Origin of the sequence: Micromonospora arida (genome assembly GCF_042873195.1) — a bacterium.
Lineage (GTDB): Bacteria > Actinomycetota > Actinomycetes > Mycobacteriales > Micromonosporaceae > Micromonospora > Micromonospora arida.
This window is the reverse complement of record NZ_JBIALC010000004.1, coordinates 173,015-403,164: the sequence shown is the minus strand read 5'-3', so window position 1 is coordinate 403,164 and position 230,150 is coordinate 173,015. Positions and strand designations below refer to the sequence as shown.

Genomic DNA, 230,150 nt, shown 5'->3' with positions numbered 1-230,150 from the left:
TGGCCGCCGCGCGCCCTGCGTAGTCGGGCGAGGCGACGGTCGACATCGGCGGCGGTGAGGTCGACCCAGCCGACGACCCCGGCGATGAGGGGATCGTCGGCCGCGATGCCGAGCAGCTCGGGCGTCTCCGACCGAACGGCGACGGACTGGACGACCACGGTCTGGGTGACCCCGGCGGCCCGGGTCGCCGGGGCGAGCTCGACCGGCGTGAAGTCGTCGTCGATCGCGGCCATGGTGTGCGGGTCGATCCAGGGCTGTGGGTGCCGCGCCCGGACCCAGAGGTGATGATGCGCGTCGACGATGCCCGGCCGTCGCGCGACCTCGCCGGTCGTCACCGGACCCGTCCCGGCGCCTTCTCGTTCACTCCACACCCCGCCCAGCCGCTGATCGAGCCCTCCGGGTCAACCCGGAGCCACAGAGTCGATCTGGCAGGTTGACCATGTTAGCGGTAACAGACTGTTGTTGAATCCCGGAACGCGCGCCACGACCAGCTCCCCGCAGTGTCGCCTTTTGGTCTGACGAATCCACCGGCGCCTGCGGCTGGGGCGCCTCGCTGACGTGCCGGCATCCGGACGCGGTCGGGGCGCGGGGTCCGGGTTGACCGTCTGAGGCGGCACCGCTACCGTCGACCCACTATCTGCGGCGACGCGAGGGAAGCCGGTGTGAATCCGGCGCGGTCGCGCCACTGTGAGCGGTTCCCCAACCACAACTGGGGGCCGCGAGCCAGGACGCTCGGTCGTCCGCAGCCTTGCGATGGGGACGCGTCATCCCTGGGGAGGTTCGTGTATTCATGTCCAGCTCCGCTTCCAGCCAGCCGGTGGTGCACCCCGCTGGCAGTGTCCGTCTACTGTGGCCGGTCCTGGCGACCGTTGCCGTGCTCACCCTGCTGGCGTACCTCGTCGCCTTCGACCAGGGGGCGGTGTCCCGCAGCGGGATGTACCTGCACGAGCTGATGCACGACGGCAGGCACCTGCTGGGTGTCCCGTGCCACTGAACACCACCACCACTCCCCCGTTCGTCGCCGTCCTCGTTCGCGGGCTGCTGGCCGGCCTGATCGCCGGCCTGATCGCCGGGACGTTCGCGTACGTCGCTGGCGAACCGCACGTCGAGGCAGCCATCGCCATCGAGGAGGCGGCGACGCACGCCGCGCCCGCCGCAGGCGCGCACGATCACGAGGACGCCCTGGTCGGCCGGACGGGTCAGCGCGGCGGTCTGTTCCTCGCCACCGGCCTGTTCGGGGCCGCGATGGGTGGCCTGCTGGCCACGGCGTACGTCCTGCTGTCCCGGCGGCGGCGCGGCGACGACGACGGGCGGTCCGGTCTGCTGCTGGCCGGCGCGGCGCTGCTCGGCGCGGTGATCGTGCCGTTCCTCAAGTACCCGGCGAACCCGCCGGCGGTCGGCGACCCGGCCACCATCAACCAACGGACCGTCACCTACCTGTTGATGGTGGTGCTCGGGCTGGTGGCCGTGTGGGCCGGCTCGCTGGGCTACCGGTCGGTCGGCGCCCAGGCGCCTACGTGGCTGCGCGCCACCGCGGCCGTGGGCGGGTTCCTGCTGGTCACGGCAGTGTCGTACGTGGTGATGCCGTCCTTCCAGGAGGTTCCGGCGGACTTCCCGGCGACCCTGCTGTGGAGTTTCCGACTTGCCTCGCTCGGCACCCAGGTCGTGCTCTGGACCGGCATCGGCCTGCTGTTCGCGGCCCTGATGCACCACGAGCGGCGTCGTCGGGCCGGCACCGCACTGCCGAGCACATGACCGGCACCAGCCTCCGGCTGGTCGCCCACGGTCACACCGCCGCTCTGCGCCGGACCCGCTTCGGCGGCGCCGACGACGGCCTGGACGAGGGTGGCCTGCGTGCCGCACTCGCCCAGGCCCAGGCGGGTGCGGACCGGCGCGGGCCCCTCGGCGTGAACGCCACCTGCCTGTCCAGCCCCGCGGTGGCCGCCCGACAGACCGCCGACGCCTTCGGCCTGCTGCCGACGATCGAGACCGCGTTGGCCGACTGTGACTACGGGGACTGGTCCGGCCGGTCGCTTGAGGAGATCGCTGAATCGCAGCCGCAGGCGCTGCACGACTGGCTGTCCGCACCGGAGTCCGCGCCGCACGGCGGTGAGTCCGTCACGGCCGTGCGGGATCGGGTCGGCGGCTGGCTGGACGAGCAGCAGAAAGCCGGTGGACGCGTCATCGCGGTCACCCACCCACTGGTGATCCGGGTCGCGGTGGTGCACGCCCTCGGCCTTCCGATGGCGACGTACCGGCAGGTGGACGTGGAGCCGTTGGCGGTCGTCCGGCTCACCAGCCGGGGCGCAAGCTGGCAACTCCGACTGGGCGCGCCGCTAGCGGCTTGAGTTCGCACCGAACGGCGTCGCGGTGCTGCGGTCGTCGATCCGGCTGGAACCGCTGGGTTCCGCCACCGAACAGGACCTGGTCGGGCCGCTGCGTGCCCTGATCGACGCGCTGCTGCCACCGCGTTGAGCCCGACTGGGCGCTCGGCTCTGCCTCAGCCCACGCGGGTGTGGACCAGTGCGGCGGCGCGACCCAGGGCGGACTTCTCGACGGCGGACAGCGCGGGGTCGACCCGGCGCAGACCCACCGCACGTCGTAGTTGGCTGGCCCGGGGCGGCTCGGCGCGTCGCTGAAAGACATCGAGGCCGTCCCGAGCAAGATCGGCGAGCTGCGAGTCGTGACTGACCGCCACCTCGGCGAGGATGAGAGCGGTCATGGCCACGTCCAGGTCGGCCGGCCCCTCGGTCGCGTTGCGCCAATCGATGACCACCGGCCCGCGCGAGGTCACCATGACGTTCTGTGGGTGCAGGTCGAGGTGCAGGACGCGGTCCGCCGGGTCGGCGCTGACCCGGGCCGGCAGGGTGTGGAGGCGGTCGTGCAGGCCCACGAGCAGGTCGGCGGCCGCGCCGATGCCGGTGCGCCCGGTGAGCATCGACGCCAGGAGAGTCTCGCCGTGGAGTCGTTCGAGCACCAGGTCGGGCCCTTGTGCGTCGTACACCACGGGCACCGGGTAGCCGGCGGCCGCGACGTAGGCCATCAACGCCGCCTCGGGCGCGCTGTCCCCGCCCTGGCGGTAGCGGCGCAGCACCCGCGACTCGTCGAGGGCGTAGACGTCGGCGTCGCGCCCCGAGGCGAGCAGCGCGTGATCGTCCATGGCAGACGACGCTAACAGTGGGTTGCGCGACAAACGCGTGGGGCGGGCCTTGAACACGGCCCGCCCCACGCGGCTGTACTGTCCCCGGCTCGGTGCTAGCCGGTGACGGTGAACGGTCGGGACACCTTCGTCGCCGACGTGGCGCCGTTCAGCGTGACGCTGGTCGCGCCCGCCTTCGCCGCACCCGGAACGCTGACCGTCGCGCCGGAGATGACGCCGTCACCGTTCGCGCGCACGGTGCTGACCGCCAGTCCGGTCCCGAAGGCGATCGTGACCACCTCGTTCGGCGCGAACCCGGAACCGTCGACCATGATCGACGTGCCGCGCGGGCCCGAGGTGGTCAGCAGGGCCACCCGCGGCTGGTAGGTCCGCGCCTCCGGCTCCCCGGTGACCTGGACGGTGGCAGTGGCCGGCGTACGCGAGGACGCGCCCGTCGCGGTGACGGCGTACCGGCCGGGTTGCGCGTCACCGGAGGTCGGCACCGAGGCGCGGACCGTTCCCGTCGCGGAGGCCGCGACCTTCGTGGTCCGGCCCGGGTCGGTGCCGACGCTGACGGTCACCTGCTCGCCGGCGGCGAAGCCGCTGCCGTTGACGGTGATCGCGCCACCGGTGGCGATGGTGCCGGACGCGGACAGCGCGATCGCCGGCTGCGATCCGCCCCGAGCCACGGTCACGGTGAAGGACTCGGTGCTGCTCGACAGCGTGTCCCACGGCGTGACGCGCACCGTGTAGGTGCCCTCCCGTGCGTAGGTGTGCTGGCCGCTCATCGCGCCGGACGCGCCGATCGTCACGTCGTCCGGAACCGTGCCGTCACCCCACTGGACGCGGGCGCGGTAGCCCGTCGTACCGGGAACGCCGCCGGTCACCGCACCGAGGTTCGCCGCGAGGGCCTGCCCGGCGGTGGCCGTCTGGTTCTTCGGGGCGGCGGTCGTCAGCGCCGGGGCGGGCGTGCCGTCGTTGGCCACGGCGAACACGTGGATCCGACCCGCCGAGCGGGGGTCACCGGTCTGCGTCGGCAGGGTCACCGACACCAGCGTCTTGCCCGCCGGAATCTGGTACGGCGCGGTGGCGAAGAGGAACGGCTGGGCGCCGTCACGGCTCGTGCCCTGCAACCGGTACGCCGTCCGGGCGACGATGACGTTGCCGTAGGACGGGGTGCCGTTGGCGTTGCCGCCCAGCGTCCAGTCGCTCAACTGGATCGGAATGCTGGCCGTGCTGCCGTCGCTGAACGTCGCCGTGCCGGTGGTGCTCTGGTTGCCCTGCGTTCCGGCGCCGATGAACGAGATGCTCTTCGCGTCCTGCGGAAGGTCGAGGACGACGGTCGCCCCGTTGCCGGTGGCGTTGTCCGGCTGCCCGGCCGGGATCACCGGCAGGGTGAACCGCAGCGCCGTTGCGGGAACCTGCTGCGGCTGGCCCTGGGTCACACCACCGGCCGCCAGGGCGGCCCGCGAGTACGCCCACGACTTGGCGTCACAGTCCGCCGCCAGGACCCCTTCGTCGCCGACGCAGACGCTGTCGAACGCGGCGGTGAGGCCGGAGGCCGGGGCGTACGCCACCTCGACGCCGACCGTCGCGGAGCTCTGGCTTTCGCCGTCGGTCACCGTGACGTTCGCCTGGTGGTAGCCGGGTGTGGTGTAGGTGTGCGACCCGGCGATGCGGTAGACGGCCCGCGAGCTCAACGTCACGGTGCCCGCGGTGACCGGCGTGCCGTCACGCCAGTCGATGGTGGCCTGGTAGCCGTTGGCGTCGCCGCCGGTGACGGTGGCCAGAGGCACCGAGACGGGTACGCCGGTGCTCGCGTGCACGCCGTCCGCCGCGGTGACCGTGATGTCGCCGCCGCCGAGGTCGAGGTCACCCCCGGCGAGCAGCTCGACCTCGGCGAGGTTGGTCTGCGCGGCGCCGACGGTCTTCGTGACGGCGAGGCGGAACTGCGCGAACCGTCCCGGCTTGTCGATCGAGTACGGGCGGGTCTGGTTACGCCACGGGAACACCTGACCGGTGCGGGAGTCCACTGTGGTCCAGGTGAGGCCGTCGTTGGAACCCTGCAGACGCCAGTCCGCCGGATCGCCGGCACCGGCCCCGGACGTGACCGTGTAGTACTTCGGCTTCTGCCTGCCACCACGGAAGGCCCAGGTGATCTGCGGGGTCGCCGAGGTGAAGGTCAGCTGCGTGGTCGACGAGTCGTCGAACAGCTTCGACGCGTCCTGACCGCCGGTTGCGGTCGCGGTGCCGAGACCGGGGCCGGTGACGTCCTGCAACGGCTTCGGCGCCTCGTCACCCTTGGTCAGCGACGGCGGGGCGTCGTTCTTGCCGCTGCCCCAGGACGACGGCTTGGATCCCATCTGGAAGTCGATGGTGCCGCCCTTGGCGAGCGTCGCGACATCCAGGGACAGGCCGCGCTGCTTCTTGCCGTTGACCGACACGCCCTGCACGTAGATGTTCGCCGCGCTGTTGTTCGGCGCGTTGACGACGATGTCGCCGCTGCTGCGGTGCACGGTCATGCGGGTGAACTGCGGCGAGCCGATCGCCCACTCGGACGACCCGGCCTGCAACGGGTAGATGCCCAGCGAGCTGAGGATGTACCACGACGACATCTCGCCGTTGTCCTCGTCGCCCAGGTAGCCCTGGCCGATCTCGCTGCCGACGTAGAGACGGCGCAGGATCTCTCGTACCGTCTCCTGCGTCCTGGCCGGCGCGCCCGCGACGTTGTACATGTACGGGATGTGGTGCGACGGCTGGTTGCTCATGCCGAGCTGTCCCATCCGCACCGCGCGTGCTTCGAGCATCTCGTGGATGACGCCGCCGTACCCACCGGGGCGGTCGGCGTTCTCCGGGGTGGTGAAGAACGCGTCGAGCTTGTCCCGCAGCGCCTTCTGCCCGCCGTACAGGTTGATCAGGCCCTGGCCGTCCTGCTGGGCGGTGAACGCGAAGTTCCACCCGTTGGTCTCGGTGTAGACGCCACCCCAGTCCAGCGGGTCACCGGCGAGGAAGTTGCCGGCGGCGTCGCGGCCCTGGAAGAGCTTCGTCTTCGGGTCGAAGAGGTGGACGTAGTTGCGGGCCCGCTCCAGGAAGTACCGCGACTCCTCCTTGAGCCGGGCACGCTCCGACTTCGGCGTGGCCGGGTCCTTGGCGAGCGCCGCACCCATGTTGCCGATGCCGAAGTCGTTGATGTAGCCCTCCAGCGCCCACGACACCGACTCCCCCGTGGACGTCGGCGTGTAGCCGAGGAACAGGGAGCTCTCGATGCCCTTGCGCCCGACCGCGCTGCGCCCGGACGCGACGGTCGCGTCCTTGACGGCCGCGTCGTACGCCGCGAGCGGGTCGGGCAGCTTGACCCCGGTGAGGTACGCCTGGGCCAGCGCCACGTTCGCGCTGGTGCCGGTCATCAGGTCGGCGTAGCCCGGGGACGACCAGCGGGCGATCCAGCCGCCGTCGCGGTAGTGCTGGACGAACCCGTCGGAGATCTTCGCGGCGACGTCCGGGTACAGCAGCGCGTAGGCGGGCCACACGGTGCGGTAGGTGTCCCAGAAGCCGTTGTTGACGTAGATCTGCCCGTCGACGATCTTCGCGCCGGTCCGGGTCGGGGTCGACGCGCCGGTCGGCGCCGAGACCGGGCTCGCGTACTGCCAGCGCGGCGCGGCGGCGGTGCCGGTGTTCTCCGACTGCGAGTTCGGGTAGAGGTTCAGCCGGTACAGGTTCGAGTACATGGTGACCAACTGCGACTCGTTGGCGCCCCGCACCTCGACCCGGCCGAGCCGGTCCTTCCACGCGGCCGTGGCGGCGGCGTGGATCTGGTCGAAGCTCTTGCCGGTGACCTCCAGATCGAGGTTACGGCGCGCCTGGTCGACGGAGAGGAACGACGTGGCGAGACGCATCGTCACCTCCCGCGAGCCGGAGAGGTCGAAGGTGGCCGAGGTCGCGGCGGACGCCGTCGGCGCCCGGTCGAAGGCGCCGGAGACGAACATCCGGCTACGACCGGCCGACAGGCCGCTTCCGTTGTCGACCCAACCGGTGAACGTGCCGTCCGTGCCGATGGTGAACGTGCCGTTGTGGAAGACGAGGCTTCCGGTCTGCTGCCCGGTGGGGAAGGTGAACCGCATGATCCCGGCGTGGTCGGTGGGCGACATCTCCGCGACCAGGCCGTTCTGGAGCCTGACCCGGTAGAGGTCCGGCTGCGCCGTCTCGTCGTCGTGGCTGAAGGCGAGCGCACGGCCGGCGGGCTGACCGGTGAGCGGCCCGCCACCGACGACCGGCATGACGGACATCTGGTTGCGGTCACCCATCCAGGGGCTGGGCTCGTGGGAGATCGCGAGGCCCTGGAGCATGGGAAGGTTGGCCTCGTTGTTGATCCGGTGGTACTCGTACTCCCACGAGTCGGAGGTCGCGTCGGTCACCGGGGTGAAGAAGTTGAACCCGTTCGGCACGGCGGTGATCGGCAGGTTGTTGCCGCGCGAGAAGCCGCCCGTCGAGTTGGTGCCCCGTCGGGTGTCGACGTAGTTGGTCAGCTTCGAGCCGTCGATCGACGCCGGCGCGGCCGTCAGCTCGATGTCGTCCAGCCAACCCTGGAACCGGGTCTCCCCGGTGGCCTGCGGATTGTCGTACGCGAGCAGGATGCGGTCGATCGTCTTGCCGCGCGCGACGGTGCCCAGGTCGGCCTGCACCAGGTTCCACTGGTCGGCGAAGAGCACCTTCGAGGCGCCCTGACCGGCACCCGTGAGCGGGTAGCCGTGCTGGTCGGCGGGCGAGCGACCACTCAGGTAGCTGCCGTCGGTGAAGTGCAGGTCGACGGCGGTGTAGGTGGACGGGTACCGGCCGTCTCCACCGGTGAACTCGGGGAAGATCTTGTACGACAGTCGGGTCTTCGGCCCGACCGGGATGGTGACGTCGAAGAGCTTGTTGGTCGCGTACGACCGGCCGTTGCCCTCGGCGCCGCCGGAGTAGCGCAGCGCGGCCAGTCCGGTGAACCCGACGTCCGGCTTCGTGGTGTAGCCGCCGTTCGGGCCGGCGGTCGCCTCGCTGACCATGGGGGTGGCCGGCGGGCGGACGTCCGAGCCGTCGCTGATGTTCCAGTCGGCGAGCTGCACGAGCGAGTCACCGGAGTTCGCGGTGACGTTGAGCCGGTAGAAGCCGTAGGCGTTCGGGTTCGTGAAGCTGTAGGTCTTGGTGGCGAAGCGCCCGCTGAACTTCTCGCCGGCACGCTTGTCCAGGTCGGTCCAGGTGCTGCCGTCGTTCGACCCCTGGACGACGAAGTCCCTGGGGTCACGGGTCGGTGCGTCGTTGGCCGCGGTCAGCGAGTAGCGCACGACAGTCGCCGGCTTGGCGAGCTGGTAGGTCACCCAGCCGCTGGACGCGAACACGAGCCACTTGGTCGACGGATCGTCGTCAGTGAGGTTCGCGGCGATCTCTCGCGGCTGGTTCTCGTCGCTCGCGGTCACGGCGTCGACCTGGCCGAGCAGGCTGCCGGGCAGCGTGGAGACCTTGCCGCTCAGGTTGGCCTGGACCGGCTTTCCGTTCTGGCCCACCTCCACGGTGCTGGTGGCGGGCTGCGGGTCGGCGGACTCGAACGAGGAGGTGAAGTTGCCCGGCGGTGCGGGGGTGGGGGCGGCGTTCGCCACGGGCGCGGCGAGAAGCAGGCCCAGCGGTAGCAGGGCGGCTGTCGTCGCCGCGATCAGGCGGGGTGAGAGAGGGCGCGCAAGGGGGGTGTGCGACATGAGGGACGGAGCCTTTCGACTCGAACCGGGTCGAGTACGTCGAACGTCTGGGCAGTGTGGAGCGGGGGTGGCGGTCGGAGCCCTGACATCGTTGTCATCGGAGTTCGTGAACAACGGGAGTCGGGGCGATGGACTGTCGCTGATAGTTCCGGGCGCAGCACGGCCGTGTCAACGGGTTGGCCGCGCCGAAACGGCCGCCGCCCCGACCGGGTCCGGCGGCCGATGCGCCGGGCCTCGACGCCGTCCGGCGACGTACGCCGAGGCCCGGCCACGGATCAACAGTAGAGGTTGGCTCCGGCGGACACCCCGAGGATGCCGACGAACTGCTGGTACCTGGTGACGCGACTCTGCACCTGGGCGGGGTTTCCGCCGTTGCACTCGATCGAGCCGTTGATGCTGCGGATGGTCTGACCGAACCCGGCGCCGTTGACCATCGCATTGTGGGCGGTCATGGTGCCCGGCCCGTTCTGGGTCATCCAGTACCAGATACCGGTCTTCCAGGCCACCGAGGCGTCGGTCTGCACCAGCCACGGGTTGGTCAGCAGCGGCAGGTTGAGGGCGTTGCCCGCGGCGTTGTAGTTGAAGTTCCAACTGAGCTGGATGGGCCCCCGCCCGTAGTAGGCGGCCTGCCCGGCGGGGCAGCCGTACGGCTGACCGGGGTCGCAGTAGTGCGGGTAGTTGGCGGTGTTCTGCTCGACGATGTGCACGAGCCCGCCGGTCTCGTGGTAGACGTTCGCCAGGAAGGCCGCGACCTCCTGGCGCTGGACGGTGGCGCTGCCGGTGCGCGCGAACGCCGGGTAGGCGCTGAGCGCCGCGACGAGCCCGGAGTACGTGTAAAAGGAGTTGCGACCCGGGAACATCTGGTTGAACTGGGCCTCGGTGACCACGAAGCCGCCCGGGTTGGTGGGCGGCGGGGTGGTCGGTGGTTGACCACCGCAGGTGTACGGCTCCCAGTACCAGGTGCTGACGACGGGGTCGTACCCGGGATTGTCGTGCTCGGCGATGTAGTAGAGGCCGTTGGTGTACCGCACGATCGCCCCGGTGGCGTACCACGTCCCGGCGGTCCAGTTCGGGTAGGAGCAGGTCCCCCCGGTGGGCGGCGTGGTGCCGCCTCCGCACGCGCCGAGGTCCTCCCAGACGCCGGTCGTGCCTGGCGGGGCCTCGTTCTGGGTCCACCACTTCGCCCGGTAGTTGCGGCCGTTGTGGGAGACCTGCGCGTCTCCCCAGTAGACGGCCGAGGCCTGCCACGACGCTGAGCAGGCCGCCGCTGACGCGGCGGTCGCCGGAATGATCGCGACCAGTCCGCCAGCGACGATCAGTGCCGCCAGCGCGACCAGCGCGCGGAGTCTCGTCATGTGGTTGCTCCTTCCTCGGACCCCAGTGGCCGAAATCCGAGCCGGATATCGACCCAGGTGACTGTAACATCTTCTGTTCACAATCTTTACTAATCCGTCGACCTCGGACGGCGGCGAGCTCCGTGGTCGGCCGCCGATACTTCCGATGAATTTCCGGATCATGTCGACCACAAAGACTGCAGCTGGCGTCAACTGACTCCCCGCCAGATCAATCTCCACAAAGTCCCGACTGGCCAGGACGGGTGCCTACCTCACAAGCCGCCCTGCACTGTTCCGGAGTGATTCCGGAACTTGTTGACGTGTTCGAATTCTCGCTGTAATACTCCGATCCATTGAGGTCGATGCGGTGGCGCGCCGCGACCCACCCACCACCACACCTGTCCGGACTGCGCCGTCCGCCGTCCGGGTCTGCGAGAAGGGGCACCAGATGAGCAGACTCTTCCCCCGCACGGCCCTGTGGTCGAGGCGGTTGCGCGCGGCGCTCGCCGTCCTCGCCACCGCGGTCGCCATGTGCGGCGTCGTCCTCGCCGCCACCTCGACCCCGTCGAGCGCCGCCACCTGCAACGGCTACGTCGGCCTCACCTTCGACGACGGCCCGACCGGCAACACCAGCGCGCTGCTCAACGTGCTGCGCAACAACGGCGTACGGGCCACGATGTTCAACGTCGGGCAGAACGTCCAGAACAACAGGTCGGCCGCACAGGCCCAGGTGGCCGCCGGCATGTGGGTCGCCAACCACAGCTGGAACCACGCCCACATGACCTCGATGAGCCAGTCCCAGATGCAGTCGGACCTGTCCCAGACCAGCTCGGCGATCCAGTCGGCGACCGGCAGCCGGCCGGTTCTGTTCCGGCCGCCGTACGGCGAGACCAACTCCACCCTGCAGTCAGTGGCGTCGTCGCTGGGCATGCGCCAGGTGATCTGGGACGTGGACTCGCAGGACTGGAACGGCGCCAGCGTCAGCCAGATCGTGTCCAACGCGAGTCGACTCCAGGCCGGTCAGGTCATCCTGATGCACGACGGGATCCAGAACACCCGCGACGCGATCCCCCAGATCATGGCCAACCTGACCAGCCGCAACCTGTGCCCCGGCATGATCTCGCCGTCCACCGGCCGCGCGGTCGCGCCCGACGGCACCACCCCGCCGCCGACCAGCCCGCCGCCGACCACCCCGCCGCCCTCCGGCGGCACCTGCACCGCGACCGCCACGACCCCCAACGTCTGGGGCGACAGGTACAACACGTCGGTGACGGTCAGTGGCGCCAGCACGTGGACCGTGGTCGTGGCCATCACCTCGCCGCAGCGCGTCTCCACCATCTGGAACGGCACCGCCACCTGGGACAGCAGCGGGACCGTCATGACCATGCGCTCCAATGGCAGCGGCAACACCTTCGGCTTCACCACGATGACCAACGGCAACAGCAGCGCCCGCCCACAGATTCGCTCGTGCACCTCGGGTTGACATCGCCCAGGTTGAGTCGTGCGCGGTGGGTGCGCCCGGCACCCACCGCGCACCTGCCTGCCCACCGCACGTGGCCACTAGCCTGCACTGATGCGACACACCCTCACGCCCGGGGACGACACCCTGCACGGCCACTTCTCCCCCGACCTCCCGCCCGTGCTCACCATCGACCCCGGCGACTCCGTCACCTACCGCACCCTGGACTGCTGGTGGTCCGCCGGCCCGTACCCCGGCGGGCCGAACCGAGAGCGGCCCCGCGTCGCGCAGCACCGGCCCGACCACGGACACGCCTTGATCGGTCCGGTCGCCGTCCGCGGTGCGCGCGCTGGTCAGACCCTCGCGGTACGCATCGACACGGTCGTCCCGGGCAACTGGGGAACCACAGTGGCCGGCGGCTGGCCGAGCGGGTTCAACAAGCACTACGGCGTGCAGGAACACCAGGTGGTGCACGCCTGGACGCTGGACCCGGTGAGCATGACCGGTCGCAACCAGCACGGCCACACGGTTCCGCTGCGGCCCTTCATGGGAGTGCTCGGCATGCCGCCCGCCGAGCCGGGGCTGCACTCGACGACCCCACCGCGCCCGTGGGGCGGCAATCTGGACTGCCGGGACCTCACCGCCGGCAGCACCCTCCTGCTGCCGATCCCGGTGGACGACGCGCTGTTCTCCGTCGGGGACGGGCACGCCGCACAGGGTGACGGCGAGGTCGGCGGCACCGCGATCGAGTGTCAGATGGACGAGGTGACGTTGACCTTCGACGTACGCGACGACTTTCCGGTCACCGGCCCGGTGGCCCGTACCCCCGACGCGTGGCTGACCCTGGGCGTCGGCACGTCCCTCGACGACGCCACGTTCACCGCTCTGGACTCGATGCTGACCCTGATGCAGCGGCTGCACGGCCTCAGCCGCGCGGACGCGGTGGCGCTGGCCAGCATCGCGGTCGACGTGCGGGTGACGCAGATCGTCAACCAGACCGTCGGCGCGCACGCGGTGCTCCGCGACGACGCGCTGCGCTGGCCGGACGCCGATTCTGTCGGAGGGCTCCGTTAACGTGTGGTCACTGTCGCCGCGCCGGCCGGATCGCGCCGCTCGCTGACCCTCGGAGGCCCCCCATGTCCCAGGAGACGACCTACCTCGAACTGTCCGAAGTGGACGGTGCGCACAAGTTCTACGAGGTCATCGTCGACAACGCCACGCTGACGGTGCGCTACGGCCGGATCGGCGACCAGGGTCAGGTCAAGGCCAGTGCCTATCCGGACAACGCCCGCGCCCGGGCCGCCGCAGCGAAGAAGATCGGGGAGAAGGTCCGCAAGGGCTACGCGCCGGCGGTCCCCGGCGTCCGCCAGAAGCGCACCGTGTCGCGGCGGCAGATCGTGAGCACCCGCTCCACCGCCCACACCGCCCCGGTGCTCTGGCGCTACGACTCCGGCGGCCCCGCCTTCGGCATCTTCGTCGACGGGCAGCACTGCATGGTCGGCAACGAGCACGGAGTCATCACCACGCTCGACCACGACGCCCAGGTGCGCAGCCAGGTCCGCCTTCCCGACGGGGTCAAGTGCATCGTCGCCGACGACGCCTGGATCTACGCCGGCTGCGACGACGGCAACGTCTACGACCTGTCCGGCAAGGTGCCCCGCGTGGCGTACGCGATCGCCCCGGAGATCGACATCTACTGGCTGGACATCCACGACGGCGTCCTCGGCGTCTCCGACGCCAACGGCGGGATCACCGCCGTCGATCACGAGGACGAGTTCCTGTGGCGTCGCCCCGGGCGGGGGCGTTCGGCCTGGATGGTGCGGTGCGACGCCGACGCCATCTACCACGGCCACTCGCAGGGCGTGACCGGCTACGAGTGGCGCACCGGCAGCGAACTGTGGCACACCACCACCGGTTCGGTGCTCTTCGGCTGGCAGGAGCGCGGCAGTGTGTTCGCCGGGACGGGCACCCGCGAGGTGGTGCGGCTGTCCAAGTCGGGTCGGCTCGAACGCACCTACCGCTGCGACGCCCCGGTCTTCTCCTGCGCCACCGCCGAGGGCGGCGAGTACGTCTTCGCCGGTGACAGCCAGTCCTCGATCTACTGCTTCGACGAGGCAGGCACCCGGCTGTGGAAGCTCGGCACCGGCTGCGGCTCGGCGTACTCCATGCAGTACCACGACGACCGGCTCTACGTCGTCACCACCGGCGGCCATCTGGCCTGCATCGACGCGAGCGAGCCGGCGATCCGCGCGGCGCAGGCCGGGAACGTGCCCCAGGTACGCGACATCAAGGCCCCCCGCCAGGCACCCCAGCCGGTGCAGCCGACGATCGTCGAGGTGACCAGCGACTCGGGCGCGGGCGTGGTCGTGCAGTGCCTGGACGATCGGGGGCGGCTGCGGGTTCAGGTGCTCTCCGACGGTTACCGGCGCGACTGGTCGGTGCAGTTCCCCAAGGGGATTCGCGAGCCGGGCGCCCGCTACCTGGTGACCGAGGTGCGCGAGTCCAGCCGCGGTGGCTACTACCGCGCGTACGGCGACATCCGCCGGCTGCGCTGAGCGGGGGTCGCACCGCCTCGCTACCGAGGGTCCCCGGCCGCGCCCGTCGGTGTCGTAGGGTGCCGCCATGGCACACCCCGTCCGGGCCGACGGCGACGCCAGCAGGGCCTGGTGGGCTGCCCCGCCGACAGGGCGAGTCAGTCACCTGCCGGGCATCGACCCGGAGCTGCTGCGGGTGGCACTCGACCCGTTACCACCGGCGGCACCCGCAATCGTGCACTACCGGCCCACCGTGACATGCCCTCTCGGTGACCTCGTGGACACCCTGCTCGACCAACTGGACACCGCGGCCCTCGCGATGTTCCCCCGCTGGCTGGCGGGAGCCGACCATGTCGACAGCGAGGGCACGCTCGGCGTGGCGGCGGTGCGGGCACTCGCGGCCCGTACCGCCGCAGGCTCCCGGCACTTCGGCCCGTTCCTGGCCGACCTCGCCGAGCGAGGGCTACGCGGCCCGCACCACCCCGGCGGCCGGTCCCGCTTCGCCCCGGGGGTACGCGCCGCCGGGCTCGCCCGAGTGATCGCCGACGCGTACGACCGGCAGAGCTGCGTACTCGTCATGGCCCTGCCCGACGCCGACGCCGACGCCGAGCGGACGCTGGTGGCCGCCGCCGAGTGGCTCGTGCGGCACGGTGGCTTCACGGTGTGGTTGGCCGGCGGGACGCTGCGCCACGCCGACCGGGTGCGCTCGGTGCCCATGCCGGTGCCGGCGCGATTCGCCGGGCTGGCCAGCACGACCGAACGGCTTCCGGCCCTCGCCGCCGAGCCGGCGTCGACGGTGCTGGCCTGGCCGCCGATCGCGGGCGTGCCCCGCGGTGACAGCGCCGCCGAGCAGGCGTTGGAACGTGCGCTCGCACCGCACGACTGGGCGCGGGGCCGGCGGTGGAACCAGACCTACGAGTGGCACGTCCTGGCCACGGCGTACCGTCTGGATCTGTTTTGGCCCACGGAGGGTCTTGCGGTCGAGGTGGACGGCCCGGAGCATCGTGGGCGAATCGCTTTCGCAAACGACCGGCGGAGAGACGTACAGCTGCAACTCCTCGGGCTGGACGTGCTCCGCTTCACCAACGAACAGGTGCTCACCGACGCGCCGGCGGTGGTCGACGGGATCCGTCGGCTACTGGCCCGGCGACGCGCGGGCGGCACGCACCCCCACGGAGATGAGACATCATGACGAGCCCGGCGGACGTCCCGCACCTGACGCCGAACCAGATCAACGCCCTCGTGGTGCTGATGGTCGAGGCACGCCGACTCACCAACGTCGAGCTGAAAGAGCTGGCCGGTTTCACGCTGACCGGCAAGGACAACACGAAGCTCGTCGACCTTGGCCTGGTGGACACCGATCGGACGCACCGGCCCTTCGCCCACGAGCTGACCGAGCAGGGCTGGCGGGTGGCACGTCAGCTGCACACCGCCGCGCCGCCGAAGCAGGGTGGCTCGACGACCCGGTCCCTGTTCGTCGTCCTGTCCAACCTGCACCGTTCGCTGGACCGGCTCCGGGTCAGCCACGGCGATTTCTTCAAGCAGACCGAGGCAACGGCCGCCCCGGCGACCAGCGAGCCGCGACAGGAAGCACCGGCACCCACGGTGACCGCTACGACGACGGCGGCAGCGGCGGCACCGGTGTCCGCGGCGGAGGTGGAGGCACTGGTTCGCTCGGCGTACCGGGATCTGGCCACCGCGCCGGGCGCCTGGGTCGGCCTCGCCGACGTCCGCGACCGGCTCACCGACACCGACCGGGCCGCCCTCGACGCGGCGTTGCGGGCGATGGTCGGCCGGGAGGACGTCCGCATCATCCCGGTGGCGAACACCAAGTCACTGACCGCACGGGACCGGGCCGCGGCCGTCCGCATCGGGAACGAGGACAACCACGCCCTGGCGATCGGCCCGGCATGATCTCGGAGGACCAGCGGGCCGCGCTGGAAGCGGTCAGTCTCAACCCGGCGGTCACCCCGGACGACGTCTGGCGACCGAGCCCGCACAACGTGCCGGAACTGCATGAGAAGGTCGCCGCGGAGATCCTGCGCGGGGTGGCACGGGCCCGCACCGACGACACCAGCATGCCGCTCGGGGTGGCCATGCAGGGCCGCGCGGGCGCCGGCAAGACGCACCTGCTCGGGGCGGTCCGCGAACGGATCCAGGGCGACGGCGGCTACTTCTTCCTGGTCGACATGGTCAGTGGCAAGACGTTCTGGGAGAGCGTGGCCCTGGCCCTGGTGGAGGGGATGGGCCGCCCCCACGTCGGCTGGGGCACCCAGTTGAAGACCTTCCTGCGTCGACTCACCCCCCAGCTCGGCCTGCCGGTGGAGGTCCGCGACGCGGTCGCCGGCACCCGACCGGTGACCCGTGCGCAGCTCGACACCTTCATCTGGGCGCTGCGCGAGCGCGATCGGGAGGTCGGGCGGGACGCCCAGGACACCGCGCGGGCGCTCGTCCTGCACGGCGCCATCGACTTCGAGGCACAGGACGTCGGTTACGCCCACCTGATCTCCGAACCGGGTGACCCGACCGCGCGGGCGGCGTGGGGGTTGAGCCCCGCGATCCGCACACCGCAGCAGGTCGTGCAGGACATCTCCCGGCTGATGGCCCTGACCCTGGACCCCACGGTCATCGCCGTCGACCAGCTCGACACGCTGTTCGCCCAGACCAGCACCTCACTGCTCAACCAGCATCAGGGGCTGGAGGACGGCCAGGCCAAGGTGCTCGGCCCGATCGCCGACGGCCTGCTCAAACTCCGCGACATCACCCGCCGCACACTGGTCGTCGTCTCGTGCCTGCCGGACACCTGGGTGCTGATGACCCGCACCGCGCCCACCCCGGTCGCTGACCGCTTCCGTACGGCGACCCTGCCGGACCGGATCCCCACCCCGGAGATCGGGCAGGCCATCGTGTCGAAGCGCCTCGCCGCCGCCTTCGCGGGTATGTACTTCGGGCCACCGCACCCCACCTGGCCGATCGCCCCCACCGCCTTCGCCGACGCACCCACCCTGACGCCACGCGCCCTGCTCCGCCGGGTGGACCGCCACATCGCCTGGTGCCGTGATCGCGACGAGGTGGTCGAGCTGGACCGGCTCATCGACGGCGCCGACTCGACGCCGACGATCAGCACCGCCCGTGGCGCTTCCGCCGATCCGACCACGGACGAGCGCCGCCTGCACGAGTTGGACGCGCGGTTCGCCGAACTGGTCGAGGCCGCGGACGTGTCGGCCGCCGTCGACCCGAAGAGCGAAGACGAGCACATGCCGCCGCTGCTCGCCGCCGGCCTGGCCGCCTGGATCGCCGAGCAGGCGCCGACCGGCGCCACCTACAAGTACGATCCGCCGCCCGGCCGCAAGCCCGCGCTGCACGGGCGGCTCATCGAGGTGCTCGACGAGGCCACCGAGAACGAGGCGCACTGGTGCTTCCGGGCCATCGCACACCCCAATGCCATCGCCGTCACCGCCCGGGTCAAGGCCGCCTGCACCCTCGCAGGGTTGGACCGGGACCTGCCACAACGGCGGCTGATCCTGCTGCGCAACGGTCCGTGGCCGACCGGGAAGCGTACGACCGAGGTGTTGACCGGCTTCGACGCGGCCGGCGGCCTGCGGTGTGCCGTGCCGGAGGCGGACCTGCGGGTCTTCGCGGCGCTGCGGGTGATGGCGGCCGAACCGTCCACGGCCCTACAGGAGTGGCTGGTGGCCCGCCGTCCGGCCAGCGGCACCGACCTGTTCCGCGCGGTCCTGCCCGGGCCCGACGGGACGGGCGGCGGCGCCCAGCCGCCGACGCCCGACGACGACGAGCCACCGTCGGGCGGCCCCGAATCCGACCCGACGAACGTGGCGGAAGCCGACGTCCCCGCTGGCGTGTCGACCGGCGCGACGGCCGAGCCCGTACCCGCTGACCCGGCCGAGCCCGTGGTCCGCGAGGGCGGCCGGGCCGTCGGGCTGGGGCGGACCGTCGACGGAGGTCACCCCTTCACGGTTCCCCTGGAGTCGTTGCGCCGCCACGCGGTCGTGTTCGCCGGGTCCGGCTCGGGCAAGACCGTGCTGATCCGTCGGCTGGTCGAGGAGTGCGCCCGCGAAGGGGTCTCCGCGATCGTGCTCGACCCCAACAACGACCTGGCCCGGCTCGGCGACCCGTGGCCCGACCCGCCGGGCGGCTGGGGCCCCGGCGACGCCGAACGCGCCGCCGACTACCTCGCACACACCGAGGTGGTGGTGTGGACGCCCCGGGTCACCGCCGGTCGGCCGCTGAGCTTCCAGCCGCTGCCCGACTTCACCTCCCTGCGGGACTGGCCCGACGAGTTCGACCAGGCCGTCCGTTCCGCCGTGGAGGCGCTCGCGCCCCGAGCCGGTGTCGACCGGTCGAGCAGGCTCGCCCAGCAGGGCAAGGCTGTCCTCACCGAGGCCCTCCAGGCGTACGCGCGCAGCGGGATGGTGGGCCTGCCCGGCTTCACCGAGTTCCTCACCGATCTGCCCGAGGGGGTCAGTCGGCTGGCCCGCGCCGGGAAGCTCGCCGAGGAGTTGGCCGAGGCGCTCAAGGCGGCGATGGTCACCGATCCGCTCTTCGGCGGGGTCGGCGCGCCGGCCGACCCGGGGCTGCTGCTGACGCCGTCGGCGGGGCGGCGGGCCCGGGTGTCGGTGATCAGCTTCGTCGGCCTCACCTCCGACCAGGAGCGGCAGAGCTTCGTCAACCAGTTGCAGATGGCGCTCTTCGCGTGGATCAAGCGGCACCCCGCCGGTGACCGACCGCTGGGCGGGCTGTTCGTGATGGACGAGGCGCAGACGCTCGCGCCCTCGACCGGCACCACGGCCTGCACCGCCAGCTCGATCGCGCTGGCCTCGCAGGCCCGCAAGTACGGGCTCGGGCTGGTCTTCGCCACCCAGGCACCCAAGGGTCTGCACAACCAGATCTCCGGCAACGCGACGACGCAGTTCTTCGGGCTGCTCAACGCGCCGGCGCAGATTGACGCGGCCCGGCAGCTCGCCGAGGCCAAGGGCGGGCGACTGCCCGACATCGGCCTGCTCAACAGCGGTGAGTTCTACGCGGCCGGGGAAGGGTTCTCGTTCGTCAAGGTCCGCACCCCGCTGTGCCTGACGCACCACCCGAAGGCGCCGTTGACCCCCGAGGAGGTCGTCGCCCGCGCCCGCCCGGCTGGGTAGCCTGGGGCCATGATCTTCATTACCGCCAAGTTCCGGGTCCTGGCCGAGCACGCCGACCGGTGGCCACAGATCGCCGCCGAGTTCACCGAGGCGACCCGGGCGGAGCCGGGCTGCCTGTGGTTCGACTGGTCCCGTAGCGTGGACGATCCCACCGAGTACGTGCTGGTCGAGGCGTTCCGCGACGACCAGGCCGGCGCGGCCCACGTCCAGTCCGCGCATTTCCGCGCGGCCCAGGAGACCCTGCCGCCGCACCTGGCCGAGACTCCGCGGATCGTGAACGCCACGGTGCCGCAGGAGGACTGGTCGCTGCTCGGCGAGATGGCCGTTCCCGAGGGTCGCTGACCACCACCGGTCCGCGGTCAGCGCCCGTCGTCAAACGCAGCCCGTCCGCGGTCAGCGACCGTCGTCGAACCCAGCCGGTCCGGAGTCCGCGACCGTCGTCAGTGCAGCCGGTCCGGAGTCCGCGACCGTCGTCAGTGCAGCCGGTCCGGGGCCCGCGACCCGCCGTCAGCGCAGCCGGCGGGCGGTGAACCGGGCCGGCGGGTCGGCGATGACGTCCTGCGCCGCGATCAGCTGGATCTCCCGGGTGCCCGCCGCGAGTGTGGCCTCGAGCACGGCGTAGACGGAGGCGATGGTGTGTTCCAGCGCGGTCGCGGGTGAGCCGGTCGTCCACAGGTGGGCGAGGTACAGCGCCGCGGTGACGTCGCCCCCACCGTTCGGGTTGATCGGCAGCAGCGGCGTGGTCACCGCCCAGGCGCCCTCGTCGGACACCGCCACCACCTCCAGCGAGTCCGGCGGCAGGTCGCCGTGGAGCACGCTGGTCACCAGCACGTGCCGTGGCCCGGTCGCGCGCACCACGTCGACCGCGTCCAGCACCTCGGCCAGCGAGTTCGTGGTGCGACCGGCGAGGAAGTCCAGCTCGAAGTGGTTCGGCGTGATGATGTCCGCACGGGGCACGACGGTGTCCCGTAGGTACTCCGGAATCCCCGGCCGGACGAACATGCCCCGACCGGCGTCGCCCATCACCGGGTCGCAGCAGTACACCGCGGCCGGGTTGGCCGCCTTCACCGTCGCCACCGCGTCCAGGATCACCGCGCCCATGGCCGGGTCGCCCTGGTAGCCGGAGAGCACCGCGTCAGCGCTGCCGAGGACACCGCGGTCCTCGATGCCCGCGATCACCTCCGCCACGTCCGCCGCCGGGAGCATCGGGCCCCGCCACGCGCCATACCCGGTGTGGTTGGAGAAGTGCACAGTCAGGACCGGCCAGACCTCGTGCCCGAGGCGTTGCAGCGGAAAGGCCGCCGCCGAGTTGCCGACGTGACCGTAGGCGACCGACGACTGGATGGACAGGATCTTCACCGGCCCATCATCGCCGCTGCGGCCGGCGGCGCACGGAGGGCCCGCCGAATCTGTCGGGTGGCCCACTCGCCGCCCTCCCGGCGGGACGGCACGAACGGGCGACCCGGACCGTGTCGTCCGGGCCGCCCGAGCGGTGGCGGGACGGCCGGCGCGCTGGCTGGCCGTCCCGTCGTACGGTCAGCCGCCGAGGCTCGCCGCGGCGGAGGCGATCGACGAGGCGAAGTAGCTCACCTGGGTGTAGACACCCGGGTAGTTGGGCCGGGCGCAGCCGTAGCCCCAGCTGACGATGCCGACCTGGATCCAGGCGTTGCTGGCGTCGCGGCGGAACATCGGGCCGCCCGAGTCACCCTGGCAGGTGTCCGTGCCGCCGCTGGCGTAGCCAGCGCAGATCTCCTGGGCGGGAATGAGGTCCCCGCCGTAGTTGGCGTTGCAGGTGGAGTCGCTGACGAACGGCACGGTCGCCTTGAGCAGGTACCGCTGCTGGCCCCCGCCCTCGCGTGCGGCGCCCCAACCGGCCACGGTGAAGGTGCCGCTGTCGTACGCGGTGGTGCTGGCGATCGGCAGCGTGCTCAGCCCGGTGACGGGGCTGGCCAGCCGGATCAGCGCCCAGTCGCGGCCGGAGCCGTTGTAGCCGGGGGCACGGTAGACGTAGTTGGACCGGACGGTGATCCGGCTGGACGACTGGAGGTCGACGGTCCCGAGAGTCGCGGTGATGCTGGTGTTGGTGCCGGTCGCGCCCACGCAGTGCGCCGCGGTGAGCACCAGCCGGGGGCTGTACAGCGCCCCGCCGCAGCCCATCGAGAGACGCACCATGAACGGGAACTCGCCCTGAGCGGCGCGGGTGCCGCCGACGACGTTCGGCGTCACGGGGCTGTCGGCCGCAGCGGCCGGCGCGGTGAGGGTGAGGCTGGCCGCGGTCACCGCGGCCAACGCGGTGGCCAGCAGGCCAGTGAGGGTACGCCAGCGAACCATGCATTCCTCCGCATCAGGATGGCACGCCTCGTGAGCGCACCGCAGTCGAGATAGCGGTCATCATATTGAGGATTATGGATCTAGCGGGTCATCCTCTCTGGGTCGTACCACCGGCGGTATGGATCTCGCCGGGCTCGTGGGCGACCGGTGGTCAGGCGTCCGGCGTGCCGGTGCTCTCCCGGCGAAGGAGCCGGAACGGTGTCTGCACGGTCAGCGGCCCCGCGACCTCCGCGCCCTCGATGCGGGCGATGAGGCGGCGCACCGCGAGACGGCCGATCTCCCTCTTGTCCGGGGCGATCGTGGTGAGGGTCGGGGCGGTGAACCGCCCCTCCTCGATGTCGTCGATCCCAACCACCGCGACGTCCTCGGGCACCCGGTGATCGGCCTCGGCCAGCGCCCGCAGCGCGCCGATGGCGACCAGGTCGTTGTAACCGAACACGGCGTCCGGCGGGTCACCGAGGGCGAGCAGGTCACGCATGGCGCGCATGCCGTCGAGCCGACCGAACGCGTCGGTGCCGGCGACCAACCGTGGTCGGTACGGCAGGCCGGCGGCTGCCAGGGCCTCCCGGTAACCCCGGACCCGCAGGTGGGCCGACTGTCGGTCACCGCCCGGGGTGGCGCCGATGAACGCTATCCGGCGGCGGCCGATCGCCACGAGATGCCGGATCGCCGCGTGGCTGGCGGCGACGTTGTCGATGGCGATGTGGTCGTGTGGCACGTCGTAGACGCCCTCGCCGATCAGCACGAGTGGGCTGCCGGCCGTCCGGGCCAGCACCTCCTCCCGGCCGATGCGCACCGGGCTGAGGATCAGGCCGTCGATGATGCGCTGTCGCGAGCCGTCGAGGAGCGCCAACTCCGCCTCCCGGTCCGCGGCGGTGTTCTCCATGACGAGCGTGTAGCCGAGTGCGGCGGCCTCGGCGATGGCGATCTCGGCGAGTTCGGCGAAGTACGGGTTGGTCAGTTCCGGGACGGCCAGGGCGATCAGGCCGGTGCGGCCCCGACGGAGATGCCGGGCGCCGAGGTTGGGGCTGTAACCGAGTTCGTCGATCGCCTGCTGCACCCGTTGTCGGGTCCGCTCCCCCACCGGCCGGTACCCGTTGACCACGTTCGAGACCGTGGCCAGGGAGACACCGGCGCGCTGGGCGATGTCCTTCAGGTTGACGCCCATCCCCAACCTCTCGCGAATTCGACCGGCGGGCCGACCAGGCATTGATGAACAAGCATTGACGGGAGGGTCGGCGCGGCTCTATAACGTTATACAGGTGATGATGGATGTCAATATGCCGGTCACCGTTGGCGCGTGGAGATCCCACCGACATCCGTCGCTGACGCCCGTCCCCCGTCAATGACCACCCGATGCCCACCACCCACGCGCTTCGGGCCTGGCTGCACCGCCCGCGGCGACTCCTCCCCCGGAGACGGCATGACACGTCACGTCCCCATCCGCCCCGCCCTGCCACTGCTGCTCGCCATCGCCCTGGTCGCCGGCGTTCTCGTCGCGCCCGCCTCGTCGGCGTACGCCGCACCGGCCAAGACGCCGCCACTGAGCACCCCCTGGACCAGCCAGGCGCTGGCCGGCACACCACTGCCCGAGTATCCGCGACCCCAGATGACGCGGCCGGACTGGCTCAACCTCAACGGCGAGTGGCAGCTACGCCAGTCGACGACCGACGACGCCCCGCAGTTCGGCACCAACCTGCCCGAGCGGGTCAACGTGCCCTTCCCGGTGGAGAGCGCACTGTCCGGCATTCAGCGGGCCGCCAACGACAACCGCAACTACCTGTTCTACCGACGCACGGTCACCATCCCGGCGAACTGGTCGGGTCGGCGCACCCTGCTGCACTTCGGCGCCGTCGACTGGCAGAGCACCGTCTGGGTCAACGGTGTCCGGGTCGGCGCGCACACCGGCGGCTACGACGCCTTCACGTTCGACGTGACGCCCCAGCTCACCACCGGGACGAACGAGATCGTCGTCAAGGTCTGGGATCCCACCGACACCCGGCAGAACGGCAGCCTGCCCGCCATCGGCAAGCAGACCAAGACACCTGGCGGGATCTTCTACACCCCCAGCTCCGGGATCTGGCAGACGGTGTGGATGGAGCCGGTGCCCGCCGCCTCGATCAGCAGCGTGGACGTCTACCCGAACCTGAGCAACAACACCCTGCGGGTCCGGGTCTTCACCCGGGGCGACGTGAGCGGCCACAGCGTGCTCGCCGAGGCGCTGAACGGCGCCACCGTGGTCGGCTCGGCAACCGGCGGCTTCACCGACTTCAGCGTGCCGGTGCCCAACGCCCGCCGCTGGTCACCCGACGACCCGTTCCTCTACAACCTCCGGGTGACCCTGCGCGGCCCCACCGGCGCCACAGTGGACCGGACCACGCACTACTTCGGCATGCGGGAGATCACCACCGGCCTGGTCAACGGGGTGCTGCGTCCCAAGCTCAACGGCCAGTTCGTGTTCCAGGTCGGCACCCTCGACCAGGGCTTCTGGCCGGACGGGCTCTACACCGCGCCCACCGACGCCGCCCTCGCCTTCGACCTGCAGAAACACAAGGACCTGGGCTTCAACATGGTGCGCAAGCACATCAAGGTCGAGCCGCAGCGCTGGTTCTACCACGCCGACCGGCTCGGCCTGCTGGTCTGGCAGGACATCCCGTCGCTGACGGCACAGGACGTCAACCCCACCGACGCCCAGCAGGCGCAGTTCGAGGCCGAGGCACGCGAGATCGTCGACGAGCACCGCAGCTCACCCGCCGTGATCGCGTACACGCCCTACAACGAGGGCTGGGGCGAGCGGTCCCTCGCCGACACCCGACGGGTCGCACAGAACATCAAGAACCAGGACCCGACACGTCTGGTCAACCCGCACAGCGGTCACAACTGCTGCCAGTCCCTCGGCAACCCCGGCAACGGCGACATCGACGACTGGCACATCTACCTCGGCCCGGACTCGCCCGTACCGTCGAGCAGCCGGATCGCGGTGCTCGGTGAGTTCGGCGGCCTGGGCCTGCACACGCCGGGCCACGAGTACAGCCCCAGCGGCAGCTTCTTCGCGTACGAGTGGCAGTCCAGTTCGAACGCCCTCACCGACCGGTACGTGGGGCTGGTGCAGGGCACCCAGAACCTGATGCTCGGCAAGGGGCTCAGCGCCTCGATCTACACCGAAATCACCGACCTGGAGGGTGAGCTGAACGGGTTCCTCACCTACGACCGACAGGTGATCAAGATGGACCAGGCGCGGGTACGCGCCGCCAACACCGCCCTGATCAACGCCTCGAAGGCCATCGGCAGTTCGGCGCCCGTCGCCCTGCCCGTCAACACCCGTCGGTCGTTGCAGGTGACCACGCCCGGCTTCACCAACCGCTACCTACGCCACCAGGACAGCCTGGCCTACACGGAGGTGGTCGACGCCGCGAGTTCCAGCCTGCTCAAGGCCGACGCCACGTACACCATCCGGCCCGGCCTGGCCGGTGCCGGTTGCTACTCGTTCGAGTCGGTCAACTTTCCCGGGCAGTACCTGCGCCACCAGAACTCCCGGGTCCGCAACTCGCCGGACGACGGCTCAGCGCTGCTGCGCGCCGACGCCACCTGGTGCGCCCGAACCGGGCTGACCGGCACCGGCGTGTCGCTGGAGTCGTACAACTTCCGAGGTAGGTACCTGCGGCACTACAACGCGGAGGTCTGGCTCAGCAACGGCGCCGGCGGCGACGCGTACAACACGCCGACGTCGTGGACCGCCGACAGCACCTGGAACATCGCCGCCCCATGGGCGCCCTGACCGCTGCGCGCTGACCGGGCCGTTCCGACAGAAAGAAGCGCGGGGGTTCCGGCGTGGGCCGGGACCCCCGCGACGCGTCAAATGTGTCGCGGGCCGGCTCCGCCCGGCCCGGGGCTCGGCCCCTTCCGTCAGCGCCGGCGCCTTCCATCGCGGTCGGTGACCGGACTTCGGCGTCACTCGTCGTCTCGGGGGTCGTTTCCCCGGTCATGAGCGAAAGCGGCGAGTTGATTGCACCGTCCGGCCGGGTCGACTTCAGGGCAAGGACCGCGCCGCAACTTGCATCTGGCCAGGTTCGCTCCGCTGTTGCAGCACGCAATCATGCCGGTCAATAAATAGACGAGCGACAATCTTGACTTGCGCGGCCGGCCAGCGCACCGTAAAGAGCCAGAGGCAGATGCACGCCATTATCGGCCCGGCTTAAGTGGATCGCGAAATGGGGGCGCTGCCGATTTCGCGCCGCGTGCATCAGGAGGCTTTCCATGCGGTTGGATCCGTTCGCCGGGCTCTATCTCACCGATCCAGCAAGCATGTGGCGGCGCATTCTCGACGATCCCGACGGAGTGCACTACGCCGAGGATCTGGGCCTGTGGTTGATCAGCCGGCACGCACACGTCCGGCGGGCGCTCGCCGACGCCACGACATTCGCCAACGCCCTCACCCTCGCCCCGGTCTACGAGGTGTGTCCACCGGCACTGAACGTGATCATGCAGCTCGATGCGCCACCCACGACGGCCGCCGCGGACCCACCGGCGCACCCGCGCACCCGCCGGGCCCTACGGGCGACCTTCGCGAACACCGCCGAGCGGGTCGAGGCCGAGTACGGGGAGATCGTCCGACGCCGCGTCGACCAGCTGGTGTCCCGTCTCGCCGCCCGCCAGGGTGATCAGGTCGACCTGATCCCGGAGTTCGCGACCGAACTTCCCCTGCTGGTGGTCCTGGACATCCTCGGGGTGCCCGACGCCGACATCGGGCGCATCCGGAGTTGGGCGGACGGCCAGATCGCCCTCATCTGGGGGCAGCCGGACCCGGCCGAGCAGGTACGCCTGGCCCAGGGCCTGCTGGAGTTCTGGCACTACTGCGAAGACCTGGTCCGCCAGCGACTGGACAGTGGACACCGGGGCGAGGACTTCATCAGCCGCGCCCTGGACTACCGGGACGACGACGACAGCGTGCTGACGGTGCCCGAGGTGGCGAGCCTTGCCTTCAACCTCCTGGTCGCGGGCCACGAGACCACCGCCGGGTTGCTCGCGCACACCCTCGACCAGGCCCTGTCCGCTCCCCAGCGCTGGTCGGCGATCACCGCGGACCCGGGGCTGGTCCCCGCCTTCGTGGGCGAGACGCTGCGGTTCGCGCCCGCCATCGACGGCTGGCTGCGAGTGACCACCCGAGATGTCACAGTGGGGGCGGTGACGATCCCCGCCGGGGCGCGTTGCCTGCTGTTGATCGGAGCCGCGAACCGGGACCCGGCGGCGTTCCATGACCCGGACCGGTTCGACCCACACCGGGCCGATGTGGGCAATCACCTGTCGTTCGGCCACGGTCCACATTTCTGCATCGGCGCGGGATTGGCGCGGCTTGAGGCCGGAATCGCCCTGAGCCGACTCGCCGAAGCTATTCCCGGGCTGAGGCTGTCACCGGAGCAACATCGCTCGTACAAACCCAATGTCGCATTTCGTGCGCACCGCACACTGCTCGCGATAATCGACGTTCCGGCACCCGCGGACGTGCCGGCGGTACGGGATGGCGCGACGGCCGAAGTGCGCGCCGCCTGAGCGCGTACGGACACCAGCGGTGCTGACCTGCGGACGGGTCGAGGGTGGAGTGAGGCCGACGTCGACCCGTTCCACCCGGCGCGCCTCAGCGCCGGCACCGGGTCCGGCGCGCACCTTTCCCGCCTTTCCCGACGATCCATACCGGTGAACGTCTTCACACCCATCGCGTCCTGGGTTAAGAATTGCCCTCTGTAAATGTTCAGCTCATCGGCCAATCTCGATCTGGCGTCCGTCGCTGAATGTCCGTTCCACGAAGGTGAGCGCATGGAGCACACGTCCCCGTCGAGCTCGGCTCACTCCGCGGCCAGTCAGCGGTTCCGACGGGAGTTGCGCGACTGCCGCGTCCAACGGGGCCTGACCCAACGAGCCCTGGCGGACCTGGTGCGGTTCAGCCGGGAGACGGTCGCGGCGGTCGAGTCGGGTCGCCGGTTCGGCAGTCACGAGTTCGCGCTGCGCTGCGACGACGTGCTCGGCACCGACGGCCGGCTGGCCGCACTGTGGCCGCAGGTCGCGGCCGAGCAGTTGGCGGCCGACGGTCGTCGAGGCCCCCGCGCACCGGAACCGGCTCGACTGGATCGGCAGGTGCCGCGTCAGCGTGGACGGCGTGACGCGCGCGACCCGGGCGCCGTGGCGGACGCGATCGACGAGCTACGTGAGCTGATCGGCCAGGTGCTCAACGGTCAACCCGAAGCGGATGAGCCGGAGCGCCGGCACCCGTCGGCCGAACCCCTCGACAACCAGCGCTGACCCGACGAATCCGGCCCGACCCCGGGGCGTCACCGGTCGCTGACGTTGGGTACAGATGCTGGTACGGGCAGTTTGTACCACGGCCAGGTCTGGTCTACGAGCGCGGCGTCCGGCCGAATGGGACTTGCATTCGGCAACGTGCGTATAGACCGTCATCGACGAGTCGTGGGAGTCAATCTTGGCGTCGAGCACCCGGTCCCACGCGGCCAGACCCTACCCGACCCGTCGACGCGGTTGGAAGATTGCCGGCCGGATGCGGCTCATCGTCGCGGCCCCGCTCGTCGCCGTGATCGGCTTCGCCGGTCTCGCACTGACCGAGAGCGCACGCCAGACAGCGCGGGCCAGCGACCTGCGGATCCTGGCGCAGGTCGGTGCCGAGGCCGGCGACCTGGCGTACCGGCTGCAACGCGAACGGATCGCCGCCGCCGACCTGCTCACCTATGCCCGCCCGGAGCAGCAGGACGCCTTCGGCGTGGAGATCGCCGCCACCGATGAAGCCGTCGCCCGCTACCGCGGGCAGCGTGACCGGCTGTCCACCGACAACGGCACCAGCTCGGCTCTGCTGCGGCGCATCGACGCGGCTCTGGACGGCCTCGCCCCGCTGCGCACCCAGGTGCGCACCGCCACGCACGCGTCGGTGTCCGCGATGACCTTCAGCTACCGCATCGCGATCGCCGACCTCATCAACTTCCGGGAGAACGTCTCACACGGCGTGGTGGACGCCCCACTCGCCGACGGGATCCGGGCCTCGGCGGCGCTGTCGAAGACGGCCGAGGCCATCGGTCAACAGCAGGTGGCCGTGCTGCGCGCCGTCGCCGGCGGCGAACTGACCCCGGCCATGCAGCAGGACATCACCGCCGCCCGCACCAGCTACACCGAGTCGAGCCTGTCGTTCCTGGCCCTGGCCCCACCCGACTGGAGCATCTGGTGGGAGCAGGCCGGGACCGGCAAGGAGGCGCTCGCCCTGCAACGGATGCAGGACGAGGTGTCCCGGGCCCAGCCGGGGTCGCAACTGAAACTGGAGACCGACGCCTGGGTGTCCACCACCCAGACGCGCGCCGCCCGGCTGGCCGACCTGCGCGCCCGGGTCGACGGCGCGGTCCGCGACGACGTTCGGGCCGCGCACGCCGACCAGCGCCGCCGGGCCGTGGCCGAGGCGGCCAGCGTCCTCCTGGCCCTGATCCTGACCGCGTTGGTGACCTGGGCCGTCGCACGGCAGATCACCCGGCGGCTGCGCCGGCTACGGGACGCCGCCAACGCCGTCGCCTTCGAACAGCTCCCCGCCGTGGTGGCACAGCTCCAACAGCCCGGCAGCGCCACCGTCGACCCGCAGAAGCTGGCCCACCAGCAGTCCAGTGCCGCCCTCGAACCGTCCAGCGACGACGAGATCGGCGAACTGGGTCAGGCGTTCAGCGCCGTGCACCAGGCCGCCGTACGGACCGCCGCCGAACAGGCCGTCATGCGCGCCAACACCGCCGACATCTTCATCCACCTGAGCCGCCGCGAACAGCGACTGGTCGACGCCGTCCTGGCCCAGGTCGACCTGGTCGAGCGGGACGAGACCGACCCCGACCGGCTCGACCAGCTGTACACACTGGACAACCTGGCGACCCGGATGGGCCGGATCAACGCCAGCCTGCTGGTGCTCGGCGGCGTCGGCGTGGGTCGCGTACGCCAGCGCGACGTTCCGCTGCAACAGGTGCTCCAGGCAGCGCTGTCCCAGATCGAGCACTACGCGCGGGTCCGGCTCGGCATGATCGACGGAGACGTCGCGGTGGCCGCCAAGACCGTCGACGAGGTCGTGCACATGCTCGCCGAACTCATGGACAACGCCACGACGTACTCGCCGCCGGGCAGCGAGACCTGGGTGAGCGGCCGGAGCCTGGGAGACCGCGTCATCGTCCAGATCAGCGACGAAGGTGTGGGGCTGTCCGCGCAGCGGATGCAGCAACTCAACGAGCTGCTGGCCCGCCCACCGGCCATCGACGTGGCCGCCGTACGGGCGATGGGGCTGGTCGTCGTGGGCCAGCTCGCGGCCCGGTTGGGCGCCACCGTCCAACTGCGACGCGGCCCCCGACGCGGCATCCTCGCCGAGGCGACACTGCCCGCGGCGATCATCCGGTCGCTGCCACCGGAGGAGTACCTGCTCGCACCCGGCCGGCTGTCGCGGCGGGCAGCGCGGACGCCCAACCCTCCGCCGCCGTACCAGCCGCGCCCCGAACCCACCGCCGGACGCCCGCCGGCCGAACGGACCCTGCCGGCCGCGCCGGTCTTCCGACCGGCTCCCCCACCCCCGGACCGGGGTGACGCGCCCACCGAGGAGCTGCTCATCTTCGAACAGGTCAACCACTGGTTCCAGAACGACGTCGTCGACGGCCAGAACGGCCAGAACGGCCAGCAGTGGTCCAGCCCCGCCGACGACGCCTGGCGTACGGCCGCCCAGGCGCACACCCCCGAGGTCGCCACGACCACCAACTCCGGCCTGCCCAAACGACAGCCGCAACGGCACCTCGTGCCCGGCGGTGTGACAGTGCCCCAGCAGCAGCAACGGTCCGAGTACCGCGACCCGGCGCAGGTGGCGACGGCGATGGCCGCGTACGCGCGGGGCGTGGCGAACCGACGGCGCACCCCGATCAACCTCGGCAACAAGTGACGCGACAGGAGAGCACGTGACCGACCAACAGGATCTCGGCTGGCTGCTGGACAACTTCGCGGCGCGCGCGACCGAGGTCAGCCACGCGATCGCCATTTCCAGCGACGGCCTGATGGTGGCCGCCACCCGCGACCTGCCACCGGACCGGGCCGACCAGTTGGCCGCCACGGGTAGCGGGCTGGTCAGCCTGCTGCGGGGGGCGGCGGCCTTCTTCGACGCCGGCACGGTGATCTCCAACGTCACCCAGCTCGAGGGCGGGTTCATGTTCTCCATGGCCTTCAACGACGGCGCCTCGCTGCTGGTGCTCGCCGCGCCCGAGTGTGACGTGGGCAAGGTCTCCTACGAGATGACCGAGCTGGCCAACCGCATCGGGGACGCGCTGACCCCCGCTGCCCGAGCGGCGCTCGCCCGCAGCCGCTGACCATCCCGGCGCCCCCACGCCGGAGACCCCTTCCCCTTCCTCTGGAGTCAGACATGCCTCTCACCACGCCTTGGCGCAGCCGTGCCCTCACCGCCGCGCTGCTTGCCGCCGTGCTGACCACCAGCACGGCCTGCGGCGACGACGCTGCGGGCACGAGCGCCGGCGGCTCGATAAAGATCGGCCTGCTCGCGTCGCTGTCCGGGACGTACCAGGCCGTCGGTACGGAGATCCGCGACGGCTTCCAGCTCTACCTGGACACCCACGACGGCAAGTTGGGCGGCCGGCAGGTCGACCTCGTCGTCGCGGACGAGGGCAACGGCGCCCAGACCGCTGTCCCGGCGGCGACCAAGCTGCTCAAGCAGGACCGGGTGTCCGCGCTCACCGGCATCGTCGGTGGCGGCTCGGTCGCCGGTGTCACCCCCCTGCTCAACGAGACCAAGGTGCCACTGGTCGGCTCCAACGGCCGGCCGGAACTCAAGGACGTCTCCCGGGTCTGGCACACCTCGTACCTCTCCGACGAGCCAGGGGCGGCGATCGCCCAGCACGTCCGCGACAACGTGAAGGGCTCCGTGTACGCGATCGGCCCGGACTACCAGGGCGGTTGGGACGAGCTGCGCGGCTTCACCGACGCGTTCGGCAAGATCGGCGGGAAGCTCGCGAACGCCGACGGCAAGACGACCTTCACGCCGTTCCCGGCCACCACCAACTTCCTCCCGTACTTCGCCCGCATCAAGGCCTCCGGCGCGGCAGCCGTCTACACCTTCTACGCCGGCAGCGCCGCCGTGGACTTCGTGAAGCAGTACGCGCAGTCCGAAATCAAGGACATCCCCCTGTACGCGGCCGGGTTCCTCACCGAGGGCGGGGTGCTCAACGCGCAGGGCGAGGCCGCCCGAGACATCTACTCGGTGCTCAACTACTCGCCCGACCTCGACAACGCGGAGAACCGCGCCTTCGTGGCCGCGTGGAAGGCGAAGCACGACGGTTCGCCGACCACCTACGCGCTGGCCTCGTACGACGCGGCGGCGGTGCTGGACCGGGCGATCGGCGCCGCCGGAAACGACCCGACCCCCGAGGCCATCAACACGGCCATCGGCCAACTCGGCCAGATCGCCAGCCCGCGCGGCACCTGGCAGTTCTCCACCACCACGCACTCCCCCGTGCAGAAGTGGTACCTGCGGCAGGTCCGCCAGGACGGCCGGGCGCTGTCCAACACCGTCGTGGGCGACCTCGCGACCGTCGGCCGGTGATAGCGGTGGCGGCCGGCACGAACCGGATCGACCCGTACCTGATCCCGGCGTTGGACGGAGTCGCCTACGGGCTGCTCGTGTTCGTCGCCGCGTCCGGCCTGGTCTTCTGCTTCGGCGTCGCCAACATCCTCAACCTGGCGCACGGCCTGCTCTACGCCATCGGCGGGTACACCGCCGCGGCGCTGCTCGACGGAGGCTGGGCGAGCCTGGCGTTGGCCCTCGCCGTCGGTGTGCTGGCCGCCGCCGCGGCGGGGGTGCTCCTGGCCGGCCTGCTCACACCGGTCGCCACCGGCAATCACCTGAGTCAGGCGCTGCTGACGTTCGGGGTGGCGCTGGCCGGCGGCAGCCTGCTCGTCGCCGGCTTTGGACCCGACAACCCGCAGGTCCAGGTGCCCGCAGCCCTGGAAGGGTCGGTGCTGGTCGCCGGTCACCGCTACGCCGCGTACCGGTTGGTGTTCATTGTCGTCGCGGCCGTGCTCGCCGCCGCCCTCTACCTGGTGGTGCGACGCACCAGGGCCGGGATGCTGGTCCGGGCAGCCGTCGACGACCCGGAGATGGTCGCCTGTCTGGGCGTGAGTCCGGCGCGGATCCGGGCCGGTGTGCTCGCCGCCGCCGGTGCGCTGGCCGGCGCGGCCGGGGTCCTGGGCGCGCCCATCATCGGCCCCGGCACGGGCACCGCCGACACGGTGCTGCTGCTCTCCCTGGTGGTGGTCGTCCTCGGTGGTCTCGGGTCGATGGCAGGCACCCTGCTGGCCGCGCTCGCGATCGGCGAGATCCAGACGCTGGGAGTGGCGTTGCTGCCGTCCGCCGCGCCGTTTCTGCTGTTCGCCGCCATGGCGGCCGTGCTGGCCGTGCGGGCGCGTGGCCTGGCCGGCAGGTGGAGGGCGGCATGAGAGGAGAGGTGATCCGGCGAGTTCGGGGCGGCATCGCGGCGCTCGTCCTGGTCGGCCTGGTCGTGGCGCCCTGGGTGGTCGACGACTACACCACGGCGATCCTCTCCCGGACGCTGGCGCTGGCCCTGGTCGGGGTGAGCGTGGCCCTGCTCACCGGCGTCGCCGGCATGCCCACCCTCGGTCAGACCGCACCGTACGCGGCGGGCGCCTACGCGTGCGCCGTGGTCGGCAGCCGGGTCTCCGACGTCGGCGTCGTGCAACTCGCCGTCGCAGCGGCCGCCGGGGCCCTGCTGGCCGCGCTCACCGTGCCGCTCGTCGTGCACGCCCGAGGGGTGATCGTCCTGATGATCACCCTGGCGATCGGCGAACTCGTCGTCATCGTCCTCGGGCGGTGGCGGTCGGTGACCGGTGGCACGGACGGGTTGGCCGGCATCCCCGCGGTCCGCCCGTTCTGGGGGCTCCCGGCCCTGGCCGACGATCAGGCCCGTTACCTGTACGCCCTGGTCGTCGTGGCCACGCTGGTCGGCGCGGTGCTGGTGCTGCTGCGTACCCGGGCCGGGTTGGTGCTGCGTGCCGGCCGCGACGACGAGACGCGGTTGCGGGCCAGCGGTCACCGGGTGGCGCTGCACCTGTCCGGCGCGCACATCACCGCCGGGGCGATCGCCGGTGCCGCCGGCTCGCTCCTGGTCGTCGCCCAGCAGTACATCTCCCCTGCCGACTTCGGCTTCGACACCTCCGCGCTGCTGCTGCTCGGTGTCGTCATCGGGGGCACCGCCTCGGTGGGCGGCGCCCTGGTGGGCGCGGCGTTGGTCATCGCCGTCCGGGACTGGCTGTTCGGGGTGCTGCCCGGCCACGCGCCACTGGTGCTGGGCGCGCTGTTCGTGGCGACGGTCTACCTGCTGCCCACCGGCGTCAACCGGGCCCGGGGTCGGCTGCGCCCGCCGGGCGCCCCGGCGCTACAGCCGGACCAGCCAGCCCTCCACGAGCAGGCCACCGTTGCGGAGCTGCACCGATGACCGGCCTGCTCGACGCCCAGGAGATCAGCGTGCGGTACGGCTCGCTCGCCGCGCTCGACGGCGTGGACCTGCGCATCCACGACGGCCAGCGGCACGCGTTGATCGGCCCGAACGGGGCCGGCAAGACCACCCTGCTCAACGTGCTCGGCGGGTCCACCAGGCCGCAACGCGGCACGGTGCGGTTCGACGGGCGGGACGTCGGCCGGCTCGGCCCGGCGGCCCGAGCCCGGCGGGGCATCAACCGCATCCACCAACGACCCGCGGTCTTTCCGACGCTCACCGCGACGGAGAACGTCGTGGTGGCCGCGCTGCCCCGGGTCGTCCCACGCCGCCGGTGGTGGCCGGGCGGACGCCGACGCGCCGCGCAGCGCACGGCCGGCCCACTGCTGGACCAGATGGGACTCACCGCCGTCGCGGCGGTGCCCGCCGGGCACCTCGCGCACGGGCAACGACGCCAGTTGGAGATCGCGATGGCCCTGGCCGGTCGCCCCCGCCTGCTGCTCCTCGACGAACCGGCGGCCGGGTTGTCCGCCATCGAGGTCGGCCGACTGGTCGAGTTGCTCCAGGCGCTACCCCGGGCGGTCGCCGTGTTGCTGGTCGAACACCGACTGGACCTGGTGTACGCCCTCTCCGACACGGTCACGGTGCTGCGCGACGGTCAGACGTTGGCCGCCGGCACACCGGACGAGATCCGTACCTCGCCGCTGGTGCGGCAGGCCTACGCCGACGGGGTGGCCTGATGCTCACTGTGGATCGTCTCTGCGCCGGCTACGGCGGGGGAATCGTCCTGCACGAGGTCAGCCTTCGGGTACGTCCGGGCAGCATCCAGGCCGTGGTGGGCCGCAACGGGGCGGGCAAGAGCACGCTCGTACACACCATCGCCGGGCTGGTTCGCGCGTCCAGCGGTCGCATCGAGATCGGCGGCGTGCACGTCGCCGGCCGGCAACCACATCGCATCGCCCAGTCCGGCGTCGGTCTCGTCCCGCAGGGCCGACGGGTCTTCTCCCGGTTGACAGTGGCCGAGCACCTGCACCTGGCGGCCGCGCCGTGGCGGGCCCGCACCTCCGGCGGCGAGGGCTGGACTGTCGCCCGGACCCTGGAACTGCTGCCGAGGCTGGCGGTACGGCTGCGACACCGCGGCTGCGAACTTTCCGGCGGCGAGCAGCAGATGCTGGCGATAGCCCGTGCGCTGCTCGGCCAACCCCGGGTGCTGCTGCTCGACGAACCATGTGAGGGACTCTCACCCGATCTCGCGGCGCGGGTCCGCGAACTCGTCAACGGTCTCGCCGCCGACGGCCTGACCGTGCTGCTCGTGGAGCAGCAACTCCAGCACGCCATCGAACTCGCGGACCGGGTGGCGGTGTTGGAGTACGGCCGGGTGGTCTACGACCGGCCGACCGCGGAGGCCCGCCGCGATCCGGCCCCACTGGCGGCGATGGTGAGCGTCGCCGCCGTTGCGCCGCCCCCGGCCAACCGATCGACCCCTCGGCTCTGGGCCGACACCCCGTAGTCACCCGACCCTCCACGGAGAGGTAGACACCGATGACAACCGCTACGAGCGATGACACGTACACGTTCGACAACGGCGCACCGGACGCCGTTGCGCAGATGCACGCGCTGGAGTCCTTCCTGGACCCGATCACGACGCGGCGGCTGGCCCGCCCGGTGCTGGAGCCGGGCGCGACCTGCTGGGAGGTCGGGGCGGGTGGCGGCTCGATGGCCCGGCGGATGGCCCGCGCGGTCGGCGACGACGGGCACGTGCTGGCCACCGACATCGACCCCACACACCTGGTGGCCGAGGGCAACCTGCACGTACGCCAGCACGACGTGCGCACCGAACCGCCACCCGGGGACGCGTTCGACCTGATCCACGCCCGGCTGGTCCTGCTGCATCTCCCCGATCGACGACGGGTCCTGCGCACGCTCACCGGAGCGCTGGCGCCCGGCGGGTGGCTGGTGGTCGAGGAGTTCGACTGCACCGCGCCCCAGTGGGTGCTGACCGCGCCCAGCGACGACGCCGCGAAGCTCTTCGCGCAGGTCATGGACGCCATGATGGGTGTCCTGGAGGACCACGGCGCCGACCTGGGCTGGGCGCAGGACGTGCACACCGAGATGGCCCTCGCCGGTCTGACCGACCTGGACACCATCACCCACTCGCAGAGCTGGCCCGGCGGGTCGACCGGAACATCGCTCTACGAGACCAACTCCCGCCAGTTGGAACCGGACCTGCTGGCGGCTGGCCTGTCGCCCCAGCAACTGAACGCATTCCGGCGGCTGCTCCGTGACCCCGGGTTCGCCGTCATGTCGTACCACTTCGTCTCCACGCGGGGCCGCCTACCGAGCTGAGCAGGCGGCCCCGCGTGGAGCGCGGTCGCGCCGTGCGTACCTCTCCCGCCGCAGCACCCCCCGACTGCCGGCCGGACAGCTCGACGACGGCCTCGACCGCACCGGCCGGGCTCCCCGCGAGGGAGCCCGGCCGCCCCGCGCCCGCGGTGCCCGCGCCCCGCGCCCCGCGCCCCGCCGATCTTGCAGTTCCGGTTGTCGATACGCGTGGAATGGCCCCTATGTCGGGACAGAAAGTGCAAGATCGCGGCATGAGGGCGGGTCGTCCTGGTGGATCATGGAGTTGTGGTGCGTGGGGTAATGCCATTCAGGGCTTTGTTGACCACCACAACTTCATGATCGGCGAGGTGGGGCGGGGTTGACGCCCTGGTGTTGCTGTCAGACTGCCCGGGTGTTCGTCAGACTCGCCGAAGAGCAGGACTTCAACGGCTTCCTTGGCCTGGCGGCCCAGGTCGAGTGCTGGTTCGGCCCGATGGTCGAGGATCGTGGCTTCCATGACGCGGTGCGCAAGCACATTCGTCGGTCCACAGCGATCGTTGCTGTCTCCTCCGGGTCCGATCTCCTGGGTGGGTTGTTGTTCACGGCGAAGGCTCCGACCCACCACGTCCACTGGCTTGTCGTTACTGAGCAGTCACGGGGGAAGGGTGTTGGTCGTGCCCTGATGACAGCGGCGATGCGCAGGTTTGTGCCGGGTTCAGGCTCCGTCGAAGTGGTCACCTTTGGCGCCGATCACCCGGGCGCCTGTGTCAGCGGTGCGCGTGCCTTCTACGAACGCCTTGGTTTCACCCCTGCCGAGGCCGTCGATCCCGGTCCGGACGGCGGTTCCCGACAGGTCTTCCGCCTGGCCGTCGCCTGATCCATCCGACGCTGGTCCAGACGACGAAGCGGTTCAGGAGGATCTGACCGGGCACGGCGGCGGGGAGGATGCGGACGTCACCCTGCCGGGCCGCGGCTCAGCGCGGAGTGGTCTCCTGGTCGGCCAGGACAATCAGGTCGTCGGGGCGGGCCGACAGCAGCGCCGTCGCCGCGTCGAGCCACACGAGATAGCCCACCGGCGGACCGGACGAACCCCACCGGGCACCGATGATCGTGGCCGACCGCCCGTCGTGCGGCTGCGTGAGCAGGCGTACCCGGGTGCCCGGCGCGTGTCCGTCGTCGGCGACGATGAGCAGCGCGTCGAGGATCTGCCGGGCACCGGCCACGGGCAACCCCGGAACGTACGGCTCGCCCGCGTATCCCAGACGCGGCGTCATCATCGTGCTCAACAGCGCGGTCTGCCGGATCGCCTCCTGGCGGACCTGCCCGTCCACGATGCGTTCGGCCACGGTCAGCGCCTTCTGGATGCTCGACCAGAGGGCCAGTGGATCCTGGTCGAGCAGGCGGCGGGCCTCACGGTCGATTTCGGCGCAGGCCGTGTCGAGCGCGGTGTCCTCGCCGAGTTCCGCGATCCAGGCGAGGTCCCCCACCTCGGGCAGCAACCCTGGCGACTCGACCACGATCACGATGTACAGCATCGCGAGCAGTTCCTCGCGGCCCTCGCCGTGATAGAGCGAGCCCACCCCGCTGCCGGTACGCCCACGGCTGGGCGGGAACCGCTCGACGAGGTGCTGCGCGCGGCCATGAGGCAGGGCAGCCGCCCGCCTGGTGTCCGAGACCCGCTCCTCGAACGACCGCCGCTCACGGCGTTCGACGAGCAGCTGGCGATGCGGGTCGAACCCGATCGGATAGATCGTCCGCCCGTACCTGGAAAGGGTTTCGCCGGGCCGTAGGCCGACCGACTCGAGTTGCCGGGCCGCCTCCGAGTAGGCAACGCCAGCGCGGGCGGCGTGTTCTCGGACGGCGCGCTTGCGGGCGCGTCCCGGCGCCGGGGTCCGTCGGGGGGTGGGATCAGACATGACGCCTCCGGTGCAGCCCCACGCACTCCACCGAACGGGCGGCGTGACCGGCACGCCGAGAGTCGACAGATCGGCGCGGAGTCGGAGACTCTTGGCCCCAAGCATGTGGTCAGGCGTGGGCCACCACATCGGGCGCTGGCAGGCGCTCTGCCGTGGCCAGCATATCGTGACGCCGACCGTCGGTGTGGAGGTGCACACCCTGGCCGCCCTCCCTCTCGACCCCGGTTTCAGGCCGTGTCAGCCCGTGTCGGTCGCGTGTCGGGGCGGTGTCAGCGGGCCCGCGCAGACTCGGCGCATGACAGCTGACCTGGTGATCGAGGCCGAGGGCCTCGTGAAGACGTTTGGGAAGACGAGGGCGCTTCAGGGCGTGGACCTCGCCGTACCCCGTGGGACGGTGCTCGGGGTGCTCGGGCCCAACGGCGCCGGCAAGACCACCGCCGTGCGCATCCTCTCCACCCTGCTCACCCCGGACGGCGGGACCGCCCGAATCAGCGGTTTCGACGTGGTACGGGACGCCGAACGAGTTCGGCAGAGTATCGGCCTCACCGGCCAGTACGCCTCGGTCGACGAGGACCTGACCGGGCGGCAGAACCTGGAGCTGTTCGGCACCCTGCTGGACCTGGGGCGCGCCGGCGCCCGGCGACGGGCCGCCGAACTGCTCGACTGGTTCGACCTGACCGATGCGGCGAACCGTCCGGCCAAGACCTACTCCGGCGGCATGCGGCGACGGCTGGACCTGGCCGCCAGCCTCGTCGGCTCCCCCGACGTGATCTTCCTGGACGAGCCGACGACCGGGCTCGACCCGGCCAAGCGCGAGGACATGTGGGACGTGGTCCGAACGCTTGTCAACAACGGCTCGACGGTGCTGCTCACCACCCAGTACCTGGAGGAGGCCGACGCGCTCGCCGACGCGATCACGGTGATCGACCACGGCCGGGTCATCGCGCACGACACCCCCGAAGGGCTCAAGCGGGTGGTCGGCGGGCAGACCCTGGAGGTCCGACCGTCCGATCCGGCTCAACTGCCCCGCACCGCGGAGATCCTGACCCAGGTCGGTTCCGGCGCGCAGGCCGACGAGATCCGCAAGGGCGTGCTCGCGGTGCCGGTCACCGACGACGCGGCCCTGACCGAGAGCGTCGCGCGGTTCGCCACGGCCGGCATCGCGGTCACCGAACTCTCCCTGCACCTGCCGAGCCTCGACGAGGTGTTCTTCACCCTCACCGGGCGTACGGCATCAGAAGACGACACCACCCGCCCCACGGAGGTCGCGGCATGAGCACTCTGACCGACACAGCGCCCACGAGAAGCGGCGTGCTGTCGAACTCCGCGCCGAACCCTCGGCCGTTCCGGCTGGTCCGGCACTCGTTGGCGCTCGCCAAGCGCAGCCTCATCAAGACCTGGCGTACGCCCGAGGCGCTCATCGACGTCACCCTGCAACCGGTGCTGTTCCTCATCATCTTCGTGTACGTCTTCGGCGGGGCAGTCGCCGGATCGACCCACGACTACCTGCAGTTCCTGCTGCCCGGGATCCTGGCGCAGACGATCGCGACCGGCGCCATCGCGATCGGCGTCAACCTCAACACCGACATCGCCAAGGGCATCTTCGACAGGTTCCGGTCGTTGCCGATCCCCCGCTCCGCACCACTTGTCGGCGCGGTCCTCGGCGATGTCGTCCGGTACGTCATCGTCACCGTGTCGACGCTCGCGATCGGCTACGTGATGGGTTTCCGGATCGACACCGACCCGTTCCGGGCGATCGCCGGGTGTCTGCTCGCGGTGCTGTTCGCGCTCTGCCTGAGTTGGCTGCCGGTGCTGGTGTCGATGAAGGTGCGGACCGCGGGTGCAGTGCAGGGTGTGATGTTCGCGTTGATCATGCCGCTGAGCTTCGCGTCCAACGTGTTCGTCGGCGCCGACACCCTGCCGGGCTGGATGCAGGCGTTCGTGGACGTCAACCCGATGACCCATCTGGTGGCGTCGGTACGCGGGCTGTTCCTCGGCACCCCACTGGGCAACCACGTGTGGTGGACGCTCGCCTGGTGCGCCGGCTTCGTTGCGGTGTTCATGCCGCTGGCGCTGCGGGCGTACCGCAAGAAGATCTGAGTCAGGCGAGCAGGTCGTCCATCAGCTCGCGGATCCGGCTGACGGCCGCGGCGGGTGGCCGCTCGCGCCACGCGGCCACCAACGGCTCACGCTGCTCCTCGTTCCCGAGGATGGCGTTGAGCCGTTCGCCGTTCTCGAAGGGGAAGAACATCTCGATCTGGGTGCCGATCCGCTTCGCGAGTACGGCCAGTTCGCGGGCGCTGTCGACGTCACCCCGGTACGCCGCGAACTCCGCGCCGCCCGACGCCCACGCCCCGATCACCGGCAGGTCCCGTGAGGTCAGCGCATCCTCGCGGGCGAGCGACAGCATCGCGGCCGCCTGGATGGTGGCGTCGGTGCCCGACACCCGCCCCACCTGGGCCAGCCGCAAATAGATGATCGCCGCTGTGGCCCGGAGCATCACGCGCGGCTGTGGCGGCGGCCCGACCCAGCCGGCGAGGACACGGGTCACCTCGTCGGCGTGGGCGAGCGCCTCGTCGTACCGCTCACGCTGCCAGGCGAGGTGCGCCAGGCCGAGCAGCGCCTGCGCGGCGTCGATCTGCTCGGCCTGGCCCAGCGCGGCCGTCTCGCCCAGTCGCCGCTCCGCCTCGGCGTCGCCGGTCAGGGCGAGCTGCACGTCCAGCCGTACCCGGATCGACCGCGCGTCCTGGGTGGCGCCGACCAGCTCCATGTGCCGCACGCTGCGGGTCAGCCACTCGGCCGACCGGGCATCCCCGCCCGGGACCAGGAACTGCCCGACCGCACCCGCCGCCATCGCCATGCCCCAGTGGTCGCCGGCGGCTTCGAAGCGGTGGTAAGCCTGCTCGGAGTCGCTGATCGACGCTTCCGGCAGGCCGCCGTTCTCCCGTACGGCCGCGCGTGCGAACAGCCCCAGCCCCTGCACGTACGGGTCCGGGTGCGCGACCATCTCGGTCGCGCTCTTCAGGCTCTGCTCCAGATCGGACGCGTCGAAGCCGGGCAGCGCCGACGCGAGAGCGGCCATCCGGGACGACACCTCGCCGGGACGTTCGGTCTGGAGCGTCCGCAGCGCCCGCCGGGCGAGCACGGCGGGCCGCAGATCGGCGCTGACGCCGGCGTTCACGCTGATCACCACGCACGTCCATGCCAGCCGGTCGGCGTTGGGCAGTGGCCGGCCGCTGGCCGCGCCGCGCAGGATCGCCGACCGTAGCCGCCGCTGCGGGTCGTCGATGTGCAGCAGCCCGCGCGCCCAGGCGAGGACCTCCAGGTGCAGGCCCCGCACCGACCAGAGGTGGAACAAAGCGGTGGCGACGTCGACGGCGGCGGGCTCGTCGTCCGCTCCCATCGCCCACCGCAGGCCCGCGACCAGGTTGTCCTGCTCGGCGGCGCAACGGTCCAGCGCCTCGACCTGGCCGGGGCCGATGAAGCGGCCGGCCAGGGCGACGGCCTGCTCCCGCGCCCACCTGACCAGGCCGGCCATGGCCTGGTCCCGGACACCGGCCGCGTCCAGCCGGGCCTCGCCGTACTCGCGGACCGTTTCGAGCATGCGGTAGCGCGGCGGACCGTCCCCCTCGACCAGGGTCAACAGGGACTGTTCGACGAGGGTCGCCAGGCCGCGACGCACGTCCGGGGCCTGCGCGACGGCGGCGGCGAGGTCCGCGGTGAACGGCGCGGGGATGACCGCGACCCGCTGGAGCAGGTCACGGTCGGCCTCGGCGAGCAGTTCCCTGCTCCAGTCGACCAACGTCCACAGGCTCGCGTGCCGCTCGGGCAGGCCGCGCAGGGCGTCGTCGAGCAGCGCGAACCGGTCGGTCAGCCCGGCGAGCACGTCGTCGATCGGCATGTGCCGCAGTCGCGCGGCGGCCAGTTCGAGGGCCAGCGGCAGGTTGTCGAGCCGGTGGCACAGGGCGAGCGCCCGCTCGGTGTCCCAGGTCGGTACGGCACCACCGGCCCGTGCCCGGGACTCGACCAGCGCGAGCGCGTCGGCGTCCGGCAACGCGGTCAGCCGGTGTACCAACTCGCCGACCAGGCCCAGTGGGGCGCGGCTCGTCGCGAGCACCGCGACCTCCGGCGAGGCCGCCGCGACCAGGTCCGCGACGACGACGGCCACCGCGTCGAGCACGTGCTCGCAGTTGTCCAGCACCACCAGCCCGTCCAGGTCCGGCGCCACGGCGCGCAGCCGCTCCTCGGGGCTGAGGACCCGCCGCTCCAGACCCAGGTTGCCGCCGGTCGCCGTGGTGTCCGCACCGCCGAGCGCGGCGAGCACCGTGGGCAGCACCTCGTCGGGCGAGCGCAGACCAGCGAGTTCGATCACGCGGACCGCCCGCCCGCCCGCTGCCGTACGCCTGGCCACCTCGGCGGCGAGCCGGGTCTTGCCCGCCCCGCCGGTCGCCACGATCGTCACGACGGGTGTCTCGGCGAGCGCGTCGGTGACGGCCTTGACGTCGCGCTCCCGTCCGACGAGGGCGGCCATGGGGCGGCGCCACGCGGCGGGCAGCGTGATCCGCGCCTGTTGCCGGGGCGGTGCCGCGACGGGCGGCGCGGTGAGTTCACCGCGGAGCAACGCCAGGTGGACGCTCGTGATCACCGGCGACGGGTCGGTGCCGTAGCGGTCGGCCAGGTCGGCGCGCAGTCGCTCGACCACCTCCAGCGCCTCCGCCTCCCGTCCCTGCGCGGCAAGCACGCGCACGAGCAGGGCGGCGGACGGCTCGTCCGGCGGTGTCCGCGCGACGAGTCGGCCCAGGTCGACCTCGTCGAACCGGCCCACGCCGGCGAGCGCCGCCTGCGCGCGCAGCGCGGCGACCTCCGCGAACAGGCGGGTGTCCTCGGCGCTGACCAGCTCGGGCACCTCGGGGAACAGGGCCCGCGCCTGATCGGCCAGGCCGCGGGCGGCACGGACGTCACCGCACCGGAGCATGGTGCCCGCCTGGTCGACGAGGGCGCGCGCCTCGAGCGCATCGACGGTGATCTCCTCGGCGGGCAGCCGGTATCCGCCCGGCACCGCGACCACGGGCAGCCCGAGACGGCGCACCCGGGACACGAGCGCCTGGACGGCGCCGGTCGCGTCGTCGGGCGGCACGCCGTCCCAGACGGCGTCCACGAACAGGCTCACGGAGACCGCCCGCCCCCGCGCGTCGACGAGCGCGCGGAGCACCGCCGCGAGCCGTTCACCCCGAACGGGCTTGCCGTCGACGGCGAGTGGGCCGAGGGTCGCGATGTGCACGGACCCAGCATCCCCCACGCGCGCACGGACCCGACGACCACCGGTCCGCCAAGCCGGTCACGGACCCGCGACCGGCTTGACAGGCCGTCATTCGGTTAGGTTAGCCTAACCTCATGCAGAACGAGTTGGCGTCGGTCAACGGGGAGCGCAGCCTGTCCGGCGTCGACCTCCGTCTGGGCTATCACGGTGTGCCGGTGGTGCACGGTGCCGTGATCAACCTCCGCGCGGGTGCCGTCACCGCACTGGTGGGGCCCAACGGCAGCGGCAAGTCCACACTGTTGCGGGCCCTGGCCCGGCTGCACCCGATCGAGGCCGGAATCGTGCACCTCGCCGACGGCGTCACGGCCGCCAGCCTCGCGGCCCGGGAGTTCGCCCGGCGGGTCACCCTGCTCGCCCAGAGCCGGCCGGTGCCCAGCGGCGTCACCGTCCGCGACGTCGTCGGCTACGGCCGCCACCCCTACCGGGGGCGCTGGCGCACCGAGGACCCGGACGGTCCCGCCGCCATCGCACGCGCCATGGACGTCACCGGCGTCGCCGCAATGGCCGACCGTCCCGTCGACGAACTCTCCGGAGGCGAGTTGCAGCGGGTCTGGTTGGCGACCTGCCTCGCCCAGGACACCCCGGTTCTGCTCCTCGACGAACCCACCACGTTTCTCGACCTGCGCTACCAGGTGGAGATCCTCGATCTGGTCCGTGACCTCGCGGACGATCACGGCGTCGCCGTCGGCGTCGTGCTGCACGACCTCAACCAGGCAGCCGCCGTGGCGGACGAGGTGGTCCTGTTGCAGCAGGGCCGAGTCCGCGCCACCGGCACCCCGGCAACGGTGTTCACCGAGAACGCCCTCACCGAGACCTACGGGATCCGCATCGAGGTGACCACCGATCCGCTCAGCGGACTGGTCACCACCCGCCCGGTCGGGCGGCACCAGATCCGCGCCCTGGTCTGAACACCCCCATCCACAGCAGAGAAAGACCGTCATGACCCGTACCCGTTTCACCGCCCTCATCGCCGTCGTGGCCGCGCTGACGCTCGGCGCCTGCGGCACCACCGAGAACGCCGCAGCCCCCGACACCTCCGCCTCGGCGGCCGGCGGACCGGTCACCGTCACCGACAGCCGGGGCAAGGAGATCACCCTCAAGGCGCCGGCGACCAAGGTCGTCGGGCTCGAGTGGGGCGAGGTCGAGCTGCTGGTCAGCCTGGGCGTCATGCCCGTCGGTGTCGCCGACCCCAAGGGCTACGGCACCTGGGTCACCTCCGCGAAGCTCGACCCGGGCGTCAAGGACGTCGGGGTCCGCGGGGAGCCCAGCGTCGACGCGATCGTCGCCCTCCAACCCGACCTCGTCGTGATGGAGGACGACCGGGGCGCCAACATCGTCAGTCAGCTGGAGAAGTTCGTGCCCGTGGTGGTCGCCAAGGGCAGTGACGCCACCGACAACCTCGGCCGGATGCGCACCGACCTCAACATGATCGCGAAGGCGGTCGGCAAGACCACCGAGGCGGAGAAGCTGCTCGCCGACTTCGACACGGCCATCGCCGACGGCAAGAAGAAGATCGCCGACGCGGGTGCCGCCGGCCGGCCGTTCGCCATCGCCGACGGCTGGAAGGAGGGCAGCACCGTCAGCATCCGGATGTTCGGCAAGGGCGCGCTGGTCTCCCAGATCGGCATCCAACTCGGCCTCACCAACGCCTGGACCGGCAAGACCGATGAGGTGTGGGGCCTGGGCCAGACCGACGTCGAGGGCATGACGGTCCTCAAGGACCCGAACATGCACCTCTTCTACAACGCCTCCGACGGCGACGACGTGTTCGCCGACGGTCTCGCCGGCAACGCCATCTGGAAGTCGCTGCCCTTCGTGCAGAAGGGCAACCTGCACAAGATGCCCAACGGCATCTGGACCTTCGGCGGTCCGCTCTCCGGCAAGCAGTACATCGACGAACTCGTCAAGACGTACACGGTGTGAGCGTGCTGAACGCGCCCCCACGCCCGGGGCCGGCCACCCGGCCGGCTCCGGGCGGACGCCGGGCCGTGCCCCGCGTCGCCGTCGTCTTCGTCGCCGCGATCCTGGTGCTGCTCGTGGTCGGCGCGGTGCACCTCACCCAGGGCACCTCGAACGTCGGCGCCCTCGACCTGCTGCGGCTCGCGACCGGCGCGGACGACGAGGCGGCCCGCGTCCTGATCGCGTCCCGGCTGCCCCGGCTGCTCGCCGGGCTCGCCATCGGCGTCGCGCTCGGGTTCGCCGGGGCGGCGTTGCAGTCGATCGCCCGCAACCCGCTCGCGTCCCCCGACACCCTCGCGGTCAACGCGGGCGCCCACCTGGCGATCGTCGCCGTCGCCGCGTTCGGCGTCTCACTGCCCGCGCTGCCCGCCGGCGGCCTCGCCTTCGGCGGCGGGCTGGCCGCCGCCGGCCTGGTGATGGCGATGTCCTCCGGTGGACAGGCCGGCACCACCCGGCTGATCCTCGCCGGCTCGGCGACCGCACTGGCGCTCGGGTCGGTGACCACCCTGCTGCTGCTCCTGTTCGAGCAGGCCACCATCGGGCTGTTCGCCTGGGGGAACGGCTCGCTGGTGCAGAGCGACCTGACCGCGCTGACCCAACTCGCCCCGGTGATCGTCGGCGCCGCCATCGTGCTCGTGCTGCTCGGGCACCGCCTCGACATCCTCGCCCTCGGCGACGACACCGCCACAGTGCTCGGCCTCGACGTGCGGCGCACCCGGCTCACCGTCATGGTGCTGGCCGTGCTGCTCTCCGCCGCAGCCGTCACCCTCACCGGCCCGGTCGGCTTCGTCGGCCTGTGCGCACCGGTGATCGTCCGGCTGCTCGCCCCCGTGGTGCCGGGCGTGCACCGGCACCGCATCCTGCTGCCGTTGTCCGGCATCGCCGGGGTCGTCATCGTGCTCGGGTCCGACGTGCTGCTGCGGGCCGTGTTGGGCGGGCAGGCCGGGGTCGACATCCCCACCGGCGTGGTCACCACCCTGTTCGGCGCGGCGATCCTCATCTGGCTGGCCCGCCGGCACCGCGACGCCGGCCCCACCCGTCGTCCGCCCGGAGGGCACGCGGCCGTCCGCTCCGCCGCCTTCCACCGCGGCGTCGTCGCCGTCACCGCCGTCCTGACCGTCTGCGCCGTGGCGGTCGGCATGCTCGCCGGTGACACCTGGGTGCTGCTCGGGGACGTCGTCAACTGGGTCAACGGCACCACCGGGCCCGCGTACACCTTTGTGCTGGACCAACGGTGGCCGCGCGTCGCCGCGGCGGTCCTGGCCGGCGCGGCGCTCGCGGTCGCCGGCACCACAGTGCAGGCGGTCTGCCGCAATCCGCTGGCCGAACCCGGCATCCTCGGCATCACCGCCGGCGCCGGACTCGGCGCCGTCTCCCTGCTCACCTTCGTGCCGCTGGCCGGGGTGTGGGCCGTCTCCGGTGTCGCCGGGCTCGGTGCGATGCTGGCGTTCGCCCTGGTCTACGGCCTGGCCTGGCGCGGCGGACTGAGCTCCGACCGACTGGTGCTGATCGGTTTCGGCGCCTGGCAGGGCGGCATGGCGGTCATCACCTACCTGGTCGTGGCCTTCGACCCGTGGAACACCGGGAAGGCGTTGACCTGGCTGTCCGGCTCCACCTACGGCCGCATGCCCACCCAGGTGCTGCCGGTGCTGATCGCCCTGCTGGTGCTCACCCCGGCCGTGGTCGCCGCCCGCCGGGAACTCGACCTGATGGCGCTGGACGACGACACCCCCCGGGTGCTGGGCGTCCGGCTGGAACGCACCCGGTTGATCGCGCTCGGCGCGGCGGCGCTGCTCACCTCCACCGCCGTCTCGGCCGTCGGGGTCATCGGTTTCGTCGGTCTGGTCGCCCCGCACGCCGCGCGGGCACTCGTCGGCGGCCGGCACTCCCGGGTGCTCCCGGTGGCCGCCCTGCTCGGCGCAGCGCTGGTCAGCATCGCCGACACCTTCGGTCGGACGGTCATCGCGCCGGCCCAGATCCCCGCCGGCCTGGTCACCGCCATGATCGGCACCCCGTACTTCGTCTGGCTGCTGTGGCGCTCCCGCGCCGTGGCGAGCACCACCCGGTAGACGCCGGCCCGAGTCGAGAGAGGGACCATGACCGAGACCCTGCCCATCGCCCCGTGGCGCGTGTTCGCCGTCACCGTGAGCGCGGTACGCCGCCTGAGCCCGTCCTTCACCCGGGTGACCTTCACCGGGGCGAACCTGGACCGCTTCGCCGACAACGGTTACGACCAGCGGATCAAGCTGGCGTTGCCGCTGCCCGGTCAGGACCGGGCGACCCTGCCGGACGGCGCGGACTGGTACGCGACGTGGCGCGCCCTGCCCGAGCACCTGCGCAACCCGATACGCACCTACACGGTGCGGGCGGTCCGCCCGCACCTGGCCGAGGTGGACGTCGACCTGGTGCTGCACGGCGACAGTGGTCCGGCGACGCGCTGGGCTCGGCGGGCCGGCGTCGGCGACGAGATCGCACTGGTCGGGCCGGATGCCGGCTTCGACGGCAACCACGGCGGGGTCGAGTTTCGACCGTCCACCGGCGGCACGTTGTTGCTGGCCGGGGACGAGACCGCCGTGCCGGCGATCAGCAGCATCTGCGAGCGGCTCCCCCTCGACGCCCGAGGCACTGTCGTGCTGGAGGTGCCCGACGAAGCCGACGTGCTGCCGCTGCTCGCGCCGCCTGGCGTCGAGGTGCGCTGGCTGGCCCGGGGCGCCGGCGGGTGCGGCAGCCGGCTGGTGCCCGCCGTCGTCGAGGCGGCCGGGGAACTGCTGGCCCCCGGCGCGTCGACGACCGCCCAACCCGTGCCGGACGTCGACGTGGACACCGAGATCCTGTGGGAGGTGCCCGAGCAGGTGACCTCGGCGCCGCTCTACGCGTGGCTGGCCGGGGAGGCCGGCGTCATCCGTCACCTGCGCCGGCACCTCGTCGCCGAGCGGGGCCTGGACCGGCGGGCGGTGGCCTTCATGGGCTACTGGCGTCTCGGCCACGCCGACTGACAGCGCCGCGAGGCGCACCACGCCGAGCGGCCGCGAGGTGCGTCGGAGGCCGTGAGGCGCGTACCGTTTCGGGTCGGACTTGGGGCGGGTCGGCTGGAGCCGGCACGGGATACGGGACGAGACAACGACGCATGACGGTGGACAACATTACCGAAAACGGTCAAGAGGGTATTGACCGAAGCCGGCTGGAGGCCTGCCTCAGCGTCTTCGAGGAGTTGGAGGCGCTACCCTCCGACCACCCTGACGTGGTGCAGGTGCAGCGGGCCACCGCCCGGCTCTACAAGGTGATCAAGCAGCGGCGGCGGGAGGAGCGGCGGGACGCCATCCTCGCCGCCGACCGCGCGGTGACGGAGGCCACCGCCACCGGCGCTCCGGGGCGGATCGACGACGAGACACAGGGCATTCCACTCGCGTCCTCCGTCGCGGGCGAGACGGCCGGCGTCCTGCACAACCCGCGCGGCTGCTACGTCTGCAAGCAGCGCTACCGCGAGGTGGACGCCTTCTACCACCAGCTCTGCCCGTCCTGCGCCGCGTTGAACCGGGAGCGCCGCGACGCCCGCACCGACCTGACCGGCCGGCGTGCGCTGCTCACCGGCGGCCGGGCCAAGATCGGCATGTACATCGCGCTGCGGCTGCTGCGCGACGGCGCGCACACGACGGTGACGACCCGGTTCCCGCACGACGCGGTCCGCCGTTTCGCCGCGATGCCCGACAGCTCGGACTGGCTGCACCGGTTGCGCATCGTCGGGATCGACCTGCGCGACCCCGCCCAGGTGATCGCGCTCGCCGACGACGTCGGCAGCCAGGGCCCCCTGGACATCCTGATCAACAACGCGGCGCAGACCGTCCGCCGGTCCCCCGGGGCGTACGCGCAACTCATCGCCGCCGAGGCCGCGGCCCTGCCGGACGGCCCGCTGCCGGAGCTGATCACGTTCGCCAAGCCGGACGGGCAGGGCGGCCCGGTGGGCAGCCTGACCGCCGGGCCACAGTCGACGGCGCTCACCCCGCACGCGCTCACCGCGCTGGCACTGACCAGCGGCTCGGCCTCGCCGGAACGGATCGCGGCGTCCACGGCCATCGACGCCGGAGGTCTCGTGCCCGACCTCGACTCGGTCAACAGCTGGGTCCAGCGGGTCCAGGAGGTGGACCCGGTCGAGCTGCTCGAAGTGCAACTGTGCAACGTCACCGCGCCGTTCGTGCTGGTCAGCCGGTTGCGCCCGGTGATGGCCGCCGCGTCGGCCCGTCGCAAGTACGTGGTGAACGTGTCGGCGATGGAGGGCCAGTTCGGCCGCGGTTACAAGGGGCCGGGGCACCCGCACACCAACATGGCCAAGGCGGCGCTGAACATGCTGACCCGCACCAGCGCCGAGGAGATGTTGACCGACGGCATCCTGATGACCAGCGTCGACACCGGCTGGATCACCGACGAACGCCCTCACCCGACGAAGATGCGGCTGGCCGACGAGGGCTTCCACGCCCCACTGGACCTGGTCGACGGCGCTGCCCGGGTGTACGACCCGATCGTCCGCGGCGAGCAGGGCGAGGATCTGTACGGCTGTTTCCTGAAGGACTACGCGCCCTGCGCCTGGTGATCGCCCCGCACGACGCGGATGATCGCCCGCACCACGAAGGAGAAGAACATGTCAGCTGACCGTGAATCGTGGCCGACGCTGGACGAGCTGCTGCGCGAGGAGAACGAGCTGGAGCTCGCGGGTCTGTCCGAGACCGACGCGTACGAGCTGGGGATGCTCGCCGTCACCGCCGCGACCGAACAGCGGCTGCCGGTCTCGGTGGGCGTGTGGCGGGCCGGGCGGCAGCTGTTCCACTGTGGCCTGCCGGGGTCGACGGCGGACAACGACGCGTGGCTGCGTCGCAAGGGGCGGGTGGTGATGCGGTTCGAGCACTCCTCGCTCTACATGGCCCGGCTGTGTCAGGACAAGCAGGTGACGCTGGCGGAGAGGTACGGCCTGCCGGCCGCGCGGTACGCGGCGGCCGGGGGCGCGGTGCCGCTGCGCGTGCGCGGTACCGGTGTGGTGGGCTGGGTCGGTGTCTCCGGGCTGCCGCAGCTGGACGACCACCGTTTCGTGGTCGACATCCTCCGCAAGCTCCCCCGGTAGAGCGTTCCCGGCGGCCTCGCAGCGAGGCCGCCGGGTCATCCGCTCAGCGTGCGCGCCGGTTGGCGCGCAGGGCGCCCAGGAGCACGCCGGGGCGGGCCAGCGAGTGCGGGTGCTCGCGCATGGAGACGACGTCGTTGAACCGCCGCGCGGTCGCCACGTCCGTGACGGTCGCGGCGATGACCTGCCCACTGGCCCACCTGGAGAACCGGTAGCCGCGCGGGTAGGGCCCGTCGACGTGAGGCAACGCCAGGTCCGCCGAGGTGGAGAGCGACCAGGCGGCATCGACCACGACCTTCTGGAGCGCGAGGTAGTGGCGCGCGGGCGCCCGCAGGTCCGGGCCGGACCGAAGGTACGTCGACAGGCAGGCCGCGTGCAGGGCCGACGCCGTCATACCCTGCCCGTACACCGGGTTGAACGACGCGACGGCGTCACCGACGCTGATCAGGCCGGCCGGGAACCGCTTGAGCGCGTGGAAGTCCCGTCGTCGGCTGTCGGCATGGTGGTAGGTCTGGACGTCGCCGATCATCTCCTGGTCGGCGACCTCGCCGAACTCCGGTGGGAACTGCTCGCGCAGGCGGCGGACGAAGTCCGCCGCGGTACGCCCCGGACGGTCGTTGCCGTAACCGGCCATCATGGCCATCCACCGGCCGTCCTCGATGGCGAAGAACGCGGCACCGGCCACGTCCATCGCCATCCTCGGAGTGTTCAGGGCCAGTACGACCGTCGAGGCCGGGGTGACCTCCGGACGGCGGAACAGGGCGGTCGCGTAGTTGAGGTGCACTGTCATCCGCCGGGTGACCGGCCGGTCCCAGTCGGCCTGCTCCAGCCAGTCCGAGAGCCTGCTGGAACGCCCCATGGCGTCCACCACGAGGTCAGCGCGTTCGACACCGGGCACCCCACCGACCTCACAGCGGACCCCGGTGACCGCGGCGCCGTCGAACACGAGGCCGGTGGCGCGGGCGGTGATCGTCTTGACGTTGGGCAGTCTGAGCACCTGCTGGCGGATCAGGCCCTCCAGCAGCGGCCGACTGCCCGCCAGACTGTCGGCGTCGTCGGGGACGACGACCTTCAGACGCCCGTCGAGGTAGTTGCGCCGGGCCGCGGGCGGCGCCTCGACCGCTCCGCGTGCCAGTGCCTCGTCGCGGAATCCGGGAAACAGTCGCTCCAGCTGGAAGAGGCCGCCGGGCAGCAGCGCGTGCAGCTGAGTCCCCTGGGGTACGCCGGGCCGCGCGCCGGTCACCTGCGGGTCGTCCCGGTCGATGATGACGACGGTGTCGGCGTGGTCGGACAGCACCCGGGCGGCCAGCAGACCGGCGACACTGCCGCCGACCACGACGGCCGTGCCCATCGTGGGGGACGGCTGGTCAGGGGGTCGGGCCGCATTCAGCTCGGCGAAGACCCGGGACGGGGAGAGGGACATCGTGCTCTCCAAGGGGGTAACGGGGTGTGCCCTCCCCGGTCGCTGTCCGCGGCCGTGCGCGGACAGACCGGTGGACGGTCATTCGACGTTTGCCAGCCGATCGTCGCACAACCACCGGAACGGCAACCGGCTGTGTCCGCCAGATGACGACCTGTTGACCGATGGGCCGGCCGGGTCCGACGTTCGGACGGGTCCGGTGGCGCGTTGCCAGGCCGGCTGTCACGATCTCCGGCATGCCCGTTGCGCGTCGTACTCTGCTCGGGGCCGGTCTGGCCGCCGCGACCTCCGCCCTCACCGGTTGCGGTGCCACCGGCGCGCCGAACCCCGGCGCGGCCGCCCCTGGCGACGCGACGACCGGGGCGGGCGCGGCCGGCAACCGAGCCGGATTTGGTCCGGCGGGAGATCTCGAGTCACCGCCCAGGGCACCGGACGCGCCGGTCGGCGGCAATCCGCCAATCCGTCAGGCCCGCTACGCGCAGGACGTGACCGCCCTGCTCCAGCGGCACCTGCCCGCGACCCCGCAGACCGTGCAACACAAGGGTTTCCCCGGCGCTGTCGCTCTCGTCCTGGTGGGCGGGAAGATGACTGTGCACACCGCGGTCGGTGAGGCGCTGCGTTACGAGGCGGGCCCGAAGCTGCTCGCGGTGAACCAGCGCGTCGCGATGCGCCGGGACTCCATCTTCGACCTCGCCTCGGTCACCAAGGTGTACACGGCCATCCTGCTGTTGCAGCAGGTGGACAAGGGACGTGTCGACCTCGCCGCTCCGGTGCGCGACTACCTGCCCGCCTTCACCGGCACGGGCAAGGAGCGAATCACCGTCGAGATGCTGCTCACCCACACCAGCGGCCTTCCCGTCGGCGCCAAGGTCACCGGCCTGCCCGACAACACGGCCCGCTGGAACGCCGTACTCGGCACGCCGCTGGTCTCCGGCGCCGTGCCGGGGAACACGTTCCGCTACTCCAGCGTCGGGCTCATGGTCGCCGGCAAGATCGTCGAGAAGGTCACCGGCCAGCGGCTCGACCAGGCGCTCAAGACCAACCTGACCGACCCGCTCGGCCTGCGCGACACCGGCTTCAACCCGAACAGCTGGCTGTCGGCCGCCGCGAAGGCCAGCCGGCTGGTCGCCACCGACGCCCGCTCGTCCCGAGGGCTGCTCCGTGGCGTCGTCCACGACGACGTCGCCAACCACCTCGGCGGCATCGCCGGCCACGCCGGCATCTTCGCCTCCGCGACCGATCTCGCGGCCATCGGCCAGCTGCTCCTCAACGAGGGCACCCACCAGGGCAAGCGGATCCTCGCCGCGGCGACGGTGCGCCGGATGCTCACCAACCACAACGCCGGCAAACCCGCCATCGACCCCGAGCGTCCCAACCGGACCTCGGCGCACGGCCTCGGCGTCGTCCTCGACCAGAGCTGGTTCATGGGGAAGCTCGCCTCGGCCCGGACCTTCGGCCACACCGGATTCGCCGGCCCCTCGCTGCTGGTCGCGCCCGACCGCAAACTCGTCCTGGCGCTGCTCACCAACCGCGCGCATCCCAACTGGAGCTGGTCGAACCCCGACCCGGTCCGCGCGGCCGTCGGCGACCTGCTCGCCACAAAGGTCAACTGACCGGAAGGTGTGGACCATCGCGCCCCACCCTGACACGATACTTGCGCTAGTAGTGCAAATACTTCGTCCGTCCAGGTGGAGGATCGATGCACACATCTCTCCGGAGCCTGCTCTCCGTGGTGGCCGGGGTCGCCCTCGCGGCCAGCCTGTCCGCCGTCGCCGTTCCACACGCCGCCGAAGCCGCCGCCACACCGACGTACCGTCCAGTGATCTTCGTACACGGCAGCGCGGGATCCGCAGCGCAGTTCGAGACCCAGGCCAAACGGCTGGCCAGCAACGGGTACCCGATCGACATCATCGAAGCCCACGAGTACGACTCCCCGAACATCGCGACGACCCTGCCCCAGGTGTACGCGGGACTCGACGCACGGATCGCCCGCCTGCTGACGGCCACCGGCGCGGACCGGGTCGACCTCGTCGCGCACTCGCTGGGCACCTTCGTCTCGCAGGGCTATCTCAACAGCTCGCCGGAGCGTGCCGCACGGGTCGCGCACTACGTCAACCTGGACGGGCGTCCCGCGACCTCCCCTCCGGGTGGGGTGCCCACGCTCGCGATCTGGGGCGAGGGTGACCCGGCCCGCGCCGTCGTCGGCGCGACAAACGTGCACCTGCCGGACCAGTCGCACACCCAGACCGTGTCGTCGGCGGAGTCGTTCACCGAGATCTTCGGGTTCCTCCGGGGCCGCGCGCCCCACACGACGCGGATCGTGCCGCAACTCTTCGGCGCCGCCCGGGTCTCCGGCCGCGCCGTGCTCTTTCCGAGCAACGTCGGTGTCACCGGTGCGACCCTCGAGGTCTACCCGGTCAGCCCACTGACCGGCGGCCGACTGTCGCACCGTCCCGCACATCGGCTGTCACTCGGCGGCGACGGCTCGTTCGGCCCTCTCCCGGTGCTCGCCACGGCCCGCTACGAGTTCGCCATCGTGCGCCCGGGCGCCGCGACGCACCACTTCTACTTCCAGCCGTTCCTCCGCTCGGATTCGTTCCTGCGCCTGGCGACCAGCGAGCCGGGCGAGGGCCTCAGCGGCCTGGTCGAGACCAGCGACCGGCACACGGCGCTCACGATCCAACGGCAGAAGGAGTGGTGGGGCGACCAGGGCGACGCCGGAGACCACCTCTGGATCAACGGCAGGGATGTCCTGAACGCGGCGAACACACCCCGCGTCAAGCGGACGATCGGCATCTTCGCCTTCGACGACGGCAGCGACGGCGTCACCGACCTGACGGCCCCGTTGCCGGAGTTCTTCAGCCAGACCTTCATCACCGGCATGGACGTCTTCATCCCGGCGACGCCGGCACACCTCGGCCTGGTACGGATCACCGTGGGCCAGCGCGGCGGCGGCTACGAGCTGATCAACGTGCCCAACTGGAGATCGAGCACCGACCGGGTGACGGTCAGCGTGGACGACTTCTGACGGGCTCTCGCGGACGGCCCGGCCACCTCAGGTCGAGACGGTGGCCGGGCCCGCTCGCACTCGTCAGACGGTCGCCGGGACCCGCTCGCGCACTCGTCGCCCGACGGCGAAGCTGACCAGCCCCAGGATCAACCCGACGACCGCCAGGACGACGCCCACCCGGGCCGGCGCGAGGTAGCCGAATCCGGCGGCGATGGCGACGCTGCCCAGCGCGGCGCCCAGGCTGTTCGCGATGTTCATGGCCGACTGGTTGACCGCCGCGCCCATCAGTTGTGCTCCCGGGGCGACGGTGATCAGGCGTGCCTGCAGGACCGGACCGAGATACAGGCTGGTCGCACCGACCAGGAACGCGCCCACGAACAGGCCGACGCGGGTCGACGCCACGAGGCTGAACACGGCGATGCTCACGATCATCGCCACGAAACCGATGGCCATGCTCCGTTGGAGGTCGCGGTCCGCCAGCCAGCCGCCCAGGGCGTTGCCGACGGTCATCCCGAGACCCACCGCGACCAACGTCCACGGCACCGTCGCGGCGGAGAGGCCGGTGACGTCGGTGGTGACCGGTGCGATGTAGGTGTTCACCGCGAAGAAGCCGGCGAAGCCGACCGCGCCGGTCGCGGCGACCAGCCAGACCTGCGAGGTCCGCAGTGCCCGCAACTCGGCGGCCGGCGAGCCGTCGACCGCCGCGGCGACCTCCGGAACGACCGCCAGCACCGCCAGCAGGGTGAGCAGGAAAAAGCCGGCGATGACCAGGTACGCGACCCGCCAGTCGACCGTCTGCCCGAGCCGCGTGATGAGGGGTACGCCGACCAGGTTGCTCACGGTCAGACCGCCGAGCACGGTGGCGAAACCACGGGCCTCGTTACCGGGGCCCATCAGGGTCGCCGCGAGCAGACCGGCCGCACCGAAGTACGCGCCGTGCGGCAGCGCCGCCACGAACCGGGCCACCAGCACCAGGTCGAAGGTGGGGGCGAGCGCGGACGCGACAGTGCCGACGGCGAACAGCACGAGCAGCCCGAGGACGAGCTTCTTGCGGGGCAGACGCGCGCTCAACGCGGCGATCAGCGGCGCGCCGACGACCACGCCGAGCGCGTACGCGGTGATCATCCAGCCCGCCCGTGCGACCGCGTCCGACGACGACCGGGCGTACTCGTGCGGGAGCAGACCGCGGGCGATGTCGGGCAGCAGCCCCATCGCCACGAACTCGGTCAGGCCGACCGCGACGCCGCCCAGTGCCAGGGCTGCCAGCGCCGCCAACCGTCGACCTCTACTCAACTCGATCACCGAAAAAATTTAGCAACAGCGTTGCGTAATAGGGTGGTGAGATGACTCGCGTCACTGCCGACGTCAGCTTCCTGCGCGACTACAACCAGGCACTGGTGATGGCGGTGGGGCGCACGGCTCGCACGTTCGAGCGCTCGACAGTGGTCGAGGCCACCGGCCTGACACCACAGGCGGTCTCCAAGGTCATCGCCCGGCTGACCGCCAACGGCCTGATCCGCCCCGCCGGCGTCCGGCGCCCGGGCATCGGCAAGCCCGCGGTCGTCTACGAACTCGTCCCGGACAGCCGGTACGCGATCGGCGCCCACGTGGCCCGACGCACGCTGCGGCTCGTCCTGGTCGACCTGGCCGGCGCCGTGCACCACTCGGCGGTCAGTCCGCTGCCCGGCGACTTCACCCCGGAGCATCTCCTCGACGCCCTGAGCGTCGGCATCGACTCGATGGCCGGCATCGGCGACCTGCGGAGCCGGCTCACCGGGCTGGGCATCGGCATGATCGGCCCACTCGACCACGCCAACGGCCTGGTCCGGGACGCCCACGGCCTGCGGCACTGGCACGACGTACCGCTGCGCGAGATCGCCGAGAAGCACCTCAATCTCCCCGTCCACCTGGACAAGGACGTCACCGCGGGGATCACGGCCGAGGCCTGGCGGCACGGTGCGACGTTCGGCGACGCGGCCCTCATCATGGTCGAGTCCGGCATCGGGGGCGGCTTCTGGCTGAGCGGCGCGGCCCACCGGGGGGCCCACACCAACGCGGGCGAGTTCGGCCACACGGTCGTCGACCTGACCGGGCCCCTCTGCGTCTGTGGCCGGCACGGGTGCCTGGAGATCGTGCACCACCGGGCCGCCGAGGCCGGAGACATCGCACACGCCGCCCGCGTGCTGGCCGTCGGCGTCGTCAACCTGCTCCAGACCCTCGACCTCGCCCACGTGCTGCTGGCGGGCGCGGACCTTCTCCGGCACCCGCAGACCTATCTCGCGGCGGTCACCGAGGCCGTCGGGGCGGACGCCCGGCGCGCGGACTGGCTCAGCACCAGGGTTGCCCTGTCCAGCCTCGGCGCGGACGTGATCGCCGCGGGTGCCGCCATGCAGGTCCTCGACCAGCACTACGGCATCCCGGAGCTGGCCCCGATCTGATCGGCGACCGCCCGGGGGCAGGTGTCATTCCTTGATCGTTGGCAGCTGAGCAACTCGACACGCCGAGCGACGCCCCGCTGAGCTGTCATCGATCACCACACCGTGGTCCGCTGCCGCACCGCGTTGGTGTCCGTTCGGGTGCAACCGCTGGCCGGGCTCTCGCTGAGCGCGATGACCTCGTCGAGCCGCTTGCGGGCCTGCCGGAGTTGAGTGATCTGCCGATCGATGCGGTCGCGTTCGGCGCGGAGCATGGCCCGCGACTGCGGTGTGTTGACCTTGGCGTCGACGCAGGGCAGCAGGTCCAGGATGGTTCGGCTGGACAGGCCGGCGGCGTACAGCATCTGGATCAGATACACCCGGTCGACCGCGTCGTCGAGGTAGTGGCGCTGGCCGCCACTGCTCCGTGCGGCAGAAAGGAGGCCCTGCTCCTCGTAGTAGCGCAGGGCTCGTACCGACACCCCGGTCTTCGTGGCGAGTTCCCCGATCCGCATCGACCCCTCCCCCGGCCGGTGACGCCAGCCACACAGCCTTGTCCCTCACATGAACGTCAGGTTTTACCGTAGCTCGCATACCGCTCGACCTGAACCTGCCAGGAGGCAGTCATGCGGATTTCCGGTTCTATCGCTCTGGTCACCGGCGCCAACCGTGGCGTCGGCCGCCACTTCGCAGGACAGTTGTTGGAACGCGGAGCGGCCAAGGTGTACGCCACGGCCCGCAACCCGGAGCAGATCGACATCGCCTGGAACTCGCCGGCCAAGGGACCCTCGTGACGGGCCTGCACCTGGGCAGCGCCGTCACCGACATGTCGGCCGGCTACCACGGCGACAAGATCGACCCCGCCGACGTCGTACGCGCGGCTCTGGGCGGTGTCGAGGCCGGCAGGATCGAGGTCCTCGCCGACGAGTGGAGCGCGTACGTCAAGGCGTCCCTGGCCAACGATCCGAGCGACTTCTATTCCGCGACGGCGCGGTGACTCACTGGCAGACGCGCCACTCGTCGTCCTCCTTGACCAGCGCCAGCCCCTGGGTGAGCCTCGCACCGGTGGCCTCCTGGACCGCCTCGACGGTGGCGGTCGCGGTCAGCCGCCCGTTGAAGTTGTTGACGTTCACGTTGGTGATCTCGTAACTGCTGATCTTCAACTGGGCGGCCTGGACCCGGGCGAACTCCTCCTGCGTCATACCGTCGCGCACCCGGTCGCACAGCCGCCCGTACGCGCCCGGGTAGTTGCCGGCCTGCACGTCGTCGACGAAGGCCGTCGCGGCCGCCCCGGCCGGCTCGACGGAGTTCTTGATCGAACGGTAGAGCCAGAGGCCGACGCAGGTGCCGATGACGCAGCACAGCGCCAGTAGGGCGCCGACGACGATCAGGACCGTACGAAGCGTCCGGTTGGGCCTCGGATCGGGAACCATCATCGGCTCGTACGTCATGGCCCGGAGGGTAGGGCCGCCGGGCAAGCGGCGAGAGCCCGCCGGGCGCCCGGTGGTTCACCCTCCGGAGGTGGACGGCCCCGGCGTCGGCACGCCACCGGCGACCGCACGCGCGGGCGGCGCCGGGGCCGGGGCCGGGGCCAGTCGCAGATCCGCGGGTACGGGCAGTGCGCTGCCCTTGACGAACTGGCCCCAACTGGTGTTCCAGGCCGTCCAGCCGTTGCCCGGCTGGAGCCGGACCTCGGTGCCGGTGAAGGTGACCAGGTCACCGACCTGGGTGACGTTCATCAACCAGTCGGCGTTGGCCGCCGAGATGTTCGTGCAGCCGTGCGAGACGTTGCGGCGTCCCTGATCCGACACCGACCAGGGTGCCCCGTGGATGAACTCGCCGCCCCAGGTGAGCCGTTGCGCGTCCTTGACGTTCACCACGTAGCCGCCGTTCGGCTCGCCGCGCGTGTCGAACGTGGTGTTCTGGTGCTTCTCCATGATCACCATCTTGCCGCTGGACGTGGGGGTGCTGCGCTTGCCCAGGCTGACCGGGATCCTGCGGATCAGCTTGCCGTCGCGCAGCACGCGCATCTGCTTGGTGGCGTTGTCGACTTCGAGCGCCACCTGCCGTCCGATCCGGGACGTCGCGGTGCGGTCGGCGTCACCGATGTGGTTCTTGCCGATCGGCAGACCCGCCAGGCCGGCCCGGACACTGATGGTCGTGCCCGGCCGCCAGAAGTCGGGGGCCCGGTAGTAGACCTGGCTGCCGTCGTCCACCCAGGACCAGGCACCCGGCTGCGGTGGGTTCGTGGTGACGAACAACCGACGCTGCACGTCGGCGCGGGCCGCCCTGGCGATGGGCGGATCGAAGCCGACGGTCACCGGCATCGCGGTGCCGTACGTCTGCTTGTCGGCGAAGTACAGGGTGCTGCTCACCTGCGGCTTCGTCGACGCCGCGGCGGTGGTGAAGGTGGTGGTGCGGGTGGTGGTCCGTCCGGAGTCGCCGGTGGCGGTCACCGCCGCGGTGTAGGTGTGCTGCGGGCGCAACGGAGTGGTCGGCACCCAGGCCGTTCCGTCCTCGCGTGGCTCCGCCCTGACCAGGGTGCCGGTGTCGTCGACGAGGCGCACGGCGGTGATCTTTCCGCCCGTGACGAGCGGAACCACCTCGGCGCTGAGCGGCACGTCCCGGGAGAGATCGGCGGGCGTGAGGGTCAGTTCGGGCGATGGCACCACCTGCTCGGCGGGACGCACGGCGGCCCTTCGCTCGGTGGTGCACCCACCGAGGACCAGCGGTGTCGCCGCGACGGTCACCGCCACGAGCACCATTCGCCTGCGTAAGCCCATCGACCGTCCCCCGACTCCGGCGTCCTCCGTGGCGGCAATTCTCTCCGTGTCGACAGCGCCCGGCGCCGTTTCCGGAAATCACGCAACGAAGGTGGTGCTGCCGGCTGGCGCGCGTCGCCAACCGGACGGCGGCACACCACGTCGATGGGTCTTCCAGGCCACCGTCGCCTTCCGCCGTTAGGCCAGTGGGGTGGTCGCCACTTATGACGAAGGCAGGGCCAGTGGGCTACCACCCCCACCGGCCCTGCCACAGCTTGCGCCCGGACTCGGCGAGAGACAGGGACGTCAGCTAGGTGAAGAGTATGCAGCCACCTACCTTCCAGGCTCTGCGTCATCTGACACACAAGCGGACTCCTAACGGAATCGAAACTCCCACCGCAGACACTCGAACCCTCGTAATAATTGTTTCATTTGTTCTCCGAATGATCGATCCAGATCGAGCTCTGGGTCTACCGCTTCGCGCCTGGAGCGCCTATGCTCCCCGGAACCAGGTTTCGTCCCTTGTGGCAGTTCGGCTCCCTACCAGGGCCTTCGCGGTCTCCACACAGGATGCGTCCCGGACTCGGCGATGTGAGACGTTCAAGGAGACGTCATGAAGACAGATCCAAGCTTGATCTTGGGTGGGGTTGTTGTTGCGATTGCCTTTATGGTGCTCGTGGGCTACGTCGTGTCGCAGCTCAGCGGCCGGAGCAGCAGGATCATCGTTGCCGTACTTCTAGCCTTGGGCGCGCTCTTTGCGACCCTCCCGCCGGTTCTGACCGCCTTGGCGGGCCAGTGACCATCGACCGGCGCAGCACCTCGGCGCCCACGCTCGCCACCGAGGCAGGCAGCGGCTTCGACCTGCCCGGGATCGGCCCACCGACGGCATTCCTCAGCCGTCTGTCACGCGAGCAAGTGCGCAGTATCGACCAACTGCTGACAAGCCGAAGGAGGTACCGTCCGGGGGATCGTGTGTTTTTTCAGGGCGAGGCTTGCGGGTCTGCGCTTCTTGTGCGTAACGGACGGCTGCGGCTGACGCTGTCAGCAACCAACGGATATGAGATGCTTGTTGACCTTTGCGGGCCAGGAGACATCGCTGGCTACGGCGAGATGTTCCTCGACAGTGAGCGCCAGGTGACCGCCACAGCTGATGGCGACACGGTCCTTCAATTGCTACCTTACGCCGATCTCCGACGACTCATCGACCAACAGCCTGCCATTGGGCGAGAACTTCATCGCCACACGCTCATTCGTCTTGATGCCAGCCGCACCGTCGGCCTTGCCAACGGGGCATACTCGGCGGACGCTCGAGTTGCCCAAACGCTTATAGACATCGACCGTAGATTCGGATTCCTACAACCAGATCGCACCAGCCGATTAGACGGCATCAACCAGAAAGACATCGCTGGCATCACCGCCGCGTCGCGGGAGACCGTCGCCCGCGTCCTTCGACGGCTTCGAAAACTGCACGTAGTCAAGACCGGGCGAAATTCCGTGATCATCCTCAATCATGCCCTCCTGACCTCGATCGCAAGTGACTCCGATTCAACGGCCACGAACAAATGGGGTCATCGACAGCCTCGAGAGTAGCTGGCACGGTTCGGCGGAACGACGGCTGACACGATTGGCGCAGCATCAGAGCAACCGGTCTTGGCCCGCCCCGCTCGGTGAGCCCCCGGAGGGCTGGGAAGCCGACGAGTTGGCCCGGCCCCCGGCCCCCGGCCCGAGCCCCGGCATCGATGTCGAGCCGCTCACCGAACGTTCGACGAGAATCATGTCGGGGCGGGCTTCCTGAGCAAGGCCCGCGACCGCCGCTGACTGGACCGGCAGCCACGCTGAGATGTGGAGTGCCACCGCAGCTGTCGATTACGGTTTTTGGAGAGAAATCAGAGAATTGAGATCGAGCCGACATCACGGCGACTCCACAAGGCTGACCAGGCAATCGCTGAGCGCTATTTAAGGGAGAATTAATCGTTTCAACTGGAAGCAGGCAGGGGGGCCACTCATATTCTTCCCTCTCGGAAGAAAGGTGCGCCCCCGTTGATAAATTTCCGTTCCACCCCTCGACACCGTCGTTCCGTCACCGCCCTGCTGCTGGTGAGCCTGGCGCTCGCCGGCGGATGCAAGGAGGCGCCGGGAAGCCCCGGCGCGTCCGGCCCGTCCAGCGACACCGGCATCGGCTCGCCCGGCCCGGGCGCGCCGACGGCGACCGCCCCGGGCGACCCGTCGGCCACGCCGAGCGCCCCGGGCACCTCGGCCACCCCGTCCGCGCCGGGCAAGCCCGGAACGCCGGCGACCAGCGCCGCCCCGCCCACCGCATCCGGCGGTTGGATCACCATCGACGCCGCCGCGCAGGCCGCCGCGACGAAGGCGTTCTTCGCGCGCAAGCCCAAGCCGGTGACCGGCAACCCCGTCAAGGTGCCCGAATTCAACGTCGGCTGTACGACCAGCCACCACAACAGCGACGACCCGATCGTGCTGCCGAAGCTGGTGGGCGGCTCGCACAACCACACGTTCTGGGGCAACAGGTCGACCGACGCCAACTCGACCGCCGAATCGCTGCGGGCGTCCAAGGCGACCACCTGCAACTCGCCGGACGACCAGTCCGCCTACTGGGTGCCGACGATGTACCAGAACGGCAAGGTCGTGGACCCGAAGGAGGTGACCGTCTACTACGGTTCCCGTCTGAAGGACCCGAGCAGGACCCAGCCCTTCCCGTTCGGCCTGCGAATGATCACCGGTAACGCCAAGAACCAGGTTGACACCCCGGACAAGCAGGGCAACCACTTCTGGTGCGCCGGCATCGGCGGCGAGATCGGCCGCAGCGCCGACAAGACGTTCCCGGTCTGCGCCAGGACGGCGAACATCGTCCGGCAGATCACCTTCCCGGACTGCTGGGACGGCAAGCACCTGGACAGCCCCGACCACAAGGCGCACATGGCCAACGGGGACCACACCGGGGCGTGCCCCAAGAGCCACCCGGTGCCCGTCCCCTCGGTGTCCTTCGTGATCTCGTACCCGCTGAGCGCGAACACCGACGGCATCACCCTCGCGTCCGGCACGTCGTTCTCCATGCACGCGGACTTCTTCAACGCGTGGAAGGACGAGGCACTCGCCGCACGGGTGCGCAACTGCCTCGACCAGGGCGTGAAGTGCAACTCGGCCGGTAACTTCTGAGCTGACCCGGCCTGAATGCCGTCGTCGATCGGCGACAGAGGGCGGCGGGGTCTCCGGTGGACGGTTCAGCTACCAGGCCGAACCGGACGCCGGAGACCCCACGTAACCGCCTACTTGCTACTTGCGCAGCAGGCCGACCTTCCGACGCCGGCACCGCCACGCATGCACGGGCCGGGCGGCGGCGACACGAGCCCCGCCAGGACGTCGGTCGACTAGGGTTCGGCTCGGGCCGGCTGGACCGGTTGCGGCACTGCTGGATTCGACTGCGCGGCATCCCTGGTCCATCCGAGGAACCGGCGGTGCAGCACGCCGGCCGGCGTCCACTGCATGTCCTCAGTCGCCTGCACCAGGTAGGACCCGAGGTAGAGCGCCAGCGACACTGGCGCATCCGCGTACTCCGCGCGCAACTCGCGCTTGCGGGTCGTGCAGGGCCAGGGCAGGCCGCAGCCACCGCAGCTCCAGATCGGCATGACCGGGCCGTGGACGGTCACCGCGCACCCGCCAGAAGTCCGGCGGTGCTCGTCAGCGTCTGCCGACCGGTCGCCCATTCGCCCTGCCAGCAGGGGTACGGCGTGAGCCACGTCCGGCAGCAGCTACACCTGCCGTCCAGCCCTCGGACGCGAACCGCGACGATCGCCTTCTGCTGCCGGCTACTCACTGCTCGCCTTCCTGCGGCCAATGGCCACGACTGATCGGAATCCGGTGCCGGGCACGGCACGGCAGGTCGATGCCGCAGCGGCAGATATATCGCCAGAGCCGCCATGACCACACCGGCCGGTGCCGGCGGGCGAGCGTCAGCGCGGTGGCCGAGAGGTATTCGTCATACGAGACGCGCCGCACGGACTCTCCCTCGTTCGAGCACGAGGACGACTTCCCGCCCTCCACGCTGAGGGGACGCGGCGACCAGGCGATATCCGCACCGCCCGCCGCATCCCGTGAGCAAGAAGCTACGGTGAGTCGCGGGGCGGAATGGGTACGGTTTCTACCCCTGGATCACGAGAGCAGCCCGACCTTGACCGCGAGGTCACGGGCGTCGTCACGAGTGGAACGTGGGCCGTCGAGCAGGTCCAAGGTGATCTGGCGGGCGTACCCGTTGAAGCGAATCGTCTCCGGGGCCGACCCATACGCCTGCCGGAGGGTCATCACGGCCGCTTCCTTGTCGTCCTTGCCGTAGTGCGCCCGCGCGACCTCGATGAGATGGCGTGCCCGGCGCGGCCTCGACGGGATCGCCGCGGAATCATGGCGGCGTGCCTGTCGCACTGCCTCACCGGACTTCTGCAACTCCACCGCCACGGTCACCGCGTGAGCGCCCATGATGACCTGCGAGAACGACGTCTGCGGCTGATAGAAACCCGTTGGCAGGCGCTGCGCCACCTGATCCGCGCGATCCCAGTACCGCCAGGCCCTACCTTCCTCACCAGCACGGGCGGCGGTGTACGCAGCCTCGAAATTCAGTGCACCCCAGAGCGCCAACAGGTTCATGTTCCCGTCGGCCGCACGCGACTCAAGCGCCGACAAGAGATCCACTGTCACCGACATCGCGCTGTCCCAGTCACCGGCATCCCGATGCACCTGGCACAGGAACCACCCCGCGCACGCCACCGCCTCCGGGTCGCCGGACTCCTGCGCCGCCACCATCGCCCGGTCCGCGACCCGCCACAACAACTCGGCAGCGGGCTGATAGGCGAGGAACATCTGCGTCAGCCCGAACGTCTCCGCCAACAGGGCCTGAGCCTGCCGACGCTCTGCACCCTCGTAGGCCAAAGCGGCACGCTGCACGTCGCGTAGCACCCCCGGCAACAACCCGCCCAGCACGGTGCGGTGGTCCGACGCCTGATGACGCGCACGCCATGCCATCGCAAGCCGGTCCCTCAGGCTCGTCAACGGCTCCGGGGAAACATCGTCGGAAAGTGCGAAGCGGTTGACCGCGTCCCGGACGGACGGCAGCGCCGGATGCTCGGGCCCGTTGACCACAGCCGACCGGGCCCCCAACTCGCCGGCAAGGGCGGACACCTCGACCTTGAGGGCACGCGCGATCCGGTCCAGCATGTGAATACGCGGCGGCAGGATCCGATCGGTCTCCACCGCCTTGACCCACTCCGCGCTGCGCCCCACCAACCCCCCGAGCACCGCACGGGTCTTCCCGGACCGTTCCCGGTAGACCTTCAACCGCTGCCCGAAAGTCAACTCCGGCAAGGAATCCATCCCGGACCTCCTCGTAGCGCGGAACGCGTCGCCGGCGCCCAGGCCGCCGTGCCACCAACGCTACCGGCCGGCCCGCCGACTCAGAACCCCTCACACGCCGTGCACCGCCTCCTGGAATGCCTGGTCCAAGCGGCCAGCGCCCACCGCCTCGCCGACGCCGCCGCCGCGACGGGTCGGACCCAGTACGACGGCGGCCGATCACCTGGCGGGTGACCGGCCGCCGTTGCGTCGATCAGTTAGAGCTTCGCCGCGCCCGCCGCAGCGGCCTCCTGCACCGCCGAGGTACGGCGGACCTCGGCCCGCTGGTCGCCGGCGTCCTCCCGGTCCGGAGCGGCCACCCGCGCCGCCCGGTTGGTGCTCGACGCCGCCTGGTCACCGGTCACGCCACCGCGGATCCGGTTGTTGGCGGCCACCTGGGCGGCCGGGTCGTTGGACGTCACCGCCAACTGACCGTTGATGATGTTGTCGTCGACGGTGACCCCACCGGTGGTGCTGGTGATGCTCACGTCCCCACCCCAGTAGCCGCCGGAGGCGCAGCTGTCGAGGGTGCCGTTCGGGCCGAGTTGCACACCGCCCAGGTTGCCCGCGAAGGTGGCCCGGCCCTGGACCGCACTGCCACACACCACGCTGCCGGTGGCGCTGTTGAGCACCGACAGCGTGCCGTCGACGAACGAGTCGTGCAGGTCGGTGTAGTAGGTGCCGGTGCTGCTGAGGTTGCGCTGCACCTGGGTTCCCCGGTCGAGCCGAACCTCGCCGGCACCGACGTTGACGTGCCCGGCGACCGTCGACGCCTCGGCGAACAGGAAGCTGTCGATGGTCGTGGAGCCCTTCGGCCGTACGGTGACGGTGCCGGTGCGGGCGTCCTTCAGGAAGATGCCGTACCCCCCGGCTGCGAGTACCACCTGGCCGTCGACTGTCGTCTCGGTCGCGTCGAGGTACCCGTCGGCGGCGACGCGTACCTCACCGCTGACCCGGCCACCGGTCACCACCAGGTTGCCGCCGGCCGCGACGGTGACGTTGCCGGTGATCGTGGTGCCGGTCAGCGCGCAGGACTCGCCGGCGGGCACGAGCAGGTCGTTGGGCACGGTCACCGCGCCGCCGGTGCCGATGCAGTGGGTGACCAGGTCGGCGTGTGCGGTGGGCGCCACGGCCAGCACCGAGGCCGCGATGACGGCGCTCACGGTGGCGAGCTTGGCGACGGTACGTCCGGGCATCGTGGTACTCCCTGTCGGTGAGGTTCGAGGACTCATGCGCCGACGTCCGATCGGGCCGCGGCCCGGACGATGGCGCCCTGCTGCCGCCGGTCGAGCGTGCCGCCGGTCACGAGCGCGGCGGTGACCGCTTCGACGTGTCGGACGAATTCGGCGTGGCCGGGGTAGTCGGCGTGTTCGTCGATCAGATCGTTGATGGTGCAGCCGTCGCCGGTGTCCACGTTGGCTACACCGGTGTCGCCCCCGTCGATGACCACGGTTGCCCGGGTGTCCGAGTCGGGGCAGCGGTCGGTGTCGTCGACCACCACGGTGAACGACGTCGACTGCTCGGCGGAGGAGTTCCCCGCCGTGTCGGTCGCCCGGTACCGCACTGTGTGCGCGCCGGGTGCGCGGACGGCGACCGGAGCGGCGTACGCCGTCCAGCCTCCGGTGTCGAGCGCGTACTCGATCTTCGCCACGCCCGACTCGGCGTCGGTGGCCGTGACGGTGACGGTCGCCCCGCCGACGTACCCGCCGTCGTCGTTCCGGTCACCGGCCACCGTGGCGGCGACAGTGGGCGGGGTGGTGTCCTCGGCCTGCGGCTCGACGACGGTGAAGTGGGACATCTGCTCCGCTGAGGTGTTGCCGGCGACGTCGGTGGCCCGGTAGTGCAGCATGTGCATCCCGGCCGCGTTCACCACGATCGGGTTCGTGTACAGGGTGAAGGCCGCCCCGTCCAGGGCGTACTCGATGGTGGCGACACCGGATCCGCTGTCGGTGGCGGTCAACGTGGCGGTGGCCGTACCGACGTAGTTGCCGTCGCCGTCGCGGTCGCCGGCCAGTGCGGCCGTGACCACCGGGGCTGTGGTGTCCTCCTCCCCCGGCTCGACGATCCGGAACGCCACCGAGCCGACGGCGCTGGTGTTGCCGGCCTGATCGGTGGCGCGGAACTGCACCGCGTGGTCGCCGATCGCGGTCACCCGCACCGGCTCGGTGTACGGCAGGAAGCTGGTGTCGTCGACCTGGTACTCGACGGTCTGTACCCCCGAGTCGGCGTCGGTGGCCGTCACGGTCACCGTGGCCGCGCCGAGGTAGTTGCCGTCCTGGTCCTGGTCGCCGGAGACCGCGGCGGTCACGGTCGGCGCGGTGGTGTCGCCACCGCCACCGCCCTCGGTGACCACCAACTCGCCGACCATCGAGCTGTGGCCGGGGATCGAGCAGAAGTACCGGTACCGGCCCGGGGTCAGCGTCACGGTCGCCTGGTGGCGGCCGTCGTTGGCGTCGAACGGGCTGGCCAGGATGTTGACTGTGACGTCGTGGTTGTAGCCCTCGGTGCTGGTGTCGAAGGTCAGGGTATGCGGCATCCCGGTGGTGTTTCCGGTGGCCGCGCTGTTCTCCCAGATGATCGTGGTCGCTCCGGCCACCGCCGTGGTGGGCGCGGACTTGTACTGGGTGATGCTGTCGTCGGCGGTCCAGGTCAACACCTGGTCGGCGGCGACACGTGGGGCGGCGGAGGCGGGGGCCACTGCCAACGGGATCACCGTGAGCAGGAGCGCCGCCAGCGCGGCCGTCAGTCGTCGGGTCATCGTCACTCCTAGAGTTCCCGCGCACGGATGTTGCGGAACTCGGTCAGGTCGTTGTCACCGTGGTTCTGCAGGCCGATGAAGCCGCGCAGGAACTGCCGCAGGTCGGTCGGCGGGTCGCCGGCGCGCGACGACTGCTTGCCCGGCGTGTTGTCGAACTCGTTGATCACCACGCCGTTGCGGATCATCGTGTAGTGCTGCCCGACGGCGCGGATCTCGTAGTCGTTCCACTCGTTCTTCGGTGTCACGCCGGCCTGGGCCAGCGGCACCGGGTCGAAGTTGTAGACCGAGCCGGTCTTCTGCGGCTCACCGGTGTCACCGTCGTAGATCTGGATCTCGTGTCCGCAGTAGATCGCCATCCAGGCCGGCGAGGTCCGCGCCGACCCGACCGTGCCGCAGCTGTCCGGTGGCCGCTGGTCGAGGGGCGTTCGCAGATCCGGGAACCGGATGAAGACTCCGGTGTTGGCCCGGCCGGTGCCCGGCGCGATGTCCCGGAACTGCAACTTCAGCGAGAAGTCGCCCAGCTCCTTGGTGTGCCAGAGCATGCCCAGGCCGCCGCTGGAGCGCAGCGACCCGTCCGGCTGGATGCCGAACTGTCCCGACGGCGCCTGCTGCCAACCGCGCAGCGACTCGGCGGTGCCGTCGAAGAGCGGCTCGTACCCGGTGTGCCCCTCCCGGCCGATTTCTGACGCGGCGGCCAGGCGGGTGAGGGTCCCCGCTTCGCGGGTGCTGAGCAGGTCGTCGTCCTGCAACGCGCGGGCCACCGCGGTGACGTGCCGGACGAAACCGTTGTGGTCGGCCCAGGTGCTCTCGTCGTCGATCAGGTCGTTGGCCGTGCAACCCTGCCCGACCGTGCGACTGGGCACCCCGGTGTCGGTGTCGCCGAGCCACACCGTCGAGCGGTCGTCGGGCACCGCGCAGCCCACCGTCACCGTGGTCTGCACCGTCGCCGTCTGACCGTCGGCGTACGTGACGGTGAGCTTCGCGGTGTAGGTGCCGACCGTGGCGTACGTGTGCCGGGGGTCCGCCTCGGTCGACGTGGTGCCGTCGCCGAACTCCCAGCGGTGGCTGACGCCGCCGGAGCGGGAACCGGTGAAGGCGATGGTCAGCGGCTTGTTCTGCACGGCGACCGAGGTCGCCGCTGGCGCCGGGGTGGGCGCCCCGCCGGTGTAGGTGACCCGGATCAGCTTCTGGTTCGCGTGCAGGCTGAAGAAGCCGCCGCCGTAGTCGAGCAGATAGAGCGCGCCGTCCGGGCCGAACTTCGCGTCCATCCAGCTCTGCAACCGGTTGTCGCCGTTGCCACCGGGGATGATGGCCCGCAGCGACTCGGCGTACACCGGTGGGGCGGCCTGCGGCACGCCGGCCGGGTCGACGGTGACCGCGACCCGGTTGGCGGCGTTCGACTGGTCGCCGATGAACCACTTGCCGTCCCAGTGCTCCGGCCACGCCACGCCGCTGGTGGTGTCGACGAGGCTGCGGTGGTACGTCGGGCCGGACATGATGGCCTGCCCGCCGCCGCGCAGGTACGGCTGCGTGTAGGTGGCGTCCGCCGCCACGTAGGTCGGCAGGCCGCTGCCGTCGGTCCGCTTCGGGAACACCGGGCCACCGCCGTCGGGCGAATACCAGATCATGTTGTCCCGGGCCGCCGGGATGTCCACCAGTCCGGTGTTGCGCGGCGAGTCGTTCTTCAGGTTGTCGCAGTCGTACCAGCCGGTCAGCACTGCCGCGTCGGTGTTGCTGCGGTCGCGGTACGGCTGCCGGTTGCCCATGCAGTACGGCCAGCCCTGGTTACCGGCGGAGGTGATGATGGTGGCCGTCTCGTACTTCGCCGGGCCCAGGGTGGGGCTGGGCGACGAGGCGTCCGGGCCGACCCAGCCGGCGGTCAACCACTGGTGCACCGGGTCGATCTGGAGGCGGGCGATGTTACGCACGCCCATCACGTAGATCTCCGGTCGGGTCTTCTCGGTGCCCGGTGGGAAGAGGTTGCCCTCCGGGATGGTGTACGTGCCGTCCGGCTCCGGATGAATCCGGATGATCTTGCCGGCGAGGTCGTTGGTGTTACCCGACGTGCGGCGGGCGTCCTGGAACGAGATCCCCTGGTACTCCTGGGTCCAGTTGTTGCCGGCGTAGCCCTGCGACCCCTCCGAGGAGTTGTTGTCGCCGGAGCCGACGTAGAGGTTGCCCTTGGCGTCGAACGCCATGCCGCCGCCGGCGTGGCAGCAGCTGTGGATCTGCACCGGGAACTGCAACAGGTCCTTGCGGGTGGCCTGGTCGACGGTCTGCGCCTGGCGGTCGTAGGTGAACCGCGAGACGGTCCGCTGACCGACCCGCTTCACCCGGTCGACCGAGTCGTGCGGCATCCAGTAGACGTAGAGCCAGCCGTTCTCGGCGAACGCGGGGTCGGGCACGATGCCGAGCAGACCCTCCTCGTTCTTGACCAACTCGGAGCCGCTACCCCGGTTGCCCATCACCTCCAGGGTGGTGAGCAGCTTGACCTGCTTGGTGCGCGGGTCCCAGGAGTGGATGGTGCCGCAGCCCAGGCCGACCTTCGGGTTGTTCCAGTCCGCGATCGGGCCGCTCGGGCAGGCCGCCTTGCCGACGTAGAAGACAGTGCCGTCCGGCGCGATGGTGAGCCCGTGCGGCTCGCCGATCTGGTCCAGCTGCCCGGTCTGGTTGGCTGCGGTGAGTCGCTCCACCTTGTAGTTCGCGGCGATGGTGGCCTGGCAGTCACCGCGTACCCGACCGGTGGTCCAGTTGAGAGCCCCGGCGAGGTGCGTGCGGAACGCCTCCTCGCCGTAGCTGCCCTCGGTGTGGCCCATGCCGGTATAGAACGACCGACCGCCGTCGTAGTCCCGGCACCAGGACACCGGGTGGAAGGCGCCGTTGGCGGCCGCCCCCGGGTTGTAGTGCCGCTCCTCGACCTGGGCGAGGGTGTGCACGGTGCCGATCGGGTTCGGGTCCCAGTTCTCCCAACGGTCGGACCGGGTGATTGTCATCGGCAGCGACGCGGTCGCCGGGTGCTTGCGGTCCAGGATGTTCACCACCGCGCGGTTCACCGCGGGCGGCTCCGGAGCGGTGGTGCTGCCGGTGAACAGGCGCAGGTCGGCGAGCTGGACCAGCGGTTCACCGCTGTTCGCGGTGACGTTCAGCCGGTAGCGCGTGAACTCCTGCGGCGCGGCGATGTCGAACCGCCGGGTCTGGTACCGGTCCGGGAAGGTCTGCCCGGTGCGGTTGTCCAGGTCGGTCCAGCTCTGACCGTCAGTGGAGCCCTGCAGGGTCCAGTCCTTCGGGTCCCGACCGGCGGAGTCGTTGGCCGACGTGAGCGCGTACCCGGTGATCTTCTTCGGTGCGCTCAACTCGTACGCCACCCAGGCGGTCGGGGTGCGGACGAGCCACTTCGTGTTGGCGTCGCCGTCGGTCAGCTTCTCCTTGGTCTCGTTGGGCGGGTTCTCGCCACTGGCGGTCACCCGGGTCACCGGCTCGGCGACCGGGATGGCGCCGGCCGGGCGGGTGCCGATCAGCCCGGTGAACCAGGTGGAGTCGACCTGGGCGCGGGCGGCGTCGGCGATGCCGACGAAACCGCCGCCGGCCTTGACGTAGTTCTGGAGCGCCGACTCCTGGTCGCGGCTGAGCGCGGCGCCCGTCGCGGAGAGAAAGACCACGCTGCGGTACGCGGACAGCCCGGCCGCCGTGAAGGCGCCCGGGTCCGTGGTGGCCGTGACATCGATGTCATGAACGGCACCAAGCTGTTTGATGGTGTCCACCGCGCGAGAAACCGGGTCCTGTTGCTCGGCCACTGGGCCGTGGAACACCAGGACCGCTGTCTGCTGCGGCTGCGCCGCCTGCGGGGCGGCCGCCGTTCGTGGAGCGGCCGCGGCCGCCGTTGTTGCCGGGAGCAGTGTCGCCAAGGCCGCTACCGCGGCGAGGGTTCGTCGTAGTTTTCTGGTCATGCCCGTCCCCACTTTCGGTTCGGTCAGCTTCCGTGCGTGTGGGTGTGGCCCTGGAACCGGTGGATCGCCTCCTCGGCGCCCGGCGGCATGCTGCCGTCGGCGTTGCGCACCAGGAAGATCCCGGCCATGCCCCCGTCGGAGTGGGTCTGCACGTGGCAGTGGTACATCCACGCGCCGGGTCCGACGCCCTCCCCGGCCAGCACCTGGAAACCGAACGAGCTGCCGGGATTGAGGTCCTTGTTGTCGACCACCAGGCTCGGGTCGCTCGGCCCCTCCAACATCCCGGTGCGGTTGTCCGCCCAGCGGTGCGCGTGCAGGTGGAAGGTGTGGAACAGGTTGCCGTGGCCGATGGCGATCCACTCGACGCGCTCGCCCAGGTTCGCCTCGAACATCGGGGTCGCCGGAGCCATCTTGTTGTTGATCATCATGTCGTGGAACACGGCCGTGAACTGCTTCGACGGCAGGATGTCGCCACGCCGTCGGACGATCAACGCCCCGTACAGCCCTTTCGCGACACCGCCGGTGCCATGGTCGGTGCCCATGGCGTGATCGTGGTAGTGCCAGTAGCCGGCGCTGCCCGGCATGTACCGCCGGCCGGCCGCGGCCACCATCTCGTGGGAGCGCCAGACGTACGTGCGCGTCTCACCCGGGTTGTTGAACGAGGCGTTGAACGGGCTGCCGTCGGACTCGGTGCTGTAGTCCACCCCGTGCGGATGGATGGACAGCCGCTGGTTGGTGGTGTTGACCAGGGTGATCTCCAGCGTGTCACCCTCGTACATCTCCAGGATCGGGCCCGGAACAGTGGCCTGACCGGGTGCCAGGCCGTACCCGAACAGGTTGCCGGGCAACTGCTCGGCGTAGATGGTGATCTTCTTGGTGACACCGGCGGCGGCCCGGGCGGGGCTGCCGCCGAACGCGGTGCCGATCGTTGGGGCGGACGCGCCCAACGCCCCGGCGGCGAGTGCGCCGGTGGCGATCAGCGATCTGCGGGACAGGTGGCGGTGAGGGCCACCAGCGTGATCGTCCATGGGTCTCCGTTCCCGACCGGGCGAAGACGCGACGAGGGCAGGGTGCATCGACCGCCGAGCTCGGGGGCGGTGGCACGACTGAGGGTGAGGCTCGTCGCGGACTTTGCTCGGAAGACTCAGAACTTTCGATGGATGACTAAAACTTATGTAATCCATCGACGAAAGTACAGGTCTGATTGCAAAAAGATTACCTTGACATCACGACGTCAGTCGATTGACATGAAGCTGACACACAAGCAGACGCCGGGCTGCCGTCAATGCGGCAGCCCGGCGGGCAGACGTACGGAAGCTGTGGTCAGAGATCGTCGCGGTGGTCAGCCGGCCGACGGTGGGCCCGACTGGTCGGGCCCACCGAGCTGCGCGACGTGGGTCGGGTCGAGGACCCGGGAGAGGAACGCGCGGGTCCGTTCGTGCTTCGGCGCGCCCAGCACCTCCTGCGGCGGCCCCTGCTCGACCACCACGCCCCCATCCATGAAGACGACCCGGTCGGCGACGTCGCGGGCGAACGCCATCTCGTGGGTGACCACCATCATCGTCATACCGTCCTCGGCCAGCTTGCGCATGACGGTGAGCACGTCGCCGACGAGTTCCGGATCGAGCGCGGAGGTCGGCTCGTCGAAGAGCATCAGCTTCGGCTCCATCGACAGCGACCGGGCGATCGCCGCCCGCTGCTGCTGCCCACCGGAGAGCTGCGCCGGGAAGGCGTCGGCCTTGTCGGTCAGCCCGACGCGCTCCAGGTTGGCCCGGGCGATCCGCTCGGCCTCGGCGCGACCTCGCCGCAGCACCCGGCGCTGCGCGATGGTGAGGTTGTTCAGGACGGTCAGGTGCGGAAACAGGTTGAACGACTGGAACACCATGCCGATGCCGCGGCGTACCGCGTCGATCTCGACGTCCGGGTCGGTCATCTCGACCCCGTTCACCCAGATCTTGCCGGCGGTCGGCTCCTCCAGCAGATCGACGCAGCGCAGCAGGGTCGACTTGCCGGAGCCGGACGGCCCGATGACGCAGACCACCTCGCCCTGGCCGACCTCGAAGTCGATGCCCTTGAGCACCTCGAGCGGCCCGAAGGACTTGTGCAGGTCGCGGATCTCCACGGCGGGGCGGGCAGGGGTGGTCGTCATCTGGGTCACCGAGCCTTGGCGTAGCGGAGTTCGAGGCGTCGTACCACCTGCGACAGCGGCAGGGTGATCACCAGGTAGGCGAGGCCGGCCACCAGCAGCGGGGTCGCGTTCACCCGGTCGTTGAGCATGTCCCGACCGAACTTGGTGATCTCGATCGTCTGCGCCGTCACCCCGAGCACGTAGGCCAGCGACGAGTCCTTGGTGAGCAGGATGAGCTCGTTCGTCAGTGGCGGGATCACGATCCGGAACGCCTGCGGGATGACGATCGTGCGCATGGCGGTGAAGTGCGACATGCCGAGGGTCCGCGCCGCCTCCATCTGCCCCTTCGGCACGGCCTGGATGCCGGCCCGGATCGTCTCCGCCATGTACGCCGCGGCGGTCAACCCGAGGCCGATCGCGATCGAACCGAACACACCGCCCGGAATCTCGCGTTCCGGGAAGGCGATCGGGATTCCGTACCCGACGAGGAAGAGCACCAGCAGCGCGGGCAGACCCCGGAACAGCTCGATGTACGCCGTCGCCACCCAGCGGTACGGCGCCACCCGGGACAGGCGCATCAGCGCCAGGATGGTGCCGAACACGAGGCCGAAGGCGAACGCGCCCAGCGTGTAGAGGATGGTGTTGCGCAGCGCGACGGTGATGATCGTCGGGAACATCGACTTGATGATGTCGACGCGGAAGAACGCGTCGGCCAACCTGTCCCAGTCCGCGGCGACGAGCACCGTGGCGATGATGGCGATGAAGACCAGGTACTGGAGCCCGAGGGACAGCCGCTCCCGCTGGCGGCGTCGCAGCTTCACGTTCGCTCGTTGCCTTCCCGGAGGTTACCGACGTCGGAGGGCGCGCGGGACGCGCGCCCTCCGGTACTGCGCGGCGCTCAGGCGCTCGGCTGCTTACCGATCCACTTCTCGTAGATCGTGTTGTACGCGCCGTCCTGCTTGGCCTTGGCCAGCACCTCGTTGATCTTCTTGAGCAACTCCGGGTTGGCGTCCTTCTTCACGGGGAAGCCGTACTGCTCGCCGGTGTCGAACTCGGCGGCCACCTCGAACCCGCCCGGGTTCTTCTTCAGGTACTCGGTCCAGACCGGCAGGTCGTTGATGGCGGCCTCGACCTGGCCGTTGGCGACGGCCTGCTGGAGGGCGGCGAGGTCCTCGAACTCGACGAGCTTCAGGCCCTTCTCCGCCTCGAGCTTCTTGGCGTAGTCACGACCCGTGGTGGCCGCCTGGACGCCGAGCTTCCTGCCCTTGAGGTCGTCGAGCGACTTGTACGTCTTGCCGGTCTTCACCAGCATCGCCTGGGTGGCGTCGAAGTAGGGATCGGAGAAGTCGACCACCTTCCGCCGCTCCTCGGTGATGGTCATGCCGGCGGCGGCCGCGTCGCACTTGCCGGTGTTGAGATCCTGGCCGGACTTGATCCCCTCGAACGGGGTGTCGATGATCGTCTGCTCGACACCGAGTTCCTTGGCGACCAGGTCCATGATCTCCACGTCGAAGCCGGTCACCTTGCCGCTGGCGTCCTTGGACTGGAACGGCGGGTACGGCAGGTGGGTGCAGACGGTCAGCTTGCCCGCCGCGACCAGCTTGACACCGCTCGCCTGGACCTCGCTGTCATCCTTCTTCGCGCAACCCGCGGTCAACGCGAGGGCGACGACGGCCACGACGAGGCCGGCCTGACGGACGGCGCTTGGGAACCTCACGGCTGTGTCCCTCCGATTCGGCTTCCATTGCACTGAAAGCCAATCTGGTTCATAGACTTTGCGATAAGCGACCGTACCCGATCCGGCGCGCCGCCCCCAGATCACGCCGTGACCGCTCCGCCGGCCCGGCCCGGCGACCTTAGCCGGCAAACCCGACACATGCCCCGCAAGGTGCCTCAGCCACCGGTTCCCTCGGCCGCCCCGTCCGGGGTGAGGGCCCCTTCTTGGGGGTCTGTGTCCAGGAACACATGCTGGTGGCCCTGGCCGGAGTCGACGCTGATCTGGTCGAGCTGAGTCGCCGCGACCGACCAGATCGTCGCGGCCTCGGCCCCCTGCCGCGCGGTGACATCCAGCAGGGCCGCACGTTGCTCGGCCGGAACGCCGGCCGCCAGCGCGTAGGCGTCGACAGCCAGGGACGCCTGCTGGACCGCTCCGCGCAACCCTCCGCGCGCCACGTTGGTGGCGGTGGTCCCCGACGGCGGGTCGGCGAAGGGCTCGGCCGCCTGGCGCATGACCTCCTGCCACTGGCGTGCCTTCTGCGGGTCCGGCGCGCGTCCGGCGGTCGTCTCCGTCTTGACGGCGGCCAGCACCGGGGCGACCTGGTCGCGTACGCGTCGGGCTGTCTCGATCAGCTCCACGATCTGCTGAGCGTCCCGCTTCGCCTCGTCCTGCTTGATGCTCGCGATGGTCGCCTCGGTCGCGTCCGGACGGCCCACCTGGTAGCCGATCAACCCACCCACCAACGCGGTGACCAGTGCGATCACGCCCGCGACCGCCACGAAGCGCACTGTACGGCGGTGACGCACATCGGCCTTGTCCAACTGGTAGGAGGGTCGGCCGGTACGGCGCGCCATCGCATCTCCTCACATCGATGGTGTGGGGCCAAAGATTAGCCGCCCCCCGTGATGTCCGTCGATAGCGAGGACGGCGACAGACGCCCCCTAGACCGGGTAGCCCCACTCGGCCAGCGGCTTCTCCAGCACCCGTTCGATCGCGGCGAGCTGCGCCGGGCTGAGTTCGTCCCGGTACGCCTCCGCCCGACCCACGGTGAAGTCGTACCGGGAGAAGCCCTTCTCGAAGGCTGTCGACCAGTTCAGGCCGAGGAAGTCGAGCATCCGGCCGACCTGCTCGCGCGGCTGCTCGACCAGGTCCTCGTAGCGCACGTCCAGCCACTGGTCGGCCGGGTGACGCAGCCGGGCCTGCGCGAAGGCGTCCATCAGCATCTTCCAGCCCAGCGCGGCGAGCACCTGGAAGGAGCGACCGGACTCGGCCCACTCCTCGCGCAGGTCGGACGGGAGCGGGCCGTAGATCCAGTTGTCCGGCCCGCGCCAGCCGTCCCACCAGCCCATCTGGAGCCACGAGTTGGCCACCGCCCGTCCGTCGCGCACCACGTTGACCACCCGCAGCTCCGGGTACGCGGCGTGCAGCAGGCCGGTCCGCGGCCACCCCGTGACGTGCTGCACCAACTGCTGACAGCCCTGCCGCGCGATCCGCTCGTCGAAGAAGGCCCGCAGCCGCCGGGCCACGAACGGGGTCAGGTCCTCGGCCACCAGGTCCCGACACGGTCGGGAGAAACCGGCCAGCACCTGCCGGTCGAGCAGGTGGTACGCCTCCGACGGCGCCACCCGCAGCCGGCCCCGCTCCAGCAACCGTCGACTGTGTCGCAGCGAGGTCATCCCCGCCGGGCGCGGCGCCGAACGCCGGTAGAGCGCGCCGTTGAACCTGCCCTTGGGGTTGAGCCGGGCCAGTTTGTCGTCCAGGCCGGAGACGAAGCCGACCGCGGGATGCCGGGAGAGCAACTCCTGGACCAGGGTCGAACCGCACCGACCGGTGCCCACCACCAGTGAGAGCATCGTTCAGCCTTCCTGCCGGGTGGCGGGTGACGGGGAAACGGCCGGGTCCGCGGCGAGGCGGCCGGCGGGAGAGGTGACCGCCGGGCGGCGCAACGGGTAGCCGAACCGGGTCAGGGCCACGGCGGTCAGCCCGGTCACCACGGCGTACGCGCGGGTGGGCAGCCCGGTCAGCCACTCGGTGTCGGCGACCACGTCGACCAGCCCGGTGCGGTGCCGCGACGGATTGCCGGCCACCGAGTGGGTGGGGGCGAGCCGTACCGTGGCCGGTGACGGAAACGGAAGCTCGTCGGGGGTCACGCCGACGAAGCCGGCGATCCGGGCGGTGGCGCCGGCCGGGTCGGTCACGAAGTCCTCGTACCGCACCCGCAGGTAGCGGCCGGGCGCGCGGCGGCGGCCGCCCCACAGTCGTACCGTCGCGGTGTTCCAGACCAGCCAGAGCAGCGCCGCCTTGCCGACGGGTGGTCGGCTCATCAGCTCATCGTCGGCGCGCCCGTCCAGTGGGCGTCGGCGACGCCAGGAGTACGCGGTGGCGCGCGGGTCGCGCACCACGTGCAGGACGTACAGGTCGATGCCGGGCAGGCTGCCGAGCAGGGCCCCGTACGGCGGCAGCTTGGAGGAGTCGACGATGACCCCGTCCGACCGGCCGGCCAGGGCGTGCTCGGCGATCGAGGCGTAGAGCCGGGCCAGCTGTGTGTCGTCGGGGTGACCCGCGACCGGCGGTTGCCCCCGACGCTGGCGGCGCAGCAGCGCGGGCAACCCCCGCAGCCGCAGCCGCTGGGCCAACCGGGCGGCGATCCCGGCCGGGTCGGCGTCGGGCAGGTCGGCGCGCACCCGGGCCCAGAGCGGGCAGTCGGCGACCGGAGAGCCGCAGCCGCAGGGCCGGTTCTCCAGGATGCCGCGTCGCCACAGGTATCGCAGCTCGCCCGCCGCGAAGAAACCCGGCAACTGTCCCAGGACCGTGGTCACCAGGGTGCTGCCACTGCGACCACTGCCGGCGAGGTAGAGCACCCGTACCGGGTTCACCGGGCCGCTCCCCCACCGGCGGTGGCCCGGCCGGCCCGCCGCCGCGACGGCAGCGCCTCGGCGGCCTCCGCGTACAGCCCACGGATCCGGTCCAGGTGCCGGTCCGGGGCGAACTGGGCGGCGATCTTCGCCCGGCCGGCCCGGCCCATCCGGTACGCCCGTTCGGGGTCGGCCAGGAGGTCGTTCAGCGCGTCGCCGAGGGCCGTCGGCGCGTCGGCGGCGACGACCCGGCCATCCACCTCCGGCTCGACCAGCTCGGGAAGCCCGCCCAGGTCGGTGGCGACCACCGGCACACCGCAGGCGAACGCCTCCAGCACCGCCATCGGTTGGTTCTCGTGCCACCGGGACGGAACGGCGACCACCGCCGCCGACCGGATCAGCTCGTGCAGGCGCGGCTTGTCGAGACGGCCGTGGAACCGGACCCGGCCGGGCACCCGCCGCGCGGCGAGCGCCTCCAACTCCGGGCGGGCCGGGCCGTCTCCGGCGATGTCCACGCTGACCCCGTCCGGCAGCGAGGCGGCCGCCTCGATCAGCACGTCGACACCCTTCTCCGGCGCCAGCCGCCCGGCGAAGACGACACCGCCGCCGGGCGTCTGCTTGGCCGCGACGCCGGTCAGGTCGACGAAGTGGTTGACCACCCGCAACCGGTCCGGGTACACGCCCGCGCGGCGCATCACATCGGCCAGGAACCCGCTCGGGCTCACGAAAAGCTGCACCGGGTCGTACGCGTCGAACTGGCGGTGCAACCAGGACTCCACGGCGAGCAGGCCACTGCGGGACAGCGATCCGTCCTTGCAGCGGCGACGGGCCGCCTGCAACGGGCCACCGGTGACGCACGCCTGGCAGGGGCGGCCCCGGTCCAGCAGTTGGTAGCTCGGGCAGGCGAGCTTGTAGTCGTGCATGGTCAGCACGCACGGCACACCGGCGGCGCGGGCCGCGGCGAGCACCGACGGGGAGAGCTGGTGGTAGATGTTGTGCAGGTGCAGCACGTCCGGTCGAAAGTCGTCGATCACCCGGGCCAGCCCACGGCGGCTCGTCGGTGACCACAGCATCCGGCCGACGGCCACCGCGCGGGGCCGCACCCCGCTCGGCGCCGGCTCCAACTCCACTTCGGACGGGAACCGCGCCGCGTACGGCAGGGGCGACTCGTTCTCCGGGTGGCTCATGCCGAAGTAGGCGACCGTGTCGCCGGCAGCCCGTTGCAGGTCGGCGAGATCGAGCAGATACCCCTCCGCGCCGCCACGGCGGTAGAGGAACTTGTTCACATGCAGCACGCGCATCGACTCGCCCTGCTCACGTCGATCGGGCGAACCGGGCCCGGAGGTGATGACCGGGGTCTGCCCGCCCCGGCCAGGGCCCACGGTATGCAGGGCGGGTCGGCGAGTCCAGTTCACGTTTGGCATGTGGCTGAACGGGTGATCTTCGTCTGCCCGTGCGGTCCGCGGCCTGGCATCCCGCCATGATCTCCCGATAGCCTGGCTGCCGCCGGTCGCACCCGCTCAGATGTAGGGCCGGGCCGGTGTCCGACGAGGAGGACCGTGGCAGCCGACGACGAGGTCTCCGCGCTCGCGTACACCGCGCGGCGGGTCCGGCGGCATCTGCGCTGGGCCCGTACCGAGGGGATCGGACGGCTCATCGAGGAGGACCGCCTCAACCCGGTCGAGCGGATCGGCACCACCCTGGCGAAGCGACGCTGGCGACGGCGGGCCGGCCGGGCGCCCGGCTCGGCGATGCCGGTCTATCTGGTCGGTCTGCAACGCTCCGGCACGAACATGCTGGTCCGGGGCCTGGACGCCGCCGGAGAGGTCGAGGTCCGCAACGAGAACGACAGCACCGTCTTCCACCGCTTCCAACTGCGCCCGGACCCGGTGCTGACCGCCACCCTCAATCGCAGCCGGCACGCGTACGTCCTGGTCAAGCCACTCTGCGAGAGCCACCGCGTGGACGAGTTGCTGGCCCTGCCGGGGGTGACGCCGGGGCGCGCGCTCTGGGTCTACCGCGACGTCGACGACCGGGCCCGCTCCGAGGTCGCCAAGTTCGGTGACGCGAACCTGCGGGCCCTGCGCGCGATCGCCGACGGCAGCATCGGCCGCCGGTGGCAGGGGCAACGCCTCGACGCCGACACGGTCGAGCTGATCCGGGCCCACGACCCGCAGGGGTTGGATCCGCACAGCGGCGCGGCGCTGTTCTGGTACGTCCGCAACTCACTGTTCTTCCAGCTCGGTCTGGACCGACGGCCCGACGTGCTGCTCTGCCGCTACGACAGCCTGGTCGCGGAGCCCGCCGCGCAGCTCCGACGGCTCTGCGCCTTCCTCGACTTCCCCTACCATCCCCGGCTGCACGCGCACATCGCCCCGCGCACGGCGCACGGCGCGGCGGGCGACCGACGGCTACCGATCGACCCGGGCGTCCGGGCCCGCTGCGACGAGCTGACCGACCGGCTCGACCGCGCCGCGGCCGACGTCCGATCCGAGACGACGAAGGCGGTCGACAGTGGCTGAGACCGGAACCAGTACCGCGCCGATCTTCCTGGTCGGCTGCCAACGGTCGGGCACCACGATGGTGCGCCTCGTCCTGGACTCGCACTCGCGGATCAGTTGCGGCCCGGAGACCCGGTTCCTGCCGGACCTGCGACGGATCGTCGGCCGGGACTGGGAACGACTGGCCCGCTTCGGCTTTCCGCGCGAGGACTGGCTGCGCCGGATCCGGGACTTCTTCGGCGGCGTGCACGCCGACTACGCCGCCGCGCGGGGCAAGACCCGGTGGGCCGACAAGACCCCGCTGTACGCGATGTCGCTCGACTTCGTCACCGAGGTCTTCCCGGACGCCCAGATCGTGCACCTCATCCGGGACGGACGCGACGTGGTGGTCTCGCACCGCAAACGGTTCGGCTACTGGTCAGCGGTGAAGTGCGTGGTGAAGTGGCCGCGCTACATCCGCGCCGCGCGGGCGGCCGGCGCCGCCCTGCCGGCGGACCGCTACTACGAGCTGCGGTACGAGCAGGCGGTCAGCGAGCCGGAGAAGGCGATGCGGGGCCTCTTCGAGTTCCTCGGCGAGCCCTGGGAGGACGGCATCCTCGACTACGAGAGCAAGCAGCACGACGTGGCCCAGAAGTACACCACCGAGGCGGAACGACGACGCGCGGCGGTGGGCGACACCGCGCCGATCTACGGCTCCCGGGTGGGCAGCTACCGCCGCGAACTCGACCCGTTCCTCCGCCTGCTGGTCTGGGTCTTCTCCGGTCCGACCCTGCGCGCGCTGGGCTACCGGTGAGCCGCCCCGGCCGGCTGCGCGCGGTCGCCACCGCCGTCGCCGCCACGCTCCTGCTCACCGCCGGCTGCACCGCCGGCGGCGACGATCCGCCACCGGCGGCCACCCCCACCGCGGCGGCGGCGCCCGGAGCCGGCACCCCGGGGCGCACCGCCGACCAGGTGAGCAACCCGTTCGGCGCGCACTGGGACTGGTCGCGGTACCAGCAGTTCGAGCCGTACCTACGCCGGCTCGCCGGGTCGGCGACGTACGAGGAGATCTCCTGGTGCGAGATCGAACGAACCTCGGGGCAGGTCGACTGGGCCGGGCTGGACGAGATCGCCTCGCGCAGCCGGGAGCTGGGCATCACCCTGCACCTGAAGATCCGCACCGGCGTGTGCTGGGCGACCGGTGGCACCGCCCGCTACACCCGGGGAACGGCGAACAAGACCGAGTCGGCCATGCCCACCGATCTCGGCGCGTACCAGCGGTTCGTCCGCTCGGTGGTGCAGCGCTACGGCCCGTACGGGGTGCGGGAGTACGCCATCGAGAACGAGGTCAACGCGCCGAGCTACTGGGCCGGCAGCCCCGAGGATTACGCGCGGCTGGTCCGGGCCGCCGCCGAGACGATCCGCGCGACCGACCCGAAGGCGAGGGTGGTCGACTCCGGCATCAGCAGCGTCGCGTACGGCATGGGTGTCGCCGACCGGTTGGTGCGCGCCGGTCGGGTGCCCGAGGCCATCGCCGCCTACCAGGCGTACTTCCAACGTCGGGTCGGCACCCGGGGGCAGCAGATCCCGGCGGTGACCGGGGAGGCGCAGCTGCGCCGGGCACTCGGCACCGAGACCAACAGCCGCAGCCTGCGCTTCCTGGCGGTGACCGAGTCGCTGCTGACCGACCGCACCGTCGACGTCCGCCAGGTGCACTTCTACGAGCACTTCAGCGGGGTGGCCCCGCTGCTGGACTACCTGCGGGCCACCACACCGCCGGGTGTGCCGATCCAGGCGTGGGAGGTCGGGCAGTTCTGGCGCGACGGCGACGGTGACCCGGCCAGTCGGGCGGCGGAGATGGTCAAGACGGTCACCCTGCTGGTCGCCGGCGGGATCGGCGAGATCAGTTGGCTGCCGTTGGCGTACAACCCGAACAACGCCGCCGGCAGCGAGGTCCGCTACGGCCTGCTCGACCCGGACGGCGCCGAACGGGACGCCGGCCGGATGCTGGCCGCCCTGGCCGACGCGGCCCGGGACGCCACCGTCACCCCGCTGCCCGCCCCGGTGGCCGGCAGACTGCACGGGGTCGCGTTCGTCCGGGGCGGGTCGAGCACGCTGGTGCTCTGGTCGGCGTCGAACAGGCCGGTGACCGTGCCGGCGACACCGGGCGGACGGACCGGGGCGGTGGGTTCCCCGCTCGGCGCGGCCGGCGGCGGCACCACGGTGACCGACGTCCCCGTCCTGCTCCGCGCCGACCAGCCGGTGGACCGGATCCTCGCCACCGTCCGCTAGCCGGGCCAGGGATCGGGCCAGCCGAGCAGGGCGGCAAGGCGAGCGTTGTGCGGCGCGAAGTGCGCGCCCAGCCGGTCCCGCAGGGCCGGGGTCAGTTCGGAGACGCCAGGGTCGACGCGACGGGTGTGCCGGGTGAACACCTCCAGGGTGAAGGCCGGCAGGCCGAGGAAGCGCAGCATGTCGCCGTACGTGCCGGCCGGGTCGGCGTGCAGGTCCTCGGTCCGGGCGACGTGGATCCGCTCCCGCGGGACCTGCGCGAACCACCGGTCCAACTGCTCGGCGTAGCGACCCCGGGCCGCGTACGAATAATTGCGCAACGCCCGGTGCGCGGCGGCGCTGTCCGGGCCGCCGCGCGTCGCCCGGGCCAGCCGCTCCTCCTCCGCGTCGAGCGCGTCGGCGAAGGACAGCGGCTCCAAGCCGTACGAGCGGGTGTGCAGGTAGTGCGAGTACGCCCGCTGCACCGGATCGCGCAGCAGGACGACGAAGCGGGCCTGCGGCAGGGTCGCCGCGACCCGGGCCGGCACGCTCGGATGGAACAGGTAGTAGGGGCTCGCCTCGAACGTCCGCTCGCCCGGGGCGAGGCGCGGGAAGTGCCCCCGGTACCACCGCACCCCCCGACCGTGGTGGACGCTGAAGTACTGCAACTCCTTGCCGCTGGCCACCCTGACCTGGGGATGCGCGGCGAGATGGTGGTACAGCGACGTGGTGCCGCAGCGCTGCCCACCGATCACCAGGAAGTCGGGCAGCGGACCGGGCTCTCCCGGCCGGGCCGCGCGTCCCCAGGCCCGCGCCGCGCGTACCCCCCGGCGCAGCCGGTCGGTGACCTGACGCCGCGCGACGCCGGTCACGAGCGGACCACGGGGCGGTCGGCGCCCACACCGGCACCGTCGGCGGGGCCGGCAGGGTCGGCCGGGACGCGTCGACCATTTCGGCGGGTCACCGAGCGCAACACCATGACGTCCTCCCGACTGAGCCCGAGGGCGAGCACCACGGCGAGGTACGCCACCACGATCGCGGCCAGACCGACCGCGAGCTGCGCGGTCCCGCCCTCGACCAACCACCGCACACCGAACCCGACGCCCATCGCGACCAGCGCGGCGACCAGGCCCTTCACCATGCCCGGGGTCACCGGCACGGTGTGCACCTGCGTGCGCACCTGCCAGACCCGTGCGACGTTCACCGCCGCCAACGACACCGCCCAGGCCACGGCCGCGCCGAGAATGCCGTACGCCGGGATGAGCCAGAGGTTGAGCAGGACGTTGAGCAGCAGGGCCGCCAGGTTGTCCATCATGTTGACCGAGACCCGGCCGGACATGTTCAGCAGCGTCCCGCAGGGCCCGGTGGCGGCGTTGACGAGCTGGCCGAGCGCCAGCACCACCGTCACCGCCGCACCGCCGGCCAGACCCGGCCCGCCGACCAGCCGCAGCAACTGCTCCGGGAAGACCAGCAACGCCACGAAGGCCGGCAACGACAGCCGGAGCACCCAACCGGTGGCGACCCGGTAGATCCGGCGGACCTCGTCCAGTCGACCCTGGTGGTAGAGGTGCGCCAGGTGCGGACCGAACGAGGCGTTCACCGGTGCCAGCACGAACACCGCGATCGTGACCAGCCGGGTCGCCACGTGGTAGACGCCGATCGCGTCGGGACCGTAGTCGAAGAAGCCGAGCAGCAACGCGTCCACCCAGATCAGCCCGGTGGACGACAGCGAGGAGACCCAGCTGACGGTGGAGAACCGAAACAGCTCGCCCGGCCGGTACGCGGGACGGGCGGCGGGCACCCGGCGCACCATCCGGGCGAGCGCCACGAGGGCGAGTCCGGCAGCGCTCCAGCTCGCCGCCACCAGCGCCCAGAATGCGCCGGTCAGGCCCGCCCCGAGGACGAGTGCCAGCGCGGTGAGCACCAGCCGGGCGGCCGGCTCGTAGACCTGGCCGATGAGCGCGTAGGCCCGTTGCGTACGCCAACCCCGGGTCGCCGCGAGCGCGGCCTCGCAGACGGTGGCGGCGGGCAGGCAGAGCGCCGCCAACCGCAGCCCGGTGGTGAGCTGCGGATCGTGCAGGGCGTCGGCGAGCCACGGTGCGCCGACCGCCAGACCGAGGGCGATCACTGTGGACGCCACGGCCGAGATGCCGATCCCGAGGCGGATCGCGCCCCGGAGGGCGGCCGGCTCGTCGTCGGCGAGGTGCACCGCCACGAAACGCGTCAGCCCGGCGCGGAAACCGGAGAGCGAGAGCAGCCCCAGCAGCGACAGCACGGCGTAGACCTGGGCGTACCGGCCGAGTTCGCGTACACCCAGCACCCGGGCCAGCAACAGCATGACCAGGAAGAGCGCCACCTGGCTGAGCACGGCGCTGCCCAGGTTCAGCACACCGCCGCGGGCCATGCCGCGTACCTGCTGGTCGCCGGCCTCCGGCGCGGCCGACGACCGGCCGGTCACCTCGCGCATCCAGCGGCCCGTTCTCCGACGGTCACGGCCGTGCCGCGGTCACGGTCTCCGCCGGTGCCGGAGAGGCCGCGGTGGTCGCCGCCGGGGCCACCGGCCGAGCGGCGGCACGACCCCGGGAGAGCAGTTCGAGTACGCCCACCAGCAGCACCCCGAGCAGCAGACCCGCGCCGCCCACCGGCAGGGCGGTGCGCACCAGCTCCGTCATCCGGCTCACCTCGTGCGCCTCGCCGATGCTGGTCACCTGCTTCGGATCGGCGGCCTGGGCCTGCGCCCGCGCCGCCTGCAACCCCTCCCGTGCCTGGGACAGGGCGTTGGTCGCCGCGTCCCGCTGGGCGAGCAGGGCCTGGTAGTCGGGGAGCTTCGGCCCCAGCTCGTCGAGCTTCTTCTGGGCGGCGGTGATCGCGGCGGTCGCCGCGTCGACACCTCGGCCGTTGCCGACCGCCTGCATGGAAAGCTGCTGCTGGCGCAGGCTGGTCAGCTCGCCCAGCGTGGCCTGGTAGATCCGGTCCGGCTGGGAGACCTTGTTCGTCTTCTCCCACTCACCGATCGCCTTGGTCGCCGCGGTGACGTCGGCGTTGGCCGCCTCGACCTCACCGGTGGCGATGCCGACCTGGGAGGAGAAGAGGAAGGCCAGCGCCCGGGTGGTGGTCGCGGTCAGCACCGGCGCGACCTTCGCCCGGTCGCCGGCGGTGTACGTGACCTCCAACTGGCTGCTCGCGCCGACCTGGGTGATGGCGAGCCCGTCGCGCAACCGCTCCGGCGGCACCCCGGTGTCAGCGGCCACGTCGGCGAGGACGCGGGGCGAGGTGACCGCCGCGCCGAACGCCGCGACGAACTGGTTCGCCGCCTGCGTACCGGTGTACTGCGTCCCGGCTGCGCCGCCCACCAACGCCGGCGCCGCCACGTACGCGGTCCCGCTGAACTGCTGTGGCGCGAACAGGACGATGGCGGCCGCGGCGCCGGTGGCGAGCACCGGCACCCCCACGAGTACCCAGAGGCGCCGCCGGGCGACCCGCAGGTAGTCGACGATCTCCACTTTTTCCCCAATGCTGTCGTTCAGTCAAACCGGGACGGACGTGCCTCGTGGCTGCTCGCCGGTCAGGTTCGGAGCCGGTTGGCGGGCGATCACGCTGGCCGCCGCGGCGAACGCGACGAAGTACCAGAGGGTGACCACGTTGGAAATGACGTTGGAGGCGGCGCTGACCGCCACGAACGCGGCGGCGCAGCCGGTGAACCCGACGGCGACGCCACGCTCGAAGCTGCCCGGAGGCGCGCGCCGCAGCGCGGTCCGGGCGGTGTGCAGAAAGGCGAACAACATCAGCAGGTACGCCCCGAGACCGAGCAGCCCGGTCTCCACGTACGCCCGCAGGAAGTCGTTGTGCGGCTTCTTCGCCTCGTCGGTCTCACGCTGGGTCATGTTCGGCCCGATGCCGGTCACCGGGTTCCGGTCGGCGAGCGTGACGATCTCGGTCCAGTAGCCGATCCGCCAGGCCAGGGTGTTTCCGGTCGGGTCTCCGCCGACCGCGCGCGACGTACCGAGTTGGGCGAAGCGTTCCCCGACGGCGGGCACCAGGGCCACCCCGGCGACCGCCACCACGCAGAGGGTGACCAGCATCCGCTTGCTGCGGTGCAGCGCCGCGACCACCACCAGGCCGATCGCCGCGCCGAGCAGGGCGCTGCGGGTGTTGGTGAGCAGCAGGAACAGCAGTGAGAGCGCGAGCAGCACCCCGAGGGACGCCCGCAGGCGACGATCCAGGAAGCGGTACACGGCGAACCCGAAGATCACCATGAACATCAGGTAGCGGCCGAACGTGGTCGACTGGCTGAACGTGCCGCTGATCCGGGTGAAGTCACCCTTCACCTCGGCTGGCGGGTTGCCGAGCAGCGACAGCACGACGGTGTAGCCCAGCGCCAGCACCAGCGAGGCGTAGCAGGCGAGCAGGACCCGGCGGATCGCCGCGGTGTCCGGCATGAGTTGTTCCAGCACCACGAACATCACCACCACGGTGAGGATCCGCAGCGCCTCCAACAGGCTGTTCGCCGGCCGGCTGGCACCGAGGGCGCTGACCACGCTGCTGGCGCCGACGAGCAGCATGGCCCAGCTGAGCGGGGAGCCGCGCAGCCGCCCGTGCCGGCTGAGCTGTGCGGCCAGCCAGAGCCCGGCGGCGAGGAGGAACAGCACCGCGAGCAGGGTGGAGGGGTCCACCGCCCGGGCCGTTCCGGCGGAGTCGGCCTGGCCGGCGCTCGGGCCGGTCAGCTTGAACAGGTCGACGCAGGAGCGCACCGCGAGCATCAGCAGCACGTACCCGGCGAACCGGGTCAGCGCGAGGACGGCCACCGCGATCCCCGCGACCGCCGCGAGCGGCAGCACCATGCCCCTGCGGTCACCGGCCGCCATGGAGACACCAGCGACCACCGCCAGGACCGCGGCGGCCAGCGCCGCTCCGCCGGTGAACAGGCGGGTCGGGTCGAGCCGCCTGGTCATGAGCGGGGTGACCTGCTGCGTGTGTTGTTCCACTGATCCCACTGAATTGAATCGGCGTTGCCCGGCCGCTGCCGGGCGCGGCCAACCGATGTCCTCCCGGCACAAGATCGGTTCAATCTAGTCCTGTCACCTCGACGGCAGAAGGGGCCGTTGCACCGACTGCTCCGTCCTCCGGGGGGCTGATCCGACACTCCCCTGGCTGACGCCGCCCGGTCAGTCGGCGGCCCCCGCCTGTCGTGCCCTGGATCGTCGGCCGGGCTCCGGAGCCAGCCGGAGATAGAGCTGTTCCAACTCACGGGCGGCAGTGTCCCAGCTGTACCTGCTGGTGATCCGCTCGCCCAGCGCCACGGCACCGGCGCGTTCGCCCGGCAGGTCGGCGAGCAGCGACGTCAACACCCGGACCAGGTCGTCCTCGTCGCCGTCGCGGAACAACCGCCCGCCGGCGGCGTCGGCCTTGAGCACCTCGACGTGCGGCGCGATGTCGCTGGCGACCACCGGCAGCCTGTACGCGGCCGCCTCCAGCAACGTCAACGGCAGTCCCTCCAACCGGGACGGTTGGACGAAGCCGGCGGCACCGGCGTACAGCTCGGCGAGCAGGTCACCGTAGGCGAACCCGGTGAAGACGATCCGGTCGTCCGCGCCGGCTTCCCGGCGCAGCCGGTCCACGAAGTCGTCGGTGAACGACGACCCGCCGACGATCGCCAGGCGCATCGGGGTCTCGGTCCGGCGGAAGGCCCGGATCAGCAGGTCGGCCGCCTTCTCCGGAACCAGCCGACCGACCAGCAGCAGGTAGCCGCCGGGGGTCAGCCCGAACCGCTCCCGGATCTGACGGGTCCGCGCCGGTCGGGCCGGGTTCACGCCGTTCGGGATGTAGGTCGTCGGACGGCCGAACCGGGCTGAGTAGTGGGCGGCGAGCCCTTGGGAGACCGCGACCCGCTGGTGCGGGACGTACCCGCTGAACCAGTGGGCGCTGCCCAGCACCGCCCGCGCGGCGAGCCCCCACTTGCTCCGCTGGTTGTCCAGCCCGTGCACGGTCAGCACCACGCGCGCCCGGGACAGGGCACGCGGGAGCGGGGCGACCAGGGCCGGCCCGAGCCCGTGGTAGTGCACGATGTCGGGCCGCGCGGTCATCGCCGCCATGGTCGAGGTCGCCGCGTGCACGATGGCGTCGAGGTGCTTGCTGGCGATCGTGTGGGTCTGGCGCAGCCGTACGCCCCGGTAGCCGTCGGCGGGTGTCTCGCCGTAGCTGCGACGGCAGTAGACCGTGACCTCGTGCCCGTAGCTGGCGAGGCGGCTGGCCATCTCCTCCACGTGCCGTTCGATCCCGCCGTAGGTCGCCGGGATCCCCTTCTGGCCGATCATCGCGATCCGCAGCGGACGCCAGGCGACGGCGCTGTCGGCGACGCCCGCTCGGGACCGCCGGGCGGGGACCAACCGCTGCCGGGGTATCGCAGGGCTTGCGGCGTGCTGGTCCACGTCCTCGGCCTGCAGGTCGGGATGGGCCACGTTGACTCCCTGCGTGACTAGGTCCGCGCCCGCCACCCGGGCAGATCAACACCTTGCCACGAACAGGCCCGTCCGCCACTTGATCACGTAGATAAAAAATCCATCAGTGGGAATCGTTACCCATGGAATGCCGTCCGGATGACACCGAGGTGGACGGTGGTGGCGACTGCGCCTGCCTCCGGCCCTTCAGCACGGTGAACACGACGGAGATCGCGGCGGCGACGCCAACGCCGGCCCAGAGCAGCGGGTTGGTCCGCAGGTCTTCGGGCAGTTGCTGACCGAGGACGAACACGCCCATCGCCACGACGAACCAGCCGAACGCCTTGCGCAGGATGTCCTCCGGGATCCGACCGGTGAACCGTCCACCGGCGAAGCTGCCCGCGATGGCGGCGACGGTGACCGCTGCCGCGAGGCCCCAGTTGATAGGCACACTGGACAGGTAGCCGGCCAGGCCAGCGATGGACTTCATGGCGATCACCACCAGCGAGGTGCCGACCGCGACCGGCATCGGCAGGCCACCGAGCAGCGCCAGGGCGGGCACCACCAGGAAGCCACCGCCGGCGCCGACCAGGCCGGTCACCAGTCCAACCACCACACCGTCGAGGATCACCCGTAGCACCGGCAGCTCGTGCGGCACCGCCCTGCCGTCGGCGTTGCGCCTCCCGCGGATCATCGCGACTGCGGTGGCGAGCATCATCACGGCGAACCCGGTGAGCAGTAATCCGGCCGGAATGAACTCGGCCAGGCGGCCACCGGCGTAGGCGCCGGTCATGCCGGCGAAGCCGAAGATCAGGCCGGTGCGCCAGCGCACCCGATGGGCGCGGGCGTGCGGAATGACGCCCACCGCGCTGGTGGCGCCGACGACGAGCAGCGAGGTCGCGATGGCTTCTTTCACGGGCAGGTCAGCGACGTAGACCAGCAGCGGCACGGCCAGAACCGATCCGCCACCTCCGAGCAACCCCAGACTGACCCCGATCAGCACGGCCAGTCCGATGGTCAGTGCCAGGGTCGGAGTCACACGCGTTCACCGGTCCTGTCGCGCAACTGGCCGACGATGGTGCCCACGTCACGGCTGGCGCCCCGGTTGTACGGCAGTTTGCCGAGCATCATCCCCATGGCGCAGGTGTTGGTGACGGCCGCGAAGGTTAGACCGGCGCCGATGAACCCGGCCACCCATTTCAGCTGCGGTACGAACACCGAGCCGAGAACGCTGACCAGCACGATCGAGCCGGCGACGAGACGAACCTGGCGTTCGAGGTCCCAGCGAGGGGCGCCATGTTTGATTGGCGCGCCGGCCGCCTGCCAGGCCATGATGCCGCCGTCGAGGACCTTCAGGTTCGGCAGGCCGACGCCAGCCAGGGTCTGCTGGGCCTGAGTGGCGCGGGCACCGGAGCGACAGACCAGAACGACGTCCTCGTCCAGATGGTCACGCAACTCCTGGCGGTGCTCCTTGAGCAGGTCTAGCGGCACGTTGTAGGAGCCGGGGATGTGCGACGTCTCAAACTCCGCCGGGGTACGCACGTCCAGCACGCGTGGCGCGTGGCCGGAGTTCATCAACTCCCGCAGGCCGGTGGCATCGAGGGTGCCGCGGCGGTTGGTTTCGGAAGGGCTCATTTCTCCTCTTTCACGGATGAGTTGCCAGATGTCACGGCAGGGGGATGCCGGGCGGCACCGGCCGGTGGTTCGGACTGTGCAGGTCAGGCGGCGGTGACCGTCTTCAGGCCGGCGGTCTTCGCCTGGTCGAACGTGTCATTGATGACGACCACCTCGCGGCCGGCGTTCGCCAGCAGGGAGCCGGCGGCGGTGGCCCGGTAGCCGGAACCGCAGTGCACCCAGACCGCCCCGTCCGGTACGTCGACCAGCCGCTGGGGCAGGTCGGGCAGCGGAATGTGCACGGCGCCGTCGATGTGGCTGGTTCGCCATTCGTTTGTCATCCGCACGTCGAGGACCACGTCCGCGCCAGGCAGACCGGCAGGGACGTGGCCCTCCCGGGCCGCCGCGAGGGCCACGAAGTCCGACATCCGCAGTTCCCGCAGCTGACCGGGATCAGCCGCCCACTGCTCGGCTTTGCCGGTGGCCTGCGCGGCCGGGCGGTCGATACCGATGCGGACCAGTTCGCGTTGAGCGTCGGCGACCTGCTGCGGGGTCTCGGCGAGCAGGGTGATCGGCACCCTCCACTCGATCAGCCAACCGAGCCAGGTGGCCATCGGGCCGTCCAGGCCGAGGCTGACCGTGCCGGCCAGATGGGAGGCGGCATACGCCTTGCGGTGCCGCAGATCCACCACCCACTCCCCCTCGGCCATCCGCTCGCGCAGTTCGGCGGCGTCGGCGCGGGTCACCGGGGTGAGGTCGACCTGGGCCGGTCCGGCCAGGTTCTGCACGCCCATGTGGGCGTAGTACGCCGGGTAGGCGTCGAGACCGGCGAGGGTCTCGGTGACGAAGTCGTCCGCCACCAGCCTCAGCACCTGGTTCTTCTCCTTCTCCCGGCCGATCGTCGACTCCGGCGCGTCCGACTGGCTGGCCGAGCAGAAGCTGCCGAATCCGTGCGTCGGCCACACTTCGGCCCCGTCGGGTAGCAGATCCGCCAGCCGCTTCGCCGAGGCGTGCTGGTGGTGGGCCAACTCGTGAGCGTGCTGCTCGCCCAGCAGATCGGTCCGGCCCGTCGTGCCGAACAGCAGTGACCCGCCGGTGAAGACACCGGCCGGCCGCCAACCGCCGCCGGTGGCCTCGTCCAGGACGTACGACAGGTGGTGGAAGGTGTGACCGGGAGTGCCGATCACCCGCAGTCGTAGCAAGTCGGAGACGATCACCTGGTCGCCGTCGGAGACCGGCGTCCGCTCGAATCGGACCTCGTCGGCCGCGGCCACCAGGTACTGGGCACCGGTGATCCGGGCAATGTCCAGCCCGCCGGAGACGTAGTCGTTGTGGATGTGCGTTTCCAGGACGTGGGTGATGCGGACGCCCAATGCCCCCGCGAGGTACATCACGCGGTCGATGTCGCGCTGGGGGTCGATCACGATCGCCACCCGCCCGTCGGAGGCGAGGTAGCTGCGATCACCGAGGGAGGACGTCTCAACGATGGAGACCTGAACTGCCATGCCCTACTCCTTCACATGTCATGCTGCATACCCCCGGGGGTATGCAGCAGACAGACTGACGCCTTGTTGTTGACCTGTGCATTCCCACCCACGCCGCAACCGCGCGACGTGGGTGGGCTCGTTTCGTCTCAGGCGAGCGCCAGGAAGAGCTTCTCCAACTCCTCCTCGGTCATCTCCGGCTCTTCGCCACGATCACGCGCCGCGCCGCAGTGCCGCATGCCCGAGGCGATGATCTTGAAACCCGCCCGGTCGATCGCTTTGGAGACAGCGGCGAGCTGGGTCAGCGCCTCGCGACAGTCCTGGCCGCTCTCCATCATCTCGATAACCGCGTTGAGCTGCCCACGAGCCCGCTTGAGCCTGGTCAGCGCATCCGACGTCATCTCCGGTCGAAGTTTCATCGACACCTCCTCCGTCGAGGATACCCCCGGGGGTATAAGTTTCGCCAACCATACCCCGATCGGCCACGTGCAACTGGCCACAGCCGGGAAAGGCCGACGAGCCCCGGCCAATCCCCTGAAGGATCGGCCGAGGCTCGTCGGTGGCGACGTGTCAGACGAGATCGAACCGGTCGAGCTCCATGACCTTGGTCCAGGCGGCCACGAAGTCCGCCACGAACTTGTCGCGGGCGTCCTGGCTGGCGTAGACCTCGGCGAGGGCTCGCAGCTGCGAGTTGGACCCGAAGATGAGGTCGACCGCGGTGGCGGTCCACTTCACCTCATCGGTGGCCAGGTCGCGGATCTCGTACACGTGCTCGTCGGACTTCGACGCGCTCCACCGGGTGCCCGGGGAGAGCAGGTTGGCGAAGAAGTCGTTGGTGAGCACGCCAGGCCGGTCGGTGAGCACACCGTGCTGGCTGCCACCGACGTTGGCGCCGAGGGAACGCAGACCGCCGATGAGGACGGTCATCTCGGGCGCGGTCAGGTTGAGCATGTAGGCCCGGTCGATGAGCAGCACCTCCGGCTGGGTCTTCTCGCCGGGACGCAGGTAGTTGCGGAAACCGTCGGCGCGCGGCTCCATGACCCGGAACGACTCGGTGTCGGTCTGCTCCTGGGTCGCGTCGGTGCGGCCCGCCCGGAACGGAACGGTCACCTCGACGCCGGCGTCCCGCGCCCCCTTCTCGACGGCGGCCGAACCGGCCAGCACGACCAGGTCGGCGAGCGAGATCTTCGCGCCGCCAGCGGAGTTGAACTCCTGCTGGATGCCCTCAAGGGTGGTGAGGACGGTCGCAAGCTGCTCCGGCTGGTTGACCTCCCAGTTGCGCTGCGGCTCGAGACGGATCCGCGCGCCGTTGGCGCCACCGCGCTTGTCGGTGTGCCGGAAGCTCGCGGCAGAGGCCCAGGCGGTGGAGACCAGCTGGTCGATCGTGAGACCGGACTCCAGGACCTTCGCCTTGAGTGCGGCGATGTCGGCGTCGCCCACCAGCTCGTGGTCGACGGCCGGCACCGGGTCCTGCCAGAGCTGCGGCTCGGCCACCCACGGCCCGAGGAAGCGCTCGATCGGGCCCATGTCGCGGTGCAGCAGCTTGTACCACGCCTTGGCGAAGGCCAGCGCGAACTGGTCGGGGTTCTCCAGGAAGCGGCGGGAGATCTTCTCGTACGCCGGGTCGACGCGCAGCGACAGGTCCGTCGTGAGCATCGTCGGCCGGTGCTTCTTCGCCGGGTCGAACGGGTCCGGGATGATCGCCTCGGCGTCCTTGGCGACCCACTGCTTCGCGCCGCCGGGGCTGGTGGTCAGCTCCCACTCGTAGCCGAAGAGGATCTCGAAGAAGCGGTTGCTCCACTGCGTCGGCACGTCGGTCCACGTCACCTCGAGACCACTGGTGATCGTGTCCGCGCCCTTGCCGCTGCCGTGGGTGCTCAGCCAACCGAGGCCCTGTGCCTCCAGCGGGGCGCCCTCGGGCTCCGGACCCACGTGGTTGTCGGCGACGCCGGCACCGTGGGTCTTACCGAAGGTGTGGCCACCCGCGATGAGGGCGACGGTCTCCTCGTCGTTCATCGCCATCCGGGCGAAGGTCTCGCGGATGAAGTGCGCCGCCGCGAGCGGGTCGGCGTTGCCGCGGGGGCCCTCCGGGTTGACGTAGATGAGACCCATCTCGGTCGCCCCGACGCCAGCCGCCATCTCCTTCTCGGAGGCGTAGCGCTCGTCGCCGAGCCAGGTGTCCTCCGGACCCCAGAAGATCTCCTCGGGCTCCCACACGTCCTCGCGACCGAAACCGAAGCCGAAGGTCTTGAAGCCCATCGACTCCAGGGCGACGTTACCGGCGAGCACGATCAGGTCGGCCCAGGAGATCTTCTGGCCGTACTTCTGCTTGACCGGCCAGAGCAGCCGGCGGGCCTTGTCGAGGTTGGCGTTGTCCGGCCAGCTGTTGAGCGGAGCGAAACGCTGACCACCGTCGCCGGCGCCACCGCGACCGTCCTCGATGCGGTACGTGCCGGCGGAGTGCCAGCTCATCCGGATCATCAGGCCGCCGTAGTGGCCGAAGTCGGCCGGCCACCAGTCCTGCGAGGTGGTGAGGGCCTCGGTGATGTCGCGCTTGAGGGCCTCGACGTCGAGCTTGGCGAACTCCTTGGCGTAGCTGAAGTCCTCGCCCAGCGGGTTGCCCTTGTTCGAGTGGGCGTGCAGCACCGAGAGGTCGAGCTGGTTGGGCCACCAGTCCCGGTTGGTGCGCGGACGACCGCCGGTCTTCGGGGTCGGCGAGTCGATCGCCGGGTTCTCACTCTCGCTGCCGTGCGCGGTCACCGAGTCGTGCGCGACCGGGCAGCCGGCGGCTGCCTTCTTGTCCACGCCCTGCGCACTGGTGGGGCCGTTGTCCTGGGTGTCGCTCATGTACTTCCTTCCGAGCTTGCGGATCTCTGGGGCGTACGTTCGGTCGCACAGTCGGGGCAGGTGCCCCAATAGACGACCTCCGCCTCGTCGACCACGAAACCATGGTCGTTCGAGGCGGTGAGACAGGGAGCGTGGCCGACGGCGCAGTCGACGTCGGCGATGGCGCCGCAGGAGCGGCACACGACATGGTGGTGGTTGTCCGCGACCCGGGACTCGTAGCGGGCGGTCGCCCCGGCCGGCTGGATGCGCCGCACCAGACCGGCGTCGGTGAGCACCCGCAGCACGTCGTACACCGCTTGGTGGGAGACCGTGGGATGGTCCGCGCGGACCAGCGCGATCACCGCGTCGGTGCCGGCGTGCGGGTGGTCGCGCAGCGCCGCGAGCACCGCCAGTCGAGGCCGGGTCACGCGCAGCGAGGCGGCCCGCAGTTGCACCTCGAAGTCGGACATCACTTGACGAACACTAGCTCACTTTTTTGGAACGAATCAAGTTTTGCGCCGGCCGGTGGCGCCCCGATGTCGGACGATTCACCCGAGGTTAACCTGCGGGAGGGAAAAAACCGGACAGCCATGTCGAGAAGCGCCGACCGGCTCCGTCCCCGGAGTGAACGTGACCACGATGGGTCACGGCCAGCAACGAGGAGCATCACGATGGCGAAGTACCTGCTGCTCAAGCACTACCGGGGCGGCCCGGCCACAGTGAACGACGTGCCGATGGACCAGTGGACCCCGGCGGAGATCTCGGCCCACATGCAGTACATGCGCGACTTCGCGGCCCGACTCGAGGGAACCGGCGAGTTCGTCGACGGTCAGGCACTCGCCCCGGAGGGAGCGTGGGTCCGGTACGACGGCGAGGGTCGCCCGCCGGTCACCGACGGCCCCTTCGCGGAGACCAAGGATCTCATCGCTGGCTGGATGGTGATCGACGTCGACAGCTACGACCGGGCGGTCGAGCTGGCCGGGGAACTGTCGGCCGCTCCGGGGGCAGGCGGCAAGCCGATCCACGAGTGGCTGGAGCTTCGCCCGTTTTTGAGTGAGCCGCCCACCATCACGGAGTGACGACTCCGATGGACGAGACGCTGCTGCGGAGCCTCACGCCGAGCGTCCTCGGGATCCTCGTCCGCCGCGGAATCGACTTCGCGGCGGCCGAGGACGCCGTGCAGGACGCCCTGGTCGAGGCGGTCCGCGTCTGGCCGGCCGACCCGCCGCGCGACCCGAAGGGCTGGCTGACCACGGTGGCGTGGCGACGGTTCCTCGACGCGGCCCGCGCCGACGCCGCGCGCCGTCGGCGGGAGGATCTCGTCGACGAGGAGCCGGCGCCGGGGCCCGCTCCCACGGTGGACGACACGCTCCAGCTCTACTTTCTGTGCGCCCACCCGTCGCTGACGCCGTCGTCCGCGGTCGCGCTCACGCTCCGTGCCGTCGGCGGGCTGACCACCCGGCAGATCGCCCATGCCTACCTGGTGCCCGAGGCGACCATGGCGCAGCGCATCAGCCGGGCGAAGCGCACCGTCTCCGGGCTGCGCCTCGACCGACCCGGTGACGTCGCCACCGTGCTGCGCGTCCTCTACCTGGTCTTCAACGAGGGGTACTCCGGTGACGTGGACCTCGCCGCCGAAGCCATCCGGCTCACCCGGCAACTCGCGGCCGCGATCGACCACCCCGAGGTGGCGGGGCTGCTCGCCCTCATGCTGTTGCACCACGCCAGGCGCGCCGCCCGGACCGCGCCCGACGGCAGCCTGGTACCGCTCGCCGAGCAGGACCGCAGCCGCTGGGACACCCGGTCGATCGCCGAGGGCGTCGAGATCCTGCAGGCGGCCCTGGCCCGCGACCAACTGGGCGAGTTCCAGGCCCAGGCCGCCATCGCGGCGCTGCACGCGGACGCGCCCACCGCCGCCGAGACCGACTGGGTGCAGATCGTGGAGTGGTACGACGAACTCGCGCGCCTGACCGGGAACCCGGTCGTACGACTCAACCGCGCGGTGGCAGTCGGTGAGGCCGACGGCCCCAGGGCCGGCCTGACGGCGCTCGCGGCGGTGGACGACGCACTGCCCCGGTACTCGGCGGTGGCGGCGTACCTGCACGAGCGCGACGGCGATCCGGCAACGGCGGCACGGCTGTACGTCGAGGCCGCCCAGCAGGCCCCCAACCTCGCCGAACGCGACCATCTGACCCGCCAGGCCGCCCGGCTCAACGCCCTACGCCGTCGCTGACCGCCCGGGCAACGGGAGCGTCTGCCCGTACCACTGGCCACGGCCGGGACACCTGGTCCGGAAAGTCTCCGGAACTTCCGGCAGCTCCCACCCCGACCGATGTTCGGCTGTTCCGACGCCGCGGTGACCGGCCCGGACTCTGATCGACTACTGACCTGTATGGATGCCGCTCCGAAGATGACAGCGGTGTGGCCACGCTGTTTCCGGAAATTGTTGACAAGTCGACGGCCGGGTTAATACGGTCGCCATCGACGGCGCTCGATTGTCGTCAGCACCAGCCACCACGACCCACTTCTCCGGTCGTCGTGCAGGACGACCGGCCCACCACCACCGAGCGGTACGACGCCGTGGCCGTTACCCGACCACCGGCAGCCTGCCGAGGCGTACCGCGCCGCTGGCCCCCGCCAGCCGTCAGAGGAGGCAACAGTTCCATGACCGACACCAGCCACACCAAACCCAGAGGCCGCGGCCGCATGCGGTTGCTCCTGGGCGCCGCATGCGCCGCCGTCGTGGCCGTCGCCGGCACCATGACGGCCACCAACGCGTACGCCGAGGCCGACCGGACCCTCACGTCGAACCTCACCGGCACGCACAACGGGTACTACTTCTCGTTCTGGAAGGACAGCGGCAACGCCAGCATGACGCTGCGTGCCGACGGCCGCTACACCAGCAGTTGGGACAGGAGCACCAACAACTGGGTCGGCGGCAAGGGTTGGGCCACCGGCAACCGCCGGACGGTCACCTACTCGGGCAGCTACAACCCGGGCAACAACAACACCTACCTCGCCCTGTACGGATGGACGCGCAACCCGCTGATCGAGTACTACGTGGTGGAGAACTTCGGCAGCTACAACCCGAGCAGCGGCGCACAGCGGATGGGCACGGTCACCACTGACGGCGGCACCTACGACATCCTCCGCAGCCAGCGGGTCAACGCCCCGTCGATCGACGGCAACCAGACGTTCTACCAGTTCTGGAGCGTCCGCCAGCAGAAGCGCTCGAGTGGCACCATCACCACCGCCAACCACTTCGACGCCTGGGCCCGGGCCGGCCTGAACCTCGGCACCAACCACAGCTACCAGGTCATGGCCACCGAGGGTTACCAGAGCAGCGGAAGCTCCGACATCACCGTCCGGGAGGGCAGCGGCGGTGGCAACCCGACCACCCCCCCGCCCACCACCGGCAACCCGGGGACCGGAAACTGCAACGCGACGATCTCCGCCGGCCAGCAGTGGGGTGACCGGTTCAACCTCAACGTCGCGGTCAGCGGCACCAACAACTGGGTCGTCAGCCTCGGCCTCGGTGGCGGCCAGAGCATTCAGAACAGCTGGAACGCCGCCGTCAACGGCAACAGCGGCACCGTCACCGCGACGCCGAACGGCAACGGCAACAACTTCGGCGTAACGATCATGGCCAACGGCAACTGGAATTGGCCGACGATCAGCTGTCGCACCAGTTGACCCCGATCAGCTCCTGACATCGCACCACTGGCGTGGCGGCCTCGGTCGCCACGCCAGTGGTGCGTTGCGCGGGCACCCCCGCCTGTCTCGGCGTCCATGACGGCCGCGGGCAGACCCCGCTCGACGTGCCCTTTGCTCTGCACCCGCCGAGGCACCACCGGCCTACAGCTGGATGGCGCTTCCGCGGGTGCAGAGCAAAGGGCCAATCTTGCGGCCAACGTGGCGGGTTTCATCCGATGCAGCACCCGCCATCGTTGTAACGACCCCTAGTGGGCGCGCCGGTAGCGTTGGCTCCGCAGTCGCGAAGACGAGCCCATCGATCATGAATGGCGCTGGCCACCACTGACTCAAGCAGCCGGCGCCGACCCGGCCGTCGCGCTCCGGCTGGTGCCCCCAGAAGAACAGAAACTTGATCCGTTCCCCACGCGCCCGCGCGGCGACCAGATCCGCGACGCTACGACATGAAGCCAGCATGATCGCGAGTGTCCTCGACCGGACCCCATCGCGCCACAGGAATGTCCGAGGCAGAGCCGAGAGGGCGCTTGCCGGTATGCGCCTCACGAACACCGCGCTCTGTCGGCGGCAGATCCGGACACTCGATCATCCGTCGATGGGGCTTTGATGGCTCAAACCCGGCTACACCTGCCCGTCCGAAGGCTTGCGGACGGTAGCGCTCTGGAGGCGGTCCGCTGGAACGTGACCAGGACCCGGTTCACGTGTCATGCGGTTGAGGAGGGTGCCTTCGCGGCGCTCGACTCCCATCGTACTGTTCGACGCGCCTCGAACAGTACGATGCGGATCGAACATTGGATGGATCATGAAGGCGATCATCTACCGCGACAACGGCGGCCCCGACGTTCTCCAACTCGTCGAGCGTGACCGGCCCACGCCCGCACCCGGCGAAGTCCGCGTCCGGGTTGCCGTGTCCGGGGTCAACCCGACCGACTGGCAGACCCGCTCCGGCGTCGCCCACCGCAAGCTGTTCTCCGAGATCACCCCGCACCTCGACGGTGCCGGTGTGGCGCCTCGCTCGGCGTTCCCGCACTCACCGCACACCGCGCACTCACCGTCGCCGAGGACGGACCACGCCGCCTTCACCCCGGCGTACTCGACGGCAAGGTGGTGCTCGCCGCCGGCGCGGTCGGGCACGCAGTGATCCAGCTCGCCCGATGGGCCGGCGCCACCGTGATCGGCACGGTCAGCGGCCCGCAGAAGGCGAAGCTCGCCATAGCGGCTGGTGCCCACCAGGTCATCAACTATCGCGAGGGCGACCCGGCCGCAGCCATCCGTGCGATCGCCCCGGACGGCGTCGACATCGTCGCCGAGGTGGCGCTGGGCGCGAACCTAACTCTGGATCTGGCCGTGCTGCGTACCCGCGGCACGATCGCGACGTACGCCAACCAGGGCGGACAGGCGGTCGAACTGAACGTGGGGCAGAACATGGTGCTGAACACGCGCCTACAGTTCCTGGTGCTCTATACGGCTGGCCCGCAGGCGCGCGCCGCAGCCGTCGAGGACGTCGCCGTCGCGATCCGCGACGGCGCCCTGCCGGTCGGCGAAGAACATGGCCTGCCACTGCACCGCTTCCCGCTGCACCGCACCGCCGACGCTCACCGGACGGGGGGGTACCTTGCTGATCATGCGAGCTGTGCAGTGCGTCCGTTTCGGCGGTCCCGAAGTTCTGGAGCTTGTCGATGTGTCGGAGCCGATGGCGGTCGATGGGCAACTGCTCGTCGACGTGAGTGCGGCAGGGGTTAACTTTGCCGACACCAGCCGCATTGCCGGGTCGTATCGTCCGGTGCCGGAGCTGCCGTTCATCCCGGGCACTGAGGTGGTCGGGCGAGCGACTGACGGTCGTCGGGTGCTCGCACCGATTTTCGGCGGTGGTGGCTTTGCTGAGCGGGCGGTCGTGGAAGACGCGGACGCCGTTGTGGTGCCCGACGGGGTGGGCGACGCCGAGGCGCTCGCGCTTCTCGTTCAGGGCCTGACCGCCTGGCATGTATTGAGAAGCTGTGCGCGGATGCGTCCCGGTGAGACCGTTGTCGTCAACGCCGCGGCCGGTGGTGTCGGCTCGCTTGCTGTGCAGCTCGCCAAGCACTTCGGTGCCGGGCGTGTGATCGCGACAGCCTCTACGGACGCTCGACGTAACCTGGCCCTCGCCTTGGGTGCGGACGTCGCCGTGTCCAGCGACCCGGACTGTTACGCCGAGCGGGTCCTGGAGGCCAACGATGGCATGCCGGTGGACGTTGTCCTCGAGTCGATTGGCGGCCGCGTGTTCAGCGCCGGCCTCGAAATCCTGGGGAACTTCGGACGTCTGGTCACCTTCGGGAATGCCTCCCGCGAGGGCTGTCCACCTGTCGATCCGAGCGCCCTCGCGGAGCGCAACACCGCCGTGATGGGCTTCTGGCTACGCCCGGCCCTCACCGTTCCCGGCGCCTATGCGGAGCCGTTAGCCGAGATGTTCGCGCTCACGGCTGCCGGAGTGCTGAAGCCGATGGTCCATGCGGCATATCCCCTGGAGGACGCCCGCCGCGCTTTCGAGGACCTCGTCGCCCGCAGGACCACCGGCAAGGTAACCCTGCGTCCCTGAGACTTGAGCCCGATCACCCGTCGCGATGCGGTGAGGCACCGCGAGCCAGTCACGGGTCCAGTCGCGAGACCATTGTCGTTGCCGCCGTCCGCTACACCTGCGGCACTGCGGTCTCTCCTCCGGCCGTCGATTCCTCCGCCGCCGATTCCTCCGTCGACGGTTCCGAGGGGTCCGCCGCTGCGTCCTCCGTCGTCCCCGTGGTCGGTGCCGCTGTCGTTCCGCCCGTCGGGGCTTCCGTCGGCTCCGCAGGAGCGCTCTCGGACGCGGTGGGACCGGGCGTATCCGCAGTGCTTTCACCGGACGGCGTCGATGGGTCCACCGCCCCCTCGCCCACGGCCCGGGAAGGCGTCGGGGTCGGGGAGCCGGGCGCTCGGACCGGCATGCCCGCGGAACTGCGGGTGGCGGGTTCACCGCCGCCGACGCCGGGGCCCGGTTCCCGCTGGGACGGCACCGTTGGTGACACCGCGGGCGGCACCACGGAAGGCGTCGACGGGCGCCCGGTCGGGCCGGGCATGATCCCGATGGGATCGGCGAACACCAGGACGGCAGCCGCGGCGGCCAAGGATCCGAGAAGCACCGCGAGCGCTCTGGGCCCAGGAGTGACGGCCCGGCTCACCGTGCCGCCGGGGGCCGACCGCTGGGCATCCGTGACCTCGGTCCGCACCCCGATCTCGGTCGCCCCAGCCGCGGTGGCCAGCAGGTGGTCGGACGGGGCCGCGAGTGCCTGCGCCACCCTGGCCATGGCCGCTGCCGTCGGAAAGCGGTCTGCGGGCTCCTTGGCCATCGCGGTGGCGACCACACGCCGGACCTCCGCCGGAACGTCCTCGGGCAGCGGCGACGGTTCCTCTGCGAGATGCCGCAGCGCCACCGCGACGGCATTCTCGCCCTGGTGCGGCGGCCGCCCGGCGAGGCAGTGGTAGACGACAGCCCCCAGCGCGTAGATGTCGATCGCCGGTGTGGTCTCGTTCTTCGCGACCTGCTCGGGTGCCATGTACAGGGCGGTGCCGACGATCTGGTTCGCTCCGGTCAGGCTCGTCGCTTCCCGCGTCACCGCAACACCGAAATCGACGAGTACGACGTGTCCGTCCGGCTCGATGATCAGATTGCTGGGTTTGACGTCACGGTGGACGACACCGGCGTCATGCGCGGCCTGCAGGGCACGGGCGGACTGCGCGGCGATCGACATCGTCTCGGCCACGTCCAGCCGGCCGACCTCGGCGATCCGCTCCGACAAGGGCTGCCCCTGCACGCATTCCATCACGATGTAGGCGAGGACCGGCGCTCCGGACTGGACCACCTCACCGTAGTCGTAGACCTGGGCGACACCCGGGTGACGCAGGGCTGCCATGGCCCGCGCCTCGCGCCGAAACCGCTCACCGAAGCCGCCGTCGGTAGCCAACCGAGGTTGCAGCATCTTGACCGCCACGCACCGGTCGAGGGTTTCGTCGACCGCCCGCCACACGTCACCCATTCCGCCGCTGGCGATGCTTTCGACCAGGCGGTAACGGTCTCCGAGGACTTGCCCCACATTCGGCATAGCTTTCGGTACCCCGGACTCCTCGATCTCAAGCACAGCGAGTCCGGGCACCGCCGCGCGGCGCACCGAAGGCGTGACCCGCCCCGCCGCTGCCGGCGGGGCGGGCTCGGCCGTTTACGGCTCGGTCAGCTGTTCAACCGGGCGATCAGGGCGGTGGCCATGCCCTGCTCACCTCGGGCGTTGGGGTGGAACGGCGCGGCCGAGTTCTGCGGCACCAGACCCTCGACCCACCGGGTGCCGCTGCCCTTGCACGCGTCGCGGCCGATCGACGGGGTGTAGACATCGGCGTAGGTGGCGCCGTTGGCGCTCGCGACGCTGGCCAACATCGCGTTGAGCGACTTCTCCACGCCACGCAGGTACGGCACGTCCTGGTAGGCGATCGGAACGACCGGCCAGCAGCCGTAACCGCTGTCCGGCAGGATCGCCGGATAGCCCAGCACCACGACCCGCGCGCCCGGTGCGGCACGCCGGACCGCCTGGAGCACGGCGGTGATCTTCGGCGTGGCGGCGACGATCCGCGCCTGCAACTGGTCGACACCTCCAGCGGTGTACCGGTTCTTGCACGGAGATCCGAGCGGGCTGCTGACACTCGCCTCCGCGCAGTCGCCGATGATGCCGGCGAAACCGATGTCGTTGCCACCGATCTGCACCGTCACCAGCGACGTGTTCGCCGTGACCGCGTTGAGCTGCGGCGGCAACGTGATGCCCAGTTGGCCACTACCGCCGTAGAGGATGTCGTCGGTGGTAGCGCCGGAGCAGCTCACGTCGGCGAACGACGACGAGCCGGCGGACGCCGCCACCAGCGACGGGTAGTTGCGGTTGGACCGCAGGCAGTTGAGGTCGACCTGGGTGGGGACCAGCGGACCTGCGGTGTACGAGTCACCCAACGCGACGTAACGGCCGGTGGGCACGGCGGCGCTGGCGGGGGTGGCGACGGTGAGCAGCACGCCGGCGGTGGCGAGGGCGAGTGCGGCCAACCGGGTGGCTGCCCGCAGGCGGGGCAGGCGGGGACGGGTCATGGAGTCTCCCAGGAGGGATCAGGGGTGGTGGTGCCCAAGATCCTGTCGCCGTCGACGCCCACCGTCAATATCGATGACCCTCACTAAATACCGGTCCGGAGTGTGGGATGAATCGGTGGTGGTCAATCCAGTGATGCGTACCACCGGGCACCGGTGACCCGGATCCGCCGGGACTGCTTGCGGTTCCACTCCACTCGCATGCCGTGCTTGCGGAGCACCGGAACGCGACCACGACGCGATCTTCACACGGGCTTGTGACGGCCTCGGACCGGGAACGGCCGGCGCGGCGGCCGTTCCCGAAACGCGCACTAGTTTCCGGCGGGCACCTGGTCCTTGATCTCGTCGTAGCCGACCGGAGTCGGTGCCGGGCCCGGCGCGTAGATCACCCGGAGGACGCCGGTCGGGAACGCTTCCGAAGCCACCAGTCGCAGGTGGTACGCCGCGTCGCCCTCGTCGAACAGCTTGCGGCCCTTGCGCGCGGCCACCGGATGCACCAGCAGACGCAGCTCGTCGACCAGGCCGGCAGCGAGCAGTTGCTGCACCACGGAGATCGACCCGGGGATGAGGATTGCCCGGACGCCGGCATCGGCCTTGAGCGCGGTGACGGCGTCGAGGAGCTCCCCCTTGATCAGCTCGGAGTTGCGCCAGGAGAACTCCAGCGACTGGCGCGAGACGACGACCTTGCGCATGTCGCCGAGTTGCTTGGCGAACGGCGCGTCGTCGCCACCCGCGGCCTCCCGGCCGGGCCAGGCCCCGGCGAAGCTGTCGAACGTCTCGCGGCCGATGAGCAGCACATCGGCGGGGTCATAGTCCTCGGTGACGGCGCGGCCCATGTTCTCGTCGAAGTACGGGAAGTGCCAGTCAGGGTCGATCTCGGCCACACCGTCGGCCGAGATGAACAGCGTGGAGATGACCTTTGCCATCGTGGGGGATCCCTTCGAGTCGGGTGATGTTCGACCGGCGCATCGTCCCAAACTCGTCAGCCACAGGCCGTCCCGATGGTGCGTGTCGTATCCCGTCTTTGAGGATCAACCGCACTCGGAGTGGTGCGGGCGGGCTCGGCGTGGCGCCGAGCCCGCCCGTTGCGGGTCAGTCGAGCGAGTTCAAAGAGGGTCAGCGTTGCAGGGTCAGCAGACCCGGGCGGTACGGCAGGAGGCCGTAGTCGCCGCCGGAGCTGGGGGAACGGCCCTGGTAGAGCAGTTGCAGGTTGCAGGCGTTGACGGTCATGGTCTGGTCGGCGTTGGTGCGCAGCAGCTCACCGTGGCTGATGTCGTTGGTCCAGGTGGCACCGCTGTTGGCCTTGCCCGCGAACGGGTTGCTCTCGCTGGTGGCCTGCGGCGTCCACGAACCGCCCAGGCTGGTCGCCGTGAACGAGCGGAAGTAGCGGCCCTGCGAACCGATCGCCTCGACGATCATGAGGTACTTGTTCAGGCCCTGGAGCTTGTAGACCTGAACGGCCTCGAACAGGTTGTTCGTCGAGTCGGTCATGATGGTCGTGTAGTTGGAGCCGAAGCTGCCCGGGAAGTTGCCGATCGGCATGCTGGCCCGGTAGATCTTGCCGTTGTCACCGGCGAAGAACAGGTACATGTTCGTGCCGTCACCGATGACCGCCTGATCGATCGGGCCGGTACCGGAGCCGGTGATGCTTCCGCTGAACAGCGTCTGCGCCGCCGACCAACCGTTCGGGTTGGTCGGGTCGGTCGAGGTCCGGTAGGAGAACGCCGGCCCACCCCACTGGTAGGCCAGCACCCAGATGTTGCGCGGCGCGAAGTAGAACAGCGACGGCGCGACGGTCGCGTTGTTCATCGCGTTCTGGCTGGCCGAGCCCATCTGCGAGTAGTTGCTGAAGAGGCCGAAGTTCATCGAGCCCCACCGGGTGCCGGTGTCGTGGGTGGTGGCGTAGACCAACTGCTGGCCGTTGTACGGGGCGACGGTGAAGTCCTTGAGTGACACCCAACCCGACCTCGGCTGCGCCAACACCCCGGTCGACGACCACCGGTACGTCGAGGGAAGGTCACACGTGCCGCCCGGCGGCGGGGTCGTCGGCGGCGGGTCGGTCGGCGGTGGGGTGGTCGGCGGCGGATCGGTCGGCGGCGGAGTCGTCGTGCCACCGGTGCAGGTGACGCCGTTGAGCGCGAAGCTCGTCGGGTCGGGGTTGCTGCCCGTCCAGGACCCGTTGAACCCGAACGACACCGTGCCGTTGGTCGGGACCCCACCGTTGTAGCTCACGTTCTTCGCCGTCACCGCCGACCCGCTCTGCGTCAGCGACGTGTTCCAGGCCTGCGTCACCGTCTGCCCGGCGCCGTACGACCAGGTCAAGGTCCAACTGCTCAACGGATCACCCAGGTTCGTGATCGCCACGTTGGCACCGAAGCCGCCCTGCCACTGCGACGACACGGCGTAGTTCACCGAACAACCCTCAGCCGCGGCACCCGCCGGCAGCGCCGCGACAACTGTCGACGACACCAGTAAGCCGACGCCGGCCGCAACCAGACCGACATTGGTGGCTCTGGATCTGGTCATGTAGCACCCTCCTCGCGGGACGGCGGCCCATGCATTGGTGGTGGTCGCTGTGCGGTGACCGATTGTGAGCGTTAACAGGCCGCGCCAGGTATGTTACGGGAGCGCTCCCACACCCTCAACAGCATCTATCCCTTGTTCTCACCTACGTCGACTTCGCCGGTGCGGCTGACCCGGACGCTGCGCTCCTCAGACGACGGTGAGGGTGAGGACACCGTATTGGTTGCCCCGCTGCACGTAGTGCGGCAGATACAACTTCCACGTCACGCTCAGCTCGCGCCCGGCCCGCATCGAGGCCGGCACCTCGGCGACCATTTCGAACACGGCACTGCCGCCGGCGGGGATCTGCGGGAGCGCGCCGCAGTTCAGCCGGTACAACTGGGCCGAGTTCACCGCATCGTTTGTCGCGTCGCCGAGAGAGAACCGTTCCATGAGGTAGCCCGGGCAGGGGTCCAGCACGAGGGGGCCGTCGGTCGGGTTGCCCAGCGTCACCCGGAAGGTGAGCCGCGACCCGGCGGCGGCGGTCGTCGGCCCCTGAACAGCGACGGTGAGCTTTTGAAGCGGCGAGGACGGGGGCTTCGACACCGTCACCGGCTCGGTGAACGCGCTCGCGGACAGCGTCCCCCGCGCGCGGGGGTGGACCCCCTCCCCCTGTGGACAACCCGGACGCTCGTCGGCGGTGACCGGTGCGCGCAACCTGCCGCCGTCGTGCGGCAGCTCGATAGCGAGCTCCAACGACCCCTTCACGGGCTGACAGAACGGCCCGGACCAGTCCAGGCGCAGGCTGGCGTGGCCGCCGGCCGGCACGGCGACCACCCGTGTGCGGCCCTCCTCGTCGATGCCGTGGGCGTAGAGCATCGGGATCTCGCGGCCGCCGGCGAGCATGGTCGTGGGCACCTCGCCCTGCAGGGTGCACTCGACCGTCGACGAGTTCCGCACGTCCACCTCGCCGATGAGCTTGCCGATGGCGGCGTCGAAGCCCCGAGGCGTCTCACCGCCGGTGCCGGGCCGGGTCCACGTGGTGAGCCGGCCGGTCAGCTGCTCCGCCCGGCACGGTTCGCTGCCGGCGGCCGGCGTTCTCGGCTCGGCAGGACGGCCGTTGAGGTCCTCGCCGGTGATCTTCAGGTCGGCCCAGGGCACGCTGCCGTCGGTCAGCAGCTCGGTGGGCGCCGGCTCCGCAACCGTCGGGTCCGCGCGACCCGGCTGGGCGTTCGGGTCGGCACACGCTGCCACGGCGGTGAGGGCGATCAGCAGTGGCACCAGTAGTCGACGCATGCCGTCACCCTCACACGAACGAACCCGCACGGGCCTGAGTAGTCGTGCTCAGCGCCGATCAGTCTCCGGCGGGCCCGGGGCCCTCAGCGATCGCGACGGGAGTGCCGAGCTCGACGGTACGGGAGACCGTGCACAACCGATCGTGCGACTGCTGCAACGACCGGGGCAGCGCCGCACGGGCCGCGTCGCCCTCCGCACCCTCCGGGAACGTCACGGTGAACTCGACCCGCAGGTTCCGCATCCGGTTTCCGCCGGCCTCGTCCCGGATCTTGTCACCGGTGACGGCGACGGCGAACTCGGTCGGCTCGGCGCGGCGACTGGTGATGTGGTCCACGTCCACAGCGGTGCAGCCGCCGATGGCGGCCAGCAGCAACTCCACCGGCGTGAAACTGCCGTCCTCGCCCGCGCCCAACGACACCGACCCGCCACGGGAGTTCCGCACGACGTAGTTGCCCAGGCTGGTGCGCTCGATCGCCACCGAACGGAAGGTGTCCTCAGTCATGACAGAAAACTACAGGCCTCCGCGATCACGAGTACATGAGATGCAGCGTCATCCCGGCATCGGCGTGCGCCAGGTTGTGGCAGTGATTGGCCCACATCCCCGGGTTGTCGGCCCGGAACGCCACCTCCCACACCTCGCCCGGACGGACGTCGAACGAATCCAGCCACAACGGGCTTCCGGTCGCCGGCTCTCCATCGCGGGCCAGCACCAGGACGTGATGGCCGTGCAGGTGCCACGGGTGCACGACCTGCGACCGGTTGACGATCGTGAACCGTACGACGTCACCCAGGCGTACGACCTGCGGTGGGATGTCCGGGTCAGCCGCGCCGTTGACGGTGTGGCCGTACCGCGGTAGCAGTCTGCGCAGGTCGAGGCCGCGATCGAGGACGAGGGTGAACGTTTTGTCGAACCGGGACCAGGGCACCGCAGCGGTCGCGCCGTAGCGGAGCGGATCGAGCACCCGCCAGGCGCCGGTCGCCGTCGACACCGGGCCGGTCGAGTAGACCGCCCGCCCGTCGACGAACAGCGCCACCGGGGTCGCCGGCGCGTCGAAGACCAGGTCGTAGCGGCCCCCGGCCGGGATCAGCACGGCGGTGTCCACCAGCGGCGTCGGGCCGCGCAGGTCGACGCCGTCGATCGCGGCCACCCGGAACGCGGTCCCGGCCAGGGCGTACCGGTGCGTCGTGCTGTCGGTGTTGATCAGCCGCAACCGCACCGGCAGGCCGGCCTCGACCTCCTCCACCTTCGGTGCGGGCAACGGACGGCCCGCCAGGGTGTGCACCGGCACGGTGACGTCGAGGCCGGTCACCGGGCCCGGTCGCACCACCAGCACGCCGTAGAGCCCCATCCGTACGCCGACGTCGGAGGCCGAATGCGTGTGGTACCAGTACGTTCCGGCCTGGTCGGCGCGGAACCGGTAGACGAACTCCTGCCCGGGCCGCACCGCCGCCTGCGTCACCCCGGGTACGCCGTCCTGATCGTTCGGCACGTCGTACCCGTGCCAGTGCAGGGTGACGCCGCGCCCGATGTCCCGGTTGCGCAGCGTCACCTCCAGGACGTCGCCGACGGTGGCGGTCAGTTCCGGTCCGGGGACCTGCCCGTTGAACGCCCACGCCGCGACGTTCCGGCCGCCCGCGTCCACAGTGGCGGTTGCGGCGGTCAGGGTGAACCGCCGGGTGGGTTCGTCGGTGATCCGGGCCGCCGGAGAACCATGATCATGCGGTACGGCGGGCGCGGCGCCCGGGGCGACGGTCAAGCCGGTTCCGGTCAGCAGTGCCGCGACCGCCACCACGAGGGCCGCCCGGGACACCGTCCGGGACGGGCGCGCGCCGAGCGCACGCCCCGAGATCACCGTCGCCGCCACGACTCCGGCGACCGCGAGCAGCCCGGCCCCGGCCGACGCAGGATAGCCGTGCAGGATCGTCACGAGCAGGGCGCTGCTCGTGGCGTACCCGGCGAAGAGCAGCGGAACCGCGACGGCCCGGATGTCGCCCGGGGCCCGCAGCAACCGCGGACCGGCGACGCCCACCGCCGCGAGCGACAGTGGGGCCGCGATGAGGACCTTCTCCGCGGCGAACCACCAGCCGGCGCGGGCGAGGGCGGTGATCGTGATCGCGCGGGCGAGCGTGGCGAGCAGGGCGACGGCTGCCAGTCCCAGTGCGAGCGGGCGGCGACGGACGGCGGACGCGGCGCCACCGCCCAGCCAGGCGGCGGACGCGAGGACCGCGATCACGAGGTCGGCCACGAGCAGCGACCCGGTGGTCACGCCGGCTCTCCTTCCCGGGTGACCAGCCGAGCCGTGCCGGCGGGAACCGGGACGGCCAGCTGTCGCGCCGCCCGATGGACACCGACCACGACGTGCACCGCGATGATTCCGTTGAGCGCGTGCAACCCTCCGATGGTCAGGCCGAGCGGGGTGCTGACACCCGACGCGTCGGTGGACGCCTCGGCCAGCATGGCGATGAGCGGCTGGAGGACGACGAGGCCGATCGGCAGGATCGCCAGTCCGATGACCTTTCCCGGCGCCTTCGCCAGCGCGGCGAACAGGGCGGTGAGCACTGTGAGAATCGGGATGACCGCCATGCCGTTGACGCTGTGCAGCGCGTACGCGTCCTCGCCGGCGGGTCTGGTGAACCCGCCCACGGCGGCGAGGACGAACTGCACGGCGAACGCGACGAGCAGCAGGGCGCTGACGATGACGAGAGCCTTGCGCATGGGTTACCTCCTAGAGGGGTGCCGAGGCGAGGGCCCGGGCGATGTGATCGGTGGCCGTGATCGCCCCGTACGCGACCAACCGCACGAGGTCGGCGTCGGCGGGGTGGGAGAGCCGCCAGAGAGCGACGTCGCCCGGGCTGATCGCGCTGGGCGCGAACGCCGCCAGCAACGCGATCCGCGTCCCGATGCGGTCCGTGCCCGGCACGTCCCGCACCATGTCGACGGCCCAGTCCGCAGGCCGCGCCGGGAACCGCCCCTCCTCCCAGCGCACCGTGGCCGTGACGGTCTGGCGCGCCACGTCGCCCAGCAGCAGGTCCCCACCCCGGGCAGCGGCGTCCCGCAGCGACGCGTAGGCGACGCCCACCGGGCTGTCCCCCGCCCAGGCGGGAGGTGATGCCGTCGGGTCGGCGTCGAGGAGCGGGAGGCTTCGGCCGGGCTCCTTCGGCTCCCGGGCCGCCTTGGCGTAGAGCCGGCCCCCGACCGACCGCACCAGCGGGGAGCGTTGCAGCCCGCCGGGAAGCAGATCGGGGTCGAGCAACGCGGAGACGACCCGGTTGATGAAGTGGAACGCGAGCAGGGTGCCGGTGATCTCCGGGCCGTGGGTGCTGGTCCAGCCGGCGGCTCTGGGGCTGCGGCTCGCCTGCGCCCAGCCGACGAGCGCGGCGTGCCTCGGCTCGGGGGGCGTCTCGCCCCGGGCGACAGCCTCGGCCAGCTTCGATGCGCCCAGCGCGTGCAGCAGGAGCACGTGGGCGTCGACGCAGAACTGACAGCGGTTGGCCCGGGACACCGCGGCCGCGACGAGTTCGCGCTCGACCCGGGGCGCGTCCCCGGCGAGCAGCGCCTCCCGCATCAGCGCCCAGGTCGCGGCCAACACCTCCGGCACGGCCGAGAGCGCCTGGAAGGTCGGCAGCGGCCCGAGAAAGTCGTCGCGCAACTGTTGGTAGACGGCCGCTGTGCGGCCGGTGGCCGCCCTCGTCGGCGTGGGGGTGAAGAAGCGGTATGTCATGGGCTCGATGCTTGTTCCGGCGGGCCGGGAAAACGTCGTGCCGCCGTAGACACTTGCCCGCCGCTCATACCGCGTCCGTGGTACGCCGCAGGTACCACGCGCGCGGGATGCTCCACCGACGACGGCCGTTCTACAGTGCGACCATGCGCCGCGACCTCCCGTACGCCCTCGGCGGTCTCGCCCTCGGCATCCTCCTGCTCGGCAACGCCGTGCTCACCCCGGACGCCGCGCCGGTCGAGGCGCTCGACGTCGCCCTGGTCCTCGCCACTGTGGTGGCCCTGGCGGCGTGCCGGCGCTACCCGGTGGTGGCGCTGGGCGTGGTCACCGTCGCCATGCTGGCCGTTCACGTACGGGTGCACCCGGGGGTGTCCGCCGCGTTCCCCGTCCTCTGCGCGGTCTACGTCAGCGCCTGGCAGGGACACCGGTCGGCCGCGGCCGTAGCCAGCCTCGCCTTCCTCGGTAGCTTCCTGGCCCGCGACATCTCGATGGCGCCGGCCGGCCGACCAGGCCAACTGGTCGCCGAGCGGACGGCCCTGCTGCTCGGCTGGTTCGTGGCGGCCAACGTCGCAGGGCTCGTCGCGCGGCAGCGCCGGGCGTACCTGGAGCAGGTCGAGCAGCGGGCGATCGAGGCCGAACGCACCCGCGAGGAGATGGCGTTGCGCCGCGCCGGGGAGGAGCGCCTGCGCATCGCCCGCGACCTGCACGACTCCCTGACCCACAGCATCTCGGTGATCAAGGTGCAGGCGGGGATCGCCGTGCACCTGGCCCGCAAACACGGCGAGGAGCCGTCGGCCACGCTGCTGGCGATCCAGGAGGCCAGCGGCGCCGCGATGCGGGAACTCCGCACGACCCTCGACGTCCTGCGCGCACCAACCGACGGCGATCGGGTCGGGCTGGCCCGGGTGGACGAGCTGGCCGAGCGGACCCGGGCGGTCGGCGTACCGGTGCAGGTGACAGTCACCGGTCAGCGCGGGGAGCTGCCCGACGAGGTCGACCAGGCCGGGTACCGGGTCATCCAGGAGGCCCTCACCAACGTGGCCCGCCACGCCGGGCCCGCGACCGCGCACATCCAGGTGGAGTACGCCCCGGCGGGGCTGACCGTCGCGGTCACCGACGACGGTCAGGCGTCGCCGGCTGAGCCCCTGACCCCGGGCGTGGGCCTGCGCGGCATGCGGGAGCGGGTCAGCGCCCTGGGCGGCACGCTGCGGACCGCCGCGCACGACGACCACGGGTTCACCGTACGGGCCACCTTCCCGCTGGACGGCCCGCGATGACCGCCCGCCGGCCGGAGGAGCCGGGATGATCCGGGTGCTGCTCGCCGACGACCAGGCGCTGATGCGAGCCGGCTTCCGGGCACTGCTCGACGCCGAGGACCACCTGGAGGTCGTCGGTGAGGCGAGCGACGGCGCCTCGGCCGTCCACCTGTCGCGGTGTCTGCGCCCGGACGTCGTTCTGATGGACGTGCAGATGCCGGGCCTCGACGGCATCGAGGCCACCCGGCGCATCGCCGCCGATCCCGACCTCGCCGCGATCCGCGTTCTCATCCTCACCAACTACGGGCTCGACTCCTATGTGTTCGCCGCCCTCCGCGCGGGCGCCAGCGGCTTTCTCCTCAAGGACGCCGACCCCGCCGACCTGCTGCACGCCGTCACCGTCGTCGCGCGCGGCGACGCGCTGCTCGCGCCAACCGTCACCCGCACACTGATCAGTGAGTTCGTGGCCGGCCCACCGCCGGCCGTGCCGACGGCCGGACGCGACGTGCTGACCGCCCGGGAGCAGGAGGTCGTCGAGCTGGTCGCCCGTGGGCTGACCAACGACGAGATCGCCGTGCGCATGGTGATCAGTCCGCTGACCGCCAAGACACACGTCAACCGGGCCATGACGAAGCTGCACTGCCGCGACCGGGCGCAGCTGGTCGTGTGGGCGTACGAGTCGGGGCTGATCACGCCACGTCGGCGGTGACCGCCGTCTCCGAGAGCGGAGTCGACCAGCCCCCCTTGGGAACATGAGGGAAGGTCGACGCATTAGCATTGCCGCCGTCCGCGACGGCTCTGCTGAATCGAGGCGACATGCGTTGGCTCCGTCGATTGCTGGGCGGTAGGCGGGTCCAGCTCGACCCGGGACGCCAGCAGGCGCTGCTGCACGACGTCCAGTCCCGGTACGGCCCCCACGCGCGGATCCGGTTCAACGAGCAGGTCGAGTCGCTCGCCGGTTCGCTCGACAGTGACGACGGCCTGGTGGTGGCGACCCGGATCGTGAGTCAGGTCGCCGACGAGGCCCACGTGGACCTTCAGGCCCAGGCCCAGGAGATCCACCGACGGACGGGCCGGCGGCTGCTGGTGCACCGCCGTAACTACCGGCCGCTGTGGAAGGAGGCGGGCCCGGCGCTGCGCTGGCCGCTGTTCGCGTTGCCGTGCGGCTTCCACCCGTACGCGCAGGTGGCCGCCGCCGTCACCGTGGTCGGCAAACGGGCGCCCCGGCTCGACCGGGTGACCGACCCGAACCCGCTGGTGACCCGCCTGTTCGAGGTGCTCGACCTGACCACCTCCGGCTGGGAGTACGGCCGGGTGCGGGTGGACACCGACGCCGCCACCCTGGCCGATCGACTGATCGTCAGTACCGGACAGGTCCTCGCGGCCATGGACGACCCGCCGCGACTACCGCCCGCGGTCCGTGAGCTCATGCGTCGCAACAACACCGTCGCCGTGCACGACCCGGCCGGCCCCCGGGCGGTGGGCGGGATCAACCTGGGCGCGCGGATGCGGGAGGAGTTCCTGGTCTGAGCGCCCTCGGGCGCTACTGCTCGGGGCGTCGACGCGCGAGATGCACGATGACGTCGGCGGAAAGCTCGACCGTCTCGGGCAGGACCTGTTCGATCTGGGCGAAGACCTGCTCCTGCTCCGAGGTGGGCAGCGCGAGATACGCCGAGATCGTCGACAGATGCCCCACGTAGTGCCGCGCACTCATCGTCAGCCGACGCTCGATCACGGTCTGCTGCACATCGGTGAACCATTCGGACCGTTGGAGCTCGGTGCCCGGCCACTGCATGGCCTGCCCCGGGGGCGTTCCATCGGGCGAGGGAATCTCGTCGCTGTCCAGGAAGGGTGCCCGGGCGACGCGGACAGCGTCCGCCACCGCCGGGTCAACCAGCTGGGTTGGTCCGCCGAACGAGGCGAACACGCCGCCGGGTTCCAGTAGTGCGGCCATCCGCGACCATCGCCCCTCCGGTTTCGTCCAGTGCAGTGCCGCTGCCGCGTAGACCAGGTCATACCTCGCGCCCGGCCGCAGGTCCTCGAATGCGGCACGCACGGTCCGGACGCCTGCTGGCACGTGCTTGCGCAGCTCGGCGAGCATTGCCCCGTCCGGCTCGGTCGCGGTGACAGTGACGCCCGCTGCGGCGAACAGCCGGGTCGCCTTGCCCGTGCCGGCGCCGATCTCCAGCGCCGATCGCACCGGCCGATCCGAGTGCGTCAGCACCAGGTCGACAAGCTCGGCAGGGTAGCCCGGTCGGTGCCGCTCGTATCGTCGCGCCACCATGCCGAAGCTCAGTGCACGAACCGGCATGCCGACAATCCTGTCACGACTCGCGTCGGTGATGCCCGGTCTTTCCGCGCAAACGGGTCGCCTACGCACCGCCGTGACGACAACTGCGCGCAACCGCTTGCCGGCCCGCCGAACGCCGAACGCGACCGGGCCCAGGTGGGACGGGCCCGGTCGTGCTCCCCCGAGCAGGAATCGTTGCCGTCAGCCCCCGATCGCGATGGCGAAGATGTGCATGGTCGGCACGTTCGTCGCGGGACGGGCGCTGATGTTCGGCAACACGACCGAGGCCACCGCCTTGCTCTGCAACGCCACACCCACGTAGTAGATGCACGCGGCGGTGTTCTGACGGCCGTTGTTGGGCCGGTTCTGGTACGCGGACACGATGGCCGCGGTGCCCCCGGAGTGCGGCCCGCCATACCAGTCCGGCGAGCTCAACGTGAACGTCTGGCGGGTGCCGTCGGCGTAGACCACAGTGCCGGTCCCCGACACCGCTCCGTAGGTGCCGGTCAGCAGGAAGCCGAGCGTGCTGCCGGTGCCGGTCACGCCGATGGTCTGGCCCGAGGCGACGGCGTTGTCGGCGGCCCCGGAGCTGACGTTGGGCCAGCGGAAGTTGACCCCGTTGCGGCTCACCGTGCCGCCCGGGCTGGCACCGGCCTGCGCCAGGGCCTGCGCGGAGAGCGAGGCCCCACCGCCGTCGAAGTTCCCGACGTTGGTGTTGCTGTCGCTGGTGATGCCGACGTTGCTGAAGCTCTGCTCCAGCGTCGGCGTGGTGGCACCGGAACTGGTGACCCGGTAGGTGCGTCCGGCCTGCACGGTGACCTCGATCAGGTCGGACTCGATCCGGGTGGTCCGGGCCGCCGTACCGTCGGCGGTGTCGACCACCGTGACGGTGCCGGTCAGGATCCGGGAGCGCAGGCGGACGGTGCCGGCCCGGTCCGGTCGGACGAGGATCTCGGTGGCCAGACCGCTCGCCCAGGTGATGCCGACCGTGTGCCCACCTCGACCGCGCAGGCCGGTCACCCGCCCGCTCGGCCAGGCCGGTGGCAGCGCGGGCAGGACGTGCAGCTCGCCGGTGTGGCTCTGCAACAGCATCTCGGCGATGCCTGCGGTGGCGCCGAAGTTGCCGTCGATCTGGAACGGCGGGTGCAGGTCGAACATGTTGGGCGCGAGCCGCGCGGTGGTGGCGAGGTAGCGGATCAGGTCGTGAGCCCGCTTGCCCTCCTCCATCCGAGCCCAGAAGTTGATTTTCCAGGCCAGCGACCAGCCCGTGCCGTCGTCGCCGCGCAGCGCCAGGGTCCGCCGGGCCGCCTCGAACAGCTGCGGAGTGCCGCGCTTGGTGATCTGGTTGCTGGGGGCCAGCCCGTACAGGTGCGAGATGTGCCGGTGGTTGGGCTCGGTCTCCACCCAGTCGTAGAGCCACTCCATGATGTTGCCGCGCGAGCCGACCTTCATCGGGGGGAGCCGGTCCCGGGTGGCACGCACCTGGGCCCGGAAGGTGCTGTCCACGTCGAGGATCTCGCTCGCCCGGGCGCACGCGTCGAACAGGTCCCGCAGGATCTGGTTGTCCATGGTGGGGCCGGCGCACACGCTGGCGTTCGCGTGGTGGCTCAGCTCCGGCGAGTTCGACGGGTTGGTCACCAGGTAACCGAGGGTCGGTTCGGTCACCAGGGTGTTGAGGAAGAACTGCGCCGCACCCTTCATGGCCGGGTAGTTCGTCCGCAGGAACTCGATGTCGCCGTTGAACAGGTAGTGGTCCCAGATCAACGTGGACAGCCAGGCGCCACCGGTCTGCCACATGCCCCAGAACGCGCCGTCCACCACCGCGGTGGCCCGCCACGCGTCGGTGTTGTGGTGGGTGACCCAGCCACTGGCGACGCCGTACTGCACCTGGGCGGTCCGCGCCCCGGTGACGGCGAGGTCTCTGACCATGTCGAAGACCGGGTTGTGGCACTCGGCCAGGTTGGTGGTGTTGGCCGGCCAGTAGTTCATCGGCAGGTTGGCGTTGATCGTGTACTTCGAGTCCCAGGAGGGGGCCAGCGAGTCGTTCCAGATGCCCTGGAGGTTGGCCGGCTGGGTGCCGGGCCGCGAGGACGAGATCAGCAGGTACCGCCCGAACTGGAACAGCAGCGCCGAGAACTGCGGGTCGTTGACGCTGTTGTGCTGGGCGATCCGGACATCCGTCGTCTGGTCGGCCGCGGACGTGCGACCCAGATCGAGAGTGACCCGCCCGAACAACGCCTGGTAATCGGCCACGTGCCGGCTGCGCAGCTGGTCGTAGCTGCTGGCCCGCGCGCTGGCGAGGCGCTGCCGGGCGATGCCCTGGTAGTCGCCGCCGACGTTGCGGTAGTTGACGTAACTGGAACCGATGGAGATCAGCAGGGTCACGCTGTTGGCGTTGGTCACCCGTAGGGTGCCGCCGGAACTGGACACGCTGCCGCCGCTGATGGTCGCGTTGGCCAGGGCGAGGAAACGGACCGCGCCGGTGACGCCCTCCATGTTTCCGGAGACACCGTCGAGGCCGATGGTGGTGCCGTCCGGGCTGGACACCGTGGTGCGCTGCGGGCTGTCGAAGGTGGCGGTGAAGCTGATCGAGCCGGTCCGGTCGGCGGTCAGCCGGATCGCGATGACCTGGTCCGGCGCGCTGGCGAACACCTCCCGCTGGTGACGAACGCCGTTCAGCACGTACGTCGTCGTGACGGTGGCGGTGGTGAGGTCGAGCGTCCGGTCGTACTGCGAGGCTCCGCTGGCGGATCCGAAGGCGAGCCGCAGGTTGCCGACGGTCTGGTAGGCCAGCTGGCCGCCGGGGTTGCCCATCATGGTCTGGTTGATCAGATCCTGGGCCTGGGTCCACTGGTTCGCGTTGACCAGCCGCCGGATCTCCGCGAGCGCTCCCGCGCCTCTGGGGTTGCTGGGATCGTGCGGCCCACCGGCCCAGACGGTGTCCTCATTGAGCTGGAGTCGCTCGGTGTCGACGTTGCCGAAGACCATGGCGCCGAGCCGGCCGTTGCCGATCGGCAGCGCCCGCAGCCAGTCGGTTCCGGCCCCTTCGTCGTACCAGAGGGCGAGGTCCCCGGCGGCCAACACCTGCGGCGGCGCCACCGAGTCCGCTCGTGCCACGGCGGTCCAGGGCACCGGCAGGAGAGCACCACCCGCACCGGCTGCGCCGATCTTGAGGGCCTGCCGTCGGGTCAGGTCTGACATCGATCCTCCAAACGGTGACCAGTCCGGCCACCCCGAAGCGTGACAACTATGGGACTCGACATGGGGATCCGCTTGGTTGGGGCCAACCGGGACCCTGCCTGCGCAGGCCGACACCGGGCCTTGGCGAGCCAGACATCGGATGTGTTTCGGGAAGGTTACTCCGGGGCCACAGAATAGGCAACGGTCGATCAATGGGTGGACACCACGCCTCTCTGGCCGGTCAGCAAGATGCGCGGGCGGGCGAGCAGCGGCGCGCTGACGCGACACCGCACGGCGATCCGCCAGAATCACGGCGACGATCACCCACCCGGACGGACATACATCAGATGTACGCAGGCGAGCAGTCGAGCCAGCCGCGCACCAGCTGCAGGTGGGGATCGACGCGCCCGGGTGGCAGCGAGCGCAGGGTGTTCGCGATGGTCAGCACCCGGAGCGCGCCCATTGAGGGTTGCGGCTCCCGTAGGCAATCGGGTTGTCCTCCGCCGGCGCACGGGTGACCATGGGCGACATGGCGGGAGCTCGGCGGTGAGATCACCGCTTCAGGGTGGGCTGCCGCCGGGCGGCGCGGTGGTGATCGGGGCTGTCGTGGAGATCGCCTGCGACGAGTCGGGATTCTCGGGTACGAACCTGCTGCACTCGACCGCCCCGGTGATCACGCACGCGAGCGTCGACCTGGCCGTCGACGAGGCGGTCGCGCTCATCACCTCCCTACGGTCCCGGTTCCGGTTCGCGCCGCACGAGCTCAAGTCCGGCCGGTTCCTGCGCGGTTCGGGTGCGCAAGAGGCACTGGAGTGGTTCCTGACGGCGCTGGCCGGCCGCGCGCACGTCCACCTCATCGACAAGGAGTTCTTCCTCGTCACCCGGATCGTGGACTTCCTGCTGACCGAGCCGTCGTACGCGGCGGGCACCCGCCTGGCTCGCGAGCACCATCCGACGGCTCTCGCATTGCACGAGGCCGGACGCTCGGCCGGAGGCGACTGGGGCGCCTTCCTGTCGGCGTTCGTCGATCTGGTCCGGATGAAACGGCGACTTCCGGTCGACCAGACGGTGCAGCGGTTCTTCCAGGCGCGGGACGCGCTGCGGCGACACCGCCTCGGCACGGTGGCGGACGCCGCCCTCGACGGGCTCGGCCCGAGCCACGTGCGGGCCGTGGTGGCCCGGCTCGACGTCGACGACCGCACGGTTCCTCCTCCACTGGAGCCGCTGCTGCCGGCCCTGGCGGAGACGGTCCTGTCCTGGAGCGGCGGCCAGCGGCAGGTGCTGGTGACCCACGACGAGCAGAGCGCCCTGACGGCAGACCGGCTGACCCGCCTCCAGCGGGTGTTGGCCGACAGCAACGCGTCGACGGCCGGCGTCGAGCGGGCCGGGGCGCTGCCCAACGGAGTGTCGCCCCTGGCAGGGCTGGTGATGGTCGACTCCCGCGACGATCCGCGCGTGCAGGTAGCGGATCTCCTCGCCGGAGTGGCCCGGCGGATGCCGGGCATCATCGACGACGCGCTCCGTCAGCCGCCGCCCTCTCCCGCAGGGTGACGGGCAGCCGAGTCATGATCGGCACGGGCTCGGAGGGCTTGCGTGGTCGCCGAGTCAGCGGGGAAGAACGCCTCGACGGCCAACCCTGCGACTGTGACCTCCCGCGGCGTACCGAAGAGGGTCGTGGTGCTGACGAAGGACAGCTCCTGGTCACCGTGCCGGTAGCGCAGCGGGACGAGAACACGGGAGAGGGCATCGCCGACCGGTGTCGTGTCGACGTCGCCGCCGGGATAGCCGCGAAGCTCCTCGTGCAGGTCGTACAGGATCGGATCGTTTGTTGTCGCCGCCTGCTGGTGCAGCCGTTTCAACAGGTGGGCGCGCCACTCGGGCAGGTTGACGATGCGCGGTGCCAGACCGTCGGGGTGCAGGCTGAGGCGCAGCACGTTGACCGGTGGGGTGAGCAGGTGTGGCTGCGCGTCCATGGTGAACAGGGCGACGGCAGGGTTGGCGTCGACGAGGTGCCAGTGCTGGTCGACGAGCAGCGCGGGGTACGGGCTGTGACCATCGAGGATCTGCCGTACGGCGGCCCGTACCGGTGCCAGCTCGGGGTCGGTCAGTTCGTGGCGGGGGTAGGCGGGGGCGTAGCCGCCGGCCAGCAGCATCGTGTTGCGCTCGGCCAGCGGCATCTCCAGGTGTTCGGCCAGCCGCAGGATGAGGTCGGGGCTCGGCCGGGATCGCCCGGTCTCGACGAAGCTCAGGTGCCGGGCCGACACTCCCGCCTCGATCGACAGGTCGAGCTGGCTCATTCCGCGAGTCCGACGCCAGTCGCGCAGCAGCTCCCCCACTGGTCGCCCGTGCCGGGTCGAAATCGTCACTCACCGACCCTAATTCGACACCGACAGCCGGGCCATTACCTGCGAGGTAATCGACAGTCCACCGCGACAGCGGAAATAGTTCTTCCGGCACGACCGATCCGGTGCCGTGACGCGGCGGCCCACGCCGACCGTCACCACCGCGACCGACATAAGAAGACCAAACGCAAAGGACAGGCACTCATGACCGCGTACGCGATCGCACACCTCCGCAGGGCACCCGTCCACGCCGAGGTGCTGACGTACCTGGAGCGAATCGACGCCACCCTCGCGCAGTTCGCAGGCCGGTTCCTCGTCCACGGCGGCACCATCGACGTCCTGGAGGGCGACTGGCCCGGCGACGTGATCGTCATTGAGTTTCCCGACCTGCAGCGGGCCCGCTCCTGGTACCAGTCCAGCGATTATCAGGAGATCAAGCCCTTGCGGACGAGGCACCTCACCGGCGAGGTGATTCTCGTCGACGGAGTGGAGCCGGGCCACGACTCGTCGCAGGTGGCCGCGACCATTCGCCGCGCCACCAATCGGTAGCACCTGACCTTCGCACCCCAGGGCACGAGCGCCGCCCCGAAGATCCCGATGGCTCGCCGCCCGCAGGCACCCTGACACAGGTCAGCCGGCCGTAGTCTCATCGGATGCAGGACATCCAGACGCACACCCTGGTCATTCCCGGCGTCGACCTGGTCTACGACGTCCGCGGCCCGCTCCCTCCCACTGGCGCCCATCGTGCGCTGCTCATGATCGGCCAGCCGATGGCGGCGGAGGGCTTCACCGCGCTCGCCCCGCACTTCACGGACCGCACGGTCCTCACCTACGACCCGCGTGGTCTGGGCCGCAGTGTCCGCAAGGACGGTCGGTCCGACCACACGCCGCAGCAGCAGGCCGCCGACCTGCACGCACTCGTTCAGGCGCTCCAGGTCGGTCCGGTTGACGTGTTCGCCAGCAGCGGCGGCGCGGTGACCGCACTCGAACTGGTCGCCACCCACCCCGACGACGTCGCCACCCTGGTGGCGCACGAACCGCCGATCAACGCCGTGCTCCCCGACGCCACGGCCGCCGAGCGTGCCCGAGCCGGCTTCTACGAGGCGTACCAGGCGAAGGGCTCGGGTGCGGGGATGGCCGCGTTCATCGCCATGACGTCCTGGCAGGGCGAGTTCACCGATGCCTACTTCGCCCAGCCCGCCCCCGATCCGGCGATGTTCGGCATGGCAGCCGACGACGACGGCAGCCGCGACGATCCGCTGCTGTCGCGGAACTCGTGGGCGATCACCGACTACCGTCCCGACGCGAGCGTGCTCACCGCCGCGCCCACCCGGATCGTGGTCGCTGTCGGCGAGGAGTCGGCCGGCACGTACACCGCTCGCACCGCCCTGGGCCTCGCGGCGCTGCTCGGTCAGGAGGCCGTGGTGTTCCCGAGCCACCACGGCGGGTTCCTCGGCGGCGAGTTCGGCTACGCGGGCAAGCCCGAGGAGTTCGCCGCGCGGCTGCGGGAGGTACTGAACGCGGGCTGACCCCTGCTCAACGGGTTGCGTCGGTGTAGACCTCGACGTCGTAGAGCAACTGCACGTCGCGGCGGCCGTTGGTGATGCCGACGAAGACCGGATCACCGGCCGGGGTGCGGCCCTGACGCAACGCCTGATCCCGGGCGGCCTCCCGCGACTCGTGATGGATCCTGCCCTCCCGATGCAGTTGCAGCACCCGACGGGCAGTGGTCCGGTCGGTGTCGAGATGGATTCGCACGAGAGGCATGCCGGGACCTCCTTGCGCCAACAGTCACCCCAACTTCCCTACGGACAACCACCTTACCGTCGTTAAGTTGCCTGTCCATCTGTTTAGGATGCCTCCATGACTCCCGTCGAGCCCGGCATGGCCACCTCACCCTCGGCGGCGCGACCGGACAATCACGCCGCGCCGCCGGTATGGCTGCGCGCGGCGCCGTCGCGGGCACGACGGAAGCCACCCTTGACCCTCGATCGCATCGTGGACGCGGCCGTGATCGTGCTGGACGAACTCGGCGCCGAGGGCCTGACGATGCGCTGTCTCGCGCAGCGGCTCGATGTCACGGCGACCGCGTTGTACTGGCACGTGAAGACGAAGGACGACGTCCTGGACCTGGCCGTCGACCGGATCTTCGGCGATGTGGCCGTTCCGGACGCGAGCGAGAGCTGGCTGGAGGACATCCGCGTCCTCGCTCGCGCCTGGCGCGGCGCCATGCTGGATCATCCCTGGGCCGCAGGGCTCATCGGCCGCCCCATGCTCGGTCCGAACGTGCTGGCCCGCACCGAGTTTCTGCAATCGGCGCTGGTACGCGGCGGCTGTAGCGGACTGCACCTCGCGGTGGCGACGCGCCTGCTGGCCAACTACGTCATCGGCGCCTCGCTCACCGAAGCCACCTGGCGACGGACCACGGAGCCTGAAACCAGGGCCGCGGCCCGCGCCCATATCGTGGCGAGCGCCAACGCCTATCCGACCCTCGACGCCTCGGGCCACCTCGACGACACCCGATGGGACGACGACCTGCTGTTCGAGGAGGGCCTCAACGGCATTCTCCGCACGGCGGCCCGGCGCTAGCGAACGAGCGAGCCCATCGGTACCGGTGCCAGCAGACGTCGCCGACCCTGCACCGTCCGGAACGAGTAGGAGGCTGGGCGCTCGTGCAGTTGGCCCGACCAGCCGTATCGTGGGAAGCAGAGGCGGCGATCCGCCGCCTTCGATGAAGTTCCTCCGGCGGTCGAGGAGAACGAGATGACTGGTCTGGCGGCCGTCGGCGCAATCGTGGGCGTCCTGCTCGTCGGTCTCGTGGTCCTGGTCCGCAAGCCGGCCAACACCCGGTCGGTGCTCAGATGGTCGGCCCTGGCGATCACCGCGCTGGTGGCCGCCGTGCTGGTTCCCTTCACCGTGGACGACTCGGGCACCGCGGCCAGCTATCTGCTCGGCGTTCCCGTTGTCGCGGCACTGCTGCCCGTTCTCGCACAGTGGGTCGGTCGACTGACAGTGGTCGCCGATCTGATGGCCGCGCTCATCCTCACCGGATGGGGTCTGCTGCTCGGGCTGGGCATCGGTGTCGCGTTCCTACCAGCGGTGATACTCCTGATCGCCAGCGCCGCGGGCACCTGGGCGCCGCGACCGTCCACCACGTGACCCGGTGACGCGTGGTCAGCCGTCCGGGGTGAACAGCCCTTGGACGCCGACGACGATAGCGATGAGGCCAAAGATCGCGAGCAACAGTCGGACACCAGTGGCGCCGTCCGGCTGATCGTCGCGCGGCGTCGACCGCCCGGTCAACCGGCCCCACAGCAGAGCGGTGATCAGCCGGTGGGAGCGTACCCACGGACCCGCTCGGTTGAAACGGTCCGGACGGCACGCCCCCACGACGGAGTTCGAGGCTGAGCCGATCAGACCCTCAGCGGGTGCACCGCCACACCAGCGGCCGATACGCCTGGTTCTCGTAGACGGCCCCGACCACCGTCAGACCGTCGTCGCTGATTCCCTCGGCCGTGTACGTGCCCGCCTCGGTCGCCCGGACCTCGGGTCGGCCCGGCAACCGGCGGGAGGTGCCGTCCGGGGCCACGACCAGCGGCGCACCGTCGACGACCAGCACATCACCATTGCCGGCGATGCCGCTCGCCCCCGGGAAGGGCAGCAGGCTCACCGCCCCGGTGGCGAGATTCCACCGCACCGGCAGCATCCGCACAGCGCCGCTCCGTTGGCCGCCGGGAGCCATGCCGATCGCCCATTCGCCCTGCGCCGAGTCGACCGACGCCCGCGTGTAGCCGTCGGGCACTGCCAGTGCCGTCCCGACGCCCTGCGGCGTCCACCGGTAGGGCCGATCGTCCACGGTGCCGACGATCGTGCCGTCCTCGGTGATCCCGGTCGCGGACGACCCCCGCTGGCCGAGCAGCCGGTACTTCTGGGGGTGGTCCGTCGACCACAGCACAGCCTGGTGCGAGTCGTCGGACCTGTGGGCGGTGCCGACGATGTCGCCCCGACCGTTGACGGCGTGCACGAGCACCGTGTCGTAGCCGGGCGGGGTGGACAGGAAACGCAGCTTCCCGTCCCGGTACAGCCAACCGGTGCCGTCGCCGTTGGTGCCGACCACATAGCCACGGCTGTTGACCGCTGCCGCGTGCCGCGCGGTCGCCGGCAGGACGACCGGCCGGCCGTCGGTCCACAGCACGACCCGTCCGTCCTCCCGCCCGGTGCTGATGTCGCCGACGATGTGCCGTCCGGTGGGATCGACCCCGCTGGCCACCGCGACCGGACCGTCGACCGGCTGCGGCAACCACGACGCCTGGCAGGTGACCGGCGGGCGCGGGGCGGCCGACCCGGTCTCCGCCGGTGACACCGCGAGCGCCGGCGTGTTGGGGACTGGCGGGCTGGTGGTCGCGCCGACCTGGACGGCACCCACGACACCGACCCCGGCCAGCACCGTCAGCGCGGCGATTCCGCCGACTCGGCGACGCTGGCGGTGCCGCCGCCCGTCGCGGACCGCCCGGCTCAGGTCGACCCGCGGCTCCGGTACCGGCACCGAGCGCAGCAGCTCGGCGATCCGCTGATCGTCCACCGTGGTCATCTCGGACTCCTCACTGACATCTCGGTGACGTCGAGCACCTGGCGGACGGCCGCCAACGCCCGAGCCGTCTGCGACTTCACGTTGCCTTCGGAGCAGCCCATCGCGGCGGCCGTGTCGGTCAGCGACAGGTCGCACAGGAACCGCAGGACCAGCACGGTGCGCTGGCCGCGCGGGAGGCGGGCGAGCGCGGCGAGCAGGCTGTCCCGCTCGGCCAGGTCGTCGTGCGGCGTCACCGGCGAGCGCTCCGGCTCCGGCACCGACCCCAGCAGGCGAACCTTCGCCCAGCTCAACCGCTTCTCATCGACGAGCTTGTGCACCAGCATCCGATGTACGTACGCGTCGACGTTGTCGGCCCGGCTGACCCGGCGCCAGTTCACGTAGAGCGCCGTGACCGTCTGCTGCACCACGTCGTCGGCCAGATGGGCGTCGCCGCACATCAGGAACGCGGTCCGATGCAGGCTCGGCAGTCGCGCGGAGACGTACTCCACGAACTCACCCTCGGCATCCACCATCGAGGCTCCCTCCTCCTCCGCAAGCTCGACGGGACCGGACCGTCATCAGGTTGCGTCCCGTCGAAGAACGCTCGGAAGTCCTACCGCTCGGCCGGGCCGGGGGTGTCCCACCCGGCCGCGGCGGCGGACGGATCAGCGGGTCAGGCGTGCCGCGAAGCGGGTCGATGTCGCCAGCACCAGTAGGGCGTCGAGGCGCAACAGCCGGGGAAGGACTCGAGGCGCGGCTGCTCCCGGCCTCCGGTCTCAGTCGATGGCGCTGGTCATCCGGCGTACCGCCTCGGTGATGAGCTCCGGTGCGGTGGCCAGGTTCAGTCTCACGTGCCCGCCACCGCCGGTCCCGAAGGCCAGTCCGGAGGTCAGCGCCACCCGGCCACGGTCGAGGAACACGGCGGCCGGGTCGTCGCCGAGGCCCAGGGCGCGGCAGTCCAGCCAGGCCAGATAGGTGGCCTGACCGGGCTGGTAGCGGACGGCCGGCAGGTGCTCGGCGAGCAGCGCGGTCAGGAGCCGACGGTTGTCGTCCAGGCCGGTCAGCAGAGCGTCGAGCCACTCGCCGCCGTCGCGGAAGGCAGCGGTGTGGGCGATCACGCCGAGGTGGCTGGTGCTGACGCTGACCCCGAACGGGACACGGGCGAGATCACCGGCCGCGGCCGGGCCGGCGACCAGGAGCCCGCCGCGCAGGCCGGCCAGGTTCCATCCCTTCGAGGCGGACATCAGCGACAGGCCGTTCTCCGCGCCGGGCACCGAGAGGTACGGCACGAACCGCGCGCCCTCAGCCACCACCGGAGCGTGGATCTCGTCGGCGACCACCCGCACCCCGTGCCGCTGGGCGAGTCCGGCGACGGCGGTCAACTCGGCCGCGCTGTGCACGACGCCGGTCGGGTTGTGCGGGCTGCAGAGCAGGTACGCGGCCGGCCGTCCACCGGCGCGAGCCCGCCGGAACGCATCCTCCAGCGCGTCGAGGTCGATCCTCAGGTCCTCGCCGAGCGGTGCCTCCACGATTCGGCGGTCGGCGTGCGCCACGGACTCGTAGAACGGCGGGTAGACCGGGCAGTTGACGACCACCGCGTCCCCCGGCTCGGTGACCAGTCGCAGCGCCTCGACGACGCCGTGCATGACGTCGGGCACCAGCGCGGTGCGCTCCACTGCCAGCCCGTCCCAACCCCACCGCCGCGCGGCGAACTCGGCCACTGCCTGCGGGTACGCCGTTCCGGCGGTGTAGCCGGTGTCACCGCGCGCGACGGCGTCGGTGATCGCCCGCGCGACCGGCTCGGCCAGGGGCACGTCCATCTCGGCCACCCAGAGCGGCAGCACGTCGTCGGGGTACTCCCGCCACTTGAGGCTCGTCCGCTTCCGGAGTTGGTCGATCGTGAGCTGGCGAAGGGGATTGACCGCAGTCCGGGAACCACTGAGCAGGCCACTCATGTCCCCACCCTATTCCCTGCCTCCGGCCCGACGCCCCGGGTCACCCACTGATTTGTCCACTGTGGTCGTACCGGAAGGATTTCCGGAGGCTTTTTGGCATTGACCAGCGTCTTTGTATGCGATCCCCGATCCGTCTCGGAATCGACGGCGAAAGACTGCTGCGGGTTGCCAGTTCATAACCTAGGCTCCCGAATACCCACATCGACGGCCCGCCCTCACGCCGTGCCAGCCACCGACCTCGCACGCCGGCCATCGCAACCCTCGACGCCGATTGGAGTATTCGATGACCTGGCGTCCCACCATTGCCGCACTGGCCGGCCTGTGCCTCGCGGTCAGCGCCACCCCGTTGCCCGCCGGTGCTGCCGTCGACGCTGCGCGTGTCAGCGCTCACGCCGCACTCGTCGGTCCGCCCGGAGCACCGCCCGGGGTCTGCCCGACGGGGGCCGGTTACGGTCCACCGCTGCCGGCCAGCACCGTGACCGCCCCCCGAATCCAGGGCGGGTTCACGTTCCTCGAAGGACCGGTCTGGGTCGCCGACGGTGGCTACCTGCTGATGTCCGACATGACCGCCGGCACCGGGCCGTACAACGTCCAGCCGTCGACGATCCGCCGGTTCACCCCGTCGGCGAGCTTCGACACGTTCATCGCCGACGCCGGCAGCAACGGCCTGGCACTCAGCGCCGACGGCCAGCAGCTCGTCGCGGCCACCCACGACCAGCGGAGCGTGTCCGCGTACCGGTTGAGCGACAGGGCCCGCAGCACCGTCGCGGCGAACTACCAGGGCCGGGCGTTCAATTCGCCGAACGACGTCGCGGTCCGTTCCGACGGCGTCGTCTTTTTCACCGACCCCAACTTCCAGCGCGGCAACCGCTCCGACCAGATGAGCGGACGTACCAGCGTCTTCCGCGTCTCCAGCGGGCAGGTGTCACTGGTCGACGACCGGTTGCGCCAACCCAACGGCATCTCGCTCTCGCCGGACGGGACCGCGCTGTACGTGGGCGCCTACTCCGAGAACAAGATCTACAAGTACGCGGTCCAGCCCGACGGCAGCATCGGCGCCCGCAGCGTCTTCGTGAACTACATCGGCGGCCCGGACGGCGGCACGATCGACTGCGCCGGCAACGTGTACTGGACCTCGGGCGGGGACTCCCTGGTCCACGTCTACTCCCCCACGGGCATCCAGCTCGGCACGATCCGCTCCGGCGGCTCCGGCACGACCAATGTGGCGTTCGGCGGCCCCGACCGGCAGACCCTCTTCGTCACGTCGGGCCGGTGGGGCGACTCCGGGTTGTACAGCGTGCGACTCAACGTCCCCGGATATCCGTACTGACCGACGGCGGGATGGCGCGCCGCCTCCGTCGTAGCCTGACGAGGCGGCGCGCTATCCGGCGCCGTCGAGGTGCTCGACCTGATCGCGGTGCTACCGACCACGGCCGCGCCGACCTGACCCACCCGACCACCCGTAGACTCGGCTCATGGCGAACCGCCCGTGGCACCAGGGTCGGTAGACCAGTGAGGGCGTCGACCGCAGATACCGTGATCTTCGATTTCGACGGTGTACTGCTACGGGGGGACGCGTTCGGGCTGTTCCTGCGACGCACTGCCTTCGCGGGTGCTCGGCTGCCGCTCGCCGTCGCCGCGCTCGTCCTGCTCGCGCCCATCGCCACCATTCCCACCTTCCGTCCGTGGGCGGCGCGGTGGGTGAGCCGAATCGGCTTGTTGGGCCGGAACGCGGAGGAGTTGCGGGCGGAGTTGGAACGCTTCGGCGCGGAGCTCGGTGAGGAGCCAGGGCGGATCATCGCGCCCGGTCTACGGATGATCCGTACCCATCTCGCCGCCGGCGACCGGGTCATCGTGGTGACCGCGTGCGAGCACACCCTGGCGCGGGCGGTGCTCGACGCGATCGGCCTCGCCGGGGTCGAGCTCGTGGCCTCGCGCATTCGCGGCCCGAGGCTGATCGTGCACAACCACGGGGCGACCAAGATGGCGCAGCTCGCCGGCCAGGGGGTGACGCCACCGTGGCGGGTGGCCTACAGCGATTCGCTGTCGGATCTGCCCATCCTCGGCGCCGCCGAGCAGCCCGTACTGGTCAACGCGAACGCGCGTCAGGTCGCTCGGGCGCGCCGGTTACTCGGCGCCAGGCTGACCACCGTCACCTGGTTGGCTGGCCAGGGCCCGGAGGTCCGCCGATGAGGGGCCGCTACGACAACCTGACGCGCACCCGTGCTCTCGACCCGGAGCATGACTACCTGGTCATCTACCAGACCATGCTGCGCCACGAGTTTCCGTGGGACATGAAGCTCGGGCTCAACCTCGCCTTCAACCGTTCGTTCTCCATCCCCGCGATCGCCACCGTGCACACCGCCACTGGCGAGCTGACCGAACGCACCCAGAAGCGGATCGACGACACCGGTCTGCTGATGTACGAGATGGTGCTCAACGGCTTCGACCAGCCTCGGGGCCGCGAGGCGTTGCGGCGCGTCAACCAGATCCACCGCCCGTACGACATCAGCAACGACGACTTCCGCTACGTCCTCGGCTGCCTGGTCGTGACCCCGACCCGCTGGTTGCAGGGGTACGGCTGGCGTCCACCCTGCTGCCACGAACGGCACGCCACGTACCTGTTCTACCGGGAACTCGGCCGACGAATGCGCATCACCGACATCCCTGGGTCGTACGACGAGTTCGAGACCTGGTTCGACGCGTACGACGCAGCTCACCTGCAACCCAACGACGACGCGGCGGCCATCGAACGCGCCACCCGCATGCTGATGCTCACCCGGATCCCCCGGATGCTCGCTCCACTGGGAAACGCGCTGGTCAGCGCCCTGTATGACGCGCCGCTGCGGAGCGCAACGCGGGTCGACACGCCGGCCTGGCCGGTCCGGGCGGGGTTGCACCTGGCCTTGCGGACGCGCTCACGGTTGCAGCGGTGGTTCGGTGCACCACGGACGACGGCGTTGTTCGCCGATGGGATCAAGGCCAAGAGCTACCCCGACGGGTACGAGATCAGCCAGCTCGGCCCGCACCAGGACGGGGTGCGGGAGTAGCACGTCGGTAGTGCCGGTGTCGCCGGCTCGGACGCGCGCCGGCCCTGCGCTGCCCGTGCGGGTTCACTGCCGAGAACCGGCACGGGAGTGGGGCCGGTCCGCCGACTGTCCACTGGGGACAACCGGCGGACCGGCTCTCAGCGCACGTCGATGGTGGTCCAGCGTGGGGAGGTGTTGGTGACCGGGACGGTGTCACCGACCAGCGTGGTCACCGCCTCGGCGTCCCGCCGCGCGCTGGTGCCGACCCACAACTCGACGTCACCGGGCTCCACGACGCGGGTGAACGTGCGGTCGGAGAAGGCCAGACGGGTGGTGGGCACGGTCAGCTCGACCGTGACGGACTGGCCCGGTTCCAGATGGACTCGCCGGTAGCCGAGCAGCTGCGCCACCGGCCGGGTCACCGAGGCGACCACGTCGCGACCGTAGAGCTGGACCACGTCGTCGCCGGCGACCGCGCCGGTGTTCGTCACCCGCACGGTCACCCCTACCGCCCCGCTGGTGGGCACCGTGCCGGGCACGGTGAGCTCGTCGTACGCGAATGTCGTGTAGGACAGGCCGTGGCCGAACGGCGCCACGGGCGTCGCCAGCAGGTTGGTCCCCGCGTTGCCCGCACCGAGGGTGGGGTGCAGGTAGGAGTACGGCTGCGCGCCGGCCGACCCGGGCAGGGTCACGGGCAGCCGGCCCGACGGATTGACCCGCCCGGAGAGCACCCCCGCGATCGCCCCGGCGCCCTCCTCGCCCGGGAAGAACGCCTGCACCACCGCCGCGCAGCGCGCGAGCGCCCAGCCGACGGCGTACGGCCGGCCGGTGACCAGCACGAGGACGACCGGTGTGCCGGTCGCCAGCACCGACTCGACCAGTTCACGCTGGACGCCGGGCAGCTCCAGGTCGTCCCGGTCGCAGCCTTCGCCGACCGTGCCGCGTCCGAAGAGGCCGGCGTGGTCGCCGACGACGAGGACGGCCACGTCCGCGCCGGCGGCCGTCGCGACGGCCTCGTCGAAGCCGGATCTGTCGTCGGTGTCCACGTCGCAGCCGCGTGCCCAGGTGACGAGATCGCCGCCGAACTCGGCCCGCACGGCGTCGAGCACTGTCGGCACGTCGATGCCGGCCTCCGCGCCGGGGTGCTGGACGAGGACGTGGTTGAGGAATGAGTAGCACCCGAAGAGCGCGCTCTGCCGGTCGGCGTTCGGGCCGATGAGGGCCACCCGTTGCCCGGTGGGCAGCGGCAGCGCGTCCCGGTTGGCGACCAGCACGATCGATTCCTCGGCGAGCCGGCGGGCGATCGACCGGTGCTCGGGCGAGTCGAGGTCGATCGCCTGGGGCGGCTCGTCGTTGAAGGTCGCGTCGAGCAGACCCAGGTCCTGCTTCTGGCGCAGCACCCGCAGCACCGCGCGGTCGATGAGCGCCTCGTCGAGCTTGCCCGCCCGCACCGACTCCCCCAGGGTCAGAAAGGCGTCGCCGGTCGGCAGTTCGACGTCGAGACCGGCGGTCAACGCCTGTCCGGCCGCGTCCGCGTGATCGCTCGCCACGTGGTGCAGCAGGTTCAGGAACGCGACCCCGTAGTAGTCGGCCACCACTGTGCCGTCGAAGCCCCACTGGTCGCGCAGGATGCCGGTCAGCATCGTCGGGTCGGCGGCGACGGGCACCCCGTCGATCTCGGTGTACGAGTGCATGACACTGCGGGCGTCGCCGTCGATGATCGCCATCTCGAACGGGGGGAGCAGCACGTCGGCCAGTTCCCGGCGGCCGATGTGCACCGGGCCGAAGTTGCGCCCGGCGCGCGAGGCGGAGTAACCGGCGAAGTGCTTGAGGGTGGCGTGCACCCCCTGCGACTGAAGGCCGCGCACGTACGACGTGCCGATGGTGCCGACCAGGTACGGGTCTTCGGCGATGCACTCGTCCACCCGGCCCCAGCGGGGGTCACGGATCACGTCGAGCACCGGTGAGAGCCCCTGGTGTACGCCCAGGGCCCGCATCGAGGAGCCGATCGCCGCCGCCATCTCGGTGACCAGTTCGGGGTCGAACGCGGCACCCCAGGCCAGTGGGGTGGGGAAGGTGGCCGCCTTCCACGCGGACAGCCCGGTGAGGCACTCCTCGTGAACGATCGCCGGGATGCCGAGCCGGGTGCCGGTGACCAGGTCCCGCTGGAACTTCCACAACCAGGCCGCGTGTTCGACCGCGTCCACGGGGCGGGTGCCGTAGGTGCGGGTGAGGTGACCGAGCCCGTGCCGGGAGAAGTCTTCGAGCTTGAAGGCGTCGCCGAACTCCCCCTGCAACGGTGCGACAGCCTCGCCGTCCTCCTTCTCCCAGAAGCCGACGAGCTGGGCGATCTTCTCCTCGATCGTCATCCGGCCGAGGAGATCGCGTAGGCGGGCCTCGCCGTCGCGCCCATCCGGTCGGCCGTGCTCCGGACCTGCCTGAGCCGGCGCCGGCCCGCCCACTACCGCGTGGACCTCAGTCATGCTGTGCCTTCCTGTGGTTGTGCCCGTACCGCTGCCGCTCAGCCCTTGACCGCACCCTGCAGACCACCGACGATCTGCTTCTCCGCGAGTGTGAAGAAGAGCAGTGCCGGCAGCATCGCCAGCGAGGTGAAGGCGAGTACGCCCGCTGTGTCGGTGGTGTACTGGCTGGAGAAGTTCTGCACGCCCAGCGGCAGGGTGTGCAGGTTGACGTCGCTGAGGACGAGCAGCGGCAGCAGGAACGAGTTCCAGCTCGCCACGAACGCCAGGACGCCAACGGTGACGAGCGCGGGCCGCGACAGCGGCATCGCGACGCGCCAGAGGAAGCCGAGCCGACTCGCACCATCGATGGCGGCGGCGTCCTCCAACTCTCTCGGGATGGCCGAGAGGAAGGGCCGCAGGATCACGATCGTCAGTGGCAGTGAGAAGGCGACCTGCGGCAGGATCACCGCGTAGTAGGAGTTGATCAGGTTCAGGTCACGCAGCATGAGGTAGAGCGGCAGGATCGCCGCCCCGGCCGGAAACAGCAGGCCGAGGGTGAAGAAGGTGTAGAGCCCTTCCCGCCCGCGGAAGCTGTAGCGGGCGAGCACGAACGCGGCGGCCAGGCCGAGCACGACCACGGCGAGCGTGGTTCCCAGGGCGATGACCGCGCTGTTGAACGCCTGTTGCCAGAAGTTGCTCTGGGTCAGCACCCGGGCGTAGTTGTCCCAGACGAACGGGTCGGGCAGGCCGGCCGGGTCCGCGACGATCTGCGGTGTGGTGCGGAAACCGCCGATGACCACGTAGATGACCGGGGCGATCGACACCGCAGCGATCGCGAGCGCGAGCGCGTAGGTGAGCGGCGTGCCCCAGGAGACCTGACGGCGTCCGGTGGACGGGGGGAGAACCGAGTTCACGGCCATCGTCACTTCGCCCTTCCGGTGATGGCGCCCTCGATGTCGCGGCGAAGCAGGAACCGCTGGAACAGCAGCGCCGCCACGAAGGAGATGACGAACAGGATTACCGCCACAGCGTTGCCGTAGCCCCACAGCCGGGCGAAGAACCCGTTGTCCACCATGTATGTCGCCATGGTGGCCGATGCGCCGAGGGACCGCACCGCGGGCACCGAGGTCACCCAGATCATGTCGAAGATCTGCAGCGAGCCGATCATGGACAGGAACATCCAGATCCGGATCGTCGGGCCGAGCAGCGGGATCGTGACGTGCCGTTGGATCTGCCACCAGCTCGCGCCGTCGATGGCCGCCGCCTCGGTCAGCTCGTCGGGCACATTGGACAGCCCGGCGAGGAGCAGGATGATGGCGAAGCCGACGTATTTCCAGGTGAGGATGGCCAGCAGGGTCCAGATGACCACATCCAGGTCCGCCAGCCAGGCTTGCACCAGGCCGCCCATTCCCAGCGACCGCATCAGCGCGTCGACAGTGCCGTCGCCGGTCAGCAGCAGCTTCCACATGATGCCGACGGTGACCTCGGCCAGCACGTACGGCACGAACACCAGCAGGCGGAACACGGCCCGCCCACGGAAGCGACGGTTGAGCAGCAGGGCGACGCCCAGGGCGATCGGGCCCTGGATCAGCAGCGACCCGAAGACGATGATCGCGTTGTTGCGCAACGCGTCGAGGAAGATCGGGTCCTGGAAGGCGAGGGTGTAGTTCCGCAGACCGACGAACTCGGTGGGAGGCCCGACCCCGCGCCACCGGAACAGGCTGTAGTAGACCGCGAAGCCCATCGGCACCAGCACGAACATCACGTAGATCAGGACGGCCGGCGTGGTGAGCCCGATGATCTCGTACCACTTGCGGCGGTTGTCGGCTCGGCGGGCGGACTCGCGCCCGGCCTTGTGGGGGCCCGCCGGCGACGCGGAAGCGTCGCCGGCGGGCATACGGAGCTGGTTGGCGGAGGTCACTTGCTTGCGGCCGCCTTCATTGCCGAGACGACCTTCTCAGGCGTCCCGTTGCCGGCGAAGATGGCGACGATCGCGTCGTTCATCGCGTTGCCGACGGTGCTGCCGTACGCCGTGTCCAGCCAGAGCTGGACGTAGCTCGCCCCGGAGGTGGCCTCCAGGATGGACTTCAGCGCGGGGTCCTTCACGGCGTCCGCCGCGCCCTTGGCGACAGGCAGGCCGGTGCCGGTCTCGGCGTAGCCCTTCTGCACCTCGGGGCTCACGATGTACTTGAGGAACTCCACGCACTCCGCCGGGGCGTTCTTGGCGCAGGAGAACCCGTCGCCGCCGCCGAGAGCCGCCTTCGGGTCACCCGGGGAACCGGCGATCGCCGGCACCGGGAACCAGCCGAGGAACGAGGCCAGCTTCGCCTTGTCCGTGGTGACGGTGTCCAGCGTGCCGCGGTTCCAGTCACCCATGAGCTCCATCGCGGCCTTGCCGTTGGCGAGCATGCCGTTGGCGCTGGTCGGGTCGTTCTGGCCCGGCGTGGCGATGAAGTTGGGCTGGAACGGCTTGGTGTCGATGAACGCCTTCAGGTCCTGGCCGGCCTTCACGAAGCACGGATCGTCGAAGTTCTTCTCCGCGGAGGCCTTCTTGAGGGCGTCGACCGAACAGGCGCGCAGCGCCATGTTGTACCACCAGTGCGCGGCCGGCCACTTGTCACCGGCACCCACGGCGATCGGAATGACGTTGATCGCCTTGAGCTTGGTGACAGCGGTGTTGAGCTCTTCGAAGGTGGTCGGCGGAGCCGCGATGCCCGCCTTGGCGAACATCTCCTTGTTGTACCAGATGCCCTCGATGCCCATCCGGAACGGCAGGCCGTACTGCTTGCCCTTGACCTGCCAGATCTCCGCGGCGCTGCCGATGTCGCCGACCTCGGTCTTGGTCTGGTCGGTGATCTCCTTGAGGTAGTCGGCCTCCACCTGCTCGCTCATCTCGCCGCCGCCCCAGGCCTGGAAGATGTCCGGCGGGTCGCTGCTCAGCAGCGCGGCAGGGAGCCGGGTGCGCTGGAGCTGGTTCGTCTCGATCGCCTCGATCTCGATCTTGACAGTGGGGTGAAGTGCGGAGAAGTCCTTGGCGACCTTCTCCCAGTAGGTCTTGCCGGGCCCGTCCTGGGAGGCGTTGTGCCACCAGCTCAGGGTCACCGGGTCCTTGTACAGCTCGCTCTGAGGGGCCGCCTCTTCGCCGCCGCCGGAACACCCGGCGAGGACGACAACACTTGTCATTAACAGTGCCAGAACGGCACTCGCACGCCGCTTCATTGCCATCGATGTCTCCTCGACTAGTCAGTCGCGGTACTCGGCCTGCGGCGAAGTTTTACAGTCATGTAACTTGATGTCAATCGGTATCGATAACGTTTTCGAGTCGCTGGCGACGCGCCGCCGACGGGGCCCTATCATCATCGACGTGGTGTTTCAGCAGCGCGTCAAGATGTCGGATGTGGCACGTACTGCCGGCGTCTCGGTCGCGACCGTGTCCAAGGTCGTCAACGGCCGCTACGGCGTGGCCCAGGCAACCGTGGAGCGCGTCCAGCAGGTCATCCACGAGCTCGGCTACGAGGCGAGCCTGGGGGCGCAGAGCCTGCGTAGCCACCGCACCAACGTGCTCGGCATCCTGGTCGCCGAGTTCGAGCCGTTCTCGACCGAGCTGCTCAAGGGGGCGTCACAGGAGGTCGCCGGGAGCGGATACCAGCTGCTGGCCTACTCCAGCGGGGACGGCGAGGGCGCCGCCGTGGGGTGGGAGCGACGCTCGCTGGCCCGGCTCTCCGGCACACTCATCGACGGCGCCGTGATCGTCACGCCGACCGTGGTCGAGACCGAACACAGTTTCCACGTCGTGGCCGTCGACCCACACACCGGACCGTCCGACCTGCCCACCGTCGATTCGGACAACTTCGCCGGCGCCGTGCTGGCGACCAACTACCTGCTGTCCCTCGGCCACACGCGGATCGGGCACATCAGTGGACGCACCGACCTGAAGTCCGCGCAGCTGCGCGAGGCCGGCTTCCGCAGTGCGATGGCCGACGCCGGCGTGCCGGTGGACGAGCGGCTGGTCCGCGTCGGCGGGTTCCGGATCGAGAGCGCCGCCGGCACCGCCGCGGAGCTCCTCGCCCTCACCGACCGACCGAGCGCGATCTTCGCGGGTAACGACCTCTCCGCGATCTCCACGATGACCGTGGCCCGCGACATGGGCCTGTCGGTGCCCGACGACCTGTCGGTGATCGGCTTCGACAACGTACCGGAGTCGGCGCTGGTCAACCCGCCGTTGACGACCATCATGCAGCCGCTGCAACGGATGGGCGCCGAGGCGTTGCGCCTGCTGGTCGACCTGATCGCCGGCGTCGAACGCGACACCCACATCCGGCTCCCCACCGAGCTGGTCATCCGTTCCTCCTGCCGCCCGCTGCACTGACGCCCGGGGGCGGAAGCGCAGGACCCCGGCCGTCACCGTGGCTCGTGGGGGTACGCGACAGGGTGGCGGAACGTGAATCTCACCTAAGTCGACAATTCCTCCCCTAAATTCGGTCCGCAGGACGCAGCCGAACCGGGGAGAGACGTGGACAGCTATCCGGCGATCGAGGATCACGGGCTCATCGGCGACCTGCAGACCGCCGCGCTGGTGACATGCGACGGGACGGTCGACTGGTTCTGCGCGCCGCGGTTCGACTCGCCGAGCATCTTCGCCGCCCTGCTCGACAAGGAGAAGGGCGGCTACTTCCGGATCGCGCCGCACGACGTGCGGTACGTGACCAAGCAGCTCTATCTCCCCGGCACACCCATCCTGATCACCCGGTTCATCAGCGCCGACGGGGTGGCCGAGGTCATGGACTTCATGCCGGTCACCGGCGAGCGGGCCACCGACGCGCATCGGCTGGTCCGCACCGTCACCATGGTCCGAGGCAGCATGCGCTTCCGGGTGGAGTGCCGGCCGCGGTTCGACTACGCCCGCGAAGAGCATCAGCTTGAGCGCCACCACAACGGCTACGTCTTCCGCAGCCGGTCGGCGGCGCTGACGTTCCACCCGGTCGACCCCGTGCGGCGGTTGATCTCCGAACAGGGTGACGTCCACCTTGAGGGCGGCGACCTGGTCGCGTACGGCACGCTGAACGAGGGCGACACGGGCGGGGTGGTCCTGGAGACGGGCGGCGCCGAACCGCGCATCTTCGCGCCGGAAGAGATCCAGGGCATGTTCGAGTGGACCCGGGACTACTGGCGGCGCTGGCTCGAACGTTCCCGCTACACGGGGCGCTGGCGGGAGATGGTCGAGCGCTCGGCCATCACGCTCAAACTCATGACGTACGCGCCGACCGGCGCGATGATCGCCGCACCCACCACCGCGCTGCCCGAACTCGTCGGCGGAACCCGCAACTGGGACTACCGCTACACCTGGGTTCGCGACACGTCGTTCTCGGTGCACGCGCTGCTCGGCCTCGGCTTCACCGAGGAGGTCAGCCAGTACATGAACTGGCTGGACGAGCGGATCCGCGAGGCCGGCGACCACCAGGACCCGCTGAAGATCATGTACCGGGTGGACGGCTCCTCCGACCTGCACGAGGAGGTGCTGGACCATCTGGAGGGCTACCGAGGCTCCCGGCCGGTGCGGATCGGCAACGGCGCCGCCGACCAGCTCCAGCTCGACATCCACGGCGAGGCCCTCTACGCCATGCACCTCGCCGACGAGCAGGGCATCCGCGTCTCGCACCAGGTGTGGAAGAGCACCGTCCGGCTGGTCGACTGGCTCTGCCACAACTGGGACCAACCCGACGCCGGCATCTGGGAGAGCCGCCACCACCCCCGCAACTACACGTTCGGTCGGGTGATGTCCTGGGTCGCGCTGGACCGGGCCATTCGGCTGGCCACCCGCACCGGCCGCCCCGGGGACATGGCCTGCTGGACCGAACAGCGCAACCGCATCTACAACCAGGTCATGGCGCGCGGATACGACCGGGCCCGCGGCACCTTCGTGCAGGCGTACGACGAGAATGTGCTGGACGCGGCGCTGCTCGCCATGCCGGCGGTCGGTTTCGTCACGCCGAGCGACCCACTGTGGCAGTCCACCTTGCAGGCGATCGAGCGCGAACTGGTCTCCGACAGCCTGGTCCACCGGTACGACCCGGTCCACTCCCCCGACGGTCTCCCGGGCCACGAGGGCACCTTCAACATGTGCACCTTCTGGTACGTCGAGGCGCTGGCCCGTTCCGGCCGCCTCGACGACGCCCGGCTCACGTTCGAGAAGATGTTCACCTTCAGCAACCACCTTGGCCTCTACGCAGAGGAGATCGCCGCGACCGGGGAGCAGATCGGCAACTATCCCCAGGCGTTCAGCCACCTCTCATTGATCAACTCAGCGCTGACGCTCAACGACCTGCTCGACACCGAGGCCGACGCCCGCCGCAGGCGGTAGCGCCAGCATGTTGCGGCCGGTCGCCGCCCACGCGGAGCCGACGGCGGGAAGGGCTTGACGCGCCCACGTCGCATCGCGCATGGTCGAAACGAATCGACCATCTCGAATGTGTGGACGCGGGGAGAACCGATGAAGGCATTCGTCACCACAGTCTCGGTTGCGGTCCTGCTGCTCCTGGCCACGGGCAGCGCATCCCACGGCCAGCCGGCGGCGGACCCGCCCTGCACCGGGCAGATCCACCCGAACCCGGGGTTCGAGCGCGGCACCACCGGCTGGACGGCCGGCCCCCGCATCGTCGTGCTCGGCGACGCGACCCGGCCCGCACACATGGGCCGCGCGTACGCCACCTTCGCCGGGCTGGACGTTTCACGTGGCGACCTGCTGCGCACCACCGTCACCGTTCCGGCCGACTGCGACCTGACGGTCCGTTTCTGGGTGCGGACCACCACCACGGAGACCAGCCGCGGCGATTACCTGAACGTCGGGCTGGCGGTCACCGGGATACCCCCGAAGACGAGGTTCTCGCTGGCCTTCGACGGCGGGGCGGAGTGGCGGCAGTACGTCATGTCGAGCGGAACCGCCACGACCGAACGCACCGCGACGGTCAGCTTCGTCGCCAGCGAGACGGCCGGCAACGGCGCCACCGCCTTCGACGTCGACGACGTGTCCTTCAGGTTGAGCTGACCTGGCGGGGCAGCCCTCGCCGACGCGGTGATCGTCCTCGCGCCGCCCGACCTCGGCCAACGTCTGCCGTAGGTCGCCTCAGCGCGGTTGAGCGGGCCACTGGGCCGTCTCGAGAGCGGGGTGGCTCTTGATCGCCTCGACCAGTTGCTCGGACTTCCCGGTCGCACAACGAAGCCCAGGGGAATACCAGTGTTGGTGGTGTCCTCGTCGAGGTTTATGCCTCCGATGATCTCCGGCGCGAGGTCGCCAGATTCGAGCCGGTGGCGATGCAGCTCGTCGTGAGTGCCCAGACCCGCAAGGCTGGGGTTCTCGTACATCGAATGAAGAACCCAGGTCGACGATTGCCGACCGGCGGCGTCGTAGCCGGTGGCCGTCTCCCGAACAGGACGGTCCGCAAGCCAGGTCAGCAGCATGGCCGGAGCTTCAACGCGTTCCATCGACACGCCGCCATCCTGCCGCACCAGGCCCCGAGGCCGAAGAGCGCCACACTGCTCGGAACAGACCCACAGAACAGATGAAGACTGGACTGTCAATAAGAAATCGGGATTGGTGAGGCCACAAGCAACGCCGGAACCGCAAGGCATTGAGATGCCGATCTCTGCCGGCTGATTTCCTGGCCGGTGAGGGAAACCAACTCTATGCTTGCCGCCGAATGCGCTGCGGCTCATCCGGGCCGAGAGTTACCCCGATACAAGGATTTGCGAATGCACCGGAAGTCTGCCCTGAGCAACGGCACCGCTGGCGTCGACGAAGTAGCACCTGACGGCCAACTGCCGGCCTCTACCGCAGAGGATGCCGCGCGTCGATCCGCGGTCGCCGAGGAACAGGCGTTTCTGGATCTGGCCACGGCCCGGCGCGACAGGCTGGCCGCTTACCTGCAGATCGAGCTTTCGTCAGAGCCGCTGGACGCGTTGGAGCGGGCCCGGCAGCGCATGCTCCGCCAGCAGTACGACGAGCTACGGCGAGCAGAGGACGGTCTGGTGTTCGGCCGCCTCGACGGCCTTGACGGCACCGTGCGCCACGTGGGCCGTGTCGGTCTCCGCAACAATGGCGAGGGCGCTGAGCCACTGCTGGTGGACTGGCGCGCTCCCGCAGCTCGGCCCTTCTACACCGCGACGGCTGTCGACCCACAGGGTCAGGCGCGGCGCCGACACATCCGCACGACGGGATCGGCCGTCGTCGGCGTGGACGACGAGCCGCTGGACGGGAGCACGACGGCGGACCTCGTCGGCGAAGGCGCTCTCCTGGCGGCCCTCGACCAGCGCCGCACCGGTCGCATGTCGACGGCGATCTCCACCCTGCAACGCGAACAGGACGACATCATCCGGGCCGAGGCGACCGGTCCGCTGGTCGTCCAGGGCGGTCCGGGCACGGGCAAGACAGTGGTCGCCCTGCACCGCGTCGCGTACCTGCTGTTCACCCACCGAAAGATGGCCGAGCAGGCGGTCCTGGTCCTGGGCCCCTCGCCGCGGTTCCTCCAGTACATCGCCCAGGTGCTGCCGGCGCTCGGTGAGACAGCCGTCGTCTCGGCGACCTGCGACACCCTACTGGCCGACGTCCAGGTTGGTCGCGACGAGAGCCGCCTTCTGGCCGAAATCAAGGGCCGCGCCCTCTGGCAGCCCACGCTCGAAAGCTACGTCGCGTCGCTGCTCCCCCGACCGCGCGAGCTGAAGCTGCGCTGGGAGGGCGAGTTCTACGCCATTCCCGCCGCAACTGTGGCGCAGGCGCTCGCCTCGGCGACGCAGGGGCGCCCGTACCACCGCGCCCGCGCGGCGTTCGCCGAGCAGTTGCACCACCTCCTGGCCGATGTCGTCGCCGAGCAACGCGAGACGCTGATGGAGGAGATGGAGGAAGGCTTCGAGGAGATCCTCGCCCGCGTCGACAAGGGCATGGAGCATGACCACTCCCCCACCCGGACGTCCACCGGCAGCGACATCGACGGGTTGCTCTCCGAGGAGGAAGTCGAGCAGCTTCGTTGTCGTATCGCCGAGAACGCCACCATCGCCCGGTTCATCGAGGCATGGTGGCCCACCCTCGACCCCGAAACCCTGCTGGGTGATTTCCTGACCGACTGCACCCTGCTGGCCCGGTTCGCCCCACAGCTGTCCCCCGAGGAGATCACGGCCGTCGCGGCCGAGCCCACTCCATGGGCATCGAGCGACATCCCTCTGCTCGACGCCCTCGCCGACCTGCTCGGCGAGGTCGACACCCCGCAACCACAGGGCGAGTTCCTCGCCGATCGCGCTCGCCGCCAGCGCGGATGGGTGTACGGCCACGTCGTCATCGACGAGGCGCAGGAGCTGTCCGAGATGCAGTGGCAGATGGTCCTGCGGCGCTGTCCCAGTCGCTCCATCACCGCCGTCGGCGACATCGACCAGGCAGAGGCCGCGCACCGGCACACCAGCTGGGCGAAAGCGGTGCGGGCTGCCTTCGGAGACCGCTGGACCGGCGCGGAACTCACCATCTGCTACCGGACCCCGCGCGAGGTCATGGACCTCACCGGACCGGTCTTGAAGAAGGCTGGCAGCCACAACACTCCGCCACGAGCGGTACGCTCCTCCGGCATCGCCCCCTGGGAGCGCACGATCACACCGGCTGAGCTTGCCGGCGCCGCCGTGGAAGCAGCGCGGCAGTTGCAACAACGGTGGCATGGCGGCACGGTCGGCGTCATCGCCCCCGCGGACCGCATCGCCACACTTCAAGCCGTGCTGAGTGATGTGCCAGTGCTCAGCGCCACCCAGTCCAAGGGACTGGAATGGGACGCGACGCTCCTCATCGACCCTCATGGAATCGCCGCCGAACCGCGCGGTTGGAACGGCCTCTACGTCGCGCTCACCCGATGCACCCAGGAACTCGGACAGCTGACACTGACGCACTAGTCGTGACACTCATGACGTTCGTGGAGGCTGGGAGCACCGCTGCCGACCGTCCGAGGCGCACGCTGTGATCCTGAACCAGACACGGTCGCTCACGTCTCGACGAGCGGTCGGAACAAGCCCGAACAAGCCCGTGAGCAGCCCGGACAAGCGCGCTTGTGTTCGGGACAGCCATCGGCGGTAGCGACCGCCCATTCAGCGCCCATACGCTGAACGCCAATCACCCGTGACGCTGGCGAATCGAAGCTGGGAAACGATTTTCGCCCATACGGGTGCGGCCCTCGGGCATGTTCGGCAATCCGTCATCGCTGCCTGCTCATCCAAACGGCAGCCGCGCAGTTATGGAGGCGAAATCTTGAAAAGATCACTGCTAGCGCTGGCAGCAGCCATCGTACTTCCGCTGAGTACGCTGGCCGTGCCGACTCCCGCGTTCGCTGCGGGTTGCACGACTACGCCGTACATCGAAATGCGGTTCGCCGAAGCCCCGTGGCGCTACGGCTACAGCAGTTCGTCCAGGGTGGCCGGATACGCGTACCCCGAATACACCTACATCATGGACGGGCGCTGCACCAGCCCGGCCGGCCTCTTGTGGTACCGACGGGCTGCAGATCCAAGTGTGGTGTACATCTACAGCGCGCACCGGATCGACTAGCTTCGCACCCTGAGAAGGCATTCGGGGTGGCCACTGGGTCGAAGCGCTCTCCGCGCCGGGATGATTGGGCCCTCCGCGGGTCGTATCGTTCCGCTACGGAGGGCGCTTTCCCGATCCACTGCTGGGTCGCTGCCAGGTCGCGCGGCTCAGCCGCGTAGGCAGAAGGGATGGCCAGCCGGGTCGCGCAGGACGCGAAAGCGTTCCGGCGCGGGTTGTTGTTCTTCTCTGACGGCTCCGAGTTCGATCGCACGCGCCTCGGCATCATCGAGGTCATCGGGCTCGTCGACGGCCATGTCGAAGTGGATCTGCTGTGATCGTTCGCCCGTGGGCCAGGTCGGTGGCCGGTAGCCGACGCACCGGCAGCGGCGACCTGTTCGTCAACCCGCTGATGGCGATCTACTTCACCGTCGATCTCGACAAACTCGCGGCCCGATGCCTCTACCTCGACCGCATCGAGAACACCATCGGCAGACGGCAGGTCATCACACGCATCCAAGCGTTCCGCGACGAGCTTCTCGGCGCACGCATCCCCCGCGCTTTCCCGCACTGATCGCCCGGACGGCGGCAGGTGCGGGTGTCCATGGGCCCCTACAGTCCTCTCCGTGGACGCCAAGACCGCAGAGTTACGCGCCGCGCACGACGTCCTCGCCGAGCTCTATGCGGAACGCCTGACCGACGCTCTGGATCGCATGCCCGCGGAGAGGGCCGTCCTCGACCTGTTCTGCGTACTGGCGCTTGCCGCGGGGCGGGGCACCGACGTCGGCGACATCGGTTGCGGAACGGGGCGCCTCGCGCCCTACCTGGCAGCCAGGGGCCTGGCGCCCTGGGGAGTCGACCTCTCACCCGAGATGATCCGCGTGGCCCGCCGCGACCATGGGGCTTACCGATTCGACGTTGCCGACCTGCGTGAGCTGCCCTTCGAGGACGCGTCGCTGGTAGGCGTGGTCTGCTGGTACTCCCTCATCTTCCTGGCACCGGCCGATCGACAAGCCGCCCTCGGCGAGCTGTATCGCGTCGTCAAGCCGGGCGGCTATCTGGTGACCGCCTTCAAGGCCGGGACCAGTCAGGTCCGACGCGCGGGGCGCAGCAGCAATCTTGGCGTCGAGTTCGACCTCTACTGGCAGACACCGCAGGAGATGGAACAAGGTGTCACCGACGCTGGCTTCACCACCGTGTTCTGGGGTGGCGTCCCTGCCGATGCACCGGACAGCCCCGCCCAGGGATATCTCCTCGCCCATAAACCTGTGGCCCAGGCACCGCGTTGACAACGGCACGTCAGAGCAGGCCGGCGCGGTGTCACCTGGTTCGTCACTCAACTAGATCGCGCCGTCCTCCAGCTTGCTGAGCATCACCTCGACGTCACCGGATCGGATCATCTCTCCCAGGGCCGCCACCATCGCCTCGACTCCGGGCCTCGGAATGATGACCAGGTCGGAGCACCAGAAGTATCGGCCGCCCCCAACCTCCCCGGTCCCCGCCCACCGTTGCAGCAGACGGGCGATCTCATCCGTCGTCATGAACGTGGCGTAACGACGGGTGCCGTCGGCAAAGTACAGGTGCGCATCGATGTTGTCGGCAGTCTCCGGCTCGTCGTCCTGGCCGGCCATGAAATGAACACGAGCGCCCTCGACCACGCGGTCCCATTCCGCTGTCTGACTCACCGAGGCATCATCGCAGCTTCGGACACTCGGCCTGGGAACCGTTCTGCTCGGCACCGACAGCGGTGGAGTGAACCGGACCGTCGCTTCGACAAGCCTGGTCAACCCCGACGACTCTTGGACATCTGCATCGAGCGTGCGGTGGCGCGGGCGGCGGTGTCGATGAGGTCTGCGACCGGGCCGGGTTGCGAGACTGCCACCGCGTGGGAAGCGGCGATTTCCACTGTCGTGGAGCCCGCCCTGTCGGCCAGGAAGCGCTGCAGGTCCGGCGGAATGCCCAGGTCCTGAGTGGTGATCAGGGTCCAGGAGGGGATCGTCTTCCAGGCGGCCTTTGTCACGCCCTCCTCCTGGGCGCTCGCCGAGGCGGGCCGTTGCGTTGCCGCCATGATCTGGGCAGTGTCGGGGTCGACGTCGGCGGCGAACACCTCGGGGAACTTGTCCTGCAGGATGTACTGGTCCATGGTCGTGCCGCCGTCGTCGGAGGGGATCGGCACCATATTGATGCTGGTGGCGAGCTGACTTCCGGGGTACTTGCCGAGCAACCCGATCACACTTTCGCCTACGTCCGGGCTCACGCTGGCGACGTACACCAGGGCCTTGACGTTGGAGGCACCGGCTGCGGCCTCGGTCATGACCAGCCCGCCGTAGGAATGGGCGGCCATCACGACCGGTCCGGGCAGGCTGTCCAGGAGGGCCCGAACGTAAGCGGCGTCCTTCTGCACGCCGCGCAGCGGGTTGGCGACGGCAATGACCGGGTAGCCCCGCCGTTTGAGGTTGGCGATCACCCCATTCCAACTCGACGAGCCGGCGAATGCACCGTGGATCAGCACAACTGTCGGCATCTCCTGGGCAGACATGTCAGAAGCAGCGCTCATCTGAAGTTCCTTTCGAGGGGCTCGCCACCCGCTGCCTGCGGTATGCAGGCCGGACCGACGAGGACGGTCGACGGAGCATTTCCCCGGCATTGCGAATCAGCCCGCGCGATCCCGGCTCCGATGGGGTTGCCGCATCCAGAATCCCGCATTGATGAGCCCACTGTCAGCGGGATCGAAGAACGGAGTGCCTCGTCGAACACCTGGCCGGCGCCCGACTCGGACACGAGATGACCTGCCGGTCACTGTTCGCACGCTGTGCGGCGTTCGGGTGCCACGCCCAATGCCCGCAGGTACAGATCAGACCGAACGTTCTGTCGCTAAGATGGTTGGATGGCGAGCGACGAACCCAATGCCCGACCCTCTGAGGCACGTCTCAAGCTTCTGCGCACGGCGACCAGGATCTTCTACGCGGAGGGCATCCACTCCGTTGGCGTCGACCGGATCATCGCCGAGGCGAAGGTGACCAGGGCTACGTTCTACCGGCACTTCCCCAGCAAGGACGACCTCATCCTGGCCTACCTGCGTGAGGTGCATCAGCTGGAGCGCGGCATGGTCGACGAGGCCATCGCCGCGAACCGGTCGCCGGTCGAGCCGCTCCTGGCCATCGCCCATTCCATCGCTCAGAACATCCAGTCCCCCGGGTTCCGTGGTTGCGCGTTCCTGAACGCCGCAGCGGAATACCCCGACACGAACCATCCCGTGCACCAGGAACTGATGGCCCACCGGGCATGGTTCCTGGGCACCATCACCGCGCTCATGGCACAGGTCCACGAAGGAACGGCGGATCCCGCAGCGCGCCACTTCGTCATGCTCCGGGACGGCGCCATGGCGGCCGGATGCCTCTCCGACCCCACGTTGGTGTCCGAGACCTTCCTGCGCGGTGTCGAAGGACTCCTCAGGATCAACTCGGAGCGCCAGTCGACAGAGTCGGCCCGTTAGCCCCCGCACGACCCAGAGCTGGGCCACCCCCGGTGACGGGATGACCCAGCTCCTCATTGTTGCCACCACCGGTTGAGCCCGCCCTCGCTCACCGGCGACGGCACGGACGGCCGTACGGCTCAGATCAGCGGCCGTACGCCTCCAGCAGGCGCAGCCAGACCTCGCTGACGGTCGGGTACGCGGGCACGGCGTGCCACAGCCGCTCCAGTGGGACCTCGCCGACGATGGCGATCGTCGCGGCGTGGATCAGTTCCGCGACGTCCGGGCCGACGAGGGTGAGGCCGACGATCACCCGTCGGTCCTCGTCCACGACCATCCGGGCCTGCCCCTGGTAGCCGTCGGCGTGCAGCGCGGCCCCGGCGACGCCGCCCAGGTCGTAGTCGACGACCCGGATCCGCAGTCCGGCGGCCTCGGCTGCGGCTGCGGTCAGCCCCACCGACGCGATCTCCGGGTCGGTGAAGACGACCTGCGGCACGGCGCGCTCGTCGGCGGTGGCGACGTGCCGGCCCCACGGGCGGTCGTCTGCCGCTTCGCCCCTGGCCCGCGCCACGATCACGTCGCCCACCGCGCGAGCCTGGTACTTGCCCTGGTGGGTCAGGAGCACACGCCGGTTGACGTCCCCGGCCGCGTACAGCCATCCGTCGCCGATCAACGCGCCGGCAGAATCGACCACCCGCAGGGTGTCGTCGACCGTGAGCCAGGCGCCCGGCTTCAGGCCGATCCGGTCGAGGCCGACGTCGTGCGTGTTCGGCGTACGACCGATCGCGACGAGGATCTCGTCGGCCTCGACCTGGTCGCCGCCGGTGAGCGTGATGTGCACCGTGCCGTCGCCGTCGCGGCTCACCGACGTGGCCTCGGCACCGAGGTGGACCGACACGCCGGCTTCCCGCAGGGACTGCGTGACCCGCTCGCCGACGAACGGCTCCGCCAGAGTGAGCACTCCGTCGCGGACGAGCACCGTCACCGTCGATCCGAGGCCGGCGTACGCGGTCGCCATCTCCGTGGCCACCACGCCACCACCGATGATGGCGAGCCGGCCGGGAACCTCGCTCGCGGCGGCTGCCTCACGGCTGGTCCACGGTGCCGCCTCGCGCAGACCGGCGATGTCCGGCACCAGTGCGCCACTTCCGGTGGCGATGACGACCGCGTGTCGCGCGGTGAGCGAGGTGGTGGCGCCGTCCGCCCCGGTCACCTCGACGATCCGGTCGGAGCTGATCCGCCCCTGGCCTCGATACAGGGCGATCCCCGCGGAGTCCAGCCAGGACACCTGCCCGTCGTCCTTCCAGTGCGAGGCGACGGCGTCCCGGCGGCGCAGCACGGCCGCCGCGTCCAGCTCGCCGGTCACCGCCTCGCGCGCACCGGGCAGCTGACGAGCCGCCCGGAGCGCGGCCTGGCTGCGCAGCAACGCCTTGGTCGGCATGCAGGCCCAGTACGAGCACTCGCCACCCACCAGTTCCCGCTCGACGATCGCGGCGGTCAGGCCGCCCTGCACGACGCGGTCGGCGACGTTCTCCCCCACCGGCCCCGCGCCGATGACAATGACGTCGTACGTGGCGTTCTGCACGTCAGTTTCCCTTCGCGGCGCGGCCCAGGCGGATAGCCGCGATGAGGAAGAAGATGGCGCCGGGGATGGCGTAGCCGATCGCGTTGGTCAGCGCCGGGTTGTCCGCGGAGGCAGCGGCGACGAACGATCCACCGGCGACGACGGAGATGCCACCGCTGATGATCATCGGCCACTGGCCACCCATCTTGCGGCGGGTGACGGCCACGATCAGCTGAACCAGTCCGGCCACGACCGCCCAGGCGCCCCAGACCCGCAGGACCGCGGGGATGCCGGACGCGCCGGCGACGCCCAGGCCCACCGCGGCGAGCAGGCTGATCGCGACGTTCACGTACAGCAGGGTGGGCGATCCGGTGGCCCGCGACGCTCGGGCGTCGACGATGGCAGCGGCCACGTCGAACAGCGGGTAGAGCACGAGCAGCGCGGCGGTGAGGGGGTTGAGGTGCTTGGCGAGTGGGAGCGTCACCGCAGCCCAGACGATTGCGAAGGCGAAGCGACCGAAGTACAACCGCCGCAGGGCAGCGGCCGTCGTCGAGATGCCGGGAACGGCAACCGTGGTCATGGTCATCCTCTCGGTGATTCCGGAGCGAAGGGGACGCCCAGCGGGGGGGGTGCGGGCCGCCGCCGGGAGGGGAAGGGCGGTGCTACTCGATGTTTGAGAACAGCCCCGTGATCTCCACCTGAGCGCCCTGGAGCCCGCCGAAGACGGCACCGGCAGCGGGCGTCGCGACTGCGGCAGCGGCATCCTCGTAGCTGGCGAAGTACAGGTCGAGCGTCCGGTACGCGGGAGTGGGCGTGCCGTCCTCCTTCGGCCACACCTTGGCCGACTCGACCCGCTGAAGCTTCGGGAACGTCTCGGCGGCCCGGCGCACGTCGGCGTAGACCTTCTCGAACTCGTCGGGGTCCGCGGGGTTACCGATGACGAGCGTGATCTTGGTAGGCATGGCGATCTCCTTCAGGCGCAGCCGTACACCCGGCCGACACCAGGTAGAACGAACGTTCTGTCTGCGAGAACCATACCGACGCGGACGCCGGTCGTCAAGACCGATCGTTCTATCCACCATTTTGGTGAGGGCGGGGGTAGGCATGGCGCTGGCCACCACCAGTGAAGGAAGCGCCGGTTCGACAACAACGCGCGGTGCGCGCCCCGCCGGTAATCGCAGCGCTGCTCGACCATTGCGGCGACGCCGAGGCTGCCCACTCCCGCAGTCCGGCCCAGACGGCGAACCCCACGAGCCCGCCGTGAGGAATCCGCGGTCAGGTCCGCTCCGACTGGCGTCCCGCCGGAACCGACCAGGTACGCGGCGCTGTGGGACGTCGCTGCGGCGTGCACATCGGGGCCCCGTCCACCAGGTGCCGGGGGCCAGGGCTAGATGCGGCGATGTCCGGCAGGGTCGGGGTGGACCTCGTCGGGTAGTGGGAGTTCGGCGTAGTCGGCCTCGCCGTACAGGTCGCGTCCGTCGAGGTAGCGCAGGTGGGGCTGTTCGCCAGTGCGCGGCCGAAGCCGGAGTCAGCCGCTCCGAAAGTTGGGCGGCGGCTCCGCGGTGGAAGCGGTAGCTACGCCCGACCGCGTCACGCCTCGGAATCGCCAACGTCGGAGGTTCCGCCTCCGATCGGTGAAGCGGAAATCTCCGTAGGCTGCCCCCACCTGCGCAACGCGTCGAGAAGCGCGACGAGGGCCAGCACTGCGGCCACCACGCTCAGCCCGACCATCGGCGCACCCCGGGCCAACGCCGGCGTGCACAGCAGCAGAGCGACCAATCCGATCAGGTGGGAATGGGAAACCCGCCCAAAAATCTCGTACTGCAACCGCACCCGGGCGACGAGGAAGAGCATCGGACCGCCCACCAAGAACAGCAGCCAACCGGGCCGCGGCTGCCCGAACGGATGATCGATCACCAGCTCGTAGCCGACCGCCGTGACGAGCACGCTGAGCACGATCAACAAATGCGTCCGTTCCGACACCGCGCCCAGCCGGCCGGGCATACCCGCTCGGTTGAACGCCTCGGTCAGCAGCAGACCGGCGCGGTAGAAGTAGATCCGCCACAGCAGCGCGCTGGTGGCGAACGCGACCGCGAAGGCGGCTGCCCGCTCCGGGGAGTAGTCCGCGCCACTGAAAACCACGCCGATGACCAGAATCGACTCACCGAGCGCGATGAGGAACATCTGCTGATGACGGTCCGCGAGATGGGTCCCCGCGATCCGCCACCGACCTACCTTCGCGACCCCGACCCACGGCAGCGGCCACCCCAACGTCCAGGCGAGGTAGTCGACAGCGAGGGCGACAACCCACAGTGGCAGGCGGAGATGATCCGGGCCCAACGCGCCGGCCAGCCACAGCGGGGCGCTCGCCAGAGCCCACACGACAAGCCGGAAGGGCACCAGCCGTCGCGGATGGCCACGCAGCGCGATGGCGACCACGAGCGGCCGCACCACCATCACCATCAGGTACGCGACCGCGAACGGCAGCGCTCGTTCCTCCATGGCGCGGGGCAGCGTCACCGCCATGATCAGGCTGGCGAACATGGTGCCGACCACGACGGCCTGAATGATCGGCTGCTCCGGTTCGTACCGGCTGGTGATCCAGGCGGTGTGCGACCAGATCAACCAGAGCGCCAGGAAGAGCAGCAGGGTACGCCCGAACCCCGTGACGAGCGCCCAGCCGGTGTCGTCGCCCAACCCCGCGAATCGTTGCGAGACCCGGGTGAGGGCCACAACGAACGCCAGATCGAAGAACAGCTCCAGGAACGTCGCCCGACCCGAGCTCACTGGAGGGCGCAGCAGTTCGGCACCCCGCCCCGCCGCCATCGTCCGCCTCCGTCCGCCCCTCGCTACCAACGAGCCGGCCGCCAGCGGAGTTGCGTCAGCGCGCACCCCGCCGCAACCCCACCTGGTACGACTGGCCGCGAAAGATCAGCGAGACGGCCTCGTTAGCAGGGCCTCGGTGGCACCCGAGTTGCTCGCCACACGGTCGTGAGCCGCCGTTGACCCACCAAACGGCCCGCGAGACGCGGCCATACTGATGTCGTGGGCGAGGAATCTGAGGTGGCTGTCGCTGCGGTTCGCCGCTACACCGCCGCTCTGCGGCGCATCCAGTCACGCTTGTTCGATGCCTATCCGGACGTCTGCGCACAGCGTGCTCTCACCTCGCCAGCACCGGTGAACTGTTGGAGGTGCAGGCAGGCCGCTGGTATGCCCTGCCCGATCGTTGGAGGAAGGGCGACTGATCCATCGTTGGGAGGAGCCTCACCCCAGCCCGTCAAGCGCGTTGATCGACGGCTTGGAACGCGGAGGGCAGGCCGAGTTCGGCCCGGGCGACCTCGATGAATCGGCGCTCGGCCTCCCAGAGTGCGTCGAACCGATCGGCGGGCAACGCCTCGGCCTCGCTACCCGCTCGTGTGGCCGCCAGGAGCCGGGCCTGGCGCACCAGCTCCGACGAGCCGCTCACCACCTCGGTTTTGCCGGCCACGAGCCGAAGCGCGGTCTTGGTGCTCTCCAGCCGCTCCCGGTAGCGGCTGCCCTCGTCATCGAAGAACGGCATGAGATCACCCGGATCACGCGGGCGCGGCACCGCGGTGATGCGCGCCGCCGGGTTGAGGACGTGGGCCACGTACTCCCGGACCGCGCCGACGAAGTCGGTGTACGCGTTCAGCCGGATGTCTCGCCACTGGCGATCCTGGTCGCGCCGCCACAGCCGATCCTGAGCCCGGACGGTGAGCCACCCACCGATCAGGACTGCCAGCATTGTCGTTGTCGCGGTGACACCCGCCTGGATCAGACTCACCGGCACCACCGTTCGCATCGATCGGTGACTCACCCTACCGCCTGTTGTCACCCGCCCCGGAGGTCGCGGGACGGACGCTACGGATAGGTGTAATCGGTGCTGCCACGACTTCCTGCGGCGTGCATCGCCGAAGGAATCCGTGCCCTCCTCCGCTCGCCGCTTCCCAGGCCGCAGTGCGGGAACCAGTCGAAAGCTCGAACGGAACGCGTAGACGCGGGTTGGATATCGATCTCAACCAATGTATCGTGGGAACGCTCCCAGACCGCGTCCACCACCCACCTGCTCGAGGAGCTGAACATGTCACGACGACGTCGTCGCCCGGCCGCCCTGCTGGCCGGGTTGCTCGTTCTGGCCCTGGCTGCGTCTCTGTCGCCACTGGCGCCGGTGGCAGGCACCGCCGCGGCCGGCCCATCCAAACGTGCTGCGCCACTTGCTGAGCTGACCGTGGTTTCCGAACGGGTGGCTTTCGGTCTGCAGCGTCCGATCGCGATCACCGGACTGCCCGACGGCCGGATGCTGATCGCGGAGAAGAACGGCACTGTCCGCGCCTACCACCCCGACACCGGCCTGGCACCCGACCCGGTGATCGACCTGACCGCCCGGATCGACACGTCGGACAACGAGCGCGGTCTTCTCGGCATCACTCCGGCGCCGAACTTCGCGCGGACCGGGATGCTCTACGTGGCCTACACGAGCCTGCCGGCTGGCGCGCTGACCCTGGCGCGACTGCCCATCAACGCTCCTGAACGGGTGCAGGTGCTGCTCACCCAGGAGCACGCCGACTACGGCAACCACAACGGCGGACAGGTGGCCTTCGGCCGCGACGGCTACCTCTACTGGTCCCTCGGTGACGGTGGCTACGCGAACGACCCCTACAAGAGCGGCCAGAACCTCGGCACCCTGCTCGGCAAGATTCTGCGGATCGACGTCAACCGCAGCTGCGGCGGAAAGCCCTACTGCGTGCCCTACGACAACCCGTTCGTCCGCACGCCGGGCGCGCGGCCGGAAATCTGGGTCTACGGGCTGCGCAACCCGTGGAAGTTCTCCATCGACCCGGCCGACAACTCGCTGTGGATCGGTGACGTCGGCCAGGGTCTGATCGAGGAGATCAACCACATCCGCCCGTCGCAGCGTGGCGCGAACCTCGGCTGGTCCTGCCGAGAGGGCACGCCGGTCTTCGACGAGACGCAGTGCCGGCCGGGCGTGCGGCTCACCGACCCGATCGTCGAGTACGACCACTACATGACGGAGAACTGCTCCATCATCGGCGGCCTGGTGTACCGGGGTTCCGTCACCCCGGAGGCGCGGGGCACCTACATCGCCAGCGACTACTGCTCGACCCGCGCTTTCGCCGTGCGTCCCAAGTCCACGGGTGGCTACGAGTCCGCTGAGATCGGCACCTTCCCCACCCAGCCGACGGCGTTCGGCGCCGATGTGAACGGCGAGCTGTACGTGCTCAGTGACCTCCCGGGATGGCTGAGCAAGGTGCGGTTCGAGCGGGTCCAGCCGACCCCCACCGGCGGGGCGACGATCCGCTGAACCTCGGGACATGCCCTTGACACCCGCCCCACCTCAGGGGACGGCCGCGTTCGGCGGCCGTCCCCTGCTCGCGCCGGGCTGGTGCTCGCCGGTTGACAGATCAGCCTTGCGGTGGCCGAGTGGCACCAGCGTCGTCCGGTCGCCGCCACACCTTCTCGACCGGCTGCTCGGCGGCGCGCTGCCGCCCGATGACGAGCCGGCTCAGCACCGCCGCCACCGCCCCGGCCACCACCCCGGTGAGGATTCCGGTGACGAGGCTGGAGAACACCGCCGCCACCCGAAGGATCGCTTCCTGCGCCCGAGGGTCGATGTCCCCGAGCGTCGGCCCGGTCGCACCGAACGCCTCGTCCCACAGAATCTGGTGACCAACCGCGAGAAGGACACCGTAGATCGCCCCGATGACCACCACGGTCAGGAACGGACGCGGCGGACGCCGCCACAGCACAGCGGCCACCCAACAGATCAGCGGTACGACCGCGAGCAGCACGGCGGCGGGCCGCCCTTCCTCCACGACGTGCAGGTCGTGCAGGACCACCCGCGGTGCGGCCAACACGGCGAGCGCGACCAGGGCCGGCCACGAGAACCCGAGCGTGCGACGCCCGGCGCTCATCGCTCGACCCGTACCGGCGCGGTTTCCCTGGCGAAGCGCAGCAGGGCGGTGAATGCCAGCGCGGACGTCACCGCTCCGCCGGCGAGGCGCACCCAGTGGCCGGCGACGAACTCCTCGGCGACCTGGCGTAGGTACTCCGGGGAATGCGTGCCGACCGGGTCGACGAACATGATCTCGTTGCGTGGCCAGAAGAACACCACCGAGAACAGGAACTCGCAGGCGATGAAGACCGCCGCGGCGGCGGCGACGTACCACCGCAGTCGCCGATTGCGCCACGTGAGGGCGGTCGCGGCGAGGCTCATCAACACGACCGAGGCGCCCAGCGGCGGGAAGTAGTCGCTCGGGCCTCCGGCGACCAGGAACTCACGGGCCCGGTCCAGCGAGGCGGGTGCGTCCCCGAAGATGTTCGGGTAGAGCATCACGGTCTCGGCCGCGACCCCACCAAAGGACATCATCGCCGCCCAGACGAGCACGACAAGCACAATCCACGTCAGTCTGATACGGGACACAGCAGTACTTCTCCTTGGTTTTCGAAACCTTGCGGGCACGATCTGTGATGTCGTCGTCGACGCTAGGTCGCCAATTCGGGGCCGTCTGCCGCGCAGCCGCGTGAGCTGGCATCGCTTCTCGACGTACGTGCGGGGGCGGGGGTGATGCCTGCGGACGGCAGCGGCGCTGGCCCACGCCGACTTAGGCTCACGGACGTGCAGGCCACCTCACCCACCCGAACCGAGGCGCTGCTCGCTGTGGCCATCCTGGGCCTGGTCGCGGCGGCGATCGCGACCGAGGACGCGCCGACCTCCCGGGCGGCGCTGGCTGGCGGGTTCGGGGTCGGCCTGGCCGTACTGCTGCTGGTAGCCCGGCGTTGGACCGTCCCCGCGCTGCTGGCGACAGCCGCCGGCATCCTCGGCTACTACGCGCTGGAGTTGCCGCCGGTCGGCGTGGCCGCGCCGGCCGCCGCCATCCTCTACGTGGCCGCCCAGCGGGGCCGGGTGGTCCCGGCCGCCGCCGTCGGCGGGAGCCTGCTGGCCGTTTCGGTGGCCGCCCGGCTCGTCGAGGGAGACGACATCTCTGTCGTGATCGGTGCCGGTCTCGGCTCCGAGGCGGCCCTGATACTCGCCGTCATCGCTCTCGGTGACGCCGTCCGCAACCGGCGTTCGCTACGGGTCACGCTGGCCCGGCAGGCCGCCTCGGCGGCCGAGGAACGCCGCCGGGAGGCAGCCCGCCAGGTCGAGGCCGAGCGGCTGCGCATTGCCCGGGAGGTGCACGACACGCTCGGACACACGATGTCGGTGGTCACCCTGCAGTCGGCTGTGGCGAGGGAGGCACTTGCTGATGCCGAGCCCGAGCGGGCCGAGGCCGCGCTGGCCGCGATCCACTCGGTGAGCGGCAGCGCCATGGCCGAGCTGCGTGCCACGTTGGGCACGCTGCGTCGCGAGCCCGGGCCACGCGAGCCGGACCCCGGTTTCACCCAGCTGCGTACGCTCATTGAGGGCGTCCGCCGCGGTGGGCTGCCGGTCGAACTGCGTCTCGACGGGTCGGTCGACACCCTGCCCACGGTGGTCGGCAGCACTGTGTACCGCATCGTGCAGGAGGCGCTGACCAATGTGCTGCGCCACGCGCACGCCACCCGCGCCACGGTGACGATCCGGGCGACCCCGGCCCGGCTGTCGGTGGAGGTCGTCGACGACGGCCGGGGATCCACCGGCGGCACGGCGGTTGAGACGGGTCAGGGGCTACGCGGTATGTCGGAGCGGGTTGCCCTGCTCGGCGGAACCCTCGATGCCGGCGAGACCGCTGACGGCGGCTTCCGGGTCTCGGTCCACCTACCGCTGGCCGGAGTCGCCGCATGACCGACGTACGCGTCCTCCTCGTCGACGACCAGCACCTGGTCCGCACCGGACTCCGCGCGTTGCTGGAACGCGCCCCGGACATCACCGTCGTCGGCGAAGCCGGCGACGGCCGGGCCGGTGTGGCGGTCGCCCGCGAGCAGCGGCCCGACGTCGTCCTGATGGATGTCCGGATGCCCGGCGGCGACGGTATCGAGGCCACCCGCCGCATCCTCGCCGACCCGACGCTGGCCGACGTCCGGGTGGTCATGCTGACCACCTTCGACGACGACGAGTACCTCTTCGAGGCCATCCGCGCCGGCGCCGCCGGCTTCCTGCTCAAGGACACCCCGCCCGACGCCCTGCGGGACGCCGTCCGCGTGGTGGCCGGCGGAGACGCGCTGCTGTCACCCGCGGTGACCCGGCGGGTGATCGCCGCGGCCGCCCGCTCCCCCGTCGCAGACCCGGCCCGGCTGACCGGGCTCACCGGGCGCGAACGCGACGTCCTGGCACAGGTTGGCACCGGACGGTCGAATGTGGAGATCGGAGCTGCCCTGCATCTCAGCCCGGACACCGCCCGCACGTACGTGAGTCGTCTGCTGCACAAACTGAACGCCCGCGACCGCGCCCAGCTTGTGGTTATCGCCTACGAGAGCGGGCTGGTGCGCCCCGGCGACGGCTGAGCCTCTCCAGCAGTGCGGGGCCATCCGGCGTACCGGCTCGGTGGGCGGCTTCGCGTTCCAGGTCGTTCAAGCGCAGCGCCCGGGCCAGCGAGGCCAGCAGCTGCGGTGAGGGGTGACGGGCCCGGCCCTGCTCCAGGCGGACGATGTAGTCCACGCTTACCCGGGCGAGCTGGGCCAACTCCTCACGCCGCAGCCCGGGAGCGCGACGACCCAGGCCTGGGGGCAGGCCCACGTCCTCGGGGCGTACCCGGTCCCGCCATGCTCGAAGGACCTACGCGAACTCATCCACGTCATCCATGATGCCCGGCATCCGGCGCAGTGGGTGGTACTGCCGGTCCCACCGTCGAACAGAGCCTGCCGGTCGGTCCGGCGGCGGCGCACATTGGGTGGCATGACCACAACCTTGGTGACCGGGGCCAACAAGGGCCTCGGTCTGGAAACCACCCGCCGCCTGATCGCCGCCGGTCACACCGTCTACGCCGGCATGCGTGACCTGGCCTCCGGCGATGCCGCCCGCGACCTCGGAGCCGTCGCGGTTCAGCTCGACGTCACCGACCAGGACAGCGTCGACAAGGCGATCGGGTCGCTGTCCAAACTCGATGTTCTGATCAACAACGCGGCCGTCGTAGGCTCGTCGTGGAACCTTGACGACCTGGACGTCGACGCGATGCGCGTGACCTTTGAGACCAACGTCTACGGCGTCGTACGGCTCACCCAGGCCGCCCTGCCCCTGTTGCGGCAGTCGTCCCCGCCGGTGATCGTCAACGTCGCCTCCGGACTCGGCTTCCCGCGCGCCCTGCTGGACCCCGAGGACGACTCGTTCCACGGATACATGATTCCGTACGCCAACTCGAAAGCCGCCGTGCTCGCACTCACCATTCAGTACGCCAAGAACGTGCCCGGAATGCGGATCAACGCCTCCGACCCTGGCTACACCGCCACCGAAGGCACCGACGCAACTGTCGCCTTGGCCCTGATCGGGCCCGATGGCCCCACCGGGGAATACCACACGAGTTCATCGCCGACGAGGTTGTGCTGAACGGAGAGCCGGGGACGAGGGACGATGTCCTCGCCGACGTGCGGTCCATCATCAACGCCGTTCCGGACATGCACTGGGAGGTTCAGGAACTGCTGTTCGACCGCGATCGCATCGCCGCGCGTGTGGTCAACACCGGCACTCCCGTGAAGGAGTGGCTCGGCGTAGCGCCGACCGGAAAGTCGTTCGAGATCGTCGAGTACGCGATCTACAAGGTCCGCGACGGCCGATTCGTCCAGATGACCAACCTGCACGACTCAGCCGATGTGCGGCGGCAGCTGACCGCCTGACCGCAGGAAGATGGTCGGGCGGCCGCTTGGCCGTCCGACCATCGCCCTGGTGTCCCGGTTCGGAACACGCACAAGGGCCTACCGAGCGTCGCGGCTTGTCGAGCTGGGCGCGCAGTTCGAACACGGTCCGCCATGGCTCTCGTCCATCGTCGCGGACGAACGGTTGATTCCAGCAGCAGGTGAGCGGTGCGTGGAGATTCCGTGCGATCTGTGCGACCGACTCACCGCACGGGCACGCCGACGCCGGACCGGAGCTGGGGCGAAGCACCGGCCGCCGCCGCCCGGGCTGCCTCCGGGCTGGGGGCAGCAAGGACCGCCTCGGCGATCCGGCGGCACTCGTCCAGGGTGTGCGCGGCCAGGGACTCGCGCACCGCCGGAATGCTGCGGGGCGCCATGGACAGGCTGGTGATGCCCAGGCCTGCCAGCACCAGGGCGAAATCGGGATCCGCTGCGGACTCTCCACACACGCCGACTGGCTTGCCCGCCTCGACGCCAGCTGCCGCGCAGGAGGCGAGGAGCGCGATCAGCGCGGGCTGCCACGGGTCGAGCAGGTCGGCGAGGTCGCCGCACATACGGTCAGCGGCGAACGTGTACTGGCTGAGGTCGTTGGTGCCGACGCTGAGGAAATCCGCGTGGCATAGCACCTGGCTGGCGCACAGGGCCGCAGCTGGCACCTCGATCATCACGCCGGCGGTCGGCAGGCCGTGCTCGCGGCAGGACTCAGTGAACGCTGCCGCCTCCGCCGCCGTGGCGACCATCGGCGCCATCACCCAGACGTCGGCGTCCGTCGCCGCAGCCGCCGCCGCGATCGCGGCCAACTGCGTGGTGAGCACGGAAGGTGTCTGCCGTGCGACCCGCAGACCGCGGATGCCCAGCGCGGGGTTGGGTTCATCGGCCAGACGCAGGAACGGCAGCGGCTTGTCGGCGCCGGCGTCGAGGGTACGCACGACGATCTTGCTGCCGGGCAGCGCGGCGAAGACGTCGCGGTACGCGGTGACCTGCTCTTCGTGCGACGGCGGGTCGCTGCGGTCGAGGTAGAGCAGCTCGGTGCGGAACAGGCCGACGCCTTCAACCTCGCCGGTGAGGTCGCGAGCGGATCCGATGTTGGCCAGTAGCGCGATGGGATGGCCGTCCGCGGTCCGCCCGGGGCCTCGGGAGCGGGCGCGGCGCTCGATCTCCGCGAGCCGGTCCGCGTTGACAGTGGTCACCGTCTCGGCGGAGACACCGGCCACCACGACGCCGCTCGTGCCGTCGAGACTGGCCAGCGCGCCGTCGGTCACGTCCAGGATGCCCGGGCAGCGGACCACGGCCGGGATACCGAGTGTCCGGGCCAGGATCGCGGTGTGGCTGGTCGGCCCGCCCTCTGCCGTGATCAGGCCCAGCACCAGGCCCGGCTCGAGGCCGGCGGTGTCGGCGGGCGCCAGGTCGCGGGCGATGAGCAGGTACGGATGGCCAGGGTCCGGCACGCCCGGCATCGGCAGCCCGAGGCACGCTGCGACGAGGCGGTCCCGCAGGTCGTCGAGGTCGCTGACCCGCTCGGCGAGGTACCCGCCTGCGGCTTCGAAGGCGGCCCGGTGCCCGGCGAGCACGTCGGTGATCGCGTGCGGCGCGTCCGCACCGCCGTCGATGGCGATGTCGGCCGCGTCGATGAGCGTCTCGTCCTGCGCCATCATGACCTGCGCGCGCAGGACCTCGGCGGCGGTCACGTCCAGGGCGGTGTCCGCCCGACGGGTCAGGTCGGCGGCGACGGCGAGGACCGCGGCCCGGACGGTCGCCTTCTCGGCCCCGGGATCAACGGCCTCCACCAGCGGCGGCAGGGCCGGCGGCGGGGCCAACCGGTAGACCGGCCCCGCCGCACCACCGGGGCTGGCCCCGATCCCCCGGAGTTCACGCATCGACGGCGTCCAGATCACGTTCGAGGAGGTCGGCCAGGGTGTCGACGGCGGCCTGGGCGCCGTCGCCGTCGGCCTCCAGGGTGACCTCGGTGCCCTTCTTGGCGCCGAGCGACAGCACGGCGAGCATGCTGCGGGCCGGCACGGGTTTCTTGTCGCCGCTGCGGATGGTGACCAGCACCGGCTGCTTCGCCGCCTCGGCGACGAACAGCGCCGCCGGTCGGGCGTGCAGCCCGCTGGCGGAGCCGACGAGGACTGTTCTGGTGGGCATCGGATCCCCCTAGGGTTCGATCGTCACCTTGATCGCTTCGCCGCGCGCCACGATGCCGAAGGCGTCGAGGGCGCGGTCGAGCGGCAGGCGGTGGGTGATGAGGTCGGCGACCGGCACGGAGCCGTTGGCGATGAGTCGCAGCGCTTCCTTGTTGTGCTCCGGGCTGGAGCCGTTGGCGCCGACGATGGTCAGTTCGCGGTAGTGCACGAGGTTGGAGTCCAGGGAGATGACCGGCTTGTCCTTCGGCAGGCCGCCGAAGAAGCTGATCCGGCCCTGCCGCGCCGTCATCTGCACCGCCTGCTCCTGGGCGACGCCGGCGGCCGTGGCGGTGATGACGACGTCGGCACCCCGGCCCTCGGTGAGCTTGAGTACCGCGTCGACGACGTCGGTCTCGGCGCCGCAGATCGCCGCGTCCGGCCGGACCAGGTTGGCGGCCAGGTCGAGGCGTTCGCGGTTGAGGTCGACGAGGAACACCCGGGCCGCGCCGCGCGAGCGGGCCAGGCGGACGTGCAGGCAGCCGATCGGCCCGGAGCCCACGACGACCACGTCGTCGCCCTCCCCCACACCGGCGAGGTTCTGGCCGTTGAGGACGCAGGCGAGAGGCTCGGCGACGGATGCCTCGGCGAAGCTGAGTCCCTCGGGGATCCGGTTGAGTCCGTTGACGGCGAGGACGTTGTGCGGCACAACCATGTGCTCGGCGAACCCGCCGTCGAAGTGGTAGCCCATCGACACCTGGTTGGGGCACACGGTCATCCGGCCGCGCCGGCACTCGGCGCACTGACCGCACGGGATGGCGGCGATGACCTGGACCCGGTCGCCGGGCTGCCAGCCCGTGACATCGGCGCCGACCTCGACGATCTCGCCGGCGATCTCGTGGCCCATGACGCGCGGCGGGGCGATGTGGTGGTGGCCGAAGCGGGAGATCTTCACGTCGGTGCCGCAGGTGGAGCATGCCCGGACGCGGATCTTCACGTCGGTGGGGCCCGGCGTGGGCTCGGGCGCGTCCTCGATGCGGACGTCACCGGGTGCGTGGAATCGGACAACCTTCACGAGGGCTTCCCTTCAAGGATGGTGATCACGTCATCGGCGCTCGTCGACTCTCGTAGCCGCTGCGCCTGCTCCGGGTCCATCAGCACCGAGGCGAGCTGGGCCAGGATGTCCACGTGCCCGTCGCCGGCTGCGGCGATGGCGACGCAGACCCGCACGTCGAAGCCGTCCCAGTCGACGCCGTCTGGGAAGCGCAGCACCGCGAGTGCGTCGCGCTGGACCGACTCCTTGCTGTTCAGCGTGCCGTGCGGGATGGCGACGCCCTCCCCGATGTACGTGGAGACGCTCTGCTCGCGGGCGAGCATCGCGGCCACGTACGCCGGGGCGACCGCGCCGACCTCGACGAGTACCGCGCCGCAGCGGCTGATCGCCTCTTCGCGCGATCCGGCCCGCTCGTGGAGCCGGATCGCGTCACGGGCCAGCAGCTCAGCCACTCAGCTCACCGCCGCGCTGCACCGCGTTCACGACCCTGGTGACGGCCGGGTCGCCGATGAACACCTGGATCGGCACGATCACCTTGTCGGGCGCGCTGACCCGGGCCCGCGCGGTGAGCCCCTGGTGGCAGATGACCACGTCTGCGTCCGCCGGGATCGAGTTGACCGGCGTGTGCTCGACGGTCACCGCGTTCTTCGCGAGTTGCCGCCGTAGTTGGCTGGCCAGCATCACGCTGCTGCCCATGCCGGCGTCGCAGGCGACGACGACCTTCTTGATGTCGGTGCCGTTGATGGTGGGCATGTGCTCAGACCTCCTGCTTGGCCGACTTGTTCAGGGTCTCGTCGGGGTCGACAACCCTTTCCTCGTCCGGGCGGACAGCCGTCTCCTCGTCGGGGCCGACAGCGTCCGCGGCGGGCTCGCCGCGCCCGAAGCCGAGCAGGGCCGAGGCGACGGCGAAGGTGACGGCGGCGGCGATCACGACGCCGAGGATGACCCCGAAGTGGCCGCCTCTGGGGGTGACGGCGAGATAGGCGAAGATGCTGCCCGGCGAGGGGGTGGCGACCAGGCCCGCACCGGTGATCACGAAGGTGCCGACGCCGGCCGCGCCACCGGCGATCATGGCGAGGATCAGCTTTGGCTTCATCAGCACGTACGGGAAGTAGATCTCGTGGATGCCGCCGAGGAACTGCACGATGATCGCGGCTGGGGCGCTGGGGCGCAGCGCGCGGGGGCCGAAGACCATGAAGGCGAGCAGCAGACCGAGGCCGGGGCCAGGGTTCGACTCGATCATGAACAGGATCGACTTGCCCTTGTCGGCCGCCTCGGCGATGCCCAACGGGCCGAACACGCCGTGGTTGATGGCGTTGTTGAGGAAGAGCACCTTTGCGGGTTCGACGAGCACCGAGGTCAGCGGCAGCAGGTCCTTGCCGACGAGCCAGTCGACGCCCGAGCCGGCTTGCTTGGTGAGCCATTCGACCACCGGGCCGATGCCGTAGACACCGCCGATGGCCATCGCGGCGCCGATGATGCCGGCGCTGAAGTTGTCGACCAGCATCTCGAAGCCGGGACGGATCTTGTTTTCGATCAGGCCGTCGAACAGCTTGAGGACATAGGCCGTGAGCGGCCCGATGATCATCGCGCCGAGGATCATCGGCACATCCGCGCCGACGACGAGGCCCATGGTCGCCACCGCGCCCACGACGGCACCGCGCTGGCCGTGGACCAGCCGGCCGCCGGTGTAGCCGATGAGCACCGGTAGCAGGATGCTGATCATCGGGCCGACCAGTTCGGCCAGGGTCTTGTTGGGGATCCAACCGGTCGGGATGAACAGTGCGGTGATCAGGCCCCAGGCGATGAACGCGCCGATGTTGGGCATGACCATCGCGGCCAAGTAGCCGCCGAGGCGTTGCACCGTGGCTCTGAGGCCCTGGCCCTTCACCTCTGGTGTGTAGGAAGAGGAGGTCACGGGGGTATCTCCTTCATCGAGGGACGGTCCAGACGGCGAAGGGAAGAAGCTCGTCCGGCTAGGAGTGGATGGTGACGTCGTGGCGGAACAGGTCCGCTGGACCGGGCATCCGGCTGCCGGGCAGGCTCACCGCGGCGGCGCCCCAGGCCAGGCCCTCAGCGAGAGCGGCGGCACCCTGCGCGCCCGCAGCGAGGAACCCGGCGAGCAGCGCATCGCCGGCGCCGACGGCGCTCCGGGGCCGGGCGACTGGACAGGTGCCGGTGCGGACCCCTTCGGCATCGACCAGGACAGCGCCGTCAGCGCCGAGGCTGGCCACGACGGTGCCGGCTCCCCATGCCCGCAGGCACTGAGCGGCATCGACCACATCGCCGAGGTCCTTCAGCGGGGTGCCGACCACTTCGGCCAGTTCGTCGCGGTTGGGCTTGAGCACTGTCGCCCCGGCCAGGGCGGCCTCGCGCAGGGCAGGACCGCTGGTATCGACCGCGACCCTGACGCCGGCAGCGCGCAGCTTCCGGCACAACTGAGCGTAAGCGTCGGCGGGCAGGCCGGGCGGGACGCTGCCGCACAGCACGACCCAGTCGGCACCGCTGGCACGGGCGAGCACACGGTCGATCACCTCGTGGAACTCGGCGCTGCACATGGCCGGGCCAGGCTCGTTGATCTTGGTGACCGTGCCGTCGGGCTCGGCCAGGGTGATGTTGGAACGGGTCCTTCCGGAGATCGACACGGCGAGGACCTCCACACCCTCCGCCTTGAGCAGACGGATGAGCTGGTTGCCCTCGTCACCGCCGGACGGCAACACTGCTACCGACGGCACCCCGTTGGCCAGCAGGGCACGGGATACGTTGACGCCCTTGCCGCCGGGGTCAAGGTGAGCTGTGGCAGCCCGGATGACCTCACCCCGGGTGAGTGAGTCGACCTCCACGGCCCGGTCGAGGCTGGGGTTGAGGGTGACGGTGACGATCATGCCCGCCCCGCTCTCATGCGCGTACCACCCGAACGCCTGCGGACTCCAGGTCACCGACCAGGTCGAGGTCGGCACGGCTGTCGGTGATGAGCAGGTCGACGTCGGCCAGCTCAGCGAACCGGGCCAAATAGTCGTTGCCGAGCTTGGTGTGATCGGCGACCACCACCGTGCGGCGGGCCGCACGGACCATCGCCCGCTTCACCGCCGCCTCGGACGGGTCCGGGGTGGTCAGCCCACGCTCGACCGAGATGCCGTTGGTCCCGATGAACGCGACGTCGACGTAGAGGTCCGCCAACGGCGACAGCGCCCAGTCGTCGACGGTCGCCAGGGTCTTCCCGCGGACCCGTCCACCCAACAGCAGCACGTTGAGGTTGGCATAGGTACCGAGGGTCGTGGCGATGACCGGCGAGTTGACCACGACGGTCAGCTCACGGTCGACCGGGAGCAGCTGGGCCAGCCGGGCGGTCGTGGTGCCGGCGTCGAGGATGATCGCGCCCTCCTCCGGCACTTCACTCAAGGCGAGCTTGGCGATGCGCTCCTTCTCCTCGATGAGTACCGCGTCACGCGCCGCCAGCGCGGGCTCGAACCCGAGCCGTTCGACCGGAATCGCTCCACCGTGGACGCGGCGCAGCACCCCGGCCCGCTCCAGGATGGTGAGATCGCGGCGGATGGTCTCCGACGTCACGTTGAGCCCATCGGCCAGGCCAGCGACCTCGACCCGGCCCACGTCCCGGGCGATGCGAAGGATCTCCTGCTGTCGCTCTTCGGCGTACATGTTGTTGTTTCACCGCCGTTTCGTTTTGCTTGTGCTTTGTTTACGCCCGGTTTCAGGAGAAGTCAAGAGATCTGCCACGGAAAGCCACACCGGCCGGGATCCAGGCAGAGCAATCAAGCGGCCGAGCCGAGACATCCGCCGGGCTGGCCCTCATCGCGCTCGTTGCGTGCCACCTCCGGCTGGCACGCACGGCAGCCGCTTTCCTGGTGCTGACCACCCGGGCACTGCGTGGAGCACAGCGGCGGTGACACCCGCTGCCCGGGCGGCCGACCGAACGGTTCCGCCCTTCGCCGGCAGCCGGCTCGGCTGCAACGAATGGCTGTACGGCGGGCTTCCGCTAGAGCGGCTGCAGCATCATCAACGGATGAGCGACCCCGAGATGCAGGTGCGAGCGCGGGTGCGGCACGAGCCTGACCGCTCGTACGCCGTACTGGTCGACGGTCCGGACGGCGAGGTGGAGGTAGGCCGCACGGGTAGGACAGCGGATCTGTGGGCACTGGCCCAGGCCGGTGCAGCTCGCCTGTTCGGTGATGGCCTTGGCGCGGACAACCTCACCCTGCACGTCCCGCAGCCGCCCTACGGCCAGGACGGGCAGTGGGTTCGCATCATCGCCGGGGAGAACCCCGATGACCCCTCAGAGAGCGACGACATCGGCGTCCTGGCGCAGGCGCGCTGGTTCGGACACGAAGGCGCCTGGTTCGTGACAGTCACCGGTACGGGTACCAGCATCGTTCCGAGCGAGCGCCTGGACTTCGAACCAGTTGTCACGGATGAACAGGTAGCGGCCTTCCACACCTACATCACCGCTGCGGCCGCAGGCTGAGGCCGCGCCGCCCGCCCGCCGCGCCAGCCACAGGCCGCCAGCAGGCCGAGCGCGAGCGGTCAGGGTCCGCCGCGCCGGTGCGTGGCTGCTGGAGCATCCGCCCACGGGGCACGTCGGCCGCACCGATGTCGGCGGGTTCGGGGGAATGGACGATGGACTCCGCGTCCCCTGACCCGGCGCCGGCGCCGGTGACCACGATTGCCTGGCGGCTGGCGCACATCATCGTTTCCTGCCTGGGCTATCGGGTCGGATGGCACTTCGGCGGCCAGGACATCGACTCCCAGACATTCGCCTACGCGGGAACCGCCGACGAGGCACTGAACCAGCTCGATGAGACGTATGGGAGATGGAACGCGGGGGTCCCCGCTCAGCCGTGCGCGCCCGCTTCCAGTAGGTGGCTGCACCGCCGTTTCCCAAGCGGAGCGTCGCTCACCCCTCGATCTGGCGCGGCCCTAGAGCCCGTACCAGCTCATCGATCAACGCTGGATCCTCCTCCAGCATCCGTTTGATGCTGTCGCTCACCTGCTCCGGGCCGAGCGCGCTCTCCATGTTCAGCTCCTCGGCCCCGACGTTGAGCAGTACCCTCGCCTGCACCTCGTTGAACAGTCGACCATCCTCGGTGAGCAGTTGGGCCATCATCGCCGCGACAAAGCGTTCCCTCGCTTCCGCCTCGCTGGCCCCGGCGCTGAAGCTCTCAAGCGCCGCGACCAGTTCTGGCGACGGTTCCCCGCCCACAGTCGCCGTAACCCGGATCGGACCCGCCTCCGGCGCCGACTCGGCGGCAATGGCACCGCGAGAGGATCGTTTCCCTGACACAAAATTCCACGTCGACCGCATGGCGGGGAGCGCCTGGTTATTCCATGTCGACTTCACTGCTGGGACCGCCTGCTGGGTCAACGCGGTCTTCGCAGCCGGCAGCGCCTGCTGCACCAACCATCTCTCGACATGCGGCGCGGCCGCCTTGGCAGCCCTCGTGGCGGCTTCCAGAGCCAGTGTCCTGACCAGATCCTTGAACTCCGAGGACGCTCTCCCCGGCCCTGCCGACCCCGTGCTGTCACCGTCCGGGATGAACGTGCCGTGGTCAACGAGCTTCCCGGCGCTGTTGTACAGATTCTGGTGAAGTCCGCCCGCTTTGGACGTTCCTGGAATCAGCCCATCGGGATACTCAAAGCTGCCTCTGACGCTAGCCATTGCGCACCATGACCGGCACTGTAGCGAAGTCGTCCCGGCACTGGAATCGTACGAACGCCATTCCCCTTCAACCATTTGGCAGGGCCTTCGCGGGGCCGAGATACGCGGTGGCGGACCGTGCCCGCAGCGATGGCGCCCTCCGTCTGGTGCAGCTGGGATCGATCGATCGATCGATCGCGACAGCGACCAGCGCGGCAGTGAGCATTCGACGCCCGGTCGTGGCGGCCCGCCGGCACGGCGGGGTCGCTGGCCTCCGTCAGACCGGCCCGCCGCCGAAGCCGATCTCGTTGCCGTCCGGGTCGCGGAAGGTTGCCTTGCGGACGCCGTTGTCGTAGGTATCGCGCCCGGCCGGCTCCAGGCCGCGCTCGGCGATCTGGGCAATGCGGGCGTCGAAGTCGCTGACGAAGACGGTGTGCATGGCGTGCCCGGCATGGTCGGGCCGCACCTCGATGAACAGGTACCGGTGCTCGGCGAGCTCCCACACCGCCTCGGTGTCGTTCGGTAGGAACGACGGCGAGGCGCCGAGGAGTCGCTCGTACCAGGCCGCCGCGGCGGCGTAGTCGCGAACGGGGATGCCCGCGAACAGATCTACGGTCATGACGCCATGCTAGTGGGTAGGCCCCGGAGGATCAGAAAGATGACCCTCGCCCTGGTGCGGCACCCGACCTTACGGCGATGCTGGCCCCCCGTTCGGCCCGTATCCGCCGCAGGTGCCCGAGTGGGGCGGCCCCAGTCCTAACGGCCTCATAAGCTCCACGGGCTCCACTGATCAATCCCACGGAGGAACCCGGTAATGCCCAAGCAACTCGCCCGGCGCTGGCTTGCCGGGTTCGGCGTCGTAGGCGCGCTCGTCGCCGCTTCCGCCATCCCCGCCTTCGCCGCCCCTGCCGCCGAGGACCTCGATCTCTACGCCAAGGATGTGGTTGTCGCCCCCGGCGGCCCTGGAGATTACACGGAGCTTTTTGCCCGCACCAGGGAGCGAGGCGACTACACCGTCAAGGTGGACCGGAGCAAGGTCGCCGGCTTCGCCGACGTGTGGAACGGCCAAAGTGAAAAACCCTGCACCGAGTCCGGTGCGATCCTCACCTGCAAGGTGCTGGACAAGGTAGACGACGGCTCGTACATCAACATGGTCGCTGTGAGGGTGCGGGCGAAGGACAGTGCCACCCCCGACCAGCAGGGTGAACTCAAGTTCACAGTCACCGATGCCGAAGGCGGTTCGGCCACCTACCACTCGACCGTCAGCATCGGTGAGGGCGTGGATCTCGCCGCCATCGAGCAGCGGCTCGAGCTGACAGGCGCCCTCGGCGACACGCTCGACGTCCCGCTCACGGTGGCGAACCGGGGCGAGAAGGCCGTCCACGACGTGGTGCTGTTCTTTGAAGGCGGCTACGGTCTCGGCCCGTCGAAGCGGTACAAGAACTGCGAGTACAGCCCCGCCGACTCCTTCCGCCACGCCTTCGCCTGCCGGTTCCACACCACCATCGAGCCGGGCGGCGCCGCACGGCTGGACTCTCGCTTCGGTTTCACCGTGCCGGCCGACGACCCGGCCCCGAACGGCCACTCCGGTGCGGCGTACTGGTACACGCCGGCCGACTGGGAGGAGTTCCAGTCCTCGATGCCAGTGCGACTTGGGCAGCAGGGCACCGAGGGGGAGCTGACGCTTGAGCCGGTCAGCCTGCACAGCAGCTCGCGGCAGACAGACGTCAACGACCAGAACGACAGAACGCTGATGAGACTCCAGGTCAGCGGTGACCAGGGGACTGAAGTGGCGGCGCTCGGGACGCCGGCGACCGCGACTGGGAAGGTCGGCGCCACGGTGCCGCTGAAGGTCGGCTATGTCAACAACGGCCCAGCGGCTGTCAACGTTGACGGAGCCAAGGATCTCCGTGCCCGTACCGTGCTCTCGCTGCCGAGTGGCGTAACGGCCGTACGCGTTCCGATGACTTGCTCGAGCTACGGCGACTGGGTGCCTGGAAAGCCTGGCGCAACGGTGTACCACTGCGGCGAGCACAAACGCCTGGCGCAGGGCGAGAAAATCGAGTACGAGTTCGAGCTGCGCCTCGACGAGGCCGGCACCCGGGCCGCCCAGGTGCGGCTGACCTTCGACACGGGCGTGGATCTCAACCCAGCCAACGACAGGGCGACGATCACCATCATCGCGAGCGCCGACGGCGGGAGCGAGAATCCCGGTGGGGATGACGGCCAGGGAGGCGGGGACACCGATGGCTCGCTGCCGATCACCGGTGCCAAGGCCGGCCTGACCGCCGGCATCGGTGGCGTACTGCTCGCCGCCGGCGCTGCGGGCTTCGTGGTGGCCCGCCGCCGCAAGACCCGCTTCGTCGCCTGATCCACTCCCTGCACCAACCGTGCCCCGTCGACCTCAGGTCGGCGGGGCACCGGTTCGCTCTCACGAACTGCCGTGACTCCGCACGGTTTGTCGTCGTGGCACTCATGAACACTCGGCCCTGAGGTCGTGCAGCCTGCCGCAGCAGTCAGTGACCTCGGTCCGGGCGGAGGAAGCACGACAGCAGTTGCCTGAACTCCTGCGGGTGTTCGATCGCCGGCACGTGCCCGCATCGGCCGAACACGTGCAGACGGACGTCGGCCAGGTGTTCGAGCAGGGGCTGGGTTGCCGTCTCGAGCGGGGTGACCCGGTCCTCGGCGCCGTGTACGAGCAGCACGGGCGCGCGTACCGCTGCCAGGGTTTGCGCCGAGAGGGTGAGCTCGTCGGCCCATCGTGCCCTGGGTGGCGGGAACAACGACGCGAATGCGGCCTCCCCCGCTCGCATCGCGGTTGCACGGGCCTCGACGGCCGAATCGGTCACGAGCGCTTGGTCGAGGACGAGGCGACTCAGCATGTCTCGTGCCCCGATCGGGCCGGCGGGGGCGGCCCAGACCGCGTCGAGGTCGGCGGACAGCGGTGCCCCGGGGGCGCCCATCGTCGAGACCGCCACGACACGGGTGACCTGCTGGGGGCGCGCGGCCGCCAACGCCAGCGCCACGGCACCGCCCATGGAGTGACCCACCACGGCGTAGTGCTCGATACCGAGAGCATCCATCAGGCCTGCTGCCTGCTCGGTCCACAGCCGGAGCCCACCCCTGGAGCCCGCCGGGATGGGTGTGCGGCCGAACCCCGCCTGGTCCGGAGCCACCAGGTGCCAGGACGCGCCCAGCGCCTGCGCCGTCGTTGCCCAGGCGCCGGACCCGGTCGTGCCGGGTCCGGAGCCGTGCAGCATCAGCACCGCCGGCCCCGTGCCGCTCTCCAGGACGTGGACGGGGGAACCGTCGACTGTGAGGCTCCGAAGTGCGGTCACCGGGGCAGGCCAGGTGTGCTCATGCCGATGCGGGGTCGACAGACTTCGAGAAGAGCTCCATCATCGCCCTGCCGAATTGCGGCATGTCGGGCCACCCCCGGCAGGAGACGAGGTTGCCGTCGACGACGTCGGGGGCGTCGATGACCGTCGCGCCCGCGTTCTCCATGTCACCGGTGATCGGGGGGAAGCACGCCGTCTTTCGACCCTTCAGGAGCCCGTACACCGCTGGCACCTGCGCGCCGTGGCACACCAACGCGATGGGGAGGTTGCGCGCGAAGAAGTGCTCGGTGATACGCCTGACGTCGGCGTCGACCCGGATCCATTCGGGGGCACGTCCCCCAGGAATGATGAGGGCGTCATAGCGCTCGACGTCGACCTCGGCCCAGGGCACGTCGACCGGCAGCTTGCGGCCGTTCTTCTCCACGTAGGCGTCGGAGTTGGGGTCGAACTCGTGGATGACCAGTTGCACGTCGCGCATCGTCCGTGACGAGACGTCGACGTCCCAGCCGCCCTCCTGCACGCGGTAGTAGGGATACATGGTGTCGAGCTCCTCGGCGGCGTCGCCGGTCAGGAGCAGCGCTCTGGGCACCTGCTTCTCCTCGCATCTGGGGGCGGGTGAGGTGGATCCAATCCGATCCGATCAGGATTGAGTCAGCATTCCTGGGCCCAGCGCGCCCGTCAAGCCTCTACCGCCACTCCGTCCGCGTCCTCGATCTCGTCGAACAACCGTCGAAAGCGCTCGCCGGACCGCAGGATGTGCCGACGCATCGCGTAGGCGGCGGCGTCGGGGTCACGCGCGGCGATCGCGGCCACAATGTCCTCGTGCTCGGCCATGGCCAGGTGAGTGACCTGGGTGTCGTGGTGCAGCCGGAAGAGGTGCACGTGGCTGTGCAGGCGAGCGAGCGCTTCACGGATGACCTGGTTCTCCGCGCTCAGGGCGACGAGATCGTGAAAAGCGGCGTCGCGCAGCCCGAAGGCGCCATAGGCCATCGGCCCGTTGCCCCCCTCCAGCTCCGCCATCTCCTCCAGCATCCGTCGCAGACCGGCCACCTGCTCCAAGGACGCGCGTTCCGCGGATCTGCGCGCCGCCGCCGGCTCGAGGAGCAGGCGGACCTCGAGCATGTCCTCGAATCGGTGACGGGTGATCTGGGGCGGAATGCGGTAGCCGGCATGGGGTACGCGCACGACCAGGCCCTCGGCCTCCATGCGGTTCAGAGCGTCTCGGATCGGCGTCTGCGAGACCCCCAGCTCCCGCGCCAGGACGTCGATCGTGACGCGGGAGCCAGGCTCGATCCGTAGCGACATCAGCTGTCCGAGCAGCGTGTCGTACACCTCGTCGGCAAGCCGGCCACCAGATCTGCCCGGCGGTATTCCGCCCGTCACCGCCCTGCGGCCCCGCGCGATCATCGCTTCGTCGTCCATCGTGAGGTGAGGTCCTTCCTTGCGCCTGCGGGAAGCTGTTGACATCGATCGCAACGCTGCGGGATGCTGACGCCCCCACCGGGATCGTATAGGAAAGGTGGCGAATGATCGCCATCCTGCACCCATGGCGGAGCCGCCCGCCATCGCTCCACTTCGATCACCTGAAGCTCCCCTGAGCATGTTCGACGTCCTGCTCGGTCCGTCACCGGGCCGCAGATGGGCCGAAGGACTTCTCGACACCATGAAGACCCAGTACATCGCGGCGTACTCGTGACGCCGGTCCGCGGGTCGGCCCCCGCGACGGCCCGGCAACACGCCTGGACAACCCAGCAACTGCTCGGCGAAGCACATAGCGAGGTTCTAGAAGTCCCCACCCAGAAAGCAGGCATAAAAATGCACAGTCCGAAGCGAATAGGAAGAATGTCCACAACCGGCCGGAAGGCACGGCTGGCGACGGCGGCCATGCTGCTGGTGGCCACGACCATGACGGCTTGCGGCGATGGCAAGGACGACGACGAGAAGGCGAGCGCCCCCAAGGCGCCGGCGACCATCCCGGAGCTCACCAAGGACCCGCTGACCCTCAGCTTCATCTGGTTCGACTGGCCCCCCGCCAAGGCACTGGAAGCCTTCGCGAACACGGAGTACAAGAAGGTACGGCCGAACGCGACCATCAAGGTCAACACCGTGCCGAACGCGAACTGGCACGACGCGATGTTCACCCAGTTCGCCGCGCGCAAGACCGACTTCGACATCGCGATCCTGGACTCGCAACACATCGGCGAGGCCGTGACGAACGGCAACATCCTCGACCTCACCGACTTCGTCAAGAACAACATCGACGTCGCGGCCTACAACCCGTACCTCCTGGCGGCGTACGGCCAGTTCCCCCAGGCGGAGACCGGCAAGCGCGACGAGAACGCCAGCCTGTACGGCCTGCCACTGCTCGGCGACACCTGGACGATGATCTACCGCAAGGACCTGATCGGCGACAAGCCGCCGCAGACCTGGGACCAGATGATCTCAGCCGCCGAGAAGTGCCAGGCGGACAACCCTGGCGTCAGCGGGCTGGCTTTCCACCAGGCCAACGGGTCCGACGCCGCAGCCGTCACCTACAACACGGTCAACGGCGTCTACGGCGGCAACCTCTGGGACCCCAAGAACCGCAAGATCGAGGGCGTCCTCAACGACGCCGCTGGCCAGGAGGCGATGGACGTCCTGGTCAACAAGATGAAGCCGCTGACCGCGAAGGGCTCCGGCAACTGGTTCATCGACGAGGTGAACGCGGCGGTCGCCCAGGGCAAGGCATGCATCGCTTTCAACTGGATCGCCGCGAGCGGCGGCCTGCTCGATCCGAAGGAGTCGACCCTCGGCACCACGCGGGAGCAGATTCTCGACAAGTTGGGGTTTGCCACCCTGCCGAGCCAGAAGACGAACCTGGTGCCGCTCGGCGGTATGGGGATGCACGTGTCGGCCTACTCCGCCGCGGCGAACCAGGCCGAGGCCCTGAACTTCATGAAGTGGTTCGAGCAGGCTGATGTCCAGAAGAAGTGGGCCGCGGCCGGCGGCGTGCCAGCGCGTACGGATGCCCTGGAGTCGCCCGAGTTCCTCAATGCCGGGCCGTTCAACAAGGTGTACGCGGACTCGGTTCCGCGGATGCGGGACATGTGGAACGTGCCCGAGTACGCGCGCCTCGTCGACATCGAGAACACCAACGTGAACGCGGCCCTCAACGGCGCGAAGAAGCCGAAGGATGCGCTCGACGACATCGCCAAGGAGCAGCAGAGCGTGCTCGACTCGAGCAGCCGCAAGGGCGGCGGCGGACTGTGAGTGACCCCGTCCCTCTGACGACCGATCCCGGGCAGGTGGCGTCTGTGACGCCACCTGCACCGGGGCGGTCCCGCCGGTTGAGCGACCGCTGGCTCGCCGTCACGTTCATCTCCCCCGCGATGCTGCTGTTGCTCGCCATGTCGGTGTTCCCGTTGCTGTGGGCGTTGTACCTGTCTTTCACCGACTACTCGGCCACCCGCGGGGGGCGCGCCAATTTCATCGGGTTCGGGAACTACACGGCAATCCTGACGTCGGCGCAGGTCCACACGAGGGCCCTGACAACGTTGATCTACGTGGTCGGCGCGGTCGGCCTGCAGACCGTGCTCGGCTTCGGCATCGCCTACCTGATCTCCCGGCGCACGCACGGGCGAGGAGTGCTGACCACTCTGTTCCTGGTTCCGATGATGCTGTCGCCGGTCGTGGTCGGGCTGTTCTGGCGGTTCATGCTCGACGCGCAGTTCGGCGTGGTCAACAGCATGCTCGGCTCGGTCGGCCTGGGGCAGGTGGAGTGGCTCACCCGGCAGCGGACAGCACTGCTTTCCCTGGTCGTTGTCGACACCTGGCAGTGGACGCCGTTCATCATGCTCATCGCACTCGCCGGCCTCAGCGCGGTTCCCAAGTACCTGTACGAGGCCGCCTCGATCGACCGGGCGTCCGAGTGGTTCCGGTTCCGCACCATCACTCTTCCGCTGGTGTGGCCACTGCTTCTCATTGCCGTGATGTTCAGGGCCATCGAGGCCTTTCGGCTGTTCGACCTCGTCTACATCCTCACCAACGGAGGCCCCGGCGTCTCCACCGAGACGTTGTCGTTCCACATCTACAAGGTCGCGTTCCTTGGCTTCAACACCGGAACCGCTTCGGCGTACGGGATCCTCATGGTCCTCGTCGTCATCATCCTCACGCAGTTCTACCTGCGCTATTTGAACAAGCTCAAGGAGGGCTGATGGCCGTCTCCGTCGACGAGGCCGTGTCCACAGGTCCTGCCCGGGATCACACGCCCCCCGTGCGCCGCCTTGGCGGCCGGGGCCGCTCCGTGCTGGAGGTCACGCTGCTGACCGTGCTGGCCGTCGTGATGCTCTTTCCGGTGCTGTGGATGATCGAGACGTCCATCAAGGAGAACCGGGACGTCTACGCCATCCCGGCCAAGTTCTTCGATTTCAAGATCACTCTGGATCATTACAAGGACGTGTTCGTCAACCCCGACGGCGGTCGCTCGGCCCTGTCCGTCTCGTTCCTCAACTCCGTCGTGGTCGCCGGAGCTTCCACGGTGCTGGCCACCGTGCTGGGTGTCCCGGCGGCCTGGGCCTACTCACGCTTCGCCGTGAAGGCCAAGAAGGACCAACTGTTCTTCATCCTGTCCACCCGCTTCATGCCGCCCGTGGTGGTCGTGATCCCGATCTTCCTCATGTACCGCCAGGTCGGACTCATCGACAACAAGCTCGGCCTGATCCTCATCTACACCGCGTTCAACGTCCCGTTCACGATCTGGATGATGAAGGGGTTCGTCGACGAGGTGCCCGCGGAGTACGAGGATGCCGCCATGCTCGACGGCTACACCCGGTTGCAGGCGTTCCGGCGATACACCCTTCCCCTGCTCGTGCCCGGCATCGCCGCGACGGCGGTCTTCGCGCTCATCTTCTCGTGGAACGAGTTCGTGTTCGCCACCTTCCTCACCTCCAGCGACGACGTCCGGACGGCCCCACCCGCCATCGCCGGCCTCATCGGCGGCACCACTACGGACTGGGGTCTCGTGGCCGCCGCCTCCGTGGTGTTCGCCCTACCGGTGCTCGTCTTCGCGTACCTGGTGCGCAAGCACCTCATCGCCGGTGTGACGCTCGGGGCGGTGCGACGCTGATGGCGGGCATCGAGGTGACAGCGCTGCACAAGCGCTACCCGGACGGGACGGTCGCAGTCGAACACGTGGACCTGTCCATCGGCCACGGCGAGCTGTTCGTGATGCTCGGCCCCTCGGGTTGCGGCAAGACGACAACGCTGCGGGCCATCGCCGGCCTGGAGAGGCAGACGACGGGCGACATCCGCATCGGCGACACGCTGGTCAACGACCTGCCGCCCGCCGAGCGCGACATCGCCATGGTGTTCCAGTTCTACGCCCTCTACCCGCATCTCAAAATCCGCGACAACCTGGCGTTCCCGCTGCGGGCCGAAGGCCTGCCCAAGCCGGAGGTGCACGAGCGGGTCAACGAGGCCGCCCGGCTGATGCAGCTCGGTCCTCTCCTGGACCGGCGACCGCGCCAGCTCTCCGGCGGGGAGCAGCAGCGCGTCGCGCTCGCTCGCGCCCTGGTACGACGACCGCGCGCCTTCCTCATGGACGAGCCTCTCACCAATCTGGACGCGGAACTGCGTGCGGACATGCGCACGGAGATCAAGCACCTGCAGGGAGAACTGGGGGCGACGATGGTCTACGTCACCCACGACCAGGTCGAAGCGATGTCGCTAGGTCACCGAATCGCCATCCTCAACAAGGGCCGCGTGGAGCAGATCGGCACGCCGCTGGAGGTCTACGACCGTCCGGCGAGTCTTTTCTGCGCCGCGTTCATCGGCTCCCCGCCGATGAACCTGATCGAGGTGGAGGTGGCCGACGGGAAGCTGCGCGGTGAGGGCGGACTGGTTCTCCCGCCACCGCCTGGCCTGCCGCGCGACCGCCGCCTGGTCGCAGGCGTCCGGCCGGAGGCGCTGGAAGTCACCGCACCCGAGGCGGAAGGCTCGATCCCGGCCCGGGTGGTCTCGGTGGAGTGGCTGGGCGACGAAATCATCTACGTGGTCGACCACGGCGGCCAACGTGACGTCCGGGTCCGGATGCCACCGACTGTTCGTTTCGCCGCTGAAGCGAAGGTCGGGCTGCGGCACACCGGCGGGACCCCAACGGTGTACGACGTGAGCACGGAAGAGCTGGTGGCCTGATGGGAACCCTGGCAGCGCACGGGCTGCGCAAATCCTTCGGCAAGGTCCAGGCCCTGGACGGGGTGACGCTGGACGTGCCGGACGGCTCGTTCTTCGTCGTACTCGGGCCCTCCGGGGCAGGCAAGACGACGACCCTGCGAGCGATCGCGGGCCTGGAGAAGCTTGACGCCGGGTCGGTGCATCTGGACGGCAGGGACGCGACCGGTGACACCCCGGCCGCACGCGACCTGGCCATGGTCTTCCAGAACTACGCCCTCTACCCGCGACACACGGTGTACGAGAACATCGCTTCGCCGCTGCGGGCGCGCCGCTGTTCCTCGAGTGAAATCGCCACTGCCGTCGAGCAGATGTCCAGCCTGCTGCACATCGAACGTCTGCTGCAACGTCGGCCCGCGCAGTTGTCGGGCGGTGAGATGCAGCGTGTCGCCCTGGCCCGGGCGCTGGTCCGTAGCCCGCGCGCGTTCCTCATGGACGAACCGCTCACCAACCTCGACCTCAAGCTCCGCGTCGAGATGCGCACCGAGCTCACCCGCATCCACCGGAGCCTCGGAGCGACCTTCGTCTACGTGACGAACGACCAGGTCGAGGCCCTGTCCATGGCCGACCAGGTCGCGGTCCTCAAGGAGGGGCAGGTGCAACAGGTCGGAACGCCCACCGAGGTGTACGAGCGTCCGGCCAACCAGTGGGTCGCCGCATTCGTCGGGAGCCCACCGATCAGCCTGCTCGCCTGCCGCGCCGACGGAGATCGACTGGTCGGTGCGGCAGGCTGGACGCTGCCACGGCCCCGCTGGACCACGGCCGAGGACGGTCGTCAGCTGCTACTGGGCCTGCGCGCGGAGGACCTGTCCGTCGAGCAGCGTGGGAACGCGTCGTTGTCCGGGGAGCTCTACGGCCTTGAGCCGCTCGGTGACCGAACGGTGGTCGACGTCCGAGTGGGGACGGAGATCCTCAAGGTCAAGGCACGACCCACAGTCACCGGTACGCCGGGCGAACGCCTGCAGGTCACTGTCGACCTGGACCGTGCGCACCTGTTCGATGCGGGCACCGGGCTGTCGCTGTCCGAGGCTGGGCGGTAACCGCGCCGGGCGGTGACGGCGACATGCGTCCGCACGTGGCGATCGAGCCCCGCCTCGCCCGCGACGAGGGCGTGTGACCCGTCCGTCTACGCGCACAGCGCGATCGCTGAAGCACGCCGGACATCACGAAGAAGATCACAGGAGGCGACGCGATGAGTGACCCGATGAACGTGCTGGCCCCCGAGCATCGGCGGCTGCGGATCGGCGACGCCTGGCGCGACGCCGCAAGCGGAGCCACCTTTGCCGTCGAGGACCCGGCCACCGGCAAGACCATCGCCGAGGTGGCGGACGCCGACGTCGTTGACGGGCTCGCCGCCCTGGACGCGGCGAGCAGGGCAATGGCGGGGTGGGCGGCGACCCCGCCGCGGAAACGGTCAGAGTTGTTGACCGCGACGTACCGGGCACTGACCGAGCGATCCGAGGAGATCGCCCGGCTGATCACGCTCGAGATGGGCAAGCCGCTCGCCGAGGCTCGGGGAGAGGTGGCCTACGGTGCCGAGTTCTTCCGTTGGTTCGCCGAGGAGGCGGTGCGCGTCGAGGGGCGCTACAACACCGCTCCCGCGGGTGGATATCGCATCCTCACCGTGCCGAAGCCGGTCGGACCGTGCGTCTTCGTGACGCCCTGGAACTTTCCGTTGGCCATGGGTGCCCGCAAGATCGCTCCTGCGCTGGCTGCGGGCTGTACGACGATCACCAAGCCAGCAGGTCAGACGCCACTCACCATGCTGTTCCTGGCCCGCATCATGGAGGAGGTCGGCGTTCCCCCGGGCGTCGTCAACGTGGTGACCACCAGGCGTTCCGGCGAGGTGGTCTCCGCACTGCTGGCCGACAGCCGGACCCGCAAGCTTTCGTTCACCGGGTCGACCGAGGTCGGACGCGTACTGCTACGACAGGCCGCGGACAACGTGCTGCGCACCTCCATGGAACTGGGCGGCAACGCGGCCTTGATCGTCTGTGCCGACGCTGACCTGGACGTCGCGGTCGACGGTGCCATGGTGGCCAAGATGCGTAACATCGGGGAGTCCTGCATCGCGGCCAACCGGATCTACGTCGAGGAGCCCGTACGCGAGGAGTTCACTGCGCGCTTCGCCGAGCGGATGGGCGCGCTTTCGGTGGGCCATGGTCTCGACGACGGCGTGAACGTGGGGGCGTTGATCGACGAGGCGTCGGTCACCACGATCGACGAGCTCGTCGCCGACGCGGTCGATCGCGGCGCCCGGGTCCTGGTGGGCGGCGAGCGTCCCGACGGGCCGGGCCACTTCTACCCGCCCACGGTCCTCGTCGACGTGCCCGACGATGCGCGGATGCTGCAGGCGGAGATCTTCGGCCCGGTGGCGCCGATCATCTCGTTCACGTCCGACGACGAGGTGATGGCGAAGGCCAACGACACCGAGCACGGCCTGGCCGGATACGTCTTCACCCGTGACCTCCAGCGGGCGCTCCGGTTCGCCGAAGGGCTGGATACGGGGATGCTCGGCATCAACCGTGGCCTGATATCGGACCCGTCTGCTCCGTTCGGCGGCGTGAAGCAGTCAGGGATCGGCAAGGAAGGGTCGCACGAGGGCATCCTCGAATACCTCGACCTCACCTACGTGGCGATCGACCTACCGTGACCGGCCCGCTGACCCGGGTGTCCCGCGCTCGCGTCTGCGCCACCCGGGCGGCCGACCTCGCCGACGCCGTCCCGGTCCCGCAGCTGACCTGGACGTCCGCCCAGCACATCGCCGCCGACGTTCCGGAGAGGCACTGACATGCTTGAGACCGTCCGCGGACCACGCCAGCTGATAGTGGGCGAAGGGGTCGCGCAGAACATCCCCCGAGTGGTGGCCGAGAGCGGCTCGCGAGTCCTCATCGTGACCGACCAGGTTCTTCTGGGGCAGCCGGGCGTGGCCGAAATCGTGGCCGCCGTGCGGGAAAAGGTCGAGGCCGTCGAGGTGTTCTCCGACGCGACTCCCGACGTGCCACTCTCGGATGTCGCCCTGGCCGTGTCGGTCGCGGCCAAGGTGGACGCGGACGTGATCCTCGCCATCGGGGGTGGCACGGTGATCGACCTCGCCAAAATCGTCGGCGTCATCCGGCGCCACGGTGGGACGCCGCGCGACTTCTACGGCGAGTCGAAGGTGCCGGGGCCGACGATTCCTCTCGTCGCGGTCCCGACGACGTCCGGCACCGGCTCCGAGCTCACACCCGTCTCGGTGTTGACCGACCCGGACCGCGCGCTGAAGGTGGGGGTTTCCAGCGTCCACATCGTTCCCGACTTCGCCATCGTCGACCCCGAACTCACCTACACCTGCCCTGCGACCGTCACCGCCCACTCCGGCATCGACGCGTTCTGTCACGCCGTGGAGAGCTACACAGCGCGGCCCCGGGCCCACGGACCGCGCGACCCGGTGGAGCAGGTGTTCCTCGGCCGCAACCCGATCACCGATCACTACGCGCTCCGCGCCGCGGAACGGATCGCCCGGAGCTTGCGCCGTGCGGTCAGGGACGGAAGCGACACGGACGCGCGCGCGGACATGTCCTATGGATCCATGCTCGCCGGGATCGCCTTCTCCCACGCGGGCAACGCCGCCCCGCACGCTCTCCAGTACCCCATCGGCGCAGCCACGCACACGCCACACGGCCTGGGCGTCGGACTGCTACTGCCCTACGCGCTGGACGCGGCCAGGGATGCCATCGGCGACCGGTTGGCCATCCTCGCCCGGGTGTGCGGGCTCGACGTTACCGACGCCTCCGATGCCGAGGCCGCAGATGCGTTCCTCACCTGGCTCGACGGGCTCCTTGCCGACATCGGCATCCCTCCCACCTTGGCGGACATCGGCGTGGCACGCACCGACCTTCCGCGCTTCGCGGAGATGGCCAGTGGTGTCACCCGCCTGATCCAGAACCACCCGGGCCCCAGCGACACCGCCAGCCTGACCGCGATCCTCGAAGCGGCCTGGACCGGGGACCGGACCCGGCACGCCCTGACTTGAAGCGCCTGCGCCGCCGGTACGCGGCGCAGTGGTAACTGGCCAGGCAGGGCGTGCTCCGAGCAGAGACAGTGAGCGGCCTTTTCACATGACGAGTTCCCTGCCCCACCCTGGGCGGCGAGCTGCTGCTCTTTGGCCTTCGACCTGGGAGCGCGGTCCGCTGTCGTCCGGGCTGGTCCACTGGCGTCCGCACCGATCGTCATTCAGTTAGCCGCCCGCCAGGCATGTCGCCTAATCGCTAACCGTCGGATCGAGTCACCGAACGCCAGGCGTCGAAGGCCCATGTGAGGTCGGCCGTGTCCGCGCTGATGAAGGTCGTGTCCAGGTATGTTCCGTCGATGAAGTTGAAGCCGTAGAGGGTGAACTTGACGTCGCCGTCTTGGCGGTAGAGCCAGGCGGCCCGATGACCGACACCGTCTCGGCCACCCTCACCCACCTTGCCTGTTGGGTTCGGCGGTAGCTCGGCATCGAGCGAGGCGATGATGTCGGCCCCGTTGGCGCACCGCCACGAACCTCCTGGCCCGACCCACATCGTACGGCCGGGTGCACACCACGTCGTGACGCCGTCTTTGGCGGAACCCCGTGTCCAGGTATCAGAAAGCTCGATCGACCAACCATCGCCCAGAGACCTCTGCACGTTCCAAGTGTGCCCCCACGGCCTGGCGCGGTTCCTCGATCGGCCACGGGGTACACGAGAAGAGAAGTGACTCTTCGTCCCCGAAGGAACGATCAGTCGTCGATGAGCCGCGAGAGCGGCGGCCCGAACGGTCCGCCGGCGTTCACCCTCGTCCGCCATGGTTCCTGGCGGCAGAGGTGCGGCGCCTCAAGCCTGAGGTCGGTAACCTCGCGCCGTGACGTCTGCCGAAGGCAGCCACGCCCTGATCGCGGCGCTTAGCGTCAACGGATCCGTCGGGCTTGCCAGGGTCGAGCACGGACCGTGGCAGTTCATCGTCGTCCTGCCCGGCCACGGATTTCCCCTGATCGCTCGCGCAAGGGCCGACCGGTAGCACCGGCCGCCACCGCCGGACAGCAGGCGGCGCAGCAGACGCCGTCGAACTCACCTGCCCGAGAGGTAGACCCCGAGACCAGCCAGCAACAGGCTGATCAGGCTGGCGCCGGCGCGTAACGAGTTCCACCACGTCCAGGCGGACGAGTAGGAGGCCCACACCCGGGCCGCCTCCGCAGGATCGGTCGGCACGCCTGCGGCGTCGAGCGTCTCGTTCATCGGCACGTTGACGACCACCGTCGGGATGAACGCGCCCACCAGGTACACCCCCGCGGCCACCAGGAACAGCACACCCGCCGACCGCTTCCCGAGGATCAGCAGGAACACACCGGTCACCGTGGCGGCGACGAGCGGGCCGAAGAACGTGACGAAGAACAGCGGATTCTGGATCCTCTGGTTGATGCTCGTCATGGCCCGGATCGCGGTGCCAGCGTCGGCGGCGTTCAGACCGGGCATCACCGCCACCGAAAAGGCGTAGTAGACACCGGCGATCGCACCCGTCACCACCAGGGTCACCGCCGCCGACCAGGCAGCCAGGGTGGCGTTCATGCCCAGTCTCCACCGAGTGACGTGTCCCATGCACCAGCGGCGGCGGCCTCCCGGGCGTAGTCGGTGAAGTCGCGCGGCCTGCGGCCCAGCGCCCGTTGCACACCATCGGCGAGCTGCGCGTTGCGGCCGTCCAACACCTTGCCGAACAGCTCGGTCAGCACCGCCGTGAGCTCCGCCGGCACGTCGTACCCGGCCATCACGGCGGCGTACTCCTCGGGCGAAACCGATCGGTAGCGGATCTCCCGCCCGAGCGCGTTGCCGATCTCCGAGGTCGCCTCGGCGAAGGTGAGAAGTCGCGGGCCGGTCACCTCGTAGAGCTGCCCCGCGTGCCCGTCGTCGGTCAGCGCAGCGACCACGATGTCGGCGATGTCGAGGGCGTCGACGAACGGCTCCGGCACGTTCCCTGCCGGGAGGACGACCTCGCCGCCGCGTACCGAGTCGGTCAGGAAGTCCTCGCTGAAGTTCTGGCTGAACCAGCTCGCCCGCACGATCGTCCAGGCCACTCCGGAGTCCTGGACCACCCGCTCGCTGAGTTTGGCCTCCTCCTCGCCCCGGCCGGAAAGCAGAACCAACCGTTCGATCCCGCCGGACACCGCCTGTTCGGTGAACGAACGGATCGTCGCGAGGGCATCCGGCGCGACCAGGTCCGGGTAGTACACCAGGTAGACCGACGAAACCCCGTCCAGTACGGGTGCCCAGGTGCGCTGGTCGGTCCAGTCGAACGGCGGCTCGCCGGAGCGGGAGCCGACCCGTACCGGCCGGTCGAGTTTGGCGAGCCGGTCCACCACCCGGCGGCCGGTCTTGCCGGTGCCGCCCAGTACGAGGATTGGCTGCTCATCAACGGTCTTCGTCATGGCAACAGTCAAGTCGAGGGCGAGCGCACCGGGAATGGGCGAGACTCTCGATCGCATGTCCCGACGTCTCGACCGCCCACCTCACAGGGCTAACCTGAGCGCATGGATGCGCTCGCGGGGCTGCTGGACGGGCCGAGGGCGCGCGGTGCGTTCCTGATGCGGTCGGTGTTCGACCCGCCCTGGTCGGTACGGATCCAGGATCGTGCGCCCCTCACCCTGGTCACCATGCTGCGCGGCACGGCGTTTGTGGTGCCGGATCAGGGTGCTCCGGTGCCGCTACGCCCGGGCGATGTCGCGATCATCCGTGGCCCGGAGCCGTACACGATCGCCGACGACCCGGCCACGGCGCCGCGGGCAGTGATCCATCCCGGTGAGTACAGCACCACGCCCACCGGGGACGAGTTGTGCGAAGTGATGGACCTTGGTATCCGGACTTGGGGCGAACGCGCTGACGGGACGGCGGTGCTGCTCAGTGGCACGTACCAGTTGCAGGGCGAGGTCAGCCAACGGCTGCTGAGGGTCCTGCCCCATCTCCTGGTGCTGCCGGCCGGAGCACTGGACAGCCCGCTCATCCCGTTGCTCGGCGACGAGATGACCAAGGACGAGCCGGGGCAGGATGTGGTCCTGGACCGGCTGCTCGACCTACTGCTCATCGCCGTACTTCGGGCCTGGTTCTCCCGGCCCGAGGCGGCGGCGCCCGCCTGGTACCGAGCGCACGGCGATCCGGTGGTCGGCAGGGCGTTGCGACTACTGCATGACCACCCGGCAAAGCCCTGGACGGTGGCCACCCTCGCGGCCGGCACCGGTATCTCGCGGGCGGTGCTGGCCCGCCGGTTCACCGAACTGGTCGGCGAGCCTCCGATGGCGTACCTCACCAACTGGCGGCTCGCGCTGGCCGCCGACCTGCTGCGCGAACCGGATGCCACCGTCGGCGCGGTGGCCCGTCAGGTCGGCTACGGCAGCTCATTCGCACTCAGCGCGGCCTTCAAACGGGTACGCGGTCTCAGCCCGGCCGAACACCGGCAGGCCATCGGGTCGCCTGACGTCACTCCAGTGGGATGAACGTGCCGAGGCTGCCCTCCTCTGCCTTCACTTCGCAGAGATAGCGCGGGCGGCTCGGCGATCTGGCTCCGGCGGATGAAGTCGCCGCTTGCCGCGTCGCGTGACCAACCATCGCCAGCGCCAGGTCGGGTGTCCGACAGGCACTGCGGCGACCTATCTCCGCAGCGGCCCTGCGTCTACGCTCTGCCACAAGGCGAGCGCTGGACACCGCTATGCGAGTGGAGGCGGAGCGATTGGCGAAGCTGAGCGAAGCCGAACGCAACGTGCGGTTCTGGCCGGTCGAGTTGGACGAGCCGGGGCTGGTTCTCGGCCTGCCGCCGGCCACACCGAACCCGTCGCAGGGATCCGGGCTGCCGTTCGGTGCCGCCGCAGAGACCCGGGCCTACGCACTGGTCGGCCCACAAGCGACGATGACCGGGCTGGCCGAGCGGTTCCTCGAGACCGTGATCGTTCCGCTGACCGCCAAGCTGCCCGCCGACAGCCCGTTCAAGGCCGTGCCGGACCGCTCCAGCCTGGCGAGGGCGCTGGCGCAGGTGTGCGCGACCACCGTCAGCGCGCAGGAGAGGTACGTGCTGGAATGGCGGACCGGCACACTCTTCCCGCTCCCGATGCAACGGTCGGCCACCGGCTGGCTGGTGTTCCTCGACAAGATCCAGCAGGTGCCGGCCGGCAACCTGCTGGTGCCCGACCCGACCACGGTGCCGGCCGGCGACCTCGTCGGCCCGACCGCGATCACGCCGGTGCGGGACCCGGAGCGGGAGGCGCAGCCGGAGCCGCCCTCGGCGCTGACCGCCCAGGTGACCGCGCTGATCGGCGGCAAGACCCCGGAGCAGGTCGCCACCGCGCTGGCCCACGATCTGCTGGACAACCCGTACGCGACCTGCCTGCGGGTGGTCGAGGCGCTGATCCAACTGGAGGCCCACGCGGCCGCCGACGGCAAGAAGTTCGCCGCCGCGATGGTCGCCGCGATGCTACCGCCGCAGCTGTCGGCGCTGGCCGCCACGACCGGGGGCAACGCGGTCCTGCGCCGGTGCTGGGCGCGGCTCACCTCGGCCGACCCGATGTTCGAGCCGGCGTCGCAGGCGCTGGACCTGGTGGTCCGGACGCCGGCGCAGGGCACCACCCGGCGGGAGTACTTCACACCCCAGCAGCGCCGGCCCGCCGTCGTGCCGATCGAGCCGCCGCTGACCAAGGATCAGACCACCGTCAATGGCCACGTGGTCGGCGGCATCGCCCTCGGCCGGCGGCAGACGTACGGCTGGACCGATGCCTTCTGGCCCGGGCCCTTCGCCCCCGGCGTGGTCGCCGTGCGGGTGTTCGACACGGCGCACGGGGCCGGCGTGCCGTGGCCGACCGGCGCCCGCCCCGACCTGATCGCCGCGCGGCGCCACGTGGTTGCGACGATCGGGCCGATCGAGGGGCAGATCGACGCCGTCCGGCTGGCCGACACCGCGCTGCTGTCGATCGGCACCCAGCAGTGGTCGTTCCACGTGGACAACGAGGGGACTGTCCTGCTCGAGCACTTCCGCCGGCGGGCCCCCGACCACTACGACGTGTTCTTCGGCATGTACGGCCTCGGTCTGGCGGTGTGCGACGCGACCGGCCGGATCAGCGCGGACGAGCCCGTCGTGTCGTCCCAACCGGATCGGGAGGTGCCGGCCGACGCGGTGCGGGCCGCGAACCCGCACGCGTTCACCGCCGGCGCCGCGAACGCCGCCCGGGACTACTACCCGACGTTCGTCACGATGGTCCAGGCCCGGCCGGGCGGTGACCCGCTGGTGCTGGATGCGCCGACCGGCAAGGACCGCCGGGACACACCCCGGTTCGACTTCTTCGGCTGGGCGCGGTCGGGATCCAAGGGCATCGGGTCACCGGTGTGGGCCGCTCGCTGCACGATCGCCCTGCAGTCGTCGCAAGCGTTGCAGGAGAGTGAGCTGGCGGTCGCCGCCTTCCGGTTCACCAGGGTCCTCGACGACGAGCGGGTCTGGGCGGCAGACTGGACCACCGGGACGCCGACCGTCAAGGACCGCAAGCCGTTCAAGCCCCCGGTGTCCGGGCTCGGCGGAGCGCGCCGGGCGGCAGAGAACGGCCTTCGGGTCGCCGGGGGCTGCCCGGAGGCCGGCCACACGGTGAGCCAACTGTTCCCGTCCCAGTACGGCGCCGCGCTGCTCCTGGACGCGCACATCAACGCGCCGAACCACCAGAAGGCCGCGATCATGCGTGCCTGGCAGCGGACCGTGGACGCCTTCCTGGCCGAGGCCACGGCGCAGCTGACCGCCGAGACCGGCCAGGCGCCCACCGCCGACCAGACGCTGTCGCGGGCCGGCACGCTGATCCACGTCGGGGCCACCGAGCAGCTCAGCGAGCCGTTCTTGCGGCGGTTCGCGGTCAGCTACGCGAGCCTGCGCGGGTACACCGAGTCGGGCAGCCGGACCGTGGTCTTTCCCGACCGTAGCTTCGCGCTCGGGTTCGAGCACGACCTGCACCTGTCGCCGCTGACCGGCACGTTCACCGGCTGGGTCTGACCCATGACGAATCTGACCGTGACGGGTGAGCTGGGCCCGGTGGCCGAAGCGCTCGGCACCGCGATCGGTGTGCTGCGGCCGGCCGCCTCGGGGCTGGAACTCGACGCTGGCTTCTTCGCCGCTCCCGGCGAACGGATCGGCCGGATGCTGGCCGATCCCGAGCAGCGGGCCGCCACCGTACGCGCGATGGCGTTGCTGGTGCCGCCGGACGACATCGACGGCGTGGCCCATCATCGGCTCGTCGACACCGGCGGCGTCACGGTGTCCATCACCACTGTGGACGCCGGCGGGTCGGTGGTGGTCGGCCTGGCCCTCGTCCTGCCGGCCGAAAGCGGGACGCTCGAGCTGGCGGTCCCGCTGGTGTCCGGGTCCGGATCGCGGGTCACCGCCGTGGCCGGCACCGACGAGCACCCTGTCACCGTGACGCTCAGCAGCCACGCCGCCGACGGGACCGGGCTGGCGGTCCGCGCCGGATTGGCCGGTCCGGACCTGGCGGCGGACAGCACCGTCACCGTGGTCGTCAGCCCGGCCGGTGCCGATCCCGTGACGCTCGACCCGGCGGCCGGCACCGCGCCCGGCGACGCCATCCGGGCGCTGATCTCGCCGCTGGCCGGTCCGCCACTGGCCGGCGTACTGGGTCTGTCCGGCGGGGTGCCGCCGTTGCCGCTGGCGCCCTCGACCGATGCCTCATCGGCCTGGCGAGGCTGGCTGTCGGACTTGCTCACCGGGCCCGAGCCGCCGGTGCTGCAGTGGTCGGCCGACCTGCTGGCGCTGCTCGACGGACGACCGCTGCCGGCTGGTTCCCCCGCACCGGCTCCGGGTGAACCGCTCGACCTGACGTTGCGTCGACCGGGCGGCAGCGCCCCCGGGTTCGGGCTGCGGATCGGGGTGGAGGACGGTCCGCGGGCCACCGCCGCAGTGCGTACCTGGTTCGACGGCCCGGCCGGCACGCTCACCGCCGAAGCGGCCCTGGCCGGCATTCCGCTGGCCGGGACGGCGCCGGCCACCGTCGGCGGATCCTGCTCGGTCACTGTGACGACGCCGGGCCGGCTGTGGCCGCCGGCCGACGGACACGACACGGAGCTGCGGGTGGGCACGCTGGTGGCCGGGCTGGCACACGGGCCGGCCGGTGTGGTTCCGGTGCTGGCTCTCGGCGACGTGCACCTGGCGCTGCCCGGGTCCGGCGCCGTCGACGTGGACCACCTCGATCTGACCAGTGCCGACCTGGTCGAGTCGGTGGCCGGGGCCCTCGCCGACGTGGTCGCGGGCGGGCTGGGCCGCTCGGTGCCGGCGACCGCCCTGCTCCGGCTGCTCGGGCTGGCGCCACCGCCGGGGGTGCCGCCCGTCGACGCCGGTCTGCTGGCCACCCAGCCGGGGCGGGCGCTGACCGACTGGTACGCGGCGCTGCGGGAATCCCCGACCGGCTGGGCGCCGGTCGCGGCGTGCGGTTGGGCGCTGCTCGGCGGCGCGCCGCCCGGCGACGACCTGGATGCGGTCGTGGTGAGCGGGGCAGGCACCTCGGCCGACCCGTGGCGGGTGCCGCTCGACCACCTTCCGGCCGGCTCCTTCGCCGAGCCGATGGCGTTGTGTGTGTGGGACGGCGGCGTGGCCGGAGGGCCACCCCGGCTGTGCGCCGGTCTCCGCGTCGCCGCCACCGTCACCGTCGCGCCCGGTGCGCCGGCGGTCGAAGCCGATCTGCTGGTCGAGCTGCTCGGTGTGGACGTCGCACCGGCCGGCGCGGCGGCGCCGCGGCTGCTGTCGTCGGTGCACGCCACAGTGCGGACCGCGCCCGGGGCGCTTTCGCCGGTCGGTGACACCGTTCTGACGCTGGGGCCGCTGGAGGTCGCCGTCAGCTGGACGGCCGGGTCACCGCTGACCGTCCGGAGCACGGTGGGCGGCGTCACCGCCGGCGATGCCAGGCTCGACGCGATCGAGTTCCCCGGGCCCGTGCCGTCCTCCGGCGAGCCGGATCTGGGCCTGGCCGACGGGAACGCGGCGGTGCTGTGGACGGTCGCCCGGACGTTGGTCGGGGCCGCCGCATCGGCGATCGGTGGCGCCGGCCGGCTGGCCACCGTGCTTGCCGGCGCACGGGACGGGCCGCCGCCGGTGGACCTGCCGGACCCGGACGACGTGCGGTCCGGCGTGGGCGATCCAGCCGGGCTCGTCGGCGGCTGGCTGACCGGGATAGCCGTGGACGAGAGCGGCGTGAGCGCGGCGGGTCGCCCCCACCTGCTCGGCCTGCTGGCATGGTTGCGGGCGCTGCTCACCCGGCGACTGACCGGCGCTCCCGGCCGTTCGGTCGACCCGGCGGCGGACGACACCGGCGGCTCGGGGACGGCGGACACCCCGTGGTGCACACCGCTGCACGAGGCGGACCAGCCGGCCGTCGAGCTGCTGACGTGGATCTCCGGTGACGGGCCGCCGACGACGTGGGGCCCTCTGGCGTCGGCCGTGCTGTTCCCGGTGGAGTCGAGGACCTACGAGGCGGCGGGCGCGGTCGAGACCGGCGACGAGCCGGTCGAGGCCGAGGAACTATGGGCGTACGGGTCGGGCGACACGGTTCCGGACGGCCCGGACATCGTCACGGCGGTGCAGGCCCTGTCTGCCGCCGGAGGCATCGATCCGCGCCGCCTGGCCGGGTTGAGCGGCGGGTCGATCGACCGGCTCGCGAGCGTGCTGTCCGACGCCGACGGCGTCCTGCACGCCGGTGCTGCCGCGCCGCCGCCGGGCTGGGCCACCGCCACGCCCGTGCCGGCCTCGCACTGGGACCTGGTCGCGCACCCGGACGCCGCCGCCGTCGCTGCCGCGCACCTGCGGTCTGCTGTGGAAGGCGCCGATCCCGCCGGCTGGACGCTGATCGCGGTCGACGCGGGACTGACCGACCCGGGCGACTGGAACCCGCTGGCGGAGGCGCTGGGGCTGGGCCCGCCGCTGCCGGTCACCCTGCGGGTGCCCGGTGTGGAGCCGGCGCTGGTCGATCTCGGTGGGTTGACGCCGTCCCCGGCGTACGTGATCGACCTCGGCGACGCGGCCACCGCCACCTCGTCCGAGCTGGCCGGCCGCCTGGCGCACGCGGTGGACGGTATCCGAGCCGCCCGCGGCGTCGACAGGGTGATCCTTGCCGCGCACTCCTGGGCCGGCCTGGTGGCGTGCGACTGGGTGCGGGCGGCACCGGCCGGGGTGCTCGGCCTGGTCACCCTCGGCACCCCGTTCAGCGACCCCACCGTCGACGACGACGCCGGAGGCGCCCCCGGGCCGGCCGGCGTGCTGGTCGACCCGGACCTGGCCGGCACCGTGCACGCCGTCCGGGCGCTGTTCGCCGACCCGTCCGTCCTCGGCCCGCACGGGTACGTACTGCGCCGGCTGGCCGGCACCGTCACCGGCTGGCGGACCGGCGCCCCGGGGGAGCCGCCGGTGCCCCGGGAACCACTGACGCCGATGCTGGCCCGGGCGGGTGAGGACCGGGCCACGCCGCCCGAGGTGCCGGCGCTGGCCGTCCGCGGCGCCCTCCCCGGTGACCTCCGCCGCGACCTGGGCCGCGCGCTGTGGCGGCTCGGGCCCGCCGGCAGCGCTCCAGGGCCGATCCGGCAAGGGGTACGTGTCGGGCTCGACCTCGGGCCGGCCGCCGCCGACGAGGCCTCCGTCGCGCTCACCGTGCGGCTGGACACCACAAGCGACGGCGCGGCCGTCGAGGTCGGGGCGGAGCTCGGCAGTCCGGCGGGGTGGCTGGTCGGCGGGCCGCTCGGCGGGCCGGAGCGGGTCCGGTGGGCGGAGTTCGTGGCCCGGCGCGACGGCACCGGCACCCGCCTCGATCTGCTGATGTACGACACCGCCCAGGCGGGGGTGACCGCCCCCGTCGTGGGCCTGGCCGACCCGACCGGTCCCGCGCTGGCCGCCGCCGTGCTGACCGAGCTGGGAGTGCAGGCCGAGCGGGGTGGGCGGGCCGGTGTGCTGGTCGAGCTGCTGACCGCGCTGGATCTGGTCGCCGGCGCGGGTGCGGATCTGGCCCTGCTGCCGGACGGCATCGCGATGCTCCAGGACGACCGCGCCTTCGGTGGCGTGCTGGCGGCAGTGCTGGATCGTCCCGGCGGCGCGGCCGGGCTGCGGCGCGACACCGGCTCGCCGGACGGGCGCGGGCCGTGGCGCTACCACCACCCGGCGCTGCCGGTCGAACTCGTGGTCACGCCGGCCGATGTCACAGTCACGACCACCGGAGCCGGGCTGCCCGCCGGTCAGGACGGCCTGCTGACCGGCACCGCGCGAGTCACCCTCCCGGAGGAACCGACCGGCCGGATCGGCTGGGAGCTGACCGCCGGCGACACCGTACTGACCAAGGAGGCCGACGGCGGCGCCGTCCGGCTGCGCGGCCCCGGGTTGGAGCCTGCCGCGACGCTGCTTCCGCCCGACCCGGACCTGCTCGACCGACTGGCCGGACCGGCTGCCCGCACCTTCGCCGCGGCGGCGCTCGGCGCCGGCCTCGGCTTGGCCCGTGGCGGTGGGCCCATGCCCTGGCTCGGCGGCTTCCTCCGCGATCCGGGCGCCGAACTGTCCCGGCGGCTCGGCGGCGACGGCGCCGGCCCGCCCGATGCCGGGATGGTGGGCGCGCTGCTGACCGAGTTGGGCGCGCTGGTCGGCGGCGGAGGACCGTTGACGCTGCCCGGTGGGCTGGCCCTGTACGCCCGGGCCGGGCCTGGTGGAACGCTGCGGATCGGCCTGGCCGGCGACGGTCCGCTCGAGCTGGCCGGGCAGGGCGCAGCCGCGACGACGCTGGACGCCGATCTGTGGCTCGACGTCGATGCCACCCGGACCGCCACCCCGGGCGGTACCCTGCGGCTGCACCTGCCGTTGCCGGACGGTCCGTGGGAGGCCGTCGACGTGATCCTCGGCGCTGGGCCGGACGGGGCGACACTGGCGGTGACGCCGGGCGCGCTCGGCGCCACCATCGGCCTGCTGCCCGCCGTGTCCGGGCTGGACGCCCTACTCGGCGGCGGCGCCCGGCTGCTGCTCGCCGCGGTGCTGGACGAATTGGCCGACCGGCTGCCGGACTCGCCGGCGAGGACTGCCGCGCTCGGCGTCGCCGCGGCGTTCGGGCTGTACGACCCGGTGACCGGCCGGTTCGACAGCGCCCGACTGGCCGGCCTCGGCACCGACCTCACCGGCGCACCGCCCGACCTGCCCACCGCCCGTCGCCGGGCCGACGCGCTGGCCGCGGTGGCCCGGCTGCTGGCACCGGCCGCCACGGCGAGCAGTGTGGACGGCGTCGCGCAGCTCACTGCCACCCTCGGCGGCGGCGGCCGGTTGACGATCGGAACTGGCCTGGCAACCGGGCCGGCGACGGTCCGGGCCGAATTGGCCGGGGCGGTCGCCGGTGCGGCGAGCCTGGATCTCGACGTGTCCGCCGCCGGAAGCAGCCTGAGCCTGGCCGGCGCTCTGGACCTCGGCCGGGGCATGGTGCTCCGACCGCTGCTGACGGCCGAGTCGCTGCCCTCGCAACAGGCCGGCACGGTGACGGTGGATCTTCTCGCCGACGCCACGGTGGTGCTCCCGCTGGCCCCGCACCCGGTGCCGCCGACCGCCGCGCAGCAGCGCCGGCTGGCCACCCACCTGGCGGTCCCGCTGGCCGTCCGGGCACTGCTCGACACGGCCCACCTGGAGGATCCGCTGTGGAGTGGCGGGCCGAACGCCGGTGACCTGTTGGTGGCCGCCGGCCTGGCCCGCCGGCGGGGAGGCATCCTCACCGTCGCCGCCACCCCCGACCTGGCAACCGTGCTCGGCGGGCCGCTGCGGCTGGTCGCCGGCGCGTCCGTGCCGATCGTCGAGGGACTGGAGCTGGCCCTGACCCGCGATGGCACCCGGTACGGCCCTTCGCTGCGCGGCACGCTGGCCCTGAACGCCGGTGGGCCACCGGTGACGCTGCACCTGGGCATGCCGGCCGAGGTGCCGACCGACTGGGACGGCGCCGACGCCGGCGTGGCCGTCCTGCTGGTCGACGTACCGACCGGCGGCATTCCCGCGCTGGCGCCGCTGCTCCGGCTGGCCGGCACCGGCTTCGCGGTCACCGGCGAGCACGGCGCGCTGGTCGACACGCCGCTGGTGACGATCCGCACCGCGGGCCTGTTCGGACTGGTCGACGTGGACCTCGACGGCCGGGTCCGGCCGGCTGGCCCGGTGCACGGGGCGCTGCAACTGCTCGCCCTCGGCCTTCCGCTGCTCCCGTCCGAGGGCGGCGACAACCCGGTCGCCGCCTCACTGCTCGCCGCCACCGGCGGCGACCCGACCCCGGCCAGCCCGCCGGTCGACCTCACCCTGGCCAGCGGCGACGACGGCTGGACCGTCCGGTTCGCCGGTGAGCCAGCCCTGCGCCTGCCGGTGCAGCAGGGATTCGGCCCGCTGTACCTGGACGAGGTCGCGCTGTCGTACGAGTCGGTGGCGCACCGGATCGGCGTCGGCGTGTCCGGCGACGTGTCCGTCGGCCCCCTGATCATCGGGCTGGACGACCTCACCGTACGGGTTCCGCTGGCCACCGCCGGCGACCCGGCGAGCTGGCTGGTCGACCTGGCCGGACTCGCCGTCGCGCTGGCCTCGGACGTGATCGAGGTCTCCGGCGGGCTGAAGAAGCTGCCGTTGCCCGGCGGCGACGTCGAGTACCTCGGGGCCCTGTCGGTGACGCTGGCCGGGCGCAACCTGACCGCGGTCGGCAGCTATTCCCAGCCGCACGACGAGTTGGGCGAGTACACGTCGCTGTTCGTGTTCCTCAACGTGCCGATCCCGCTCGGTGGGCCGCCCTTCTTCTTCGTCCTCGGGCTGGCCGCCGGTGTCGGCTACAACCGGCGTCTGCTGGTCCCGGACGACCCCGCCGAGGTGCCGGCGTTCCCGCTGGTCGCCGCCGTCTCCGGGGACCTCGGCCTCGGCGACGACCCGGTGGCCGGGCTGCGGGCGATCGGCGCCGACCTGTCACCCGCCCGGGGCGCCTACTGGGGCGCGGCGGGGGTCCGGTTCACGACCTTCGGCCTCATCCAGGGCACTGCGCTGGCCTACGTCAGCCTGGACACGGGCGTCGAGATCGGGTTGCTCGGACTGCTCCAGCTCGCGCTGCCGTCCGCCGGGGCCGGCACCGTACTGTCGGTCGAACTCGGCCTGGCCGCCAGCTACAGCACCATCGACCGGATCATCTCGGTGCGCGCCGGACTGACCGCCGGCTCCTGGCTGTTCAGCGAGGACTGCCGGCTGACCGGCGGCTTCGCCTTCATGGCCTGGCTGGCCACGCCGGAAGTGCTGCTGAGCATCGGCGGCTACCACCCGCGATTCACCGTCCCCGACCACTACCCGGAGGTGGACCCGGTCGGCTTCGAGTGGATTCCCGGATCCGGCGTCAGCGTCAAGGGAGAGACCTACTTCGCCCTGACCCACAGCGCCGCGATGCTCGGCGGCAGCCTGGAGGCGTCCTACGACCGCGGCACGGTCCGGGCCTGGTTCGAGACCTCGGTCGACGTCATGGTCACCTGGGATCCGTTCACCTACCGGGCCGACCTGCACGTCGGCGTCGGCGCCTCGCTGACCATCCAGGCCTGCGTCTTTGTCTGCGTGCGGGTACGGATGAGCGTCGACGTCGGCGCCGACCTGCACATCGCCGGGCCGCCGCTGCGGGCGGTGGCCGGCGTCGACCTCGGCGTCACCTCGATCACCGTCGCGTTCGGCGATGAGGTGCCGCAGCCGTGGCTGAGCTGGGCGGAGGTCAGCCGCACCTATCTCGGCGGTGGCCGCGATGATCAGCCAGCCACGGTCACCAGCGTCACCGCCGGCCGGCTGGAGAGCACGGCGGCCACCGCGCCGGACGGGTCGGAAGCCGAGCCCTGGGTGGTCGGTACGACCTTCACCCTGGTCGTCGACAGCGCCATGCCGTGCACCGGGCTGAAGATCGAGGACTCCGCTGCCGGCGAGCACCGGCCAGCCGGGGTGGTGGCACCGTCCGATGTGGACGTTGTACCGGCCGGTCCCGACCTGGAATCGGTCACGGCGGTGCTGTCCGTCGCGATTTCCAAGCGCGTCGTCGGCGACTGGGAGCCGGCCACCACCGACGTGGTCGACAGCCTCGAGGTCACCGGGAGGCAAGGTCACTTCCCGGCGGCGCTGTGGGAGCAGGGCCGGGCCGACGAGCCGGCCGCGGCGATGCTGGCGGCGATCGGCGGGTCCCAGCTCGTCGCCGGGTTGACCGTCACTGAGCGCACCGGGGCCTTCGGCGACCACGCGACGGTTCCGTTGTCGACGCTGGTCGAGGAGCAGCCGACGTTGCCGCTGCCGCTCGGGCCGGCCGGCGGGCCGACCTGGCCGGGCCGGATCGAGCCGCCCGTGCCGAAGCCGGTCCCGGGGCGGCGCCGGACGACCCAGCCGCGGCTGCTCGGGGTGGGACGACGACGCGCGGCGGGGACGCCGTGGTCCGGTCGTGGTGCGCCCCGCGACGACCAACGGCGTGACGGGGACACCAGCGCGGTGCGGCTCGATCCCGGCGCGGCCGCCGTCTGGGACGTCCGTGACCTCCGGTTCGCCGACCTCGCCCTCGATCGCGAGGGGGGCGGGTTGCGCCTGATCGCGTTGACCGCCGGTGGCCGTCCACTCGTCGACCGCGCCGTGCCCGCCGACGCCGATCTGGCCGCACTGCTGCCGCCCCGCACCGCCAGGGTCGCTCTGTTGCCGGCCGGTGACGCCGATCCGGAGCAGGACCGGGCGGCCGGCTGGCGGTTGCGCGACGAGCTGATCCGGGTCGGGCCGGGCACCTTCCTGGCCGGTGACGCCGTGGTGCTCACCGCGACCCCGGTGCCGCCCGCCGGCCGCTACCCCGGTGCGGTCGCCACGGTGCCGGCCGTCTCGGTGCTGGCCGGTCAGCCGGCCACCACCACGGTCGTCCACAGCCCCGGCAACGTGCTGGTCGTCAAGTGTTCCGCCGGCGCCGACCCGGTGATCGACGTCCGCGGCGGCGAGGCCGGCCGGCTCCGGCGTGTCCCGGCCGCCGACGGCGCCCTGCTGGTGGTCCCGATCCGCCGTGCCGCCGGGCCGCTGCGCGTTCGGGTGTCCGGCACGGGGACGGCCGCCGTGCTGATTGTCGACGGTGGAGCACAGGCCTGGGTCGACCGGCTGACCGGCCGGCCCGGGCTGCCCCGTCCGGGTGGTACCGGAGGCAGTGCCGTCCGCGTCAATCTGCGTTCACGCATCCCGGGAGGGAGACCGACATGACCGAGACCCTCCCGATCGGGAGCATCCGCCTGTACGACAGCGTGGTGCCCGACATCACGGCCGGTGTCTACCGGGTGCGCTCGTCGCTCGCCGTCGCATCAGCCGATGACACGCTGGCCGCCCCGCCGGTGCACGACGCCTTCATCGAGGTGGCCGGCCCGCGGTTCGCCCTGTCGCCGTCCGATGTGGCGGCCGTCCACCCGGCGCCCGGCTCGATCGGCGCATACGGCCAGCGGCTGCCGCACATCGCGCTGACCCGCCGCACACTGCCATGGGAACGCCGGTTCAGCGACGGCACACCGTGGCTGGTCCTGCTCGTGGTCCGCCCCGACGAGGCCACCGTGCTGGCCCCGCGCCCCCTGCGCGAGGCCGTCGGGGAGCAGCACTTCGCCACCCTCGCGGCGGCCGGCGACATCGACGGCGACGGGCCGGACGTCGCCGTCCTGCTCGCCACCGATCCGATCACCCAGGCCGGGCTCCTGCCGGTGAAGGCCGATGTCGGCCTGCTCAGCCACGTCCGACAGGTGAACGTGGCCGACACCGAGCTCGCGATGGGTGACGACGACGGCTGGTTCGCAGTCGTCGTGGCGAACCGGCTGCCGACCGAGCCCGGTCCGTACACCGCCTGCCTGATCTCGATGGAGGGCCGGGAGGCGCTGCTGTCGGCCTCGGCCGCCACGCCGACCCCGTTCGTCGTGCTGCACTCGTGGGAGTTCGAGGTGGGCGCCGGAGGGCTCTTCGAGGTGATCGCGCGCGGGCTCGACGTCGACGCGCTGGCACTGCCCGGCGGCGCCGACCCACCCGTGCCGATCCGGCGGGTGGACCACGACGGGCACTCGCACGCCGCCACCTACCGCGGTCCGTTGCGAGCCGGGCCGGTCGACCCGGCGCGGCCACCCCGGACGGACGACGTGGGACGGGCCGCGGCCGCCGAGCTGGGCCGGTTGCTCGGCGGGGCGGACGGCCGGTTCCTGCAGGAGGTGGTCGGCTGGCACCGCGACATCGACCGGGCCGAGATCGCGGTCGTCAACCGGGTCGGCGTGGACGCTCAGCCACCGACCGGCCCGGCCCGGGTTCACGAGCTCCTGCGCCCGCACCGCGCCGATCCGGCCCGGATCCCCGACGCCGTCCGGGAACCGCGATGAAGGCGCTGGTCACCGACGGGCAGCTGCTCGACACGCTGGCCACCGCGCACCAGACCGGACTGGCGCCGACGACCGTGGTGGGCGCACCGACGTCCTATGTGTCGTCCCGCGTCGCGGCCTGGCGGCTGCTGCACGACATCCCGTACGCGTATCTGGTCCCGGACGACACGATGCTGCCGGCCGAGTCGATCCGTTTCTTCCACGTCGACCCGGCCTGGCTCGACGCACTCACCGAGGCCGCGCTGGGGCTGGGCGCCGATCCGCCGACCTGGCAGACGCGGGCACCGCGGGTCTTGCCGGCCACCCGCCGGGCCGTGCTCGGGTCGATGCGTCAGGTGCGAGACGTGCGCCGCGGACGGATCGTGGTCGGTGACGGCCCGAGCGACCTGCCGTGGCCACCGCCGGCCGGGCAACCGGACGAACCCGTCGAGGACCCGCCGGTCACCGGCTTCCTGCTGCGGTCGGCCCTGGTCTCGCGGTGGCATGGGCTGCAGGTCCGGGCCTGGACCACGGCCGCGGTGCCGTCCGGCGCCGACCCGGCCGAGCACGCGGCCGAGCACCCCGAGAGGGTGGTGCCGATCCTGCGACTGGAACGGCTGTCGCCCGGTGTGCTGATCGCGCTGTTCGGCGGCGTACCCCGGCTGGTCTGGCTGGAGGAACCCCATCACGGCGTCCAACTCGGCGTCGACGTGGCCGCCGCGGTTCCGCACCTCCCGGCCGGACCACGGACCGAGTCCGGCCGGGAGATCCAGCGACCGCACAGCGTCGCGGTGCGCGACGAGGAGGGCCAGCCGACCGGCCAGGTGGTGTCGGTGCCGATGCGGGCCGGCGCGCGGCCCGGTGTGGTGGACGTCAAGGAGTTGGCTGCGGCGCTCGACGCTGCCCGACCGCTGCCGGCGCCCCGCGGGGGCGCCGGGATGAGCCTGGCGCTGCTGCAGCCACCCGCCCGTCAGCGCTTCGCCGGGGGTGCCCGGTGACCCGCCTGCTGGTTCCGGTGCAGCTCGACGTGCTGGTGGTCCGTGACGAGCACGAACGCTGGGCGACCACGGCGATGACCCAGCCGGTCGCCGGCGCCGGAGGACCCCGCCGGCAACGGCTCGCCCCGGAGCCGTTCACCGAGCTCGCCGACGGCCGGCCGCCCGGCGCCCACCTGCACTGGGCCGTGCCCGACGCGCTGACCCGGGCCGGCCGGGACGCCGTCGAACCGGTGTTCCCGGTATTGCCGGACCGGTGGCTGGTGGTCCGGCTCAGCGGCCCAGCCACCGCGCCCACCCGTACGGTGCGAACCTGGCTGTTACCGCCGGGGAGCGGATCGGGCCTGCCCGGGCCCGGACCGGGCCTGCCGGACCTGCCCGACATCGAGCTGCCGGACCTGACGCCGCCGATAACCGCACTCGGTCCAGGAGACCCGGCCTGGACTGCCGCGTACGACAACGTGCTCGGGCGGTTCGCGCTCTACGACGACCTGCTCGACGTCGGCCGCGCCGCGCAGTCGATCGCCTACCTGGTCTGCGGCTGGTACGGCCGGGCCGGCGCCGACCCGCTGACCGGGGCGGACGAGGCTCGCTTCTGGACGTTGCTGGAGGAGTTCGGGTGGAGCCTCGATCCGCGGTCCTCCGGTGCCGATCCGGTGCCGACATCCTGTCTGTTCCACGGTTCGGGGGTCGCCATCGGCTGGCCGCAGCCGCGCTGGCCGGGCGGCGGTGACCTCGGGGCCGAGGCCGAGGCCCGGCCGGTGCCGGCGGAGGTCGTGGTCGCGGTGGGCGACACGACGGCCGCGGCGGTGGCGACGCTGGCGCTGACCGCCGAGGACGGTACGGAGGGCGGGCGCCGTGACCGGGACGAGGCGTCCGGCATTCCGGGCGGCCCACTGCTACACCGGCTGACCGAGAGTTCCCTGCTCAGCGCCCCCGACCGGCTCGATCTCCCGGACTGGCCGGCCCGGCTGGACGCGGCGCTGCACCGGGCCCGGTTCGGTCACCGCCCGGGGCGCCCGGTGACGGAGGTGGTGTGGCAGCCGTCGCCGCCCTCCGCCCCGGTGGTCGACAGCCCTGGTCCGGGCGGCCCTGGCCTTCCCGGGCCGGTGCCGATCCCGGCGCCGCACGGACGGCTGGTCGAGGTCCGCCGGCCCGGACCGCGTACCTGGCACGCCAAGGATCCCGTGGTCGTGCTGCAGGGGGCGGGCCGGGGATTCCGGCACGGTGGCGACGGCCGATACACCCCGACCGGGCACCTGGTCTGCCGGACCACCGTCACGGTGCTCGGCGTCGGCATCCCGCCGAAGCTTGGCCTCGGCGCCGAGGCTCTCCCGGACGACCCGCTGGCCGGTCTGCCGGTGCCGGCACCGGACTGCGCGAACCTGCTCGTCGAGCTGGCGGCGACGGACCCTGGCTCGGCCCCGGACCTCGCGTCGGCGCCACCGGGCCGGCCGAGCCTGCTGGCCGCGGCCAGGGCCCGGCTGTGGCTGCTCCGCGACCCCGACGCGCTGCCGAGCGGCGGCCTGACCGGCGTGACGGTGGTGGGCGCGCTGCCGTCGCCCCTGGCGCTGACCCCGCCCGGCCGCCCGTGGGCGCCGTTCCGGCTCGACTGGTCGCTCGGGTACGTCCCCTCACCGGGCGGAGTGCACGACTGGACGCTCGATGACCTCGACTTCGTGCCGGCCGGTGCGGCGCCGGCCGGCAAGCCGACCCATCTGCTCACCGGGTCGACGGTCCTGACCGCGAACGCCGCCACGATGGCCGAGCAGAACACGCCGCTGGACCTGCTGTCCGGTTCCCTGGCGGACCTGGCCGCCCGCCTGCGCGGCGACCCGCTGGAGCCGGTCGTCCGCGAGCGGGGAAGTCCGGTGGCCGACCCGCCGGCGCCGGCCGCCCCGGAGGACTTCGTCGCGGTGCGGGCCGGCGCCCTGCGACTGCTGCGGCTGCGGGTGGTGGACGGCTGGGGGCGTTTCGTCGACCTGGTCCCCGGCCCGGCCCCGATCGTGCCCAGCCCCGGTGTCGAGTCCCCCGGCCCGCCCGGCCTGCTGGCGTTCCCGCCCCGGTTCACCGCGCCGGCCCGGGTGTCGATGCGGTTCACCGACGGCGCCGGTGGGACGGCCGAGGCGGTCGACGGCACAGCTCCGATCGCGGGTTACCTGCTGGCCAGTCCGCTCGACGGCAGCGTCGAGCTGTTCGACGCGGACGGCGGTGGTCTCGGCCGGCTGCGGCCCGACCCGGTCGCCGGGACGGTCTGGGAGGCCGAGCCGGGCACCGCGGCCCAGGTGGGCGGTGGGCCGGACCGTGACGTGTCGAACACAGTGCTGGCCGCCGTGGCCGATCGGGTGCTGGCCGCCGACCGGGGGCTGCGTGCGTTGCCGGCCCACCTGCGTACGCTCCCCGCTCTGGAAGCGCTGCGACGCGTTCTCGACGTCACTCGAATGACCGTGGACGAGGTGGGCGCGACCGGCACCGAACACCTCGGGCTGCTCCTCGGGCATCCGGTCGCGGTGGTCCGGGCCCGGCTCGCCATCGAGGTGGAGGATCCGCGCCGGCCTCCCGCACTGGCCGTCACGGCGCTTCCCGTCCGGCTCGGCGTCCTCGGTCACCTGCAGGACGGCCTGCTCGGTGCCTTCGTCGCCGACGAGCACGGACGCCTGCTGGTGGTCGACCCGGCGGTGGCCGACCTGGCCGGGGACGGCGACACGCTACCCGCCTACGTGAACCCCTCCGGCACGTTCACGGTGCAGCCGGGATCGCCGGTGATGCTGACTCTGCTGATGGTGCCCGGCTCGCGGGTGCACGTGACGACCGGGCTGCTGCCCCGCAAGGCGGTCACGCTGGAACGGTCCTGGACCGCCCCCGCCCTGGCCCGGATCTCACCGACCGTCCGGCGGGGCCCCGTCCTCCGCGATCCGGCCGTGACGCGGCTGCCGGTTCCCGGCCGGGTCCGCGGGTCGTGGTCCTGGCACCGGCGAGCCGATCCGTGGACGTGGATCGGCGACGAGGTGGTGCCGGCGACCGCCGAGGCGTTGCCGCCGACCGGACCGCTGGAAGCCAGCGACGGCTGGTTGCGGCTGAACCGCGGACCGGATCCCGACTACGGGGCACTCCCTCTGGACGTCACGTGTGTCCGGACCGTTCTGATCGACGGCGTCCGGACGGTGGTCGCCGTCGGCGTGGACAATGCGGACGGCAGCCACGTACGGGTGCCGGTCGCCCAGGCCGCCGGACTGTTGGAGGTCCGCCGGCTCGGGCTCCGGGCCCGGCGTCCGTCCGGGCCGCCGGTGCCGGTGCGGGTGATCCGGCGGGCCGACGGCTCCCGATCGCTGCGGGCAGTGGAGGACGGCGTGGACGCCCTGCTCGCCCTGCCGGAGTGCCGGGACGGCTAAGGCCTGTTTCATCAGGGCGGTCGAGGCGAGGCGGAGTCCGGGCGGCGATCCGGCAAGGCGCGGTTTCGGCGGGCCGGCGGGCGAGCTGGTCGGCGCGCTCCACGATGATTCGGCCTGAGCTGGCCATTACTCGGCTTCGACCGCGGTGCGATAGGCAGTCAAGCCGCGTCGTTGATAGTTGCGTAGTGCATTCGGATGGTCCAACGAGCATGTGTGCAGCCAAACCCTGCGTACAGCCGGAGACTCCACGGCCTCACTGTCCCATGCTTGCCTGATGGTCAGCGTCAGCGCATGGCCACCGAGACCTCTCCCGACATATTCGGGTAACAGCCCAAAGGTGGTGATCTCCACATCACCTTCAGGCTGGGGTTCCAAATTTGCAACCCCCACGGTCTCGTCCTTCAGGGTGATGAACCAGTACTGGCGCCACGGACGACACCGCATCAGCTCCTGCCAATCTTCGTTCGTGCGAGACGCACTCCGCCACCCGTAGGGGGCTCCGACCTGAGCATTGGTGGCACGCACGAGCGGCAGGCCACCGTCAACGCGCCGTAGGAGAAGTTCCGGCACCACCTTCCCAGGTCGCAGGTCCTTGGCGTTATTCATCTCCAGGTAGGTGACAACCTTTGCCATCCCGGCAGGCTACCCATCGTGCCGAGTAGGCCCAACACGAGCACTTCTGAAACACGGCCCAGGCGGTTGCCGACCATCTGTGCCACGAACACCGATGGCGGTCGCGTCGCTGGGGGAACCGCCGCCGGAGGTGCGCGACCGGCGAACCTGTGGCCGGTGCCTGCCGCTGAAGATCATCGTCGACCGCACGTCTTGACGTCGATGTTCCTCAACCCCACAAGCGCACGCGGTGCAGTACTCACGGTGTGCTCTAATCCCCATAGAGACGCGGGACTATGTAGTCGCCCTGGTTTCTTGCTGTCTGTCCTGTGTCGAAAGGATGATGACGATGATCCAGACGTTGTTCGACAGCACGGACTTCCCGGTCGACGAGCGATTCGACCGCTGGCACGAAATGGCGATGCGATCGCTCGCGGCCTCGGACATAGCCACCGAAATCCCGCACCAGGACTTTCGGGCAACGATGCAACATCTCGACCTGGGCGCGGTCCAGATCGTCGCGATGACGTATCCCTCGTTGCGGTGTAGGCGCACGCCGAGATTGATCCGGCAGAACGACCCCGAGTACCTCAGCTTGGGGATGATCCTGGAGGGCAAGCAAGGAATCGCCCAAGGCGGCCGTGAAAGCATCGCGGGGCCGGACGACCTCGTGCTCTACGACACGTCACACCCATACGAGGCGCACGTGACCGCCGCGACTCCGGTCGTGGCTCGCACGGTGGTGGCACAGTTTCCCAGAGCGCTGCTGCCCACGCGCAACTTCGAGCAACTGCTCGGCGCACGCATGTCCGGGAGAGTCGGAACGGGAGGTTTGGTCGCACAGTTCCTGTTCGGACTGGTCAGGGACGCAGACCACTACGAGCCCGCGGACTGCCCTCGGCTGGCCACGGTCTTCCTCGATCTACTGTCCATCACACTCGCCCGCGAACTCGGCGCTGGATGCGAACTGCCGCCCGAGAGCCCTCAGAACGCTCTTATGCTGCGCATTCACGCCTTCATCCAACAGCACCTCGGTGATCCGGAGCTGTCCCCGGTGACCATCGCCGCCGCGCACCAGATCTCGGTCCGCCACCTCCACCAACTCTTCCGGCAGCAGGACTTGACCGTCTCAGCCTGGATCCGTCGTGAACGACTGGCCCGTTGCCGCCGCGATCTCGCCGATCCCCGGCTGCGAGGCCGTCCGATCCACGCGATCGCGCTGCGCTGGGGCTTTCCGCGACCGGCCGATTTCACCCGGACATTCCGGCTCTCCTACGACATGACGCCGAGCGAGTATCGGGAGATGGTTCCGCACAGCCTGGTCGGCGTCGAGAGCTAAGCGGCGTGCGCTCTGCGCTAACGCCATCCTGACTCGTGGCGTCCACAATGGCTGGCAGGTCGACTCGCGCACCCACGTAAGCGCGATACGGGGACTTGACCCTGTCTCTCCACGATCGCTAGAGCATGGAGGTTTCACGCACTCATGAGATTCATCAAGAGGACGGCCATGGTGGCCTGCGCAACGGCGACGGCAGTTATGGCATTCTCCGCGCCGGCCAGCGCCGCCACCACGCTGAACTTCTATGCCAACGGACCAGCTGACTCGGGCCGCGGCTGTGATATGACGACCAAGGCGGGGGGCACGTACACCTACTACGCGAATGGCGGCGTCAAAGGTGGCTACCAGGCATTCGCAGGTGGCTTCGACGCATGGGAGCGTGATCTCTGCCCGGATGGTTACGGTGCGGCGCTGCACCTGACCTATTACAAGTGGAATGGCAGCTCATGGGTCTACTCGACTGCCAACCCGATCAAGGTGACCACCGGGGCCTACGACACTGTGGATCACAGCTGGACCTTCAAAGACGTTCGCGATGTGAAGATTTACAGCTGCAGGATCAACGGTGCTGGCGCGGTCTCGTCGTGCACCCAGGCAACCCTCTTCTAAGAGGACGGAACGGGCGCCGGCCCGCTGGTCACCCACGACATCATGCGGCTGTGGATCGTCTCCGGCCTTCCCCGCCGCCCCTCGCCGAGCTTCCCGAAGGCTGCGGCATCCCGCCGGTGAAAGTCGCCGCGGCAGTCGCTTGACACGACCATCCACCTGCCGGGCTCCGCACCATGAGGTTCGGGGCCCGGTCGGGTGGCGGGGCGGTCAGTAGCCGTCGCGTTCGGAGGGCGGCCCGTACTCCTCGACGAAGTGACAGGTGCACGTACCGCCCTCTTAGGAGGCCTTGTCGTTCTCATCGCGCGGCGGGTGCGTTTCTATCTGAGTGATTCTGGATCTTGGTTAGACTGCCAGGTCCTTCCCGGCGTGCATTGAGCAACGCTTCAGCTCGCCACCGGCGTCGGCGGGTGAACGGTTGGCGGCGCTTCGTCCAGTGCCTGCCGGCGCACGCCGCGGATGAGCAGGTAGCCGACCATCCAGAACTCGCCGACGGAGGCGGGGTACGCGAGTGCCTCGGCGACGACTTGTGCGTCAGGGGCGAGGTATCTGATGAACGCGCTGAGCACGTACCCGACACCGCCACCGACGAGGATCCAGCCCAGGACGCGGGGCATCCAGCCCGATCGCAGCACGCACCAGCCCATGGGGATAAGCCACAGGCCGAAGAACAGTGCTCCGACGCCCCACAGGTTGTCGCTGACCAGGTGCAGAACCTGGACGTTGGCCGCCGCGTCGCCGACCGGGTCGACCGATACCTCAACCGCCGTGGCCAACAGTGCCGCGCTCACGAGGCCCACGATCGTGTTGACCAGGCCGAAGGCGGCGATCCCGCTCGCGGCAGAGGAGTCTACGGTGCGGAACAGGCGATAGAACCAGACGGCGGCGAGGGTCTGGGTGACGACCATGCCCAGCTCCAAGGCAACGCCAGCGCGGGCGAGCGACTCGTGCGTAACCAGGTTGGCCAGCGTCGCATCGGGGTCGTCGGCTGCGAAGATCTGCGGGCGGACAACAAGGAATCCGAGTACGCCGGTGATGGCATTGCCGAGGTAGAACAGCCCGGTCATGCGGGCGGTACGTGTCAGCGGGTACATCGTGGCTCCTTCTCGATCCGGGCGAGGCGTTGAGGGGTTTGCATGATCTCCCCTTGATTTCGGGTGCATGGAACCGGGCCGCGAGGCGGTTGCCTCGCGCGCCGTGTCACGTTGTGGGGTCTACTGGTCGGTGTCCGGGTATCCGAAAACCTCGTCGAGTGGCACCCGGAATACCCGCGCGATCTGGAACGCCACCTCCAATGACGGCGAGTAGCGGCCCTGTTCGATCGCGATGATGGTCTGGCGGGTCACGCCGATGCGGTCGGCCAACTCCGCCTGGGTCATCTCCGCGTGGGCGAAGCGCAGCGCCCGGATCGAGTTGGTGACTCTGGTCGGCTTGCCCATGGCTACCAGCCCCGCCGGTACGCGACGATCTTCACCGCCGACGAGGCGAGCGCGGCCAGGACGAACGCCAGGTAGAGCGCATGAGCGATCCAGAAGTGCTCGACCTTCGCCATCGCCAGGGCCAGCGGCACGATCGCGGCGATGCTCATGACGTAGAACCCGACGTACTCCCCCCGCCGGTTGATCTCCCGATCGCGCTCGTCGGTCCTGTCCGCATCCTTGGGCGAGGCCATGGCGGCCACGATGGACAGGACGATGCCCGCGCCGATCCCGACGCCGATCGAGGTGAGCATCGGCCCCAGGTAGGCGATCCTCGCCACGTCCGTACCCGGCACCTTGGACAGGACGGTCGCCAGGTAGGCGATCGGGACGACGGCGCCGATCAGGGCGGAGATCCAGGTGCGCTTCTCCTCGGAGGACATGTCCCGCTCCAATGTACGAAAAACTTGACATGTCGAAGGTAAAGCAGCTCCGACATGGTGTCAAGAATCTTTAACACGACCTGGGCTGGCTCGTGCACGGGCGACCGAGGGCAGCCGGCCAGCCTATTCGCCATGCCCGAACAGCGAAAACGGTGATGACTGCCGTCGTCGAAGGCCACCCGGTCACCGCCCACCCCAGCGGCGACCACGCCATGCGGGTGCGGGACCTGGCCACCGCCCACCAGGCCAGACAGGACCAGTGCTTCTCCCCGACCAATCGCCGCCGTAGCCACCACGCCCGCCGATCGCTCACGGTCACAACGTCCTCAATTCGACAGAAGCGGAGGCCGCGTGGAGATGTCGACTGGACGCCCGTCGGGCGGGTTGATGATCTACTCAACAGGCACCTCACCGGCCTGCCATTGAACGGCTTGGTACTCGACCAGGACTACGAGCGCGCCGGCCAGGTAACAAAGAGGCTGATCGGTGCAGGACTCAGTCGCAAGATCATCTCGGACATGATTGTTCACCGGCGACACGACCTGGGCCCCGCTGGCGACCTGTGAAGCAGGCAGGCTGCCCGAGCGACCAGCCACTATGGTGCCGGCTATGACCGCCGCAGAGACCCCGGAGCACATCGCCCGGACCCGCATGGTCACCGCCCGGGCGATCCTGCAGGGCCAAGCCGACCTTCGGACGTACCCCTATCGCCTGCTGGCCGTGGTCTCCCATCACGGTGTCAGTAGCGACAAGGTCAGCGAGGCGGTTGCCGCCGCCGAGGTCCTGGGCCAGTTCGGCTGGGACCTCGTCAACGTCTCGGAATTCGCCTCCAACAAGATCGTCTACGCCTTCCTGCGGAGACGGTGACGATGGCTCCCTGTTGGACCTGACGCGGCTGAGCAGGTGACCGCCCATCGGACCGTAGCGTTCCGTGGATCTGCTGATCGCACTACTGGCGGGTTCGGTGGAACCGCTCGACCTTGCCGTTGGGTTTGGGGTCGGCAAGGGCGGGTCTTCTTCATGGCGATGTTCAGCTTGTGGCAGGCGAAGGATTTGTCGGCCGAGCCGTTGCCCGACAGCCCCTCGCTCGATGGTGGCGCCACGTGCGGTGAGCCAGGCGACGGCGTTGCGGAGCACGTCGACGGCGGTGGTGGCCTTCCGCAGAGGTGCGCCGCGATTTCCTGCGGTCCCACGTAGCGGTAGTGCCGTTGTTGCCGGGCACCGGTCGACCGTACCCACACCATTGTGCTTGACGCCCATCGTCAAGTACTTGACGATGGGCGTCAAGTAGCGGAGGAGGCGGCATGGCGCCAACCCACGAGGAACTGACCGAGCATCTCATCCGGTTGATCGACATCCGCCTGCTCGACCCCCTCGAAATCCTGGTCGGCGGCCACGACGCCGTCGGCCCGCTGCGCGCCGTCATCCGGGAGCGGGCCCGAACCTGGGCGACCACGATCGTCAGCGGCGACGACCGGGCCGCCGTCGGCGTGATCATGCGCGCGATTTCCACCCTCTACCCGGGGGACGGACCATTCGACCCACCCATCGACTGGTGGCGCAGTCCTTTTGGCCAGGCCGTCGCGCGCCGGGTCGGCCACCCGACCGCCGAGTCCGTGTCGTATGCGGTGGCCGGCGCCATGCTCGGCATCACCCGCCAGGGCGTCCACGACCTGGTCTCCCGCGACAAGCTCGCCCGCCACCCCGAAGGCGGCGTGCGCTCCGCCTCCGTACGCGACCGACTGCTCAAGGAAGGAACCCGACGTGCCTGAGAGCATCATCGACTCCGATACCGTGCCCATCGCGATCCGCGACTTCGGCGGACCCGGACAACCGCTGCTGCTCCTCCACGGCGCCGGCGGCAACCTCGCCCAGATGACCACCCTCGCCGAGCACCTGCGCCCGACCCACCGGGTGGTCGCCGTCGATCTGCGTGGTCACGGCCGGTCCGGAGACGGCCCGTGGCACTGGGACGACGTACTGGCCGACCTGGCCGCCGTCACCGAGCACCTCGACCTCACTTCCCCAGCGGTGGTCGGCGTCTCCCTCGGCGGCATGCTCGCCACCCTCTGGGCGCAGCGTCACCCGGAGTGCCCCGGCGCCGTCAGCTTCGACGGCAATCCGCCGCTAAACCGTCCGGACCAGCTCGCCGGGCTTGATCCGGAGCAGGCCGGGACCGAGCTGGCCAAGCTGCGGGCCGTCTTCGACGGGATGGCCGCGATGCTGGCCGAACCGCTAACCGCCGAACAGCTGGCCGCCATGCTTGCGGGGCAGCGGGCCATGGCCCAGCGCTACGGCGCCGCACCCGACGACTGGGTGACGGCCTTCGAACGCAACCTCGTGCCCAGCGACGACGGCCACAGCCTGCTGCGGCCCGCCCCGGATCTCACCCGGCAGCTCCGGGACGCCATGGACTCCCTCGACCTGATGCCCGCCTACCGCGACACCCGCTGCCCGCTGCTGCTCGTCCTCGCCACCGAGGACCTGCCCGAACAACAGCCGTTCCACAGCCTGTACGAGGCGTATCGGAAGGTCACCGCCGAACGGCTTGCCACTGTGGACAACCCGTCTCTGCGGGTGCGACACCTGGCTGGCGCCAGCCACGCGATGATCGCCGAACGCCCACGGGAGCTCGCCACCCTCATCACCGACTTCCTCAGTCCTCACAACTGAGGGCGCCCCCGTGACCCCGCCTCCTGGCGCAGGTCGGACCTGCCGGGCCGGGTGGTCGTCGCCTGCATCGCGGGATCGTTCGCGACGGCTCCCCTACCGCTGCCAACCATCCGCGTCGCCGCGCTGCGGCACCGCTACCAACAAAGCGGGCCGCACGGGAGCAAGCCGGTGACGCCTGGCACGAGATCGGCTTGATCCTCACGACCCGCTACGCACTGCAGGTCGAACCACGCAACTTCAAGCGCCCCTGGGACAGCCGCATAGCTCGCGCCGGCATCCGGAAGATTACGTTCACGACGCCCGGCGCACCTGGGGTTCACTGCTGGTCGACCTGGACGTGCACCCACGGGTCGCGATGGCGATCCTGTGGCACGCGGACTTCTCGCTCACGAGGGAGATCTCCAGCCAGGCCTCGCCCAAGACGACCCGCGAAGCCCTGCGGAGGCTCGGCGAGAGCCTCGATCAACGAGCCGTTGCTGCACTTCGGCTATACAAGATCAGAAATGGCCATCCGGAAGATTCCGAACCGCCGCTGAACTGCGTCGGGACGGCCGGATTCGAACCGAGGCCCCTTGACCCCCCGGACGCTTCGCAACTCGTCCACGCACTTGGATGATGCCGAGATCTTCGTCGAGGTCACGTCAGCACGGTTCCTCAGGGCGCTGGACCTGCCGGTGCTCGACGACCTACCCCGCTGACCACCCCCGTCTCCTCGACTGGACCACCGAGCCGTGGCTCGATTGTTTAGCTCGGTGGTAGCTCTCGTCTCAGCGCGCAGTTGGTCGACGTGCTGTCTGGTTCTGCTTGAACAAGGGTGGCGAATCGACTGTCAGCTTCGACGGAATCGATGGTTGCCCGGCGAGGTGGGCAAGGAACGTATCGAGCGGGTAGCGGGTCGGCACGTGGTAGCGGGCGAGATACAGGACGACTGCGGTAACCGGGTGGCCGAATCCTGGTGCGAGAAGGGCATAGGCCAGCACCTGCTCGACGAAAGCATCAAGGTGATGGACTTCGTCGAAGTGGCCGGTGTTGTATTCGACGATGGTGGTGCCGACGAGGAAGTCGACGATGCGTAGTCCGTCCAGCAGGCTCAGAGAGGCGGTGACTGGTCCGTAGCCGCACAGCATTTTGCGGAAGCCGCTCATGTAGCTGGCCCAAAAAGCGGCAAAGGCAGGGCGGGCGGCGCGCGCGGCGGTCGCGTAGGCGGTGATGGCCCGCCGCTCGCGCAGCACTGCCTGGATCCTCTCCCGCGCCTCGTCCGGGTTCGCCGAACGGAGCTCGTGCACTGCCCTGTCAAGGTAGGGCAGCAGGCTGCCACCGCGAACAGTCGAGCGCCGGGGCTGTGACCGGTGGTCTTGCCCACGGCCCGTCGGCGGTGTCGGCGATCGGCGCGTATCCGGCGGTGGTAAGCAGGCGCCGCATCCCGGCCGCCGGCGTCCCGTGGGTCCGGAACCCGGGCGAGGGCCTGCAGCATCCCTGGCGTGTCCTGTTTCGACAGCGGCAAGATGCGCTGCTGCACCGCTCGCGACTCCTGCGCGACAAGACGCCCTTATTAGACAGCCTAAGGACCGGCTACCTGTAAGGCATTGATCGAGGTCTTGACTCTATGCGCCGCCCTGCTCATGATTTACTGCGGCGGTTCAACAGTGAGGGTCAATGTGATGACGCAGGTAGAGCCACCAGTAGGAGACCCCACATCAGCCGTCACTGTCAGCGAGCTTGGACAAAATGGCCGGCTCGCGCGTGCCAGTTCAGGCACGAGGGATTGGCTGACACGTGGGGCCCATCGGCGGGAACTGAGCATCGCGGGCCTCGGTTCGGTGCTCCTCGCTGTCGCGATGATCTGGCTGATCCCGCCGTACGCGGTTCGCGTGGTGACTGCCGGCGCCAAGACTGTGCCGATCGCCGACCCGGCCCACACCATCGTCGGTGACGTGGGTGACCCGACGGCCCAAGCATGGCTGGTGGGATGGGGTGGCCACGCTCTCACCCACGGTCTGCGTGACCTGTGGGATACCAACGCCTTTTATCCCGACAAGTACGGCCTAGCCCTGAACGACAGCCTGCTCGGCTATGCCCCGGCAGGGCTGATAGGCAGCGGTGTAGTCGGCGCCGTGCTGCGCTACAACATCCTGTTCGTACTGGCTTTCGCGCTCGCCTTCCTCGGCGGCTACGCGCTCCTGCGCCAGCTTGGCGCGAATAAGGTCGCCGCCGCGGTAGCCGGGGCCGCCCTCGCCTACGCGCCCTGGCGCTACGGCCACGACGGCCATTTGAATATTCTCTCCACCGGTGGTATCACTCTGGCCCTGGCGATGCTGGCACGCGGCCACGGACTCTCGTTCACCCGCGGCTACCTTGCCGAACGAGTCCGGCCGGGCTGGGCGTTCGCTGGCTGGCTGGTCGCGGCCTGGCAGGTCAGCCTTGGCTTCGGCGTGGGGCTGGGATTCGTATACGTCCTCGCCGCCCTCTGCCTGATCACACTGATCGCCTGGCTGATCCACCGCCCACGCCTTAGCATCCGGCTGATTGTCGGTGATCTGATCGGCGGGTTGGTCTTCACCGCGGTGACCGGATACTTCGCGTACGCGTACCAACACGTGCGCGAGCTCAACCCACATGTCACCCGGGACTGGGACTACGTCGCGTTTTTCTCCCCGACACTGCGCGGACTTCTCGTGGCTCCGCAGTCCTCGCTGCCCTGGGGCACCCTACACAACGACGCCCGCACCGCTCTTGGTGGCGCACCGACTGAGAAAGTGCTGCTATGCGGGTATGCACTGTATCTACTGGCCTTCGCCGGCCTGTTCCTATCCCGCTGGTCACCGGTGCAACGGCTTCTGCTGCTGTTCGGGGTGGTCGTCGGAGTGTCGTTCGCGCTAGGCACGAACGGGCCGATCTACCGTCTGCTCTATCTTTACGTGCCTGGGTTCGATGGATCCCGTACACCAGGCCGGTTGATCTTGTGGCCCACTCTCTGCCTGGCCATCCTCGCGGCCGGCCTGGTTACCCAACTAGCCGAGGTGGCTCGCAGGGGCGCCAAGCCGAAATGGTCGGTGGGAGAGGCACGGCTACTGACCGTTCCGTTGCTGGTCCTCGTGCTAGCTGAGGGCCTGCCTGACCTGCACCACCCCCAAACCCCAGCCAAACCGGCCGCGATGGCGCTAGCATCCGCGCACGCTCCGATCATGGTATTGCCGTCCGACGATGGCATCGACCTCCACGTCCTACTTTGGTCGACCGACGGTTTTCCCGCCATTGTCAACGGTGCGGCCAGCTACACCACACCCAACCGTCAGTCGATCCGCGACGTTATGACGACCTTCCCCAGCGAGCCGGCCTTGGATCGGTTGCACCAGCTCGGCATCCGCAGCGTCGTCCTGCTGCGCAATCGGGTCCAAGGCACCCCATACGAACCACTGCTTAACATCCCCGACGTACCCGGAATCACCCGCCACGACGTCGGGTCAGACGTGGTTTACACCATCGACACCAACACGAAGTGATGTTGGGCGTGTCCTCGGGATACGAGGAGCGCTCTGTCTGAACGTGAGGAGGGTGAGCAGCCGCCGTGGATCGTCTCGGACGAACTCTGGGCCGAGGTCGAACCGCTGCTGCCATCCCGGCCACCACGCCGGCCGGTTCCCCGGCCGCAAGCCCCTTCGGCGACCGCAGAGTGTTGTGCGGGATCCTGTTCGTGCTTCACACCGCGTTCCCGTGGGAGGACCTGCCCCAGGAATTGGGGTTCGGCTCTGGAATGACCTGCTGGCGCAGGTTGCGCGGTGCTGGCCGCCACCTGGTAGCCCAGGCCGACCAGCTCACCTTGGATGCGCCGGTGCCCCCAGGTCGGGTTCTCCGCCGCCAGGCGCAGCACCAGCCCACGGACCCGGTTGTCGACCGGCGGCCGGCCCGGCCGGGCATGCGGGTAGGTCCATCGTCGGGCGACCAGCTCCCGATGCCACCGAAGCCGTGTCGCTGGGGTGACGAAGAACGCCGACGGCGAGCTGGGACAACATCTGTAGAACCTGGCGAAGCAGCAGGTACATCAGCGATGTGCTCATGGCCTTCATCGTGTCGGCCAGGTCGATGTCGAGCGAACTGCAGCTCAGCCGACGTAACCCAATTCTCGAGCCCCACAGGCCCGTCCGGCATGATCAGCTCACTACAGGTTTCGATGCGTTTCGGTAACAAGCTGAGCTACATCAGTATGAAGAACATGGAGCTCACCCGGCTGCTGATCTAGCCGGCGAGGATCCGGGCGACGGCGGTGCTCAGCACGCGTACGCCGCGGGTCGAGCCCGGCTCCAGCCCGGTCAGGTCGCGCACCCGGGTCAGCCGGTAGTCGAGCGTGCGCGGGTGGATGCACAGCGCGGCCGCGGTGTCGAGCCGGTTCATGTCGTGCTGGTAGTAGGCGTCCAGCGTGGCGACCAGGTCGGGGCCGGCGTCGAGTTGCGCCGCCACCACCTGGAGCCACTGCCCGACCTCCGCCAGCCGCGCGGCGCCCAGCTCGGCGAAGACGTCGGTGACCGTGTACGCGTGGCGAGGCACGGCCCGCACCGGTGCGACCTCGCTGACCTGCCGGGCCAGCGCCACGGCGTCGCCGAACGCGCGCACCCGCCCAGGCGCGGTGCCGGCCGCGCACGGCCGGCCGGTCATCGAGGCCACGTCGCGGGCCAGCGCGAGCCCGCGCTCGACCGCCGGCTGCCGGCCGCCCGGCGAGCTGGGGATCAGCGCGACCACCTCGTGCGGCTCCGGCCAGCTCAGCGGCATCCAGTACGTCTTCAGCAGCGCGCCGGCGAACTCGTCCCGCGCCGCCTGGTCCGGCCCGGGCGACCCGCCGGCCACCCGGACCACCGTCGCGACGACGTGGTCGGGGACCGGCATGTGCAGGCCGCGCGCCAGGTCGGTCGCGCTGTCGTCGCCGGCCAGCAGCATCACCGTCAGCAGCCGCACCTGGGCGACGGTCGCCAGCGTGCGCCGCTGCCCCTCGATCCAGCCCCGGGTGTACGCGCCCTGGGCGGCCAGTCCCGCGGGAGCCAGCCAGGCGAGCGTGTGCATCGTCGCCGCGATGTCGTTCGGGCCGGCCGCCTCGTACACCTCGCGCAGCGTCAGCCGGGTGTGCACGAGCAGCACCTGCCGCTGCGCGGTCAGGGTGAGTCCCTTCTCGCCGCGCTGGCGGCCCATCGCGGCCATCAGGTCCAGATCCTGCAACCGGAACGGCGCGCTGTCCGCCGCGAGGTCGACCGTGCGCTGACGGAGGAAGACCGCGAAATCGAGCATCTCCGACCGCACCCGCGGCATGGCCGCGAGGTTGCGGTATTCCAGCAGCTCCTCCTGGTAGGCGTCCACCGCCCGGCGGGCGTTGTCGGCCACTCGCTGCCGCCAGAGGCTGAACAGACCGCCCATGCCGGTCAACGGTAATCGATGCGTTCCGGCCACGCCGCCCGGTTGACGCGGACCGGACAGCCTTGCGGACATTCACAAGAACCGGGGTACGCCGGCACCCCGGTTCTCGCCCTGTCACGAAGACCCGGCCACCGGCACCCTGGAACGCTTCGCCATGGACGTCGGACGACGGCCCGGCCGGGTCGGGCGCGACCAGGTACGCGCCCCGGCATCCGCAGATCGCACAGCACTCGAGAGGTGGTTCTGGTTATGACATGGCGTAGTCGACCCTCCGCCGGAGCACGATCCGGCAGTCTCCGCGCATCCAGTCTGCTGTTGGCCGCGACGGCGATGCTCGCCGCGTTCATGGCCGCACCGTCCGCGGCGGTCGCGGCACCCGCGCCGAGCGGCGACGCGGCTGTCGCCGCCATCGGAGCCGAGCGGGCATCGGCGAGCTCCGCCGGCACGTTGAGCGTCACGACGTCGACGGCGGCCGCCGCCTCACCGGCGAAGGGCGGCGGTTTCTCGGTGATGTCGGGCTCCTGCCCGTACGCCGGGCAGTACATCGACCCGTGGCTGATCGTGTTCCAGGGCTGCACCCTCACCGGCCAGCCGACGACCGCGGTCAGCGCCCGGTGCTCCAACGGGGCCACCCTGGGCCCCGTGCACGTGCCGCCCGGCGTCTACGACATCTATGTCGACTGCTACCCGGCGTTCTTCAGCTCGCTCGCGTTCCTCTGATCGGCCCGCCCGGTACGGATCCCGTTGCGGGATCCGTGCCGGCGGTGCCGGTCTCAGGGCAGCGCGTCCAGGTGCGGGCCGACCGTGTTGGCGAAGCGGTTGCCGTTCGTCACGTCCCAGTTGACCGACCAGGTCATCGCGCCGCGCGGGCAGACGCGGCGGCCGACCTCGTCACGTGTGAAGGTCAACAACCGCTGTTTCCGCCGGTCGACCGGCGGCTCTCATTTCACACCCAGCCTGCGGGCGAGTTCCTGCCCCCTCGCGTTGGCTTCCGCAACGTGTGCGGCCAATTCCTGCGGGGTACGTGCCGGCAGCACGACCGAGCACCAAGCGGGTGGCACCGCCTGCAACTGCCAGCCCAGCTGGTCGGCGAGCTGGGGGTCCCTCGGCGCGGACCCGGAGCAAGGAGTCGCCCATATCGCGGTGTACGCGGCCTGTCGTAGACGTCGTCACCTTGGTCAGGAAGATAGGCGTCGGATAGACCGACTTCCTTGACGCTCAACTTGTCGTGGAGTTTTCTCCGGCCCCCGCCTGTCAGCCGCGCCGGTGCTCAGCTGGCTTTCGAGCCAGGTGACCAGCGTCGTGCTGTACTGACTGCTGATGTTCGCGATATCTTCGCGCTCGTCGAAGCTCGGCAGGTGGTCGCATCCATCGAGCCGGCAGATCGTCAGGTCCAGCGCTCCGGTGATGGCGGCACGCCGCCAGGCGGCGATGCTCGCATCGACCGGCACCCAGGCATCGGTCGCTCCGTAGAACAACAGCACTGGACAGTTCGCCCGCGCGAACACCGGCTCCGGAACGAAGTCCATGTCGGTCCAGGTGCCAATCTCGGTGGGGAGCTCGCGGGGCAGCCACGCCAGCCGAAACCATGGGCGCGCTGCGGCACGGTCTACGGCCTGCTGCGCCGATGCCCGGCCGGTGTGCCCACGCAGGTACTCCTCGACCGTGCCGCGCAGATGGTCCAAGTCCACAAGGTCCGCATCGGTAAATCCGTGCTGGCGCAACTGTTCCGCGGTGCCGTAGCGCATCTGTGCGGCGGGGCTGACTCCGCTGCAGGACACGAGGATGAGGAAGGCAACCAAGCCAGGGTTGCGCACTGCGGTCAGCGGCGCGACCCAGGCGCCCTGGCTCCAGCCCCACAACCCAATCGGCACCGCACCAACGTATCGACGAAGCACGGCGATGGCCGCAGCCGCGTCGTCGGCCTGGCCGGCCAAGGGCACGTCGTGACCGCCGATCCGGGGTCGACGCTCGTACCGCAGGACTGCGATCCCCGCGTCGGGCAGGATCTGCGCGAGGTGGGTGTAGCAGAAGTACGAGCGGTGTCCCGCCTGCGCCCCGTGGAGGATGACCACGGCGCCGCGGACCTGCCCGGCCGGCAGGTCGAGCGTCGCAGCCAGCCGCGTGCCTTCAACCTCGATACCGAGCTCCATCCCGGCAGTCAAGCACGGTGCCACCGGCGGCGTGCGCCCGAGGACTGTCAGTAGCGGCCCAGGACGGCAGTTGCGGATTGGAGCTTCCGTCCACCTACTCGCCGGGTATCCGTGGCATTACCGACGGCACGGCATCGTCGGGAAGGTGGCCCGATTTAGCTCGTTCGATGCACTCGATCTCTTCGACGACCATCCGCGCCCACCGGCGCGGCCGCGGGCACTAATCTTGGCATGCTTGGACGTCACCCAAGTGACTACCGGAACCGCCAGTGCTGACAGCTTCGGGCTCGCCGAAGAGGTCGATCAGGGAGCACGGTCACGAACGCCGCGCTTGTAAGCGGCAGATCTGTGCTGTGATTCCGACGGAGCTGGGCTTCCGGCTGGACACCGTCTCGCCCGCCGACGAACCCGCGTCCGACACGCCTCCGCGCGCCGTTGGATGCCGTCCACTAACGTGCCTTGAGTCGGTCGCACCCGGTCCGTCCAGCCCACTAGGGAGAATTCGTGCGTTTGCGTACCACAGTCACAGCTGGTTCGCTCGCGCTGGTGATGGCTCTGGCTGTCTCCGGCTGCGACAGTCTCAGGGGCACCGACGACTCCGACGGCACCCCGAAGGGGACCACCGGTTTCGCGCCCGGTCAGCCCGAGGAGATGGGCACGGTGATCGCGAGCCGGGACATCCAGATCAGCGAGAGCGGCAGCCAGTACCAGGTGAAGGTGGAGCTGTACCAGCTGCGACGGGACAAGGGGTTCGTCAACCTCAACGTCCGGATGACCCGTACGGATCCCGCCGGCAGCCCGGGACGCTGGCAGATCGGCAGCGCCTTTCAGGGTGAGACCGTCTCGTTGGCCTTCTCCGGTGTGACCTTGGTCGACCGGAAGAACCGCAAGCGGCACCTGGTGGCCCGGGCCGGCGACCCGGACGCGAAACCCGGCCAGGTGACGTACCTTGCGTCGTCGGGCCTCGCCTCGATCTTCGTCGCTCCCGGTCAGTCCGTGGACCTGTACGCCACGTTCGGCGCGCCGCCGGACGACGTCACCGCCGTGGATGTCGTCATCCCTCGTGTGCCGGTGTTCGAGAATGTCCCGCTCGGTTAGCGGGCGTACGGCGCTGGCCGCGACCGCGCTGACCCTCCTGCTGGTCAGCGAGCCGGTCGCGGCCTGGGCGGCGCCGACGCCGACACCCACCTCCGGGACCACAGTCGTACCCGGACCCACGCTGGCGGCCGGCGAGCGGGTGGACGCCCCGATCATCGACATCCAGGCGCCGGTAGAGGACATCTACCTGCGTATCCAGGATCTCGACGGCAACAGCCTGGAAGCCGAGTCCGGCGGACGCACCGAGCTGATCCTGGCAGCGGACGTGCTCTTCGCATTCGGCAAGGCCGACCTCTCGCCGGCTGCCCGCGCCCGGCTGGCCGAGATCGCGCGACGACTACGCGCCGAGGCCACTGGCACGGTACAGATCTTCGGGCACACCGACGCGGTGGGCGACGACGCGCAGAACCTGGCGTTGTCCCTCCGGCGGGCCGAGGCGGTCCGAGCCGTGCTGGCCGCGGAAGGCGGCGGCCAGGTCACCTATGAGATCAAGGGCTTCGGAGAGACCCGGCCCGTCGCGCCGAACACCCTCGACGGCAAGGACAACCCCAAGGGCAGGGCCAGCAACCGGCGCGTCGAGATCCGGTTCGACAGGTGAGCTGACAGCCTCTCCTACCGGCGGGACCGGGCGTTCGACCATTCCGGCTGGAACCCCGAGCAGGAGTTGCTCGCGGTCAACACTGCCTTCCAGGGCCGCCCGCTGGAGAGCGTCAAGATCGTAGAGAGTGTCGCCGACTTCTGCGCGAGGCACTACTCCCGTCTGCCACACCAGTACTGGCCGGACCCGATCCCCCGTGCTCGCGACTACCTGAGCCGTTTCCGAACTCCAACCTCACTTCACCCCTCTTGACCGCCGGCGGTGGCCGCCCGGTCGATCAGGGTGCGCAGGTGCGCTTCGCCGAGGCCGTCGGGGCGGAACAGGATGCGGTACATGATCGGCGCGACCAGTTGGTCCATCACCGCTTCCAGGGGAGGTGTTGATTCCTGCCGTTCGGTGGCGCGGGCGAGGATGATGTTGATCTGCTCGGCGGCGTAGGCGGAGCACTGCCCGGCGTTGGTGCCGTCGGGATCGCCGAGCAGTGCGTACACCGGCATCGGCAACGGCAAGAGCCGCGCCAACCCAGCCTGGCACAACCTCGACACCACCTACCTGGACAACCTGCGTACCCTCGGGCTCACTCCGGACTCCGTCGACCTGGTCGTGCTGACCCACCTGCACACCGACCATGTCGGTTGGAACACCCACGAGGTCAACGGAAGTTGGGTTCCCACCTTCCGCAACGCCCGCCACATCACCTCCCGGGTGGAGCGGGACTTCTGGGCCGGGTACGCGATGGACGCGCCGCGCCGGCAGATGTTCGAGGACTCAGTGATCCCGGTGGAACAGGCCGGTCTGCTCGATCCCGTCGAGGTCCCCGGCGACGGCATCGAGATCGCCCCGGGGATGCGGCTGCTGCCCACCCCCGGCCACACCCCCGGCCACATCTCCATCCACCTCAGCAGTGCGGGCCAGACGGCACTGATCTCGGGCGACGCCGTCCACCACCCTGTCCAACTGGCCCATCCCTCGCTGAACTCCTGCGTCGACATCGACGCCACCCAGGCCGAGACCACCCGCCGACGACTGCTCGCCTCGCTCGCCGGCACCGGCACCCTCCTGCTGGGCAGCCACTTCCCTGCTCCGACCGGCGGACACGTGCTGTCTGAGAGTGACGCCTACCGCCTCGGGCACCAGGCGAGCGGGGCGGGCGCGGCATCGAGTTGATCCACCGGCTGAGCGGGCTCGGTTGGGCGTGCAGGACATTCGCGGCTACCGACGCGGGCGACGCCGAGGGTGAGTGTGGCGCGCACCGCAGCCGTCGCAGGTGGGTGGCGGTGACCTCCTCGGCGTGAGCTTTCGGCAAGCCGGCCGGCGCCCAGGCCATGTCCTCGGCGGCCTGGACGAGATAGGAACCGAGGTAGAGGGCCAGCGACACCGGAGCGTCGGCATACTCCGCGCGGAGCTCCCGCCGCCGGGTGGGGCAGGGCCAGGGCAGGTCGCAGCCACCGCAGCTCCAGATCGGCATGATCGCCCTCCCCCGGTTCGCCGTCGGCATGATCATGGCCCGCAAGCTCGTCGCCGCCGACAACCCCCACGACGCGATCTTCGCCTCCCGATGCGGCACCTGGCTCTCGCCCAACAACGTCCGCCGTCAGTGGCGTGAGGCCGGCGCCGACACCGACCTCGCTTGGGTCACCCCCCACACCTTCCGCAAAACAGTGGCCACCCTCATCAAGGAAGAGACAGACACGAAAAGCGCCGCAGCGCAGCTCGGACACTCCAGCGAGGAAGTCACCGCCACGTACTACATCGGTTGCCACATCCGCATCTTCGGCCGGAGGTTCACAATCGTTAGCCAGCGGATAGGGGACCGCGTCACGCATCAACCGGAGTACGACATGTCGCTAGACCTGTGTCTAGTCCCACCTGATGCTTGACGAATCCGTCCCAGCAGATGCTTGACGGATTGGCCTAGAGGCGGCTCCGCGGCCGGTCCCAGCCCGAAGCGGGGAGTTCGGGAAGGGGCCAGGCCGGATCGGGCCGGAAGTCCGTCCACATGCCGTCGAACGGAAAGCGGCCTGCCTCGATGTCTGCCACGACCCGCTCGCCTTCGGCTCGAATCTCCTTCGCGCCGTCCTCGCTCCAGTACGCGGGATGGCCGATCCGCTCCTGGTACTCATCCTCATCCTTCCAGCGCCAGGTGCGATCGGGCGGCACGACAATGTCCAGCGCATGGTCGAAGGTGTCGATGCCGGCGAGGTCGCCGTCACGCCATGGAGCCGGGGGCGCTTCGAGGTTGACGTACCACCGGTTCAGGCTGAAGTCGGGGTTGAACATCCACCACACGGAGTGGGCATGGTCGGGCCGGAACAGGTGCAGGACGTGCAGTCCGGTCCAGGTCATCGGCGCAAGCTGCCACTGGGCCGTGTGGCGCTCTCGGAACGGGATCTCACGGCGGTCGCGGCCGTCAAGGGTTCGGCGAAAGAGGTACGGCGTGCCGACCGGCCGCCAGGCGAGGATCCCTCGCTTGTCATGGGACACCAGCCGTTGCGGGACCACCATCACAAGTGATCCGTCGCCACGGAAGTCCCGGTAGAGGACCTGATCAATCACGAGCTGACGCTATCGATCATGTCAACCGTCTGGTGGGACGCAGGGGGCCGTGCAAGCCTCACAGCACGCGTAGTTGCCGAATCTGTGGCAGCCCTTCCGCGGTCAGCGCGACCGTCACCGGAACCTCACGCGACAACGCGCTCTCGATGCTGTCCCGCAACGACCGGTGCACAGGGCACTCGTACGACGACTGCAGAGGATCCGAACACTGGGCAAGAGCCGCTCATACATGAAGTGCAGATCGTAGTGGCTGCCGAAGTTCTTCTGCAGGTTCTTGTAGCCCTCCTTGCCCACCCGGGCGGCGCGTCCCCAGCCCAGCAGATGGAGAAGAGATCGTGTTTGGGCATCCGCTGCTCCTTACCGTGGTGGTCCCGTCTCAACGGGGGTACACCAGAGCAGGTTCACCAAAGTGGGCTGCGTCCCATGGTGCGTCACGTGTTTGGCGTGCGATCAACGACGAGGACTCGTGGCTTCGCCGTCCACACCGGACCCACTCGTAGCCGCGCTGCCCGTAACCCACGGCCGCAGACCGGCTCGGCTTCGGCCTCGGCGGACTCAGCCGCCGCGCAGCACACTCCTCCGCTCGACTTCGCCGTCTCGAAGGATCGCGCGGCGACTGCCTCCCATCTGCGCAATTAGCCCATCACGGGCAAGTCGCACACCACCTCCACGGAGTCAGCCCGTGACCCGATGCAGGGCAGTTATTCATACCGATATAGATCGTCGCTTAACTGTTCCCGGCGGGCCGATGTTGACCCCTTGACGAGGGGCTTTTGCCGCAGTCTAATTTGGTGTCCATATAGGGGAGGCCGACTTGCGGGAGAGTTCCAGTTCGCCGTTCAGACGTCCATGCGTCGGCTCGCGCGGCAGTCGGGATCCCGAACAAAGCCAACGGAATTCGCTGCCCGATAAAGGCGGCAGGACTGCACCCCCGCCCACTGGAGATCGACCCTTCGGAAGGAATCGGAGATGAGTATGAGTTTCTTGAGTCGGCGGGATTTACTGCGTCGAGTGGGAGGCACCTTCATTGCCGGCGCAGGCATCGCCTTGTTTCCGGCCGGGTTCGCCTCGGCATCGCCCAAGACCGGCCTGACATCAACCCCCGGCAGCACAGCCGGCGGCCCGGCGTATCCGGGAGACCCCGGCTTTGTCGCCAGGACGCCGGGGGAACTGGGTGCCGCTAAAGCCAGTTGGGAAACGCCGGAGTACGGCTACTACACCGGCCACAATCCTGCCAACCCTGGCACAGCGATCGACTCCCCCTGGCAGCTCGTCGCGGTAAACGCGTCCACCGCCTACGCCCTTGGGTACCGCGGGCAGGACGTCGCGCTGGGCATGATGGACTCGGGCTACCGGCCTACCCACGAAGGATTCCAGACCGGGCTGATCGTTCCGGTGAGAGCGGAGGGGTTCTACGGCACGTCCGGCTTCGGGTACCGGAACGCAGTAACCCCGTCGAACCCGTTTACTGCGGGCCAGCGGTTCACTGTGGCCGGCGACCAGGCGCGAACGAGTGACTACAGTCACGGGACCGGCATGCTTGGCGTCACCTCTGGCATTCGCGATGGCAAAGAGCAGCACGGCATCGCCTTTGGCTCGACGATGTATGTCGCCATGACCGGCGGTTCCGATACCCAGTCCCACGGCCCCTTCCACGATTACGTGTACTGGCGTACGGCCAATAAGGCCCTGGTTGACGCAGGCGCCCAGGTCATCAACAGCAGTTGGGGCTCTTATGTCCAGACTCTTGACAGGAGCCGCTTCGACGGCCTGGGTAACGACCTCGGGGTCAATGGCAACCTCGCCAACGCTTACCAACTGCGCGGCAAGGACAGCGCCAGCGCCACGGCGATGGCGATCATCATCCCCAACGAGCATCTGAAGGACCTGGAGTACCAGTACTTCCTCTTCAAGAAGAGCTATTCGGAAGACGGTATTCAATACAACCCGAACCACCCCGGACGCTCCTTCATGGATGCCATCTGGGACGCTATCAAGGACAGCGGTACCGTCAACGTGAGGTCGGCCGGCAACAACGACTGGAGCAACCCGTACTTCCGCCCGGCGTACCCCTTCTTCAATCCCGCGGCGGAGGCGCAGTGGGTATGCGTCGGCGGGGTGCAGCCTCCCACTGCGGCCAACCCCGAATACACGAAGCAATTCGGGTACAACGAGGCAGGGCTCGCCAAATGGTGGACCGTGTCCACTCCGTCGAACAGTGTTCGGACCACGAACAGCGGTGGCGACACCAACTATTCGAACTCGAGCGGAACGTCTCCGGCGACGCCCGTTGCGACAGCGGTGATGGGGGTTCTGCTCTCCCGCTATCCGAACATGGACGCCAAGCAGGTCCGTGATCTGATGTTCACCACGGCGAACAACAAGATGTCCGACGGTGTGAGGTTCCTCGGCACGGGTCAGACCTCCCCCTCCGGGGCATCCATCGCCTGGACCGCTCCCGACGGGGTTCCGGACGCGCGCTGGGGCTGGGGCATCCCCGATCTGGACAAGGGCATGTACGGCCCCGGCCAGTTCCTGGGCCCCATGACCTACAACATGGACAAGGCGCCCCTGGACGTCTGGTCGAACGACATCAGCCAGATCGCGATCAAGGAAAGGGAGCGGGAGGATCGGGAGTGGCTGGCAGCCTACAAGAAACAGGGCATCGCCTTCGCCGGTGAATTCAGCCCCAACGTACTGAGCCCGGACGGCAAGCTCAGCGAAAACGCCTTCATGCTTCAGGGCATTCTGGCTGATCCTTACGTCCAAGCCATCACCAACGGCCACCCGGAACTGTACGACAAGATCAGCTATGAGGACGCCACCAAGTGGCGTAAGGAATGGATGGACGCGCGCGCGGCCTTCATTCAGAACAACATCGACAACAGCCTCTACACGGCGTCTTTGACCAAGCAGGGCTCCGGGATGCTGATCATGTCGGGCCACGCCACCTACGAGGGCGGCACGACGGTGGAAGGCGGCAAACTTTCGATCGCCGGCTCGCACGCAAGCTCGGTCGCCGTCAAGGGCGGCACGCTCGGCGGCAGCGGTTTCGTGGGAGGCAGCATCCGCGTCAACAGCGGCGTGTTGCAGCCCGGCCTGTCGGCCGCGGAAGCGGCGTCCGCATTGTCCGTCAGTCTCACCGACGTTCCGCAGGGCAACGTCCTGAAGGTCGGCGGCGACGTGACCATCAGCCGAGCGGGTCGCCTCGCCATCACCATTTCCGGCGACCGCGACTACACGAGCGTGCGGGCCACGGCTGCCCTGGTGCTGGACGGCGAACTCACCCTGGACGTCCGCGCGCCCATCACCCCGGGCACGGTACTGACGATCGTGAGCGGGGCCTCGATCAAGGGCAACTTCCACTCCATGCCGGAACGGCGGGTCCTGAACGTGGGCGGCCACATGTTCCGGGTGTCCTACAAGGGCGGCGCCATGACGCTGACCGCCGAGCGGACGCTGCCGGGGGCACGGTCCGGCAACGCCTAGCCACATGTGGCCTGGTCAGCCAGGCTCAGGCGAACCTGAGCCTGGCTGACCAGGCCCTTGCCCGAGCAGAAATCACGACCCTGGTGGACGCGCTCGCCGACATCCTCGCCTGGTTGATCCACCGACGCCGGCACCACGAACACGCCAAGTTCCGCCTCTACGCCCGGCAAGCGGATGGGTTGCCACGTACTACATCGCCAAACCCGCCCAAGCCCCGACGTCTCAGGACATCCTCGAGCGACTCGGCGCCGACCGCAGGCGACGCCCCACACCCGCATTGCCCCCAACGATGCGCAGGCATGACGAACCTGGTTACCGACCCCGGTAAATGGGGGGATTTTCGGAGGACGGTTCAAAACCCATAGACAAACTTAAAGCCCTGACCAGCGTTTCCGCTGGCCAGGGCTTCTTGTCTGTCGTGACGGCCGAATTCGAACCGACGACCCCTTGACCCCCAGGACGCTTCGCCACACGTCCACGCACGTCACACACGCTATCCCCAAGATCAGGCCGTGCGGTCAACGTCGTGCCGCGCACCATCGCGCAGGTCGTGTGGTCCCTACTTGGTCCCCGGGACGCTGACACGCTCGATTACCCGCAGCGCACGGTTTAGGAAGTGTCGATCAGATGTCGGCGGCGATCCAATTACCTGCTCTACTTGCTGGTCACGGCGTGGTCGTCGCTCTCATCGTTGACCCTGGTTGCCCGCCGCGGGCCGCCACATCGGGCATGCAACGGGCACGCCGCGGGCGGTCACTAGCCTGGCGATATGAATCATGATCCGCACTCGCTGGTCGGCTTCTTTGTCACTGAGGTTGGCATCCGTCAGGCTTGGCCCTTCGTCACCTTCACCAGTAACAGCGGAACCATGACGGCGACCGAGTTGCGGCTGTACATCGACACCACATGCGAGGTAATCCCGCCCCCGCCGTTCGTCGTCGGCCTGGCGGCGGAGGAGCCGGCATCTGCGTTGTCGTCGCTACTCGAAGTGCTGAATCTGACCGTCAATGCCGTCACCGTGGCGGACAACGGCGACCTGGTCCTTGGCTTTGTTGGCGGCGTCACTCTGCGGGTATCGGGTACTTCGAGCGCCTGGACGACCCATGACGCGTGGTGGCTTGGCGACCAGCGCGCATAGCGCGGCGCTCCGCGCGTTCCCCCCTTCCTGCTTCCACACCGTCAGTTTGGAAGAGCGTGTTCAGGTGGGCGTGATGCCCGAAACGCCTACGGCCGGTGGTTTGCCGGGCTGCGTTTCGTGCCCCCTCGTGACCGCTGGGTGCCACGGTTACTGGCCCACAGATGGCCCGTGCTGACCTTCAGACTCGGTCGTCGTGACCGGCGGCGGGGCGGAGATGCTCCCACTGTGGGTCGTAGCAAACGAGCCCATGATCGGTGGCCATCTGTGCTGCTCCGGCCGATACCTCGTCGGAACGGTTGAACGGGATCGTGAGGTAGACGATCGGGCCTGACGCCTCGTCTATGAGCCCTTCAGACAGGGGATAGAGCTGGGCGTCATGGCCATAGAGGTCGGGCCACCGAGCTGCCACAGCACGGCATGTCAGCCACCATCGCGCACCACGTTGGGTCCCCACCTGGTCCCCGGGAGAGTCACGCTGCGCGACCACAGCGCGTTCAGGAATTGTCGGTAGCATCCGGCTGAGACCGCCGACCTGCGCTTACTCGCTGGTCACGCCCTGGTCGGCGTTGTCATCGTTCACGGCGGTGGTCCGGCGTCGGCCCCCGTGTCGGGCATGCAGCACCATGATGGGTCCGGCGGTGGGATGGACGTCGGAGATCGACAGCTCGGGCGCGATCCCCAACCAACGGGCACGCCGCAGCCTCTGCATTGCAGAGATCACGCGCCCTGTTGGCTGGCGTGTTAGGTGCCTCACGAAAGGGTGGAAACAGCGGGGGTGCGGCCGGCCCGGACTACCGCTCGACGGCGGCGACCACGACGGCGTAGATTCGCGCTTCAGCGTCGAAGCCACGAACGTCGGGCGGGAGGAACACGATGCGGATCGGCGAGCTTGCGGCCCGGACCGGGGTGAGTGCCCGGTCGATCCGATACTACGAACAGCAGGAACTGCTCGTGCCGATGCGCACGGCGAGCGGCCAGCGGATTTTCCCTGAGGCGGCGGTCGCGCGGGTCCGGCTGATTCAGCGGCTGTTCGACGCGGGCCTGAGCAGCAGACGCATGTATGAACTGCTGCCCTGCATGACGAACCCGGGCATCCGCACGTCCTGGCTGACCGACCGACTCCGCGAAGAGCGCGAGCGCGTCGTCGCGGAGATGGCTCAGCTCGCCCGTACGGTCTCGGCGCTGGACCGCATCGTTGAGGACATGACAATCGACGAGCCCACCGGCGGACCCGCGGCGCGCACTGTGGCCTGAGACCGGCGCCACTACGGGCTTGTCCTTGACACTGGTGTCAACTTCTACGGTGAGGACATGACAGCGATCTTCACCTCGCGCCCGGACGTCAACCTGCCGGTGGCGCCGCTGCTGAAGCCGGTCACGTTCGCCGGTCTGCCGCTGGCCTCCCGATTCGTCATGGCACCGATGACCCGGTTCCACTCACCAGGCGGGGTGCCGGCACCCGAGGTGGCCGGGTACTACCGCCGCCGGGCAGAGCATGGTATTGGGCTCATCGTCACCGAGGGAGTCTGGGTCGGCCATCCCACCGCAGGTCACGAGGACACCGTTCCGCGGATGACCGCGGGTGCCGCCGAGACGAGCTGGCGGCGTGTTGTCGACGAAGTGCACGCCGCCGGTGGCCGGATCGCCGCGCAGCTGTGGCACCTGGGCAGCCTGCGCGAGCCGGTCGATGGGCTGGAGGCATGGACGCCGTCCGGTGTTCGTGAGCCGGGCCGGCCCGCAAGCCACGCCATGACGTTGGCCGATATCGACGAGTTGTTGGAGTCGTACGCCGAGGCAGCTAGGGTGGCGGCCAGGGCTGGATTCGACGCGGTCGAGATCCATGCTGCGCACGGCTACCTGCTGGACGAGTTCCTTTGGCCGTTCACCAACCGACGCACCGACGCGTTCGGCGGCTCGCCGCAGCGGCGGGCGGCGTTGCCCGCCGCGGTCGTGCGCGCCGTCCGCGCGCAGTTCCCTGCCGACCGGCCCGTAATCGTGCGGTTCTCGCAGTTCAAAGAGCGGCGGTTCGACGCCCAAATCGCGGAGACCCCCGCCGAACTGGACGCGATCCTGACTGTATTCGCCGAGGCCGGCGCGAGCGCGCTGCACGCGTCACAGCGGCGGTTCTGGCAGCCGGCATTCCCCGGCTCGGGCCTGACCCTCGCCGGCTGGGCCAAGCGGCTCACCGGACTGCCGACGATCACGGTAGGCTCGGTCGGCCTAACCCGCGACTTCCTGCGGCCCGGCGGTCCCGAGTCGGTCTCCGGCCTGGTCGAGCGGGTGGCGGCCGGCGAGTTCGACCTCGTCGCGCTCGGCCGGATCCTACTGCGCAATCCCGCCTGGGTCACTCACGCCGCCGCGGGGCAGCTCGACGCCATCGTCGACTACCGCAAGTCCCACGAGGACACGTATCACTGAGCTGCCGGTGTCGGTTGCCAGAAACCGGGCTTCCCGCGTAACGCTTGAGACTTGACCAACGGTCAAGGAGCGCCAGCCACCGCCAACTTGACCGATCTTGGTCCCCAGAACGCCCAAGAGGGCCGACCCGGATTCCGGATCGGCCCTCTGAGCTGCGTCGGGACCGCCGGCTTCGAACCGACGACACCACTTGACCCCCAGTAGTTGAGGGTCCCAGCGGCGTGCTCAAGCACGTTCTCCCAGGTCGCGTGAAGTATAAACCAGCCGAGTAAAGGAGCCCTCGCACCGCTCCCCGCCGCTACCGCGCCAAGCTTGACCCGCGGGTGCCCGGCAAAGCGCAGCACCTAAGGACGACACAGATGCGGGACTGTGCCAAGGATCAAGCAGTGCGAGGCCTGGCACCCGCTGTCTCCCAGCCTGCTGGCGGAGGAGCGCCGGACTCCGTTGACCCCGTCAACCCGCGAAACCTCGTGCATATGCTGGTGAGCGCACAGGCGAAGAGCGGGGCCGCCACGCGCTGGCCGGCGTGGTGCACTCGGACGGCAACACGCGGCTGCGCCAGCGCTTTCCGCGAAGTCCGAGCGTCTGGGCGGCTTGCATCCACATCAGTCGGTGATCACATGTTGAACGTGGAGGAGCCGTGCAGACCCCAGCCGAGTTGATCGCGTTGTGCCCGGAGGCCGGATCGCGCGGCCGCCGACCTACGCCGCCCCTGGGAGAAAGCAGCACCACCGCAGCGCCTGTCACCCGCCCGCGTCCGGCGAGGGTTTCGACACCTCCGCGCGAAGGCCACCTGCCCCGCTGGCGCACCGAAACCCTCCCGGCCAGGACCGGGACGGCCACCCGGCCGCCGCAACACCCAGCCCACCCCGCGTCACGACGTCCACATCGCGACCACCAAGAAGACCAACAAACCAGGCACCAAGAAGACGAAGACCACGAACCCCCGCCCACGCCGAACAGGTTAAAGATCAAGCTAGGCGGCTCCGGTCATCCCGGCGTCGCCGCGACGCTGGGCCGGTTTTGGGACGCGTCACGCACTGTGGCGAAGAGGCTTGCGAAGATCCAGCGGCCTTGTCTACGAGCGGCCCCCGCGAAGCCACCAGCCAACCGGCTCAGCGTTGCCTGGACAGCACCGCCCGGGCGATAGCCTCGCGCTCGACGGCGGCTCGTTGCGCATCGGCTTGTTCTGCGGCGGACCGCCTGTCGTATGCGGCACGCGCTGCCGCGATCTGGTTCTGGTGAGTCTCGGTCCAGGTCACCAACGCCCGAATTGTCTCGTGCAGTGTCGCCCCGAGCGGGGTGAGTTCGTAGTCGACGCGGGGCGGAACGGTTGGATGGACCGTCCGGTTGACCAGCCCGTCGCGTTCGAGATGCCGGAGGGTGCGGGCAAGCATGCGCTGACTGATTCCGTCAATCATGCGTCGCAGTTCAGTGAAGCGCAGGCTGCGTCGCTCCAGCAGGGCGATGACGAGCAGGGACCACTTGTCGGCGACCCGGTCGAGGATCTGGCGGACCTCGCAGTCCTCGCGGGTGTCCCACTGCAGGACGTCGTAGTCGGCGTCGGTATCCCGGCAGTAACCGAGGGATTCGAAAGTTCCGTCTTCCATACCCACCGATCGTTCCTCACGATGCTCATGGTTACAAGAAGGAACCAGCATGCGTCAGGAGACCCGGAGGGATCCGTGTGCCCTCCGAGAGGAGTTGATATGTCTTCGTTGGGCACCCGCATGGACAGGCGCGCGTGGAGCGTCTTGTTCGTATTGTCTGGGGCGATCTTCCTAGAGGGGATCGATGTCGCAATGCTGAACGTGGCGTTGCCCGCCATCAGAGAGGACCTCGGGCTGTCGACTGGGATGCTCAGCGGCGTCGTCAGCGCGTATGTGCTGG

202 protein-coding genes, 6 pseudogenes and 1 riboswitch (2 of these 209 running past the window's edge) are annotated in these 230,150 nt (G+C 70.3%); of the genes and pseudogenes, 109 read left to right on the top strand and 99 right to left on the bottom strand.

The window, feature by feature from the left end; translation table 11 throughout:
* A protein-coding gene (locus ACFYP0_RS15975) for an amidohydrolase family protein (protein WP_356980381.1) crosses the window boundary here: on the bottom strand, positions 1–335 show its start. Its footprint begins 544 nt before the window's first position; 335 of the gene's 879 nt are visible here — the first part of the coding sequence; its start codon is at positions 333–335; its stop codon lies off the left edge, out of view.
* A 274-nt stretch (positions 336–609) separates the two neighbouring features.
* Positions 610–755: riboswitch (cobalamin riboswitch) on the top strand.
* 35 nt (positions 756–790) lie between these two features.
* Here ACFYP0_RS15975 and ACFYP0_RS15970 point away from each other — a divergent pair.
* Genes ACFYP0_RS15970 through ACFYP0_RS15960 form a run of 3 tightly spaced genes read left to right on the top strand, consistent with a single transcriptional unit; the run spans position 791 to position 2,348 of the window.
* Positions 791–994 carry a CbtB domain-containing protein gene (locus ACFYP0_RS15970; RefSeq protein ID WP_208741106.1) on the top strand — a complete coding sequence of 68 codons (204 nt, stop codon included), beginning with the start codon at positions 791–793 and terminating at the stop codon, positions 992–994.
* Positions 985–1,755 (top strand): CbtA family protein, encoded by a 771-nt coding sequence (locus ACFYP0_RS15965; protein WP_355493410.1) that lies wholly within the window; start codon positions 985–987, stop codon positions 1,753–1,755. Before ACFYP0_RS15970 ends, ACFYP0_RS15965 begins: the two co-directional genes overlap by 10 nt.
* The gene (locus ACFYP0_RS15960) at positions 1,752–2,348 is read left to right on the top strand and encodes a histidine phosphatase family protein (protein ID WP_208741104.1); all 597 of its coding nucleotides are present in this window, start codon (positions 1,752–1,754) and stop codon (positions 2,346–2,348) included. The genes ACFYP0_RS15965 and ACFYP0_RS15960 overlap by 4 nt, the downstream gene beginning before the upstream one ends.
* Before the next feature lie 152 nt (positions 2,349–2,500).
* On the opposite strand, the gene ACFYP0_RS15955 is transcribed toward ACFYP0_RS15960, so the two are convergent.
* The 3 genes from ACFYP0_RS15955 to ACFYP0_RS15945 all read right to left on the bottom strand — a co-directional run bounded on the left by ACFYP0_RS15955 (position 2,501) and on the right by ACFYP0_RS15945 (position 10,226).
* Positions 2,501–3,160, bottom strand: a complete 660-nt coding sequence (locus ACFYP0_RS15955; protein ID WP_355493409.1) for a phosphotransferase — start codon at positions 3,158–3,160, stop codon at positions 2,501–2,503.
* A 95-nt stretch (positions 3,161–3,255) separates the two neighbouring features.
* Entirely contained in the window at positions 3,256–8,871 is a 5,616-nt protein-coding gene (locus tag ACFYP0_RS15950) for a GH92 family glycosyl hydrolase (RefSeq protein WP_355493408.1), read from the bottom strand.
* Positions 8,872–9,146: 275 nt separating this feature from the next.
* Positions 9,147–10,226, bottom strand: coding sequence for a glycoside hydrolase family 19 protein (locus ACFYP0_RS15945; protein ID WP_355493407.1), 1,080 nt, complete (start codon positions 10,224–10,226; stop codon positions 9,147–9,149).
* Between the two features lie 427 nt (positions 10,227–10,653).
* Here ACFYP0_RS15945 and ACFYP0_RS15940 point away from each other — a divergent pair, with 427 nt between their 5' ends.
* From ACFYP0_RS15940 to ACFYP0_RS15910, 7 genes are all read left to right on the top strand, one after another.
* Positions 10,654–11,688 (top strand): polysaccharide deacetylase family protein, encoded by a 1,035-nt coding sequence (locus ACFYP0_RS15940; RefSeq protein WP_355493406.1) that lies wholly within the window; start codon positions 10,654–10,656, stop codon positions 11,686–11,688.
* A 90-nt stretch (positions 11,689–11,778) separates the two neighbouring features.
* Positions 11,779–12,738: an acetamidase/formamidase family protein gene (locus ACFYP0_RS15935; protein WP_124856863.1), complete on the top strand. Its 960-nt coding sequence runs from the start codon at positions 11,779–11,781 to the stop codon at positions 12,736–12,738.
* A gap of 62 nt (positions 12,739–12,800) precedes the next feature.
* Entirely contained in the window at positions 12,801–14,219 is a 1,419-nt protein-coding gene (locus tag ACFYP0_RS15930; RefSeq protein ID WP_124856860.1) for a WGR domain-containing protein, read from the top strand.
* 67 nt (positions 14,220–14,286) lie between these two features.
* Positions 14,287–15,390: an endonuclease domain-containing protein gene (locus ACFYP0_RS15925; protein ID WP_355493405.1), complete on the top strand. Its 1,104-nt coding sequence runs from the start codon at positions 14,287–14,289 to the stop codon at positions 15,388–15,390.
* Positions 15,387–16,112 (top strand): hypothetical protein, encoded by a 726-nt coding sequence (locus ACFYP0_RS15920; protein WP_124856853.1) that lies wholly within the window; start codon positions 15,387–15,389, stop codon positions 16,110–16,112. The genes ACFYP0_RS15925 and ACFYP0_RS15920 overlap by 4 nt, the downstream gene beginning before the upstream one ends.
* On the top strand, positions 16,109–19,357 hold the full coding sequence (locus tag ACFYP0_RS15915) for an ATP-binding protein (protein WP_355493404.1): 3,249 nt from the start codon (positions 16,109–16,111) through the stop codon (positions 19,355–19,357). Before ACFYP0_RS15920 ends, ACFYP0_RS15915 begins: the two co-directional genes overlap by 4 nt.
* 9 nt (positions 19,358–19,366) lie before the next feature.
* A complete protein-coding gene (locus ACFYP0_RS15910) occupies positions 19,367–19,699 on the top strand; it encodes a putative quinol monooxygenase (RefSeq protein WP_124853383.1) in 333 nt (110 codons plus the stop codon).
* Positions 19,700–19,864: 165 nt separating this feature from the next.
* On the opposite strand, the gene pdxY is transcribed toward ACFYP0_RS15910, so the two are convergent.
* The 3 genes from pdxY to ACFYP0_RS15895 form a co-directional block, all read right to left on the bottom strand.
* Positions 19,865–20,716, bottom strand: a complete 852-nt coding sequence (pdxY, locus tag ACFYP0_RS15905; protein WP_386996464.1) for a pyridoxal kinase PdxY — start codon at positions 20,714–20,716, stop codon at positions 19,865–19,867.
* Between the two features lie 177 nt (positions 20,717–20,893).
* On the bottom strand, positions 20,894–21,688 hold the full coding sequence (locus ACFYP0_RS15900; RefSeq protein WP_124853385.1) for a S1 family peptidase: 795 nt from the start codon (positions 21,686–21,688) through the stop codon (positions 20,894–20,896).
* A 151-nt stretch (positions 21,689–21,839) separates the two neighbouring features.
* The gene (locus ACFYP0_RS15895) at positions 21,840–22,856 is read right to left on the bottom strand and encodes a LacI family DNA-binding transcriptional regulator (RefSeq protein WP_356980801.1); all 1,017 of its coding nucleotides are present in this window, start codon (positions 22,854–22,856) and stop codon (positions 21,840–21,842) included.
* Positions 22,857–23,111: 255 nt separating this feature from the next.
* Here ACFYP0_RS15895 and ACFYP0_RS15890 point away from each other — a divergent pair, with 255 nt between their 5' ends.
* The 12 genes from ACFYP0_RS15890 (at position 23,112) to ACFYP0_RS15835 (ending at position 37,414) form a co-directional block, all read left to right on the top strand.
* The gene (locus ACFYP0_RS15890) at positions 23,112–25,466 is read left to right on the top strand and encodes an AbfB domain-containing protein (protein WP_386996462.1); all 2,355 of its coding nucleotides are present in this window, start codon (positions 23,112–23,114) and stop codon (positions 25,464–25,466) included.
* Positions 25,467–25,945: 479 nt separating this feature from the next.
* Positions 25,946–27,238: a cytochrome P450 gene (locus ACFYP0_RS15885; protein ID WP_386996460.1), complete on the top strand. Its 1,293-nt coding sequence runs from the start codon at positions 25,946–25,948 to the stop codon at positions 27,236–27,238.
* A 264-nt stretch (positions 27,239–27,502) separates the two neighbouring features.
* Complete coding sequence (locus ACFYP0_RS15880) at positions 27,503–27,985, top strand: helix-turn-helix transcriptional regulator (RefSeq protein WP_356980807.1); 483 nt, start codon at positions 27,503–27,505, stop codon at positions 27,983–27,985.
* A gap of 253 nt (positions 27,986–28,238) precedes the next feature.
* On the top strand, positions 28,239–30,638 hold the full coding sequence (locus ACFYP0_RS15875) for a sensor histidine kinase (RefSeq protein WP_386996458.1): 2,400 nt from the start codon (positions 28,239–28,241) through the stop codon (positions 30,636–30,638).
* Between the two features lie 16 nt (positions 30,639–30,654).
* Positions 30,655–31,059 (top strand): roadblock/LC7 domain-containing protein, encoded by a 405-nt coding sequence (locus ACFYP0_RS15870; RefSeq protein ID WP_124854459.1) that lies wholly within the window; start codon positions 30,655–30,657, stop codon positions 31,057–31,059.
* A gap of 53 nt (positions 31,060–31,112) precedes the next feature.
* Positions 31,113–32,306 carry an ABC transporter substrate-binding protein gene (locus ACFYP0_RS15865; protein ID WP_124854458.1) on the top strand — a complete coding sequence of 398 codons (1,194 nt, stop codon included), beginning with the start codon at positions 31,113–31,115 and terminating at the stop codon, positions 32,304–32,306.
* On the top strand, positions 32,303–33,199 hold the full coding sequence (locus tag ACFYP0_RS15860) for a branched-chain amino acid ABC transporter permease (protein ID WP_124854457.1): 897 nt from the start codon (positions 32,303–32,305) through the stop codon (positions 33,197–33,199). The genes ACFYP0_RS15865 and ACFYP0_RS15860 overlap by 4 nt, the downstream gene beginning before the upstream one ends.
* The gene (locus ACFYP0_RS15855; RefSeq protein ID WP_386996454.1) at positions 33,196–34,215 is read left to right on the top strand and encodes a branched-chain amino acid ABC transporter permease; all 1,020 of its coding nucleotides are present in this window, start codon (positions 33,196–33,198) and stop codon (positions 34,213–34,215) included. Before ACFYP0_RS15860 ends, ACFYP0_RS15855 begins: the two co-directional genes overlap by 4 nt.
* Entirely contained in the window at positions 34,212–34,955 is a 744-nt protein-coding gene (locus ACFYP0_RS15850) for an ABC transporter ATP-binding protein (protein WP_386996451.1), read from the top strand. The genes ACFYP0_RS15855 and ACFYP0_RS15850 overlap by 4 nt, the downstream gene beginning before the upstream one ends.
* The gene (locus tag ACFYP0_RS15845; RefSeq protein ID WP_355493396.1) at positions 34,955–35,725 is read left to right on the top strand and encodes an ABC transporter ATP-binding protein; all 771 of its coding nucleotides are present in this window, start codon (positions 34,955–34,957) and stop codon (positions 35,723–35,725) included. The genes ACFYP0_RS15850 and ACFYP0_RS15845 overlap by 1 nt, the downstream gene beginning before the upstream one ends.
* 32 nt (positions 35,726–35,757) lie before the next feature.
* On the top strand, positions 35,758–36,561 hold the full coding sequence (locus ACFYP0_RS15840; protein ID WP_355493395.1) for a methyltransferase domain-containing protein: 804 nt from the start codon (positions 35,758–35,760) through the stop codon (positions 36,559–36,561).
* A 388-nt stretch (positions 36,562–36,949) separates the two neighbouring features.
* A complete protein-coding gene (locus ACFYP0_RS15835) occupies positions 36,950–37,414 on the top strand; it encodes a GNAT family N-acetyltransferase (RefSeq protein WP_386996447.1) in 465 nt (154 codons plus the stop codon).
* Between the two features lie 97 nt (positions 37,415–37,511).
* Here the strand turns inward: ACFYP0_RS15835 and ACFYP0_RS15830 are convergent, their stop codons facing one another.
* Positions 37,512–38,453 (bottom strand): hypothetical protein, encoded by a 942-nt coding sequence (locus ACFYP0_RS15830; protein ID WP_357005564.1) that lies wholly within the window; start codon positions 38,451–38,453, stop codon positions 37,512–37,514.
* Between the two features lie 295 nt (positions 38,454–38,748).
* On the opposite strand from ACFYP0_RS15830, the gene ACFYP0_RS15825 reads away from it, so the two are divergent.
* On the top strand, positions 38,749–39,729 hold the full coding sequence (locus ACFYP0_RS15825) for an ATP-binding cassette domain-containing protein (protein ID WP_124859888.1): 981 nt from the start codon (positions 38,749–38,751) through the stop codon (positions 39,727–39,729).
* Entirely contained in the window at positions 39,726–40,553 is an 828-nt protein-coding gene (locus ACFYP0_RS15820) for an ABC transporter permease (protein WP_124859890.1), read from the top strand. The genes ACFYP0_RS15825 and ACFYP0_RS15820 overlap by 4 nt, the downstream gene beginning before the upstream one ends.
* A 1-nt stretch (position 40,554) precedes the next feature.
* Here the strand turns inward: ACFYP0_RS15820 and ACFYP0_RS15815 are convergent, their stop codons facing one another.
* Entirely contained in the window at positions 40,555–43,734 is a 3,180-nt protein-coding gene (locus ACFYP0_RS15815) for a BTAD domain-containing putative transcriptional regulator (protein WP_357005568.1), read from the bottom strand.
* Positions 43,735–43,847: 113 nt separating this feature from the next.
* Here ACFYP0_RS15815 and ACFYP0_RS15810 point away from each other — a divergent pair, with 113 nt between their 5' ends.
* The 6 genes from ACFYP0_RS15810 (at position 43,848) to ACFYP0_RS15785 (ending at position 50,845) form a co-directional block, all read left to right on the top strand.
* On the top strand, positions 43,848–44,681 hold the full coding sequence (locus ACFYP0_RS15810) for an ABC transporter ATP-binding protein (RefSeq protein ID WP_091406882.1): 834 nt from the start codon (positions 43,848–43,850) through the stop codon (positions 44,679–44,681).
* Between the two features lie 31 nt (positions 44,682–44,712).
* A complete protein-coding gene (locus tag ACFYP0_RS15805) occupies positions 44,713–45,696 on the top strand; it encodes an ABC transporter substrate-binding protein (protein ID WP_124859896.1) in 984 nt (327 codons plus the stop codon).
* Between the two features lie 5 nt (positions 45,697–45,701).
* Complete coding sequence (locus tag ACFYP0_RS15800) at positions 45,702–47,801, top strand: iron ABC transporter permease (protein ID WP_357005918.1); 2,100 nt, start codon at positions 45,702–45,704, stop codon at positions 47,799–47,801.
* Positions 47,802–47,828: 27 nt separating this feature from the next.
* Positions 47,829–48,728, top strand: a complete 900-nt coding sequence (locus ACFYP0_RS15795) for a siderophore-interacting protein (RefSeq protein ID WP_355493388.1) — start codon at positions 47,829–47,831, stop codon at positions 48,726–48,728.
* Between the two features lie 131 nt (positions 48,729–48,859).
* Positions 48,860–50,320, top strand: a complete 1,461-nt coding sequence (locus ACFYP0_RS15790) for an SDR family NAD(P)-dependent oxidoreductase (protein ID WP_355493387.1) — start codon at positions 48,860–48,862, stop codon at positions 50,318–50,320.
* A gap of 48 nt (positions 50,321–50,368) precedes the next feature.
* The gene (locus ACFYP0_RS15785; protein ID WP_124859902.1) at positions 50,369–50,845 is read left to right on the top strand and encodes a heme-degrading domain-containing protein; all 477 of its coding nucleotides are present in this window, start codon (positions 50,369–50,371) and stop codon (positions 50,843–50,845) included.
* Positions 50,846–50,888: 43 nt separating this feature from the next.
* On the opposite strand, the gene ACFYP0_RS15780 is transcribed toward ACFYP0_RS15785, so the two are convergent.
* Entirely contained in the window at positions 50,889–52,265 is a 1,377-nt protein-coding gene (locus tag ACFYP0_RS15780; RefSeq protein ID WP_124859904.1) for an FAD-dependent oxidoreductase, read from the bottom strand.
* 233 nt (positions 52,266–52,498) lie between these two features.
* On the opposite strand from ACFYP0_RS15780, the gene ACFYP0_RS15775 reads away from it, so the two are divergent.
* Both ACFYP0_RS15775 and ACFYP0_RS15770 read left to right on the top strand, forming a co-directional pair.
* Positions 52,499–53,875: a serine hydrolase domain-containing protein gene (locus ACFYP0_RS15775; RefSeq protein WP_124859906.1), complete on the top strand. Its 1,377-nt coding sequence runs from the start codon at positions 52,499–52,501 to the stop codon at positions 53,873–53,875.
* An 86-nt stretch (positions 53,876–53,961) separates the two neighbouring features.
* A complete protein-coding gene (locus ACFYP0_RS15770) occupies positions 53,962–55,290 on the top strand; it encodes an alpha/beta fold hydrolase (protein WP_124859908.1) in 1,329 nt (442 codons plus the stop codon).
* 63 nt (positions 55,291–55,353) lie between these two features.
* On the opposite strand, the gene ACFYP0_RS15765 is transcribed toward ACFYP0_RS15770, so the two are convergent.
* Positions 55,354–56,574 carry an MFS transporter gene (locus ACFYP0_RS15765; RefSeq protein ID WP_124859910.1) on the bottom strand — a complete coding sequence of 407 codons (1,221 nt, stop codon included), beginning with the start codon at positions 56,572–56,574 and terminating at the stop codon, positions 55,354–55,356.
* Between the two features lie 41 nt (positions 56,575–56,615).
* On the opposite strand from ACFYP0_RS15765, the gene ACFYP0_RS15760 reads away from it, so the two are divergent.
* On the top strand, positions 56,616–57,710 hold the full coding sequence (locus ACFYP0_RS15760) for an ROK family protein (protein ID WP_124859912.1): 1,095 nt from the start codon (positions 56,616–56,618) through the stop codon (positions 57,708–57,710).
* 92 nt (positions 57,711–57,802) lie between these two features.
* Here the strand turns inward: ACFYP0_RS15760 and ACFYP0_RS15755 are convergent, their stop codons facing one another.
* Positions 57,803–58,201, bottom strand: a complete 399-nt coding sequence (locus ACFYP0_RS15755; protein ID WP_124859914.1) for a MerR family transcriptional regulator — start codon at positions 58,199–58,201, stop codon at positions 57,803–57,805.
* A gap of 111 nt (positions 58,202–58,312) precedes the next feature.
* On the opposite strand from ACFYP0_RS15755, the gene ACFYP0_RS15750 reads away from it, so the two are divergent.
* The gene (locus tag ACFYP0_RS15750; protein ID WP_386996439.1) at positions 58,313–58,480 is read left to right on the top strand and encodes a hypothetical protein; all 168 of its coding nucleotides are present in this window, start codon (positions 58,313–58,315) and stop codon (positions 58,478–58,480) included.
* Entirely contained in the window at positions 58,477–58,683 is a 207-nt protein-coding gene (locus ACFYP0_RS15745; protein WP_386996436.1) for a hypothetical protein, read from the top strand. Before ACFYP0_RS15750 ends, ACFYP0_RS15745 begins: the two co-directional genes overlap by 4 nt.
* A 1-nt stretch (position 58,684) precedes the next feature.
* Here ACFYP0_RS15745 and ACFYP0_RS15740 read toward each other — a convergent pair whose 3' ends face one another.
* Positions 58,685–59,137 carry an Rv0361 family membrane protein gene (locus tag ACFYP0_RS15740; protein WP_124859916.1) on the bottom strand — a complete coding sequence of 151 codons (453 nt, stop codon included), beginning with the start codon at positions 59,135–59,137 and terminating at the stop codon, positions 58,685–58,687.
* A gap of 57 nt (positions 59,138–59,194) precedes the next feature.
* Complete coding sequence (locus ACFYP0_RS15735) at positions 59,195–60,469, bottom strand: L,D-transpeptidase (RefSeq protein ID WP_124859918.1); 1,275 nt, start codon at positions 60,467–60,469, stop codon at positions 59,195–59,197.
* Positions 60,470–61,061: 592 nt separating this feature from the next.
* Here ACFYP0_RS15735 and ACFYP0_RS15730 point away from each other — a divergent pair.
* The 3 genes from ACFYP0_RS15730 (at position 61,062) to ACFYP0_RS15720 (ending at position 63,625) form a co-directional block, all read left to right on the top strand.
* Complete coding sequence (locus tag ACFYP0_RS15730; protein WP_158629627.1) at positions 61,062–61,247, top strand: hypothetical protein; 186 nt, start codon at positions 61,062–61,064, stop codon at positions 61,245–61,247.
* Positions 61,244–62,038 (top strand): Crp/Fnr family transcriptional regulator, encoded by a 795-nt coding sequence (locus ACFYP0_RS15725; RefSeq protein ID WP_158629628.1) that lies wholly within the window; start codon positions 61,244–61,246, stop codon positions 62,036–62,038. The genes ACFYP0_RS15730 and ACFYP0_RS15725 overlap by 4 nt, the downstream gene beginning before the upstream one ends.
* Positions 62,039–62,488: 450 nt before the next feature.
* Positions 62,489–63,625 carry a DUF1996 domain-containing protein gene (locus ACFYP0_RS15720; protein WP_124858640.1) on the top strand — a complete coding sequence of 379 codons (1,137 nt, stop codon included), beginning with the start codon at positions 62,489–62,491 and terminating at the stop codon, positions 63,623–63,625.
* A 212-nt stretch (positions 63,626–63,837) separates the two neighbouring features.
* On the opposite strand, the gene ACFYP0_RS15715 is transcribed toward ACFYP0_RS15720, so the two are convergent.
* The 14 genes from ACFYP0_RS15715 to ACFYP0_RS15650 form a co-directional block, all read right to left on the bottom strand.
* A complete protein-coding gene (locus ACFYP0_RS15715; RefSeq protein WP_124858641.1) occupies positions 63,838–64,116 on the bottom strand; it encodes a hypothetical protein in 279 nt (92 codons plus the stop codon).
* A gap of 163 nt (positions 64,117–64,279) precedes the next feature.
* Positions 64,280–64,465, bottom strand: a complete 186-nt coding sequence (locus tag ACFYP0_RS15710) for a hypothetical protein (RefSeq protein ID WP_124858642.1) — start codon at positions 64,463–64,465, stop codon at positions 64,280–64,282.
* Between the two features lie 153 nt (positions 64,466–64,618).
* Positions 64,619–65,830: a helix-turn-helix domain-containing protein gene (locus tag ACFYP0_RS15705; protein ID WP_124858643.1), complete on the bottom strand. Its 1,212-nt coding sequence runs from the start codon at positions 65,828–65,830 to the stop codon at positions 64,619–64,621.
* Between the two features lie 236 nt (positions 65,831–66,066).
* On the bottom strand, positions 66,067–67,044 hold the full coding sequence (locus ACFYP0_RS15700) for a hypothetical protein (RefSeq protein WP_124858644.1): 978 nt from the start codon (positions 67,042–67,044) through the stop codon (positions 66,067–66,069).
* Positions 67,045–67,076: 32 nt separating this feature from the next.
* Positions 67,077–68,606 (bottom strand): OmpL47-type beta-barrel domain-containing protein, encoded by a 1,530-nt coding sequence (locus ACFYP0_RS15695; RefSeq protein ID WP_386996430.1) that lies wholly within the window; start codon positions 68,604–68,606, stop codon positions 67,077–67,079.
* Between the two features lie 8 nt (positions 68,607–68,614).
* Positions 68,615–72,553: a ThuA domain-containing protein gene (locus ACFYP0_RS15690; protein WP_386996428.1), complete on the bottom strand. Its 3,939-nt coding sequence runs from the start codon at positions 72,551–72,553 to the stop codon at positions 68,615–68,617.
* Positions 72,554–72,576: 23 nt separating this feature from the next.
* Entirely contained in the window at positions 72,577–73,581 is a 1,005-nt protein-coding gene (locus ACFYP0_RS15685; RefSeq protein ID WP_091406920.1) for a multicopper oxidase domain-containing protein, read from the bottom strand.
* 314 nt (positions 73,582–73,895) lie between these two features.
* Positions 73,896–74,702 (bottom strand): amino acid ABC transporter ATP-binding protein, encoded by an 807-nt coding sequence (locus tag ACFYP0_RS15680; protein ID WP_386996425.1) that lies wholly within the window; start codon positions 74,700–74,702, stop codon positions 73,896–73,898.
* 5 nt (positions 74,703–74,707) lie between these two features.
* Entirely contained in the window at positions 74,708–75,502 is a 795-nt protein-coding gene (locus ACFYP0_RS15675) for an amino acid ABC transporter permease (RefSeq protein WP_091406922.1), read from the bottom strand.
* Between the two features lie 77 nt (positions 75,503–75,579).
* On the bottom strand, positions 75,580–76,398 hold the full coding sequence (locus ACFYP0_RS15670; protein ID WP_124858648.1) for a basic amino acid ABC transporter substrate-binding protein: 819 nt from the start codon (positions 76,396–76,398) through the stop codon (positions 75,580–75,582).
* Positions 76,399–76,574: 176 nt separating this feature from the next.
* Positions 76,575–77,252: a hypothetical protein gene (locus tag ACFYP0_RS15665; RefSeq protein WP_124858649.1), complete on the bottom strand. Its 678-nt coding sequence runs from the start codon at positions 77,250–77,252 to the stop codon at positions 76,575–76,577.
* An 87-nt stretch (positions 77,253–77,339) separates the two neighbouring features.
* Positions 77,340–78,251 carry a sulfotransferase family protein gene (locus ACFYP0_RS15660; protein WP_124858650.1) on the bottom strand — a complete coding sequence of 304 codons (912 nt, stop codon included), beginning with the start codon at positions 78,249–78,251 and terminating at the stop codon, positions 77,340–77,342.
* Positions 78,252–78,254: 3 nt separating this feature from the next.
* Entirely contained in the window at positions 78,255–79,274 is a 1,020-nt protein-coding gene (locus ACFYP0_RS15655) for a sulfotransferase (RefSeq protein WP_124858651.1), read from the bottom strand.
* Entirely contained in the window at positions 79,271–80,554 is a 1,284-nt protein-coding gene (locus tag ACFYP0_RS15650; protein ID WP_158629614.1) for a glycosyltransferase family 4 protein, read from the bottom strand. Before ACFYP0_RS15650 ends, ACFYP0_RS15655 begins: the two co-directional genes overlap by 4 nt.
* 258 nt (positions 80,555–80,812) lie before the next feature.
* Between ACFYP0_RS15650 and ACFYP0_RS15645 the strand changes: the two genes are divergently transcribed.
* Genes ACFYP0_RS15645 through ACFYP0_RS15635 form a run of 3 tightly spaced genes read left to right on the top strand, consistent with a single transcriptional unit; the run spans position 80,813 to position 84,025 of the window.
* Positions 80,813–81,775, top strand: a complete 963-nt coding sequence (locus tag ACFYP0_RS15645) for a hypothetical protein (protein ID WP_124858653.1) — start codon at positions 80,813–80,815, stop codon at positions 81,773–81,775.
* On the top strand, positions 81,768–82,547 hold the full coding sequence (locus ACFYP0_RS15640) for a sulfotransferase family protein (RefSeq protein WP_124858654.1): 780 nt from the start codon (positions 81,768–81,770) through the stop codon (positions 82,545–82,547). The genes ACFYP0_RS15645 and ACFYP0_RS15640 overlap by 8 nt, the downstream gene beginning before the upstream one ends.
* Entirely contained in the window at positions 82,544–84,025 is a 1,482-nt protein-coding gene (locus ACFYP0_RS15635) for a hypothetical protein (RefSeq protein WP_124858655.1), read from the top strand. Before ACFYP0_RS15640 ends, ACFYP0_RS15635 begins: the two co-directional genes overlap by 4 nt.
* On the opposite strand, the gene ACFYP0_RS15630 is transcribed toward ACFYP0_RS15635, so the two are convergent.
* From ACFYP0_RS15630 to ACFYP0_RS15580, 11 genes are all read right to left on the bottom strand, one after another.
* Positions 84,022–84,873 (bottom strand): sulfotransferase family protein, encoded by an 852-nt coding sequence (locus ACFYP0_RS15630; RefSeq protein WP_158629615.1) that lies wholly within the window; start codon positions 84,871–84,873, stop codon positions 84,022–84,024. The two genes, ACFYP0_RS15635 and ACFYP0_RS15630, sit on opposite strands and share 4 nt — an antisense overlap.
* Positions 84,870–86,468: an oligosaccharide flippase family protein gene (locus tag ACFYP0_RS15625; protein ID WP_124858657.1), complete on the bottom strand. Its 1,599-nt coding sequence runs from the start codon at positions 86,466–86,468 to the stop codon at positions 84,870–84,872. Before ACFYP0_RS15625 ends, ACFYP0_RS15630 begins: the two co-directional genes overlap by 4 nt.
* 22 nt (positions 86,469–86,490) lie before the next feature.
* The gene (locus tag ACFYP0_RS15620; protein WP_124858658.1) at positions 86,491–87,504 is read right to left on the bottom strand and encodes a Wzz/FepE/Etk N-terminal domain-containing protein; all 1,014 of its coding nucleotides are present in this window, start codon (positions 87,502–87,504) and stop codon (positions 86,491–86,493) included.
* Positions 87,505–87,528: 24 nt separating this feature from the next.
* Complete coding sequence (locus ACFYP0_RS15615) at positions 87,529–88,986, bottom strand: O-antigen ligase family protein (protein WP_124858659.1); 1,458 nt, start codon at positions 88,984–88,986, stop codon at positions 87,529–87,531.
* Positions 88,987–89,166: 180 nt separating this feature from the next.
* Positions 89,167–90,459, bottom strand: a complete 1,293-nt coding sequence (locus ACFYP0_RS15610; RefSeq protein ID WP_124858660.1) for a glycosyltransferase family 4 protein — start codon at positions 90,457–90,459, stop codon at positions 89,167–89,169.
* Positions 90,460–90,562: 103 nt separating this feature from the next.
* The gene (locus ACFYP0_RS15605; RefSeq protein WP_124858661.1) at positions 90,563–91,477 is read right to left on the bottom strand and encodes a sulfite exporter TauE/SafE family protein; all 915 of its coding nucleotides are present in this window, start codon (positions 91,475–91,477) and stop codon (positions 90,563–90,565) included.
* Positions 91,474–92,073 carry a rhodanese-like domain-containing protein gene (locus ACFYP0_RS15600; RefSeq protein ID WP_124858662.1) on the bottom strand — a complete coding sequence of 200 codons (600 nt, stop codon included), beginning with the start codon at positions 92,071–92,073 and terminating at the stop codon, positions 91,474–91,476. Before ACFYP0_RS15600 ends, ACFYP0_RS15605 begins: the two co-directional genes overlap by 4 nt.
* 83 nt (positions 92,074–92,156) lie before the next feature.
* The gene (locus tag ACFYP0_RS15595; RefSeq protein WP_124858663.1) at positions 92,157–93,557 is read right to left on the bottom strand and encodes an MBL fold metallo-hydrolase; all 1,401 of its coding nucleotides are present in this window, start codon (positions 93,555–93,557) and stop codon (positions 92,157–92,159) included.
* Between the two features lie 128 nt (positions 93,558–93,685).
* Positions 93,686–93,955, bottom strand: a complete 270-nt coding sequence (locus ACFYP0_RS15590; protein ID WP_124858664.1) for a metal-sensitive transcriptional regulator — start codon at positions 93,953–93,955, stop codon at positions 93,686–93,688.
* Positions 93,956–94,106: 151 nt separating this feature from the next.
* Positions 94,107–96,383, bottom strand: a complete 2,277-nt coding sequence (katG, locus tag ACFYP0_RS15585) for a catalase/peroxidase HPI (protein WP_386996414.1) — start codon at positions 96,381–96,383, stop codon at positions 94,107–94,109.
* The gene (locus ACFYP0_RS15580) at positions 96,380–96,835 is read right to left on the bottom strand and encodes a Fur family transcriptional regulator (RefSeq protein WP_279635897.1); all 456 of its coding nucleotides are present in this window, start codon (positions 96,833–96,835) and stop codon (positions 96,380–96,382) included. Before ACFYP0_RS15580 ends, katG begins: the two co-directional genes overlap by 4 nt.
* A gap of 198 nt (positions 96,836–97,033) precedes the next feature.
* Between ACFYP0_RS15580 and ACFYP0_RS15575 the strand changes: the two genes are divergently transcribed.
* The 3 genes from ACFYP0_RS15575 to ACFYP0_RS15565 all read left to right on the top strand — a co-directional run bounded on the left by ACFYP0_RS15575 (position 97,034) and on the right by ACFYP0_RS15565 (position 100,055).
* The gene (locus ACFYP0_RS15575; protein ID WP_124858667.1) at positions 97,034–97,441 is read left to right on the top strand and encodes a YciI family protein; all 408 of its coding nucleotides are present in this window, start codon (positions 97,034–97,036) and stop codon (positions 97,439–97,441) included.
* An 8-nt stretch (positions 97,442–97,449) separates the two neighbouring features.
* Positions 97,450–98,595: an RNA polymerase sigma factor gene (locus ACFYP0_RS15570; RefSeq protein ID WP_124858672.1), complete on the top strand. Its 1,146-nt coding sequence runs from the start codon at positions 97,450–97,452 to the stop codon at positions 98,593–98,595.
* A gap of 431 nt (positions 98,596–99,026) precedes the next feature.
* The gene (locus tag ACFYP0_RS15565; RefSeq protein WP_124858668.1) at positions 99,027–100,055 is read left to right on the top strand and encodes a glycoside hydrolase family 11 protein; all 1,029 of its coding nucleotides are present in this window, start codon (positions 99,027–99,029) and stop codon (positions 100,053–100,055) included.
* A 291-nt stretch (positions 100,056–100,346) separates the two neighbouring features.
* Here the strand turns inward: ACFYP0_RS15565 and ACFYP0_RS15560 are convergent.
* A pseudogene (locus ACFYP0_RS15560) lies at positions 100,347–100,529 on the bottom strand (DUF1768 domain-containing protein); the annotation flags it as partial.
* A 343-nt stretch (positions 100,530–100,872) separates the two neighbouring features.
* On the opposite strand from ACFYP0_RS15560, the gene ACFYP0_RS15555 reads away from it, so the two are divergent.
* The 3 genes from ACFYP0_RS15555 to ACFYP0_RS15545 are packed head-to-tail and all read left to right on the top strand — an operon-like array spanning position 100,873 to position 102,645.
* The gene (locus ACFYP0_RS15555; protein ID WP_355493386.1) at positions 100,873–101,211 is read left to right on the top strand and encodes a hypothetical protein; all 339 of its coding nucleotides are present in this window, start codon (positions 100,873–100,875) and stop codon (positions 101,209–101,211) included.
* Positions 101,175–101,813 carry a zinc-binding dehydrogenase gene (locus ACFYP0_RS15550; RefSeq protein WP_355493385.1) on the top strand — a complete coding sequence of 213 codons (639 nt, stop codon included), beginning with the start codon at positions 101,175–101,177 and terminating at the stop codon, positions 101,811–101,813. Before ACFYP0_RS15555 ends, ACFYP0_RS15550 begins: the two co-directional genes overlap by 37 nt.
* The gene (locus ACFYP0_RS15545) at positions 101,695–102,645 is read left to right on the top strand and encodes a quinone oxidoreductase family protein (protein WP_355493384.1); all 951 of its coding nucleotides are present in this window, start codon (positions 101,695–101,697) and stop codon (positions 102,643–102,645) included. Before ACFYP0_RS15550 ends, ACFYP0_RS15545 begins: the two co-directional genes overlap by 119 nt.
* Positions 102,646–102,736: 91 nt before the next feature.
* Here ACFYP0_RS15545 and ACFYP0_RS15540 read toward each other — a convergent pair whose 3' ends face one another.
* From ACFYP0_RS15540 to ACFYP0_RS15500, 9 genes are all read right to left on the bottom strand, one after another.
* The gene (locus tag ACFYP0_RS15540) at positions 102,737–104,182 is read right to left on the bottom strand and encodes a serine/threonine-protein kinase (protein ID WP_355493383.1); all 1,446 of its coding nucleotides are present in this window, start codon (positions 104,180–104,182) and stop codon (positions 102,737–102,739) included.
* Positions 104,183–104,307: 125 nt separating this feature from the next.
* Positions 104,308–105,201, bottom strand: a complete 894-nt coding sequence (locus ACFYP0_RS15535) for an SGNH/GDSL hydrolase family protein (protein ID WP_355493382.1) — start codon at positions 105,199–105,201, stop codon at positions 104,308–104,310.
* 308 nt (positions 105,202–105,509) lie between these two features.
* A complete protein-coding gene (locus tag ACFYP0_RS15530) occupies positions 105,510–106,124 on the bottom strand; it encodes a dihydrofolate reductase family protein (protein ID WP_355493381.1) in 615 nt (204 codons plus the stop codon).
* 190 nt (positions 106,125–106,314) lie between these two features.
* Positions 106,315–107,724 carry a non-reducing end alpha-L-arabinofuranosidase family hydrolase gene (locus ACFYP0_RS15525; RefSeq protein ID WP_355493380.1) on the bottom strand — a complete coding sequence of 470 codons (1,410 nt, stop codon included), beginning with the start codon at positions 107,722–107,724 and terminating at the stop codon, positions 106,315–106,317.
* Between the two features lie 186 nt (positions 107,725–107,910).
* On the bottom strand, positions 107,911–108,996 hold the full coding sequence (locus tag ACFYP0_RS15520; protein WP_355493379.1) for a hypothetical protein: 1,086 nt from the start codon (positions 108,994–108,996) through the stop codon (positions 107,911–107,913).
* A 58-nt stretch (positions 108,997–109,054) separates the two neighbouring features.
* Positions 109,055–109,498, bottom strand: coding sequence for an OsmC family protein (locus tag ACFYP0_RS15515; protein WP_124854077.1), 444 nt, complete (start codon positions 109,496–109,498; stop codon positions 109,055–109,057).
* Between the two features lie 25 nt (positions 109,499–109,523).
* Positions 109,524–111,263: a multicopper oxidase family protein gene (locus tag ACFYP0_RS15510; protein ID WP_124854078.1), complete on the bottom strand. Its 1,740-nt coding sequence runs from the start codon at positions 111,261–111,263 to the stop codon at positions 109,524–109,526.
* Positions 111,260–111,712, bottom strand: coding sequence for a DUF6220 domain-containing protein (locus ACFYP0_RS15505; protein WP_124854079.1), 453 nt, complete (start codon positions 111,710–111,712; stop codon positions 111,260–111,262). Before ACFYP0_RS15505 ends, ACFYP0_RS15510 begins: the two co-directional genes overlap by 4 nt.
* A 10-nt stretch (positions 111,713–111,722) precedes the next feature.
* Positions 111,723–112,718, bottom strand: coding sequence for a carboxymuconolactone decarboxylase family protein (locus tag ACFYP0_RS15500; protein WP_355493378.1), 996 nt, complete (start codon positions 112,716–112,718; stop codon positions 111,723–111,725).
* Positions 112,719–112,861: 143 nt separating this feature from the next.
* Here ACFYP0_RS15500 and ACFYP0_RS15495 point away from each other — a divergent pair, with 143 nt between their 5' ends.
* The 3 genes from ACFYP0_RS15495 (at position 112,862) to ACFYP0_RS15485 (ending at position 115,501) form a co-directional block, all read left to right on the top strand.
* On the top strand, positions 112,862–113,992 hold the full coding sequence (locus ACFYP0_RS15495) for a sensor histidine kinase (protein WP_355493377.1): 1,131 nt from the start codon (positions 112,862–112,864) through the stop codon (positions 113,990–113,992).
* A gap of 25 nt (positions 113,993–114,017) precedes the next feature.
* Positions 114,018–114,680, top strand: a complete 663-nt coding sequence (locus ACFYP0_RS15490) for a response regulator (protein ID WP_124854082.1) — start codon at positions 114,018–114,020, stop codon at positions 114,678–114,680.
* A 107-nt stretch (positions 114,681–114,787) separates the two neighbouring features.
* Entirely contained in the window at positions 114,788–115,501 is a 714-nt protein-coding gene (locus ACFYP0_RS15485; protein WP_386996403.1) for a hypothetical protein, read from the top strand.
* Between the two features lie 13 nt (positions 115,502–115,514).
* Here ACFYP0_RS15485 and ACFYP0_RS15480 read toward each other — a convergent pair whose 3' ends face one another.
* Both ACFYP0_RS15480 and ACFYP0_RS15475 read right to left on the bottom strand, forming a co-directional pair.
* Positions 115,515–116,282 carry a class I SAM-dependent methyltransferase gene (locus tag ACFYP0_RS15480; RefSeq protein WP_124854084.1) on the bottom strand — a complete coding sequence of 256 codons (768 nt, stop codon included), beginning with the start codon at positions 116,280–116,282 and terminating at the stop codon, positions 115,515–115,517.
* A 180-nt stretch (positions 116,283–116,462) separates the two neighbouring features.
* Positions 116,463–119,462 (bottom strand): glycoside hydrolase family 95 protein, encoded by a 3,000-nt coding sequence (locus tag ACFYP0_RS15475; protein ID WP_124854085.1) that lies wholly within the window; start codon positions 119,460–119,462, stop codon positions 116,463–116,465.
* 525 nt (positions 119,463–119,987) lie between these two features.
* Here ACFYP0_RS15475 and ACFYP0_RS15470 point away from each other — a divergent pair.
* Complete coding sequence (locus tag ACFYP0_RS15470) at positions 119,988–120,992, top strand: DUF3800 domain-containing protein (RefSeq protein WP_208740858.1); 1,005 nt, start codon at positions 119,988–119,990, stop codon at positions 120,990–120,992.
* Here ACFYP0_RS15470 and ACFYP0_RS15465 read toward each other — a convergent pair.
* On the bottom strand, positions 120,965–121,807 hold the full coding sequence (locus tag ACFYP0_RS15465; RefSeq protein ID WP_124854087.1) for a helix-turn-helix domain-containing protein: 843 nt from the start codon (positions 121,805–121,807) through the stop codon (positions 120,965–120,967). The two genes, ACFYP0_RS15470 and ACFYP0_RS15465, sit on opposite strands and share 28 nt — an antisense overlap.
* Before the next feature lie 180 nt (positions 121,808–121,987).
* Between ACFYP0_RS15465 and ACFYP0_RS15460 the strand changes: the two genes are divergently transcribed.
* Positions 121,988–122,332, top strand: a complete 345-nt coding sequence (locus tag ACFYP0_RS15460) for a DUF1330 domain-containing protein (RefSeq protein WP_124854088.1) — start codon at positions 121,988–121,990, stop codon at positions 122,330–122,332.
* A gap of 104 nt (positions 122,333–122,436) precedes the next feature.
* A complete protein-coding gene (locus ACFYP0_RS15455; protein WP_208740860.1) occupies positions 122,437–123,312 on the top strand; it encodes an alpha/beta fold hydrolase in 876 nt (291 codons plus the stop codon).
* 7 nt (positions 123,313–123,319) lie between these two features.
* Here ACFYP0_RS15455 and ACFYP0_RS15450 read toward each other — a convergent pair whose 3' ends face one another.
* Positions 123,320–123,550, bottom strand: coding sequence for a hypothetical protein (locus ACFYP0_RS15450; RefSeq protein ID WP_124854089.1), 231 nt, complete (start codon positions 123,548–123,550; stop codon positions 123,320–123,322).
* 96 nt (positions 123,551–123,646) lie between these two features.
* Here ACFYP0_RS15450 and ACFYP0_RS15445 point away from each other — a divergent pair, with 96 nt between their 5' ends.
* Positions 123,647–124,372, top strand: a complete 726-nt coding sequence (locus ACFYP0_RS15445) for a TetR/AcrR family transcriptional regulator C-terminal domain-containing protein (RefSeq protein ID WP_124854090.1) — start codon at positions 123,647–123,649, stop codon at positions 124,370–124,372.
* A gap of 174 nt (positions 124,373–124,546) precedes the next feature.
* On the top strand, positions 124,547–124,942 hold the full coding sequence (locus tag ACFYP0_RS15440; protein WP_124854091.1) for a hypothetical protein: 396 nt from the start codon (positions 124,547–124,549) through the stop codon (positions 124,940–124,942).
* A gap of 262 nt (positions 124,943–125,204) precedes the next feature.
* Here ACFYP0_RS15440 and ACFYP0_RS15435 read toward each other — a convergent pair whose 3' ends face one another.
* The 3 genes from ACFYP0_RS15435 to ACFYP0_RS15425 all read right to left on the bottom strand — a co-directional run bounded on the left by ACFYP0_RS15435 (position 125,205) and on the right by ACFYP0_RS15425 (position 128,308).
* Positions 125,205–126,374 carry a hypothetical protein gene (locus ACFYP0_RS15435; RefSeq protein ID WP_124854093.1) on the bottom strand — a complete coding sequence of 390 codons (1,170 nt, stop codon included), beginning with the start codon at positions 126,372–126,374 and terminating at the stop codon, positions 125,205–125,207.
* Positions 126,371–126,886, bottom strand: coding sequence for a SigE family RNA polymerase sigma factor (locus ACFYP0_RS15430; RefSeq protein ID WP_124854094.1), 516 nt, complete (start codon positions 126,884–126,886; stop codon positions 126,371–126,373). Before ACFYP0_RS15430 ends, ACFYP0_RS15435 begins: the two co-directional genes overlap by 4 nt.
* A gap of 243 nt (positions 126,887–127,129) precedes the next feature.
* The gene (locus ACFYP0_RS15425; protein WP_124854095.1) at positions 127,130–128,308 is read right to left on the bottom strand and encodes a MalY/PatB family protein; all 1,179 of its coding nucleotides are present in this window, start codon (positions 128,306–128,308) and stop codon (positions 127,130–127,132) included.
* A 283-nt stretch (positions 128,309–128,591) separates the two neighbouring features.
* On the opposite strand from ACFYP0_RS15425, the gene ACFYP0_RS15420 reads away from it, so the two are divergent.
* From ACFYP0_RS15420 to ACFYP0_RS15410, 3 genes are all read left to right on the top strand, one after another.
* Positions 128,592–129,638 (top strand): SMP-30/gluconolactonase/LRE family protein, encoded by a 1,047-nt coding sequence (locus ACFYP0_RS15420; protein ID WP_124854096.1) that lies wholly within the window; start codon positions 128,592–128,594, stop codon positions 129,636–129,638.
* Positions 129,639–129,844: 206 nt separating this feature from the next.
* Positions 129,845–130,501 carry a haloacid dehalogenase-like hydrolase gene (locus tag ACFYP0_RS15415; RefSeq protein WP_158629547.1) on the top strand — a complete coding sequence of 219 codons (657 nt, stop codon included), beginning with the start codon at positions 129,845–129,847 and terminating at the stop codon, positions 130,499–130,501.
* Positions 130,498–131,358, top strand: a complete 861-nt coding sequence (locus ACFYP0_RS15410) for an oxygenase MpaB family protein (protein WP_124854098.1) — start codon at positions 130,498–130,500, stop codon at positions 131,356–131,358. Before ACFYP0_RS15415 ends, ACFYP0_RS15410 begins: the two co-directional genes overlap by 4 nt.
* 137 nt (positions 131,359–131,495) lie before the next feature.
* Here the strand turns inward: ACFYP0_RS15410 and ACFYP0_RS15405 are convergent, their stop codons facing one another.
* Genes ACFYP0_RS15405 through ACFYP0_RS15390 form a run of 4 tightly spaced genes read right to left on the bottom strand, consistent with a single transcriptional unit; the run spans position 131,496 to position 136,982 of the window.
* Positions 131,496–133,820, bottom strand: a complete 2,325-nt coding sequence (locus ACFYP0_RS15405) for a beta-xylosidase/alpha-l-arabinosidase (protein WP_124854099.1) — start codon at positions 133,818–133,820, stop codon at positions 131,496–131,498.
* Positions 133,821–133,858: 38 nt separating this feature from the next.
* Positions 133,859–134,725, bottom strand: coding sequence for a carbohydrate ABC transporter permease (locus tag ACFYP0_RS15400; protein WP_091407036.1), 867 nt, complete (start codon positions 134,723–134,725; stop codon positions 133,859–133,861).
* Positions 134,722–135,720, bottom strand: coding sequence for a carbohydrate ABC transporter permease (locus ACFYP0_RS15395; RefSeq protein ID WP_355493375.1), 999 nt, complete (start codon positions 135,718–135,720; stop codon positions 134,722–134,724). Before ACFYP0_RS15395 ends, ACFYP0_RS15400 begins: the two co-directional genes overlap by 4 nt.
* Complete coding sequence (locus ACFYP0_RS15390; RefSeq protein ID WP_244218782.1) at positions 135,717–136,982, bottom strand: ABC transporter substrate-binding protein; 1,266 nt, start codon at positions 136,980–136,982, stop codon at positions 135,717–135,719. Before ACFYP0_RS15390 ends, ACFYP0_RS15395 begins: the two co-directional genes overlap by 4 nt.
* A gap of 181 nt (positions 136,983–137,163) precedes the next feature.
* On the opposite strand from ACFYP0_RS15390, the gene ACFYP0_RS15385 reads away from it, so the two are divergent.
* From ACFYP0_RS15385 to ACFYP0_RS15365, 5 genes are all read left to right on the top strand, one after another.
* The gene (locus tag ACFYP0_RS15385) at positions 137,164–138,168 is read left to right on the top strand and encodes a LacI family DNA-binding transcriptional regulator (protein ID WP_091407044.1); all 1,005 of its coding nucleotides are present in this window, start codon (positions 137,164–137,166) and stop codon (positions 138,166–138,168) included.
* A gap of 144 nt (positions 138,169–138,312) precedes the next feature.
* Positions 138,313–140,160 (top strand): glycoside hydrolase family 15 protein, encoded by a 1,848-nt coding sequence (locus ACFYP0_RS15380; protein ID WP_124854102.1) that lies wholly within the window; start codon positions 138,313–138,315, stop codon positions 140,158–140,160.
* A 129-nt stretch (positions 140,161–140,289) separates the two neighbouring features.
* Positions 140,290–140,844 (top strand): hypothetical protein, encoded by a 555-nt coding sequence (locus ACFYP0_RS15375; RefSeq protein ID WP_124854103.1) that lies wholly within the window; start codon positions 140,290–140,292, stop codon positions 140,842–140,844.
* Between the two features lie 620 nt (positions 140,845–141,464).
* Positions 141,465–143,723: a HelD family protein gene (locus ACFYP0_RS15370; RefSeq protein WP_355493374.1), complete on the top strand. Its 2,259-nt coding sequence runs from the start codon at positions 141,465–141,467 to the stop codon at positions 143,721–143,723.
* Between the two features lie 463 nt (positions 143,724–144,186).
* Positions 144,187–144,372, top strand: coding sequence for a hypothetical protein (locus ACFYP0_RS15365; protein ID WP_386996391.1), 186 nt, complete (start codon positions 144,187–144,189; stop codon positions 144,370–144,372).
* A 146-nt stretch (positions 144,373–144,518) separates the two neighbouring features.
* On the opposite strand, the gene ACFYP0_RS15360 is transcribed toward ACFYP0_RS15365, so the two are convergent.
* Positions 144,519–144,665, bottom strand: a complete 147-nt coding sequence (locus ACFYP0_RS15360; RefSeq protein ID WP_158629548.1) for a VOC family protein — start codon at positions 144,663–144,665, stop codon at positions 144,519–144,521.
* Between the two features lie 44 nt (positions 144,666–144,709).
* Between ACFYP0_RS15360 and ACFYP0_RS15355 the strand changes: the two genes are divergently transcribed.
* Together ACFYP0_RS15355 and ACFYP0_RS15350 are read left to right on the top strand one after the other, a co-directional pair.
* On the top strand, positions 144,710–144,922 hold the full coding sequence (locus ACFYP0_RS15355; RefSeq protein ID WP_244218783.1) for a hypothetical protein: 213 nt from the start codon (positions 144,710–144,712) through the stop codon (positions 144,920–144,922).
* A gap of 52 nt (positions 144,923–144,974) precedes the next feature.
* Positions 144,975–145,637: a class I SAM-dependent methyltransferase gene (locus ACFYP0_RS15350; protein ID WP_124854106.1), complete on the top strand. Its 663-nt coding sequence runs from the start codon at positions 144,975–144,977 to the stop codon at positions 145,635–145,637.
* A 51-nt stretch (positions 145,638–145,688) separates the two neighbouring features.
* Here ACFYP0_RS15350 and ACFYP0_RS15345 read toward each other — a convergent pair whose 3' ends face one another.
* Both ACFYP0_RS15345 and ACFYP0_RS15340 read right to left on the bottom strand, forming a co-directional pair.
* Positions 145,689–146,033: a hypothetical protein gene (locus ACFYP0_RS15345; RefSeq protein WP_355493373.1), complete on the bottom strand. Its 345-nt coding sequence runs from the start codon at positions 146,031–146,033 to the stop codon at positions 145,689–145,691.
* 98 nt (positions 146,034–146,131) lie between these two features.
* Entirely contained in the window at positions 146,132–146,860 is a 729-nt protein-coding gene (locus ACFYP0_RS15340) for an alpha/beta hydrolase (RefSeq protein WP_244218730.1), read from the bottom strand.
* A gap of 375 nt (positions 146,861–147,235) precedes the next feature.
* Here ACFYP0_RS15340 and ACFYP0_RS15335 point away from each other — a divergent pair, with 375 nt between their 5' ends.
* On the top strand, positions 147,236–147,844 hold the full coding sequence (locus ACFYP0_RS15335; protein ID WP_355493372.1) for a TetR/AcrR family transcriptional regulator: 609 nt from the start codon (positions 147,236–147,238) through the stop codon (positions 147,842–147,844).
* Between the two features lie 124 nt (positions 147,845–147,968).
* Here the strand turns inward: ACFYP0_RS15335 and ACFYP0_RS15330 are convergent, their stop codons facing one another.
* The 5 genes from ACFYP0_RS15330 to ACFYP0_RS15310 form a co-directional block, all read right to left on the bottom strand.
* A complete protein-coding gene (locus tag ACFYP0_RS15330) occupies positions 147,969–149,408 on the bottom strand; it encodes a dihydrolipoyl dehydrogenase family protein (protein ID WP_124853411.1) in 1,440 nt (479 codons plus the stop codon).
* Position 149,409: 1 nt separating this feature from the next.
* On the bottom strand, positions 149,410–149,967 hold the full coding sequence (locus ACFYP0_RS15325; RefSeq protein ID WP_124853410.1) for a hypothetical protein: 558 nt from the start codon (positions 149,965–149,967) through the stop codon (positions 149,410–149,412).
* Positions 149,968–150,049: 82 nt separating this feature from the next.
* Positions 150,050–150,349: a hypothetical protein gene (locus ACFYP0_RS15320; RefSeq protein WP_208740753.1), complete on the bottom strand. Its 300-nt coding sequence runs from the start codon at positions 150,347–150,349 to the stop codon at positions 150,050–150,052.
* A 628-nt stretch (positions 150,350–150,977) separates the two neighbouring features.
* On the bottom strand, positions 150,978–152,213 hold the full coding sequence (locus ACFYP0_RS15315) for a low temperature requirement protein A (protein ID WP_355493371.1): 1,236 nt from the start codon (positions 152,211–152,213) through the stop codon (positions 150,978–150,980).
* Between the two features lie 451 nt (positions 152,214–152,664).
* Complete coding sequence (locus ACFYP0_RS15310) at positions 152,665–153,189, bottom strand: hypothetical protein (RefSeq protein WP_124862636.1); 525 nt, start codon at positions 153,187–153,189, stop codon at positions 152,665–152,667.
* 297 nt (positions 153,190–153,486) lie between these two features.
* Between ACFYP0_RS15310 and ACFYP0_RS15305 the strand changes: the two genes are divergently transcribed.
* Entirely contained in the window at positions 153,487–154,728 is a 1,242-nt protein-coding gene (locus ACFYP0_RS15305) for a PQQ-dependent sugar dehydrogenase (protein WP_124862633.1), read from the top strand.
* 100 nt (positions 154,729–154,828) lie between these two features.
* Here ACFYP0_RS15305 and ACFYP0_RS15300 read toward each other — a convergent pair whose 3' ends face one another.
* Complete coding sequence (locus ACFYP0_RS15300) at positions 154,829–155,338, bottom strand: hypothetical protein (RefSeq protein WP_244219224.1); 510 nt, start codon at positions 155,336–155,338, stop codon at positions 154,829–154,831.
* Positions 155,335–155,847, bottom strand: coding sequence for a DUF1772 domain-containing protein (locus ACFYP0_RS15295; protein WP_244219223.1), 513 nt, complete (start codon positions 155,845–155,847; stop codon positions 155,335–155,337). The genes ACFYP0_RS15300 and ACFYP0_RS15295 overlap by 4 nt, the downstream gene beginning before the upstream one ends.
* A 195-nt stretch (positions 155,848–156,042) precedes the next feature.
* Here ACFYP0_RS15295 and ACFYP0_RS15290 point away from each other — a divergent pair, with 195 nt between their 5' ends.
* Together ACFYP0_RS15290 and ACFYP0_RS15285 are read left to right on the top strand one after the other, a co-directional pair.
* Complete coding sequence (locus ACFYP0_RS15290) at positions 156,043–157,191, top strand: sensor histidine kinase (protein ID WP_124862630.1); 1,149 nt, start codon at positions 156,043–156,045, stop codon at positions 157,189–157,191.
* Positions 157,188–157,850: a response regulator transcription factor gene (locus ACFYP0_RS15285; RefSeq protein WP_124862628.1), complete on the top strand. Its 663-nt coding sequence runs from the start codon at positions 157,188–157,190 to the stop codon at positions 157,848–157,850. Before ACFYP0_RS15290 ends, ACFYP0_RS15285 begins: the two co-directional genes overlap by 4 nt.
* On the opposite strand, the gene ACFYP0_RS15280 is transcribed toward ACFYP0_RS15285, so the two are convergent.
* Positions 157,807–158,082: a helix-turn-helix domain-containing protein gene (locus ACFYP0_RS15280; RefSeq protein ID WP_208741461.1), complete on the bottom strand. Its 276-nt coding sequence runs from the start codon at positions 158,080–158,082 to the stop codon at positions 157,807–157,809. The two genes, ACFYP0_RS15285 and ACFYP0_RS15280, sit on opposite strands and share 44 nt — an antisense overlap.
* Before the next feature lie 159 nt (positions 158,083–158,241).
* Between ACFYP0_RS15280 and ACFYP0_RS15275 the strand changes: the two genes are divergently transcribed.
* Positions 158,242–158,889, top strand: coding sequence for an SDR family NAD(P)-dependent oxidoreductase (locus ACFYP0_RS15275; protein WP_124862625.1), 648 nt, complete (start codon positions 158,242–158,244; stop codon positions 158,887–158,889).
* A complete protein-coding gene (locus tag ACFYP0_RS15270; protein WP_208741460.1) occupies positions 158,883–159,176 on the top strand; it encodes an ester cyclase in 294 nt (97 codons plus the stop codon). Before ACFYP0_RS15275 ends, ACFYP0_RS15270 begins: the two co-directional genes overlap by 7 nt.
* Before the next feature lie 221 nt (positions 159,177–159,397).
* Here ACFYP0_RS15270 and ptsP read toward each other — a convergent pair whose 3' ends face one another.
* From ptsP to ACFYP0_RS15230, 8 genes are read right to left on the bottom strand one after another with little or no spacing between them, the layout of a single operon-like run.
* Positions 159,398–161,071, bottom strand: a complete 1,674-nt coding sequence (gene ptsP, locus ACFYP0_RS15265; protein ID WP_124862619.1) for a phosphoenolpyruvate--protein phosphotransferase — start codon at positions 161,069–161,071, stop codon at positions 159,398–159,400.
* The gene (locus tag ACFYP0_RS15260; protein ID WP_124820844.1) at positions 161,064–161,339 is read right to left on the bottom strand and encodes an HPr family phosphocarrier protein; all 276 of its coding nucleotides are present in this window, start codon (positions 161,337–161,339) and stop codon (positions 161,064–161,066) included. The genes ptsP and ACFYP0_RS15260 overlap by 8 nt, the downstream gene beginning before the upstream one ends.
* 9 nt (positions 161,340–161,348) lie before the next feature.
* The gene (locus tag ACFYP0_RS15255; RefSeq protein WP_386996380.1) at positions 161,349–162,389 is read right to left on the bottom strand and encodes a zinc-dependent dehydrogenase; all 1,041 of its coding nucleotides are present in this window, start codon (positions 162,387–162,389) and stop codon (positions 161,349–161,351) included.
* Positions 162,386–162,820 carry a PTS sugar transporter subunit IIA gene (locus tag ACFYP0_RS15250; RefSeq protein WP_386996378.1) on the bottom strand — a complete coding sequence of 145 codons (435 nt, stop codon included), beginning with the start codon at positions 162,818–162,820 and terminating at the stop codon, positions 162,386–162,388. The genes ACFYP0_RS15255 and ACFYP0_RS15250 overlap by 4 nt, the downstream gene beginning before the upstream one ends.
* The gene (locus ACFYP0_RS15245) at positions 162,813–163,121 is read right to left on the bottom strand and encodes a PTS lactose transporter subunit IIB (protein ID WP_124862610.1); all 309 of its coding nucleotides are present in this window, start codon (positions 163,119–163,121) and stop codon (positions 162,813–162,815) included. Before ACFYP0_RS15245 ends, ACFYP0_RS15250 begins: the two co-directional genes overlap by 8 nt.
* Positions 163,122–163,125: 4 nt before the next feature.
* On the bottom strand, positions 163,126–164,286 hold the full coding sequence (gene mtlA, locus ACFYP0_RS15240; RefSeq protein ID WP_124862607.1) for a PTS mannitol transporter subunit IICB: 1,161 nt from the start codon (positions 164,284–164,286) through the stop codon (positions 163,126–163,128).
* Positions 164,287–164,344: 58 nt separating this feature from the next.
* On the bottom strand, positions 164,345–165,253 hold the full coding sequence (gene pfkB, locus ACFYP0_RS15235) for a 1-phosphofructokinase (RefSeq protein WP_124862604.1): 909 nt from the start codon (positions 165,251–165,253) through the stop codon (positions 164,345–164,347).
* A 13-nt stretch (positions 165,254–165,266) separates the two neighbouring features.
* Positions 165,267–166,028, bottom strand: coding sequence for a DeoR/GlpR family DNA-binding transcription regulator (locus ACFYP0_RS15230; RefSeq protein ID WP_112676261.1), 762 nt, complete (start codon positions 166,026–166,028; stop codon positions 165,267–165,269).
* 364 nt (positions 166,029–166,392) lie between these two features.
* Here ACFYP0_RS15230 and ACFYP0_RS15225 point away from each other — a divergent pair, with 364 nt between their 5' ends.
* The gene (locus tag ACFYP0_RS15225; RefSeq protein ID WP_356979283.1) at positions 166,393–166,851 is read left to right on the top strand and encodes a hypothetical protein; all 459 of its coding nucleotides are present in this window, start codon (positions 166,393–166,395) and stop codon (positions 166,849–166,851) included.
* A 74-nt stretch (positions 166,852–166,925) separates the two neighbouring features.
* Positions 166,926–167,213, top strand: a pseudogene (locus ACFYP0_RS15220) (DinB family protein); the annotation flags it as partial.
* A gap of 67 nt (positions 167,214–167,280) precedes the next feature.
* On the opposite strand, the gene ACFYP0_RS15215 reads toward ACFYP0_RS15220, so the two are convergent.
* A complete protein-coding gene (locus ACFYP0_RS15215; RefSeq protein WP_355493368.1) occupies positions 167,281–168,042 on the bottom strand; it encodes a hypothetical protein in 762 nt (253 codons plus the stop codon).
* A gap of 256 nt (positions 168,043–168,298) precedes the next feature.
* A complete protein-coding gene (locus tag ACFYP0_RS15210) occupies positions 168,299–168,640 on the bottom strand; it encodes a VOC family protein (protein ID WP_355493367.1) in 342 nt (113 codons plus the stop codon).
* Between the two features lie 195 nt (positions 168,641–168,835).
* Between ACFYP0_RS15210 and ACFYP0_RS15205 the strand changes: the two genes are divergently transcribed.
* Positions 168,836–170,392 (top strand): LPXTG cell wall anchor domain-containing protein, encoded by a 1,557-nt coding sequence (locus ACFYP0_RS15205; protein ID WP_355493366.1) that lies wholly within the window; start codon positions 168,836–168,838, stop codon positions 170,390–170,392.
* A 145-nt stretch (positions 170,393–170,537) separates the two neighbouring features.
* Here ACFYP0_RS15205 and ACFYP0_RS15200 read toward each other — a convergent pair whose 3' ends face one another.
* The 3 genes from ACFYP0_RS15200 to ACFYP0_RS15190 all read right to left on the bottom strand — a co-directional run bounded on the left by ACFYP0_RS15200 (position 170,538) and on the right by ACFYP0_RS15190 (position 172,781).
* Positions 170,538–171,359, bottom strand: coding sequence for an alpha/beta fold hydrolase (locus ACFYP0_RS15200; RefSeq protein WP_355493365.1), 822 nt, complete (start codon positions 171,357–171,359; stop codon positions 170,538–170,540).
* Between the two features lie 19 nt (positions 171,360–171,378).
* A complete protein-coding gene (locus tag ACFYP0_RS15195; RefSeq protein ID WP_091407098.1) occupies positions 171,379–171,948 on the bottom strand; it encodes a DJ-1/PfpI family protein in 570 nt (189 codons plus the stop codon).
* An 89-nt stretch (positions 171,949–172,037) separates the two neighbouring features.
* The gene (locus ACFYP0_RS15190; protein ID WP_124862586.1) at positions 172,038–172,781 is read right to left on the bottom strand and encodes a GntR family transcriptional regulator; all 744 of its coding nucleotides are present in this window, start codon (positions 172,779–172,781) and stop codon (positions 172,038–172,040) included.
* Between the two features lie 270 nt (positions 172,782–173,051).
* On the opposite strand from ACFYP0_RS15190, the gene ACFYP0_RS15185 reads away from it, so the two are divergent.
* From ACFYP0_RS15185 to ACFYP0_RS15150, 8 genes are all read left to right on the top strand, one after another.
* Positions 173,052–174,608 (top strand): sugar ABC transporter substrate-binding protein, encoded by a 1,557-nt coding sequence (locus ACFYP0_RS15185; RefSeq protein ID WP_244219222.1) that lies wholly within the window; start codon positions 173,052–173,054, stop codon positions 174,606–174,608.
* Positions 174,609–174,652: 44 nt separating this feature from the next.
* Positions 174,653–175,552, top strand: a complete 900-nt coding sequence (locus ACFYP0_RS15180) for a carbohydrate ABC transporter permease (protein ID WP_244219221.1) — start codon at positions 174,653–174,655, stop codon at positions 175,550–175,552.
* Positions 175,552–176,463: a carbohydrate ABC transporter permease gene (locus ACFYP0_RS15175; RefSeq protein WP_124862579.1), complete on the top strand. Its 912-nt coding sequence runs from the start codon at positions 175,552–175,554 to the stop codon at positions 176,461–176,463. Before ACFYP0_RS15180 ends, ACFYP0_RS15175 begins: the two co-directional genes overlap by 1 nt.
* Positions 176,463–177,530: an ABC transporter ATP-binding protein gene (locus tag ACFYP0_RS15170; RefSeq protein ID WP_124862576.1), complete on the top strand. Its 1,068-nt coding sequence runs from the start codon at positions 176,463–176,465 to the stop codon at positions 177,528–177,530. Before ACFYP0_RS15175 ends, ACFYP0_RS15170 begins: the two co-directional genes overlap by 1 nt.
* Complete coding sequence (locus ACFYP0_RS15165; protein ID WP_124862573.1) at positions 177,530–178,606, top strand: ABC transporter ATP-binding protein; 1,077 nt, start codon at positions 177,530–177,532, stop codon at positions 178,604–178,606. The genes ACFYP0_RS15170 and ACFYP0_RS15165 overlap by 1 nt, the downstream gene beginning before the upstream one ends.
* Before the next feature lie 152 nt (positions 178,607–178,758).
* Positions 178,759–180,219, top strand: a complete 1,461-nt coding sequence (locus tag ACFYP0_RS15160; RefSeq protein ID WP_124862570.1) for an NAD-dependent succinate-semialdehyde dehydrogenase — start codon at positions 178,759–178,761, stop codon at positions 180,217–180,219.
* Positions 180,216–180,356: a hypothetical protein gene (locus ACFYP0_RS15155; RefSeq protein ID WP_355493364.1), complete on the top strand. Its 141-nt coding sequence runs from the start codon at positions 180,216–180,218 to the stop codon at positions 180,354–180,356. The genes ACFYP0_RS15160 and ACFYP0_RS15155 overlap by 4 nt, the downstream gene beginning before the upstream one ends.
* 1 nt (position 180,357) lies before the next feature.
* Positions 180,358–181,581, top strand: a complete 1,224-nt coding sequence (locus tag ACFYP0_RS15150) for an iron-containing alcohol dehydrogenase (RefSeq protein ID WP_355493363.1) — start codon at positions 180,358–180,360, stop codon at positions 181,579–181,581.
* A gap of 235 nt (positions 181,582–181,816) precedes the next feature.
* Here ACFYP0_RS15150 and ACFYP0_RS15145 read toward each other — a convergent pair whose 3' ends face one another.
* Positions 181,817–182,215, bottom strand: a complete 399-nt coding sequence (locus tag ACFYP0_RS15145) for a hypothetical protein (RefSeq protein ID WP_355493362.1) — start codon at positions 182,213–182,215, stop codon at positions 181,817–181,819.
* Between the two features lie 214 nt (positions 182,216–182,429).
* Between ACFYP0_RS15145 and ACFYP0_RS15140 the strand changes: the two genes are divergently transcribed.
* Positions 182,430–182,585: a hypothetical protein gene (locus tag ACFYP0_RS15140; protein ID WP_355493361.1), complete on the top strand. Its 156-nt coding sequence runs from the start codon at positions 182,430–182,432 to the stop codon at positions 182,583–182,585.
* Positions 182,586–182,635: 50 nt separating this feature from the next.
* Here the strand turns inward: ACFYP0_RS15140 and ACFYP0_RS15135 are convergent, their stop codons facing one another.
* Both ACFYP0_RS15135 and ACFYP0_RS15130 read right to left on the bottom strand, forming a co-directional pair.
* The gene (locus ACFYP0_RS15135) at positions 182,636–183,133 is read right to left on the bottom strand and encodes an anthrone oxygenase family protein (RefSeq protein WP_355493360.1); all 498 of its coding nucleotides are present in this window, start codon (positions 183,131–183,133) and stop codon (positions 182,636–182,638) included.
* On the bottom strand, positions 183,130–183,987 hold the full coding sequence (locus ACFYP0_RS15130; RefSeq protein ID WP_355493359.1) for an NmrA family transcriptional regulator: 858 nt from the start codon (positions 183,985–183,987) through the stop codon (positions 183,130–183,132). Before ACFYP0_RS15130 ends, ACFYP0_RS15135 begins: the two co-directional genes overlap by 4 nt.
* A 102-nt stretch (positions 183,988–184,089) precedes the next feature.
* On the opposite strand from ACFYP0_RS15130, the gene ACFYP0_RS15125 reads away from it, so the two are divergent.
* The 6 genes from ACFYP0_RS15125 to ACFYP0_RS15100 all read left to right on the top strand — a co-directional run bounded on the left by ACFYP0_RS15125 (position 184,090) and on the right by ACFYP0_RS15100 (position 202,316).
* A complete protein-coding gene (locus ACFYP0_RS15125; RefSeq protein WP_355493358.1) occupies positions 184,090–185,049 on the top strand; it encodes an AraC family transcriptional regulator in 960 nt (319 codons plus the stop codon).
* Positions 185,050–185,261: 212 nt separating this feature from the next.
* A complete protein-coding gene (locus ACFYP0_RS15120; RefSeq protein WP_124862550.1) occupies positions 185,262–187,574 on the top strand; it encodes a hypothetical protein in 2,313 nt (770 codons plus the stop codon).
* A gap of 3 nt (positions 187,575–187,577) precedes the next feature.
* Positions 187,578–196,805: a DUF6603 domain-containing protein gene (locus ACFYP0_RS15115; RefSeq protein WP_386996363.1), complete on the top strand. Its 9,228-nt coding sequence runs from the start codon at positions 187,578–187,580 to the stop codon at positions 196,803–196,805.
* A complete protein-coding gene (locus tag ACFYP0_RS15110) occupies positions 196,802–197,950 on the top strand; it encodes a hypothetical protein (protein WP_386996361.1) in 1,149 nt (382 codons plus the stop codon). The genes ACFYP0_RS15115 and ACFYP0_RS15110 overlap by 4 nt, the downstream gene beginning before the upstream one ends.
* Entirely contained in the window at positions 197,947–198,927 is a 981-nt protein-coding gene (locus tag ACFYP0_RS15105) for a hypothetical protein (protein ID WP_386996358.1), read from the top strand. Before ACFYP0_RS15110 ends, ACFYP0_RS15105 begins: the two co-directional genes overlap by 4 nt.
* Positions 198,924–202,316: a hypothetical protein gene (locus ACFYP0_RS15100; RefSeq protein WP_386996356.1), complete on the top strand. Its 3,393-nt coding sequence runs from the start codon at positions 198,924–198,926 to the stop codon at positions 202,314–202,316. Before ACFYP0_RS15105 ends, ACFYP0_RS15100 begins: the two co-directional genes overlap by 4 nt.
* A 126-nt stretch (positions 202,317–202,442) precedes the next feature.
* Here the strand turns inward: ACFYP0_RS15100 and ACFYP0_RS15095 are convergent, their stop codons facing one another.
* The gene (locus ACFYP0_RS15095) at positions 202,443–202,949 is read right to left on the bottom strand and encodes a GNAT family N-acetyltransferase (protein WP_386996353.1); all 507 of its coding nucleotides are present in this window, start codon (positions 202,947–202,949) and stop codon (positions 202,443–202,445) included.
* A 328-nt stretch (positions 202,950–203,277) separates the two neighbouring features.
* Between ACFYP0_RS15095 and ACFYP0_RS15090 the strand changes: the two genes are divergently transcribed.
* Both ACFYP0_RS15090 and ACFYP0_RS15085 read left to right on the top strand, forming a co-directional pair.
* Positions 203,278–204,267, top strand: coding sequence for an AraC-like ligand-binding domain-containing protein (locus ACFYP0_RS15090; protein WP_386996350.1), 990 nt, complete (start codon positions 203,278–203,280; stop codon positions 204,265–204,267).
* 144 nt (positions 204,268–204,411) lie between these two features.
* The gene (locus tag ACFYP0_RS15085; RefSeq protein WP_386996348.1) at positions 204,412–204,876 is read left to right on the top strand and encodes a hypothetical protein; all 465 of its coding nucleotides are present in this window, start codon (positions 204,412–204,414) and stop codon (positions 204,874–204,876) included.
* A 383-nt stretch (positions 204,877–205,259) separates the two neighbouring features.
* Here ACFYP0_RS15085 and ACFYP0_RS15080 read toward each other — a convergent pair whose 3' ends face one another.
* From ACFYP0_RS15080 to ACFYP0_RS15070, 3 genes are all read right to left on the bottom strand, one after another.
* Positions 205,260–205,940, bottom strand: coding sequence for a DUF4386 domain-containing protein (locus tag ACFYP0_RS15080; RefSeq protein ID WP_386996346.1), 681 nt, complete (start codon positions 205,938–205,940; stop codon positions 205,260–205,262).
* 147 nt (positions 205,941–206,087) lie between these two features.
* On the bottom strand, positions 206,088–206,312 hold the full coding sequence (locus ACFYP0_RS15075) for a helix-turn-helix transcriptional regulator (RefSeq protein WP_386996344.1): 225 nt from the start codon (positions 206,310–206,312) through the stop codon (positions 206,088–206,090).
* Positions 206,313–206,314: 2 nt separating this feature from the next.
* Complete coding sequence (locus ACFYP0_RS15070; protein WP_386996341.1) at positions 206,315–206,734, bottom strand: hypothetical protein; 420 nt, start codon at positions 206,732–206,734, stop codon at positions 206,315–206,317.
* Between the two features lie 155 nt (positions 206,735–206,889).
* Here ACFYP0_RS15070 and ACFYP0_RS15065 point away from each other — a divergent pair, with 155 nt between their 5' ends.
* The 5 genes and pseudogenes from ACFYP0_RS15065 to ACFYP0_RS15045 all read left to right on the top strand — a co-directional run.
* A complete protein-coding gene (locus ACFYP0_RS15065; protein WP_386996339.1) occupies positions 206,890–207,300 on the top strand; it encodes a hypothetical protein in 411 nt (136 codons plus the stop codon).
* A 43-nt stretch (positions 207,301–207,343) separates the two neighbouring features.
* A complete protein-coding gene (locus tag ACFYP0_RS15060) occupies positions 207,344–207,601 on the top strand; it encodes a transcriptional regulator (RefSeq protein ID WP_386996337.1) in 258 nt (85 codons plus the stop codon).
* A gap of 437 nt (positions 207,602–208,038) precedes the next feature.
* A complete protein-coding gene (locus ACFYP0_RS15055; protein ID WP_386996334.1) occupies positions 208,039–208,506 on the top strand; it encodes a hypothetical protein in 468 nt (155 codons plus the stop codon).
* Positions 208,499–209,407 carry an alpha/beta fold hydrolase gene (locus ACFYP0_RS15050; protein WP_386996332.1) on the top strand — a complete coding sequence of 303 codons (909 nt, stop codon included), beginning with the start codon at positions 208,499–208,501 and terminating at the stop codon, positions 209,405–209,407. Before ACFYP0_RS15055 ends, ACFYP0_RS15050 begins: the two co-directional genes overlap by 8 nt.
* Before the next feature lie 87 nt (positions 209,408–209,494).
* A pseudogene (locus tag ACFYP0_RS15045) lies at positions 209,495–209,873 on the top strand (site-specific integrase); the annotation flags it as partial.
* Positions 209,874–210,174: 301 nt separating this feature from the next.
* Here the strand turns inward: ACFYP0_RS15045 and ACFYP0_RS15040 are convergent.
* Positions 210,175–210,693: a hypothetical protein gene (locus ACFYP0_RS15040; RefSeq protein WP_386996329.1), complete on the bottom strand. Its 519-nt coding sequence runs from the start codon at positions 210,691–210,693 to the stop codon at positions 210,175–210,177.
* A 552-nt stretch (positions 210,694–211,245) separates the two neighbouring features.
* Here ACFYP0_RS15040 and ACFYP0_RS15035 point away from each other — a divergent pair.
* Together ACFYP0_RS15035 and ACFYP0_RS15030 are read left to right on the top strand one after the other, a co-directional pair.
* Positions 211,246–212,910: a hypothetical protein gene (locus ACFYP0_RS15035; RefSeq protein ID WP_386996327.1), complete on the top strand. Its 1,665-nt coding sequence runs from the start codon at positions 211,246–211,248 to the stop codon at positions 212,908–212,910.
* Between the two features lie 69 nt (positions 212,911–212,979).
* Positions 212,980–213,185 (top strand): annotated as a pseudogene (locus tag ACFYP0_RS15030) (transposase); the annotation flags it as partial.
* A gap of 458 nt (positions 213,186–213,643) precedes the next feature.
* Here ACFYP0_RS15030 and ACFYP0_RS15025 read toward each other — a convergent pair.
* Positions 213,644–214,810, bottom strand: a complete 1,167-nt coding sequence (locus ACFYP0_RS15025) for a PucR family transcriptional regulator (RefSeq protein ID WP_386996324.1) — start codon at positions 214,808–214,810, stop codon at positions 213,644–213,646.
* A 315-nt stretch (positions 214,811–215,125) separates the two neighbouring features.
* Between ACFYP0_RS15025 and ACFYP0_RS15020 the strand changes: the two genes are divergently transcribed.
* Positions 215,126–215,530, top strand: a complete 405-nt coding sequence (locus tag ACFYP0_RS15020) for a hypothetical protein (RefSeq protein WP_386996322.1) — start codon at positions 215,126–215,128, stop codon at positions 215,528–215,530.
* A gap of 53 nt (positions 215,531–215,583) precedes the next feature.
* Here ACFYP0_RS15020 and ACFYP0_RS15015 read toward each other — a convergent pair whose 3' ends face one another.
* A complete protein-coding gene (locus ACFYP0_RS15015; RefSeq protein ID WP_269215519.1) occupies positions 215,584–215,718 on the bottom strand; it encodes a hypothetical protein in 135 nt (44 codons plus the stop codon).
* A gap of 270 nt (positions 215,719–215,988) precedes the next feature.
* A complete protein-coding gene (locus tag ACFYP0_RS15010) occupies positions 215,989–216,963 on the bottom strand; it encodes an alpha/beta hydrolase (RefSeq protein ID WP_386996319.1) in 975 nt (324 codons plus the stop codon).
* A 504-nt stretch (positions 216,964–217,467) separates the two neighbouring features.
* Between ACFYP0_RS15010 and ACFYP0_RS15005 the strand changes: the two genes are divergently transcribed.
* Both ACFYP0_RS15005 and ACFYP0_RS15000 read left to right on the top strand, forming a co-directional pair.
* A complete protein-coding gene (locus ACFYP0_RS15005) occupies positions 217,468–218,061 on the top strand; it encodes a hypothetical protein (RefSeq protein ID WP_355493336.1) in 594 nt (197 codons plus the stop codon).
* Positions 218,045–218,659, top strand: a complete 615-nt coding sequence (locus tag ACFYP0_RS15000) for an OmpA family protein (protein WP_355493335.1) — start codon at positions 218,045–218,047, stop codon at positions 218,657–218,659. The genes ACFYP0_RS15005 and ACFYP0_RS15000 overlap by 17 nt, the downstream gene beginning before the upstream one ends.
* 239 nt (positions 218,660–218,898) lie before the next feature.
* Here the strand turns inward: ACFYP0_RS15000 and ACFYP0_RS14995 are convergent, their stop codons facing one another.
* On the bottom strand, positions 218,899–219,156 hold the full coding sequence (locus ACFYP0_RS14995; protein WP_355493334.1) for a TetR-like C-terminal domain-containing protein: 258 nt from the start codon (positions 219,154–219,156) through the stop codon (positions 218,899–218,901).
* Between ACFYP0_RS14995 and ACFYP0_RS14990 the strand changes: the two genes are divergently transcribed.
* Positions 219,119–219,826 (top strand): MBL fold metallo-hydrolase, encoded by a 708-nt coding sequence (locus ACFYP0_RS14990; protein WP_355493333.1) that lies wholly within the window; start codon positions 219,119–219,121, stop codon positions 219,824–219,826. The genes ACFYP0_RS14995 and ACFYP0_RS14990 overlap by 38 nt on opposite strands.
* Positions 219,827–219,962: 136 nt before the next feature.
* On the opposite strand, the pseudogene ACFYP0_RS14985 reads toward ACFYP0_RS14990, so the two are convergent.
* Positions 219,963–220,157, bottom strand: a pseudogene (locus ACFYP0_RS14985) (hypothetical protein); the annotation flags it as partial.
* Between ACFYP0_RS14985 and ACFYP0_RS14980 the strand changes: the two are divergent.
* Positions 220,126–220,539: a tyrosine-type recombinase/integrase gene (locus ACFYP0_RS14980; protein WP_386996315.1), complete on the top strand. Its 414-nt coding sequence runs from the start codon at positions 220,126–220,128 to the stop codon at positions 220,537–220,539. The pseudogene ACFYP0_RS14985 and the gene ACFYP0_RS14980 sit on opposite strands and share 32 nt — an antisense overlap.
* A 34-nt stretch (positions 220,540–220,573) precedes the next feature.
* Here the strand turns inward: ACFYP0_RS14980 and ACFYP0_RS14975 are convergent, their stop codons facing one another.
* A complete protein-coding gene (locus ACFYP0_RS14975) occupies positions 220,574–221,215 on the bottom strand; it encodes a DUF402 domain-containing protein (RefSeq protein WP_355493331.1) in 642 nt (213 codons plus the stop codon).
* A 969-nt stretch (positions 221,216–222,184) separates the two neighbouring features.
* Here ACFYP0_RS14975 and ACFYP0_RS14970 point away from each other — a divergent pair.
* The 5 genes and pseudogenes from ACFYP0_RS14970 to ACFYP0_RS14950 all read left to right on the top strand — a co-directional run.
* The gene (locus ACFYP0_RS14970; RefSeq protein WP_355493330.1) at positions 222,185–224,704 is read left to right on the top strand and encodes a S8 family serine peptidase; all 2,520 of its coding nucleotides are present in this window, start codon (positions 222,185–222,187) and stop codon (positions 224,702–224,704) included.
* 769 nt (positions 224,705–225,473) lie between these two features.
* Positions 225,474–225,842 carry a hypothetical protein gene (locus ACFYP0_RS14965; protein WP_355493329.1) on the top strand — a complete coding sequence of 123 codons (369 nt, stop codon included), beginning with the start codon at positions 225,474–225,476 and terminating at the stop codon, positions 225,840–225,842.
* An 873-nt stretch (positions 225,843–226,715) separates the two neighbouring features.
* Positions 226,716–227,096 (top strand): MerR family transcriptional regulator, encoded by a 381-nt coding sequence (locus tag ACFYP0_RS14960; protein WP_386996311.1) that lies wholly within the window; start codon positions 226,716–226,718, stop codon positions 227,094–227,096.
* 57 nt (positions 227,097–227,153) lie between these two features.
* Positions 227,154–228,260, top strand: a complete 1,107-nt coding sequence (locus ACFYP0_RS14955; protein WP_355493327.1) for an oxidoreductase — start codon at positions 227,154–227,156, stop codon at positions 228,258–228,260.
* Between the two features lie 692 nt (positions 228,261–228,952).
* Positions 228,953–229,228 (top strand): annotated as a pseudogene (locus tag ACFYP0_RS14950) (NF041680 family putative transposase); the annotation flags it as partial.
* A 147-nt stretch (positions 229,229–229,375) separates the two neighbouring features.
* On the opposite strand, the gene ACFYP0_RS14945 reads toward ACFYP0_RS14950, so the two are convergent.
* Positions 229,376–229,870 carry a winged helix-turn-helix transcriptional regulator gene (locus tag ACFYP0_RS14945; protein ID WP_355493655.1) on the bottom strand — a complete coding sequence of 165 codons (495 nt, stop codon included), beginning with the start codon at positions 229,868–229,870 and terminating at the stop codon, positions 229,376–229,378.
* Between the two features lie 99 nt (positions 229,871–229,969).
* Here ACFYP0_RS14945 and ACFYP0_RS14940 point away from each other — a divergent pair, with 99 nt between their 5' ends.
* Positions 229,970–230,150, top strand: the 5' end (the start) of a protein-coding gene (locus ACFYP0_RS14940) for an MFS transporter (protein ID WP_355493326.1). It continues 1,250 nt past the right edge of the window; the window shows 181 of its 1,431 coding nt (coding positions 1–181); its start codon is at positions 229,970–229,972; its stop codon lies off the right edge, out of view.

Excerpts from the sequence above, each read along its gene's own strand:
- ACFYP0_RS15970 (WP_208741106.1), top strand. The coding sequence starts at position 791 with ATGTCCAGCTCCGCTTCCAGCCAGCCGGTGGTGCACCCCGCTGGCAGT.
- ACFYP0_RS15960 (WP_208741104.1), top strand. The coding sequence starts at position 1,752 with ATGACCGGCACCAGCCTCCGGCTGGTCGCCCACGGTCACACCGCCGCT.
- ACFYP0_RS15955 (WP_355493409.1), bottom strand. The coding sequence starts at position 3,160 with ATGGACGATCACGCGCTGCTCGCCTCGGGGCGCGACGCCGACGTCTAC.
- ACFYP0_RS15950 (WP_355493408.1), bottom strand. The coding sequence starts at position 8,871 with ATGTCGCACACCCCCCTTGCGCGCCCTCTCTCACCCCGCCTGATCGCG.
- ACFYP0_RS15945 (WP_355493407.1), bottom strand. The coding sequence starts at position 10,226 with ATGACGAGACTCCGCGCGCTGGTCGCGCTGGCGGCACTGATCGTCGCT.
- ACFYP0_RS15940 (WP_355493406.1), top strand. The coding sequence starts at position 10,654 with ATGAGCAGACTCTTCCCCCGCACGGCCCTGTGGTCGAGGCGGTTGCGC.
- ACFYP0_RS15935 (WP_124856863.1), top strand. The coding sequence starts at position 11,779 with ATGCGACACACCCTCACGCCCGGGGACGACACCCTGCACGGCCACTTC.
- ACFYP0_RS15930 (WP_124856860.1), top strand. The coding sequence starts at position 12,801 with ATGTCCCAGGAGACGACCTACCTCGAACTGTCCGAAGTGGACGGTGCG.
- ACFYP0_RS15925 (WP_355493405.1), top strand. The coding sequence starts at position 14,287 with ATGGCACACCCCGTCCGGGCCGACGGCGACGCCAGCAGGGCCTGGTGG.
- ACFYP0_RS15920 (WP_124856853.1), top strand. The coding sequence starts at position 15,387 with ATGACGAGCCCGGCGGACGTCCCGCACCTGACGCCGAACCAGATCAAC.
- ACFYP0_RS15915 (WP_355493404.1), top strand. The coding sequence starts at position 16,109 with ATGATCTCGGAGGACCAGCGGGCCGCGCTGGAAGCGGTCAGTCTCAAC.
- ACFYP0_RS15910 (WP_124853383.1), top strand. The coding sequence starts at position 19,367 with ATGATCTTCATTACCGCCAAGTTCCGGGTCCTGGCCGAGCACGCCGAC.
- ACFYP0_RS15900 (WP_124853385.1), bottom strand. The coding sequence starts at position 21,688 with ATGGTTCGCTGGCGTACCCTCACTGGCCTGCTGGCCACCGCGTTGGCC.
- ACFYP0_RS15895 (WP_356980801.1), bottom strand. The coding sequence starts at position 22,856 with ATGGGCGTCAACCTGAAGGACATCGCCCAGCGCGCCGGTGTCTCCCTG.
- ACFYP0_RS15890 (WP_386996462.1), top strand. The coding sequence starts at position 23,112 with ATGACACGTCACGTCCCCATCCGCCCCGCCCTGCCACTGCTGCTCGCC.
- ACFYP0_RS15885 (WP_386996460.1), top strand. The coding sequence starts at position 25,946 with ATGCGGTTGGATCCGTTCGCCGGGCTCTATCTCACCGATCCAGCAAGC.
- ACFYP0_RS15880 (WP_356980807.1), top strand. The coding sequence starts at position 27,503 with ATGGAGCACACGTCCCCGTCGAGCTCGGCTCACTCCGCGGCCAGTCAG.
- ACFYP0_RS15875 (WP_386996458.1), top strand. The coding sequence starts at position 28,239 with ATGCGGCTCATCGTCGCGGCCCCGCTCGTCGCCGTGATCGGCTTCGCC.
- ACFYP0_RS15865 (WP_124854458.1), top strand. The coding sequence starts at position 31,113 with ATGCCTCTCACCACGCCTTGGCGCAGCCGTGCCCTCACCGCCGCGCTG.
- ACFYP0_RS15855 (WP_386996454.1), top strand. The coding sequence starts at position 33,196 with ATGAGAGGAGAGGTGATCCGGCGAGTTCGGGGCGGCATCGCGGCGCTC.
- ACFYP0_RS15850 (WP_386996451.1), top strand. The coding sequence starts at position 34,212 with ATGACCGGCCTGCTCGACGCCCAGGAGATCAGCGTGCGGTACGGCTCG.
- ACFYP0_RS15845 (WP_355493396.1), top strand. The coding sequence starts at position 34,955 with ATGCTCACTGTGGATCGTCTCTGCGCCGGCTACGGCGGGGGAATCGTC.
- ACFYP0_RS15840 (WP_355493395.1), top strand. The coding sequence starts at position 35,758 with ATGACAACCGCTACGAGCGATGACACGTACACGTTCGACAACGGCGCA.
- ACFYP0_RS15830 (WP_357005564.1), bottom strand. The coding sequence starts at position 38,453 with ATGTCTGATCCCACCCCCCGACGGACCCCGGCGCCGGGACGCGCCCGC.
- ACFYP0_RS15825 (WP_124859888.1), top strand. The coding sequence starts at position 38,749 with ATGACAGCTGACCTGGTGATCGAGGCCGAGGGCCTCGTGAAGACGTTT.
- ACFYP0_RS15820 (WP_124859890.1), top strand. The coding sequence starts at position 39,726 with ATGAGCACTCTGACCGACACAGCGCCCACGAGAAGCGGCGTGCTGTCG.
- ACFYP0_RS15810 (WP_091406882.1), top strand. The coding sequence starts at position 43,848 with ATGCAGAACGAGTTGGCGTCGGTCAACGGGGAGCGCAGCCTGTCCGGC.
- ACFYP0_RS15805 (WP_124859896.1), top strand. The coding sequence starts at position 44,713 with ATGACCCGTACCCGTTTCACCGCCCTCATCGCCGTCGTGGCCGCGCTG.
- ACFYP0_RS15795 (WP_355493388.1), top strand. The coding sequence starts at position 47,829 with ATGACCGAGACCCTGCCCATCGCCCCGTGGCGCGTGTTCGCCGTCACC.
- ACFYP0_RS15790 (WP_355493387.1), top strand. The coding sequence starts at position 48,860 with ATGACGGTGGACAACATTACCGAAAACGGTCAAGAGGGTATTGACCGA.
- ACFYP0_RS15785 (WP_124859902.1), top strand. The coding sequence starts at position 50,369 with ATGTCAGCTGACCGTGAATCGTGGCCGACGCTGGACGAGCTGCTGCGC.
- ACFYP0_RS15780 (WP_124859904.1), bottom strand. The coding sequence starts at position 52,265 with ATGTCCCTCTCCCCGTCCCGGGTCTTCGCCGAGCTGAATGCGGCCCGA.
- ACFYP0_RS15775 (WP_124859906.1), top strand. The coding sequence starts at position 52,499 with ATGCCCGTTGCGCGTCGTACTCTGCTCGGGGCCGGTCTGGCCGCCGCG.
- ACFYP0_RS15770 (WP_124859908.1), top strand. The coding sequence starts at position 53,962 with ATGCACACATCTCTCCGGAGCCTGCTCTCCGTGGTGGCCGGGGTCGCC.
- ACFYP0_RS15760 (WP_124859912.1), top strand. The coding sequence starts at position 56,616 with ATGACTCGCGTCACTGCCGACGTCAGCTTCCTGCGCGACTACAACCAG.
- ACFYP0_RS15755 (WP_124859914.1), bottom strand. The coding sequence starts at position 58,201 with ATGCGGATCGGGGAACTCGCCACGAAGACCGGGGTGTCGGTACGAGCC.
- ACFYP0_RS15750 (WP_386996439.1), top strand. The coding sequence starts at position 58,313 with ATGCGGATTTCCGGTTCTATCGCTCTGGTCACCGGCGCCAACCGTGGC.
- ACFYP0_RS15740 (WP_124859916.1), bottom strand. The coding sequence starts at position 59,137 with ATGACGTACGAGCCGATGATGGTTCCCGATCCGAGGCCCAACCGGACG.
- ACFYP0_RS15735 (WP_124859918.1), bottom strand. The coding sequence starts at position 60,469 with ATGGGCTTACGCAGGCGAATGGTGCTCGTGGCGGTGACCGTCGCGGCG.
- ACFYP0_RS15730 (WP_158629627.1), top strand. The coding sequence starts at position 61,062 with ATGAAGACAGATCCAAGCTTGATCTTGGGTGGGGTTGTTGTTGCGATT.
- ACFYP0_RS15705 (WP_124858643.1), bottom strand. The coding sequence starts at position 65,830 with ATGGATTCCTTGCCGGAGTTGACTTTCGGGCAGCGGTTGAAGGTCTAC.
- ACFYP0_RS15700 (WP_124858644.1), bottom strand. The coding sequence starts at position 67,044 with ATGCCCGGACGTACCGTCGCCAAGCTCGCCACCGTGAGCGCCGTCATC.
- ACFYP0_RS15695 (WP_386996430.1), bottom strand. The coding sequence starts at position 68,606 with ATGACCCGACGACTGACGGCCGCGCTGGCGGCGCTCCTGCTCACGGTG.
- ACFYP0_RS15690 (WP_386996428.1), bottom strand. The coding sequence starts at position 72,553 with ATGACCAGAAAACTACGACGAACCCTCGCCGCGGTAGCGGCCTTGGCG.
- ACFYP0_RS15685 (WP_091406920.1), bottom strand. The coding sequence starts at position 73,581 with ATGGACGATCACGCTGGTGGCCCTCACCGCCACCTGTCCCGCAGATCG.
- ACFYP0_RS15680 (WP_386996425.1), bottom strand. The coding sequence starts at position 74,702 with ATGACGACCACCCCTGCCCGCCCCGCCGTGGAGATCCGCGACCTGCAC.
- ACFYP0_RS15665 (WP_124858649.1), bottom strand. The coding sequence starts at position 77,252 with ATGGCGCGCCGTACCGGCCGACCCTCCTACCAGTTGGACAAGGCCGAT.
- ACFYP0_RS15660 (WP_124858650.1), bottom strand. The coding sequence starts at position 78,251 with ATGCTCTCACTGGTGGTGGGCACCGGTCGGTGCGGTTCGACCCTGGTC.
- ACFYP0_RS15650 (WP_158629614.1), bottom strand. The coding sequence starts at position 80,554 with ATGCGCGTGCTGCATGTGAACAAGTTCCTCTACCGCCGTGGCGGCGCG.
- ACFYP0_RS15625 (WP_124858657.1), bottom strand. The coding sequence starts at position 86,468 with ATGCGCGAGGTGACCGGCCGGTCGTCGGCCGCGCCGGAGGCCGGCGAC.
- ACFYP0_RS15600 (WP_124858662.1), bottom strand. The coding sequence starts at position 92,073 with ATGAGCCCTTCCGAAACCAACCGCCGCGGCACCCTCGATGCCACCGGC.
- ACFYP0_RS15595 (WP_124858663.1), bottom strand. The coding sequence starts at position 93,557 with ATGGCAGTTCAGGTCTCCATCGTTGAGACGTCCTCCCTCGGTGATCGC.
- ACFYP0_RS15590 (WP_124858664.1), bottom strand. The coding sequence starts at position 93,955 with ATGAAACTTCGACCGGAGATGACGTCGGATGCGCTGACCAGGCTCAAG.
- katG (WP_386996414.1), bottom strand. The coding sequence starts at position 96,383 with ATGAGCGACACCCAGGACAACGGCCCCACCAGTGCGCAGGGCGTGGAC.
- ACFYP0_RS15575 (WP_124858667.1), top strand. The coding sequence starts at position 97,034 with ATGGCGAAGTACCTGCTGCTCAAGCACTACCGGGGCGGCCCGGCCACA.
- ACFYP0_RS15570 (WP_124858672.1), top strand. The coding sequence starts at position 97,450 with ATGGACGAGACGCTGCTGCGGAGCCTCACGCCGAGCGTCCTCGGGATC.
- ACFYP0_RS15565 (WP_124858668.1), top strand. The coding sequence starts at position 99,027 with ATGACCGACACCAGCCACACCAAACCCAGAGGCCGCGGCCGCATGCGG.
- ACFYP0_RS15555 (WP_355493386.1), top strand. The coding sequence starts at position 100,873 with ATGAAGGCGATCATCTACCGCGACAACGGCGGCCCCGACGTTCTCCAA.
- ACFYP0_RS15545 (WP_355493384.1), top strand. The coding sequence starts at position 101,695 with ATGCGAGCTGTGCAGTGCGTCCGTTTCGGCGGTCCCGAAGTTCTGGAG.
- ACFYP0_RS15540 (WP_355493383.1), bottom strand. The coding sequence starts at position 104,182 with ATGCCGAATGTGGGGCAAGTCCTCGGAGACCGTTACCGCCTGGTCGAA.
- ACFYP0_RS15535 (WP_355493382.1), bottom strand. The coding sequence starts at position 105,201 with ATGACCCGTCCCCGCCTGCCCCGCCTGCGGGCAGCCACCCGGTTGGCC.
- ACFYP0_RS15530 (WP_355493381.1), bottom strand. The coding sequence starts at position 106,124 with ATGGCAAAGGTCATCTCCACGCTGTTCATCTCGGCCGACGGTGTGGCC.
- ACFYP0_RS15525 (WP_355493380.1), bottom strand. The coding sequence starts at position 107,724 with ATGACCAGATCCAGAGCCACCAATGTCGGTCTGGTTGCGGCCGGCGTC.
- ACFYP0_RS15520 (WP_355493379.1), bottom strand. The coding sequence starts at position 108,996 with ATGCGTCGACTACTGGTGCCACTGCTGATCGCCCTCACCGCCGTGGCA.
- ACFYP0_RS15515 (WP_124854077.1), bottom strand. The coding sequence starts at position 109,498 with ATGACTGAGGACACCTTCCGTTCGGTGGCGATCGAGCGCACCAGCCTG.
- ACFYP0_RS15505 (WP_124854079.1), bottom strand. The coding sequence starts at position 111,712 with ATGCGCAAGGCTCTCGTCATCGTCAGCGCCCTGCTGCTCGTCGCGTTC.
- ACFYP0_RS15500 (WP_355493378.1), bottom strand. The coding sequence starts at position 112,718 with ATGACATACCGCTTCTTCACCCCCACGCCGACGAGGGCGGCCACCGGC.
- ACFYP0_RS15495 (WP_355493377.1), top strand. The coding sequence starts at position 112,862 with ATGCGCCGCGACCTCCCGTACGCCCTCGGCGGTCTCGCCCTCGGCATC.
- ACFYP0_RS15490 (WP_124854082.1), top strand. The coding sequence starts at position 114,018 with ATGATCCGGGTGCTGCTCGCCGACGACCAGGCGCTGATGCGAGCCGGC.
- ACFYP0_RS15485 (WP_386996403.1), top strand. The coding sequence starts at position 114,788 with ATGCGTTGGCTCCGTCGATTGCTGGGCGGTAGGCGGGTCCAGCTCGAC.
- ACFYP0_RS15480 (WP_124854084.1), bottom strand. The coding sequence starts at position 116,282 with ATGCCGGTTCGTGCACTGAGCTTCGGCATGGTGGCGCGACGATACGAG.
- ACFYP0_RS15475 (WP_124854085.1), bottom strand. The coding sequence starts at position 119,462 with ATGTCAGACCTGACCCGACGGCAGGCCCTCAAGATCGGCGCAGCCGGT.
- ACFYP0_RS15460 (WP_124854088.1), top strand. The coding sequence starts at position 121,988 with ATGACCGCGTACGCGATCGCACACCTCCGCAGGGCACCCGTCCACGCC.
- ACFYP0_RS15455 (WP_208740860.1), top strand. The coding sequence starts at position 122,437 with ATGCAGGACATCCAGACGCACACCCTGGTCATTCCCGGCGTCGACCTG.
- ACFYP0_RS15450 (WP_124854089.1), bottom strand. The coding sequence starts at position 123,550 with ATGCCTCTCGTGCGAATCCATCTCGACACCGACCGGACCACTGCCCGT.
- ACFYP0_RS15445 (WP_124854090.1), top strand. The coding sequence starts at position 123,647 with ATGACTCCCGTCGAGCCCGGCATGGCCACCTCACCCTCGGCGGCGCGA.
- ACFYP0_RS15440 (WP_124854091.1), top strand. The coding sequence starts at position 124,547 with ATGACTGGTCTGGCGGCCGTCGGCGCAATCGTGGGCGTCCTGCTCGTC.
- ACFYP0_RS15435 (WP_124854093.1), bottom strand. The coding sequence starts at position 126,374 with ATGACCACGGTGGACGATCAGCGGATCGCCGAGCTGCTGCGCTCGGTG.
- ACFYP0_RS15430 (WP_124854094.1), bottom strand. The coding sequence starts at position 126,886 with ATGGTGGATGCCGAGGGTGAGTTCGTGGAGTACGTCTCCGCGCGACTG.
- ACFYP0_RS15425 (WP_124854095.1), bottom strand. The coding sequence starts at position 128,308 with ATGAGTGGCCTGCTCAGTGGTTCCCGGACTGCGGTCAATCCCCTTCGC.
- ACFYP0_RS15420 (WP_124854096.1), top strand. The coding sequence starts at position 128,592 with ATGACCTGGCGTCCCACCATTGCCGCACTGGCCGGCCTGTGCCTCGCG.
- ACFYP0_RS15410 (WP_124854098.1), top strand. The coding sequence starts at position 130,498 with ATGAGGGGCCGCTACGACAACCTGACGCGCACCCGTGCTCTCGACCCG.
- ACFYP0_RS15405 (WP_124854099.1), bottom strand. The coding sequence starts at position 133,820 with ATGACTGAGGTCCACGCGGTAGTGGGCGGGCCGGCGCCGGCTCAGGCA.
- ACFYP0_RS15390 (WP_244218782.1), bottom strand. The coding sequence starts at position 136,982 with ATGACAAGTGTTGTCGTCCTCGCCGGGTGTTCCGGCGGCGGCGAAGAG.
- ACFYP0_RS15375 (WP_124854103.1), top strand. The coding sequence starts at position 140,290 with ATGAAGGCATTCGTCACCACAGTCTCGGTTGCGGTCCTGCTGCTCCTG.
- ACFYP0_RS15365 (WP_386996391.1), top strand. The coding sequence starts at position 144,187 with ATGCGGTTCGCCGAAGCCCCGTGGCGCTACGGCTACAGCAGTTCGTCC.
- ACFYP0_RS15360 (WP_158629548.1), bottom strand. The coding sequence starts at position 144,665 with ATGGCCGTCGACGAGCCCGATGACCTCGATGATGCCGAGGCGCGTGCG.
- ACFYP0_RS15335 (WP_355493372.1), top strand. The coding sequence starts at position 147,236 with ATGGCGAGCGACGAACCCAATGCCCGACCCTCTGAGGCACGTCTCAAG.
- ACFYP0_RS15325 (WP_124853410.1), bottom strand. The coding sequence starts at position 149,967 with ATGACCACGGTTGCCGTTCCCGGCATCTCGACGACGGCCGCTGCCCTG.
- ACFYP0_RS15320 (WP_208740753.1), bottom strand. The coding sequence starts at position 150,349 with ATGCCTACCAAGATCACGCTCGTCATCGGTAACCCCGCGGACCCCGAC.
- ACFYP0_RS15315 (WP_355493371.1), bottom strand. The coding sequence starts at position 152,213 with ATGGCGGCGGGGCGGGGTGCCGAACTGCTGCGCCCTCCAGTGAGCTCG.
- ACFYP0_RS15305 (WP_124862633.1), top strand. The coding sequence starts at position 153,487 with ATGTCACGACGACGTCGTCGCCCGGCCGCCCTGCTGGCCGGGTTGCTC.
- ACFYP0_RS15300 (WP_244219224.1), bottom strand. The coding sequence starts at position 155,338 with ATGAGCGCCGGGCGTCGCACGCTCGGGTTCTCGTGGCCGGCCCTGGTC.
- ACFYP0_RS15285 (WP_124862628.1), top strand. The coding sequence starts at position 157,188 with ATGACCGACGTACGCGTCCTCCTCGTCGACGACCAGCACCTGGTCCGC.
- ACFYP0_RS15275 (WP_124862625.1), top strand. The coding sequence starts at position 158,242 with ATGACCACAACCTTGGTGACCGGGGCCAACAAGGGCCTCGGTCTGGAA.
- ptsP (WP_124862619.1), bottom strand. The coding sequence starts at position 161,071 with ATGCGTGAACTCCGGGGGATCGGGGCCAGCCCCGGTGGTGCGGCGGGG.
- ACFYP0_RS15260 (WP_124820844.1), bottom strand. The coding sequence starts at position 161,339 with ATGCCCACCAGAACAGTCCTCGTCGGCTCCGCCAGCGGGCTGCACGCC.
- ACFYP0_RS15245 (WP_124862610.1), bottom strand. The coding sequence starts at position 163,121 with ATGCCCACCATCAACGGCACCGACATCAAGAAGGTCGTCGTCGCCTGC.
- pfkB (WP_124862604.1), bottom strand. The coding sequence starts at position 165,253 with ATGATCGTCACCGTCACCCTCAACCCCAGCCTCGACCGGGCCGTGGAG.
- ACFYP0_RS15230 (WP_112676261.1), bottom strand. The coding sequence starts at position 166,028 with ATGTACGCCGAAGAGCGACAGCAGGAGATCCTTCGCATCGCCCGGGAC.
- ACFYP0_RS15225 (WP_356979283.1), top strand. The coding sequence starts at position 166,393 with ATGAGCGACCCCGAGATGCAGGTGCGAGCGCGGGTGCGGCACGAGCCT.
- ACFYP0_RS15215 (WP_355493368.1), bottom strand. The coding sequence starts at position 168,042 with ATGGCTAGCGTCAGAGGCAGCTTTGAGTATCCCGATGGGCTGATTCCA.
- ACFYP0_RS15210 (WP_355493367.1), bottom strand. The coding sequence starts at position 168,640 with ATGACCGTAGATCTGTTCGCGGGCATCCCCGTTCGCGACTACGCCGCC.
- ACFYP0_RS15205 (WP_355493366.1), top strand. The coding sequence starts at position 168,836 with ATGCCCAAGCAACTCGCCCGGCGCTGGCTTGCCGGGTTCGGCGTCGTA.
- ACFYP0_RS15190 (WP_124862586.1), bottom strand. The coding sequence starts at position 172,781 with ATGGACGACGAAGCGATGATCGCGCGGGGCCGCAGGGCGGTGACGGGC.
- ACFYP0_RS15175 (WP_124862579.1), top strand. The coding sequence starts at position 175,552 with ATGGCCGTCTCCGTCGACGAGGCCGTGTCCACAGGTCCTGCCCGGGAT.
- ACFYP0_RS15170 (WP_124862576.1), top strand. The coding sequence starts at position 176,463 with ATGGCGGGCATCGAGGTGACAGCGCTGCACAAGCGCTACCCGGACGGG.
- ACFYP0_RS15165 (WP_124862573.1), top strand. The coding sequence starts at position 177,530 with ATGGGAACCCTGGCAGCGCACGGGCTGCGCAAATCCTTCGGCAAGGTC.
- ACFYP0_RS15160 (WP_124862570.1), top strand. The coding sequence starts at position 178,759 with ATGAGTGACCCGATGAACGTGCTGGCCCCCGAGCATCGGCGGCTGCGG.
- ACFYP0_RS15150 (WP_355493363.1), top strand. The coding sequence starts at position 180,358 with ATGCTTGAGACCGTCCGCGGACCACGCCAGCTGATAGTGGGCGAAGGG.
- ACFYP0_RS15135 (WP_355493360.1), bottom strand. The coding sequence starts at position 183,133 with ATGAACGCCACCCTGGCTGCCTGGTCGGCGGCGGTGACCCTGGTGGTG.
- ACFYP0_RS15130 (WP_355493359.1), bottom strand. The coding sequence starts at position 183,987 with ATGACGAAGACCGTTGATGAGCAGCCAATCCTCGTACTGGGCGGCACC.
- ACFYP0_RS15125 (WP_355493358.1), top strand. The coding sequence starts at position 184,090 with ATGGATGCGCTCGCGGGGCTGCTGGACGGGCCGAGGGCGCGCGGTGCG.
- ACFYP0_RS15120 (WP_124862550.1), top strand. The coding sequence starts at position 185,262 with ATGCGAGTGGAGGCGGAGCGATTGGCGAAGCTGAGCGAAGCCGAACGC.
- ACFYP0_RS15115 (WP_386996363.1), top strand. The coding sequence starts at position 187,578 with ATGACGAATCTGACCGTGACGGGTGAGCTGGGCCCGGTGGCCGAAGCG.
- ACFYP0_RS15110 (WP_386996361.1), top strand. The coding sequence starts at position 196,802 with ATGACCGAGACCCTCCCGATCGGGAGCATCCGCCTGTACGACAGCGTG.
- ACFYP0_RS15105 (WP_386996358.1), top strand. The coding sequence starts at position 197,947 with ATGAAGGCGCTGGTCACCGACGGGCAGCTGCTCGACACGCTGGCCACC.
- ACFYP0_RS15095 (WP_386996353.1), bottom strand. The coding sequence starts at position 202,949 with ATGGCAAAGGTTGTCACCTACCTGGAGATGAATAACGCCAAGGACCTG.
- ACFYP0_RS15090 (WP_386996350.1), top strand. The coding sequence starts at position 203,278 with ATGATCCAGACGTTGTTCGACAGCACGGACTTCCCGGTCGACGAGCGA.
- ACFYP0_RS15085 (WP_386996348.1), top strand. The coding sequence starts at position 204,412 with ATGAGATTCATCAAGAGGACGGCCATGGTGGCCTGCGCAACGGCGACG.
- ACFYP0_RS15080 (WP_386996346.1), bottom strand. The coding sequence starts at position 205,940 with ATGACCGGGCTGTTCTACCTCGGCAATGCCATCACCGGCGTACTCGGA.
- ACFYP0_RS15075 (WP_386996344.1), bottom strand. The coding sequence starts at position 206,312 with ATGGGCAAGCCGACCAGAGTCACCAACTCGATCCGGGCGCTGCGCTTC.
- ACFYP0_RS15070 (WP_386996341.1), bottom strand. The coding sequence starts at position 206,734 with ATGTCCTCCGAGGAGAAGCGCACCTGGATCTCCGCCCTGATCGGCGCC.
- ACFYP0_RS15065 (WP_386996339.1), top strand. The coding sequence starts at position 206,890 with ATGACTGCCGTCGTCGAAGGCCACCCGGTCACCGCCCACCCCAGCGGC.
- ACFYP0_RS15060 (WP_386996337.1), top strand. The coding sequence starts at position 207,344 with ATGACCGCCGCAGAGACCCCGGAGCACATCGCCCGGACCCGCATGGTC.
- ACFYP0_RS15055 (WP_386996334.1), top strand. The coding sequence starts at position 208,039 with ATGGCGCCAACCCACGAGGAACTGACCGAGCATCTCATCCGGTTGATC.
- ACFYP0_RS15035 (WP_386996327.1), top strand. The coding sequence starts at position 211,246 with ATGATCTGGCTGATCCCGCCGTACGCGGTTCGCGTGGTGACTGCCGGC.
- ACFYP0_RS15025 (WP_386996324.1), bottom strand. The coding sequence starts at position 214,810 with ATGGGCGGTCTGTTCAGCCTCTGGCGGCAGCGAGTGGCCGACAACGCC.
- ACFYP0_RS15010 (WP_386996319.1), bottom strand. The coding sequence starts at position 216,963 with ATGGAGCTCGGTATCGAGGTTGAAGGCACGCGGCTGGCTGCGACGCTC.
- ACFYP0_RS15000 (WP_355493335.1), top strand. The coding sequence starts at position 218,045 with ATGTCCCGCTCGGTTAGCGGGCGTACGGCGCTGGCCGCGACCGCGCTG.
- ACFYP0_RS14995 (WP_355493334.1), bottom strand. The coding sequence starts at position 219,156 with ATGCCGGTGTACGCACTGCTCGGCGATCCCGACGGCACCAACGCCGGG.
- ACFYP0_RS14980 (WP_386996315.1), top strand. The coding sequence starts at position 220,126 with ATGATCGCCCTCCCCCGGTTCGCCGTCGGCATGATCATGGCCCGCAAG.
- ACFYP0_RS14970 (WP_355493330.1), top strand. The coding sequence starts at position 222,185 with ATGAGTATGAGTTTCTTGAGTCGGCGGGATTTACTGCGTCGAGTGGGA.
- ACFYP0_RS14965 (WP_355493329.1), top strand. The coding sequence starts at position 225,474 with ATGAATCATGATCCGCACTCGCTGGTCGGCTTCTTTGTCACTGAGGTT.
- ACFYP0_RS14960 (WP_386996311.1), top strand. The coding sequence starts at position 226,716 with ATGCGGATCGGCGAGCTTGCGGCCCGGACCGGGGTGAGTGCCCGGTCG.
- ACFYP0_RS14955 (WP_355493327.1), top strand. The coding sequence starts at position 227,154 with ATGACAGCGATCTTCACCTCGCGCCCGGACGTCAACCTGCCGGTGGCG.
- ACFYP0_RS14945 (WP_355493655.1), bottom strand. The coding sequence starts at position 229,870 with ATGGAAGACGGAACTTTCGAATCCCTCGGTTACTGCCGGGATACCGAC.